General features: G+C 72.7%; 212 protein-coding genes, 1 tRNA gene, 3 pseudogenes and 1 riboswitch (2 of these 217 only partly in view). Of the genes and pseudogenes, 94 read left to right on the forward strand and 122 right to left on the reverse strand.

The features are described from left to right. The 3 genes in view from ACGFT2_RS10540 to ACGFT2_RS10550 are tightly spaced (at most 2 nt apart) and all read left to right on the forward strand, a layout consistent with a single transcriptional unit that may run on beyond the window. A protein-coding gene (locus ACGFT2_RS10540; protein ID WP_393275649.1) for a lipid-transfer protein crosses the window boundary here: on the forward strand, positions 1-221 show its final stretch. Its footprint begins 934 nt before the window's first position; the window shows 221 of its 1,155 coding nt (coding positions 935-1,155); its start codon lies off the left edge, out of view; it ends in the stop codon at positions 219-221. A gap of 2 nt (positions 222-223) precedes the next feature. After that, a complete protein-coding gene (locus tag ACGFT2_RS10545) occupies positions 224-631 on the forward strand; it encodes a Zn-ribbon domain-containing OB-fold protein (RefSeq protein ID WP_393275652.1) in 408 nt (135 codons plus the stop codon). Beyond that, positions 628-1,401 (forward strand): enoyl-CoA hydratase/isomerase family protein, encoded by a 774-nt coding sequence (locus tag ACGFT2_RS10550; protein ID WP_393275655.1) that lies wholly within the window; start codon positions 628-630, stop codon positions 1,399-1,401. The genes ACGFT2_RS10545 and ACGFT2_RS10550 overlap by 4 nt, the downstream gene beginning before the upstream one ends. Here the strand turns inward: ACGFT2_RS10550 and ACGFT2_RS10555 are convergent. The 3 genes from ACGFT2_RS10555 to ACGFT2_RS10565 all read right to left on the reverse strand — a co-directional run bounded on the left by ACGFT2_RS10555 (position 1,398) and on the right by ACGFT2_RS10565 (position 5,446). Beyond that, on the reverse strand, positions 1,398-2,066 hold the full coding sequence (locus tag ACGFT2_RS10555; RefSeq protein WP_393275658.1) for a hypothetical protein: 669 nt from the start codon (positions 2,064-2,066) through the stop codon (positions 1,398-1,400). The genes ACGFT2_RS10550 and ACGFT2_RS10555 overlap by 4 nt on opposite strands. Before the next feature lie 133 nt (positions 2,067-2,199). Beyond that, the gene (locus ACGFT2_RS10560; RefSeq protein WP_393275660.1) at positions 2,200-4,542 is read right to left on the reverse strand and encodes a PQQ-binding-like beta-propeller repeat protein; all 2,343 of its coding nucleotides are present in this window, start codon (positions 4,540-4,542) and stop codon (positions 2,200-2,202) included. Positions 4,543-4,711: 169 nt separating this feature from the next. Beyond that, positions 4,712-5,446 carry a VOC family protein gene (locus ACGFT2_RS10565; protein WP_393275663.1) on the reverse strand — a complete coding sequence of 245 codons (735 nt, stop codon included), beginning with the start codon at positions 5,444-5,446 and terminating at the stop codon, positions 4,712-4,714. A 122-nt stretch (positions 5,447-5,568) separates the two neighbouring features. Between ACGFT2_RS10565 and ACGFT2_RS10570 the strand changes: the two genes are divergently transcribed. Further along, positions 5,569-6,216 carry a TetR family transcriptional regulator gene (locus ACGFT2_RS10570; protein ID WP_393275666.1) on the forward strand — a complete coding sequence of 216 codons (648 nt, stop codon included), beginning with the start codon at positions 5,569-5,571 and terminating at the stop codon, positions 6,214-6,216. A gap of 77 nt (positions 6,217-6,293) precedes the next feature. Here ACGFT2_RS10570 and ACGFT2_RS10575 read toward each other — a convergent pair whose 3' ends face one another. Continuing rightward, positions 6,294-6,746 (reverse strand): Lrp/AsnC family transcriptional regulator, encoded by a 453-nt coding sequence (locus ACGFT2_RS10575; RefSeq protein WP_393275669.1) that lies wholly within the window; start codon positions 6,744-6,746, stop codon positions 6,294-6,296. A gap of 82 nt (positions 6,747-6,828) precedes the next feature. Between ACGFT2_RS10575 and ACGFT2_RS10580 the strand changes: the two genes are divergently transcribed. Continuing rightward, complete coding sequence (locus ACGFT2_RS10580) at positions 6,829-7,446, forward strand: LysE family translocator (protein WP_393275673.1); 618 nt, start codon at positions 6,829-6,831, stop codon at positions 7,444-7,446. An 11-nt stretch (positions 7,447-7,457) separates the two neighbouring features. Here ACGFT2_RS10580 and ACGFT2_RS10585 read toward each other — a convergent pair whose 3' ends face one another. Next, positions 7,458-7,940, reverse strand: coding sequence for a nitroreductase family deazaflavin-dependent oxidoreductase (locus tag ACGFT2_RS10585; RefSeq protein WP_393275676.1), 483 nt, complete (start codon positions 7,938-7,940; stop codon positions 7,458-7,460). Then, positions 7,940-9,124: an acyl-CoA dehydrogenase family protein gene (locus tag ACGFT2_RS10590; RefSeq protein WP_393275679.1), complete on the reverse strand. Its 1,185-nt coding sequence runs from the start codon at positions 9,122-9,124 to the stop codon at positions 7,940-7,942. Before ACGFT2_RS10590 ends, ACGFT2_RS10585 begins: the two co-directional genes overlap by 1 nt. Before the next feature lie 113 nt (positions 9,125-9,237). Here ACGFT2_RS10590 and ACGFT2_RS10595 point away from each other — a divergent pair, with 113 nt between their 5' ends. The 3 genes from ACGFT2_RS10595 to ACGFT2_RS10605 all read left to right on the forward strand — a co-directional run bounded on the left by ACGFT2_RS10595 (position 9,238) and on the right by ACGFT2_RS10605 (position 11,724). Beyond that, positions 9,238-10,410 carry an acetyl-CoA acetyltransferase gene (locus ACGFT2_RS10595; RefSeq protein ID WP_393275681.1) on the forward strand — a complete coding sequence of 391 codons (1,173 nt, stop codon included), beginning with the start codon at positions 9,238-9,240 and terminating at the stop codon, positions 10,408-10,410. Positions 10,411-10,474: 64 nt separating this feature from the next. Further along, positions 10,475-11,143, forward strand: coding sequence for a pyridoxal 5'-phosphate synthase (locus tag ACGFT2_RS10600; protein ID WP_393275683.1), 669 nt, complete (start codon positions 10,475-10,477; stop codon positions 11,141-11,143). A 74-nt stretch (positions 11,144-11,217) separates the two neighbouring features. Continuing rightward, positions 11,218-11,724 (forward strand): carboxymuconolactone decarboxylase family protein, encoded by a 507-nt coding sequence (locus ACGFT2_RS10605; RefSeq protein WP_393275686.1) that lies wholly within the window; start codon positions 11,218-11,220, stop codon positions 11,722-11,724. Here the strand turns inward: ACGFT2_RS10605 and ACGFT2_RS10610 are convergent. Further along, positions 11,705-12,103, reverse strand: a complete 399-nt coding sequence (locus ACGFT2_RS10610) for a Zn-ribbon domain-containing OB-fold protein (protein WP_393275689.1) — start codon at positions 12,101-12,103, stop codon at positions 11,705-11,707. The genes ACGFT2_RS10605 and ACGFT2_RS10610 overlap by 20 nt on opposite strands. Next, on the reverse strand, positions 12,103-12,552 hold the full coding sequence (locus tag ACGFT2_RS10615; RefSeq protein ID WP_393275692.1) for a DoxX family protein: 450 nt from the start codon (positions 12,550-12,552) through the stop codon (positions 12,103-12,105). Before ACGFT2_RS10615 ends, ACGFT2_RS10610 begins: the two co-directional genes overlap by 1 nt. Positions 12,553-12,792: 240 nt before the next feature. Between ACGFT2_RS10615 and ACGFT2_RS10620 the strand changes: the two genes are divergently transcribed. The 4 genes from ACGFT2_RS10620 to ACGFT2_RS10635 all read left to right on the forward strand — a co-directional run bounded on the left by ACGFT2_RS10620 (position 12,793) and on the right by ACGFT2_RS10635 (position 18,081). Continuing rightward, the gene (locus ACGFT2_RS10620) at positions 12,793-13,971 is read left to right on the forward strand and encodes a flavin-containing monooxygenase (protein WP_393275694.1); all 1,179 of its coding nucleotides are present in this window, start codon (positions 12,793-12,795) and stop codon (positions 13,969-13,971) included. 106 nt (positions 13,972-14,077) lie between these two features. Continuing rightward, a complete protein-coding gene (locus tag ACGFT2_RS10625) occupies positions 14,078-16,300 on the forward strand; it encodes an acetate--CoA ligase family protein (RefSeq protein WP_393275697.1) in 2,223 nt (740 codons plus the stop codon). Positions 16,301-16,320: 20 nt separating this feature from the next. Beyond that, positions 16,321-17,154 (forward strand): enoyl-CoA hydratase/isomerase family protein, encoded by an 834-nt coding sequence (locus tag ACGFT2_RS10630; protein ID WP_393275699.1) that lies wholly within the window; start codon positions 16,321-16,323, stop codon positions 17,152-17,154. A gap of 330 nt (positions 17,155-17,484) precedes the next feature. After that, the gene (locus tag ACGFT2_RS10635) at positions 17,485-18,081 is read left to right on the forward strand and encodes a flavin reductase family protein (RefSeq protein ID WP_393276313.1); all 597 of its coding nucleotides are present in this window, start codon (positions 17,485-17,487) and stop codon (positions 18,079-18,081) included. Between the two features lie 9 nt (positions 18,082-18,090). Here ACGFT2_RS10635 and ACGFT2_RS10640 read toward each other — a convergent pair whose 3' ends face one another. Then, a complete protein-coding gene (locus tag ACGFT2_RS10640) occupies positions 18,091-19,395 on the reverse strand; it encodes an MFS transporter (RefSeq protein WP_393275702.1) in 1,305 nt (434 codons plus the stop codon). A 71-nt stretch (positions 19,396-19,466) separates the two neighbouring features. Between ACGFT2_RS10640 and ACGFT2_RS10645 the strand changes: the two genes are divergently transcribed. Beyond that, entirely contained in the window at positions 19,467-20,627 is a 1,161-nt protein-coding gene (locus tag ACGFT2_RS10645; protein ID WP_393275704.1) for a GlxA family transcriptional regulator, read from the forward strand. Here the strand turns inward: ACGFT2_RS10645 and ACGFT2_RS10650 are convergent. The 3 genes from ACGFT2_RS10650 to ACGFT2_RS10660 all read right to left on the reverse strand — a co-directional run bounded on the left by ACGFT2_RS10650 (position 20,549) and on the right by ACGFT2_RS10660 (position 23,939). Then, complete coding sequence (locus ACGFT2_RS10650; RefSeq protein ID WP_393275707.1) at positions 20,549-21,598, reverse strand: Zn-dependent alcohol dehydrogenase; 1,050 nt, start codon at positions 21,596-21,598, stop codon at positions 20,549-20,551. The genes ACGFT2_RS10645 and ACGFT2_RS10650 overlap by 79 nt on opposite strands. Beyond that, positions 21,598-22,746 (reverse strand): acyl-CoA dehydrogenase family protein, encoded by a 1,149-nt coding sequence (locus tag ACGFT2_RS10655; RefSeq protein WP_393275710.1) that lies wholly within the window; start codon positions 22,744-22,746, stop codon positions 21,598-21,600. The genes ACGFT2_RS10650 and ACGFT2_RS10655 overlap by 1 nt, the downstream gene beginning before the upstream one ends. 278 nt (positions 22,747-23,024) lie before the next feature. Continuing rightward, positions 23,025-23,939: an SDR family NAD(P)-dependent oxidoreductase gene (locus ACGFT2_RS10660; RefSeq protein ID WP_393275713.1), complete on the reverse strand. Its 915-nt coding sequence runs from the start codon at positions 23,937-23,939 to the stop codon at positions 23,025-23,027. Between the two features lie 86 nt (positions 23,940-24,025). Here ACGFT2_RS10660 and ACGFT2_RS10665 point away from each other — a divergent pair, with 86 nt between their 5' ends. Next, complete coding sequence (locus ACGFT2_RS10665; RefSeq protein ID WP_393275716.1) at positions 24,026-24,952, forward strand: cyclase family protein; 927 nt, start codon at positions 24,026-24,028, stop codon at positions 24,950-24,952. A gap of 295 nt (positions 24,953-25,247) precedes the next feature. On the opposite strand, the gene ACGFT2_RS10670 is transcribed toward ACGFT2_RS10665, so the two are convergent. The 4 genes from ACGFT2_RS10670 to ACGFT2_RS10685 form a co-directional block, all read right to left on the reverse strand. Then, positions 25,248-25,721, reverse strand: coding sequence for an ATP-binding protein (locus ACGFT2_RS10670; RefSeq protein WP_393276315.1), 474 nt, complete (start codon positions 25,719-25,721; stop codon positions 25,248-25,250). Positions 25,722-26,275: 554 nt separating this feature from the next. Continuing rightward, entirely contained in the window at positions 26,276-27,142 is an 867-nt protein-coding gene (locus ACGFT2_RS10675) for an acyl-CoA dehydrogenase family protein (RefSeq protein WP_393276318.1), read from the reverse strand. A gap of 2 nt (positions 27,143-27,144) precedes the next feature. Then, a complete protein-coding gene (locus tag ACGFT2_RS10680; protein WP_393275719.1) occupies positions 27,145-28,278 on the reverse strand; it encodes an acyl-CoA dehydrogenase family protein in 1,134 nt (377 codons plus the stop codon). Next, on the reverse strand, positions 28,278-29,480 hold the full coding sequence (locus tag ACGFT2_RS10685) for an amidohydrolase family protein (RefSeq protein ID WP_393275722.1): 1,203 nt from the start codon (positions 29,478-29,480) through the stop codon (positions 28,278-28,280). Before ACGFT2_RS10685 ends, ACGFT2_RS10680 begins: the two co-directional genes overlap by 1 nt. Positions 29,481-29,621: 141 nt before the next feature. Between ACGFT2_RS10685 and ACGFT2_RS10690 the strand changes: the two genes are divergently transcribed. Continuing rightward, entirely contained in the window at positions 29,622-31,133 is a 1,512-nt protein-coding gene (locus ACGFT2_RS10690) for a class I adenylate-forming enzyme family protein (RefSeq protein ID WP_393275725.1), read from the forward strand. Here the strand turns inward: ACGFT2_RS10690 and ACGFT2_RS10695 are convergent. After that, complete coding sequence (locus tag ACGFT2_RS10695; protein WP_393275728.1) at positions 31,112-31,624, reverse strand: EF-hand domain-containing protein; 513 nt, start codon at positions 31,622-31,624, stop codon at positions 31,112-31,114. The two genes, ACGFT2_RS10690 and ACGFT2_RS10695, sit on opposite strands and share 22 nt — an antisense overlap. 152 nt (positions 31,625-31,776) lie before the next feature. Then, positions 31,777-32,157: an STAS domain-containing protein gene (locus ACGFT2_RS10700; RefSeq protein ID WP_393275731.1), complete on the reverse strand. Its 381-nt coding sequence runs from the start codon at positions 32,155-32,157 to the stop codon at positions 31,777-31,779. A 335-nt stretch (positions 32,158-32,492) separates the two neighbouring features. Between ACGFT2_RS10700 and ACGFT2_RS10705 the strand changes: the two genes are divergently transcribed. Together ACGFT2_RS10705 and ACGFT2_RS10710 are read left to right on the forward strand one after the other, a co-directional pair. Beyond that, complete coding sequence (locus ACGFT2_RS10705; RefSeq protein WP_393275733.1) at positions 32,493-33,062, forward strand: sigma-70 family RNA polymerase sigma factor; 570 nt, start codon at positions 32,493-32,495, stop codon at positions 33,060-33,062. Further along, the gene (locus tag ACGFT2_RS10710) at positions 33,059-34,384 is read left to right on the forward strand and encodes a zf-HC2 domain-containing protein (RefSeq protein WP_393275735.1); all 1,326 of its coding nucleotides are present in this window, start codon (positions 33,059-33,061) and stop codon (positions 34,382-34,384) included. The genes ACGFT2_RS10705 and ACGFT2_RS10710 overlap by 4 nt, the downstream gene beginning before the upstream one ends. Before the next feature lie 75 nt (positions 34,385-34,459). Here the strand turns inward: ACGFT2_RS10710 and purU are convergent, their stop codons facing one another. Together purU and ACGFT2_RS10720 are read right to left on the reverse strand one after the other, a co-directional pair. Further along, positions 34,460-35,338 carry a formyltetrahydrofolate deformylase gene (purU, locus tag ACGFT2_RS10715; RefSeq protein ID WP_393275738.1) on the reverse strand — a complete coding sequence of 293 codons (879 nt, stop codon included), beginning with the start codon at positions 35,336-35,338 and terminating at the stop codon, positions 34,460-34,462. Between the two features lie 105 nt (positions 35,339-35,443). Further along, positions 35,444-35,890, reverse strand: a complete 447-nt coding sequence (locus tag ACGFT2_RS10720; protein WP_393276321.1) for a hypothetical protein — start codon at positions 35,888-35,890, stop codon at positions 35,444-35,446. A 171-nt stretch (positions 35,891-36,061) separates the two neighbouring features. On the opposite strand from ACGFT2_RS10720, the gene ACGFT2_RS10725 reads away from it, so the two are divergent. Continuing rightward, entirely contained in the window at positions 36,062-37,387 is a 1,326-nt protein-coding gene (locus ACGFT2_RS10725; RefSeq protein WP_393275741.1) for an ABC transporter substrate-binding protein, read from the forward strand. Positions 37,388-37,651: 264 nt separating this feature from the next. Here ACGFT2_RS10725 and ACGFT2_RS10730 read toward each other — a convergent pair whose 3' ends face one another. Both ACGFT2_RS10730 and ACGFT2_RS10735 read right to left on the reverse strand, forming a co-directional pair. Next, positions 37,652-39,373 (reverse strand): hypothetical protein, encoded by a 1,722-nt coding sequence (locus ACGFT2_RS10730; RefSeq protein WP_393275744.1) that lies wholly within the window; start codon positions 39,371-39,373, stop codon positions 37,652-37,654. 201 nt (positions 39,374-39,574) lie between these two features. Next, on the reverse strand, positions 39,575-40,960 hold the full coding sequence (locus tag ACGFT2_RS10735; RefSeq protein WP_393275747.1) for a transcriptional regulator: 1,386 nt from the start codon (positions 40,958-40,960) through the stop codon (positions 39,575-39,577). 275 nt (positions 40,961-41,235) lie between these two features. Here ACGFT2_RS10735 and ACGFT2_RS10740 point away from each other — a divergent pair, with 275 nt between their 5' ends. The 3 genes from ACGFT2_RS10740 to ACGFT2_RS10750 are packed head-to-tail and all read left to right on the forward strand — an operon-like array spanning position 41,236 to position 44,314. Further along, entirely contained in the window at positions 41,236-41,901 is a 666-nt protein-coding gene (locus ACGFT2_RS10740) for a bifunctional DNA primase/polymerase (RefSeq protein WP_393275749.1), read from the forward strand. Between the two features lie 50 nt (positions 41,902-41,951). Then, positions 41,952-42,728: an ABC transporter ATP-binding protein gene (locus ACGFT2_RS10745; protein WP_393275751.1), complete on the forward strand. Its 777-nt coding sequence runs from the start codon at positions 41,952-41,954 to the stop codon at positions 42,726-42,728. Next, complete coding sequence (locus tag ACGFT2_RS10750) at positions 42,725-44,314, forward strand: transporter (protein WP_393275754.1); 1,590 nt, start codon at positions 42,725-42,727, stop codon at positions 44,312-44,314. Before ACGFT2_RS10745 ends, ACGFT2_RS10750 begins: the two co-directional genes overlap by 4 nt. Before the next feature lie 76 nt (positions 44,315-44,390). On the opposite strand, the gene ACGFT2_RS10755 is transcribed toward ACGFT2_RS10750, so the two are convergent. Further along, positions 44,391-45,308, reverse strand: a complete 918-nt coding sequence (locus tag ACGFT2_RS10755; protein ID WP_393275757.1) for an alpha/beta fold hydrolase — start codon at positions 45,306-45,308, stop codon at positions 44,391-44,393. Between the two features lie 290 nt (positions 45,309-45,598). Next, positions 45,599-46,291, reverse strand: a complete 693-nt coding sequence (locus ACGFT2_RS10760; RefSeq protein ID WP_393275760.1) for a metal-dependent transcriptional regulator — start codon at positions 46,289-46,291, stop codon at positions 45,599-45,601. A gap of 292 nt (positions 46,292-46,583) precedes the next feature. Between ACGFT2_RS10760 and ACGFT2_RS10765 the strand changes: the two genes are divergently transcribed. Further along, positions 46,584-47,339, forward strand: a complete 756-nt coding sequence (locus ACGFT2_RS10765; protein ID WP_393275761.1) for an SIS domain-containing protein — start codon at positions 46,584-46,586, stop codon at positions 47,337-47,339. Positions 47,340-47,387: 48 nt separating this feature from the next. On the opposite strand, the gene ACGFT2_RS10770 is transcribed toward ACGFT2_RS10765, so the two are convergent. Both ACGFT2_RS10770 and pdxH read right to left on the reverse strand, forming a co-directional pair. Continuing rightward, positions 47,388-48,791: a PAS domain-containing protein gene (locus ACGFT2_RS10770; RefSeq protein ID WP_393276324.1), complete on the reverse strand. Its 1,404-nt coding sequence runs from the start codon at positions 48,789-48,791 to the stop codon at positions 47,388-47,390. A gap of 679 nt (positions 48,792-49,470) precedes the next feature. Then, the gene (gene pdxH / locus ACGFT2_RS10775; protein WP_393275764.1) at positions 49,471-50,157 is read right to left on the reverse strand and encodes a pyridoxamine 5'-phosphate oxidase; all 687 of its coding nucleotides are present in this window, start codon (positions 50,155-50,157) and stop codon (positions 49,471-49,473) included. Between the two features lie 177 nt (positions 50,158-50,334). Here pdxH and ACGFT2_RS10780 point away from each other — a divergent pair, with 177 nt between their 5' ends. After that, positions 50,335-51,435, forward strand: a complete 1,101-nt coding sequence (locus ACGFT2_RS10780; RefSeq protein WP_393275767.1) for a citrate synthase 2 — start codon at positions 50,335-50,337, stop codon at positions 51,433-51,435. 151 nt (positions 51,436-51,586) lie between these two features. Here ACGFT2_RS10780 and ACGFT2_RS10785 read toward each other — a convergent pair whose 3' ends face one another. From ACGFT2_RS10785 to ACGFT2_RS10845, 13 genes are all read right to left on the reverse strand, one after another. Next, positions 51,587-52,618: an isopenicillin N synthase family dioxygenase gene (locus ACGFT2_RS10785; RefSeq protein ID WP_393275770.1), complete on the reverse strand. Its 1,032-nt coding sequence runs from the start codon at positions 52,616-52,618 to the stop codon at positions 51,587-51,589. 251 nt (positions 52,619-52,869) lie between these two features. Continuing rightward, a complete protein-coding gene (locus ACGFT2_RS10790) occupies positions 52,870-53,475 on the reverse strand; it encodes a TetR/AcrR family transcriptional regulator (protein WP_393276327.1) in 606 nt (201 codons plus the stop codon). Positions 53,476-53,599: 124 nt separating this feature from the next. Continuing rightward, on the reverse strand, positions 53,600-54,337 hold the full coding sequence (locus tag ACGFT2_RS10795; protein ID WP_393275773.1) for an enoyl-CoA hydratase family protein: 738 nt from the start codon (positions 54,335-54,337) through the stop codon (positions 53,600-53,602). Beyond that, entirely contained in the window at positions 54,334-55,902 is a 1,569-nt protein-coding gene (locus ACGFT2_RS10800; protein ID WP_393275776.1) for a 4-coumarate--CoA ligase family protein, read from the reverse strand. The genes ACGFT2_RS10795 and ACGFT2_RS10800 overlap by 4 nt, the downstream gene beginning before the upstream one ends. Positions 55,903-55,991: 89 nt before the next feature. Next, positions 55,992-57,152, reverse strand: a complete 1,161-nt coding sequence (locus ACGFT2_RS10805) for an acyl-CoA dehydrogenase family protein (protein WP_393275779.1) — start codon at positions 57,150-57,152, stop codon at positions 55,992-55,994. A gap of 55 nt (positions 57,153-57,207) precedes the next feature. Further along, positions 57,208-59,055 carry a biotin carboxylase N-terminal domain-containing protein gene (locus ACGFT2_RS10810; RefSeq protein ID WP_393275782.1) on the reverse strand — a complete coding sequence of 616 codons (1,848 nt, stop codon included), beginning with the start codon at positions 59,053-59,055 and terminating at the stop codon, positions 57,208-57,210. 8 nt (positions 59,056-59,063) lie between these two features. After that, a complete protein-coding gene (locus tag ACGFT2_RS10815) occupies positions 59,064-60,662 on the reverse strand; it encodes an acyl-CoA carboxylase subunit beta (protein ID WP_393275785.1) in 1,599 nt (532 codons plus the stop codon). Then, positions 60,659-62,335 carry an acyclic terpene utilization AtuA family protein gene (locus ACGFT2_RS10820; RefSeq protein WP_393275788.1) on the reverse strand — a complete coding sequence of 559 codons (1,677 nt, stop codon included), beginning with the start codon at positions 62,333-62,335 and terminating at the stop codon, positions 60,659-60,661. The genes ACGFT2_RS10815 and ACGFT2_RS10820 overlap by 4 nt, the downstream gene beginning before the upstream one ends. Further along, positions 62,332-63,126, reverse strand: a complete 795-nt coding sequence (locus tag ACGFT2_RS10825; RefSeq protein WP_393275790.1) for a TIGR03084 family metal-binding protein — start codon at positions 63,124-63,126, stop codon at positions 62,332-62,334. The genes ACGFT2_RS10820 and ACGFT2_RS10825 overlap by 4 nt, the downstream gene beginning before the upstream one ends. 78 nt (positions 63,127-63,204) lie before the next feature. Further along, entirely contained in the window at positions 63,205-63,339 is a 135-nt protein-coding gene (locus ACGFT2_RS10830; protein WP_393275793.1) for a hypothetical protein, read from the reverse strand. 249 nt (positions 63,340-63,588) lie between these two features. Continuing rightward, the gene (locus ACGFT2_RS10835; RefSeq protein WP_393275796.1) at positions 63,589-64,527 is read right to left on the reverse strand and encodes a DMT family transporter; all 939 of its coding nucleotides are present in this window, start codon (positions 64,525-64,527) and stop codon (positions 63,589-63,591) included. Between the two features lie 164 nt (positions 64,528-64,691). Continuing rightward, positions 64,692-65,813 (reverse strand): lipid II:glycine glycyltransferase FemX, encoded by a 1,122-nt coding sequence (locus tag ACGFT2_RS10840; RefSeq protein WP_393275799.1) that lies wholly within the window; start codon positions 65,811-65,813, stop codon positions 64,692-64,694. A gap of 46 nt (positions 65,814-65,859) precedes the next feature. After that, complete coding sequence (locus ACGFT2_RS10845) at positions 65,860-69,270, reverse strand: FAD-linked oxidase C-terminal domain-containing protein (RefSeq protein ID WP_393275802.1); 3,411 nt, start codon at positions 69,268-69,270, stop codon at positions 65,860-65,862. Between the two features lie 156 nt (positions 69,271-69,426). On the opposite strand from ACGFT2_RS10845, the gene serC reads away from it, so the two are divergent. Next, entirely contained in the window at positions 69,427-70,545 is a 1,119-nt protein-coding gene (serC, locus tag ACGFT2_RS10850) for a phosphoserine transaminase (RefSeq protein ID WP_393275805.1), read from the forward strand. 121 nt (positions 70,546-70,666) lie between these two features. Continuing rightward, complete coding sequence (locus ACGFT2_RS10855) at positions 70,667-72,124, forward strand: FG-GAP-like repeat-containing protein (RefSeq protein ID WP_393275808.1); 1,458 nt, start codon at positions 70,667-70,669, stop codon at positions 72,122-72,124. Between the two features lie 67 nt (positions 72,125-72,191). Here the strand turns inward: ACGFT2_RS10855 and ACGFT2_RS10860 are convergent, their stop codons facing one another. Continuing rightward, positions 72,192-72,371, reverse strand: coding sequence for a DUF397 domain-containing protein (locus tag ACGFT2_RS10860; protein ID WP_393275811.1), 180 nt, complete (start codon positions 72,369-72,371; stop codon positions 72,192-72,194). Next, positions 72,368-73,237 carry a Scr1 family TA system antitoxin-like transcriptional regulator gene (locus ACGFT2_RS10865; protein WP_393275814.1) on the reverse strand — a complete coding sequence of 290 codons (870 nt, stop codon included), beginning with the start codon at positions 73,235-73,237 and terminating at the stop codon, positions 72,368-72,370. Before ACGFT2_RS10865 ends, ACGFT2_RS10860 begins: the two co-directional genes overlap by 4 nt. Positions 73,238-73,363: 126 nt before the next feature. Between ACGFT2_RS10865 and ACGFT2_RS10870 the strand changes: the two genes are divergently transcribed. Both ACGFT2_RS10870 and ACGFT2_RS10875 read left to right on the forward strand, forming a co-directional pair. Next, on the forward strand, positions 73,364-73,786 hold the full coding sequence (locus tag ACGFT2_RS10870) for an ATP-binding protein (RefSeq protein WP_393275817.1): 423 nt from the start codon (positions 73,364-73,366) through the stop codon (positions 73,784-73,786). Further along, complete coding sequence (locus ACGFT2_RS10875) at positions 73,767-74,051, forward strand: hypothetical protein (RefSeq protein ID WP_393275820.1); 285 nt, start codon at positions 73,767-73,769, stop codon at positions 74,049-74,051. The genes ACGFT2_RS10870 and ACGFT2_RS10875 overlap by 20 nt, the downstream gene beginning before the upstream one ends. Here ACGFT2_RS10875 and ACGFT2_RS10880 read toward each other — a convergent pair. Continuing rightward, on the reverse strand, positions 74,041-75,021 hold the full coding sequence (locus ACGFT2_RS10880; RefSeq protein WP_393275822.1) for a WD40 repeat domain-containing protein: 981 nt from the start codon (positions 75,019-75,021) through the stop codon (positions 74,041-74,043). The two genes, ACGFT2_RS10875 and ACGFT2_RS10880, sit on opposite strands and share 11 nt — an antisense overlap. A gap of 88 nt (positions 75,022-75,109) precedes the next feature. On the opposite strand from ACGFT2_RS10880, the gene ACGFT2_RS10885 reads away from it, so the two are divergent. Beyond that, the gene (locus tag ACGFT2_RS10885) at positions 75,110-75,799 is read left to right on the forward strand and encodes a GDSL-type esterase/lipase family protein (protein WP_393275824.1); all 690 of its coding nucleotides are present in this window, start codon (positions 75,110-75,112) and stop codon (positions 75,797-75,799) included. A gap of 118 nt (positions 75,800-75,917) precedes the next feature. Then, positions 75,918-76,910, forward strand: coding sequence for an aldo/keto reductase (locus ACGFT2_RS10890; protein ID WP_393275827.1), 993 nt, complete (start codon positions 75,918-75,920; stop codon positions 76,908-76,910). A 203-nt stretch (positions 76,911-77,113) separates the two neighbouring features. Here ACGFT2_RS10890 and thpR read toward each other — a convergent pair whose 3' ends face one another. The 3 genes from thpR to ACGFT2_RS10905 form a co-directional block, all read right to left on the reverse strand. Beyond that, the gene (gene thpR / locus ACGFT2_RS10895; protein WP_393275830.1) at positions 77,114-77,686 is read right to left on the reverse strand and encodes an RNA 2',3'-cyclic phosphodiesterase; all 573 of its coding nucleotides are present in this window, start codon (positions 77,684-77,686) and stop codon (positions 77,114-77,116) included. 97 nt (positions 77,687-77,783) lie between these two features. Then, positions 77,784-79,055 (reverse strand): MFS transporter, encoded by a 1,272-nt coding sequence (locus tag ACGFT2_RS10900; RefSeq protein ID WP_393275833.1) that lies wholly within the window; start codon positions 79,053-79,055, stop codon positions 77,784-77,786. A 99-nt stretch (positions 79,056-79,154) separates the two neighbouring features. Beyond that, positions 79,155-79,592, reverse strand: coding sequence for a MarR family winged helix-turn-helix transcriptional regulator (locus tag ACGFT2_RS10905; RefSeq protein ID WP_393275836.1), 438 nt, complete (start codon positions 79,590-79,592; stop codon positions 79,155-79,157). A gap of 155 nt (positions 79,593-79,747) precedes the next feature. Here ACGFT2_RS10905 and ACGFT2_RS10910 point away from each other — a divergent pair, with 155 nt between their 5' ends. Next, entirely contained in the window at positions 79,748-79,930 is a 183-nt protein-coding gene (locus tag ACGFT2_RS10910; protein ID WP_393275839.1) for a ribbon-helix-helix protein, CopG family, read from the forward strand. Positions 79,931-79,990: 60 nt separating this feature from the next. Here the strand turns inward: ACGFT2_RS10910 and ACGFT2_RS10915 are convergent, their stop codons facing one another. Continuing rightward, positions 79,991-81,442: an NCS2 family permease gene (locus ACGFT2_RS10915; protein WP_393275842.1), complete on the reverse strand. Its 1,452-nt coding sequence runs from the start codon at positions 81,440-81,442 to the stop codon at positions 79,991-79,993. A gap of 162 nt (positions 81,443-81,604) precedes the next feature. Here ACGFT2_RS10915 and ACGFT2_RS10920 point away from each other — a divergent pair, with 162 nt between their 5' ends. Both ACGFT2_RS10920 and ACGFT2_RS10925 read left to right on the forward strand, forming a co-directional pair. Further along, positions 81,605-81,871 (forward strand): DUF2530 domain-containing protein, encoded by a 267-nt coding sequence (locus ACGFT2_RS10920; RefSeq protein WP_393275845.1) that lies wholly within the window; start codon positions 81,605-81,607, stop codon positions 81,869-81,871. Positions 81,872-81,987: 116 nt separating this feature from the next. Further along, positions 81,988-84,384 (forward strand): HAD-IC family P-type ATPase, encoded by a 2,397-nt coding sequence (locus ACGFT2_RS10925; RefSeq protein ID WP_393275848.1) that lies wholly within the window; start codon positions 81,988-81,990, stop codon positions 84,382-84,384. A 127-nt stretch (positions 84,385-84,511) separates the two neighbouring features. Here the strand turns inward: ACGFT2_RS10925 and ACGFT2_RS10930 are convergent, their stop codons facing one another. Both ACGFT2_RS10930 and ACGFT2_RS10935 read right to left on the reverse strand, forming a co-directional pair. Further along, positions 84,512-85,342 carry a hypothetical protein gene (locus ACGFT2_RS10930; RefSeq protein WP_393275850.1) on the reverse strand — a complete coding sequence of 277 codons (831 nt, stop codon included), beginning with the start codon at positions 85,340-85,342 and terminating at the stop codon, positions 84,512-84,514. A 307-nt stretch (positions 85,343-85,649) separates the two neighbouring features. After that, complete coding sequence (locus ACGFT2_RS10935) at positions 85,650-88,781, reverse strand: sacsin N-terminal ATP-binding-like domain-containing protein (RefSeq protein ID WP_393275853.1); 3,132 nt, start codon at positions 88,779-88,781, stop codon at positions 85,650-85,652. Positions 88,782-88,934: 153 nt separating this feature from the next. On the opposite strand from ACGFT2_RS10935, the gene ACGFT2_RS10940 reads away from it, so the two are divergent. After that, positions 88,935-89,426: a hemerythrin domain-containing protein gene (locus ACGFT2_RS10940; RefSeq protein WP_393275856.1), complete on the forward strand. Its 492-nt coding sequence runs from the start codon at positions 88,935-88,937 to the stop codon at positions 89,424-89,426. 125 nt (positions 89,427-89,551) lie between these two features. On the opposite strand, the gene ACGFT2_RS10945 is transcribed toward ACGFT2_RS10940, so the two are convergent. Next, positions 89,552-90,514: a YihY/virulence factor BrkB family protein gene (locus ACGFT2_RS10945; RefSeq protein WP_393275858.1), complete on the reverse strand. Its 963-nt coding sequence runs from the start codon at positions 90,512-90,514 to the stop codon at positions 89,552-89,554. A 34-nt stretch (positions 90,515-90,548) separates the two neighbouring features. Beyond that, positions 90,549-91,544, reverse strand: a complete 996-nt coding sequence (ppk2, locus tag ACGFT2_RS10950) for a polyphosphate kinase 2 (protein WP_393275861.1) — start codon at positions 91,542-91,544, stop codon at positions 90,549-90,551. Positions 91,545-91,732: 188 nt separating this feature from the next. Here ppk2 and ACGFT2_RS10955 point away from each other — a divergent pair, with 188 nt between their 5' ends. Next, complete coding sequence (locus tag ACGFT2_RS10955) at positions 91,733-93,361, forward strand: alkaline phosphatase D family protein (protein WP_393275864.1); 1,629 nt, start codon at positions 91,733-91,735, stop codon at positions 93,359-93,361. Position 93,362: 1 nt separating this feature from the next. Here ACGFT2_RS10955 and ACGFT2_RS10960 read toward each other — a convergent pair whose 3' ends face one another. Beyond that, the gene (locus tag ACGFT2_RS10960; protein ID WP_393275867.1) at positions 93,363-93,608 is read right to left on the reverse strand and encodes a DUF397 domain-containing protein; all 246 of its coding nucleotides are present in this window, start codon (positions 93,606-93,608) and stop codon (positions 93,363-93,365) included. Continuing rightward, the gene (locus ACGFT2_RS10965; RefSeq protein ID WP_393275870.1) at positions 93,605-94,450 is read right to left on the reverse strand and encodes a helix-turn-helix domain-containing protein; all 846 of its coding nucleotides are present in this window, start codon (positions 94,448-94,450) and stop codon (positions 93,605-93,607) included. The genes ACGFT2_RS10960 and ACGFT2_RS10965 overlap by 4 nt, the downstream gene beginning before the upstream one ends. 113 nt (positions 94,451-94,563) lie before the next feature. Between ACGFT2_RS10965 and ACGFT2_RS10970 the strand changes: the two are divergent. Continuing rightward, positions 94,564-94,980 (forward strand): annotated as a pseudogene (locus ACGFT2_RS10970) (ATP-binding protein); the annotation flags it as partial. 143 nt (positions 94,981-95,123) lie between these two features. Here ACGFT2_RS10970 and ACGFT2_RS10975 read toward each other — a convergent pair. Continuing rightward, positions 95,124-96,053 (reverse strand): DUF3027 domain-containing protein, encoded by a 930-nt coding sequence (locus tag ACGFT2_RS10975; RefSeq protein ID WP_393275873.1) that lies wholly within the window; start codon positions 96,051-96,053, stop codon positions 95,124-95,126. A gap of 333 nt (positions 96,054-96,386) precedes the next feature. On the opposite strand from ACGFT2_RS10975, the gene ACGFT2_RS10980 reads away from it, so the two are divergent. The 4 genes from ACGFT2_RS10980 (at position 96,387) to ACGFT2_RS10995 (ending at position 99,957) form a co-directional block, all read left to right on the forward strand. Next, complete coding sequence (locus ACGFT2_RS10980) at positions 96,387-97,787, forward strand: MFS transporter (protein WP_393275876.1); 1,401 nt, start codon at positions 96,387-96,389, stop codon at positions 97,785-97,787. A 105-nt stretch (positions 97,788-97,892) separates the two neighbouring features. Continuing rightward, positions 97,893-98,390 carry a DUF2771 domain-containing protein gene (locus ACGFT2_RS10985; RefSeq protein ID WP_393275879.1) on the forward strand — a complete coding sequence of 166 codons (498 nt, stop codon included), beginning with the start codon at positions 97,893-97,895 and terminating at the stop codon, positions 98,388-98,390. Positions 98,391-98,413: 23 nt separating this feature from the next. Continuing rightward, entirely contained in the window at positions 98,414-99,103 is a 690-nt protein-coding gene (locus ACGFT2_RS10990; protein ID WP_393276330.1) for a futalosine hydrolase, read from the forward strand. After that, complete coding sequence (locus tag ACGFT2_RS10995; RefSeq protein ID WP_393275882.1) at positions 99,100-99,957, forward strand: 1,4-dihydroxy-6-naphthoate synthase; 858 nt, start codon at positions 99,100-99,102, stop codon at positions 99,955-99,957. The genes ACGFT2_RS10990 and ACGFT2_RS10995 overlap by 4 nt, the downstream gene beginning before the upstream one ends. Positions 99,958-99,990: 33 nt before the next feature. Here ACGFT2_RS10995 and ACGFT2_RS11000 read toward each other — a convergent pair whose 3' ends face one another. Beyond that, positions 99,991-100,374 carry a cold-shock protein gene (locus ACGFT2_RS11000; protein WP_393275885.1) on the reverse strand — a complete coding sequence of 128 codons (384 nt, stop codon included), beginning with the start codon at positions 100,372-100,374 and terminating at the stop codon, positions 99,991-99,993. Between the two features lie 173 nt (positions 100,375-100,547). On the opposite strand from ACGFT2_RS11000, the gene ACGFT2_RS11005 reads away from it, so the two are divergent. Continuing rightward, entirely contained in the window at positions 100,548-100,799 is a 252-nt protein-coding gene (locus ACGFT2_RS11005) for a hypothetical protein (protein WP_393275888.1), read from the forward strand. Here the strand turns inward: ACGFT2_RS11005 and ACGFT2_RS11010 are convergent. Together ACGFT2_RS11010 and ACGFT2_RS11015 are read right to left on the reverse strand one after the other, a co-directional pair. Next, entirely contained in the window at positions 100,775-101,404 is a 630-nt protein-coding gene (locus ACGFT2_RS11010) for an HAD family hydrolase (RefSeq protein ID WP_393275891.1), read from the reverse strand. The genes ACGFT2_RS11005 and ACGFT2_RS11010 overlap by 25 nt on opposite strands. Positions 101,405-102,020: 616 nt before the next feature. Further along, positions 102,021-103,082, reverse strand: a complete 1,062-nt coding sequence (locus ACGFT2_RS11015; protein ID WP_393275894.1) for a hypothetical protein — start codon at positions 103,080-103,082, stop codon at positions 102,021-102,023. Positions 103,083-103,212: 130 nt separating this feature from the next. Here ACGFT2_RS11015 and ACGFT2_RS11020 point away from each other — a divergent pair, with 130 nt between their 5' ends. Beyond that, complete coding sequence (locus ACGFT2_RS11020; protein WP_393275898.1) at positions 103,213-105,885, forward strand: helicase-associated domain-containing protein; 2,673 nt, start codon at positions 103,213-103,215, stop codon at positions 105,883-105,885. A gap of 80 nt (positions 105,886-105,965) precedes the next feature. Further along, positions 105,966-107,615 (forward strand): DNA repair helicase XPB, encoded by a 1,650-nt coding sequence (locus tag ACGFT2_RS11025; RefSeq protein ID WP_393275901.1) that lies wholly within the window; start codon positions 105,966-105,968, stop codon positions 107,613-107,615. Here ACGFT2_RS11025 and ACGFT2_RS11030 read toward each other — a convergent pair. Both ACGFT2_RS11030 and ACGFT2_RS11035 read right to left on the reverse strand, forming a co-directional pair. Then, positions 107,567-108,730 carry a glycosyltransferase 87 family protein gene (locus tag ACGFT2_RS11030; protein WP_393275904.1) on the reverse strand — a complete coding sequence of 388 codons (1,164 nt, stop codon included), beginning with the start codon at positions 108,728-108,730 and terminating at the stop codon, positions 107,567-107,569. The genes ACGFT2_RS11025 and ACGFT2_RS11030 overlap by 49 nt on opposite strands. Positions 108,731-108,748: 18 nt before the next feature. Next, a complete protein-coding gene (locus tag ACGFT2_RS11035) occupies positions 108,749-108,931 on the reverse strand; it encodes a hypothetical protein (protein ID WP_393275906.1) in 183 nt (60 codons plus the stop codon). A gap of 491 nt (positions 108,932-109,422) precedes the next feature. On the opposite strand from ACGFT2_RS11035, the gene ACGFT2_RS11040 reads away from it, so the two are divergent. After that, complete coding sequence (locus ACGFT2_RS11040) at positions 109,423-111,396, forward strand: HelD family protein (RefSeq protein WP_393276333.1); 1,974 nt, start codon at positions 109,423-109,425, stop codon at positions 111,394-111,396. Between the two features lie 147 nt (positions 111,397-111,543). Here ACGFT2_RS11040 and ACGFT2_RS11045 read toward each other — a convergent pair whose 3' ends face one another. Further along, complete coding sequence (locus ACGFT2_RS11045) at positions 111,544-112,236, reverse strand: copper homeostasis protein CutC (protein ID WP_393275909.1); 693 nt, start codon at positions 112,234-112,236, stop codon at positions 111,544-111,546. 98 nt (positions 112,237-112,334) lie between these two features. After that, on the reverse strand, positions 112,335-113,006 hold the full coding sequence (locus tag ACGFT2_RS11050) for a maleylpyruvate isomerase family mycothiol-dependent enzyme (RefSeq protein ID WP_393275911.1): 672 nt from the start codon (positions 113,004-113,006) through the stop codon (positions 112,335-112,337). 79 nt (positions 113,007-113,085) lie between these two features. Here ACGFT2_RS11050 and ACGFT2_RS11055 point away from each other — a divergent pair, with 79 nt between their 5' ends. Next, on the forward strand, positions 113,086-113,730 hold the full coding sequence (locus ACGFT2_RS11055; protein ID WP_393275913.1) for a hypothetical protein: 645 nt from the start codon (positions 113,086-113,088) through the stop codon (positions 113,728-113,730). Positions 113,731-113,756: 26 nt separating this feature from the next. Next, positions 113,757-114,860, forward strand: coding sequence for a GNAT family N-acetyltransferase (locus ACGFT2_RS11060; protein ID WP_393275916.1), 1,104 nt, complete (start codon positions 113,757-113,759; stop codon positions 114,858-114,860). Here ACGFT2_RS11060 and ACGFT2_RS11065 read toward each other — a convergent pair. Together ACGFT2_RS11065 and ACGFT2_RS11070 are read right to left on the reverse strand one after the other, a co-directional pair. Beyond that, positions 114,842-115,117: a DUF4031 domain-containing protein gene (locus ACGFT2_RS11065; protein WP_393275919.1), complete on the reverse strand. Its 276-nt coding sequence runs from the start codon at positions 115,115-115,117 to the stop codon at positions 114,842-114,844. The two genes, ACGFT2_RS11060 and ACGFT2_RS11065, sit on opposite strands and share 19 nt — an antisense overlap. Before the next feature lie 7 nt (positions 115,118-115,124). Beyond that, a complete protein-coding gene (locus ACGFT2_RS11070) occupies positions 115,125-115,508 on the reverse strand; it encodes a hypothetical protein (RefSeq protein ID WP_393275921.1) in 384 nt (127 codons plus the stop codon). 56 nt (positions 115,509-115,564) lie between these two features. Here ACGFT2_RS11070 and ACGFT2_RS11075 point away from each other — a divergent pair, with 56 nt between their 5' ends. From ACGFT2_RS11075 to ACGFT2_RS11090, 4 genes are all read left to right on the forward strand, one after another. Next, complete coding sequence (locus ACGFT2_RS11075; protein ID WP_393275924.1) at positions 115,565-116,470, forward strand: MurR/RpiR family transcriptional regulator; 906 nt, start codon at positions 115,565-115,567, stop codon at positions 116,468-116,470. 110 nt (positions 116,471-116,580) lie between these two features. Then, a complete protein-coding gene (gene murQ, locus ACGFT2_RS11080; protein ID WP_393275927.1) occupies positions 116,581-117,504 on the forward strand; it encodes an N-acetylmuramic acid 6-phosphate etherase in 924 nt (307 codons plus the stop codon). Between the two features lie 16 nt (positions 117,505-117,520). Then, positions 117,521-119,161 carry a PTS transporter subunit EIIC gene (locus ACGFT2_RS11085; protein ID WP_393275929.1) on the forward strand — a complete coding sequence of 547 codons (1,641 nt, stop codon included), beginning with the start codon at positions 117,521-117,523 and terminating at the stop codon, positions 119,159-119,161. A 133-nt stretch (positions 119,162-119,294) separates the two neighbouring features. Beyond that, the gene (locus ACGFT2_RS11090; RefSeq protein WP_393275932.1) at positions 119,295-119,867 is read left to right on the forward strand and encodes a hypothetical protein; all 573 of its coding nucleotides are present in this window, start codon (positions 119,295-119,297) and stop codon (positions 119,865-119,867) included. A 5-nt stretch (positions 119,868-119,872) separates the two neighbouring features. Here ACGFT2_RS11090 and ACGFT2_RS11095 read toward each other — a convergent pair whose 3' ends face one another. Together ACGFT2_RS11095 and ACGFT2_RS11100 are read right to left on the reverse strand one after the other, a co-directional pair. Beyond that, positions 119,873-121,420 (reverse strand): carboxylesterase/lipase family protein, encoded by a 1,548-nt coding sequence (locus ACGFT2_RS11095; protein ID WP_393275935.1) that lies wholly within the window; start codon positions 121,418-121,420, stop codon positions 119,873-119,875. Between the two features lie 159 nt (positions 121,421-121,579). Then, a complete protein-coding gene (locus ACGFT2_RS11100; protein WP_393275938.1) occupies positions 121,580-122,710 on the reverse strand; it encodes an NADH:flavin oxidoreductase in 1,131 nt (376 codons plus the stop codon). A gap of 228 nt (positions 122,711-122,938) precedes the next feature. Here ACGFT2_RS11100 and ACGFT2_RS11105 point away from each other — a divergent pair, with 228 nt between their 5' ends. Genes ACGFT2_RS11105 through ACGFT2_RS11120 form a run of 4 tightly spaced genes read left to right on the forward strand, consistent with a single transcriptional unit; the run spans position 122,939 to position 127,477 of the window. Then, positions 122,939-124,276: a nucleotide sugar dehydrogenase gene (locus tag ACGFT2_RS11105; RefSeq protein WP_393275941.1), complete on the forward strand. Its 1,338-nt coding sequence runs from the start codon at positions 122,939-122,941 to the stop codon at positions 124,274-124,276. Continuing rightward, positions 124,273-125,751 carry a glycosyltransferase gene (locus ACGFT2_RS11110; protein WP_393275944.1) on the forward strand — a complete coding sequence of 493 codons (1,479 nt, stop codon included), beginning with the start codon at positions 124,273-124,275 and terminating at the stop codon, positions 125,749-125,751. The genes ACGFT2_RS11105 and ACGFT2_RS11110 overlap by 4 nt, the downstream gene beginning before the upstream one ends. After that, a complete protein-coding gene (locus ACGFT2_RS11115; protein ID WP_393275947.1) occupies positions 125,748-125,918 on the forward strand; it encodes a hypothetical protein in 171 nt (56 codons plus the stop codon). The genes ACGFT2_RS11110 and ACGFT2_RS11115 overlap by 4 nt, the downstream gene beginning before the upstream one ends. Then, on the forward strand, positions 125,915-127,477 hold the full coding sequence (locus ACGFT2_RS11120; RefSeq protein WP_393275950.1) for a polysaccharide deacetylase family protein: 1,563 nt from the start codon (positions 125,915-125,917) through the stop codon (positions 127,475-127,477). The genes ACGFT2_RS11115 and ACGFT2_RS11120 overlap by 4 nt, the downstream gene beginning before the upstream one ends. 93 nt (positions 127,478-127,570) lie before the next feature. On the opposite strand, the gene groL is transcribed toward ACGFT2_RS11120, so the two are convergent. The 4 genes from groL to thrC form a co-directional block, all read right to left on the reverse strand. Beyond that, complete coding sequence (gene groL, locus ACGFT2_RS11125; protein ID WP_391846565.1) at positions 127,571-129,193, reverse strand: chaperonin GroEL; 1,623 nt, start codon at positions 129,191-129,193, stop codon at positions 127,571-127,573. 359 nt (positions 129,194-129,552) lie between these two features. Then, positions 129,553-129,756 (reverse strand): cold-shock protein, encoded by a 204-nt coding sequence (locus ACGFT2_RS11130; RefSeq protein WP_004929928.1) that lies wholly within the window; start codon positions 129,754-129,756, stop codon positions 129,553-129,555. A 449-nt stretch (positions 129,757-130,205) separates the two neighbouring features. Further along, on the reverse strand, positions 130,206-130,481 hold the full coding sequence (locus tag ACGFT2_RS11135; protein ID WP_393275954.1) for a MoaD/ThiS family protein: 276 nt from the start codon (positions 130,479-130,481) through the stop codon (positions 130,206-130,208). After that, the gene (gene thrC / locus ACGFT2_RS11140; protein ID WP_393275957.1) at positions 130,478-131,761 is read right to left on the reverse strand and encodes a threonine synthase; all 1,284 of its coding nucleotides are present in this window, start codon (positions 131,759-131,761) and stop codon (positions 130,478-130,480) included. Before thrC ends, ACGFT2_RS11135 begins: the two co-directional genes overlap by 4 nt. Positions 131,762-131,778: 17 nt before the next feature. Further along, positions 131,779-131,921: riboswitch (SAM riboswitch) on the reverse strand. 129 nt (positions 131,922-132,050) lie between these two features. Here thrC and ACGFT2_RS11145 point away from each other — a divergent pair. Both ACGFT2_RS11145 and ACGFT2_RS11150 read left to right on the forward strand, forming a co-directional pair. After that, positions 132,051-132,995: a glucosyl-3-phosphoglycerate synthase gene (locus tag ACGFT2_RS11145; RefSeq protein WP_393275960.1), complete on the forward strand. Its 945-nt coding sequence runs from the start codon at positions 132,051-132,053 to the stop codon at positions 132,993-132,995. An 86-nt stretch (positions 132,996-133,081) separates the two neighbouring features. Then, a complete protein-coding gene (locus ACGFT2_RS11150) occupies positions 133,082-134,509 on the forward strand; it encodes a trehalose-6-phosphate synthase (RefSeq protein ID WP_393275963.1) in 1,428 nt (475 codons plus the stop codon). Positions 134,510-134,620: 111 nt separating this feature from the next. On the opposite strand, the gene otsB is transcribed toward ACGFT2_RS11150, so the two are convergent. The 3 genes from otsB to ACGFT2_RS11165 all read right to left on the reverse strand — a co-directional run bounded on the left by otsB (position 134,621) and on the right by ACGFT2_RS11165 (position 137,069). Next, positions 134,621-135,487: a trehalose-phosphatase gene (gene otsB / locus ACGFT2_RS11155; protein WP_393275966.1), complete on the reverse strand. Its 867-nt coding sequence runs from the start codon at positions 135,485-135,487 to the stop codon at positions 134,621-134,623. A 71-nt stretch (positions 135,488-135,558) separates the two neighbouring features. Further along, positions 135,559-135,783: a DUF3263 domain-containing protein gene (locus ACGFT2_RS11160; protein WP_393275969.1), complete on the reverse strand. Its 225-nt coding sequence runs from the start codon at positions 135,781-135,783 to the stop codon at positions 135,559-135,561. Between the two features lie 35 nt (positions 135,784-135,818). Further along, positions 135,819-137,069, reverse strand: coding sequence for an ABC transporter substrate-binding protein (locus tag ACGFT2_RS11165; protein ID WP_393275971.1), 1,251 nt, complete (start codon positions 137,067-137,069; stop codon positions 135,819-135,821). A 145-nt stretch (positions 137,070-137,214) separates the two neighbouring features. Between ACGFT2_RS11165 and ACGFT2_RS11170 the strand changes: the two genes are divergently transcribed. From ACGFT2_RS11170 to ACGFT2_RS11180, 3 genes are all read left to right on the forward strand, one after another. Then, entirely contained in the window at positions 137,215-138,159 is a 945-nt protein-coding gene (locus ACGFT2_RS11170; protein WP_393276336.1) for an ROK family protein, read from the forward strand. Beyond that, positions 138,159-139,379: an N-acetylglucosamine-6-phosphate deacetylase gene (gene nagA / locus ACGFT2_RS11175; protein WP_393275974.1), complete on the forward strand. Its 1,221-nt coding sequence runs from the start codon at positions 138,159-138,161 to the stop codon at positions 139,377-139,379. The genes ACGFT2_RS11170 and nagA overlap by 1 nt, the downstream gene beginning before the upstream one ends. A gap of 122 nt (positions 139,380-139,501) precedes the next feature. Then, positions 139,502-140,431 carry a 1-phosphofructokinase family hexose kinase gene (locus ACGFT2_RS11180; protein ID WP_393275977.1) on the forward strand — a complete coding sequence of 310 codons (930 nt, stop codon included), beginning with the start codon at positions 139,502-139,504 and terminating at the stop codon, positions 140,429-140,431. 25 nt (positions 140,432-140,456) lie between these two features. Here the strand turns inward: ACGFT2_RS11180 and ACGFT2_RS11185 are convergent, their stop codons facing one another. Beyond that, positions 140,457-141,395 carry a carbohydrate-binding protein gene (locus ACGFT2_RS11185; protein WP_393275980.1) on the reverse strand — a complete coding sequence of 313 codons (939 nt, stop codon included), beginning with the start codon at positions 141,393-141,395 and terminating at the stop codon, positions 140,457-140,459. A 118-nt stretch (positions 141,396-141,513) separates the two neighbouring features. Further along, on the reverse strand, positions 141,514-143,169 hold the full coding sequence (gene cdgB / locus ACGFT2_RS11190; protein ID WP_393275983.1) for a diguanylate cyclase CdgB: 1,656 nt from the start codon (positions 143,167-143,169) through the stop codon (positions 141,514-141,516). 337 nt (positions 143,170-143,506) lie between these two features. Between cdgB and ACGFT2_RS11195 the strand changes: the two genes are divergently transcribed. Together ACGFT2_RS11195 and ACGFT2_RS11200 are read left to right on the forward strand one after the other, a co-directional pair. Beyond that, positions 143,507-144,079, forward strand: a complete 573-nt coding sequence (locus tag ACGFT2_RS11195) for a flavin reductase family protein (protein ID WP_393275986.1) — start codon at positions 143,507-143,509, stop codon at positions 144,077-144,079. A 49-nt stretch (positions 144,080-144,128) separates the two neighbouring features. Then, positions 144,129-144,278 (forward strand): annotated as a pseudogene (locus ACGFT2_RS11200) (GNAT family N-acetyltransferase); the annotation flags it as partial. A 76-nt stretch (positions 144,279-144,354) separates the two neighbouring features. Here ACGFT2_RS11200 and ACGFT2_RS11205 read toward each other — a convergent pair. Both ACGFT2_RS11205 and arfB read right to left on the reverse strand, forming a co-directional pair. Beyond that, a complete protein-coding gene (locus ACGFT2_RS11205) occupies positions 144,355-145,335 on the reverse strand; it encodes a sigma-70 family RNA polymerase sigma factor (RefSeq protein WP_393275989.1) in 981 nt (326 codons plus the stop codon). Positions 145,336-145,450: 115 nt separating this feature from the next. Beyond that, positions 145,451-145,888 (reverse strand): alternative ribosome rescue aminoacyl-tRNA hydrolase ArfB, encoded by a 438-nt coding sequence (gene arfB / locus ACGFT2_RS11210; protein ID WP_393275992.1) that lies wholly within the window; start codon positions 145,886-145,888, stop codon positions 145,451-145,453. A gap of 160 nt (positions 145,889-146,048) precedes the next feature. On the opposite strand from arfB, the gene ACGFT2_RS11215 reads away from it, so the two are divergent. After that, entirely contained in the window at positions 146,049-146,624 is a 576-nt protein-coding gene (locus ACGFT2_RS11215; protein WP_393275995.1) for a TerD family protein, read from the forward strand. 149 nt (positions 146,625-146,773) lie between these two features. Further along, on the forward strand, positions 146,774-147,709 hold the full coding sequence (locus ACGFT2_RS11220; RefSeq protein WP_393275998.1) for a GNAT family N-acetyltransferase: 936 nt from the start codon (positions 146,774-146,776) through the stop codon (positions 147,707-147,709). Between the two features lie 90 nt (positions 147,710-147,799). Here the strand turns inward: ACGFT2_RS11220 and ACGFT2_RS11225 are convergent, their stop codons facing one another. Then, positions 147,800-149,185 (reverse strand): M1 family metallopeptidase, encoded by a 1,386-nt coding sequence (locus ACGFT2_RS11225; RefSeq protein ID WP_393276000.1) that lies wholly within the window; start codon positions 149,183-149,185, stop codon positions 147,800-147,802. Between the two features lie 70 nt (positions 149,186-149,255). Here ACGFT2_RS11225 and ACGFT2_RS11230 point away from each other — a divergent pair, with 70 nt between their 5' ends. Beyond that, positions 149,256-149,756 (forward strand): hypothetical protein, encoded by a 501-nt coding sequence (locus ACGFT2_RS11230; RefSeq protein ID WP_393276339.1) that lies wholly within the window; start codon positions 149,256-149,258, stop codon positions 149,754-149,756. Positions 149,757-149,760: 4 nt separating this feature from the next. Here ACGFT2_RS11230 and ACGFT2_RS11235 read toward each other — a convergent pair whose 3' ends face one another. Then, positions 149,761-150,453 (reverse strand): pentapeptide repeat-containing protein, encoded by a 693-nt coding sequence (locus ACGFT2_RS11235; RefSeq protein WP_393276003.1) that lies wholly within the window; start codon positions 150,451-150,453, stop codon positions 149,761-149,763. Between the two features lie 161 nt (positions 150,454-150,614). Between ACGFT2_RS11235 and ACGFT2_RS11240 the strand changes: the two genes are divergently transcribed. Continuing rightward, complete coding sequence (locus tag ACGFT2_RS11240) at positions 150,615-151,775, forward strand: NAD(P)-binding protein (protein WP_393276006.1); 1,161 nt, start codon at positions 150,615-150,617, stop codon at positions 151,773-151,775. A 57-nt stretch (positions 151,776-151,832) separates the two neighbouring features. On the opposite strand, the gene ACGFT2_RS11245 is transcribed toward ACGFT2_RS11240, so the two are convergent. The 4 genes from ACGFT2_RS11245 to ACGFT2_RS11260 form a co-directional block, all read right to left on the reverse strand. Then, positions 151,833-153,239, reverse strand: coding sequence for an NAD(P)/FAD-dependent oxidoreductase (locus ACGFT2_RS11245; RefSeq protein WP_393276008.1), 1,407 nt, complete (start codon positions 153,237-153,239; stop codon positions 151,833-151,835). A gap of 10 nt (positions 153,240-153,249) precedes the next feature. After that, positions 153,250-153,903, reverse strand: a complete 654-nt coding sequence (locus ACGFT2_RS11250; RefSeq protein ID WP_393276011.1) for a rhomboid-like protein — start codon at positions 153,901-153,903, stop codon at positions 153,250-153,252. 729 nt (positions 153,904-154,632) lie between these two features. After that, the gene (locus ACGFT2_RS11255) at positions 154,633-154,965 is read right to left on the reverse strand and encodes a hypothetical protein (RefSeq protein WP_393276014.1); all 333 of its coding nucleotides are present in this window, start codon (positions 154,963-154,965) and stop codon (positions 154,633-154,635) included. Then, positions 154,962-155,195 (reverse strand): hypothetical protein, encoded by a 234-nt coding sequence (locus ACGFT2_RS11260; protein ID WP_393276017.1) that lies wholly within the window; start codon positions 155,193-155,195, stop codon positions 154,962-154,964. Before ACGFT2_RS11260 ends, ACGFT2_RS11255 begins: the two co-directional genes overlap by 4 nt. Positions 155,196-155,538: 343 nt before the next feature. Between ACGFT2_RS11260 and ACGFT2_RS11265 the strand changes: the two are divergent. Beyond that, a pseudogene (locus ACGFT2_RS11265) lies at positions 155,539-155,774 on the forward strand (tyrosine-type recombinase/integrase); the annotation flags it as partial. 74 nt (positions 155,775-155,848) lie between these two features. Here ACGFT2_RS11265 and ACGFT2_RS11270 read toward each other — a convergent pair. Continuing rightward, positions 155,849-155,925: transfer RNA gene (locus ACGFT2_RS11270), tRNA-Thr, on the reverse strand. Between the two features lie 219 nt (positions 155,926-156,144). On the opposite strand from ACGFT2_RS11270, the gene ACGFT2_RS11275 reads away from it, so the two are divergent. The 3 genes from ACGFT2_RS11275 (at position 156,145) to ACGFT2_RS11285 (ending at position 158,865) form a co-directional block, all read left to right on the forward strand. Next, positions 156,145-157,281 carry an ABC transporter ATP-binding protein gene (locus ACGFT2_RS11275; protein WP_393276020.1) on the forward strand — a complete coding sequence of 379 codons (1,137 nt, stop codon included), beginning with the start codon at positions 156,145-156,147 and terminating at the stop codon, positions 157,279-157,281. Between the two features lie 222 nt (positions 157,282-157,503). Further along, positions 157,504-157,965 carry a hypothetical protein gene (locus ACGFT2_RS11280; RefSeq protein WP_393276023.1) on the forward strand — a complete coding sequence of 154 codons (462 nt, stop codon included), beginning with the start codon at positions 157,504-157,506 and terminating at the stop codon, positions 157,963-157,965. A gap of 168 nt (positions 157,966-158,133) precedes the next feature. Then, the gene (locus tag ACGFT2_RS11285; RefSeq protein WP_393276026.1) at positions 158,134-158,865 is read left to right on the forward strand and encodes an NDP-sugar synthase; all 732 of its coding nucleotides are present in this window, start codon (positions 158,134-158,136) and stop codon (positions 158,863-158,865) included. 194 nt (positions 158,866-159,059) lie between these two features. Here ACGFT2_RS11285 and ACGFT2_RS11290 read toward each other — a convergent pair whose 3' ends face one another. The 7 genes from ACGFT2_RS11290 to ACGFT2_RS11320 form a co-directional block, all read right to left on the reverse strand. Further along, positions 159,060-160,724: a DoxX family protein gene (locus ACGFT2_RS11290; protein WP_393276028.1), complete on the reverse strand. Its 1,665-nt coding sequence runs from the start codon at positions 160,722-160,724 to the stop codon at positions 159,060-159,062. A 128-nt stretch (positions 160,725-160,852) separates the two neighbouring features. Beyond that, entirely contained in the window at positions 160,853-161,794 is a 942-nt protein-coding gene (gene rlmB, locus ACGFT2_RS11295; protein WP_393276031.1) for a 23S rRNA (guanosine(2251)-2'-O)-methyltransferase RlmB, read from the reverse strand. A 99-nt stretch (positions 161,795-161,893) separates the two neighbouring features. After that, positions 161,894-163,294 (reverse strand): cysteine--tRNA ligase, encoded by a 1,401-nt coding sequence (cysS, locus tag ACGFT2_RS11300; protein ID WP_393276034.1) that lies wholly within the window; start codon positions 163,292-163,294, stop codon positions 161,894-161,896. Positions 163,295-163,352: 58 nt separating this feature from the next. Continuing rightward, positions 163,353-163,757: a PPOX class F420-dependent oxidoreductase gene (locus ACGFT2_RS11305; RefSeq protein ID WP_393276037.1), complete on the reverse strand. Its 405-nt coding sequence runs from the start codon at positions 163,755-163,757 to the stop codon at positions 163,353-163,355. A 95-nt stretch (positions 163,758-163,852) separates the two neighbouring features. Beyond that, positions 163,853-164,347 (reverse strand): 2-C-methyl-D-erythritol 2,4-cyclodiphosphate synthase, encoded by a 495-nt coding sequence (ispF, locus tag ACGFT2_RS11310; RefSeq protein ID WP_393276040.1) that lies wholly within the window; start codon positions 164,345-164,347, stop codon positions 163,853-163,855. Continuing rightward, positions 164,337-165,089, reverse strand: coding sequence for a 2-C-methyl-D-erythritol 4-phosphate cytidylyltransferase (gene ispD / locus ACGFT2_RS11315; protein WP_393276042.1), 753 nt, complete (start codon positions 165,087-165,089; stop codon positions 164,337-164,339). The genes ispF and ispD overlap by 11 nt, the downstream gene beginning before the upstream one ends. A gap of 316 nt (positions 165,090-165,405) precedes the next feature. Next, positions 165,406-165,888, reverse strand: a complete 483-nt coding sequence (locus tag ACGFT2_RS11320; RefSeq protein WP_003953493.1) for a CarD family transcriptional regulator — start codon at positions 165,886-165,888, stop codon at positions 165,406-165,408. Positions 165,889-166,592: 704 nt separating this feature from the next. Between ACGFT2_RS11320 and ACGFT2_RS11325 the strand changes: the two genes are divergently transcribed. Next, entirely contained in the window at positions 166,593-167,282 is a 690-nt protein-coding gene (locus ACGFT2_RS11325; protein WP_393276044.1) for a DUF461 domain-containing protein, read from the forward strand. A gap of 145 nt (positions 167,283-167,427) precedes the next feature. Here ACGFT2_RS11325 and ACGFT2_RS11330 read toward each other — a convergent pair whose 3' ends face one another. Both ACGFT2_RS11330 and ACGFT2_RS11335 read right to left on the reverse strand, forming a co-directional pair. Next, positions 167,428-168,108, reverse strand: coding sequence for a response regulator transcription factor (locus ACGFT2_RS11330; protein ID WP_010358452.1), 681 nt, complete (start codon positions 168,106-168,108; stop codon positions 167,428-167,430). Further along, complete coding sequence (locus ACGFT2_RS11335) at positions 168,105-169,355, reverse strand: sensor histidine kinase (RefSeq protein WP_393276046.1); 1,251 nt, start codon at positions 169,353-169,355, stop codon at positions 168,105-168,107. The genes ACGFT2_RS11330 and ACGFT2_RS11335 overlap by 4 nt, the downstream gene beginning before the upstream one ends. A gap of 252 nt (positions 169,356-169,607) precedes the next feature. Here ACGFT2_RS11335 and phoU point away from each other — a divergent pair, with 252 nt between their 5' ends. Together phoU and ACGFT2_RS11345 are read left to right on the forward strand one after the other, a co-directional pair. Next, entirely contained in the window at positions 169,608-170,297 is a 690-nt protein-coding gene (gene phoU / locus ACGFT2_RS11340) for a phosphate signaling complex protein PhoU (RefSeq protein WP_393276049.1), read from the forward strand. Between the two features lie 265 nt (positions 170,298-170,562). Further along, positions 170,563-170,718 (forward strand): hypothetical protein, encoded by a 156-nt coding sequence (locus tag ACGFT2_RS11345; RefSeq protein ID WP_393276052.1) that lies wholly within the window; start codon positions 170,563-170,565, stop codon positions 170,716-170,718. Between the two features lie 267 nt (positions 170,719-170,985). Here ACGFT2_RS11345 and ACGFT2_RS11350 read toward each other — a convergent pair whose 3' ends face one another. From ACGFT2_RS11350 to ACGFT2_RS11365, 4 genes are all read right to left on the reverse strand, one after another. Continuing rightward, positions 170,986-171,948 (reverse strand): GAF and ANTAR domain-containing protein, encoded by a 963-nt coding sequence (locus tag ACGFT2_RS11350; RefSeq protein WP_393276055.1) that lies wholly within the window; start codon positions 171,946-171,948, stop codon positions 170,986-170,988. A gap of 311 nt (positions 171,949-172,259) precedes the next feature. Then, positions 172,260-172,715: a hypothetical protein gene (locus ACGFT2_RS11355; RefSeq protein ID WP_393276058.1), complete on the reverse strand. Its 456-nt coding sequence runs from the start codon at positions 172,713-172,715 to the stop codon at positions 172,260-172,262. Positions 172,716-173,125: 410 nt separating this feature from the next. After that, positions 173,126-173,347, reverse strand: a complete 222-nt coding sequence (locus tag ACGFT2_RS11360; RefSeq protein WP_393276060.1) for a CarD family transcriptional regulator — start codon at positions 173,345-173,347, stop codon at positions 173,126-173,128. A gap of 414 nt (positions 173,348-173,761) precedes the next feature. Next, entirely contained in the window at positions 173,762-174,331 is a 570-nt protein-coding gene (locus ACGFT2_RS11365) for a DUF4232 domain-containing protein (protein WP_393276063.1), read from the reverse strand. 346 nt (positions 174,332-174,677) lie between these two features. Here ACGFT2_RS11365 and ACGFT2_RS11370 point away from each other — a divergent pair, with 346 nt between their 5' ends. Beyond that, entirely contained in the window at positions 174,678-175,010 is a 333-nt protein-coding gene (locus tag ACGFT2_RS11370; protein WP_393276342.1) for a peptidase inhibitor family I36 protein, read from the forward strand. Positions 175,011-175,107: 97 nt separating this feature from the next. Here the strand turns inward: ACGFT2_RS11370 and ACGFT2_RS11375 are convergent, their stop codons facing one another. Further along, entirely contained in the window at positions 175,108-175,869 is a 762-nt protein-coding gene (locus tag ACGFT2_RS11375; RefSeq protein ID WP_393276065.1) for a phosphoglyceromutase, read from the reverse strand. A 162-nt stretch (positions 175,870-176,031) separates the two neighbouring features. Between ACGFT2_RS11375 and ACGFT2_RS11380 the strand changes: the two genes are divergently transcribed. After that, on the forward strand, positions 176,032-177,546 hold the full coding sequence (locus ACGFT2_RS11380) for an MDR family MFS transporter (RefSeq protein WP_393276067.1): 1,515 nt from the start codon (positions 176,032-176,034) through the stop codon (positions 177,544-177,546). A gap of 150 nt (positions 177,547-177,696) precedes the next feature. On the opposite strand, the gene ACGFT2_RS11385 is transcribed toward ACGFT2_RS11380, so the two are convergent. Both ACGFT2_RS11385 and ACGFT2_RS11390 read right to left on the reverse strand, forming a co-directional pair. After that, complete coding sequence (locus tag ACGFT2_RS11385; RefSeq protein WP_393276069.1) at positions 177,697-178,842, reverse strand: hypothetical protein; 1,146 nt, start codon at positions 178,840-178,842, stop codon at positions 177,697-177,699. A gap of 328 nt (positions 178,843-179,170) precedes the next feature. Continuing rightward, positions 179,171-179,647, reverse strand: coding sequence for a DUF2000 family protein (locus ACGFT2_RS11390; protein WP_393276072.1), 477 nt, complete (start codon positions 179,645-179,647; stop codon positions 179,171-179,173). Between ACGFT2_RS11390 and ACGFT2_RS11395 the strand changes: the two genes are divergently transcribed. Next, a complete protein-coding gene (locus tag ACGFT2_RS11395; protein ID WP_393276074.1) occupies positions 179,646-180,440 on the forward strand; it encodes an AraC family transcriptional regulator in 795 nt (264 codons plus the stop codon). The genes ACGFT2_RS11390 and ACGFT2_RS11395 overlap by 2 nt on opposite strands. Here ACGFT2_RS11395 and ACGFT2_RS11400 read toward each other — a convergent pair. From ACGFT2_RS11400 to mshA, 3 genes are all read right to left on the reverse strand, one after another. After that, entirely contained in the window at positions 180,422-182,068 is a 1,647-nt protein-coding gene (locus ACGFT2_RS11400; protein ID WP_393276077.1) for a glycosyl hydrolase family 28-related protein, read from the reverse strand. The two genes, ACGFT2_RS11395 and ACGFT2_RS11400, sit on opposite strands and share 19 nt — an antisense overlap. Positions 182,069-182,221: 153 nt before the next feature. After that, positions 182,222-182,722 carry a YbjN domain-containing protein gene (locus ACGFT2_RS11405; RefSeq protein WP_393276080.1) on the reverse strand — a complete coding sequence of 167 codons (501 nt, stop codon included), beginning with the start codon at positions 182,720-182,722 and terminating at the stop codon, positions 182,222-182,224. After that, complete coding sequence (mshA, locus tag ACGFT2_RS11410) at positions 182,715-184,052, reverse strand: D-inositol-3-phosphate glycosyltransferase (RefSeq protein WP_393276083.1); 1,338 nt, start codon at positions 184,050-184,052, stop codon at positions 182,715-182,717. Before mshA ends, ACGFT2_RS11405 begins: the two co-directional genes overlap by 8 nt. 550 nt (positions 184,053-184,602) lie before the next feature. Between mshA and ACGFT2_RS11415 the strand changes: the two genes are divergently transcribed. The 3 genes from ACGFT2_RS11415 to ACGFT2_RS11425 all read left to right on the forward strand — a co-directional run bounded on the left by ACGFT2_RS11415 (position 184,603) and on the right by ACGFT2_RS11425 (position 188,244). Further along, on the forward strand, positions 184,603-185,388 hold the full coding sequence (locus ACGFT2_RS11415; RefSeq protein WP_393276346.1) for a class I SAM-dependent methyltransferase: 786 nt from the start codon (positions 184,603-184,605) through the stop codon (positions 185,386-185,388). A 196-nt stretch (positions 185,389-185,584) separates the two neighbouring features. Next, on the forward strand, positions 185,585-186,673 hold the full coding sequence (locus ACGFT2_RS11420; RefSeq protein ID WP_393276086.1) for an NlpC/P60 family protein: 1,089 nt from the start codon (positions 185,585-185,587) through the stop codon (positions 186,671-186,673). A 269-nt stretch (positions 186,674-186,942) separates the two neighbouring features. Next, complete coding sequence (locus tag ACGFT2_RS11425) at positions 186,943-188,244, forward strand: PP2C family protein-serine/threonine phosphatase (protein ID WP_393276089.1); 1,302 nt, start codon at positions 186,943-186,945, stop codon at positions 188,242-188,244. Between the two features lie 250 nt (positions 188,245-188,494). Here ACGFT2_RS11425 and ACGFT2_RS11430 read toward each other — a convergent pair whose 3' ends face one another. The 3 genes from ACGFT2_RS11430 to ACGFT2_RS11440 all read right to left on the reverse strand — a co-directional run bounded on the left by ACGFT2_RS11430 (position 188,495) and on the right by ACGFT2_RS11440 (position 190,102). After that, positions 188,495-188,839 (reverse strand): DUF2516 family protein, encoded by a 345-nt coding sequence (locus tag ACGFT2_RS11430; RefSeq protein ID WP_393276091.1) that lies wholly within the window; start codon positions 188,837-188,839, stop codon positions 188,495-188,497. A gap of 109 nt (positions 188,840-188,948) precedes the next feature. After that, the gene (locus tag ACGFT2_RS11435; protein WP_393276093.1) at positions 188,949-189,536 is read right to left on the reverse strand and encodes a hypothetical protein; all 588 of its coding nucleotides are present in this window, start codon (positions 189,534-189,536) and stop codon (positions 188,949-188,951) included. Between the two features lie 77 nt (positions 189,537-189,613). Further along, positions 189,614-190,102, reverse strand: a complete 489-nt coding sequence (locus ACGFT2_RS11440) for a helix-turn-helix domain-containing protein (protein WP_393276096.1) — start codon at positions 190,100-190,102, stop codon at positions 189,614-189,616. Between the two features lie 235 nt (positions 190,103-190,337). Between ACGFT2_RS11440 and ACGFT2_RS11445 the strand changes: the two genes are divergently transcribed. Beyond that, complete coding sequence (locus ACGFT2_RS11445; protein ID WP_393276098.1) at positions 190,338-191,417, forward strand: MerR family transcriptional regulator; 1,080 nt, start codon at positions 190,338-190,340, stop codon at positions 191,415-191,417. A 160-nt stretch (positions 191,418-191,577) separates the two neighbouring features. Beyond that, entirely contained in the window at positions 191,578-193,968 is a 2,391-nt protein-coding gene (locus tag ACGFT2_RS11450) for an ATP-binding cassette domain-containing protein (protein WP_393276100.1), read from the forward strand. A gap of 13 nt (positions 193,969-193,981) precedes the next feature. Here the strand turns inward: ACGFT2_RS11450 and ACGFT2_RS11455 are convergent, their stop codons facing one another. From ACGFT2_RS11455 to ACGFT2_RS11480, 6 genes are all read right to left on the reverse strand, one after another. Continuing rightward, on the reverse strand, positions 193,982-194,464 hold the full coding sequence (locus tag ACGFT2_RS11455; RefSeq protein ID WP_393276103.1) for an HAD domain-containing protein: 483 nt from the start codon (positions 194,462-194,464) through the stop codon (positions 193,982-193,984). 181 nt (positions 194,465-194,645) lie between these two features. Beyond that, the gene (locus ACGFT2_RS11460; RefSeq protein WP_393276106.1) at positions 194,646-196,676 is read right to left on the reverse strand and encodes a HelD family protein; all 2,031 of its coding nucleotides are present in this window, start codon (positions 196,674-196,676) and stop codon (positions 194,646-194,648) included. A gap of 51 nt (positions 196,677-196,727) precedes the next feature. Further along, positions 196,728-197,348 (reverse strand): TetR family transcriptional regulator, encoded by a 621-nt coding sequence (locus ACGFT2_RS11465; protein ID WP_393276109.1) that lies wholly within the window; start codon positions 197,346-197,348, stop codon positions 196,728-196,730. A 9-nt stretch (positions 197,349-197,357) separates the two neighbouring features. Continuing rightward, positions 197,358-199,604 carry a phosphotransferase gene (locus ACGFT2_RS11470; protein WP_393276112.1) on the reverse strand — a complete coding sequence of 749 codons (2,247 nt, stop codon included), beginning with the start codon at positions 199,602-199,604 and terminating at the stop codon, positions 197,358-197,360. A 239-nt stretch (positions 199,605-199,843) separates the two neighbouring features. Further along, entirely contained in the window at positions 199,844-200,593 is a 750-nt protein-coding gene (locus tag ACGFT2_RS11475) for an HAD family hydrolase (RefSeq protein WP_393276115.1), read from the reverse strand. Beyond that, on the reverse strand, positions 200,593-201,471 hold the full coding sequence (locus ACGFT2_RS11480; RefSeq protein WP_393276118.1) for a GntR family transcriptional regulator: 879 nt from the start codon (positions 201,469-201,471) through the stop codon (positions 200,593-200,595). Before ACGFT2_RS11480 ends, ACGFT2_RS11475 begins: the two co-directional genes overlap by 1 nt. Positions 201,472-201,631: 160 nt before the next feature. Here ACGFT2_RS11480 and ACGFT2_RS11485 point away from each other — a divergent pair, with 160 nt between their 5' ends. Then, a complete protein-coding gene (locus tag ACGFT2_RS11485; RefSeq protein ID WP_393276121.1) occupies positions 201,632-201,820 on the forward strand; it encodes a hypothetical protein in 189 nt (62 codons plus the stop codon). Here the strand turns inward: ACGFT2_RS11485 and ACGFT2_RS11490 are convergent. The 3 genes from ACGFT2_RS11490 to ACGFT2_RS11500 form a co-directional block, all read right to left on the reverse strand. Continuing rightward, positions 201,815-202,723 carry a winged helix-turn-helix domain-containing protein gene (locus tag ACGFT2_RS11490; protein WP_393276123.1) on the reverse strand — a complete coding sequence of 303 codons (909 nt, stop codon included), beginning with the start codon at positions 202,721-202,723 and terminating at the stop codon, positions 201,815-201,817. The genes ACGFT2_RS11485 and ACGFT2_RS11490 overlap by 6 nt on opposite strands. Positions 202,724-203,053: 330 nt before the next feature. Next, on the reverse strand, positions 203,054-204,301 hold the full coding sequence (locus tag ACGFT2_RS11495) for a GNAT family N-acetyltransferase (RefSeq protein WP_393276126.1): 1,248 nt from the start codon (positions 204,299-204,301) through the stop codon (positions 203,054-203,056). 206 nt (positions 204,302-204,507) lie between these two features. Beyond that, positions 204,508-205,101: an aerial mycelium formation protein gene (locus ACGFT2_RS11500; protein ID WP_393276129.1), complete on the reverse strand. Its 594-nt coding sequence runs from the start codon at positions 205,099-205,101 to the stop codon at positions 204,508-204,510. Positions 205,102-205,260: 159 nt separating this feature from the next. On the opposite strand from ACGFT2_RS11500, the gene dtd reads away from it, so the two are divergent. Beyond that, complete coding sequence (gene dtd / locus ACGFT2_RS11505) at positions 205,261-205,686, forward strand: D-aminoacyl-tRNA deacylase (protein WP_393276132.1); 426 nt, start codon at positions 205,261-205,263, stop codon at positions 205,684-205,686. Between the two features lie 121 nt (positions 205,687-205,807). On the opposite strand, the gene ACGFT2_RS11510 is transcribed toward dtd, so the two are convergent. The 3 genes from ACGFT2_RS11510 to ACGFT2_RS11520 all read right to left on the reverse strand — a co-directional run bounded on the left by ACGFT2_RS11510 (position 205,808) and on the right by ACGFT2_RS11520 (position 207,920). Beyond that, positions 205,808-206,773 carry a YgfZ/GcvT domain-containing protein gene (locus ACGFT2_RS11510; RefSeq protein WP_393276135.1) on the reverse strand — a complete coding sequence of 322 codons (966 nt, stop codon included), beginning with the start codon at positions 206,771-206,773 and terminating at the stop codon, positions 205,808-205,810. Positions 206,774-206,782: 9 nt separating this feature from the next. Then, positions 206,783-207,220: a Fur family transcriptional regulator gene (locus tag ACGFT2_RS11515; protein ID WP_393276138.1), complete on the reverse strand. Its 438-nt coding sequence runs from the start codon at positions 207,218-207,220 to the stop codon at positions 206,783-206,785. Between the two features lie 124 nt (positions 207,221-207,344). Continuing rightward, positions 207,345-207,920 (reverse strand): FABP family protein, encoded by a 576-nt coding sequence (locus ACGFT2_RS11520; RefSeq protein WP_393276141.1) that lies wholly within the window; start codon positions 207,918-207,920, stop codon positions 207,345-207,347. Between the two features lie 384 nt (positions 207,921-208,304). Between ACGFT2_RS11520 and ACGFT2_RS11525 the strand changes: the two genes are divergently transcribed. Next, positions 208,305-208,667 (forward strand): DsrE family protein, encoded by a 363-nt coding sequence (locus ACGFT2_RS11525; protein ID WP_393276143.1) that lies wholly within the window; start codon positions 208,305-208,307, stop codon positions 208,665-208,667. A 43-nt stretch (positions 208,668-208,710) separates the two neighbouring features. Here the strand turns inward: ACGFT2_RS11525 and ACGFT2_RS11530 are convergent, their stop codons facing one another. Then, the gene (locus ACGFT2_RS11530) at positions 208,711-208,974 is read right to left on the reverse strand and encodes a DUF3099 domain-containing protein (RefSeq protein WP_393276145.1); all 264 of its coding nucleotides are present in this window, start codon (positions 208,972-208,974) and stop codon (positions 208,711-208,713) included. A gap of 130 nt (positions 208,975-209,104) precedes the next feature. Between ACGFT2_RS11530 and ACGFT2_RS11535 the strand changes: the two genes are divergently transcribed. The 4 genes from ACGFT2_RS11535 (at position 209,105) to ACGFT2_RS11550 (ending at position 211,510) form a co-directional block, all read left to right on the forward strand. Then, the gene (locus ACGFT2_RS11535) at positions 209,105-209,851 is read left to right on the forward strand and encodes a DUF2993 domain-containing protein (RefSeq protein ID WP_393276147.1); all 747 of its coding nucleotides are present in this window, start codon (positions 209,105-209,107) and stop codon (positions 209,849-209,851) included. A gap of 269 nt (positions 209,852-210,120) precedes the next feature. Then, positions 210,121-210,201: an Ms5788A family Cys-rich leader peptide gene (locus ACGFT2_RS11540; RefSeq protein WP_350751515.1), complete on the forward strand. Its 81-nt coding sequence runs from the start codon at positions 210,121-210,123 to the stop codon at positions 210,199-210,201. 129 nt (positions 210,202-210,330) lie between these two features. After that, positions 210,331-211,176 (forward strand): sulfurtransferase, encoded by an 846-nt coding sequence (locus ACGFT2_RS11545; RefSeq protein WP_393276150.1) that lies wholly within the window; start codon positions 210,331-210,333, stop codon positions 211,174-211,176. A gap of 46 nt (positions 211,177-211,222) precedes the next feature. After that, positions 211,223-211,510 (forward strand): DUF1416 domain-containing protein, encoded by a 288-nt coding sequence (locus tag ACGFT2_RS11550; protein WP_393276153.1) that lies wholly within the window; start codon positions 211,223-211,225, stop codon positions 211,508-211,510. A 159-nt stretch (positions 211,511-211,669) separates the two neighbouring features. On the opposite strand, the gene ACGFT2_RS11555 is transcribed toward ACGFT2_RS11550, so the two are convergent. Continuing rightward, positions 211,670-211,843, reverse strand: coding sequence for a hypothetical protein (locus ACGFT2_RS11555; protein ID WP_393276156.1), 174 nt, complete (start codon positions 211,841-211,843; stop codon positions 211,670-211,672). Positions 211,844-212,007: 164 nt separating this feature from the next. Here ACGFT2_RS11555 and ACGFT2_RS11560 point away from each other — a divergent pair, with 164 nt between their 5' ends. After that, on the forward strand, positions 212,008-212,850 hold the full coding sequence (locus ACGFT2_RS11560) for a helix-turn-helix transcriptional regulator (RefSeq protein ID WP_393276349.1): 843 nt from the start codon (positions 212,008-212,010) through the stop codon (positions 212,848-212,850). After that, complete coding sequence (locus tag ACGFT2_RS11565) at positions 212,832-213,038, forward strand: DUF397 domain-containing protein (RefSeq protein ID WP_393276158.1); 207 nt, start codon at positions 212,832-212,834, stop codon at positions 213,036-213,038. The genes ACGFT2_RS11560 and ACGFT2_RS11565 overlap by 19 nt, the downstream gene beginning before the upstream one ends. A gap of 215 nt (positions 213,039-213,253) precedes the next feature. Here the strand turns inward: ACGFT2_RS11565 and ACGFT2_RS11570 are convergent, their stop codons facing one another. The 3 genes from ACGFT2_RS11570 to ACGFT2_RS11580 are packed head-to-tail and all read right to left on the reverse strand — an operon-like array spanning position 213,254 to position 215,800. Then, positions 213,254-214,633 carry a hypothetical protein gene (locus ACGFT2_RS11570; RefSeq protein WP_393276161.1) on the reverse strand — a complete coding sequence of 460 codons (1,380 nt, stop codon included), beginning with the start codon at positions 214,631-214,633 and terminating at the stop codon, positions 213,254-213,256. A 4-nt stretch (positions 214,634-214,637) separates the two neighbouring features. After that, positions 214,638-214,892 carry a MoaD/ThiS family protein gene (locus tag ACGFT2_RS11575; RefSeq protein ID WP_393276164.1) on the reverse strand — a complete coding sequence of 85 codons (255 nt, stop codon included), beginning with the start codon at positions 214,890-214,892 and terminating at the stop codon, positions 214,638-214,640. A 56-nt stretch (positions 214,893-214,948) separates the two neighbouring features. Further along, a complete protein-coding gene (locus ACGFT2_RS11580) occupies positions 214,949-215,800 on the reverse strand; it encodes an alpha/beta hydrolase (protein WP_393276167.1) in 852 nt (283 codons plus the stop codon). Positions 215,801-215,979: 179 nt separating this feature from the next. On the opposite strand from ACGFT2_RS11580, the gene ACGFT2_RS11585 reads away from it, so the two are divergent. The 6 genes from ACGFT2_RS11585 (at position 215,980) to ACGFT2_RS11610 (ending at position 221,690) form a co-directional block, all read left to right on the forward strand. Beyond that, positions 215,980-216,759 carry a response regulator transcription factor gene (locus tag ACGFT2_RS11585; protein ID WP_393276170.1) on the forward strand — a complete coding sequence of 260 codons (780 nt, stop codon included), beginning with the start codon at positions 215,980-215,982 and terminating at the stop codon, positions 216,757-216,759. Between the two features lie 106 nt (positions 216,760-216,865). Continuing rightward, positions 216,866-217,891, forward strand: coding sequence for a LacI family DNA-binding transcriptional regulator (locus ACGFT2_RS11590; RefSeq protein WP_393276173.1), 1,026 nt, complete (start codon positions 216,866-216,868; stop codon positions 217,889-217,891). Positions 217,892-217,991: 100 nt separating this feature from the next. Next, on the forward strand, positions 217,992-219,077 hold the full coding sequence (locus tag ACGFT2_RS11595; RefSeq protein WP_393276176.1) for a S1C family serine protease: 1,086 nt from the start codon (positions 217,992-217,994) through the stop codon (positions 219,075-219,077). 73 nt (positions 219,078-219,150) lie between these two features. After that, positions 219,151-219,387, forward strand: a complete 237-nt coding sequence (locus ACGFT2_RS11600; protein WP_393276178.1) for a hypothetical protein — start codon at positions 219,151-219,153, stop codon at positions 219,385-219,387. A 90-nt stretch (positions 219,388-219,477) separates the two neighbouring features. Then, positions 219,478-220,212, forward strand: a complete 735-nt coding sequence (locus tag ACGFT2_RS11605) for a response regulator transcription factor (protein WP_393276181.1) — start codon at positions 219,478-219,480, stop codon at positions 220,210-220,212. Continuing rightward, a complete protein-coding gene (locus ACGFT2_RS11610; protein ID WP_393276184.1) occupies positions 220,209-221,690 on the forward strand; it encodes an ATP-binding protein in 1,482 nt (493 codons plus the stop codon). The genes ACGFT2_RS11605 and ACGFT2_RS11610 overlap by 4 nt, the downstream gene beginning before the upstream one ends. Before the next feature lie 296 nt (positions 221,691-221,986). On the opposite strand, the gene ACGFT2_RS11615 is transcribed toward ACGFT2_RS11610, so the two are convergent. Further along, positions 221,987-222,845, reverse strand: partial view of a bifunctional metallophosphatase/5'-nucleotidase gene (locus ACGFT2_RS11615; protein ID WP_393276187.1) — the final stretch only. 941 nt of this gene lie beyond the right edge of the window; 859 of the gene's 1,800 nt are visible here — the last part of the coding sequence; its start codon lies beyond the right edge, outside the window; the stop codon is at positions 221,987-221,989.

Consider the following 222,845-nt stretch of genomic DNA (forward strand, 5'->3'; position numbering starts at 1 on the left):
GAGCCTTCACCGAGCAGGGCGCCCTGGAGATCGGCGGCCGGCTGCCCGTCAACACGGGCGGGGGCGGGCTCAGCGAGGCCTACGTGCACGGCTTCAACCTCATCAACGAAGGGGTGAAGCAGCTGCGCGGGACCGGTACCGCTCAGGTCCCCGGCGCCGCCACCTGCCTGGTCACGGCGGGCGAGGGCGTCCCCACCTCCGCGCTGCTCCTGAGGAGTTGACCATGCTGAGCCCCGTCATCGACGCCGACGGCGCGCCCTTCTGGAAGTACGCGGCCCGTGGCGAACTGCGCGTCCAGGCCTGTGCCGACTGCGGCGAGCCGCGTTTCCCGCCCCGGCCCTGCTGCCCGCACTGCCGGTCCTTCACGAGCGAGTGGCAGCCGGTGTCGGGGCGTGGACGGGTGTGGTCGTACGTCGTGCCGCATCCGCCGCTGCTGCCCGACTACGCGGCCCAGGCCCCGTACGGCGTGCTGGTCGTGGAGCTGGAGGAGGCCCCGCGGATACGGCTGGTCGGCAATCTGGTCAGCGGGGCGGGGGCCGCGCTCGGCTCCGTGGACCGTGAGCGCGTCCGGATCGGCGCCCGGGTGCGGGTGGTCTTCTCCGACGGGCTGCCGCAGTGGGTGCTCGCGTGAACACCGTGCGCCTGGAGGTCGAGAAGGACACCGGGGTCGCCGTCGTCACGCTCGACCGGCCCGGTCGGCTCAACGCCATCGATCCGGAGACGGCCGCCGAACTCGGCGCGGTGTGGCGCGGGTTGCGGTTCGAGGACTCCGTTCGGGCCGTCGTGCTCACCGGGGCCGGGGAGCGGGCGTTCTGCACGGGCGTCGACCGGGACGCGGCCGTCCCGCAGCCCTCTTCGCCGTACATGCAGGACGACCCGCTGCTGGGTGCCGGGCCGAAGGCGAACGACCTGTGGAAGCCGGTGGTCGCCGCGGTGCGCGGGATGGCCTGCGGGGGCGCCTTCTATCTGCTGGGCGAGAGCGAGTTCGTCGTCGCCGACCCCACGGCCGTCTTCTTCGACCCGCACACGACGTACGGCATGGTCAGCGCCTACGAGTCCGTGCTGATGGCACACCGGATGCCGTACGGGGAGGTGGCACGGATGATGCTCATGGGTTCGGCCGAACGGATCTCCGCCCGGCGGGCCCACGACATCGGGCTGGTCTCCGAAGTCACCGAGGTGGGAGGGGCGCTGGCGGCGGCCGTGCGGTGTGCCACCGTCATCGCCTCGCATCCACCGGCGGGGGTGCAGGGGACCGTGCGTGCGCTGTGGGCGGCGAAGGAGGCGGCGCGCGCGCAGGCGTTCGCACAGGCGCCGCACCTCATCGCCCTGGGCAATCTGCCGGCCGAGCGGCAGGCGGAGTTGTTCGCGGGCAGGCGCGGCGATTTCCGGTTGCGCTAGGAGCCCGGCCGGGCCTGGGCCACCCGGTCGGCCTCGCAGCGGTGGACCTTTGGCAGGATGCGGCCGCCGGCCGTCACCCGGGCGGTCGCCTTGCCCTTCGCCGGTACCTCGACCGTGTAGGAGGAGTTGTCCAGGATCTCGGTGCCCTCGTCGTCGTAGAAGGTGACCCGGGTCTGGAACTCGGCGTCGCGGCCGTTCGGGTTGGTGATCTCGACGGTGGCGTACGGCCTGTCCTGGGTCGCGCAGCTGATCAGCCTCGCCGTGCCGTCCCGCAGCGGCTCGGCGCTGCCGCCCGAAGGGGTGGAGGTGGCCCGGTGGGTGGGGCGCCGGCCGTAACGGCTCTCGCCGGTCGTGCCGCTGCCGCCGGTCGCCACGGTGCCGCCGGTCGTGCCCGTGCCGCCGGTCGCCGCGACGCCGCCCGTCGTGCCCGTGCCGCCGGTCGTCCCGCTGCTGCCGTAGTAGTCGTCGTCCGGGTCGTCGTAGGAGCCGCCGCCCGAGGTGGACGAGGTCGAGGTGTCGTGGTCCTGGTGGGAGCTGCCGCAGCCACCGCCGCCGCTCCCGTGGTGGCTGCGGTGCCGTCCCGACGAGAAGCCCGTGAGGCTGAGGACCACGAAGGTCAGTACGGCCGTGAACCTGAGCGTGCGCTTCCGGGTATGCATGTGCATGCCAGCACCCTACCCAGCCGCGTTCACCGCCTGCGTTCACCGCCTGGCGGGTCTCCGGCACCGCGAGTAGCGTCTGCGCTGGACGGCCGCCGTCCGACCCTTCCGTGCAACCGGTACGACGGCCGTCACGCACTCAGGCGGTGCGTGCCGTCCCCGTGCCCTTCTCGGCGTCCAGGGCGTACACGCACCGGTCCTTGCTGCAGGCGTACACCACGCCGTCCCTGACCACCGGGGAGCCGGTGATCTCGCCCCCGGTGGCCAGCTTCCAGCGCAGCCGCCCGTCGTCGGCCTTCAGCGTGTACAGCAGATGGTCGGTGGAGCCGAAGTGGATACGGCCCTCCGCCACCGCGGGGGCGCCCACGACGTCGCCGCCGGCCTGGAAGCGCCACTTGGGGGTGCCGGTGACCGCGTCCAGGGTGTACAGGCCCTTGCCGCTGCCCACGTGGACATGGCCGCCGGCCACCAGGACCGGCTCGATGGAGGAGCGGGCCTCGGTGGCGATGCGCCAGCGGTCGCGGCCGTCGGTGGCGTCGAGGGCGTAGACCGTGCCGAGGTAGTCGGCGAGGTAGACGCCGCCGCCGGTGACCGCGGGGCCGGGGGCGAAGGCCGGCGGGCTGAGGAAGACCGCCGGGGCCTCGAAGTGCCAGCGCACCATGCCGCTCGCCGCCTCCACGGCGAGGACGCGGGTGCCGGCCGAGACGTAGACGTAGCCGTCGGACGCCGGGGCCAGCCGGACCGGGACACCGCCGCAGGAGGCGGCGTCACCGATGGGGTACGACCAGCGCTCCTCCCCGGTGCGGGCCTCCAGGGCGCGCAGCCGGGCGTCCTGCCAGACGTAGACCGTGCCGTCGTGGACGAGCGGGCCGGACTCGGGGGACTCGAAGTCGGTCTGGCAGCCGGCGATCTCCCACAGCTTCTGCCCGCCCGCGGCCTCCCAGGCCTGGACGCCACCGCCGCGGGTGCCGGTGACGACCGTGCCGCGGTCGGCGCTCAGGGAGTACACCCAGGCCTCCGTGGACAGCCGCCACAGGTCGCCGCCCTCGCGCGCGTCCAGGGCGAAGAGGGTGGGGCCGTCGGAGGCGTGGATGCGCCCGTCCGCGACCGCCATGGACCAGGCCACGTCCCGGGTCTTGAAGCGGCGCCGGCCCGTGCCCACGTCCAGGGCGTGCACCTCGAAGGACGTGACGTAGACGAGGTCGCCGTCGACCGACGGGGTGCCCCAGACGTCGTTGGACATCCGGAACCGCCAGGGGCGCCAGCCGCTCGCGGTCTCCGGGGCCACGACCGGGACGGGCGGTACGGCGGGGTCCGCGCCGTTCACACCGGGCCGCGGCCGGGACCAGCTGGCGACCAGGCCGGCCTCCGGCGGGGGCGCCTTGACGGCGGCGGCACGGGCGTCGGCCACCCGCGGGCCGGGGCCGATCGGCACCGGGGCGCCGGCCAGCTGGACCGGGCCGGTGTCGGGCGCGCCGGCCGGTGCGGGGGCCGGGACCGGGGGGTCGTACGGCGGCGGCGGGGGGACGGCCGCGCGGCCACCGCTGCGCGACCCGGGCGCGGTGAGGGCGGGCTTGGCGGCGGGGCGGCCGCCGCGGCGGGTCTCGATGAGGCCGACGGCCTTCTCGGGCAGCCACGCGGAGGCGGTGCCGCTGTCGTCGGAGCCGGAGCCGAAGAGGTGCGGGGCGAGCTGGGCCTGGAGGTCGGCGGGGCTGGGCCGGCCGGTGGCCTCCATCTGCATGCAGAGCTCGATGAGCGGGCGCAGCTCGTCGGGCAGGCCGGAGAGGTCCGGGCCCTCGCGCAGCAGCATGAAGACGGTCTCGACCGGGTTGGCGCCGTGGAAGGGCGGGTGGCCGGTGGCCGCGAAGACGAGCATCGAACCGAGGGAGAAGACGTCGCTGGCGCCGGTGACGCTGCGCGAGTCCTTTGCCTGCTCGGGTGACATGTAGGCGGGGGTGCCGACGGCGACGTTCGTCATCGTCAGACGGGTGTTCGAGACCCCGGAGGCGATACCGAAGTCGATGACCCGGGGGCCGTCCTCGACCACGAGCACGTTGGAGGGCTTCAGGTCGCGGTGGACCAGCCCGGCGCCGTGGATGGACTGCAGGGCCTCCGCGACTCCGGCCGCGAGCCAGCGCACGGCCTGGGCCGGCAGCGGCCCGCACTCGTTCACTATCTCCTCGAGCGAGGGCGCGGGGACGTAGGCGGTGGCGAGCCAGGGCACGGCGGCACGCGGGTCGGCGTCCACCACGGCGGCCGTGTAGAACCCGGAGACCGCGCGGGCCGCCTCCACCTCGCGGGTGAAACGCACCCGGAAGAGCTGATCCTCGGCCAGCTCGGTGCGCACCGTCTTGATCGCCACGCGCCGGCCGGACGCCGAGCGCGCGAGATAGACCAGCCCCATGCCGCCGGCGCCCAGCCGGCCCAGCACCTCGAACGGCCCGATCCGCCGCGGATCGTGCTGCGTCAGCTGATCCACCACTTGCCTGCCACCTCCCCGTACGAGCCGCGCCACCCACATATGTACGCGACCGAAGTGCAGCGTCTCACCACCGCACCGCCGTGGCGGCACGCACCCCGATTCTTCCTGGCCGGGCCGCCGGTTGCGAACCCGGTGGCAAAACGGGGTGTCTAGGGCCAAAGCAGACGTATCAGCGCTGCAGCAGTGCGAACGACGCCCCCTGATTGTCGGTGACGACGGCCACCAGTCCGTACGACGTCTCGAAGGGCGGCGCCTGCACCCGCCCGCCGAGCCCCAGCACGGCTTCGAGGGCGTCGGCCAGGTCCGTGACCCGGAAGTGGGTGAGGAAGTGCGGGGGCATCTCGGCCGGGAAGACGTCGGTGACCTCCGCGCGGCCGAAGTCGGGCACGGCGCCGGTGCCGAAGAGGGCCTCGTGGAAGAGCTCGCCGTAGAAGGCGTTCGCGGCGGCGGTGTCCCGGGTGTACAGCTCGGCCCAGACGAAGGTGCCGGGCTCCCGGCGCCGCCCGAACCCCGCATGACTGCCGGCCTGCCACAGCCCGAAGACCGCACCCCCGGGGTCGACGGCGAGGGCCGCGGTGCCGAGGTCGCCGAGGCCGAACGGGGGCAGCACGAGCCGCCCCCCGGCCGCGGTGATCCGCCGGCCCAGCGCCCGGGCGTCGGGAGTGGCGAAGGACACCGTCCAGACGGTGGGCATCCGGCCGTCCGTCTTGGGCGCGAGGGAGGCGACCGGCGCTCCGCCCAGCCGGGCCCACACCGAGGAGCCGTACGCCGCTTCGAAGGACCACCCGAAAAGCTCACCGTAGAACCGCTTGCCCGCCTCGACGTCGGCAAGCTGGGCGTCCACCCAGCAGGGGACACCCTCCCGGTACGCCTCTTCGTGCAGGGATGCCCTGTTTTCGGCCATGTCGTCAAAGTAACCGGGTCGCGCGCACCCCGCAGACCAGGCACACCGCCCCCAGAGCACCCGTGCACCCCATTTGCAGTCGGCCGAATCGCGCTCCGATCACCCCTCGGTAAGCTGACGGCATGACAGGACAAGTGCGTACCGTCGACGGCCGCGTGGCCGGTCGGCGTGGGCAGGCGACCCGGCAGAAGCTGCTCGACTGCCTCAGCGAGATGCTCAGCTCCTCCCCGTACCGGGACGTCAAGGTCATCGATGTCGCCCGGAAGGCGGGCACTTCGCCCGCGACCTTCTACCAGTACTTCCCGGACGTCGAGGGCGCCGTCCTGGAGATCGCCGAGCAAATGGCGGCCGAGGGCGCCGGTTTGACCGAGCTGCTCGAAGGCCGTTCCTGGGCCGGCAAGTCGGGCTGGCAGACCGCGCAGGAACTCGTGGACGGGTTCCTGGAGTTCTGGCGCCGCAACGACGCCATCCTGCGCGTGGTCGACCTCGGCGCGGCCGAGGGGGACAAACGGTTCTACAAGCTCCGTATGAAGATCCTGAACTCGGTCAACAACTCCCTCGCGGACTCCATCACGGAACTGCAGTCCAAGGGCAGGGTCGACAAGGACGTGAACCCGGCGGCGATCGCCGGTTCACTGGTCGCGATGCTCGCGGCGGTGGCGGCCCACCAGAAGGGCTTCTCCTCCTGGGGCGTGAAGCAGGCCGAACTGAAGCCGAACCTGGCCCTGTTGGTGCACCTGGGGGTCACCGGCAAGAAGCCCAGCAGATAGCTTCCCGCTCCTTTTTCCAGGTCCACGTCCTGTCTGGCAGGCGGTGGTTCACCGGAGGTGAACCACCGCCTGCGCTGCTATGCGGGCAGCGGCCGGTCCTGCACGACGTGCTTCATCACCAGTGTCGACGTCAGCCGCTGCACCCCCGGCAGGGTGGCCAGCCGCTCGTCGTACAGCCGCTGGAAGGCGGCGAGGTCCGCGGTGGCGATCCGCAGAAGGTAGTCGGGCTCGCCGAACAGCCGCTGGGCGTCCAGCACATGATCCAGTTGGCTGACCGCCCGCTCGAACTCGGCGACCGTGTCCCGGTCCTCCTGCCGCATGGACACGAAGACCAGTGCCTCGAAGGTCAGGCCCAGCGCCGCCGCGTCCACCACCGCCCGGTAGCCCTGGATGGCGCCGGAGCGCTCCAGCTCGCGCAGCCGCCGATGGCAGGGCGAGACGCTCAGCCGCACCCGGGCGGCCAGCTCGGTCACGGTCAGTCGCCCGTCCTGTTGCAGCTCGGCAAGGATTTTGCGGTCCACGTCGTCCATGGGAAAGATACTTGCTCAGAATCCGCGATCATGGGCAAATTTCAGGAACACTTTCGGGCCAATCGCGCCTAATGTCCCCAGCATGGACTCCGGACTGCTCCTCTCCTTCCTCGCCGTGGACCTGCTGCTGGTGTGCGTACCGGGCGCCGACTGGGCGTACGTCATCGCGACCGCCCTGCGCGGCAGCTCCGTGGCGCGCGCGGTGACGGGCCTGGTCTCGGGGTACGCCCTGTACACGGTCCTGGCGACGGCGGGCCTGGCGGTCCTGGTGGCGGGCTCGCCCCGGCTGCTGACCGCCCTGACGGTGGCGGGCGCGGGGTACCTGCTGTGGCTGGGCTGGTCGGTGCTGCGCCGCCCGGCCGTCCCCGGGGCGGCGGACGCGGATCCGCCCGCCGGGCGGCTCTTCCTGCGCGGGGCGACGATCAGCGGCCTGAACCCCAAGGGCCTGCTGCTCTACCTCTCCGTGCTCCCCCAGTTCCTCACCCTGCGGGGCGCCCATCTTCCGGTGCCCGCCCAGACGGCGGCCCTCGGGGTCCTGCACATGGCGTGCTGCGCGGCCGTCTACCTCACCGTCGGCACCCTCGCCCGCGCCCTGCTCTCGGCCCGCCCGGCGGCGGCCCGGGCGGTGACCCGCACCTCGGGCGCGGCGATGCTGGGCATCGGGGCGTTCCTCCTGGTGGAGCGGCTGGGGACGCTCTAGCCCGGGCGCCTTCAGCACGTCATGGTGATCCGGAACAGGCGGATCTCCCGTGCCACCCGTGACTGGTAGGTGGCGTACGGAGGCCAGAATCCCAGCAGCGCCCGCCAGGCGGCGGCCCGGTCCTCCCCGGTGAGCAGGTGCGCGGTGACGGGGATGTCGCGGCCCTTCCAGCTGATCGAGGCGCCGGGGTGGGCGAGCAGGTTGTGGGTCCACGCGGGGTGGCCGGTCCGGCCGAAGTTGGAGCCGACGAGAAGCCAGCTCCCCCCGTCGCCCTCGGGCATGCACGCCAGCGGGGTACGGCGGGGCAGCCCGCTGCGGGCGCCGGTGGAGGTGAGGATCACCCCCGGCAGCAGCTGGGCGCTGAGCAGCACCTTTCCCCGGGTGAGCCGGTGCACGCCGCGGTCGAGGGCCGGGATCACGTGCGGGGCCACCCTGGCGAACGCCCGGGTGGTGGACATCTTCTGGACGAACCGGGCACCGGCGGCGAGGGCCATCAGACCGCCACCTCCCCCCGGGTGAAGAGCCCGGCCGTCTCGGCGGCCCGGTCCCGCAGCAGGTGCACCGGCCCGAAGAGCAGCTCGTCCCCGGCCGCCCGCTTGAAGTACAGGTGGGCGTCGTGCTCCCAGGTGAAGCCGATCCCGCCGTGCAGCTGGATGCCCTCGGCGGCGGCGGTGCGCAGCGCCTCGAGCGCCTGCGCGAGCGCGAGTCCGCCCGCCCCGTCCCCGCGGGCGCTCGCCCAGGCGGCGTAGTAGGCGGCCGACCGTGCCGCCTGGACCGCCACGTACACGTCCGCCAGCCGGTGCTTCACCGCCTGGAACGATCCGACGGGCCGCCCGAACTGCACCCGCTGCCCGACGTGCTCGACGGTCCGCTCCAGCACCCGGCCGGCCGCTCCCACGGCCTCGGCGGCGAGCACGGCGGCGACGCCGTCCCCCAGCGCGGCGAGCGCGGGCAGCACGTCCACGTCTTCCTCGCCGAGCAACTCCGCCCGCACCTCGCGCAGTTGCAGCCGCGCCTGCGGACGGGTGGCGTCGAGCGCGGTCTGCCGGACCCGGACCAGACCCTCGGCGTCCGCCGCCACCAGGAACAGGCGGGCACGGGGCCGGGCGTACCCGCCGGTGTGCGCGGCGACGAGCAGCAGCCCGGCGCTGTGTCCGTCCAGTACCTGTTCGGCCTGCCCGTACAGGGTCCATCCGCCGGCGGCCCGCCTGGCCTGTACACCGCCCGCCCGCCCCCCGCCGGCCCGGTACCCGGTGTTCGGGCCGGTCAGGGCCAGGGCCGTGGCCAGGGCGGGTCCGGGGACCGCGAGGGCGGCGGTGAGGCCGCCGGAGGCCAGCCGGGGCAGCAGCCCGGCGCGCTGGGCGTCGGTGCCCAGGGCGAGGATCAGCGGGGCGGTGAGGACGCAGGTGGCCAGCAGCGGTGAGGGCGCGAGGGCGCGCCCCGTCTCCTCGCAGGCGAGGACGAGTTCCGTCACCGAGCAGCCGACCCCGCCGTACCGCTCGGGGAGGGCGAGACCGGGCAGGCCGAGCCGGCCGGCGAGGTCGGACCACAGCAGGGGGTCGTACCCGGCCGGGCTGTCCACGGCGGTCCGCACCTCCTTCGGGCCGCAGCGTGTCCGCAGCAGATCGCGCAGGGTTCGGCGGATCTCGTTCTGCTCGGTGGTGAGGCGCGCGTCCATGGCTGATCCCTCCGGACCCTATCTGACGGAGCGTCATGTTAGAGCGCCGCCGCGGTCATGCCCAGAGAACGGGCCCTGCCGCTCGTCACCAGATCTGATGTACCGTCAGATCCATGACGTCTGGGAGCAGGAAAGTCGCCGTGGTGGGCGTGGCCCTCTCCGACTGCGGCCGGGTGGACGACGCGACCCCGTACGCCCTGCACGCCCAGGCGGCCCGCCGGGCCCTCGCGGACGCAGGCCTGGACCGCGCCCGGGTGGACGGCTTCGCCTCGGCCGGCCTGGGCACGCTGGCCCCGGTGGAGGTCGCCGAGTATCTCGGCCTGCGCCCCACCTGGGTGGACTCCACCTCCGTCGGCGGCTCCACCTGGGAGGTGATGGCGGCGCACGCGGCCGACGCGATAGCGGCGGGCCACGCGAACGCGGTCCTCCTCGTCTACGGCTCGACGGCGCGGGCGGACATCAGGGCGGGCCGCAGAACGGGCGACCTCTCCTTCGGTTCCCGCGGCCCCCTGCAGTTCGAAGTCCCCTACGGCCACACGCTGATCGCCAAGTACGCGATGGCGGCCCGCCGCCACATGATCCAGTACGGCACGACGATCGAGCAGCTGGCGGAGGTGGCGGTCCAGGCGAGGGCGAACGCGTCCCTGAACCCCGGCGCCATGTTCCGCACCCCGATCACGACCGACGACGTCCTGGCCGGCCCCATGATCGCCGACCCCTTCACCAAGCTGCACTGCTGTCTGCGCTCGGACGGCGGGGCGGCGGTCCTGCTGGCGGCCGGGGAGTACGTACGCGACTGCCGCACGGCCCCCGCCTGGATCCTCGGCACCGGCGAGCACGTCTCCCACGCGGCGATGTCCGAGTGGCCGGACTTCACGGTCTCCCCGGCGGCGGTGAGCGGCCGTCTCGCCTTCGAACGCGCCGGTGTCCGCCCCGCCGACGTCGACTTCGCCGAGATCTACGACGCCTTCACCTACATGACCCTGGTGACCCTGGAGGACCTGGGCTTCTGCGCCAAGGGCGAGGGCGGGGCGTTCGTGGAGAAGGGCCGCCTGCTGGTCCGGGGCGGAGACCTGCCGGTGAACACGGACGGCGGCGGCCTGTCGGCCCAGCATCCCGGCATGCGCGGCCTCTTCCTCCTGGTGGAGGCGGTACGGCAGCTGCGCGGTGAGGCCGGCGACCGTCAGGTACGGGCGCGCGACGGCGAACCGCCGCGGCTCGGGGTCGTGTCGGGCACCGGCGGCTGGTTCTGCTCGTCGGGGACGGTGGTGCTGGGACGGGGGTGAGCGGGGGCACGCTCGCGGGGGGCCGGTCCGGGCCGTCCCCGGGGTCTGCGGCGATACTCGCCCCATGGCACAACAAGACCTCCAGGAACTGCTCCGGTCGTCGCGGGTCTGGGCCCCCGAGACGACCCGGCTGCCCGCCTTCGACCCGGACACCGCCCCTCCCACGCCGCTCACGCTGTTCACGAGCTGGTTCGCGGAGGCGGTGGCGGCGGGGCAGCCGGAGCCGCACACGATGTCGCTGGCGACGGTGGACGAGGAGGGGGAGCCGGACGTCCGGATCGTGATGCTGCACGGCGCCGACGCGGACGGCTGGTCCTTCGCCACGCACGCCACCAGCCGCAAGGGCCGCGCCCTGAGCGCTCACCCGTACGCCGCCCTGGCCTTCTACTGGCCTTCGCTGGGCCGCCAGGTCCGGGTGCGCGGGCCGGTCACGTCCGCACTTTCCCAGGAGAGCCAGGCCGACCTGCACGCGCGCTCCACGGGCGCGCTGGCGGCAGCGCTGACCGGGCGGCAGAGCGAGGAGCTGTCCTCGGTGGCGGAGCTGCGGCAGGAGTCCGAAGCGGCCTGGCGGCGGGCCCGCGAGAACCCGGCCGAGCCCTCTCCCACCTGGACCCTGTACCGCCTGCACCCGAAGACGGTGGAGTTCTTCCAGGGGGACGCCCAACGGCGCCACGTGCGCCTGGAGTACCGGCGCACGGAGTTCGGCTGGAGCAGGGGGCTGCTGTGGCCGTGAGGGAGCCGGTCACGTTCGGGCGCCGGGATCCGTCAGGGCGGTGAAGGCGACACCGAGCACCTGAGGAGACGGCGATGGAAACGCGTTCGATCACGGCGCAGATCCCGATGACCCCGCGCATGACCGAGGACCCGGCGCAGCTCGTCCCGGAGCTGGCGGAGGTGTCGGCGGCGCTGTTCCGGGCCGCCGGCAACGGCTCGGTGCCGCGCTCCACGATCGGCCTGGTCCAGCTGCGGGCCGGGCAGATCGCCGGCAGCACCTATCTGACCGTTCTGCACACGGGGTTCCTGCGCAGGGCCGGGGAGCCCGAGGAGCGGATCACGTCGGTGGCGTCCTGGACGGACTCGCCGTACTTCACGGCCGCCGAGCGGGCCGCGCTGGCCCTCGTGGAAGCCGTGCTCCAGCCGTCCGCGACCGGTGAGAGAGTGCCGGACGAGCTGTACGCGGAGGTGGCCGGGCACTATCCGGCGAAGGCGCTGGCGACCTTGATGTTCGTGATCGGCCAGGTCAACTTCTTCATCCCCACCGCGCTCATCGCCAAGCCGGTGCCCGGCCGTTCGTTCACCGACCCGTGGAAGTGAACACCGGGACGCCGTCCCGGAACGTCACCTCAAGCGGCATTCCCGCCCGCACGGTGCCCTCCGGGCAGCCCACCAGTTCCGTCATCATCCGCGGGCCCTCGGCCAGGTCGACCACCGCGGCCAGGTAGGGGGTCCGGCCGGCGAACGGGGGGAGGTCGTTGCGGTGGACCGTGGACCAGGTGTACAGGGTCGCGTGACCGCTCGCCTCCTCCCACCCCACCTCCTCGCTCCAGCAGTGGGGGCAGAACTCGCGTGGGTAGTGGTGGGCCCGGCCGCACGCCCCGCAGCGGCGGATCAGCAGCCGGCCCCGTGCCGCCGCCTCCCAGTAGGGGCGGGTGAAGGTGTCCTGTTCCGGGACGTCGTGGCGCGCCTCCCCCATCAGAACCACCCCAGCCACGCGTCCACCGACCAGGTCTGCCACGCCATCCCGAAGAAGCCGACCAGCGAGATCAGCGCCATCATCGAGTTCTGGCCCTGCTCCGCCCAGTCGTGGATCATGAGGATGAAGTAGATCGCGTTCAGCAGCAGGCCGCCGAGCAGGGCGACCGGGGTCAGGAAACCGAGGATCAGACCGAGGCCCAGGGACAACTCGGCGTAGGCCACGACGTACGCCATGAGTCGCGGGCGCGGCCCGACCACCGCGCCGAAGCCCGCCCGGACCGGGGTCCACCGGTGTTTCGCCGCCACCTCCGCCGCCCACCCGATGCCGCTCCCGCGCTCGAACCAGGCCTCCTTGTCCTTGTGCCGCCAGCTCTCCAGCCACCACAGGCCGAGGCCGATACGCAGCACCGCCAGCCACTCCGCGCCGTCCAGCCATATCGCGTCCATGAATCTGACGGTACGTCAGAAACCTCGTCCTGCCGAGTCTTCCGTCAGGGGCCGGCGGCTCCCGGGGCCGGCCCGCCCCCTCCCGCCCCGGCCACCACCGGGACCTGCACCACGAGAACTCCTCACCCGTGTGGGCCGCATCACGGGTCGCCGCCCCTTCTTCGCACACGTGATCAATCCGCAACCAATTCCGGTCTTGACCGAGACCCATCAAGCGGGTGGATGATTACGCTCCCGCTCATGGCAGCCTCACGTACCGCCTCCGTGCATCTCTCCCCCACCCCCGCCGACCGCCCGGTCTACGTCGTCGGCGCGGGTCCGGGCGGCCTGGCCGCCGCGTACGCACTGCGGGCGCGGGGCATCCGGGCCGTGGTGCTGGAGAAGGCCGACCACGTGGGCGCCTCCTGGCGCGGGCACTACGACCGGCTCCGGCTGCACACCACCCGGCGGCTGTCCGCACTGCCCGGTCTCGCCATGCCCCGCAGGTTCGGGCGCTGGGTGTCCCGGGACAACGTCGTGCGCTACCTGGAGAAGTACGCCGAGCACCACGAGCTGGAGATCGTCACCGGGGTGGAGGTCCACCGCGTCGAGCGGACCGAGGACGGCACGGGCTGGCTGCTGCGCGCCTCCGGCGGACGCGAACTGACCGGCAGCGCGGTGGTCGTCGCCACCGGCTTCAACCACACCCCCCGCATCCCCGGCTGGCCCGGCCGGGAGGGATACGGCGGCGAGTTCCGGCACGCCGGCGAGTACCGCAACGCGGAGCCGTACGCCGGACGTGACGTGCTCGTCGTCGGCATCGGCAACACGGGCGCGGAGATCGCCGTGGACCTGGTGGAAGGCGGGGCCACCCGGGTGCGGCTGGCCGTGCGCACGGCTCCGCACATCCTGCGCCGCTCGACCCTCGGCTGGGCCGCCCAGTACACGGGCGTGCTGGTGCGGCGGCTGCCCGTGCGGCTCGTGGACCGGCTCGCCGGTCTGGTGGGCCGGATCAGCGTCCCGGACCTGTCGGCCCAGGGCCTGCCGCGCCCGGGCACCGGCCTGTACAGCAGGGTGAAGCAGGGCTCCATCCCGGTCCAGGACGTGGGCCTGATCGACGCCGTGCGCAAGGGTGCGATCGAGATCGTGGCCGCCGTCGAGGCGTTCGAGGGCGGCAAGGTGGTCCTCGCCGACGGCAGCCGCGTGTCACCGGACGCGGTGATCGCGGCCACGGGGTACGACCGGGCTCTGGAGGGGCTGGTCGGGCATCTCGGGGTACTGGACGAGCACGGCAGGCCGGTGACGCGCGGCGGCCGCACACCGGAGCAGGCGCCGGGGCTGTACTTCACCGGTTTCACCAACCCCATCAGCGGAATGTTCCGGGAGATGGCGCTCGACGCCATCCGGATCGCCAAGGCCGTGGGGAAGAGAATCGGGTAGCCCGCACGTCAACTTTGCCGTTCCGAACAGTTCCTGACATGGCGTCAGTTCAGTAATCTGACAGAGCGTCAGTTTTGTTGGCTGTCTCACAGGAGCGGGCGGACCGATGCTTGGATCAACCCACGGCACCCTCACCACCGACTCCCGCCGGGCCAGGGTCATCGCCTGCGGCGAGCAGCGCCCCGCCGTCCACGGCCGGACGGACGAGATGGACGGCCTGGACGTCAGCGGGCGCCCACTGTACGCGGACGTACCGGACCTCTCCCGCTTCTTCCGGCCGGAGTCCGTCGCCGTGATCGGCGCCTCCGACGCCGAGGGGCGGCCCAACACGGGGATCACCCGGCAGCTGCTGGCCTGGGCCGAGCGGGTCGGCGCCCGGGTGCACCCGGTGCATCCGGCCCGGCCGTCGGTGTTCGGCCTGCCGTGTGTCACCTCCGTCGCCGGCCTGCCCGAACAGGTCGACCTGGCCGTCCTGCTGGTCGCCGACCCGCTGCCGGTGATCGAGGAACTGGCCGAGGCGAAGGTGAAGTTCGCCGTCGCCTTCGCCTCCGGTTTCGCGGAGACCGGCGAGGAGGGCGCCGAGGCACAGCGGCGGCTCGCGAACGCCGTGCGCCGCTCGGGGCTCCGGCTGCTCGGCCCCAACACCAATCTCAACGCCTTCGAACACTTCCGGGAGGACCTGACCGGGCCGGCCATCGCGCTGATCACCCAGTCCGGACACCAGGGCCGGCCCGTCTTCGCCCTGCAGGAGCTGGGCATCCGGCTCTCACACTGGGCCCCCACCGGCAACGAGGCCGATCTGGAGAGCGCCGACTTCGTGTCCTGGTTCGCCGAACAGCCCGGCACCGGCGCCATCGCCTGTTACCTGGAGGGTCTCAAGGACGGCCGCGCCTTCCTGCTCGCCGCCGACCGCGCCGCCCGCCGCGGGGTGCCCGTGGTCGCCGTCAAGGTGGGCCGGACCGAGGCCGGGGCCCGTACGGCGGCCTCGCACACCGGCAAGCTCACCGGCGCCGACGACGTGGTGGACGCGGCCATGCGGCAGTACGGCGTGATCCGCGTCGACGGCCTGGACGAACTCCAGGACACCGCCGCCCTGCTGGCCCGCGCCCGGCCCCCGCGCGCGGACGGGATCGCCGTCTGCTCCATCTCCGGGGGCACCGGCGCCCATGTCGCCGACCTCGCCACGGCGGCCGGGCTGCACCTCCCGCGCCTGTCCGAGGCCAAGCAGGCCGAACTGCACCAGTGGATACCGCGCTACCTGAACGTGGCCAACCCGGTGGACAACGGCGGCCACCCGGTCGGCGACCACCGCGGCCGGAAGATCATCGACGCCGTCCTCGCCGACCCGGCGGTCGGGGTGCTCATCTGCCCGGTCACCGGCCCCTTCCCGCCGCTCAGCGACAAGCTGGTGACCGATCTGGTCCAGGCGGCCGAGGCGACCGACAAGCTGGTGTGCGTGGTGTGGGGCTCACCGGTCGGCACCGAGCCCGCGTACCGGGAGGTCCTGCTGGGCTCCTCGCGCGTGGCCACGTTCCGGACCGTCGGCAACTGCCTGACCGCCGTGCGCGCGTGGCTGGACCACCACCGCTTCGTGAGCGGGTACCGCTCCCCCTTCGACGAGGCCCCGCGCACCCCCTCGCCCTCGTACCGCAAGGCCGAGGCCCTGATGCGGCCCGGCCGGCAGCTCAGCGAGCACGCGGCCAAGCAGTTGCTGCGCGCCTACGGCATCCGGGTACCGCGCGAGCAGCTAGTGACCAGCGCGGCGGCGGCCGTCCGCGCGGCCGGTCAGGTCGGCTACCCGGTGGTGATGAAGGCCTCCGGCGGGCAGCTCGCCCACAAGACCGAACTCGGCCTGGTGAAGATCGGGCTGACCTCGGCCAGCCAGGTCCGCGACGCCTACCGCGAGCTGACCGACATCGCCCGCTACGAGGGCGTCTCGCTGGACGGCGTCCTGGTGTGCCAGATGGTCGAGCAGGGCGTGGAGATGGTCGTCGGGGTGACGCACGACGAGCTGTTCGGGCCGACCGTGACCGTGGGGCTCGGCGGGGTGCTGGTGGAGGTGCTGCGCGACAGCGCGGTCCGCGTCCCGCCGTTCGGCGAGGACCAGGCCCGGGACATGCTCGCCGACCTGCGCTGCCGGGCCCTGCTGGACGGGGTCCGGGGCCGGCCGCCGGCCGATCTCGACGCGCTGGTGGAAGTGGTCCTGCGAGTCCAGCGCATGGCGCTCGAACTCGGCGACCACATCGCCGAGCTGGACATCAACCCGCTGATGGTGCTGGAGCGGGGGCAGGGCGCGGTGGCACTGGACGCGCTGGTGGTGTGCCGGTGAACGGGCCGGAGGGCGCGCCCGTGAGCGAACCGGACGGTACCCCGGCGGCCGGGCCGGAGGGCGTGACGGTGGACGGGGTGGCGCAGGAGGTCCGGGAGCACGTCTCGTACGTCACCCTGGACCGCCCCGCCTCCCTGAACGCCCTCACGCCCGTCATGCGGGACCGGCTCGTCGAACTGCTGGCGCGGGCGTCCGCGGACCCGGCCGTACGCGCGGTCGTCCTGACCGGCACCGGGCGCGGGTTCTGCGCGGGGGCCGATCTGCGCGGCGCGTCCGGAACCGGCGAGCGGGTCACCGGCGACGTGGCCCGTGTCCTCCGTCTCGGCGCCCAGCGCCTGATCGCCGCCGTGCTGGACTGCGAGAAGCCGGTGCTGGCCGCCGTGAACGGCACGGCGGCGGGACTCGGCGCGCAGCTCGCCCTCGCCTGCGATCTGGTGCTGGCCGCCGAGTCGGCCCGGTTCATCGAGGTGTTCGTGCGGCGTGGCCTCGTACCGGACGGCGGCGCGGCCTATCTGCTGCCCCGGCTGGCCGGCCCGCGGCGGGCGAAGGAGCTGATGTTCTTCGGGGACGCGGTCCCGGCCGTGGAGGCGGAACGGCTGGGCCTGGTCAACCGGGTGGTGCCGGACGGCGAGCTGGCGAAGACGGCACACGCGTGGGCCGCTCGCCTGGCCGCCGGCCCGACGAGGGCCCTGGCGCTGACCAAGCACCTCGTGAACAGCGCCCTGGACACCGACCGCCCGGCCGCCTTCGCGGCGGAGGCGTGGGCGCAGGAGATCAACATGACGACCGAGGACGCCCAGGAGGGCCTACGGGCCTTCACGGAACGCCGCAGCCCCGAATTCCGGGGGCGGTGAGGGACTGGGCGGTGCGTGGCCGTGCGGTGCCCGGCCCGGCGGTGCGCGACCGGGCGGTGCGGGTCAGTCGTCGGCGCGGTCGAGGATCCGCAGGCCGCTGTCCGTGTCCGGGTCGCCGAAGCGCACGAACGGCTCGGGGTCGGCCTCGGTGGTGTGCCGCGTGTACATCGATCGCCGCGGTCAGATCACCGGTGCCCCACAGCGAACGGGCCGTCCGGGCCCGCTCACGCACGTTCTCCCACCCCACGGGCCGCAGCGTGGGCGGCACCTTCACGGGCCCTTCCCCCGGGGTTCTCATCTGACGCCGCGTCAGCTTCAATGGGTGGCGTGATGGGACACGCAGGGGCGGCCGCCGCCGCCGTCCGGTATCTGGGGCCGAGGCCCGTGGAGGCGTTGCCACGCCCGGAGCTGCGGTGCGTCCGGGAGGACGAGCGGGCGCCCGTGGACCAGTCGGAGTTCCGGCGGGTGCTGGGGGCCTTCCCGACCGGCGTCACCGTGATCACCGCCGGGCCGGCCGGCGCCGCGGACCCTCCCGCCGGCTTCGCCTGCCAGTCCTTCTCCTCCCTCTCCCTGGTCCCGCCCCTGGTCTGCTTCATGGTGGGCCGCACGTCGGCCACCTGGCCCCGCATCGCCCGCGCCGGGGCCTTCTGCGTCAACGTCCTCTCCGCCGGCCAGGGTGACCTGTGCCGCGCCTTCGCCGTCAGCGGCGCCGACAAGTTCGCCGGGGTGGCGTACGACCCGGCGCCCGTCTCCGGCTCCCCGCGCCTGGCCGGCGTCGCCGCCTGGATCGACTGCACCGTCCACGCCGTGCACACCGGGGGCGACCATCTGATCGTGGTGGGCCGGGTGGACGCCCTCGGCGCGGCGGGGACGGGTGAGCCCCTGCTCTTCCACCGGGGCCGGTTCGCCCGGCTCGGCGGCGACTGAGCGGACCGGTCAGGCGACGGCCGGCAGCGCCGGCGCCGGAGTGCGCCGGATCACCAGGGACATTAGGGCCGCCGCGGCGCACAGCGTGCCGGAGGCGTACCAGACCAGGTCGTAGGAGCCGAAGACGTCGCGGGTGAGACCGCCGAGGTAGGCGACGAGCGCCGCGCCGACCTGGTGGGAGGCCAGCACCCAGCCGAAGACGATGGCGCTGTCCTCGCCGAACTGCTCCCGGGCGAGCGCGAGGGTCGGCGGCACGGTCGCCACCCAGTCCAGGCCGTAGAAGACGATGAAGAACAGCATCGGCGGATGCACGGCCGGGCCCAGCAGCATCGGCAGGAACACCAGGGAGATGCCGCGCAGGGCGTAGTAGACGGCGAGCAGCCGGCGCGGTTCGAAGCGGTCGGTGAACCAGCCGGAGGCGATCGTGCCGACCACGTCGAACACCCCGATGACCGCGAGCAGCGAGGCCGCCGTCGTGACCGGCATCCCGTGGTCGTGCTCGGCGGGCACGAAGTGGGTCTGGACCAGGCCGTTGGTGGAGGCACCGCAGATCGCGAAGGTGCCGGCGAGCAGCCAGAAGGTGCCGGTGCGCGAGGCGGAGGCGAGGACCGACAGGGTGCGCCGGGCGGCACCGGTGACCGGCGCCGGCTTGGGCACGAACTCCGTGGCGCCGTACGGCTTCTGGCCGACGTCGGCCGGGTGGTCGCGCAGCAGCAGCCAGACGAAGGGGACCACGGCGAGGGCGGCCAGGGCGACCGTGACGGCGGCGGGGCGCCAGCCGTGGTGCTCGACGAGCCAGGACAGCAGCGGAAGGAAGACCAGCTGCCCGGAGGCGGAGGCGGCGGTGAGGATCCCGCTGACCAGACCGCGCCGCTCGGTGAACCAGCGGTTGGTGACGGTCGCCGCGAAGGCGAGCGCCATCGCGCCGGTGCCGAGACCGACCAGCAGGCCCCAGCACAGCCACAGCTGCCAGGCGGCCGTCATCCACACGGTCAGGCCGGAGCCGACGGCTATCACGGTCAGCGCGATCGCGACGACCCGGCGGATACCGAAGCGGTCCATCAGCGCGGCCGCGAAGGGGGCGGTGAGGCCGTACAGCGCGAGGTTGATGGAGACGGCCCCGCCGATCGTGCCGCGCGACCAGCCGAACTCCTGGTGCAGCGGGTCGATGAGCAGGCCGGGCTGGGAACGGAAGGCGGCCGCGCCGGTGATCGTGACGAAGGCGACGGCGGCGACGAACCAGGCGCGGTGCACACGGGGACGCCGGGCGGGCGGGGCCTGGACGGGGGCTGCGGCTGGGGTTGTCTGAGTCACGTCACCCAGGGTCCGGTTTCCTTTCCCGTGCATCGAGTGGCCCGGAGGACAGCATTCGTTAGGATCGGGCCATGGCTTCCAGTGAGGGTTTCCGTCCGCACCGGGTCGTCGTCCTCGCCCTCGACGGGCTGCTGCCCTTCGAGCTGGGCATCCCGCACCGCATCTTCGGCCGCCCGAGGGACGCGCGGGGACGGCACCTGTACGAGGTCGTGACCTGTTCGATCCGGCCGCCCGGCCTGGTCGAGACGGACGCCGACTTCGCCCTGCAGGTCGCCCACGGCCCGGAGGCGCTGGCGGACGCCGACACGGTGATCGTCCCGGCGTCGTACGAGCTGGGCCCGGTCTTCGAGGAGGGCCGGCTGACCGGCGAACTGGCCGCCGCGCTCGCCCGCGTCCGCCCGGGCACCCGGATGGCCTCCATCTGCACCGGCGTCTACGTCCTCGCCGCCGCCGGCCTCCTCGACGGCCGTCCGGCGACCACGCACTGGGCCGACGCCGAGCGCTTCCAGCGGATGTTCCCGCGCGTCGAGGTGGACGCGGACGTGCTGTTCATCGACGACGGTGACGTGCTCACCTCGGCCGGGGTCGCCGCGGGGATCGACCTGTGCCTGCACATGGTGCGCCGCGACTTCGGCACGGCGGTCGCCAACGAAGTGGCCCGCCGCACGGTCGTACCGCCGCACCGCGACGGCGGCCAGGCCCAGTACATCGACCGCCCGGTCCCGGACCCGCAGCTGGCCACCACGACCGCCGCCCGCGCCTGGGCGCTGGCCCGCCTGCACGAGCCCATCCAGCTGCGGGACATGGCCGGGCAGGAGGCCATGTCGGTGCGCACCTTCACCCGCCGGTTCCGCGAGGAGGTCGGCGTCAGCCCCGGCCAGTGGCTCACCCGGCAGCGCGTGGAACGCGCCCGGCACCTCCTCGAGTCCACCGGTCTGTCCATGGACCGGGTGGCCCGGGACGCGGGCTTCGGCACCGCCCAGTCGATGCGGCAGCACCTCCAGCAGGCGCTCGGGGTGACACCGACGGCGTACCGGCGCACGTTCCGCGCCGAGGCGGGCGGCACCGGGGACACGCGCGCCGCCGTCACCGCGGTGGCGGACGGCGCCGGGGACACACGCACGGCCGTCACCGCGGTGGCGGGCGGCCGGGATCAGAAGGTGAGCACCGCCCGGGCCAGGCGGCCCGCCTCCGCGTCCGCGCGGGCCTTGTCGAAGTCCTCCACCGCGTAGGTCGCCGTCACCAGCTCGTCGAGCAGCAGGCGCCCCTCCCGGTACAGCTCGGCGTACAGGGCGATGTCCCGCTGGGGGCGCGAGGAGCCGTAGCGGCAGCCGAGGACGGACTTGTCCAGGTAGAGCGAGGAGACGAGGAAGGCCGCCTCGGCCGTGGCCGGGGGGACGCCGAGCAGGATCGCCTGGCCGTGCCGGTCCAGCAGGTCGATGGCGGCCCGGATCAGCTCCACGCGGCCGACGCACTCGAAGGCGTGGTCGGCGCCCGTGGGCAGGATGTCCCGCACGCCGTCCACGGACGTCAGGAAGTCGGTCGCGCCGAACCGCCGGGCCACCTCCTCCTTGGCCGGGTTGGCGTCCACGGCCACGATCCGCAGGGCGCCCGCGAGCCGCGCGCCCTGCAGGACGTTCAGCCCGATCCCGCCCGTCCCGATGACGACGACGCTGTCGCCGCGGTCCACCCGGGCCCGGTTCAGCACCGCCCCCACCCCGGTCAGCACCCCGCAGCCGATCAGCGCGGCGGACTCCAGGGGGATGTCCTCGGGTATCCGCACCGCCTGCACGGCCTTGACGACCGTGCGTTCCGCGAAGGCGGAGTTGGCGGCGAACTGGTGCACCGGCTCCGCGCCCCGGGTGAACGGCCTGCCCGGGCGCCCGATCGCCTGACGGCACATCGTCGGCCGGCCCCGGTCGCACTCCGCGCAGGTGCCGCAGTTGGCGAGGGTGGACAGCGCCACGTGGTCGCCGGGCGCGACGTGCCGGACGCCGGCGCCGACCGCCTCGACCACACCGGCACCCTCATGGCCCAGCACCACCGGCACCGGGAAGGGGATGGTGCCGTCCACCACGGACAGGTCGCTGTGGCACAGACCGGCCGCCGCGACGGCCACCAGCACCTCGCCGGGCCCCGGTTCCCGTACCGCCAGGTCGTCCACCACCCGGACCTGTTCGCCGTCGAACACCACACCACGCATCACACGGCCCCCTTGGGCTCTCTGGGCAGACCGAGCACGCGCTCGGCGATGATCGTGCGCTGGACCTGGTCCGAGCCGCCGTAGACGGTGTCGGCCCGGGAGAAGAGGAACAGGTGCTGGGCCGGGTCGAGGGTGTAGGGCGCGCCGGGCGACCAGTCCGCCGGCCCCGCCGCGGCCGCCGCCCCCCGCGTCTGCACCGCCAGTTCGCCCAGCCGCTGGTGCCAGCCGGCCCACAGCAGCTTGGCCACGCTGGGCGCGCCCGGGCCGGCCGGGCCGCCGAGGGTGCGCAGCGCGTTCCAGCGCATGGTCCGCAGCTCGGCCCACTGCCGGACGAGCCGCGCGCGGAGCACGGGGTCCGACGCGGCCCCGCTCTTTGTGGCCGCCCGCACCACCTCCCCCAGCTCCGCTGCGAAGGCGATCTGCTGGGCCAGCGTCGACACCCCGCGCTCGAAGCCGAGCAGACTCATCGCCACCCGCCAGCCCCGGCCTGCACCGCCGACCACGTGCTCCACGCCCGCCCGCGCCCCGTCGAAGAACACCTCGTTGAAGTCGCTGGTGCCGGTCAGCTGGCGGATCGGCCTGACCTCGATGCGGCCGGGCTGGTCCATCGGGACGAGCAGGAAGCTCAGGCCGTGGTGGCGGCGGGAGCCCGCCTCGGTGCGGGCGAGCACGAAGCACCAGTCGGCCTCGTGGGCGAGGGAGGTCCAGATCTTCTGGCCGGTGATCCGGTAGTGCGTGCGCTCGCGTACCGCCGCCGTGCGCACGCCGGCCAGGTCGGAGCCCGCGCCCGGTTCGCTGTAGCCCTGGCACCACAGTTCCTCGCCCGCCGCTATCGGGGGCAGGAAGCGGGCCTTCTGCTCGTCGGTGCCGTGGGCGAACAGGGTGGGGGCGAGGAGGTTCTCGCCGATGTGCCCGGAGCGCGGGGGCGCGGCCGAGCGGGCGTACTCCTCGGCCCAGGCGACCTGCTGGGTGAGGCCGGCCGTGCGGTTGCCGTAGCCCGGCGCAGGCCAGCCGAGGCCGATCCAGCCGGCCTTGCCGAGGGTGCGTTCCCAGGCGCGCCGGTCCGTCACCGGCCCGGCGTGCGCGGCGAGCCAGCCGCGGGCCTCCGTACGGAAGTCCTCGTCCTCCTGGCTGAACCCGAAATCCATGTCGACCGCCTTCTGATCGGGTACTCGGAGCCGGTACGGCGCGTCGGCCACCTTCCGAGTCGGTACTCGGCGCCGCCGCGGCGCCTCGAAGGGTGCGGTGAACCGCGCCACCGGACGCCGGTGAGGCCCAGCTCGACGCGGCGATCGAGCAGCGCGGCAAGGGCGACCTGTCCGCGCTGCTCGCCGGCGGTGGCGACGGCGAGCCCCCTGCCCTGTTCCGCGCCGAAGGTGTCGCGCCACCCGGGACCGTGGCCGCCGGACCGCGGCGCGCTCCGGGGCTATGTGGCGTTCGGCCGGGACCCGCTGCGCGCCGCCTCCTCCATCTCGGTCAGCCGCGCGAGCATCGGCATCGGATCCACCCCCACCGAACCCGGCAGCGCCTCGGCGATCGTCTCCGGCGTCCACCCGCCGGGGGCGAACGCCGCGCGCAGCTCACGCGGCTGGGCCCACACCGCGATCTTCGGTCCGGCGATCGTGTAGACCTGCCCGGTGATCCGCTGCTCCTTCGCCCGGTCGGACAGCAGGTACACCACCAGCGCGGCGACGTCCTCCGGCTCGCCGATCTCCGTCAGCTCGGTCGGCACGTTCGCCGACATCCGCGTGCGCGCCACCGGGGCCACCGCGTTCGCGGTCACCCCGTACTTGTGCAGGCCCAGCGCGGCGCTGCGCACCAGCGAGATGATCCCGCCCTTCGCCGCGCTGTAGTTGGCCTGGGAGACCGAGCCCTGGTGGTTGCCGCTGGTGAAGCCGATGAGCGTGCCGGACCGCTGCGCGCGCAGCACGGCGGAGGCGGCCCGGAAGACGGTGAACGTGCCCTTGAGGTGGGTGGCGACGACGGGGTCCCACTCCTCCTCGGTCATGTTGAACAGCATGCGTTCGCGCAGGATGCCGGCCACGCACACGACCCCGTCCAGGCGGCCGTACGACGACACGGCCGTGTCCACGACCCGCTGGCCGCCGGCCATCGTGGAGATGTCGTCGGCGACCGCGACGGCCTCGCCGCCCGCCGCCTCGATCTCCTTGACGACCGCCTCGGCCACCTCGCTCGCCGGTGCGCTGCCGTCGGTGGAGACCCCGTAGTCGTTGACGACGACCTTCGCGCCCGCGGCGGACGCGGCGAGCGCGACGGCCCGCCCGATGCCGCGTCCGGCACCGGTCACGGCTATCACCTTGCCTGCCAAGAAGTTCCCCACGTCCGGCCCCTTCCCGCGCTTTCTGACGGTCCGTTAGATTTTATGGCGCGCCGGACGCGCGGACACAAGCCCCGGGGAGGAACCGGATGGCACTGCCCAAGGAGTTCCACGAGATCGCGGGGCGCGTGAACAACTGGGGACGCTGGGGCGCCGACGACGAGATCGGCACGCTGAACCTCGTCACCGCGCAGGTGGTGCGCGGGGCGGCCGCCGAGGTCCGCACCGGCCGCCGCGTGCCGCTCGCGCTGCCGCTCCACCAGGACGGGGTGCAGACCGGGATGATCCCGGGGCGGGTCAATCCCCTGCACGTGATGGTGCAGATCAACCAGGAACTCTTCGGCCCGGGCACGGTGGCGTGCAGTGACGACGTGGTGACCATGGGACTGCAGGCGGGCACCCACTGGGACGCGCTCACGCACGTCTCGCACTCGGGGAAGCTCTACAACGGCCAGCCGGCGCACACGGTCACCGCGCACGGCGGTGCCGAGTTCGGCGGCATCGACAAGGCCCGGCACATCGTCTCGCGCGGGGTGCTGCTGGACGTGGCCGGCGCCCGGGGCACGCACCGGCTGGCGGGCGGCCGTGCGGTGACGCCGGAGGACCTGGAGGCGGCGGAGGAGTTCGGCGGTGTCCGGGTCCGCTCCGGCGACATCGTGCTCGTCCGCACCGGGCAGGTGCAGGTGTACCTCGCCGGGGACAGGCACGGGTACGGCCATCCGTCGCCGGGCCTCTCGGTGCGCTGCCCGGAGTGGTTCCATGCGCGTGACGTGGCGGCGGTCGCGAACGACACGCTCACCTTCGAGATATTCCCGCCCGAGATCGAGGACCTGTGGCTGCCGGTGCACGCCCTGGACCTGGTGGAGATGGGGATGCCGCAGGGCCAGAACTGGAATCTCGAAGAGTTGTCCACAGCCTGTGGAGAAGAACGGCGGTACGCGTTCCTGCTGTCGGCGACCCCCGAGCCGTTCGCCGGGGCGACGGGATCCCCGGTGGCGCCGGTGGCGATCCTCTGAGGCGTGGGAACCGCCGGCCCGGCGCGGGGCGCCGCGGGGGTGACCCCTCTGGACTGGTCCGGCCGGTGGCACGCCTCCCCCCACCGCGGTGCGCACGCGCCGCCGGCCGGTGCGACCCACACTCGACGAGGACCGCCGTCACCGGGCCCTCGCCGTCCCCTCGCGGCGAATCGACGCCCACCAGAGTGATCAGGCCGGGCCGCCTCGTCAACGCCGGAACGGCGATTTGCCGGTTACACCCTGTTCACGGCACCCGCGCACGGATGCACCCCCGGCGCACCCGCGCGCCGGAGGGCTACACCGCCTCGAACGCGAGGCCCTCGTACGCGGACAGTCCGCCCCCGTACGCCATCGCCGCGCTCTCCCCGGACGGTGAACAGCGGTCCAGCTCGCACCAGATGCTCTTGCCGGCACCCTCGGGGCTCCACCCCCAGCGGTCGGCCAGGCAGTCCACCAGGGCCAGGCCCCGGCCCCCGGTGGCATCACCACCGGCGCACCGCGGCACGGGGGCGCGGGAGCAGGTGTCGGCCACCTCCACGCGCACGGTGGCCGACGGGGCGGTCCGGGTCGCCGGGTCCGGCAGCGAGAGCCGCAGCACGGCCGGGCGGCCGGTGTGCACCACGGCGTTGGTCACCAGCTCGGAGACGAGCAGGATCAGGTTCTCGGCCAGCGGCTCGTCGGCCGCTATCCCCGACCCGGCGAGCCGCGAGCGGGCCCATCTCCGGGCCCGTCCCACCTCCGCGGGGTCGGGCCGGATCTCCAGCTGCACTTGAAGCACCTGCACCGCTCACACCATCCGAACCGGCGGACACATGACCCGCCGCCGCCCGGACGCCACGGCGCGAGCCGGGACGATCAGCACGGCGAGGGCCACGATCGTAGCCATTTTCTGCATGGCCAGGACAACGGCCAGAGCAAGGGTCACGGAACGTGATTCCCTTACGCGACAGCATGGTTGACGTACAGTCACCCCAACAAGCGCTTCGGGCATATTCCAGCGCGAAGGAGTACGCGTGAGGCATACTGTGCGACGCTCGTGCCGGGGAGTCGAACAGGCGGGGAGCAAGACCCTCACCGCCCCGCGAACAGCGGAGCGCACCGCGCGGACCGGCACCACCCCTAAGGGCGCCACCGGCACGGCCCGTGCTCGCAGCCACTCGCATCCCACACAAGGTACCGGAGCGGGCACCCGACTCCAGGCCGTGACGAGTCACGCGAAGGACACAACCCGGTATCGACGCTCCGTGATTCCACCGCGCCACGATCCGTTACATCTTGGGCCATGGCTTTTCCGGTGGGGCGGCCCTGCACGGAGCCGGACCCTCAGGCCACCAGGCGCTCGGCGAGCAGCTCCGCACGGCACGTGCTTCCCCGGCCGCGCTGGGACCGCACCCAGGCCCGTTTCAGATGCAGATGCACGTCCGCCTCCCAGGTGAAGCCCATGCCGCCGTGCACCTGGAGGCAGTCGCGGGCCCCGCGCACGGCGGCCTCGTCGGCGAGCAGCCGGGCGGCGGCGATGTCGGCGGGGTCGGCGGTCACGGCAGCGGCGTAGACGGCGGCGCGTGCCGTCTCGGCCCGCACCAGCAGGTCCGCGCACAGGTGTTTGACGGCCTGGAAGGCCCCGATCGGCCGCCCGAACTGCTCCCGCGTCCGGGCGTGTTGCACGGCCAGCTCGCACACCCGGGTGGCCGTACCGAGCTGCTCGGCCGCGCCGAGGAGGTCGGCCACCGGATCCGTGGCATCGCCGCCGGGCACCCGGTGCAGGGGCGTGAGCGGATCCACCGAGCGCACCGGCACGGCACCCGCGGCCTCCCCGCGGACGACGTCCGCGGCGTCCAGCCACTCCACCAGAGCGCCGTCCACTGCCGCCACGACGGTCTCCCCGGTGGCCGCGCCGGGCACCGAGCCGGCCGCCAGATGGGTGGCCACGAGCGGCCCCGGCAGCAGGGCCCGCCCCGCCTCCTCGAAGGCCAGCACCGCCTCGGCCGGCCCCAGGCCGACCCCCCCGTCCGCCTCCGGCAGCCGCAGGGCGAAGAACCCCGCCTCCCCGAGTGTCCGCCACAGCGTCCGGTCGATCAGCCCCGGGGCGTCGACGGCCGCCCGCAGCGCCTCCCGCCCGAAGCACCGGCCCAGCAGCTCCCGCATGCCCGCACGCAACGCACGCTGATCATCGGTGAGTTGGAAGCGCACGCTCATCTCTCCTTCGGCAGGCCCAGGATCCGCTCGGCCACGATGTTGCGCTGGATCTGCGAGGTGCCGGCGGCGATGGTGTACGACAGGGCGGACAGCCGGTCCAGCACCCAGGGGCGGTCCAGGTCCAGGCAGTCCGGCCCGAGGACCTCGGCGGCGGCGTCGTACAGCTCCTGCCGGGCGTGCGAGTAGCGCAGCTTGAAGACCGAGCCCCCGACGCCCGGCACCCCGCCGTTCGCCTCCGCCTCGCTGACGTTCCACTGGATCAGCCGCCACAGGGCGCGGAACTCCGCGTCGAGCAGCCCCAGGCGGCGGCGCAGCGCGGAGTCGTCCCAGCGGCCGTTCGCCCGCGCCGCACGGGCGAGCTGCGCGAGGGTACGGCGGCAGGCGACGACCTCCCCGACGAAGGCCGTGCCGCGCTCGAAGGAGAGCGTCACCATGGTCACGCGCCAGCCGTCGTTCTCCGCGCCGACCCGGCTCGTCACCGGCACCCGCACCTCGTCGAGGAACACCTCGGCGAACTCGGCCGAGCCGGCGAGCGTGCGCAGCGGACGTACGGTGACGCCGTCGGCGTCCATCGGCAGGGCGAGCCAGGTGATGCCCCGGTGCCGGGGCGCGTCCGGGTCGGTGCGGACCAGCAGTTCGCACCAGTCGGCGATCTCGGCGTGCGAGGTCCAGATCTTGGATCCGCTGACCACGTAGTGGTCGCCGTCCCGCCGGGCGCGGGTGCGCAGCGAGGCGAGGTCGGAGCCGGCGCCCGGTTCGCTGAACCCCTGGCACCAGACCTCCTCACCGCGCAGGATCGGCGGCAGCCAGCGCGCCCGCTGCTCGGGGGTGCCCTCGGCGGCGATGGTCGGTCCCGCGTGCAGCAGCCCGACGAAGTTGGCGCCGACGTAGGGGGCGCCCGCCTTCTCCGTCTCCTCCAGGAAGATCAGCCGGGTGGTCGGGGAGGCGTCCCAGTGGACGTCGGCGTACCCGGCGTCGTACAGCATGCGCTGCCAGCCGAGGTCGTGGGCGCGCCGGCCCGGCCAGTCGCCGGGCGAGGGCGCGGCCGGCAGGGTGGGCAGCACCTTGCCCAGCCACTCCCGCAGCCGGGCCCGGAACTCCTCCTCCTGCGGGGTGCAGGACAGGTCCATCAGGAGTCCGGCTCGTCGAGGTCCAGGTCGAGCATGCGGATGGCGTTGCCCCGCATGAGCTTGTGGACCGTCTCGTCGTCCAGGCCCTTCACATGGTCGAGGGCGACCTCCTTGGTGTGCGGGAAGGTCGAGTCCACGTGCGGGTAGTCGGTCTCGAAGGTGGCGTTGTCCCGGCCGACGACGTCGATCGAGGCGACCCCGTGCTTGTCCCGGAAGAAGCAGCAGAAGATCTGCCGGTAGTAGTACGTCGAGGGCGGCTCGGGGACCAGATCGCGCACCCCTCCCCAGGCCCGGTGTTCCTGCCACACGTCGTCGGCGCGTTCCAGGGCGTACGGGATCCAGCCCATCTGGCCTTCGGAGTAGGCGAGTTTGAGGCGCGGGAACTTCACCAGGACCCCGCTGAAGAGGTAGTCCATCATCGAGGCCATGGCGTTGTTGAAGCTGAGCGAGGCCTGCACGGCGGGCGGCGCGTCCGGGGAGGCGGCGGGCATCTGGGAGCTGCTGCCGATGTGCATGTTGACGACCGTCCCGGTCTCCTGGCAGGCGGCGAAGAAGGGGTCCCAGTATCCGGAGTGGATGGACGGCAGCCCGAGGTGGGTGGGGATCTCGGAGAAGGTGACGGCCCGCACCCCGCGCCCGGCGTTGCGCCGGATCTCGGCGACGGCCAGCTCCACGTCCCACAGCGGGATCAGGCACAGCGGGATCAGCCGTCCCCCGCTGTCCCCGCACCACTCCTCCACCATCCAGTCGTTGTAGGCGCGCACGCAGGCGAGGGCGACCTCCTTGTCGTGCGCCTCGGCGAAGGTCTGGCCGCAGAAGCGCGGGAAGGTCGGGAAGCAGAGGCTGGCCTCGACGTGGTTGAGGTCCATGTCCGCCAGGCGTGCCTTCGGGTCCCAGCAGCCGCGCCGCATCTGCTCCCGGGTGATCCCCTCCAGGGTCATCTCGTCCCGGTCGAAGCCGACGGCGGCGATGTTCCGCTTGTACGGGAACTTCAGGTCCTCGTAGATCCACCAGTCCGTCGGCTGCCCCTGCGGATCCATGGTGATCTGGTACTTCCCGCCGACGTAGGCAAGGTCCCCGATGCCGGCGGTCAGCGGCTGCGGGCCCCGGTCCCGGTACTTGGCCGGCAGCCAGGTCTCGAAGAGGTGGGCGGGCTCGATCACGTGGTCGTCGACGCTGATGATGCGGGGCAGTTCGGCCATGGCACCCACCTACTCATCTGATGGATCGTCAGATCTGTGTCGTGCCCGCCAGGCTAGCGGCGCACCCCTGGACCGACAAGGCGCACGGCCCTACGCTCGGCCCACTATCTGACTGACCGTCAGTTCGAGCAGGGGGCCGAAGTGAACGACACGACCGCACACGCCCTGAGCGCCTGCCGCACCCTGTGGGAGCTGGTCGACCGGCGCGCCCGGCTCACCCCCGAGCGACCGGTACTGCTCCAGGGGGACCGGACGCTCACCTTCGGCGCCCTGCGCGAGCGCGCCGAACGGGTCGCCGCCGGTCTGTACGGGATGGGCGTGCGGTCCGGCACGGTGGTCGCCTGGCAGCTGCCCACGCGCATAGAGACCGCCGTGCTGTCCTTCGCGCTGGCCCGCCTCGGCGCCGTGCAGTCCCCGGTCATCCCCTTCTACCGGGACCGCGAGGTCGGCTTCGCGCTCCGGGAGTCCAGGGCGGAGTTCTTCGCGAGCCCGGGCATGTGGCGCGGCCACGACCACACGGAGATGGCACGGCGCCTGGGCGCCGAGGGGGTCTTCGAGGCGTACGACCGCCTCCCCGACGGTGATCCGTCCGTCCTGCCCGACCCGCCCGCCGAGGGCACCTCGGTCCGCTGGATCTACTGGACGTCGGGCACCACCTCCGACCCCAAGGGTGTGCTGCACACCGACCGTTCCCTGATCGCGGGCGGCTCCTGCCTCGCCCACGCGCTGCGCCTGACTCCGGCCGACGTCGGCTCGATGGCCTTCCCCTACGCCCACATAGCCGGCCCCGACTACACGGTGATGCTCCTGCTCTACGGTTTCCCGGCGGTGATGTTCGAGCACTTCGCCCTGCCGGACGCGCTGGCGGAGTACCGGCGGCACGGGGTGACGGTGGCCGGCGGCTCCACGGCCTTCTACTCCATGTTCCTGACCGAGCAGCGCGAGCGGCCGGGCGAGAAGGTGATCCCCTCCCTGCGGCTCCTCGCGGGCGGCGGCGCCCCCAAGCCGCCGGAGCTGTACCGCTCGGTGGTCCGCGAGATGGGCGTCCAGCTCACCCACGGGTACGGCATGACGGAGGTCCCGATGATCACCATGGGGGATCCGCGGGACACCGCCGAGAACCTCGCCACCACCGAGGGCCGCCCGCCGGAGGGCATGGAGATCCGGATCGTGGACGGCGAGGTACGGCTGCGCGGCGAGGCCGTCTGCCAGGGCTATCTCGACCCCGCGCACACGGCGGCGGCCTTCGACGCGGACGGCTTCCTGCGCACCGGGGACCTGGGGCGGCTGACGGAGTCCGGCCATCTGGTCCTCACCGGGCGGCTGAAGGACGTGATCATCCGCAAGGGCGAGAACATCTCCGCCAAGGAGATCGAGGACCTGCTCGCCGCGCACCCGGCGGTGGGGGACGTCGCGGTGATCGGCCTGCCGGACCCCGAACGCGGGGAACTGGTCTGCGCGGTGGTGGAACAGCGTCCCGGTACCACCGGGTTGACCCTGCCGGGCCTCGTCTCCCACCTCCGCTCGGCGGGCCTGTCCGTGCACAAGCTGCCGGAGCGCCTGGAGGTCGTGGCGGCGCTCCCCCGCAACGACACCCTGCGCAAGGTGCTCAAGTACCGGCTGCGGGAACGCTACTCGGGGACGGTGAAGTAGCGGGCGAACGCGGGCACGATGTCCGGTTCGCCGATCCTGCCGTCACCGTCGGCGTCCAGGGCGGCGGCGATCGTCCCGGCCATCTGCTCCGGCACCCGCAGGACCCGGAGCACGCGTGCCGTGTCGGTGACGGTGAGCCCGCCGTCCTTGTCCGTGTCCGCCACCGCCAGGGCCGCGTGCAGGAAGGGGCGGGCGATCTCGGCGAAGCGGTCCGGGTTGTCGCGCAGGCGCTTGACCGCACCGGAGACGAACTCCTCGCGGGTGATCCGCTGGTCGCCGTCCCGGTCGGCGATGCCGGCCATGCCCTGCCAGAATGCCTCGGCTCCGGCGTACAGCGCCTGCCCCTCGCCGGAGCGGGCGGGCACGGTGAACTCGGCGAGCAGGGCCTTGGCCGCCGCGCTGAAGTCCTCCCGGTCGATGTAGCCGTTGCCGTCCTGGTCGAAGGTGGCGAACCGGGCGGCGATCCTGCGCTCGTACTCGGTGCTGACCATGTCTGTCCGACCGCCTTACCTGTGCGTGGGTCCGTCTGGCTGGGAGCGTACGACGCGGGCGGCCGCCGGTCGGCACGAATCCGGCGGTTGTACCGGGACCGGGGAGATTCTGCGACACCGGTGTGGCTTTGTCGCGACGGCGCGTGCACCCCTCAGGCGGAGAGCGGGCCCGCCTCGTCCGTGGTCGCGGAGTCCAGGTCGGGGTGGACGTCGAAGAGGCGGCGGACGCCGAGCGCACCGAGGACCCGGTTGACGTGCGAGCCGTCCTCGGCGCCCCGGTCGGGCAGGATCAGCCGCAGCCGGCCCTGGCAGGAACGGATCAGCCGGCGGGCCGCGATGAGGACGCCGACGCCGCTGGAATCGCAGAAGAAGACGTCGGAGAGGTCCACGACGAGGCTGTGGTGCCCCTCGGCCACGACGTCGTGCACCCGTTGCCGCAGCACCGGCGAGGTCATCAGGTCCAGTTCCCCGGTCACCCGGAGCACGGCCCACTCGCCCTGTTCGTCGCCGGTCACGTTGAATGCCACGACCATGCCCCTCCGCTCGCCGGATCTCCCGGAACCGCCCGGAAACGGAAGCAGTTCCTACGCTTCTTTTCGCGCGGCTGCCCAGCGGCCGTTCCCTGAAACGTAGAGCAACAAACGGTGGCCGATCGGCTAGGGGCTTGTTTCGGTCACTATCGATCCTGTTCGATCGGGGATATACAGGCGTGGCGTGAAGGTTGTGTGAAGAGGGCACTATCACCTGCGGCGCTTCGGGGGGCGCACATTGACACAAAGGGGCGTGCACTGTCAGACGTGCCGACTACATTCGAGGTGACGGCACGGACAGGCTGGACGCCGGGACACGGGCGAGGGGAGGGGACCACATGGCCGAGAAGGACGTACCGCCCCGCTGGGACCGCAAGATGCAGCAGCGGCTGGCCCGCGGTGAGGCCGCCGCCCTCGGCGAGCTGTACGACCGTTTCGCCTCGCTCGTGCACAGCCTCGCCCACCGCGTCCTCGGCGACGAGAAGGCCGCCGACACCGTCACCCGCGAGGTCTTCGCCCATGTCTGGGAGCACCCCGAGACCTACGACCCCAGGCAGGGCCCCTTGCGCTCCTGGGTCGCCGCCGTGACCCACCGGATCGCCGTGCAGCGGTTGCGCGACAGCGAGACCGCCGCGCTCTCCCGGCAGGCCGGCGCCACGGAGGAGCTGGAGCGCACGGTGCGCCGCGCCTCGGTCGCCGCCCGCGCCGACTTCATCGTCCACTCCATGCCCGCCCCGCTGCGGGCCGCGCTGGAACTGGCCTATTTCCAGCGCCGCGACTACCGCCAGACCGCCGGCGACCTCGGCGTCACCGAGGACGAGGCCCGCCGCCGGCTCCGCCTCGGCCTGCAACTCCTGTCCACCGCCCACGACGCCGGGACCCCTCCGGGATACGGAGGTGCGGCGTGAGCGGGCCCGGACGGTTCGAGGAACACGGCGAGCACGAACGCCCCGAAGCGGACGGAACCGGCTCGGGTGACGTGACGCGCGGCCCGGGTGGGTTCCAACCGTCCGGGTCTTCGCGCATACCGCCACCCCGCGCCTCCGTCGAGGACGGTGGGTTTCCGCTGCCCGGCCTCGCCGATCCGGGGGACCTCCGGCCCGTGGCGCTCGACCTGTCCCACGATGTCCTGAAATCGCTCCTCGGCGCCTGGGCGCTGGCCGCCTGCTCGACGGCCGAGACGGCCGCCGTCGAGGAGCACCTCGGCGCCTGCGGAAGCTGCGCCGACGAGGCCCGCCGGCTGCGCGAGGCGGTCGGACTGCTGCACCAGCCGGAGAGCCTCGACCTGGACCCGGGGCTGCGCACCCGCGTCCTGGCGAGCTGCCTGGACCGCCGGCCGCCGCACATCCCCGTGCCCGGCTGGGCGGCGCCGTACGACGCCGAGACAGCGCGCCTGGACGCCCTGCTGCAGGACTTCGGGGACGCGGAGTGGCATGCGCCCGTGCGGCTGCGCTGGTTCGAGGCCGACACACCGGCGAGCCGTCGTACGACCGTCGCCGGGGTGATCGCACACCTGCTGTCGGTCGACGGGCTGATCGCGGCCGCGCTGGGCCTCGAGGACCCACTGGCCGAGGTCACCGAGGCGGCGGAGGGCGCGGTGGGCCCGGCCGGGCGCACCGAGGCCTTCTGGCGGGCCTCCCACTTCCCGCCCACCCGCTCGGTGCGGGCGCCGTGGCGCGAGCAGAGCCACAGCCTGGTGCGCACGGTGTCGTTCACGGGCGGCCGGTCGAGCGGACTCGCGGTGGCGTACGGCGACTTCGAACTGCCGCTGCACGACGCGATGCTGGACCGCGCCTTCGAGTGCTGGGTGCATGCCGAGGACATCGCGGAGGCGGTGGACTACCCGTACGAGCCGCCCGCACCGCGCCACCTGAACCGGATGATCGACCTCGCGGCGCGGATGCTGCCGGTCGCGCTCGCCGAGCGGCGCCGGGCCGGCCTGTCCGCGCCCGGCGCGGCCCCGCACCTCGTCACCGCGGGTACGCCGGGACGCAGTCTGCGGCTGGAGATCGAGGGCACGGCGGGCGGCGAGTGGCTGATCCCGCTGGACTCGCCGGCGGCGGTGGGCTCCGCGGACTTCGAGGTGGCCCATGTCGCGCTGGACGGGGTGGAGTTCTGCCGGCTGGCCGCGGGCCACGTGCCCCCGGAGGAGGCGGCGGCAGGACAGGTGGGCGACCGGGAGGCGATCAAGGACGTACTGTTCGCGGCGGCCTCCCTGAGCCGGATGTAGGGGGCGGGCCGAGCCGGATGCGGGGGGTGCGTCCGGATTCGGCGGCGGCCTCGGTCCGGCGCGGGCCCCCGGTCGCTAGGCGAACACCACCGTGCGTCGGCCGTTGAGCAGAATGCGCCGCTCCGCATGCCACTTCACCGCGCGCGCCAGCGCCTGGCACTCCACGTCACGGCCGACGGCGACCAGCTGGTCCGGGCTCACCTCGTGGCCGACCCGCTCGACCTCCTGCTCGATGATCGGCCCCTCGTCGAGATCCGCGGTGACGTAGTGCGCCGTCGCGCCGATCAGCTTCACGCCCCGTGCGTGCGCCTGGTGGTACGGCTTCGCGCCCTTGAAGCTCGGCAGGAAGGAGTGGTGGATGTTGATGATCCGGCCGCTGAGCTGCTTGCACAGGTCGTCCGACAGGACCTGCATGTAGCGGGCGAGGACGACCAGTTCCACGTTCTCCTCGCGCACGATCTCCAGCAGCCTGGCCTCGCCCTGCGACTTCGTGTCCTTGGTCACCGCGATGTGGTGGAAGGGAATGCCGTAAGAGCCCACCAGCTCTTCGAAGTCGGTGTGGTTCGAGACCACGCCCACGATCTCCACGGGCAGCGCGCCGATCCGGGCCCGGAACAGCAGGTCGTTCAGGCAGTGCCCGAACTTGCTGACCATGAGCAGGATGCGCATCTTCGCGTCGGCCCGGTTGATCTGCCAGTCCATGCGGAAGGAGTCACCGATCGCGGCGAAGCTCGCCCGCAGCTTCTCCACGGTCACCGGCGCCTCGGCCGAGAAGTGGACGCGCATGAAGAACAGGCCCGTGTCGTGGTCGCCGAACTGCTGACTGTCCTCGATGTTGCAGCCGGTCATGAACAGATAGCTGGACACGGCGTGCACGATGCCCTTTTTGTCCGGGCAGGAGAGCGTGAGGACGTACTGGTCGGCCGGGGCGGCGGCCGCGGACTGCTCGTTCATGCGCTACAGGTTCTCATGTCGGCCGCCCGCAGCGGGCGCCGTCCCGCAGGACGGGACGGACGGGCGCGCCCGGCGCCGCAGGTCACCGGAGGAGAGGGAGCCCGCCTACGCCGTCCGCGTCAGGATCCGCAGGACTTCCAGGCTCTTCGGCGCCGAGTCCGCGTCGTCGCCGTCGCTCGCCGCGAGGCGTACGTGCGCGTCCCGCGCCGCCCGCACCGCCTCCGGCCACCCGTGGTGGTCCAGATACGCGGCCACGGGCGCGTCCGGGCCGACCTGGTGCATGATCCGCAGCAGCCGCAGCACGGCGGTGTCGACGAGGGCCGCCTCCTGGGAGTCCCGGAATATCGTGCCGACGTACTTCTCCGCCGACCAGTTGTCCAGCCAGGTGTCCTCGACCAGCCGGTACACGGCGTCGGTGACGTCGCCGAACCCGTCCACGCCGGCCAGCCAGACCTCCTGCTGGAAGACCGGGTCGGAGAGCATGTGCAGCGCCGAGCGCACATTGCTGCGCCAGCGCCACCAAGGCATGTCGTTCAAGGGCATGCCGCCCATGGTGGAGGAGCGACGGCCGCGACGGGAAGAGTTCTCCGAACCTTGCACGGTCGTCGATCGTACGTTCCCGGTCACACGACCCTCACCGGCCCCTCCAATTCACTCTGATGTCACCTTTCGTTGCCCTCTGATCACTCGGGGGTTAGCAGTGTGAGGGAATCGTGCGTGTCCATGACCGGCAGGCGACGCACCAGCAGTACTTTCCGCCCTTCCTTCCCGCGCCCCGGCAGAGCCCTCGCCCTGTCCCTGGGCGCCACGGCCCTCTGTGCGTCGCTCACGGCGGGATGCGGGGTCGTCCCCGGTGCCACGGGGGGCTCCGGGGACGCCCCGGTCAAGGTCATGACCTGGGCTCCGCAGGACACCGACGCCACCAACAAACCCGGCATGCCCGCGATGGCCCGCGCCTACGCGAAGTGGATCAACGCCCACGGTGGCCTCGACGGCCGCGACCTCGAGGTCCTGACCTGCAACGACCACAACGACAGCGTGGGCGCGGCGAAGTGCGCCCGGCGGGCGGCCGACGAGGACGTGGTCGCGGTCGTCGGCTCCTACAGCCAGTTCGGCGACTCCTACCTCGCCCCCCTGGAAGGCGCCGGCATCCCCTACATAGGCGGCTACGGCGTCACCAACGACGAGTTCACCGGCTCGATGTCGTACCCGGTCAACGGCGGCCAGCCCGCCCTCCTGGCCGGTCTGGGCAAGGCCCTCGCGGCCATCTGCGGCAATGTCGCCCTGGTGCGCCCCGACAGCATCGCGGGCGACGAACTGCCCGCGATGCTCGACTCCGGGCTGGAGGCCGGCGGCCACGCGGACGCCGGCGACCGGCTGGCCGCCGAGGACGCCACCGAGTACGGCGGCCAGGCCCAGCAGGCGCTGGGCTACGCGACCAAGGACGTGACGAGGAAGGGCTGCGTGGTGCCCGCGCTCGGGGACCGCACCGACACCTTCATGGACTCCTTCCGCCGTTCCCGGGACGACTTCCCCGAGGTGCGCACGGCGACCGTGATCGGCAGCGTCGACCAGACGGTGATCAACGCGACGGGCGGGGCGTCGGGGCCGTACGAGGGGTCGTACATCACCGGCTGGTACCCGCCGGCGTCGGACGCGCGGTGGGACCGGATGAAGAAGGTGATCAACGAGGAGGCCTTCGGCGACAACCGCATCGACCCCGCGGACGCCGGAGTGCAGACCACGTGGATCGCCTACACCGTGCTCAAGGCCGTGCTGGACAGGATCGGCGGCGGCGAGGTCAGTTCCGGCACCGTGCGCCACACCCTCGACGACGGCCTGCGCGTCTCCACCGGCGGCCTCACCCCGACCCTGCACTGGCCCTACGAGAGCAGGCTCGCCGCCGTCGGCTTCTCCCGGCTGGTCAACGCGAACGTGACGCTCCAGGTCGTCCAGAACGGCAAGCTGGTCGCGGCCCGCAAGGGCGTCGGCGGCACCAACGGCATCGCCGACATGACCGACACGCTGGTGAACGCGGACGTGGGGTGACCGCGGCGAACCGGGCCGGAACACCGGCGGCGAACGCGGACAAAACGCCCGCGGGGCACCGGCCTGCGGGGTATTGCGGATCCGCGCCCCGCGGACGGCAGCCCGTCCCGGGCGGGCCGGCCCGTCAACAGCCGGGCGGGCCGGGGGTGGGGCGGCTCGTCAACAGCCGGGCGGGCCGGGGGTGGGGCGGCTCGTCAACAGCCGGGCGGGCCGGGGGTGGGGCGGCTCGTCAACAGCCGGGCGGGCCGGTGGTGGGGCGGCTCGTCACAGCTGGGTGGGCTGGCGCCGGGTCAGCCCGTACTTCCCCGCGATCGCGTTCCACAGGGCCGCCGCCTTCGCCTTCTGCGCACTGGCGGTGCCGCTCTCCCGGTTGCCGGCCTGGGTCTCGGCGGTGGTGCGGGCGTGGCCCTTCTTGCAGCCCTTGTGGCCGCCGGCCTTGACCTGGCCGGCCCAGGCCGCGTAGTGGTTGTCGGCCGCGGCTGATGCCTGCCAGGCCGCGGTCAGCGCTGCGGTGAGATCACCGTTGGCCGGCAGCTTGTCCACGGTCAGCTTGCCGAGCCGGGTGACCAGCTGGCCGCGCTGCCTGGCCGCGCCCCGCAGGCTGGAGGCGGCCTGGTCGAGGTTGTCGCACTGCTTGACGTCGGCCACCGCCTGGATCACCGAGGCACGGCTGCTGCCGCTGTCGGCGAGCAGCTTGTCCAGTGCGACCGCCTGCTGCCGGGCCGGGTCGGCCGCGGGCGAGGCCGAGTCCCGGGTGGCCGGGGACGCGGCGGCGACCGTCTTGCCGTCGTCGGCCGGGTGCTTGTCCCCCCCACCGGCGCTGAGCAGCGCACCGGCACCCACGCCGATCACGACGATCCCGACCCCGACGGCCGCGATCAGCGGCACCCGCGACCGGCCCCCGCGCCGCCCCTCGTCCTCCTGGGAGGAGTCGTAGGGGTCGTAGGAGGAGGGGGGCGTGCCGTACGACGGCCGCGCCGGGCCGGAGTAGGCGTCCGGCTGCTGGACGCGCGGGAGCTGCTGGGTGGACCCGGCCGGGCCGTCACCGCCCCCGGGACCGCTGCGGAAGAGGTTGTCGAACTCGGCCGGCGGCTGCCGGTCGGCGCCCTGGGCCTGGGCGGCGTAGGGCGGTATGTACTGCGTGGCCTCCGCGTCGGAGTGCGCGGGCGCCTGCTGGGGCACGGGGCCGAGGTACCGCGTCTGCTCACCGGCCGACTCCGGCGGCAGCGCGCCGGCCGCCACCGGGGGGATGTACTGGGTGGCACCGTCGGCGGACCCGGCCGGCACCGGCGGGAGGTACTGGGTCGCGCCCTCGGCGTGGGCCGCCTGGACGGGCGGGATGTACTGGGTGGCGCCGTCGGCCGCGGGCACCGGCGCGATGTACTGGGTGGCGCCGTCGGCCGTCGGGGGCAGCGGTCCGCTCGCACCCGGGTACGCCTCCGGCACCGCGGGCGGCAGCGGCACGGCCGGCGCCGGGTGCCGCTGCTCGTGCTGGTGCTGGTCCTGGTGGGCCAGATGCTGCTGGTGCTGCTGGCCCTGCTGCTGGTGCTGCTGGCCCTGCTGGGCCTGGTGGTGCTGCTGGTACGGGTCGGGCGTGCCGTAGGCGGGCTGCGGGCCGCCGTAGGCAGCGCCGTACTGCGGATCCTGCCCGCCGGGGCCGTAGCCGGACGGCTGAGCGCCGTATGACGGCGCGGGGGCGCCCTCCGGCGGCAGCGGGCCGGGGCCGGCGGCGGACGCGGGCTGCCCGGCGGGATCGCCGGGCGCGCCCCACTGCGGGGCGGCGGCCGGGGGCCAGCCCTGGTCCGGCTGCCGGTTGTGCTGCTCGGGACCCCACGAACCGCCCCAGGCCTGGCCGCCGGCCGGGGTCGTGGCGGCAGGCGCGCCGGTCATGCCGGGCAGCAGGGGCTCGCCTCCGTCGGAGGGCAGCACGATGCCTTCGTGCGCGGGCCGCGCCGAGGGCTCCTCGCCCTGTCCACTCTGCGTCACCGGGACTCCTACCAATGGGGGACCTTGTGAATCGTCGACTCACGCTACCGGGTCCCCCGAGCCGGGTGCCACGCAGCTCAGGACGCGATCTTCTTCCCTGTGACAGCAGTAACAAAACCGGCCCGCGATGCGCTGTTCACGGCACCCGGCGCACATCCGGGTGCCGTTTCCCTCGTCTTCACCGGGAAGCGGGCCCTTCGTTCAGGCGGCCGGCTGCAGATCGAGACGCGCCCCGAACTCCCTCACCACCGCCTCGTCCCGGAAGGGCTCCAGTCGTTGCTGGAGATCCTCCAGATACTCGGCGCCCCGGTTGGAGCGCAGGGTCTCCAGCAGTTCCACCGCCTTCAGGCCGGTGCTGCAGGCCTGTTCGATCTCGCGCTGCTGCACCTGGGCCGTGGCGAGCAACACATATCCGATGGCGCGCCGGCGGGCCCGGGACTCGGGATGTCCGGCGAGCGACTGCTCGGCGTACCGCGCCGCCTGCTCGGCCTGTCCGAGATCGCGGTGGCAGTGCGCCAACTCGTCGGCCAGATAGGCCTCGTCGAAGTGCGCGATCCACGCCGGGTCGTCGCCCGCGGACGCGTCGGCCCCCTCCATGGCCGTGACCGCCCGGCCGCCGGACGCCTGCGCCGAGCGCGCGTCGCCGAGCAGGGCGTGGCCGCGCGCCTCGGCCGCGTGGAACATCGCCTCCACACGCGGGGTCACGTGCCCGCGCGCCCCCTCCTGCGCCGCCCGCGCCAACTGGGCGATCTCCCGGGGGTTTCCGAGCTGCGCGGCCAGGTGGCTCATGGACGCCGCGAGGACGTATCCGCCGTACCCGCGGTCCCCGGCGGCCTGCGCGAGCCGCAGCGACTGGATGTAGTACCGCTGGGCCAGGCCCGGTTGGCCGGTGTCGACGGCCATGTATCCGGCCAGTTCTGTCAACCGGGCCACGGTGGCGAACAGTTCGCGGCCGACCGCCTCCCGGTACGAGCCCGCGAGCAGGCCGGAGACGACACTGTTGAGGTAGTGCACGACGACCGGGCGCACATGCCCGCTGCCGTACTGGTGGTCCAGGTCGGTGAGCGCCTGGGTCATGGACCGCACGGCCGCCACGTCGGACAGACCGACGCGCGGGCCGGCCTGCCGGGCCACCTGGACGTCCGGCGCGGAGATCAGCCAGTCGCGGCTGGGTTCGACCAGCGCGGAGGCGGCGACGGAGGAGCCGGACAGGAAGTCCCGGCGCCCCACGTCACTGCGCCACAGCTCGCAGACCTGCTCGATGGCCCCCAGTACCGTCGGCGAGAACTGGAGGCCGACCCCGGAGGCGAGGTTCTTGCCGTTGGCCATGCCGATCTCGTCGATCGTGACCGTACGGCCGAGCTTGCGCCCGAGCGCCTCGGCGATGATCGCCGGCGCCCGGCCCCGCGGCTGCTGGCCCCGCAGCCAGCGCGCCACCGACGTCTTGTCGTACCGCAGGTCGAGACCGTGCTCGGCGCCGCACATGTTGACCCGCCGGGCCAGCCCGGCGTTGGAGCACCCCGCTTCCTGGATGAGTGCCTGCAGCCGTTCGTTCGGCTGCCTCGCCACGAGAGGCCTTGCGGCCATGCGCTACCCCCTGCGAACCCCTGGAGCGTGAAGTCCCGGCCGGAAGATCCGGCCGGGCAGATCACTGCCCACCTGACATACCGTCAATGCGTGACATGTGTGGTTTGCCGGGGTAAAGGCTGATGCCACCCCCACCCCTGGTTACCCACACCCCAGCCCGCTTCCTCCTGCGCGCCCCCGCCTGTGCTCCCATGCGCCCCGGCTGCGGAATCGATGCCCCTCCCCCGCGCGCGCTATGGCCGTAACCGGTGATGGGCCCGGGAGTTGAGTGGGGCGTGGAAGAGACGATCGCGGGCGCCCGAGACACTCAGATTGCCGGTCAGATTCCGCAGCAGCGCGGGGAATCGCTGCTGGAGACCGCCGTACGCTACGCCGAGGAGCGGCACTGGGACGTGTTCCCGGGCACCTGGCTGGAAGCCGCCGACGGGACGCAGCGCTGCTCGTGCGGCGACGCCTCCTGCCCCGCGCCGGGTGCGCACCCCACGCGCCCCGACTGGGCGACCCTGGCGACCGGCAGTGCGACCGTCGCCCGCCGGATGTGGCAGAAGCAGCCGACGGCGTCGATCCTGCTGCCCACGGGGCGGACGTTCGACGCGTTGTCCGTCCCGGAGAGTGCGGGTTTTCTGGCGCTGGCCCGGATGGAGCGGATGGAGCTGACGCTCGGGCCGGTGACGCTCGCCCCCGACCGGCGAATGCAGTTCTTCGTGCTGCCGGGTGCGTCCGCGAAGGTGCCGGAGCTGGCACGCAAACTCGGGTGGCCACTGCCGTCGCTGGACCTGGTGGCCCTGGGCGAGGGGGCGTACGTGGCCGCCCCCCCGACCCGGTTCGGATCCCGGGGCGCCGTGCAGTGGGCCTGCCGGCCCACTCCGGCCAATCGGTGGCTGCCGGACACGGAGGAGCTGATCTCGCCGCTCGCGTACGCCTGCGGCAGGGACCGGTAGCCGCCCGCCGTCCCGCCCGCGCGGGGCCGACCGCCCCGTAGCCTTCGGGTATGACCGAAGCTGCGGTAAGCGTGCGGGGGCTCTGGAAGCGGTTCGGGCAGCAGGTTGCTGTCGGCGGGATCGATCTGGAGCTGCCCGCCGGGAAGTTCATCGGGCTGGTCGGTCCCAACGGGGCCGGGAAGACCACCACCCTCTCCATGGTCACCGGGCTGCTGCGGCCCGATGAGGGGAGCGTGGAGGTCGTCGGGCACGATGTCTGGCGGGATCCGGTGGCCGTCAAGGCGCGGATCGGGGTGCTGCCCGAGGGGCTGCGGCTGTTCGAGCGGCTGTCCGGCCGCGAGTTGCTCGCGTACTCGGGGCGGCTGCGCGGGCTGCCGGGCGACGAGGTCGACAAGCGGGCCACGCAGCTGCTGGACGTGCTGGACCTGGCCGGTGCCCAGCACAAGCTCGTCGTCGACTACTCGACCGGCATGCGCAAGAAGATCGGGCTGGCCGCCGCTCTCCTCCACAACCCCGAAGTACTCTTCCTGGACGAGCCGTTCGAGGGCGTCGACCCGGTGTCCGCGCAGACCATCCGGGGCGTGCTGGAGCGGTACACGGCATCCGGCGCCACCGTCGTGTTCTCCTCGCACGTCATGGAACTGGTCGAGTCGCTGTGCGACTGGGTCGCGGTGATGGCGGCGGGACGCATCCGCGCGACCGGGACACTGGCCGAGGTGCGCGGGACGCACCCCACGCTGCACGGCGCGTTCCTGGAGCTGGTCGGCGCGAGCGGGCGCACCACCGGCTCCGATCTGGACTGGCTGGGCGGCAGGGCGGCCCGATGACGAGCCCGACCCCCACCCTCGTGCGGCTGAAACTGTCGCTGCTGAAGAACGGGCTGCGGCAGTCGGGAGGCCGGCGGGCCGCGTTCGTCGTGTCGGCGGTCGTCGCGATCCTGTTCGCGCTCTCGCAGCTGCTGGGGCTGCTCCTGCTGCGCGGGCACGCGCACGCCGACGTGGTGGCCGTCACCGGCACGGCCGTGCTGGCACTGGGCTGGGCGGTACTGCCGTTGTTCTTCCCGACCGGTGACGAGACGCTGGACCCGACCCGGCTGGTGCTGCTGCCGCTGCACCCCCGCCCGCTGGTCCGGGCCCTGCTCACCGCCTCCCTGATGGGCATCGGACCCCTGTTCACGCTGCTGGTCCTCACCGGCTGCGCGCTGGCACTGGCGCACGGCCCGGCCGGGTACGTCGTCGCGGTCGCCTCCGTCGTCCTCGCGCTGCTGGTCTGCGTGGCGCTGGCGCGGGCCGTCGCCGCCGCCAACGTACGCCTGCTGACCAGCAGGAGAGGCCGCGATCTGGCCGTACTGAGCGGGCTGGTGATCGCGGTCGGAGCCCAAGTGGTCAACTTCGGCGCGCAGCGGCTGGGTTCGACCGGTCTGGGCCGGCTGGAGCCGGTCGCGGACGTGCTGTCCTGGGTACCGCCGGCGTCGGCGATGGGGGCGGTGCGGGCGGCGAGCGAGGGCTCGTACGGCACGGCGATCGCCCGGCTCGTCCTCTGCGCGGCCGCGCTGGGACTGCTGATCGCGGTCTGGGCGCGCAGCCTGACCCGGCTGATGACCGCGCCCGACGGCTCCACGCTGCAGGCTCCCGACGCCGGAACACGGGACCACGCCTCCCGGGCCGGGCTCGGGCGGCTGCTGCCGGGCGGGCGCACGGGCACCGTCATGGAACGCAGCCTGCGCTACGTCTGGCGCGACCCCAAGACCAAGGCCGCGTGGGTGACCTCGCTGGCGATCGGGCTGATCGTGCCGGTGTTCAACGCCGTGCAGGGCACCGGATCGGTCTACTTCGCGTGCTTCGCCGCCGGGATGCTCGGCATCCAGATGTACAACCAGTTCGGCCAGGACACCTCCGCGTTCTGGATGGTGGCCACGAACATCTCCTCCGCCCGGGACGCCTACACCGAGCTGCGCGGCCGGGCCCTCGCCCTGCTGGTGGTCACCCTCCCGTACGCGGTCCTCGTCACGGTGCTGACGTCGGCGCTGCTGGGTGCCTGGGCGCGGCTGCCGGAGGTACTGGGGCTGTCCCTCGCGCTGCTCGGGGCGATGCTGGCGACCGGCGCGTGGACCTCGGCCCGGTTCCCGTACTCCATCCCGCAGGAGGGCCACAAGAACGTGGCGCCCGGGCAGGCCGGCCTCGCCTGGATCTCCATCTTCGGCGGCATGGTGGCGGCGGCCCTGCTGTCCTCGCCCGTCATCGCCCTGGCCGTCTGGGCCAACGTCAGCGCGGACGGCGACGAGTGGAGCTGGCTGCTGCTGCCGGCGGGCGCGGCCTACGGCGCCACGCTCACCTTCCTGGGCCTGCGCCTCGCCGCTCCCCGCACGGCGGCCCGCCTCCCGGAGATCCTGGCGGCCGTCAGCAAGGGGTAGGGGGCGTCCGGCCCCGGTCACGACCCGGCCGGCAGTGTCAGGACCCGGTCACGACCCGGCCGGCGGCAGGCCCCGGTCAGGACCCGGCCGGCAGTGTCAGGACCCGGTCGAGGAAGGGGGCGATCGCCGCCCGCCAGGCCTCCGGCCGGTCGTAGTGGACGAGGTGGCCGGCGTCGGCGACCTCCGCGTACTCCCCGTGGGGCAGCACGCGGACCATCTCCTGGGCCTCCGCGCGGCCCAGCTCGCCGTCCAGGCCGCGGACGACCAGCGTGGGGCAGCGGACCTGGGCCAGCTCCTCCCAGTGGGCGTCGTACACCCACGTCTCCCGGGAGGCGAGCATCCGCTCCGGATCGAAGACGGGGCGCCAGCCGTCGGCGCACTCCTGCATGACCTCGGCGTAGAACGCGCCACGGGCCGGGTTCGGGCGCTCCACCCAGGGATCGTCCTCGCCGAACCACTTGCGGACGTCGGCGAGCGTGGCGAAGGGCAGGGGCCAGGACCGGAACCAGTCGGCCCACTCGCGCTGCGAGGCCGCACCGAGCGCGGAGGCCCGCATGTCACAGATGACCAGGCCCCGCACCAGGTCGGGCCGCTTGGCCGCCAGCTGCCAGGCGGTCAGCGCGCCCATCGCGTGGCCGATGAGGACGGCGGGGGCGAGGCCGAGCTGCTCGAGGGCCGCCTCGGCGTCCTCGACGTAGGCCTCGCGGGTGTAGGCGGCCGCTCGGGGCTTCTCGCTCTGGCCGTGGCCCCGCTGGTCGAGGGCGACGGCGCGGTGGCGCTCGGCGAGCCGGCGGGCCGTCGCGGCCCAGTGGGAGGCGCGGCCCATGAGGCCGTGGAGTAACAGCACACCGGGGGTGCCGGGCACCGGATCGGGGTGGTTCGCGTTCGCGTACGCCGGGTCCGCGCCGTCCGGGTCCCGTTTGGGAGGGTCGGCGAACTCCCAGGCGGCCAGCCGCACGCCGCCCGCTCCCGTCACCTCGATACGCCGTGCCATGGGCCTGGTACCCCCCAGCTCCGCCTGCCTCGCACCGGTGTTCTGCCGTCGTACTGCCGCCGCAGACTATCGAATGTCCATTCGAAAATTCCGCCCCTGCGGACAACACCCCTCATTCGAGTGACACCCCTCGAGGAATGATCGCCGCCACCGAGGGGATCTCTTCTGGCGGGAGGCGGACCACTCGGGGAAAAGCGGTCCGAGGGGATGACCTTGAGAGCTCGGGGCTCCGGGTCAGCACAGGGGAGGACAGGCCCCGGCGCCCACAGGGTGCCGGGGCCCTCTCATGCTCAGCGCTTGGCGACGAACACGTGGGAGGCGATGTCCGCCGCCAGCTCGGCCGCCTCGCCGCCGCTCCCCACCAGCACCCCACCGGCGGACTCCGTCACGCTCACCACCGAACCGGGCTGCACACCCGCCCGCCGCAGCGTGTACATCAGCTGCGCGTCGGTCTGGATCGGCTCACCGATGCGGCGGACGACGACCGTCTTGCCGTCCGTGCCCGGGTCCAGGTCGGCCAGCGAGACCATGCCCTCGTCCAGGAACGGATCGGCCCCGTCCTTCTCACCCAGCTCCTCCAGGCCCGGGATCGGGTTGCCGTACGGCGACTCGGTCGGGTGGCGCAGCAGCTCCAGCACCCGGCGCTCGACCGCCTCGCTCATCACGTGCTCCCAGCGGCACGCCTCCGCGTGCACCTGCTCCCACTCCAGGCCGATCACGTCGACCAGGAGGCACTCGGCGAGGCGGTGCTTGCGCATCACGCGTGTCGCGAGCCGGCGCCCCTCGTCCGTGAGCTCCAGGTGGCGGTCGCTGGCCACGGCCACCAGGCCGTCGCGTTCCATCCGCGCCACCGTCTGGCTCACCGTCGGCCCGCTCTGGTCGAGCCGCTCCGCGATGCGGGCGCGCATGGGGACGACGCCTTCCTCTTCGAGCTCGAGGATGGTGCGGAGATACATCTCCGTGGTGTCGATCAGTCCGGACATACGTGCCCCTCGATTACATCTGCCGGCAGCCCGGCCGCGTGCGCTGGCCCTGACACCAATTCTGCCGGATCCCACCGACAAGCGGGCGGTACCGCGGAAACGGAGGTCGGCGGCGCGCGGTGCGGCGGCCCTTCGAGCGGGCGCGAGCCGGTGCCGGCCACGGGCGTGCGACGGCTGATCGCGCAGCTCCCCGCGCCGCCTCGGGCCGGCGGAGCGCCTCCGGCCGTATTGACACCGCACTGGTCCAGACCGCACGGTGATCCGCGACACAGACGTTGCGAAGGGGCACCGCATGAGCGACGGCACGCCTGCCGACCTGTTCTTCGACGCCGCCATCGGCCTGCTGCAGCGGGCCCGCGAGGAGGAGGCCGAGGCGATCACCGCGGCGGGCGGCCTGCTCGCCGACACCGTCGCCGCCGGAGGCCGGCTGTTCGCCTTCGGCGCCGGGCACTCGTCCCTGGCCGCCCAGGACGTCGTCTACCGCGCGGGCGGCCTCGCCCTGATGAACCTGCTCGCCGTGCCGGGCGTCGTCGGCGTCGACGTCACCCCGGCCACCCTCGGCTCCGCCCTCGAACGTGTCGACGGGCTCGCGAGCGCCGTCCTCGACACCTCACCCGTCCGGGCCGGCGACGCCCTCGTGATCATCTCCCTCTCGGGCCGCAACGCCCTGCCCGTGGAGATGGCCCTGAACGCCCGCGCCCTCGGCGTGCGGGTCATCGGCGTGACCTCGGTCGCGTACGCCTCGCAGACCAAGTCACGGCACGCCTCCGGCACCTTCTTGAAGGACCACTGCGACATCGTCCTCGACTCGAAGATCGCGGTCGGCGACGCGGAACTGACCCTCGACACCATTCCGGCTCCCTTCGCCCCCGCGTCCACCGTCGTCACCACGGCCCTCATGCAGGCCGTCATGGCCACCGCCGCCTCCGCCCTGGCCGACCGCGGCATCGAGCCCCCGCTGCTGCGCTCCGGCAACGTCGACGGCGGCCACGAGTGGAACGGCCGGGTGATGCGGGACTACGGCGACCGGATCTTCTACCGCAACTGACGGCGGAGCCGGCCAGCCGGCGCACGGCCGGCTGCCCGCCTGCCGCCGCTAGACCCCTGTCTCGCCGGGCGCCGCAGCCGCCAGGTCCAGTGCCGCCGCGATCCGTCCGGCCACGTCCTCCGCGTAGGCCATGTCGGACCGCTCGAAGCGGCTGCGGGCCGTCCCGCGCAGGAAGGTCACCACGCCCAGCGTCCGCGCCCTGCTGCGCAGCACCACGCACAGCGCGTGCACCGCGTCCTCGGGCCACTGACGCTCCAGCGCCCACTCCCGCGCGCGCTCCGCCGGGCCCGAGCCGGCATCCGCCCGCACGGTCCCGGCCCGCTCCACACACCGCAGGGCCGGATGCCCCTCCGCGTACCGCACGGGCAGCCCGGCGGCGCCGGCGAGCCGGCTCGGTCCCGGCGCCCCGGCCGGCGTGGCGGCCAGCCGGACCAGCCGCACCGGACCCGGCGCCCCCTCACCGGCCGGCTGCGGGGCGCCCGCCACCCGGTCGACGAGCGCGTGGTCGGCGAAGCCGGCGAGCGCGAAGTCCAGATGGACGGTGGCCGCCTCCACCGGGTCCTCGCACTCGGCGGCGGCCCGGGACGCGCGGTACAGCTGATTCGTCCGGAACCGCAGCAGCGACGCGTCCTGCTCGCCCTGCTTGGCCTCGGTGACGTCCTGGAAGAGCCAGCCGACCCCGAGCGGCACCGGTTCCTCCGCGAGCGGCGAGGCCAGCCGCAGGAAGCCGCTGCGCCAGCAACGCCGCTTCTCGCCCTCCTGGGTGCGCACCGTCACCCACACCTCGGCGGGCGCCGGTGGCGCGCCCTCGGCCAGCACGTGCGTGAGCGCGGCCTCCAGTTCCTCCACGCCCTGCGCGAGCAGCTCACCGAGCGGCCGCCCCAGCACGGACGTACGCCTGATGCCCAGCGCGCGGGCCGCGTGCGCGTTCACCACGGCGGGCCGCAGATCCGCGTCGACGAGCACCACACCCCACGAGGCGTCCTGCAGCAGCGCCTCGCTCAGCGCGATCGAGCGCTCCAGATCGATCTGCGCGTGCACCTCGCTGAACGCGCAGTACACGCCCGCAGGCTGCCCGTCGGGCCCGCGCACGGCGGCCGTCTGCGTCCGGACGAGCACCCGCCCGCCGTCCTTCGTGACGAGCGCGAACTCGTGGACCTGCCGCCCCGGCGAGGTCATGGCGGACATCAGCCGGGCCTGCACCTCCTCGGCGTCGGCCGTGCGCACCGCCCACCCAGCGAACCCGTGCCGCCCCACGGCCTCGGCGGCGGTCCAGCCGAGGATCCGCTCTGCCTCCCGGTTCCAGTGGGTCACGACCCCGTCGGCATCGAGGGCACACAGAGCCGCGTCCATGCCGTCCAGCAGGGCGGCGAGCAGATCGGATCCCGCGGTCTCACCGGGCTCGTCCGGCCCCAGCTCGTCCGTGGTCCCACTCCGCCGGGAAGCACTCACCTGGACCCCCTGGAGGCTGCGTCCGCGCATGTAGACACTCGGTTCGTTCACTGGCTTCATTCAACTGGAACGTGACGCAGCCCACATCATGTTCCCGCAAGATTGCCGGAATCAATGCCCGCAGGCGGCACGGCCTGCACGTGCCGCCACCGCTCGAGCGTCAGGTCGTCGTCGACGGCGCCGAGCCGCGGTTCGGTCATGTGGGGGACCGTACCGAAAAAACGGTTGAGCCTCTCCCGCCGGTTTCCTAGGGTGGCGTTTACACGAGAAGGGAGGTGGTTCGGCAGATGTATGAGAACCGGACGCGTGAGGTGGCTGCGGGCTAGCGGCCCGTCACCACATCCAGTGCGGTGCCGGACCCGCACGTGAAAGACGCGTGCAGCCGGCCCAATCCCAGGCAGTCACCCGACCCGCGAGCTCGCCGGTACGTCCGGCCGGCTTCTTCGCCGAGAGGCGCAGGACCCGAGCTCGCGGGTCGTCTGCGTTCCCACGGCCCGGGACGTCCGTCACCCGGAGGGGTCAAGGCCCGGGACGTCCGTCGCCCGGAGGGGTCACAGCCCGGGACGTCCGTCACCCGGAGGGGTCAAGGCCCGGGACGTCCGTCGCCCGGAGGGGTCACAGCCCGGGACGTCCGTCGCCCGGAGGGGTCAAGGCCCGGGACGTCCGTCGCCCGGAGGGGTCACGGACTCAGCCGCTCCACCCGCCATGTGCCGTCCGGCTGGACGGCGTAGCGCAGGCGGTCGTGGAGGCGGTTCTGGCGGCCCTGCCAGAACTCGACCGTCTCGGGGGCGACGCGGAAGCCGCCCCAGTGCGGCGGCACCGGGACCTGTTCGCCCTCGGGGTAGCGGGCTTCGAGGTCGGCGTAGGCGGTGTCCAGCTCCGCGCGGGAGGCGACCGTCGTGGACTGGGCGCTGGCCCAGGCGCCCAGCTGGGAGCCGTGCGGGCGGGTGCGGAAGTAGGCGGCGGTCTCCTCGCGGCCGGTGCGGCGGGCGATGCCGGTGACGATGACCTGGCGGGCGATCGGGTGCCAGGGGAAGAGCAGCGAGACGTACGGGTTCTCCGCCAGGTCGCGGGCCTTGCGGGAGTCGTAGTTGGTGTAGAAGACGAAGCCGTCGGTGTCGAACTGCTTCATCAGGACCGTGCGCGAGGTGGGGCGGCCCGCGGCGTCCGCCGTGGAGACGACCATCGCGTTGGGTTCGTAGAGCGTGCCGTGCAGAGCCGCCCGCGCGGCGTCCTCGAACCAGCCGGCGAACTGGTCCATCGGATGCGCGACGAGGTTCTTCTCGTCCAGTCCCGCCGCCCGGTACTGCTTGCGCATGGCAGCGGGATCGAGGAGCGGGTCGAGGAGGGGTTCGCGGTCGGTCACGCGGTCATCTTGCCGTATCGAACGCTTCTGGCACTCAGTGTCGAGGGGTCTCCCCAACGGTGGCACCGGGAGTTATCGTGCTGGTTCCCTCCGCGGACCGGCCGACCACGGGTGACCTCAGGCCGGCCGGGGCATCACCGGGGTGACCGCAGCCGACACATCACTAGGAGCCGCCTGATGTCCGATTTCGTACCCGGGCTCGAGGGAGTCGTCGCGTTCGAGACGGAGATCGCCGAACCCGACAAGGAGGGCGGTGCCCTGCGTTACCGGGGCGTCGACATCGAGGACCTGGTCGGGCACGTGTCCTTCGGGAACGTGTGGGGACTGCTGGTCGACGGCGCCTTCAACCCCGGTCTGCCGCCCGCCGAGCCGTTCCCGATCCCGGTGCACTCCGGGGACATCCGGGTGGACGTGCAGTCGGCGCTGGCCATGCTGGCCCCCGTGTGGGGCCTGAAACCGCTGCTCGACATCGACGCGGAGCAGGCCCGCGAGGACCTCGCCCGGGCCGCCGTCATGGCGCTGTCCTACGTCGCCCAGTCCGCACGCGGGCAGGGGCTGGCGATGGTGCCGCAGCGGGAGATCGACAAGGCGCACTCGGTCGTGGAGCGGTTCATGATCCGCTGGCGCGGTGAGCCGGACCCCAAGCACGTGGCCGCCGTGGACGCGTACTGGACGTCCGCCGCCGAGCACGGGATGAACGCGTCGACCTTCACGGCGCGGGTCATCGCCTCCACGGGTGCCGACGTCGCCGCGGCGCTGTCGGGCGCGGTCGGTGCGATGTCCGGGCCGCTGCACGGGGGTGCGCCGTCCCGGGTGCTCGGGATGATCGAGGAGATCGAGCGCACGGGTGACGCGGAGGCCTACGTCAGGCAGGCCCTGGACCGGGGTGAGCGGCTGATGGGATTCGGGCACCGGGTGTACCGGGCCGAGGATCCGCGGGCGCGGGTGCTGCGGCGTACGGCGCGGGAACTCGGAGCGCCGCGGTTCGAGATCGCGGAGGCGCTGGAGAAGGCGGCCCTGGAGGAGCTGCACAATCGCCGGCCCGACCGCGTGCTGGCGACCAACGTGGAGTTCTGGGCCGCGATCATGCTGGACTTCGCCGAGGTTCCGGCGCACATGTTCACGTCGATGTTCACGTGTGCGCGTACGGCGGGGTGGTCGGCGCACATCCTGGAGCAGAAGCGGACGGGGCGCCTGGTGCGGCCGTCGGCCCGGTATGTGGGGCCGGGGGTGCGACGGCCCCAGGACATCGAGGGGTACGCGGACATCGCCCACTGAGCGGGGGTGCGCGGGCATCGCCCATGACAGGGGATGCCCGGGCATCGCCCATGAGAGGGGCGCGTGAGGAGCGCGGGCGGCTGCGGGTGCGTCGTGGCTTGTCACGCGGTTCCCCGCGCCCCGGGAAGACGGGCGCTTCGCGCCCTGTCTCTCACGCGGTGGCGAGCAGGGCGCCGTGGTGCCGTTCCGCCACGAGTGGGTGGGCGCGCAGCTTGCCCTTCAGTTCGTTGTAGCCGTACTCCGCGTACATCGGGTTGGAGGGGTCCGTGGTGACGCCGGGGGCCGTGGCGGCGTGCGGGAAGGGCAGCGGAGCCACCTTCGCGTCCAGGCGCGGGTTGTAGAAGAACGGGACGGAATAGCGCTCGGTGGCGCCGGGCGGGCTGACGACCCGGTGGTTCGTGGCCAGCAGGTAACCGTTGGTCGCCACCTCCAGCAGTTCACCGAGGTTGACCACGAAGGCGCCCGGGATGGGCGGTACGTCGTGGAAGCGGCCGTCCCCGCGCAGGACCTGGAGGCCGCCGACCGTGTCCTGCAGCAGCAGGGTCAGGAAGCCGTAGTCCTTGTGGACTCCGACGCCCTGGTCCGTGCCGTCGCCCGCGCTGCCGGGGTAGCGGACGAGCTTGAGGTGCGGGTGGGCGTGGGCGCCGAAGACGGGGTCGTAGAAGCCGGCCGGGGCGCCGATGGCGGTCAGCAGTTCACGCAGCAGGCGCTGGGCGACCGCGCTGAGCCTGTCGATCCAGGCCAGGGCCGCTGTGCGCAGTCCGGGCAGGGCGGCCGGCCACTGGTTGGGGCCCTGCAGCCACCAGTACGGCGGCTCGCCGGGGCCGGGCACGCGGGCGGGACGCTCGGCGCCGATGTCGAGCTGGTCGCGCCAGTCGCGGGAGCCGCCGGTGCGCTCGTCGCCGGTGCGGGTGTAGCCGCGGAAGTGCGGGGAGTTCACGTTGTCCAGGGCGAGCCGGTCGGTCTCGGGGAGGGCGAAGAAGGCGCGCATGGCGGTGAGCAGCGCGTCGGTCTCGTCCTGGGTCACGCCGTGTCCGACGAGCTGGAAGAAGCCGACGTCGTGGGCGGCGCTGCGTAGTTGGGCGTGGAACAGGGCCCGGTCCTGGGGTCCGCGGTCGGCGGCCGACAGGTCGATGATCGGGAGCTGGGCGTACGACGGGGTCGTCGCGGTGTGCGAGGTCATGGTGCGTCCGCAGGGTGTACGGGGCGCGGGTGGCCGCCGAGGGGTAGGACGGCCCCCGGTGCCGGAAAAGGAGAAAAGGAGAGAAGAAGGGGGCTGGGTCAGGCGGAGAAGCGCCGACAGCCCATGCTCGTGACGCGCACGTAGTCCACGTGGCGGCGGCGGACGAGCATCGGAAGCATGGGCCAAGAGTACTGCGCACCCCGCGATACGCGTGTGGCCCCCGTCACAGTGCCGCCAGGCCCCGAACGGGCTCAGCCGAGCGCTTCCTCCAGCAGCGCGCCCCACTGGGCGACGACCCGCGCGCGGCGGGCGGTGTCGTCGGTGAGGAGGTTGGCGAGGCCGAGCCCCCGGGCCATGTCGAGCAGGCCCTGGACGGACTCGCGGACGCCGGGCCGGGCCTCGTCGGCGCCGAGCAGGTCCACGGCGATGCGATGGGTCTCGCGGCCGACGTGGGCCTCCAGTTCGGTCACCCGGGCACGCAGCTGCTCCTCGTTGGAGGCGGCCACCCACAGGTGCAGGGCTGCGCGGAAGAGGGGGCCGGTGTAGAGGTCGACGAGGGCGGTGACGACGGCACGGCGGTCGGCGGCGCCGTCCGGGAACAGGGCTCTGAGCGCGGTGGAGCGTTCCTCGGCGACGTACTCGACGGCGGCGGTGAACAGGTCCTCGCGGGTGGGGAAATGGTGCTGGGCGGCGCCCCGGGAGACGCCGGCGCGTTCGGCGACGACGGAGACGGTGGAGCCCGCCCAGCCGCGCTCGGCCAGACAGGCCACGGCGGCCTCCAGAAGCCGCTGCCTGGTGGCCCGGCTGCGGTCCTGCTTGGGACTGCGACCGGGCTTGGCGTCCGTCCTCGTGTCCACCGCGACGTCCACCGTGGCGTCCGTCGTGGCGTCAACAGTGGCGTCCACCGTGGCGTCCGTCCGGCCGTCCGCCCCGGGGCCCGGTTCGGGCGGGTGGTTGCGTTCCGTCGCCGTGTTCACGTCGTCACACCACCCATGCCGCGTCCCGTCTCTCCAGGAAGGCCGTCATCCCCTCCCGGGCCTGGTCGGAGGAGAACAGCCGGGCCGAGAGAGCGGTCAGGTCCGCCGCGTCCCGGTCGAATGTTTCCAGCACCCTAGTCGTGAGCAGCCGTTTCGTCTCGGCCAGGGCCTGCGGGCAGGAGCGGCGCAGGCCGTCGAGGACGGGTGCGAGGGCCTCGTCGGCGTCCTCGGCCGCGGTCGTGAGCAGGCCCAGGCGCACGGCCTCGGCGGGGCCGAAGCGTTCGCCGGTGAGGTAGTAACGGGCCAGGGCACGGGGGTCGGTGCGCGGGATGACGGGCAGGGAGATCACCGCGGGGGCCACGCCGATGCGCACCTCGGTGAAGGCGAAGGTGGCCGCCGTGGACGCCGCCGCGAGGTCGCAGGCGGCCACGAGGCCGAGCCCGCCCGCGCGGACGTGTCCGGTGATCCGGGCGACCACGGGCCTGGGCAGTTCGACGATGCTCCGGAGCAGGCCGACGAAGGCCTCGGGGGCGGGCGGGTCGCGCAGGTCGGCGCCCGCGCAGAAGGTGGTGCCGGTGTGGGTGAGGACGACGGCGCGGACGTCCGGGTCCTTCCCGCAGTCGGCCAGGGCCGCGGCCAGTTCGGCGACGAGGGCGGCCGACAGGGCGTTGCGGGTGCCGGTGGAGTCCAGGCTGAGGGTCTCCACGGCACGCGTGCGCGTGCGGGCGATCAGAGCGGTCATGTGTGCTCCCTGAGCTGCCGTCGCAGGATCTTCCCGGAGGCGGCGCGGGGCACGTCCTCGACGAAGCTGACCTTGCGGACGCGTTTGTAGGGGGCGACGCGTTCGGCGACGTACAGCATGATCTCGTTCTCGGTGGGGCCGTCGGGGGTCTGCCGGCGGACGACGAAGGCGTGCGGTATCTCGTTGCCGTTCTCGTCGCGGGCGCCGACGACCGCCGCGTCGGCTATGCCCGGGTGGGTGAGCAGCAGGGCCTCCAGTTCGGCGGGGGCCACCTGGAAGCCCTTGTACTTGATGAGTTCCTTCACGCGGTCGACGACGAAGAGCCAGCCGTCGGCGTCGACGTGGCCGACGTCCCCGGTGTGCAGCCAGCCCTCGGCGTCGATCATGTCGGCGGTGGCGTCGGGGCGGCCCAGGTAGCCCTTCATCACCTGGGGGCCGCGGATGAGGATCTCGCCCGGCTCGCCGGCGGGGAGGTCCTCGCCGGGGCCGTCCAGGGGCACGATCCGCATCTCGGTGCCGGCGATGAGCTTGCCGACCGTGCCGGCCGGGGCCTGCCTCATGCGGTCGAGCGGGACCACGTGGGTGCCGGGAGACAGCTCGGTCATGCCGTACGCCTGGCCGACCGGCGGCAGGCCGAGTCGCTCTCCGCAGGCGGCGGCGAGCCGGGCGTCCAGGGGTGCGGCGGCGCTGATGACGTACTCCAGGCTGGAGAGGTCGTGGCGGTCGACGGCGGGATGACCGGCGAGGGCGAGGACGATCGGCGGGGCGACGTACAGGCCGGTGATGCGGTGGGTCTCGATCGCGGCGAGGAAGGTCTCCAGGTCGAAGCGGGGCAGGACGACCACCGTGGCGCCGTGGCGCAGCGGGGCGTTCATGAGGGCGGTCAGGCCGTATATGTGGAAGAAGGGCAGGACCGCGAGGATGCGGTCGCCGGGTCCGGCCGGGACGGCGGGCTCCAGCTGGGCGAGGTTGGTGGCGATCTGCCGGTGGGTGAGCATCACGCCCTTGGGCGTGCCGGTGGTGCCGGAGGAGTACGGCAGCGCGGCGACGTCCTCGGCCGGGTCGAGGTCGATGCGCGGTTCGGGGGCGGTGGTGGCGAGCAGGCCGGTCAGCGAGCGGTGGCCGGGTGCGTTGTCGCACACGAATATCTCCCGTACCCCACCGGCGAGTTCGGCGGCCCGGCGGGCGGACGCCAGGAGCGGGGAGACGGTGACGATCCAGCGGGCGGCGCTGTCGGCGAGCTGCCTGGCGAACTCCTCGGGGGTGGCGAGCGGGTGCACCGTGGTGACGGCGGCACCAGCGCGCGTGGCCGCGTAGAAGGCGGTCGGGAAGGCGATCGTGTTGGGGCTGTGCAGGGCGAGGACGTCACCCTTGCGGACGCCCGCCTCGGCGAACGCGGCGGCGAGGCGCCGGTGATACCGGTCCAGCTGCTCGTACGTGAGAGTGGCGCCGTCCGTGCCGTCGATCAGCGCGGGGTGACCGCCGAAGTAGGCGGCCCGGCCGAGGACGGCCTCGTGGATGGGGAGGTCTACGGGCGGAACGTCTGCGTACTCGCTGCGGAACACTGTTCCTCCAGGACGGTTCGCGGGACCCCAGGCTGTCCGGCGGTTCCCGTCCGCCGTGCGACGGGTGGCGGCGGATCGCCGGACAGGTCCTAGTACGACTTGGGCAGGCCCAGGCTCTGGTGGGAGACGTAGTTGAGGATCATCTCCCGGCTGACCGGGGCGATACGGGCCACGCGCGCTGCCGTGATCAGCGAGGCGAGCCCGTACTCGCGTGTCAGGCCGTTGCCGCCGAGGGTGTGCACGGCCTGGTCCACGGCCCGTACGCAGGCCTCCCCGGCCGCGTACTTGGCCATGTTGGCGGCCTCGCCGGCGCCGATGTCGTCGCCGGCGTCGTAGAGATGGGCCGCCTTCTGCATCATCAGGCGGGCCAGCTCCAGGTCGATGTGGGCCTGCGCGAGCGGGTGGGCGATGGCCTGGTGGGCGCCGATGGGGGCCTTCCAGACCGTGCGGTCGCGGGCGTACTCGATCGCCTTCCCCAGCGCGTAGCGCCCCATCCCGATGGCGAAGGCCGCCGTCATGATCCGCTCGGGGTTGAGCCCGGCGAACAGCTGCAGCAGACCGGCGTCCTCGTCGCCCACCAGTGCCTCGGCGGGCAGCCGTACGTCGTCCAGGACCAGTTCGAACTGCTTCTCGGCGGCGCTGAGTTCCATGTCGATCGGGTGCTTCTGGAAGCCCTCGGCGTCCGTCGGGACGATGAACAGGCAGGGCTTGAGGCGTCCGGTGCGGGCGTCCTCGGTGCGGCCGACGATCAGGACGGCGTCGGCCATGTCGACACCGGAGATGAAGACCTTGCGGCCGGTGAGCAGCCAGTCGGTGCCGTCCCTGCGGGCCGTGGTGCTGATGCGGTGGCTGTTGGAGCCGGCGTCGGGTTCGGTGATGCCGAAGGCCATGAGGCGGGTGCCGTCGGCGATGCCGGGGAGCCACTGCCGCTTCTGGGCGTCGGTGCCGAAGCGGGAGATCACGGTGCCGCAGATCGCGGGTGAGACGACGAGCATGAGCAGTGGGGAACCGGCCGCGCCCAGCTCCTCCAGGACTATGGAGAGTTCGGCGATGCCGCCGCCTCCGCCGCCGTACGCCTCGGGCAGGCTGACGCCGAGGTAGCCGAGTTCGCCCGCGTCGGCCCAGAGTTCGGTGAGGGGCCTGCCTTCCGCGACGGTGCGGGTGAGGTACTCACGGCCGTAGCGTTTGCCGAGGGCGGACACGGCTGCTCGTAGAGCCTTGTGTTCTTCCGGTTCGATGAGGGTGGGCATGTGCGTCCTCCCGGGTGGGGGTCGTGTGTGGTTGCTCGCGCAGTTCCCCGCGCCCCTAGCGCCGGCCGGTCTCGACCACTGCCAGGAGCGTGCCCATCTCCACTTGCCGTCCCGGCGTGGCGTGCAGGGCGGTGAGGGTGCCTTCGGCGGGCGCCGCGATCTGGTGCTGCATCTTCATCGCCTCCAGCCAGATCAGGGGCTGCCCGGCCCGGACCCGCTCCCCCTCGGCCAGGCCCTCGGCGACGCGTACGACGGTGCCCGGCATCGGGGCGAGCAGGGAGCCGGGGGCGAGCTGGGCGGCGGGGTCGGGGAAGCGGGGCAGGGCGGTCAGGCGGGTCGCGTCGACGTGGACCTGGTCGCCGTGGCGTGCGACGTGGAACGTGCGCCGCACTCCGTCCACTTCGAGGACGACGCGGCTGGCGTCTGCGTGCACGACCCGCACCCCTTCCGCCGTGAGCCCCTGCCTGGTGTGCCGGTAGCGGACCTCGTGCACCTCGCCCGCCAGCTCGTACCGCTTGATCTGCGGCTGTGCGGGCACGTTGCGCCAGCCGCCGAACCGGGAGCGGCCGTGGGCGTCGGCGAGGGCGGCGGCGAGGGGCGCGTGGGGGTCGGCCGCCGGTGCCGTCAGGGCGGGCAGGTGACGGTCGTAGAAGCCGGTGTCCATGCGCGCGGACGTGAACTCCGGGTGCCCCAGGGAGCGAACCAGCAGGTCGCGGTTGGTGACCGGGCCGTGGATCTCGGCCGTCCGCAGCGCGCCGGCGAGCCGGCGGACCGCCTCCGCGCGGGTGGGGGCGTGGGCGACGACCTTGGCGAGCATCGGGTCGTAGTGGACGCCGATGGGGTCGCCGTCGGTGTAGCCGGTGTCCAGGCGGACGCCGGCCGGTACGGCGAGGCGGTGCAGGACGCCGGTCTGCGGGGCCCAGTCGCGGGCCGGGTCCTCGGCGTAGAGGCGGGCCTCGATCGCGTGCCCGCGCGCGGGGGGCGGCTCCACGGGCAGGGCGTGCCCCTCGGCGATCCGTATCTGTTCCGCGACCAGGTCGACGCCGTACACCGCCTCGGTGACGGGGTGTTCGACCTGGAGGCGGGTGTTCATCTCCAGGAAGTGCGCGCGCCCTTCGGCGACCAGGAACTCCACGGTGCCGGCGCCGACGTAGGAGACGGCGCGTGCGGCGCGTACGGCCAGCCCGTACACCTCTTCGGTGAGCGCGGGGGGCAGGTCCGGCGCGGGGGCCTCCTCGACGACCTTCTGGTGGCGGCGCTGGAGGGAGCAGTCGCGGGTGCCGAGCGGCCAGACGGTGCCGTGGGTGTCGGCGAGGATCTGCACCTCGACGTGGCGGCCGCGCTCGACGTACGGCTCGACGAAGACCTCGCCGTCGCCGAAGGCGCTCGCGGCCTCGGCGCGCGCGGCCTCCAGCGCGGCCGGCAGTTCCGCCAGGCGGCGCACGATCCGCATCCCGCGTCCCCCGCCGCCCGCGGCCGCCTTCACCAGGACCGGCAGGTCGGCGTCGGTGACCTCGCCCAGCGGCGCCAGCCCCATCAGCCGTTTCGCGCGCGTCTTGGACGCCATGGCCTCGATGGCCTGCGGGGGCGGGCCGATCCAGGTCAGGCCGGCGTCGAGGACGGCCCGCGCGAAGCCGGCGTTCTCGGAGAGGAAGCCGTAGCCGGGGTGCACGGCGTCGGCGCCGGCGGCCAGGGCGGCCTTCACGATCAGGTCGCCGCGCAGGTACGTGTCCGCCGGCGCCGCGCCCGGCAGCCGTACCGCCGTCTCGGCCACGCGCGCGTGGAGGGCGTTCTCGTCGGCGTCCGAGTGCACGGCGACGGTCCGGATCCCCAGCTCGCCGCAGGTGCGGAAGATCCGGCAGGCGATCTCGCCGCGGTTGGCGACGAGCACAGTCGAAATCACGTGGTCCCTCACATCCGGAAGACGCCGAAGCCGCCGCGCGCGCCTTCGTAGGGCGCGGTGTGCAGCGCGGACAGGCACAGGCCGAGCACGGTGCGGGTGTCGCGCGGGTCGATGACGCCGTCGTCGTAGAGCCGCCCGGACAGGAACATCGGCAGCGACTCGGACTCGATCTGCTGCTCGACCATGGCGCGCAGGGCCGCGTCCGCGTCCTCGTCGTAGGGCTGCCCCTTCGCCGCCGCGGACTGCCGGGAGACGATGGACAGCACCCCCGCGAGCTGCTGCGGGCCCATGACCGCGGACTTGGCGCTGGGCCAGGCGAACAGGAAGCGGGGGTCGTAGGCGCGGCCGCACATGCCGTAGTGCCCGGCGCCGTACGAGGCGCCCATCAGCACCGACAGATGCGGCACCCGGCTGTTGCTCACCGCGTTGATCATCATCGCGCCGTGCTTGATGATCCCGCCCCGCTCGTACTCCTTGCCGACCATGTAGCCGGTGGTGTTGTGCAGGAACAGCAGCGGGACGTCGCGCTGGTTGGCGAGCTGGATGAACTGGGCGGCCTTCTGCGACTCCGCGCTGAACAGGACGCCCTGCGCGTTGGCGAGGATTCCGACCGGATAGCCGTGCAGAGCCGCCCAGCCGGTGACCAGGCTCGTGCCGTACAGCGGCTTGAACTCGTCGAAGTCGGAGGCGTCGACGATCCGGGCGATGACCTCGCGCGGGTCGAAGGGGGTCTTCAGATCGCCGGGGACGATCCCGAGGAGTTCGTCGGCGTCGTACTCGGGCGGCTCGGCCGGGCCCGGGTCGGGGTGGGCCTTGCGGTGGTTGAGGCGGGCCACGACCCGGCGCGCCTGCCGCAGTGCGTCCTGCTCGTCCACGGCGAAGTGGTCGGCGAGACCCGACACGCGCGCGTGCATCTCGGCGCCGCCCAGGGACTCGTCGTCGCTCTCCTCGCCGGTGGCCATCTTCACCAGCGGAGGCCCGCCGAGGAACACCTTCGCGCGCTCCTTGACCATGATCACGTGGTCGGACATGCCGGGGACGTAGGCGCCGCCGGCGGTGGAGTTGCCGAAGACGACGGCGATGGTCGGGATGCCGGCGGCGGACAGGCGGGTGAGATCGCGGAAGATGGCCCCGCCCGGGATGAAGATCTCCTTCTGGGAGGGCAGGTCGGCGCCGCCCGACTCCACCAGGCTGATGCAGGGCAGCCGGTTGGTGAGGGCGATGTCGTTGGCGCGCAGGGCCTTCTTCAGGCTCCACGGGTTGCTGGCTCCGCCACGCACGGTCGGGTCGTTGGCCGTGATCAGGCACTCGACGCCCTCGACCACCCCGATGCCGGTGACCAGGGAGGCGCCCACGGTGTACTCGCTGCCCCAGGCGGCCAGCGGGGACAGCTCCAGGAACGGGGTGTCCGGGTCCAGCAGCAGCTCGATGCGCTCGCGGGCCGGCAGCTTGCCGCGTTCGCGGTGCCGCCGGAGGTACTTCTCACCGCCGCCCGCGAGCGCTTTGGCGTGCTCGGCGTCCAGCTCGGCGAGCTTGCCGAGCATGGCCTCGCGGGCCTCCCGGTGGTCGGCGCCCGCGGGGTCGACGGAGGTGGGGAGAACGGTCACAGCAGGGCCTCCGGGATGTCCAGGTGGCGGGAGCGCAGCCATTCGCCGAGGGCCTTGGCCTGCGGGTCGAAGCGGTGCTGGGCGGCGACGCCGGCGCCGAGGACGCCTTCCACGACGAAGTTCAGGGCCCGCAGGCCGGGGAGCACGTGGCGGGTGACGGGCAGGTCCCGGCTCTCGGGGATCAACTGCCGGAACCTCTCGCCGGTCAGCTCGTGGACGAGCCACCGCCAGGCGGCGTCCGACCTCGCCCACACCCCGACGTTGGCGTCGCCGCCCTTGTCCCCGCTGCGGGCCCCGGCGACCAGCCCGAGGGGCGCCCGGCGGGTGGGCCCGGGCGGCAGGGGCTCGGGCAGGGCCGGCCGCGGTACGCCGTCCAGGGCGCGCGTCTCCTGGGGCGGCGCCACCGGGATCCGCGTTCCGTCGTGGAGGACGGCCACATGGTCCACGGCACCATGTGGCACGTACACAGCCTCGAAGACGCCATAGGGGGCGCCCTTTCCCGGTGGTGCCAGCACGTGGAAGCCCGGGTAGCTGGCCAGTGCCAGCTCCACGGCGGCCCCGCTGAGCGCCCGTCCCACGACCTGCTGGTCGGGGTCCCGTACGACGAGCCGCAGCAGGGCGCTCGCGGTCTCCTCGGTGCCGGCGTCCGCCCGGTCGGTGCGGACGAGGTCCCAACGGACCTCACTGGGCGGCGACTTGGCCAGCGCCGCGGTGAGCTGCTCGCGCACCAGGCTCGCCTTGGCCTCGATGTCGAGCCCGGTGAGGACGAAGACGACCTCGTTGCGGAAGCCGCCCAGCCGGTTGAGCCCGACCTTGAGCGTGGGTGGCGGGGCCTCCCCGCGCACGCCCTCGATCCGCACCCGGTCCGGCCCGTCCTGGCTCAGCCGTACGGTGTCCAGCCGGGTGGTGACGTCGGGCCCGGCGTACCGGCCGCCGCCGGTCTCGTAGAGCAGCTGGGCGGTGACCGTGCCGACGTCGACGAAGCCGCCGGTGCCGGGGTGCTTGGTGACCACGGCGCTGCCGTCGGCGTGGATCTCGGCGAGCGGGAAGCCGGGGCGGCGCACGTCCCCCTCGCGGAAGAAGCTGTAGTTGCCGCCGGTCGCCTGCGTCCCGCACTCCAGCACGTGCCCGGCGGCGACGGCGCCTGCGAGGCGGTCGTGCTCGTCCGGCCGCCAGCCGAAGTGGGCGGCGGCGGGCCCGGTGACGAGCGCCGCGTCGGTCACGCGCCCGGTGACGACGATGTCCGCGCCGGCCCGCAGGCACTCGGCGATGCCGGCACCGCCGAGATAGGCGTGGGCGGCCAGGACACCGGGGTACCCGGCGGTCAGTTCGTCGCCCTCGACGTGCGCGACGCGCGCGGGGACCCCCAGCCTCCCGGCCAACCCCCTGACGGCCGAGGCGAGTCCGGCCGGGTTCAGGCCGCCCGCGTTGGTGACGATCCGCACCCCGCGTTCGTGGGCCAGGCCGAGACAGTCCTCCAGCTGGCGCAGGAAGGTGCGCGCGTAGCCGGCGCCGGGGTCCTTCAACCGGTCCCGGGCCAGGATCAGCATGGTCAGCTCGGCGAGGTAGTCGCCGGTGAGGACGTCGACCTCGCCGCCGGTGAGCATCTCGCGCAGGGCGTCGAAACGGTCGCCGTAGAAACCGGAGAAGTTGCCGATGCGCAGCGCGTTCACCCCTCGGCCCCCTTCGGCGGGCGGCCGGTGCCGGGCGGGCCCGCGAAGGCCTGGGCGATGTCCAGCCAGCGGTCCGCGTCCGGGCCCACGGCGGTCAGGGCGAGGTCCGAGCGATGGGCACGCTGCGTGACGAGCAGGCAGAAGTCGAGGGCGGGGCCGGTGACGCGCTGGCGCGCGTCCGCGGGACCGTGGGCCCACAGCTCCCCGGACGGCGCGGTCAGTTCCACCCGGAACGCGTCGGCGGGCGGGGTGAGGCCGTGGACGGTGTAGGCGAAGTCGCGTGTACGCACCCCGAGGCGGGCCACATGCTTCAGCCGGTCGGTGGGTGGGCGCACCACACCCAGGGCCTCGGCGACGTCCATCGCGTGGGCCCAGGTCTCCATGAGGCGAGCGGTCGCCATGGAGGCGGCGGCCATGGGCGGCCCGTACCAGGGAAAGCGGGCGCCGGGTGCCGCCGCGCGCAGCGCCCGGTCGAGGGCGGTGCGCCCGGTCCGCCAGCCGGAGACCAGCTCGGCGGGCGGGAGCCGGGCGCCCTCCTCGGCACCCTCGTCCACGAACGAGTCCGGGGCGGTGAGCGCCTTCTCCACCAGCGCCTGGAAGGCGTCGGCATCGGTGACGGCCAGCAGTGCCGAACGGTCGGTCCAGGCGAGGTGCGCGATCTGGTGGGCCACGGTCCAGCCGGGCGCGGGCGTGGGCAGGGCCCATTGCTCGGGCCTCAACTCGGTTATCAGCAGATCGAGTTCATCGCTCTCGGCACGCAGGTCGTCGATGACGGGCGTCGGGTCGGCCATGGGGGGAGCATGGCAGCGGGACCAGAAACAATCAAGCGTGCTTGCATGAATTGATGCGCCGCGAGTTCCCCGGGTGAGTCACACCCCGTCGATCGGCGGGCACATCGGCGGCACCGTGCACCGGCGGCGCTCGATGGCCGTGCCCGCGGTCGGGGTGTGGACGATGGGCGGCATCTCTTCCAGGTGGTCGCCGACCAGCCGGTGGAAGAGCACCTCGTTACGGTCGTGCAGGTTGGTCAGGCTGACGCTCCTGGCCAGATCGCTCGGCTGCTCCCGGAACCGGGCGTAGGCGCGCTCGGCCTGCTCGTCCTGGGTGAGCGCGCACGCGCGCCGGCTGGCCGGGCTCCTCGTCGCGGGACTGCGCCGACCGCACTGACGGAGTTGGGCGGCCCAGCGACTCCGGTGGGGGGAGGCGACCGGTGCCCGGTCTAGGCCTCCGGGACCCGACTCCGGTGGCCGGGACTAGGCCTCAGGGGCCCGGAGCGGTGTCTTGGAGCGGCCCACCTGGGTTCGCACCGCGCCGACGCTCGCCGCGATGACCAGGGCGATCGCGGCGGCCTGCGCGGCCGACAGGGACTGGTCGAGGATCAGGAAGCCGGCCGTCGCCGCGATGGCCGGCTCCAGGCTCATCAGGATGGCGAAGGTGGAGGCGGGCAGCCGGCGCAGGGCCAGCAGCTCGAGGGTGTAGGGCAGCACCGAGGAGAGCAGGGCCACCGCCGAGCCGAGGGCGATGGTCGTGGGGTCGAGCAGGCGGGTGCCCGCCGAGGCTATGCCGATGGGCAGAAACAGCACGGCCGCGACCGCCATGGCCAGCGCCAGACCGTCCGCCTGCGGGAAGCGGCGGCCCGTGCGCGCGCTGAAGACGATGTACGCCGCCCACATGGCGCCGGCCCCCAGGGCGAAGGCGACACCGGCGGGGTCGATGTCGGTGAAGCCCCCGCCGCCGAGCAGGAAGACGCCCGCGAGCGCGAGACCCGCCCAGAGCGCGTTGATCGCGCGGCGGGAGGCCAGGACGGACAGGGCCAGCGGGCCGAGGACCTCCAGGGTGACCGCGAGTCCCAGCGGGATGCGGGCGACCGCCTCGTAGAAGAGGCCGTTCATCGCGCCCATGGAGACACCGAACACGATCACCGTGCCCCAGTCGGCGCGCGAGTGCCCGCGCAGCCTGGGGCGGCAGACGAGCAGGAGGACCACGGCCGCCGCGAGCAGCCGCAGGGTCACGACACCGGCCGCGCCGGCCCGGGGCATCAGCGTCACCGCGAGGGCCCCGCCGAACTGCACCGAGACACCGCCCGCCAGCACCAGCCCGACCGGGCCGAGCGCACGCAGGCGGCGCGGGGCGCCACCCGGGGACGCGGGTGCGGCTTGGGTCGAGGGCGCGGTGGCGCTGGGGGTGCTCACGGGGCGGTCCTGGGGCTGGCTCGGGGATCAGGTCGTGTTCAGCTCGCTGTACTGCTCAGTCCAGGGTAGTAGACTCCGTCAGGAGCGTAAACCTTTTACGTCACTGTCCTGGATGCTGAGATGTGTGGCGTTCGGATGGCGGGAACGCCCCTCGCCGGGTCGGTTCAGCGGCGGCCCATGTAGAGGCCGAGCGCCTTGTGCAGCAGCCGGTTCAGCGGGAAGTCCCACTCCCCCACGTACTCCGCGGCCTCCCCGCCCGCGCCCACCTTGAAGCGGAGCAGACCGAGCAGGTGGTCGGACTCCTCCAGGGTGTCGGTGATGCCCCGGAAGTCGTAGACGTGGGCGCCCAGTTCATGGGCGTCGCACATCATGCGCCACTGCATCGCGGTGCTGGGCTGCACCTCGCGCCTGCGGGCGGTGGAGGCGCCGTAGGAGTACCAGACGTGGCCGCCGACGGTCAGCATCGTGGCCGCGGCGAGCGCCTCCCCGTCGTGGTGGGCGAGGTACAGCCGCATCCGGTCGGGGTGCTCGGTGGTGAGGGCGGTCCACATCCGCTGGAAGTACGGCAGCGGGCGCGGGACGAACCGGTCCCGCTCGGCGGTCTCCGCATAGAGACCGTAGAAGACCGGCAGGTCCTCGTAGCCTCCCCGGACGATCTTCACGCCCGCCTTCTCGGCCTTCTTCACGTTACGGCGCCACTGCTGGTTGAGCCCGCGCCGGACGTCCTCCAGCGACCGTCCGGCGAGCGGCACCTGGCACACGTACCGGGGCTGTCCCGCGGCGAAGCCGTCCTCCCGGCCGGGCTCGCTCCGCCGCCAGCCCATCCGGCGCAGCCGGTCGGCGAGGTCGAGGGCCCCCTGCTCGTACGACGTCGGCGCCACCTCACCCAGCCGGCGCGCCTCGGGGTCGGCGATCGCCGCCTTGACCGCGTCGGGGCTCCATCTGCGCGCCACCACGGGCGGTCCCATCTTCACCGAGAAGGCGCCCCGGCTCCTCAGATGGGCCAGCATCGGCTCCAGCCGGTCCTCCAGACCGGGCGCGGCCCAGTCGATGACCGGCCCCTCCGGCAGATAGGCCAGGTACCGCTTCAGTCCGGGCAGCGGCCGCAACAGCACCAGCCCCACCCCGGTGAGCCGGCCGTCCGCCTCGAACCAGCCGAGGCTCTCCGCCTGCCAGTCGGCCTTCACATCACCCCAGGACGGCATCTGCAGATGGCTGGCAGAGGCGAGCCCGGCCACGAAGGCGAGATGCTCGGCGCGGCTGATCGGGCGGACGGTGAGGCTCATGCGCGTGGCTCCTCGAAGCTCGACGGTCACCCCCGGAAGTCGCGGGTCATCTCACCCTACGAATCACCCCCGCCCGTCCTCCGGTCCCCACGCCGCCGGCACCTCCGTGTCCGTCGCCCTCCCGTGTCGGCTCCGCGGCCTCCCGTGCCGCGTCCAGCGCCTGCGCCAGCACCTCCGCCAGATGCCGTCCTCTCACCCCCGCCAGCTGCTCCAGCTGCGTCCGGCAGGAGAAACCGTCCGCGAGGACCACCGTGCCCGGCGGTGCCTGCCTCACCGACGGCAGCAGCCGCTCCTCCGCGCAGGTCCGCGACACCTCGAAGTGGCCCTTCTCGAAACCGAAGTTGCCGGCGAGGCCGCAGCAGCCTCCGCTCAGCTCGCCGGTGAGCCCAGCGGACTCGCGCAACCGGCGGTCGGCGGCGTCGCCGAGCACCGCGTGCTGATGGCAGTGGGTCTGGCCGGCGACCGTGCGGTCCAGGGCGGGCGGATCCCAGTCCGGGGCGAACCGCTCCAGGACCTCGGCGAAGGTGAGGACCGCCGAGGCGAGCCGGGCCGCCCGGCGGTCGCCGGGCAGCAGCTCGGGCAGGTCGCTGCGCAGGGCCGCGGCACAGCTCGGCTCCAGGACGACCACCGGGACCCCGGCCCGCAGCACCGGCTCCATCAGGTCCAGCGTGCGGCGCAGTACGGCACGGGCGCGGTCCAGCTGTCCGGTGGAGACGTAGGTCAGGCCGCAGCAGACCCGGGCCCGGCGGGCGAAGAGCAGCGCGGTCGCCGCGCCCGTCCTGCCGTCCCCGATCGCCCCGCCGCGCGGGATCAGCGTCGGCGGAAGGGCCACCCGCAGCCCGGCGTCCTCCAGCACCCGGACCGCGGCCCGGCCGACGGCGGGCGCCAGATACTCGGTGAAGGTGTCGGGCCACAGGACGACCAGGTCCCCGGAGGAACCCGGCACGGCGTCCCCCGGGCGACTCGACACGGAGCCGTCGGGCCGCTCCGGAACAGCGGCCTCGGGGCGCTCCTGCGCGGGACCTGCGGGGCGGTCCTGCGCCGGATCCGCGGACCGGTCCCGGGTGACGTCCTCGGGCCGGTCCCGGGTGACGTCCTCGGACCGGTCCAGGGTGACGTCCTCGGACCGGTCCAGGGTGACGTCCTCGGACCGGTCCAGGGTGACGTCCTCGGGCCGGTCCAGGGTGACGTCCTCGGGCCGGTCCAGGGTGACGTCCTCGGGCCGGTCCAGGGTGACGTCCTCGGACCGGTCCAGGGTGACGTCCTCGGACCGGTCCAGGGTGACGTCCTCGGACCGGTCCAGGGTGACGTCCTCGGGCCTGTTCGGGGTGGCGTCCTCGGGCCTGTTCGGGGTGGCGTCCTCGGGGCGGTCCCGCGGGAGGGGCGCGGGGCCGCGGTCGGGACTTGTCGCGCGCCACCAGGCCGTGAACGGCTGTGCCGCAAGGTGGGGCAGCTGCCGCTCCGGTGCGATGCCGCCCAGGCGTTTGGCCGCGTACGCCAACGGCCGCACCGAGGCGAGCGCGTTGAGCAGCGGGGCCGTACGCGTGCGGGCGGCCAGGCGCAGCCACTCCGGAAGCCGGCCCATGCTGCGGTGGGCGGCGGGGCGGCGCCGGCCGGCGTAGTGGTGGTGCAGGAACTCCGCCTTGTACGTGGCCATGTCCACACCGACCGGGCAGTCCGAACGGCAGCCCTTGCAGGACAGGCAGAGGTCGAGGGCGTCCCGGACCTCCGTGGACCGCCAGCCGTCGGTGACCAGCTCGCCCGCGAGCATCTCGTGCAGCAGCCGGGCCCGGCCCCGCGTGGAGTGCTCCTCCTCGCCGGTCGCCCGGTAGGAGGGGCACATCACGGCGGGGCCGGCCGCCGTCGCCGTACGGCACTTGGCGACGCCCACGCAGCGGCGGACGGCCGCGCCGAAGTCGCCGCCGTCGGCCGGGTAGCCGAAGGCCACGTCGACCGGGCGGCGGGGCAGGACGGCGAAACGGAGGTTCGCGTCGAGGGGCGCCGGGCGGACCAGCATGCCGGGGTTGAGCAGGTCGTCGGGGTCCCAGACCGCCTTGGCACGCTCGAAGAGGGCCACCGTCTCCGCGCCGTACATCCGGGGCAGCAGCTCCGCGCGGGCCTGCCCGTCGCCGTGCTCCCCGGACAGCGAGCCGCCGTGCTCCACCACCAGGTCGGCGAGGTCCTCGGAGAAGCGGCGGAAGCGGCCGACGCCGGCCTCGGTGAGCAGGTCGAAGTCGATGCGGACGTGGATGCAGCCGTCGCCGAAGTGGCCGTAGGGCGTGCCGCGCAGCCCGTGCGCCGACAGCAGCGAACGGAAATCACGCAGATAGGCGCCGAGCCGGGCGGGCGGCACCGCGCAGTCCTCCCAGCCCGGCCAGGCCTCGCTGCCGTCCGGCATGCGGGTCGCCGTGCCGCTCGCGTCCTCCCGGATCCGCCAGAGGATCCGCTGGGCCGCCGCGTCCGTCACCACCAGGGAGTCCACCACGTCCGCCGCGCGCACGACCGCCTCCGCACGCGCCCGTGCCTCGGCCGCCGACTCCCCGCCCGTCTCCACGAACAGCCAGGCACCGCCCCGCGGCAGCCCGGCCGGTGTCCGCACCAGGTCGGCCGCCATGCCCTCGACCGTCAGCGGGCGGTGCGGCAGCAGACCCGCGGCGGCCTCGGCGGCGGCGCTCTCGTCCGCGTACGCCAGCACCGCGAGGGCGCGCGCGGCCGGGGCCTCCACCAGGCGGACGGCCGCCTCGGTCAGGATGCCGAGTGTGCCCTCCGAGCCGCAGAAGGAGCGGGCGACGTCCGCACCCCGCTCGGGCAGCAGGGCGTCCAGCGCATACCCGGAGATGCGGCGGGGCAGGTCGGGGAAGCCGGTGCGCAGGCGGGCCAGGTCGCCTTCCACCAGGTCCCGCAGACCCTCCGGCGCCCCCGCCCAGTCCCGCCCCAGCCGCAGCCGCCGGCCGCGCGCGGTGATCACGGACAGCTCCCGCACGCTGTCAGCGGTCGTGCCCCAGGCGACCGAGTGCGAGCCGCACGAGTTGTTGCCGATCATCCCGCCGAGCGTGCAGCGGCTGTGTGTCGACGGGTCCGGGCCGAACCGCAGACCGTGCGGGGCGGCGGCGGCCTGGAGCCGGTCGAGGACGAGGCCGGGCTGCACGACGGCCGTGCGCGTGCCCGGATCCAGCTCCAGCAGGCCGCTCATGTGCCGGGTGAAGTCCAGCACCACGCCGGTGCCCGTCGCCTGCCCGGCGATCGATGTGCCACCGCCGCGCGCCACGACCGGCACCCCGCGCGCCCGGCACACCTCCAGCACGGCGGCCACGTCCTCGGCGTCCCTGGGGGCGACCACTCCCGCCGGGACCCGCCGGTAGTTGGACGCGTCCATGGTGACCAGCGCCCGGGCGGTGACGTCGAACCGGACCTCGCCCCGGACGGCCCTGCGCAGTTCCTCCGCGAGATCTGTCATACGTCCAGGATGCATCCGGCCACGGACGGTCACCGAGACTTCTCCACAGCTCCGCCCTCATCGTCGTACGACATCACAAGTCCACGGCTCGGCGCGCTCGTCTCATCGGACGGACACCGCTCCACTCGGGTTTCCCCCACCGGTTAACCTCCTTCCGTGGCCGACATCCAGATCCCCGCAGACATCAAGCCCGCCGACGGACGGTTCGGCGCTGGCCCCTCCAAGGTGCGGACCGAGGCGCTGGACGCCCTCGCCGCCACCGGTACGTCTCTCCTGGGTACCTCCCACCGTCAGGCGCCCGTGAAGAACCTGGTGGGCAAGGTCCGCGAGGGCGTCTCCGAGCTGTTCTCCCTGCCCGAGGGCTATGAGGTGATCCTCGGCAACGGCGGCTCCACCGCCTTCTGGGACATCGCCACCCACGGCCTGATCGAGAACAAGTCCCAGCACCTCACCTTCGGCGAGTTCTCCTCCAAGTTCGCCAAGGCCGCCAAGCTCGCTCCCTGGCTGGCCGAGCCGACCGTCGTCTCCGCCGACCCGGGCACCCACCCCGAGGCCCGCGCCGAGTCGGGTGTCGACGTCTACGGCTTCACCCACAACGAGACCTCCACCGGTGTCGCCATGCCGATCCGGCGGGTGGCCGGCGCCGACGAGGGCGCGCTCGTCCTGGTGGACGCCACCTCCGGCGCGGGCGGCCTCCCGGTCGACGTCGCCGAGACCGACGTCTACTACTTCGCCCCGCAGAAGTCCTTCGCCTCCGACGGCGGCCTGTGGATCGGCGTCTTCTCCCCGGCCGCGATCGAGCGCGCCGAGCGGATCCACGCCTCCGGCCGGCACGTCCCGGAGTTCTTCTCGCTCCCCACGGCGATCGACAACTCCCGCAAGAACCAGACGTACAACACCCCGGCCCTCGCCACCCTCTTCCTGCTGGGCGAGCAGTTGGACTGGCTCAACGGCCAGGGCGGCCTCGCCTGGTCCACGGCCCGTACGAAGGACTCCTCGACCCGCCTGTACAGCTGGGCGGAGGAGTCGAAGTACGCCACCCCGTTCGTCACCGACCCGGCCAAGCGCTCGCAGGTCATCGGCACGATCGACTTCTCCGACGAGATCGACGCGGCCGCCGTCGCCAAGGTGCTGCGCGCGAACGGTGTCGTGGACACCGAGCCGTACCGCAAGCTCGGCCGCAACCAGCTGCGCGTCGCGATGTTCCCGGCGATCGACCCGGCGGACGTCGAGGCGCTGACGAAGTGCGTCGACTACGTCATCGAGAAGCTGTAGCCGTTACGGACGACGAAGGGGGCGCCCGGCGACATCCTGCCGGGCGCCCCCTTCGCGTACAACCTTCCGGAGTCCTCGGGGGTCTTCTCCTGGTCCGTACGTCCGTCCTGGAGAGGTACCCGTGTCCCGGCCCCATCCCCAACGCCCCCGGCGTTCCGTCGCCCTGGGCGCCACCGCCGTCGTGGCCGCCCTGGCCGGTGGTCTGCTCATCGCCGTGCCCGGCGGCGCGAGTGCCGCCCCGTCGCGTCTCGCCGACGACTTCAACGGTGACGGCTACCGCGATCTGGCGGTCGGTGCCCCGGGTGCCGTCGCGGGCGGCAGGGCCAAGGCGGGCGCCGTCGTGGTCCACTACGGCTCGGCGAGCGGCATCGCCGCCGCCCGTCACAAGACCACCACCCAGGATTCCTCCGGTGTCCCGGGCACCTCGGAGACCTCCGACCGCTTCGGTACCGAACTCGCGCACGGCGACCTCGACGACGACGGCTACGCCGACCTCGTCGTCGGCACACCGAAGGAGGACGTCGGCGGCGATGCCGACGGCGGTTCGGTCACCATCCTGTGGGGCGGCAGGTCCGGTCTGTCGGGCGGCACGACGGTCGCCGACCCGAATCCGTCCGGCCACGACCTGTTCGGCCAGTCACTCGCCGTCGGGGACTTCACCGGCGACGGGAAGACCGACCTGGCGGTCGGTTCCACCGGCAAGGACGTGTGGCTCTTCAAGGGCGGTTTCACCAGGTCCCGCGGCGCCGCCGGGAAGCTGCGTCTCGACACGCGGATCGAGCCCGGGGCGTACCCCGACGGCGCCGTCCGGCTGGCCTCCGGCGACTTCGACGGCGACCGGATCGACGACCTGGTGGTCTCCTCCTACGCGGGCAACCTCGTCTACCGGGGTGCCCCGGCCAAGCCCGTGTTCCGGACCGAGGTGGGCACGGGGGGTGCGGGCGCACTCGCCGTGGCGGACTTCGACCGCGACGGGCACGACGACCTGGTCGTCGGGACCGACTTCGTCTCCGTCACGGACCAGACGGCGAAGGGCGGTTACGCCACCGTCTTCTACGGCGGTACGGCGGGCGTCGACCCCGCCCGCAACGCCGTCTTCAGCCAGGACACGGCAGGAGTGCCGGGAGTGGACGAGTCCGACGACTCCTTCGGTGCCGCCCTCGCCGCCGGCGACGTCGACGGTGACGGCTACCCGGACCTCGCCGTCGGCGCCCACTTCGAGTCCGTCGGCTCCGCGCAGCACACCGGCAACGTCTGGGTGCTGCGCGGCGGCGCCTCCGGCCTGACGGGAAGCGGCGCCCAGTCCTTCCACCAGAACGCCCCCGGCGTCCCGGGCGCCAACGAGTCGTCGGACATGTTCGGCGACGCCGTCCACCTCGCCGACCACGACAGGGACGGGCGCGCCGAGCTGTCGGTGGGCGCGGCCGGCGAGAACAGCGACGACGGTGCCGTGTGGGTGCTGCGCGGCTCCACCAAGGGCATCACGACCACCGGTGCGGTGAGCTTCGCCGCCACGACCGTGGGCATCGGCAAGTCGGGCGACGACCCCATGTTCGGGCGCACCTTCTCGGGCTCCTGACCGGCGGCTCCCCATGGTGAAGGGCGCTCGGCGGTGACCCGCCGGGCGCCCTGTCACGTGCGCCGCCTCAGCCGAACTGGCCCAGGAACGCCAGCCAGGTCTCACGCGAGACGGTGAGGAGGGGGCCGGCGGGCTGCTTGCTGTCGCGGACGGCTCGGCCGTGGTCGGCGGTGTCGGCGACCTCGACGCACGCGTTCTCCTGCCCCGAGTACGACGACTTCCGGAAGGGGCTTACGACCTCGGTCACGATGTGTCTTCCTTCAAGCTCCGCAGTATGCCCCGGATGAGCTTCGCGCTCGCGTCCGGCGCCAACGCCGCCGATCGTAGTAGGTCGAACGCATTGGCGTAAGCGGCGAGGTCTTCGGCGCCTTCGAGAACCGACGTGCCTCGCAGGTTGTCCATCGCGACCGCTTCGACCGTCGGTTCCTCGTCGAAGCTGAAGGAGTAGAAGGCGGATGAGTAACCGGCCAGAACGCTGGCACTGAACGGCAGTACCTGCACAGTGACGTTCTTCCGCATCCCGATCTCCAGGATCGCGGACAACTGCTCCCGGTGGATCTCCACATTGACCAGCGGCTGCGCGACGACCGCTTCCCAGAGGATGGCCGTGTACGACGCTCCGCCGTCCTCGATCTTGGCCTGCCGCCCCACCCGCACCTTCACCAACTGAGCGGCCCGCTCCGGCTCGATGTAGTGGGGGCCACCGGCGACGACCGCCGCCGCGTAGGCCGGAGTCTGCAAGAGACCGGGCACCATGACCGGCTGCCACTCACGGATGTAGGTCGCGTCGTCCTCCAGCGCGATGTGGTCGACGTAGTCCGGCCGCAGGTGTGTGGCGTGCTCCAGCCACCAGCCGCGGTTCTTGGAGTGTTTGGCCAGCTCCTCCAGCTTGAACCGTACTTCCTGATCCCCGATGCCGTAAGCGTCCAGCAGCAGCCGTACCTCGATGACGCGAGGCGTGGCATGGCCGCTTTCAATACGGCTGATCCTGGCCTGACTTGTCGCGATCACTTCGGCGGCCTGCGGCTGGTCGAGTTTGGCGGCCAGCCGGTACTGCCTGAGCGCCGTGCCAAGTCGCCTGCTGCGTACGGTCGGCCGTCCCCCTGCGGGCATGGGACCTCCCCTCTCCGCCGGCCACGATGGCACACCAACTCGCCCAGCAGATGGGACATAACACGATCGAGTGAAACGCCCGCATGTATTCATCGCAGCTCTGCATGTATTCGTAGGTTCAGCTCCATGCCCACAACCGAAACCTTCCGCATCCCCAAGCACCGAAGGCACGTGCCGGCCGCCCGGCAGCGCTTACGCAAGGTCCTCGCGGACTGGGGCCTCGCCTACGAACTCGCCGACACCGTGACCCTCTTGGCGAACGAGCTGGTCACCAACGCCGTGACCCACTGCCGGGTCTCCCACGCCCAGGTCGGGGTCACGGTCACCCGGCACGGACCGGAGCTGGTCCTGGAGGTGCGCGACCCGGACCGGAACCGGCTCCCCCGTCCGCACGACTCCGGTCCGGACGAGGAGGGCGGCCGCGGACTGGCGCTCGTGGCGGCGTTGGCCGACTCCTGGGGATGCCGGCAGGAGCCGTACACGAAGTGCGTGTGGGCCCGGTTCGCGCTCGCGGAGAGGGGGAGGGTTCGTGTTCCGGCCGATCACTGACGCGGTCGCCCGCGTCTTCGCGTCCCGCCCCCAGGTGAGGGAGACGGACCTCGCGCGGGAGGTACGGACACCGGACCCGTACGTGTGGCGGCTTCCGAGTCCCTACGAGGCCCGCTGGCGCCGGTGGTTCAAGCGCTCCCGGGAGGCCGGCCGCTACCTGCCCGTGCCGCGCGACGAGGGTGGCCGGCGGCTCCCGTCCGACGCCGTACAGCCTTCCTGGCAGACCGAGGACGACGTGGTACGGCCGTACGTCCTCAGACCTTGACGCCCCGGCGGCGGCGTCGGCTCAGGCCGAAGAGGGTGAGGGCGCCGACGGCGAGGACGGCCGCGCCGATCTTGACGCCTGAGCCGCCGGAGGCGCCGTCGCCCGAACCGGAACTCCCGCTCGCCGAGGGCGACCCGCCGGCGGGCCGGTCCGGCGCGTCCTCCGCCTGCACCGCGCTGTGCGCCCCCTCGCTGCCGTACATCAGCTTCGTGCCGTCGGCGGAGTACGACACCGACTCCCCCTGTCCCTGCAACGGCACGCCCAGGGTGCCCTTGCGCCGGATCCGGCCGCCGTTCCAGTCGTACGAGATGCCGCCGAGGTAGCCGCGCACGGCGAGGTGCCGGCCGTCCGGGGAGAACGCGGCGTCCGTGGCCCAGAGGTCGACCGGGGCGATCGGCTTGAAGACGTTGGCGCCGGACGTGGACAGGGAGGCCGGGCCCTCGTAGAGGTGACCGCCGTCCTCCTTCTTGTCGACGATGTACACGCGGCCGGTCTTCGGGTGGACGAGCAGCGACTCGGCGTCGCGCGGCCCGTTCTCGTACTTCACGACGTACTGCGTGGCCGTGACCGTCTCGTCCTTCAGCACCTTCGGCTCGGGCAGCCGGTAGATCCACACGTACGGCCACTTGCCGCCGAGGTTGTCACCGATGTCGCCGACGTAGATCTCGTCGTGCGGCCCGATCGAGACGGCCTCGACGTCGCGCGGGGAGCCGATGCCGCGCAGGGTGAGCCGGGCGACGGTGTTCCCGGTCCGGCTGTCGACGGCGTAGAGGTACGGCCCGTCGTCGCTGTCGTTGTGCGTCCAGTAGATCCCGGGGTGCAGGCGGGACGCGGCGAGCCCGCTGGACTCGGTGATCCGCGGATCCTTGATGGTGAACCCCTGGTCGCCGTCACCCTCGGCGGCGGAGGCGGGCAGCGCGCAGGCGCCGGCGAGCAGCAACCCGGCGAGAACGGCGAACGGTCGGCGCATGCCCCAAGCCTGCCATCTCCACCGGGTGTTCACCGAACGTGGTGGGCCTCACACCCCAAGGGTGCGGGAGATCGTCCATCATGAGCGGATGCTCAGGTTCATGCCCGTAGGTGACTCCATGACGATCGGGAGCGCGGGCGAACACACCTGGCGTCACCGGCTGTGGCGGCACCTGTGCGAGACGTACGGCGGCCCGTTCACCTTCGTCGGCCCGCGCGAGGAGCTGTACGACAAGGCGGCCGACGCCCCGGTGTCCCTGGCCTACGCCGACCCCGACTTCCCGCGCGCTCACCTGGCGGGCTGGGGCGAGGGCTGGCTGCACATGGCCCCCCTGATCGGCGAAGCGATCCGCGCCCACCGCCCCGACGTCCTGCTCGTCTCGCTGGGCCTGATCGACCTGGGCTTCTACACGAACGCCGAGCAGACCACGGAGAACGTGCGGGCCTTCGTCGAGGCCGCCCGAGCGGCCCGGCCGCGTATCCGCCTGGTGCTGCTGCCGGTGATACCCAACATCCGGGCCGCCTCCGACCCGGCGTTCTCCGCCCAGGTGGAGCACTTCAACGTCCTGCTCGCCAAGACGGCGGCCGACCTCGACGAGCCCCGCTCACCGATCCTGCTGGCCTCGCCGCCGGAGTCGTACGACATCCACACCGACACCTACGACGGCACACATCCCAACGCGCGCGGGGAGCACCTGATCGCGGAGGCGTTCGCGGGGGCGATGTGGGAGGCGTGGGGAGTCGGACAGGCGTACGCGACCGGAAACGAACCGACCTGAATCCGGCGTCTTCGGGCCACCCCGTCCATCGAGCGGATGCCCGTCCGGGGCCCGTTCGGCGTCACCCCCGACGGTCGTCCTTGCCTTGAGCGCACTTTAAGCCGTTGGCTTGAGGACCATGGAGTACACGCAGCTTGGACGCACGGGCCTCAAGGTCAGCCGACTCGTCCTCGGGACGATGAACTTCGGGCCGCAGACGGACGAACCCGACAGCCACGCGATCATGGACGCGGCGCTGGACGCGGGCATCAACTTCTTCGACACCGCCAACGTCTACGGATGGGGCGAGGACAAGGGACGCACCGAGTCCATCATCGGGAACTGGTTCGCCAAGGGCGGCGACCGGCGCGAGAAGGTCGTCCTCGCCACCAAGGTCTACGGCAACATGGGCGCCGAGGGCGCGGCCTGGCCGAACCACGACAAGCTCTCCGCGCTGAACATCCGGCGGGCGGTGGACGCCAGCCTGAAGCGGCTGCGGACCGACCACATCGACCTCTACCAGTTCCACCACGTCGACCGCAGCACCCCCTTCGAGGAGATCTGGCAGGCGATCGACGTCCTCGTGCAGCAGGGGAAGATCCTGTACGCCGGATCCTCCAACTTCCCCGGCTACAAGATCGCGCAGGCCAACGAGATCGCGGCCCGCCGCTGCGGCACCATCGGCCTCGTCAGCGAGCAGTGCCTGTACAACCTCGCCGAGCGGCGTGCCGAGATGGAGGTCGTCCCGGCCGCGCAGGAGTACGGCCTGGGGGTCATCCCGTGGTCGCCGCTGCACGGAGGCGTGCTCGGCGGTGTGATCAAGAAGCAGGTGGAGGGCGGCCGACGTGCCTCCGGGCGGGCCGCCGACGCGCTCGCCGACCCGGCCACCCGGGCCCGGATCCAGTCCTACGAGGACCTGCTCGGCAAACACGGCCTGGAGCCCGGCGAGGCCGCCCTGGCGTGGCTGCTGACCCGGCCCGGCGTGACCGGCCCGATCGTGGGTCCGCGCACCACCGGACAGCTGGAGTCGGCGCTGCGGGCCGTTGAGCTGGAACTGGGCCAGGAGCTGCTGTCCGGCCTCGACGAGATCTTCCCGGGCCCGGGCCCCTCCCCGGAGGCCTTCGCCTGGTAGCGGCCAAACCCAGCCGGCTCCGGCGAGGACCGCGTCCTCGAGGGGCGCGGGGAACTGCGCGACCGGCCGCCCGCGGCCGGACGGCGGCCGCGGCTCCCCGCCGCCCCTAACGAAGCGCCGAAGCCAGGGCCACCACGACGAACATCAACACAAGCGCACCGGCCATGATCCGGTTCCGGGTTTTCGGGTCCACGTATCCGAGACTAACCGGCCCCGCCCAGAGCCCAGCGGGCGACCGCCTCGTACCGGGGCTGCTCGCCGGGCACGCCGGACACCGGCAGGTTGCTGCGCACCAGCGCCAGGTCGGTCACGTCCCAGGTCCGGCCGGTGAAGTCGCCGAGCAGGTCGACGTAGGGCCGGACGTCGATCACGTCCCGGCTGCGGGCCAGGGTCAGATGGGCCTTGTAGCGGCGGTGCTCGCCCATCGGCACCCCGGCCTTGCGGGCCGCCGCCTCGGCGCGGTCGGCCAGCAGGCGCAGGGTCTCCAGGTCGCCGCGGGCGCCCGCCCACAGTGCCTTGCCGTGGCCGAACTGGCCGCCGCCGGACAGGGCCAGCTCGAACGGGGCCGTGCGGTGGGCCGCGCGGGACAGCCGGTCGGACAGGGCGGGGAGGAGATCGTCGGCGACCTCGCCGTAGAAGGCGAGCGTGAAGTGCCAGCCGGGGCGGCCCGTCCAGCGCAGGCCGTCGGCCCCGGGAAGCCGCCTCAACCGGGCCACTTCGGCGGCCAGTTGACCGGTGACGTCCTCAGGGGGCAGCACGGCGGCGAAGAGTCTCATGCCTTCACCTTCGCAGACCGGCCTGGGCATGACGGGGCGCCCGGCGATCACCATCCGCACGGGGCCACGGCACAGGCGGTCCTCCGCCTCCCCTCGCTCAGGCCGCCGTCGCCAGCCGCTCCCGCTCGCGCGGGACGAAGCGCACCTGCGGGTGGCCGCGGTGCCAGCCCACGGCCAGGCGCAGATCACCGATGCGGGCGAGGACCAGGCCGACCGTCGCCGCGGCCGCGGCGGAGACGATGCCGCCGAGGACGAAGCCGACCCGGGGGCCGTAGGTGTCGGTGACCCAGCCGACCACCGGCGCGCCCAGCGGCGTACCGCCCATGAACACCATCATGAACAGGGCCATCACCCGGCCGCGCATGGCAGGGTCGGTGGCCATCTGCACCGCCGTGTTCGCGGTGACGTTCACCGTGAGGCCGAAGATCCCGATCGGGACCATGAGCAGCGCGAACAGCCAGTACGACGGTGCCACCGCGGCGACGATCTCCAGCGCGCCGAAGGCCAGCGCGGCGGCGATCAGGACCCGCAGCCGGGCCGTACCGCGCCGGGCGGCCAGCAGGGCGCCGACCAGTGAGCCGACCGCCATCAGGGTGTTGAGGAGGCTGTAGCCGCCGGCGCCGACGTCGAAGACGTCGTCCGCGTAGGCCGAGAGCCACACCGGGAAGTTGAAGCCGAAGGTGCCGATGAAGCCGACGAGGACGATGGGCCAGATCAGCTCCGGCCGCCTGGCCACGTAGTTCAGGCCCTCGCGCAGCTGGCCCTTGCCGCGCGGCGCCCGCTTGACCGCGTGCAGTTCACGGGCGCGCATCAGCAGCAGACCCGCCATGGGCGCGGCGAAGGACAGGCCGTTGGCGAGGAACGCCCAGCCGGTGCCCACTCCGGTGATCATGACTCCGGCGACGGCGGGGCCGACCAGACGGGCGGACTGGAAGTTCGCCGAGTTCAGGCTGACCGCGTTCTGCAACTGCTCGGGGCCGACCATCTCGGACACGAAGGACTGCCGGGCCGGGTTGTCGATCACCGTGGCGAGGCCGACGGCGAAGGCGGCGACGTAGACGTGCCAGACCTGGACGTGGCCGGAGAGGGTCAGGAAGGCGAGCGCGAGACCGGTGAGGGCCATCGCCGCCTGGGTGCTCAGCAGCGTGGGCCGCTTGGGCAGACGGTCCACGAGGACGCCGCCGTAGAGGCCGAACAGGAGCATCGGCAGGAACTGCAGGGCCGTCGTGATGCCGACGGCCGCCGAGGAGCCGGTGAGACCGAGGACCAGCCAGTCCTGGGCGATGCGCTGCATCCAGGTGCCGGTGTTCGAGACGACCTGGCCGAGGAAGAAGAGCCGGTAGTTCCGGATCCTCAGGGAGCTGAACATCGAGGATCTGCGGGCGGCGGGGGTAGCGGTGGACGGTGCGGGGGCGGAAGCTGCTCCGGATCCCGTACTCAAAAGGGTTCGCCTCCTTGAGTGGCTTGCTTAGAGGTGTGCGAGTTTTTCCAGCACGGGGGCGGCGGCGCGCAGTTTGGCCCACTCGTCCTCGTCGAGTCCGTCGACGAGGCCGGCCAGGAACGCGTTGCGCTTGCGGCGGCTCTCCTCGAGCATGGCCTCGGCCTGCTCGGTCTGGGTGACGACCTTCTGGCGCCGGTCCTCCGGGTGCGGCTCCAGCCGGACCAGCCCCTTGGCCTCGAGCAGCGCGACGATGCGGGTCATCGACGGCGGCTGGACGTGCTCCTTGCGAGCCAGCTCACCAGGGGTGGCGGAACCGCAGCGGAACAGGGTGCCCAGCACCGACATCTCGGTGGGGCTCAGTGACTCGTCGACCCGCTGGTGCTTGAGGCGACGGGACAGCCGCATCACGGCGGAGCGGAGGGCGTTCACGGCGGCAGCGTCGTCGCCATGCGTAAGGTCCGGCATGTTCCTTAGCGTAACTCATTACCCTGACTAAGGACCACCGGGGCGCACGAGCGATGCCCGTGACCCTGGCCACTGAACCCTTTGATCACCCGTAAGAGTGAGTGGGATCCGGAAAGAGACGCGCCGGGTGGCCGGATGTGGCGACCCTCGTAGCCATGGGGACCAGCGTGCTCAGCCTGCGGATAGACGGGGAGCTGCTCGAAAGGCTCCGGCACCACGCGGCGAGAAGGGGAATGAGCGTGCAGGACTACGTGGTCCGCACGCTCGTCCGGAACGACTTCGACGAACGGTTCCAGACCGCCGTCGAGGAGACGGAGAGGTTCTACGGCGTCCCGTGACGCCCGCCGGCCGACGGGCGGTCGGGGGCGGGCGTCGGGGGCCGGGCCGGTCGGGTCAGGTCAGGTCAGGCCCAGGGCCGGCATCAGGTAGTAGAAGGCGAAGACCGCCGAGACGGCGTACATCGCGACCGGGATCTCCCGGGCCCGTCCGGCGACCAGGCGCAGCACCGTGAAGGTGATGAAGCCCATGCCGATGCCGTTGGTGATCGAGTAGGTGAACGGCATCATCAGCATCGTCACGAAGGCCGGGACGGCGATGGTGTAGTCCGCCCAGTCGATCTCCTTGACGGAGTTCGACAGGATCAGGAAGCCGACCGCGACCAGCGCCGGGGTCGCCGCCTGGGACGGGACCATCGTGGCGATCGGGGTGAGGAAGAGCGCCACCGCGAAGAGACCGCCGGTGACGACGTTCGCCAGGCCCGTGCGGGCACCCTCGCCGACGCCCGCGGTGGACTCCACGAACGCAGTGGTGGCCGAGGAGGAGCTGGCGCCGCCGGCCGCGACCGCGAGGCCGTCGACGAAGAGGACCTTGTTGATGCCGGGCATGTAGCCCTGGGCGTCGGTCAGCTTGGCCTCGTCACTGATGCCCATGATCGTGCCCATCGCGTCGAAGAAGCACGACAGCAGGACCGTGAAGACGAACAGGATGCCGGTCAGCACGCCGACCTTGGAGAAACCGCCGAACAGGCTGACCTGGCCGACCAGGCCGAAGTCGGGGGTCGCCACCGGGTTGCCCGGCCACTTCGGGACGGTGAGACCCCAGGACGGGATGGTCGCGACGGCATTGATGATCACCGCGAGGACGGTCATGCCGACGATGGAGATCAGGATCGCGCCCGGCACCTTGCGGACGATCAGCGCGAAGGTGAGGAGCGCGCCCAGGATGAAGATCAGCACCGGCCAGCCGGTGAGGTGGCCGCCCGTGCCGAGCTGGAGCGGGACGGTGGTCTGGGCGGCGTCCGGCATGCGCGTGACGAAGCCCGAGTCGACCAGGCCGATCAGCATGATGAACAGGCCGATACCGATCGCGATCGCCTTGCGCAGGCCGAACGGCACGGCGTTCATCACGCGCTCGCGCAGCCCCGTGGCGACCAGCAGCATCACCACGAAGCCGGCCAGCACGACCATGCCCATGGCGTCCGGCCAGCTCATCCGGGGCGCCAGCTGGAGCGCGACGACCGAGTTGACGCCGAGGCCGGCGGCGAGCGCGATCGGCACATTGCCGATGACGCCCATCAGCAGCGTGCTGAACGCGGCCGTCAGCGCCGTCGCCGTCACCAGCTGGCCGTTGTCCAGGTGGTGCCCGTACATGTCCTTCGCGCTGCCGAGGATGATCGGGTTCAGCACGATGATGTACGCCATCGCAAAGAAGGTGGCGAAGCCGCCGCGGATCTCGCGGGCGAGGGAGCTGCCCCGCTCGGAGATCTTGAAGTAGCGGTCGAAGGGGCCGAAGGCGCGCGCACCGCCCGGCCGTTCGGGGGTGGGGGCCTTGGCAGGTGCCGAGGTGGACATGCGGGACCTCATCACCAACGGGGTACCCCCGAGCCTCGTTGGAGTTTCATACGAGCAGAAGTGGCCAGAGACAAACGGTTTCAGTATGAACGTATGAGTCGCAGATCGCCATCTCCGCGCGTAGAACCGGTCGTGGCCCGATCGCCTCGTAAGCTGTCCCCCATGACCAAGTGGACCCCCACGCACGAGGCGCCCGAACCCCTGGAGGGCCCCGTGGTCGCCACCATCACCGGCGGCACGATCGTGTGGTTCGTGCTCTTCCTGATCCAGCTGCCCTTCTACGGCTGGTTCGCGGACCAGGACCGGCAGTGGTGGGTGTGGACCTGCCTGGCCGGGGGCGGGCTCGGACTGATCGGCATCTGGTACGTCCGCAAGCGCGACGCGGCGATCAAGCGGGACGCCGCGCCGCCGCCGGCCCCGGCGAAGTAGCCGTACGACCAGGGCACGACCCGGCTCCTCATCGTCTCCTCCCCAGGTCGGAACCCGACCCGGAGTTCCCCGCTCTCGGCAGGTGGAGCCGCAGATCCGCACGTACCGTCGGATACATGTCGCACATCGACGCGGGCGCCGAGCTGGATCCGGTGCATCCCGTGCCCCTGCCCAAGGCCCCGTCCGCCGGGCTGACCCGGGCCGAGGTCGCGGAGCGGGTGGCGCGCGGGCAGGTCAACGACGTTCCGGTGCGCAGCAGCAGATCGCTGGGGGAGATCGTCCGTGCGAACGTCTTCACCCGGTTCAACGCGATCATCGGTGTGCTCTGGCTCGTCATGCTGTTCGTCGCGCCGATCCAGGACAGCCTGTTCGGCTTCGTGATCCTCGCCAACACCGGCATCGGCATCGTCCAGGAGTGGCGCGCCAAGCAGACCCTGGACGCGCTGGCGGTGATCGGGGAGTCCCGGCCGACGGTCCGCCGGGACGGCACCGCGACCGAGGTGCCCACCAGCGAGATCGTCCTCGACGACCTCGTCGAGATCGGCCCCGGCGACAAGATCGTCGTCGACGGGGTGTGCGCGGAGGCCGATGGCCTGGAGATCGACGAGTCGCTGCTCACCGGCGAGGCCGATCCGGTCGTCAAACGCCCGGGCGACCCGGTCATGTCCGGCAGCTTCGTGGTCGCGGGCGGCGGCGCCTTCCAGGCCACCAAGGTCGGCCGGGAGGCCTATGCCGCCCAGCTCGCCGAGGACGCCTCCCGCTTCACCCTCGTCCACTCCGAGCTGCGCACCGGCATCTCCACGATCCTGAAGTACGTCACCTGGATGATGGTCCCGGCCGCGATCGGCCTGGTCGTCACCCAGCTGGTGGTGAAGAACAACGGGCTGAAGGACGCGGTGGCCCGCACGGTCGGCGGGATCATCCCGATGGTCCCGGAGGGCCTGGTCCTCCTCACCTCCGTGGCCTTCGCCATCGGGGTCATCCGGCTGGGCCGCAAGCAGTGCCTCGTGCAGGAGCTGCCGGCCATCGAGGGGCTGGCCCGCGTCGACACCGTCTGCCTCGACAAGACCGGCACGCTCACCGAGGGCGGCATGGACGTCACCGGTCTGTGTCCGCTGGACGGGGCCGACGAGTCCTACGTGCGCCGGGTGCTCGGCGCCCTCGGCGAGTCGGACCCGCGCCCCAACGCCTCGCTCCAGGCCATCATCGACGCCTACCCGGACAGCGAGGACTGGCGCTGCGTCGAGTCGCTCCCCTTCTCCTCCGCGCGCAAGTACAGCGGGGCGGCGTTCAGCGAGGGCGACGGTGAGACCAGCACCTGGCTGCTGGGCGCCCCGGACGTCCTCCTCACCGACGGCGACCCGGCCCTGGCCGAGACCGAGCGCCTCAACGAGGAGGGACTGCGGGTCCTGCTGCTGGCCCGCGCCCACCGCGACCTGGACGATCCGGAACCGGCCAGGGGTGCCCGTCCCACCGCCCTCGTCGTCCTGGAGCAGCGGCTGCGGCCGGACGCCTCCGAGACGCTGCGCTACTTCGCGGACCAGCAGGTCCGGGCGAAGGTGATCTCGGGCGACAACGCGGTGTCGGTCGGCGCGGTCGCCACCAAGCTGGGGCTCGCCGGTGCGGCGGTGGACGCGCGGCGTCTGCCGGCCGACGGGGCCGGGATGGCGCGGGCGCTGGACGAGGCGACGGTGTTCGGGCGGGTCAGCCCGCAGCAGAAGCGGGAGATGGTCGGCGCACTGCAGTCGAACGGGCACACGGTCGCGATGACGGGCGACGGCGTGAACGACGTCCTCGCGCTCAAGGACGCCGACATCGGTGTGGCCATGGGCTCGGGCTCGGAGGCGACCCGCGCGGTGGCCCAGATCGTCCTGCTGGACAACAGCTTCGCGAGCCTGCCGTCGGTGGTGGGCGAGGGCCGCCGGGTGATCGGCAACATCACGCGCGTGGCGACCCTGTTCCTGGTGAAGACGGTCTACTCGGTGCTGCTGGCGGTGCTGGTGGTGTGCTGGCAGGTCGAATACCCCTTCCTGCCACGGCACCTGACCCTGCTGTCCACCCTCACCATCGGCATCCCTGCCTTCTTCCTGGCCCTGGCCCCGAACAAGGAGCGGGCCAGACCGCACTTCGTCCGCCGGGTCATGCGGTACTCGATCCCGGGCGGTGTGGTGGCCGGGGTGGCGACCTTCGTGACGTATCTGATCGCCCGGCACCACTACACCGGGCCCGGCCAGCTGGACGCGGAGACCAGCGCGGCCACCCTGACCCTGTTCCTGGTCTCCATGTGGGTCCTGGCGATCATCGCCCGCCCCTACACCTGGTGGCGGGTGGCCCTGGTGGCCGCGATGGGCGTGGCGTTCCTGCTCGTCCTCGGGGTGCCGGCCCTGCAGAGCTTCTTCGCGCTCAAGCTGGTCGGCGTCACGATGCCGTGGACGGCGGTGGGGGTGGCGGTGGTGGCCTCGGCGTTGCTCGAGCTCGCCTGGAAACGGCTGGACTCGCGGTCTCCCGCCTGACGCGGAACCGCGACCGTCACGAGGACGAGACGGCCGAAGGGCCCTGGAAGGAGCGAGCTCTCAGGGCCCAGATGCCCGAAGGGCCCTGGAAGCAGCTCCCAGGGCCCTTCGCGCGGTTTCCCGCTGCCTACTTCACGTCGACGTAGTCACCCGTGGCGTTGACCGCCGGGGTGGTCGAGGTGCCGGCGAAGCTGAGGCGCCAGTAGCCGTCGTACTGGGCGGTGGCGGTGGCCTTCACGTTGCCGGACGAGTCGGAGGTGACCGTCTTGACGGTGGTGTACGTGGTCGTACCCGCCTTGTAGAACTGCAGCTTGACCGACTGGCTGGTGTAGCCGTGGTACAGGCCGTCCTCCCAGTTGGCACGGGACAGCTTGCCCGTGGTGGTGATGGTCTTGCCCTTGACGACCGGCTCCGGGCCCGCGTTGGCGGTCAGCTTGGAGTAGCGCTGCAGCAGGGTGGTGGCCATGCTGCCGCGGTCGCTGAAGCCGACCTTGCTCATGTCGGGGTTCTCCGGGTCCTGACCGTTGAAGGCGACGGCCTCGGCGCCGACCGACCAGCTTCCGGAGTCGGTGTTCTTCAGCGAGTGCTCGCCGGGGTAGATGTCGACGGTGCCGGTGCAGGTCGCGGTGGTCGACGTGACGGCCTTGCAGGTGGCGTAGTCGTCGCCTTCGAGCGTCTTGCTCGGCGCGTCGAAGGAGCCGCGGTAGAGGTAGGCGTCGGTGTAGAAGTCGGACGCGGCGACGTTCACGCCCGAGCCGTGGGTCAGCGTGTAGCTGTAGGTGGTGCTGACCTTGTTGGTGGTGCCGACCTTGATCGCCGATGCGATCTTGAGGTTCGAGAAGCTCACGTCCATCGTGTACGGCGTGCCGCTGGTCCCGGTGGCGTGCGCGGCCGGGACGGCGAGGACGGACAGAGCCAGGGCGCCGGAGACGGCGGCCACGGTGGCACGTATGCGCATGTGCGTTCCCTTGGAGGGAGAAGTGATCGGAGTCGGTCGACTCAGGCGATCAGATTCCCGAGCGGCGCCCTGGGTTGTACGGCGAGGGCCACGCCGTCCAGTTTTTGGGGCGCGCATTACCAGGTCATGGCAGAAGTGAGAAGAAACGTTCCGAATCCGGGTGCCGTACGGGCTCCCGGAACCGGAGAGGCGCCGCGTGCCGCTCGCCTCACGCCGGCCTACCTCGCGTGGTCTGCCTGGCGTCGGTTCACTTCACGTCGACGAGGTCGCCCGCGGAGCCGGCCGGGCTTTCCGGGAGATCTCGCCGTCAGTCGAACCACCGGTCCCGGGCCAGCTCCTGCGTCCGGGACGGGTCCTCCAGGAGGGCGGCGACCTCGAAGCGGCGCGGCCACTGTCCCGCCGCCCAGGCCAGACCCGCGGCGACCCCTTCCAGCGTGGCCGCGTGCAGCACGCCGTCGCCGGTCAGCCGCCAGTCGATCTCGACGCCGTCCACGACCAGTTCCTCGTGCTCGGCGTAGGTCCGCGGGGTCCGCGGCCCGAGCAGCACCCGCACCGGGTCGGGTACGTCGTGCTCGGTGCCCTCGGAGTTCACCTCTCCGGTGACGGACTCGCTCAGCCGCCGCACCTGGAACAGCTCGGCCAGCTCGGCGGCCCGGGACGGCGGCACCGGCAGCAGCGGCACCCCGGAGGTGAACGGCAGCAGGTCGGGTGAATCGACCACGACCGCGTCGGCCGCGTCCACGACCTGAGCCCGCCCGTCGACCACGGCGCGCAGCTCCTCCGGCAGGGTCACCCGCTCCGGGTCCAGCTCGGCCAGCGCGCCGTACAGACCGTGCAGCTGGGCCGGGGTGACCGGCCGCTCCGGGTCGGCCAGCCGGTCCAGCAGCTCGGCTGCGCCGCCGGGCTCGTCCAGCAGGGCGGCCACGGAGGTCCGCACCCCGAGCGCCCGCAGCACCTGCTCGTCCTCGAACCCGGTGGCGTCGGCCTCGTCGTACAGGCCGCGCAGCAGCGGATCGCCGCCGGCGGCGAGCAGACCGGCCGGACGCCGGCCGTCCAGCACCGGGTGCCCGCGCAGCCACCACGCGGTGTACGGCCGTACGACCTCGTGCGTGCCGTCGGGCAGCAGGACGCGCACGGGCTGGGTGAGGGCGTCGCGCAGCGGCGGCCGGGCGAGCAGCGTGAGCGCCTCGGGCCAGTGGGCGTCGTCCACCAGGTCGAGGTCGCGGACGGCGACGAGTTCGGTGGCGACCGGCGGCACCGGACTGTCCGGGAACCGGTCCAGGATGTCCTCGCACCACACGTCCACGGCGTCCAGCAGCCCCGCGTCGTCCGGCTCGGCGAAGTCGCCCTCACGGGGCTCGAGTTCGTCCGGGTCGAGGACGACGTCGGTGGCGCGGACCAGCGCGAAGTCGGCGAGCACCCCGCAGGCGGTCAGCGGCTGTTCGCCCCACTTCGCCGCGAGGTCCGGGTCGACTGCGGCCAGTTCGCCTTCGCGGATCACCCGGGCGAAGGGGCTGTCCGGGAAGACCAGTTCGCCCGCCGGGGCGAGTTCGCCGTCCTCGTCGGCCAGGGCGAGGGCGCCCAGCCACGGCTCGTCGCCGGGCTCCAGACCGGCGTCCCGGACGAGTGCCAGCACGGTGCCGGCGAGTTCCTCCGCGTCGGGGGCGTCCTCCTCCCACAGCGCCCCGCCCTCGTCGTCCAGCGAGGCGGCGACGGCGGCCCGCACCTGCGGGGTGGTGAGCACCGCCCGGGGGCTCGCGGGCAGCGCGCCCAGCTTCTCCAGCAGCCGGTGCGCGGCGTCCTCGTGGGCGATCTTCAGCCCGAGCCGCCCGAGGACGTCCGGGTCGAGCGGGGCGGCGTCCGGGGTGGGCAGCAGGACCTGCCGCGGCCCGATGGCGGTCCTGCCGTCCGCGAGCGGCACCGGCAGCCCGGAGAGCCGGTCGGGGTCGACTCCGGCGAGGCTGTCGTACAGCCGCCACCACCAGCCGGGTTCCTTCTCCAGACCGGCGAGCCGGTCGATGGCGTCGGCGAGCGGGAGCCGGGCCACCCCGAGGGTGCGCAGCTCGGCCCGGCGTTCCAGGCCGGCCGGCAGGAGGGTGGGCAGCACCTCGGCGAGCACCCGCACGGTGTCCGCGCCGGCGCCCTCCACGAGTTCCGCGTCCCTGGGCCGCAGCGCGTCCGGAAGCTCCTCGTCGTCCTTGGTGTCGAGGGCCGGGGGGAGGAACGCGGTACGGGGCAGCCGCTCCAGGATCGCCTGGCGCAGCGCTACGTCGAGTTCGCCCTTGCCGAGCGGCCCGGGTACGAGGCCGACGGCGCCGTCCGTCACCGGCCGCCACGCGGCGAGCAGTTCGGTGTAGGCGTCGGCGGCGCGCTGCACCAGGAAGTCGGTGAGCGGTCCGGGCGCCGCGTGCCGCCGGGTGGTGTCGAGGGGGAAGGAGGCGATGAGCAGGGCGGGCACGCCGAGCGGCTCGTCGCTGGGCGTGGGCGCGTGGACGACCGGGGTGCTGCGCGGCCGTACCGGGCGCCCGCCCTCGTCCTGCGGTACGGCCCAGGTCACCGACCAGTGGGGCCGCAGGCGCTCCTCCACCGGCCGGCCGGCGAGCAGATCGGGCGTGAGCGGCCCGTGGGCGGAGGCGGTGCGCCAGCGGGTGGTGCCGTCCCGGGAGTCCGCCACGACGGTGACGGCGCCCTCGTCGTGGCGGCGCAGTGTGCGCGCCTGCGCGTCCTCGACCTCGACGACGACCTCCGCCAGGCCCGGCAGGGCGAGGAGCAGGGTGTCGTCGACGGAGTCCAGCAGCCGCTCGGCGAGGTCGGTGGCGGCCGCGTCCCGGAGGGGGAGGATGACGGCCGTGTCGTACGGGTCGGGGGCGGTGCCCTCGGCGGCGAACGGGAGCCGGAGGAGCGGCACGTGTCCGTCCCGGCGGCGCACCTCGTCACCGAGCCCCGGGCTGTGCCGGGCGGTCTCCGCGGCCCCCTCCCGCGCCTCGGTCAGGGACCAGCGGACCCCGCCGTGCCGGCCCACGATCGCGGGCTCGTCCGTCACGGAGAGTACGGCGGCGAAACCGACCCCGAACCGGCCGACGGCGCCCTGGGTGCCCGCTGCGTCCCGCTTGGCGGAGGCGCGCAGCGTGGACAGCGACTCGACACCGGCGGCGTCCAGCGGGGCGCCGGTGTTCGCGGCGACCAGCACGCCGTCGCGGAGGGTGAGCCGCAGCCGGCCCGGCACCTGCGCGCGGGCGGCCGCGTCGGCGGCGTTCTGGGCCAACTCGACCACGAGCCGGTCCCGGTAGCCGCCGAGGACCAGGTCCTCCTCGGCGTTGGCGTCCTCGCGGAAGCGGGCGGGACTGGTGGCCCAGGCGTCGAGGACGCCGCGGCGCAGACGGGCGGTGCCGAAGGGGTCGGCGCCCTCTGCCGCCGGCCGCACGTACTTGCTGCTCACGTTCACTCTCCTCGTCTCCGTGGGACGAAGGTACAGCGCGTTCGGGCGGCAGGCCGAAGGGGCGTGGTGGCCGTTCGGCCGCGGGCCATCACCGGGCGCGGTGCGGGTAGACGGTGATGGCCCGATCTCTTCGCACGAAAGGGGCGCTGTCCCATGGCCCGGACACAGGACGTCGTCGAGCTGATCCTTCAGGACCACCGGCGCATGGAGGACCTCTTCCGCCGGATGCGCAGTGTGGAGGACGACCGAGCCGGTGCGCTGGAGGAGTTCGCGCACCTGCTGATCGCGCACGCGCAGGCCGAGGAGGCCGAGGTCTATCCCGCCCTCAAGCGGTACAAGGACATCGACGACGAGGAAGTCGAACACGGCGAGCACGAGCACGACGAGGGCAACAAGGCCCTCCTGGAGCTGCTGCAGGTGGAGGAGGTGGGCTCCGAGGAGTGGGACGAGAAGCTGGAGGACCTGGTGCAGGCCGTCAACCACCACGCCGACGAGGAGGAACGCACCATCCTCAACGGTGCGCGCGAGAACGTGGCGATGAGCCGGCGCGAGCAGCTGGGTGCGGCCTTCCTGGAGGAGCGTGAGCGGCAGCTGAAGGCCGGCTGCGGCTCGGTCGACAACGTGCGCCGCATCGTCGGGTCCTGATCGTCGCGCGGGCCGCGGGCCGGAGACGGGAGGCGCCCGGCCCGGCCCGTGCGGGTTGGGCGGACGGGCGCCACCCGGGAGGGGCGGTACGGGGCGGGGCGGTACGGCCGGGTCGCGCGCCGGGGTCAGGGACCCGGGCCCGGGTCGGGCTGCACGGCTCGGCCCAGGCCGGCGCGGGCCGCTTCCAGCTGTGCGGCGAAGGCGATGCCCAGGAACAGCGCGACACCCGTCAGGTTGGCCCACAGCAGCAGGGCGACGAAGGCGGTGAGCGGCCCGTACACGGCGCCGAAGGACCCGCTGCGGGAGACGTACAGCGCCAGCAGCCAGGTCGCGGTGACCCACAGCACCAGGTGGACGGCGGAGCCGAAGGCGAGCCAGGTGTACCCGGGCTGGTCCCGGCGCGGCGACCAGCGGAAGACGACGGCGGAGGCGACCCAGGCGAGGACCGTCCCGACCGGTATCTCCAGGGCGCCCCACCAGCCCGGCGGGCCGGGCCGGCCGAGGGCCTCGGTCGTCGCGGCGCCGACGGCCTCGCCGGCGACCAGGACGAGGAAGCCCAGCACCATCGGAACGCCCGCGGCGAAGGCGAGGAGCAGCGCCCTGCCGTACTTCCGCGGGAAGGGCCGGTCCCGTTCGACGCCGTAGATGCGGTTGGCGCCCCGTTCGACCTGGCCCATCGCGGAGGCCAGGTTGAGGACGGAGAAGGCCAGTCCGAGGCAGAGCGCGACCTTGCCCCACACGTCCGAGCCGGCGGTGCGGCGGGTGCCGCGCAGCGCGTCCTCGATGATGTCCGAACCGGCACCCGGCGCGATCCTGCCCAGGGTCAGCTCGATGACGCGCCCCACGCTCTCGGTGTGCGCGGCCGTGGCCAGGCCGACGAGCGCGATGGTGAACGGCACCATGCCCAGCACGATCTGGAAGCCGAGGGCGCGTGCGTTGGTGAAGCCGTCGGCGTAGCGGAACCGGGAGAACGCGTCGAGCAGCAGCCGGAAGCCCCCGTAGCGGCGCAGCGCGGTGAACGCCTCGTCGCCGGACAGCTCCTCCCCGATCATGTCCCGCGTCTGCGGAACGTGCACCACCGTGCCCATGGTCCGTCCTCCCCCTCGTCCGTGCGTCTGCCCGTCAGCGCGGGTCCGGATGGGTGCCGGGGCCGTCCCCCGGCCCGGCCAGCGGCGTCGGCGACAGGGCGGTGGGCTCCTCGCCCGGCTCCAGCAGGGTGTCCGCCGCGCCGACGATCAGCGGATCGGGCGTGCCCACCGCCGTGCGGTCCTTGGCCGGGTAGTCGAAGCGGTCGAGGAGGCTGCGCATCGCCTCCAGCCGGCCGCGCCGCTTGTCGTTGTTCTTCACGACCGTCCACGGCGCGTACGGCGTGTCCGTGGCCCGGAACATGTCGACCTTGGCCGCGGTGTAGTCGTCCCAGCGGTCGAGGGAGGCGAGGTCGGTGGGGGAGAGCTTCCAGTGGCGCACCGGGTCGACCTCGCGGATCGCGAACCGGGTGCGCTGCTCGGCCCGGGACACCGAGAACCAGAACTTCACCAGCAGGACGCCGTCGTCGGTGAGCAGCCGTTCGAACAGCGGGGCCTGTCCGAGGAACTGCCGGTACTCGGCCTCCGTGCAGAACCCCATGACCCGTTCGACGCCCGCCCGGTTGTACCAGGAGCGGTCGAAGAAGACGATCTCGCCGCGGGCCGGCAGCTGGGTCACGTACCGCTGGAAGTACCACTGCCCCGCCTCGCGCTCGGTCGGTTTCTCCAGCGCCACCACGCGGGCCCCGCGGGGATTGAGCCGCTCGGTGAACCGCTTGATGGTGCCGCCCTTGCCGGCCGCGTCCCGCCCCTCGCAGACCACCACGATCCGCCGGCCGGTCTCCTTCGTCCAGCGCTGGAGCTTGAGCAGCTCGATCTGGAGGATCCGCTTCGTCCGTTCGTACTCGCGCCGGCCGACCATGCGGTCGTAGGGGTGGTTCTCCCGCCAGGTCTCGATCGGCCGGCCCCCGGAGCCCAGGAGTATCGGCCGCTCGGGCTGCCGGTCGTCGACCTCGAGCCCCCGCAGCAGGCCGCTCTCCTCCCCCGTGCCGCCGGTCCCTTCGTCCTGTGTCACCCGCTCGTGCTCGGCCACGACCGTGCCTCTTCCGCCTCGCCGCTCGCCGGGGCCGCCCCGCCGGGCCCCGCCGTGTTCCCCCTCCACGTGCCCGCCCCGCGCCGACCCAGTCGCGGGACCTGCCCGGCCGGGGACCACCGCCGCCGGGCCCTGTACGGTCTCTACGGTCGTTTCCGCCCGTACGTACGAGACAGGAAGGCGATCACGTGACCGAACTGCGGCTCGGACCACTGCTGAGGTACACCGACGACTCGTGCGCGACCGTGTGGATCGAGGCGAGCCGGCCCTGCACCGCGCGGGTGCGCTGCTCGAACGGCGCGGGCGGCACCGCCCCCACCTTCCAGGTGGCCGGGCACCACTACGCGCTCGTCACGGTGACCGGCCTCGAACCGGGCACCGCACCGTCGTACGAGGTGTTCCTGGACGACACCCCGGTCTGGCCGCTGCCCGACTCCCCCTTCCCGCCCTCCGTCATCCGGGTGCCCGCCTCCGGCGACGGCGTCCGCGTCACCTTCGGCTCCTGCCGCTGGGCGGCGCCCCCGGCCGACGGCAAGGACCCGGTCGGCGCCGACGCCCTCGACACCCTCGCCGTCCGGCTGGCGGCCGACCCCGACGCCGACCGCCCCGACGTCCTGCTCCTGCTGGGCGACCAGGTCTACGCTGACGAGACCTCCGAGGAGACCCGCCGCTGGCTGGCCGGCCGCCGCGACCTCGACCGGGCGCCCGGGGCCCAGGTCACCGACTACGAGGAGTACTGCCGGCTCTACCACGAGTCGTGGCTCGACCCCGAGATCCGCTGGCTGCTGTCCACCGTGCCCAGCTTCATGATCTTCGACGACCACGACATCGTGGACGACTGGAACACCTCCGCCGCCTGGCTCGCCGACATGCGCGCCACCGACTGGTGGCAGGAGCGGCTGCTGAGCGGCCTGATGTCCTACTGGGTCCACCAGCACCTGGGCAACCTGTCCCCCGCCGAACTGGCCGACGACCCCACCTGGGCCGCCGTCCACGCGGCCCCGGACGGCACCGGCGCGGTGCGCGCCCTGGCCGAGCGGGCCGACGCGGACTCCGCCTCGGTCCGCTTCAGCTACCGGCGCGACTTCGGCCGGGTCCGGGTGGTGATGGTGGACTCCCGCGCGGCCCGGGTCCTGCAGGAGGACCGCCGCGCCATGCTCGACCCCGGCGAGGCCGACTGGCTGCGCGAGCAGGTGCTGTCCGACCCGGGCTCCTACGACCACCTGCTGCTCGGCACCTCCCTGCCCTGGCTGCTGCCACACCTGGTGCACGACACCGAGGCCTGGGACGCGGCCCTGTGCACCGGTGAGCGGGGTGCCCGCTGGGCGCGCTTCGGCGAGTACCTGCGGCGCCGGGCCGATCTGGAGCACTGGGCTGCCTTCCCCCGTTCCTTCGCCGACCTCGCCGCGGTGATAGCCGAGGCCGGGTCGGCGCCGGGTGGCCCCGCGAGCGTGTGCGTCCTGTCCGGCGACGTGCACCACGGCTACCTCGCGCGGGCGTCCTGGCATTCCGGCGGACCGGACATCCCCGTCGTCCAGCTCACCTGCTCGCCCGTGCACAACTCCGTGCCGCTGATGATGCGCGTCGGCTTCCGCGTGGGCTGGAGCGCGGCGGCCCGCGCCCTGGGCCGCCTGCTCACCCGCCACGGCCGCTGCGAGCGGCCTCCGGTCACCTGGCGCAAGCGGGGCGGGCCGTGGTTCGGCAACCAGCTCATGACCCTGACGCTGCGCGCCCGCGCGGCCCACCTGCGCCTGGAACGAACGGGCCCGGACGCGGCGTTGCACACCGTGCACGAAGCCGAGCTGACCGCGGGGTAGTTCAGCGCCGGGCGGCGTACCCCACGAACTCCGCCCAGGTCCCGGGACCGACGCTGAGAACGGCTCCGCCGGTCTGCTTGGAGTCACGGATGTGGATGAGGGAGGGCGCCTGATCCAGGGCGACTTCCAGGCAGTCGCCCGGGTCGCTGCCGTCGCTGTAGCTGCTCTTGAACCAGTCCAGGGCCACTTCGACGCAGGAGTCGCCGTCGGGACCACTGCTGTAGCTGCTCTTGAACCAGCGGATCATGTTTCTCCCAGCAGGTGCTCAATGAGGGCCAGCGACTCCCTGGGAGGGAGGGCCTGCGCCCGGATGGTGCCATACCGCAGCTCCAGGACGCGCAGCTCCCGCAGGTTCGAAACGGTACGACCGCTGAACGCGCCGTCGGACCGCCCGACGGCCGTGCCGTCCTCGAACTTGAGCAACTCGATCCTTCCACTCATGCCCGGGTGAGGAGCACTGTCCATCGGCATCACCTGAAGCGTGACGTTGTTCAACTGCGCGATATCCATCAGGCGTTCGAACTGCTGTCGCCGCACCATTGTGCCTCCGACTCTGCGGCGCAGCGTCGCCTCTTCCAGGACGAAGCTCAGCGCAGGCGCGGGTGTCCGCTCGAAAATGGACTGCCGAGCCATGCGGGCGGCCACCCTTCGCTCCAGATCCCTCGGCGGGTATGCGGGCTGCCAGCACTCCAGCAGAGCACGCGAGTAGTCGGAGATCTGCAAAAGGCCGTGAATGTTGCTGGCCTCGTACACGCCGATCTCGACCGCTCTGGCCTCCGACGCCGCCAGATCCCGAACCTTCTTCGGATAGCGGACCTTCTCCACGTCCTCCTTCATCGCGGAGAGCAACCCGCCCGCCCGCAGGACCTTGTCCGCCTTGTCCAGGTACTCGGGGCGGGGGATCCGCTTGCCGCCCTCCACCTTGTAGACCAGGTCCTCGCCGTAGCCGACGGCCTTGCCGAAGTCGGCCGCCCGCATCCCCACCGCCTCGCGCCGCAGCTTCAGCTGGCGACCCACCGTGGCGATGACGGCGATCCCCCAGTCGTCGTCCGGGTCGACCTCCCACCCCGGCTCCTCTTCCTCGCTCACACCGCACCCCCTTCGCCGACAGTCCGGACAGCGCCGGACAACCGCCGGACAGTGACCGTACGCAACCGCTCCGTCACTGTTCACGGTATGCACGCGCGGCCACGCTGAGTGATGTGAACCAGGAAATCTCCACCCACGTCCCGAACGTGACCCTGCACCTGTCCCCCACCCCCCGGGGAGCCCGTCTCGCCCGCCTGCTGGCGACGGAACAACTGCGCGCCTGGGGAGTGCCGTTGGACCCGGCGGCGCTGATCGTGGCGGAACTCGCCGCCAACGCGGCCACGCACGGCCGGGTCCCGGGAAGGGACTTCCGGCTGACCCTCTACGTCGTCGCAGAGACGCTGCGCATCGAGGTCACCGACACCCGGGGCGACCGGAACCCGGTTCCCGGGCGACCGGCACCGGACGCGGAGACCGGCCGGGGGCTGCTTCTCGTGGACGCGCTCGCCGACCGCTGGGGGACCGCGCCGGGGCCGTCCCCGCGCAAGACGGTGTGGGCGGAAGTCCGCTTCGGACCGTCACCCGGGACTCCGTGCGTCCCCGCCACGGTTCCAGCGCCCTCCGCAGCAGCGACCGCCTGCCCCGGCACAGCCGCCACCCCGCCCGAAGCCGCGTCGTCGCCCGAGGGCGGCCGCGCGGCGCCCGGTGCGTACTCCGGGCGTGCCGGCTCCGGTCAGGAGTGGCCCAGTTCCGCCGTCGTCTCGTCGTCGCCGGTCTCCGGGACCGAGCCCGAGTCGCGGGCCGGGCGGAGCGGGAAGGGGTCGACGCGGGTCTCGTCGATGACCGGCTGGGCCGGCTGCGGGGGCTTCGGCATGACCGCCGCCTCCGAGTGGCCGCCGCAGCCGTAGGAGAGGGAGACCACACGACCGTCCGCCGGGGAGAACTCGTTCGCGCAGACGCCGAAGGCCTGGCCCAGGGAGCCGCCGATCGGGGTGAGGAAGCCGCAGGAGACACAGGTGGCCGGGGCCGCCTGGGCCATCGGGGTCTGGGCGCCGAAGGACTCCTCCCAGCGGTCCGCGGCGACGTGCAGGCCGTAGCGGGACAGGACCCGGGCGCGGCGCATGCCCAGTTCCTCGGCCACCGAGGCGATCGAGCCCCGGGACGGGATGACCGGCTGGTGGGCGGGGGTGCCGGCGGTGATGTCGGCGTCCTCCGCCTCCGCCAGTTCCGCAAGCTCCTCGGAGACCGGCGAGTCCGGCGCCGGCTCGTCCTCACCCGTGTAGCCCGGCTCCAGGCGCAGATCGTCCTGGTCGGTGGGGAGCAGATCGCCGGGGCCGAGGTCACCGGGGCGCAGGCGCTCGCTCCACGGGACCCATTCGGGGGCGAGGAGGGCGTCGGAGCCGGGGAGGAGGACCACCTCGTCGAGGGTGACGAGCTTGGCGCGGGAGGCACGGGCCACCGTCACCGCCCAGCGCCAGCCCCGGTAGCCCAGTTCCTTGCATTCGAAGAAGTGCGTGACGACGCGGTCGCCCTCCGACACCACGCCGGCGTGCTCGCCGACCACGCCGGGGGCGGCGGCCTCCTCGGCGGCGGTGCGGGCGAGATCGACCGCCTCGGCGCACAGACGGTCGGGGGTGCGGCTTCGCGTGGTCGCTGCGCTCACAGGTATCGCTTCTCTCCTACGCCGTCTCATCGAGTGCGGCTGCCTCCGGCGGGTTGGCCGACGGAGCGGACCTGGGGACCGCATCGACGTCTGCTTCCGCGCGCTCGGGCGCACCTCTGCCATCCATTCTGCGTTATGGCTGAGATACGCACGCTACACCGAACGGGATTCGTTACCGCTACGCGGCAGGTTTTCCCGCCCGGCAGCACGCCACACCCGGCGGCCCGGCGGGGGCCGCGCCGGGCGCGGCGCCCCGGGAACACGGTGCGTCATCGGCTCCGTTCGCCGCCACACGCGTCGTAACCGCACTATCGACCGCCTTCTCGGGGCACTATGAACGTCGTGGCAGCCGCGGACAAGACGAGTGGTCGTGGCGGCGGTGCGGCTCGAGTGGGTGACACCGTCCGCTCCGTCGGGCGTGCCCTGCACTTCCCGGTCACCGGCACCGCGCGCGGCATCCGCAAGGCCACGCACGCCCACGGCGCGGGCGAATCGGGGCTGGGCAAGCTGATCGAGCTGCACGCGGTGAACGGCGCGGGGGATGTGATGATCACCGTGGCGCTCGCGTCCACGGTGTTCTTCTCCGTGCCGACCGACGAGGCGCGCGGGCGGGTCGCCCTCTACCTGGCCATCACGATGGCGCCCTTCACCCTCCTCGCCCCCGTCATCGGTCCGCTCCTGGACCGGCTGCCGCACGGGCGGCGCGCCGCCATGGCCGCGGCGATGCTGGCGCGGGCGCTGCTCGCGCTGATCATCTCGGGTGCCGTGGCGAGCGGCGGCCTGGAGCTGTATCCGGCCGCGCTGGGCGTGCTGGTGGCGTCCAAGGCCTACGGGGTGGTGCGCAGTGCCGTCGTGCCACGGCTGCTGCCGCCCCGGTTCTCGCTGGTGAAGGCCAACTCCCGGGTCACCCTGGCCGGCCTCCTGGCCACCGGTGCCGCCGCGCCGATCGCGGCGGGGCTGCACTCCGTCGGTGATCCCTGGCCCCTCTACGGCGCCTTCGTGATCTTCGTCGGGGGCACGGTCCTGTCGTTCTCCCTGCCGCCTGAGGTGGACTCGGGCAAGGGCGAGGACGTGGCACTGCTCGCGGCCGACGAGGAGCACCTGCACGGGCGGCGCCGCACGGAGGCCAAGCGGCCGGGGCTGCGGACCGTGGGGCCCGCCGTCACCCACGCGCTCGGCGCCAACGCGGCCCTGCGCTGTCTGTCCGGGTTTCTGATCTTCTTCCTCGCCTTTCTGCTGCGCGAGCACCCGCTGACCGGGGAGAGCGCGGCGGTCTCGCTGGGGATAGTGGGGGTCGCGGCCGGTGCGGGCAACGCGCTGGGAACGGCGGTGGGGGCCTGGCTGAGATCACGCGCCCCGGAGATCATCATCGTGACCGTGGTGGCGGTGGTGCTGGGCACGGCGGTGGTGGCCGCCCTGTTCTTCGGCGCGTTCCTGGTGGCCTGCCTCGCCGCGGTGGCCGGGTTCGCGCAGGCGCTGGCGAAGCTGGCGCTGGACGCGCTGATCCAGCGGGACGTGCCGGAGCTGGTGCGCACCTCGGCGTTCGCGCGCTCGGAGACACTGCTGCAGATGGCCTGGGTGTTCGGCGGTGCCGTCGGCATAGTGATGCCGCTCAACGGCGCTCTCGGCCTCACGGTCGGCGCCGTGTTCGTGGCCGTCGGCTGGCTGTCCACCCTGAAGGGACTCCTCGCCTCGGCCCGGCACGGCGGCCGGACCCGGGCCCGGGTGGCCTAACGGACGGGGACCGGCCGCCGCGAGACCGGCACAGCTGGCGTAACGAACCGGGCACGCCGCACCCCACGTGGGCGGACGGCTCCGGGCGCCCGATAGCCTTCCGTCATGACCACGCTGCCCCGCGGCGAAGCCGCTGATGCACACAAGGCTGTGCGACGCCGCCGCGCCGTCGCCGCCGCCGGCGCCGTTTCCGCCGGACTGCTCGTCCTGTCCGCCTGCGACAAGCCGACACCCGTCGCGACCGTCACCGTCGGCCGTGACTCGGTCAACTCCGAGGCGGTCTGCTACAACGACGGCAAGGCACTGGACACGAAGTCGCTGACGGAGTGTGCCAAGAAGACCGACTCCGCCGAGTCCATCAAGGTCGACCAGGACGAGACCGTCCGCTTCGGCGTCGATCCGAAGATCGCCGACGCCGGCTGGACGCTCCTCGTGAACGGCCGGCAGTTCACCGACTCCAGCAAGAAGACCTACCGCACGATCCCCGGCAGCGCGTTCTTCAACGAGCAGTACGGCACCCAGGGCGCCACCAACACGGTCCTGATCCAGATGGGCAGCAACCCGGCCAAGGGTGTGTGGTCCTTCAAGCTCAAGAAGGCCTGATCACGACCTCCCTGCGCGTCCTCGTGGCCACCGCGGTCCCCGCCGAACGGGACGCGGTGGCAGAGGCGTTCACGGGGGCGGCCGAGGACGTGCGGCCGCCGGGCGTCCGGCTGCGCCGTACGGCGGCGGGCTGCGACCTGCTGGCCGCCGGGGTCGGCCCGGCGCTCGCCGCCGCCTCCACGGCCACCGCCCTCACCGCCGCCGCGCTGGCCGGCACGCCGTACGGCCTGGTCGTCTCGGCCGGGATCGGCGGCGGCTTCCCGCCCGGGGCGCCCCTCGGCTCGCTCGTGGTCGCGGACGCGATCACCGTGGCCGACCTGGGTGCCGAGACCGCCGACGGCTTCCTCCCGGTGACCGAACTGGGATTCGGGACCATCACCCACCTGCCTCCGCCGTCGCTCGTGCGCCTCGCGTCCGAGGCCACCGGTGCCCGTACCGGCACCGTCCTGACCGTCTCCACCGTCACCGGCACCGCCGCCCGTGCCGCCGAGCTGACCGCCCGGCATCCCCGCGCGCTCGCCGAGGGCATGGAGGGATTCGGGGTGGCGGAGGCGGCCGCCGCGCACGGGGTGCCGGTGCTGGAGGTCCGCGCGGTCTCCAACCCGGTCGGCCCGCGCGACCGTGCCGCCTGGCGCATCGGCGACGCCCTCACCACCCTGACCGAGGCCTTCGGGAAGCTCGCGCCCGTATTGGAGAGTTGGACATCGGTATGACGACCAGTGAGCAGCAGACCCTGCAGATCGCGTACTCACCCTGCCCGAACGACACCTTCGTCTTCGACGCCCTCGCCCACGGCCGCGTCCCCGGCGCGCCCGCGCTGGACGTGACCTTCGCCGACATCGACCTCACCAACGGCATGGCCGAGCGCGGCGAGTTCGACGTGCTGAAGGTGTCGTACGCCGTCCTGCCGTACGTCCTCGACGAGTACGCGCTGCTGCCGTGCGGCGGTGCGCTGGGCCGGGGGTGCGGGCCGCTCGTGCTGACGCGGGAGGCCGGCACGGATCTCTCCGGCCGCACGGTGGCGGTGCCGAGCGAGCGGTCGACCGCCTATCTGCTGTTCCGGCTCTGGGCCGCGGACACCCTGCCGGGCGGTGTCGGCGAGGTGGTCGTCATGCCGTTCCACGAGATCATGCCGGCGGTGCGGGACGGCAAGGTGGACGCCGGACTGGTCATCCACGAGGCCCGTTTCACGTACCGGGACTACGGCCTGCACAAGCTCGCCGACATGGGTGAGCACTGGGAGCGGACCACCGGGCTGCCGATCCCGCTGGGCGCGATCATCGCCAGGCGCTCGCTGGGCGCCGATGTGCTGACCGGGCTCGCCGAGGCCGTCCGGGCCTCCGTGCGGGCGGCCTGGGACGATCCCGAGGCCTCCCGGCCGTATGTCATGGCGCACGCGCAGGAGATGGACCCGGCCGTCGCCGACCAGCACATCGGCCTGTACGTCAACGAGTTCACCGCCGGCCTCGGCGAGGACGGTTACGCGGCGGTCCGCGGGCTGCTCACCCGTGCGGCGGCCGAGGGACTCCTGCCGCCCCTCGGCCCTACGGCGCTCGCTTTCCCGTAGGGCCCGGGACGTGTCCGTTCCGCGGGGCGGGGGTCAGACGTCCAACTGGTCGGCGACCGCGCGGAGCAGGCCGGCGATCTTCTTGCCGGAGGCCTTGTCCGGATAGCGGCCCTTCTCGAGCATGGGCGTGATGTTCTCGAGGAGGGTGGTCAGGTCCTGCACGATCGAGGCCAGTTCGTCGGGCTTCCTGCGCTGGGCGGCGGCGACCGACGGCGTCGGGTCGAGCACGGTCACCGACAGTGCCTGGTCGCCGCGCTGACCGGCGACGACACCGAACTCCACACGCTGTCCCGGCTTGAGCACATCGACTCCGTCGGGGAGAACCGAGGAATGGACGAAGACGTCACCGCCGTCGTCGCGGGAGAGGAAGCCGAAGCCCTTCTCACTGTTGAACCACTTGACCTTGCCGGTAGGCACGTCTGTCCTCGTCCTCGTACTCGTCGGGAAAACTGCTCGGAAACGGCTCTTGATAGCACTGGAGCGGGTCGACCATGACCCGCCCATACCAAGCGCTAACAAGGCTAACGGTCTTCGGGCGGGTGACAAGACGTCCCCCGTTGTTCTCTCGCGCAGGGAACTACCCTGGTCCGGTGCCTGACAAAACCCAAACGAATTCCGCCGCGCCCGGTGACCGGCTGATCCGCGCCGGTGCCGTCGTCTTCTTCATCGGGGCCGCGGCCACGCTCGTCACGGTGGCCCCGTTGTTCTTCGGTGCGAAGCCTTTTCCGACCTACATGTTCGGTCTGAGCATGCTCATGGCGGTCGGTTTCCTCATCGCCGGCGCGGGGGTCCTGCGGTCGGTCTCCGCGGGCCGACGTCAGGCGCGGGGTGCCGCGCGGTAACCGGTCAGCCAGTGCGGGAAGGCGCCGAGGTCGTCCAGGACGACGTCGGCTCCGGCCGCGCGCAGTTCTCCGGCGGGGCAGGGGCCGGTCGCCACGGCCACCGAGAGCGCTCCCGCGGCGCGGGCTCCGCGTACGTCGCCGGTGTGATCGCCGACGTACACGGCGGCGCCGTACTCGCGCAGCGCCTGCGCCTTGCCCTCGGCCCACAGGTCGCCGACGACCACGTCCGGTTCCATGCCCAGGTGGGACAGGTGGAGTCTGGCGTTCGGCTCGTACTTGGCGGTGACCACCAGCGTGCGTCCGCCGGCCGCCCGCACCGCGTCCATCGCCTCCGCGGCGCCGGTCATCGCGGGGCTCGCGGCGACGGCGATCGCCGGGTACATCTCCCGGTACAGGTCGGCCATCGCGGGGACGTGCGCGGCCGGGAACCAGTTGATCAGCTCGTCCACGAGCGGCGGCCCCAGCCGGGTCACCGCGAGATCGGCGTCGATGTACGTGCTCGTCCGCTCCGACAGCGCCAGGTAGCAGGCGCGGATGCCCGGCCGGGAGTCTATGAGGGTCATGTCGAGGTCGAACCCGACGGTGAGCGAGGCGGCGGAGGTCATACCGCCCATTGTGCCGGTCGGCTCCGCCGGGGAGCCGGGGGCGGGGGGGGACCGGGGGCGGCGCGGGCACGCGTCCGGCCGCGGCAGCACCGGGGCCGATCGCGCAGTTCCCCGCGCCCCTGGGTGGGACCGGCCACGCCGGCTGAACAAGCTCGCCAAGGACTCCCGGTTCCGCACGCGTCCGGCTGCGGGAGCGCGAGGGCTGATCGCGCAGTTCCCCGCGCCCCTGGTGGGACCAGCCACGCCGACTGGATACTCCCGGCACCACAGGCGCCCCTCAGGGGCGCGGGGAACTGCGCGAACGGACACAACGGGCCCGCGGCCGAACACGCACCACACGCCCCCCGAAGGGGGCGCGGGGAACTGCGCGAACCGGCACAACGGGCCCGCGGCCGGACACGCACCTCACGCACCCCTCAGGGGCGCGAGGAACTGCGCGAACCGGCACAACGGGCCCGCGGCTGAACACGCACCTCACGCACCCCTCAGGGGCGCGGGGAACTGCGCGAACCGGCACAACGGGCCCGCGGCCGGACACGCACCCCTCAGGGGCGCGGGGAACTGCGCGAACGGGCACGACGGGCCCGCGGCCGGATGTGGGGCGGGCGGCGGTTGGTCATCTGCGTTGGGAGCGCCAGGCCAGGTACAGCGCCGAGGCGATCGCCGCGCCCCTGACGACCCACGGCCAGGTCTCGGCGACGGCGTCCGACATGTGACCCTGGGCGATCGGTTCGCCCCAGCGGCCGTCGTTCCGGCCCCACAGCCACACCAGCCCGGCCGCGACCGCGGACCCGGGCAGGACCGCCACCGCCCACTTGGTCTCCGCGGACGTCAGCCGCCGCGAACCGTAGGCGATCAGCCACCCCAGGAGCAGCGCGAACCAGTTGCCGAGCACCGCACCGGCGACCAGCGCGGCCGCGGCCAGCAGCAGGAGCGGGTTGGACCAGCCGGCCCCGGGCCGCGGCAGCAGACGGCGCGCGCGGGTCTCCGCCGCGGCCGGAGCGGGAGCCGGTGCCGGCGTGGGAGCGGTGGCGCGGCGGCCGAACGGACGGCGGCGCCCGGTGGGGGCGGCCGCGGGCTCCTCCGCCGCCTCGACCGGTTCCGGCTTCGGCGCGCCACCCGCCTCCGCCTCCTTGGGCGGCCGCCTGAGCAGCTCGGGGATCTCCACGCCCCCGACGAACCCGGGCACCGAGTCGATCTCGCCGGGGGAAGCCCCCGAACCGAAGGGCCCGCCGCTCACCCACCACCAGTCGGGCGGTACGGCGCCCTCCCCCAGTTCGTGCGCGGCGGCGAGATGGGGCGGGGACGGCGCGGCGCGCGGGGCGGGGGGTTCGGGCTCGGCCGGGCGCGGCCGGGGCACGACCCGGCGCAGCCCCTTTGGCCGTTCCCCCTCCGCGGGCTGCACGGGGACGGCGGTCGCGGGCGGACGCGGACCGCGGCCGGCGTCCGCGGGGCCGCCCGCGGCCTCGACGACGTCGTCCGGACTGCCCAGGTGGTCCAGGATGCGGCGGACGGCGGCGGGCGAGTCCACGGTCGCCCTGGCCCGGTGCCGGTCGATCTCGTCGCGCAGCTGCGACACGAGCCGCATCCGCGTGGCCGAGGGCAACTGCCGCTGGTGCGCGACGTCCCCGACGCGGCTCAGATACTCGTAGACGACCTGGTCGCTCTCGATCCCCACGAACCCCTCCGGGGTGCACGCCGACTGATACCCCGTGAGGACGGTACCGCTTGTTCCCGGCGCCCGGCTGCTTCGTGGCGTCCCCGCTCACCAGGTCCGGGCGGCTGGGATGTCCGCTACCGTTGGCCGGATGAGCCCCGAGGCCCACTCAGCCCCCCGCTCCCTCGCGGAAGCGCTCCGTGCCAGGGACGACGCCTCCCTGGGCGCGCTGCTGCGCAGCCGACCGGATCTCATCACCCCGGTCCCCACCGACCTCACCCAGCTGGCCACCCGGGCCGGCACGCGTGCCTCGGTGCTGCGTGCCCTGGAGCGGCTGGACCGGTTCGCGCTGCAGACGGCGGAGGCGCTGGCCGTGGCCCCCGACCCGGCGCCGTACGGCACGCTGCTCGGGCTGATGGCCGGGGACGGCGGGGACGCGACGGTCGCCGCCGCGCTGCCGCGTGCCGTCGGCACCCTGCGCGAACAGGCGCTGGTGTGGGGCGACGACGACCGGCTCCGGCTCGTGCGCACCGCCCGGGAACTGCTCGCGCCGTCGCCGCAGCACCCCTCGCCGACCGGCCTCGGGCCGACCGTGCAGGAGGCCACCTCGGGCATGTCGCCGGGCCGGATCCAGGAGATCGTGACGACGGCGGGGCTGCCCTCGACGCATGACTCGGTGTCCGCCGTGGCCGCGCTCACCACGCTGTTCACCACCCGGAAGAAGATGGCCGCACTGCTCGCCGGCGCCCCGGAGGCCGCGCGCGAGGTGCTGTCCCGGCTGGTGTGGGGGCCGCCGTACGGGCAGGTCACCCCGGACCCGGCGGCGCATCTGCGCTGGCTGCTCGACCGGGGTCTGCTGCTGCCGACCGGCCCCGGCACGGTCGTACTGCCCCGTGAGGTCGCCCTGCATCTGCGCGAGGGCCACGCCCACCGGACGACCGAGCCGCTGCCGCCCGCCGTGGGCCCGGCCGCGGCCCACAGCCCGAAGATGGTGGACGCGACGGCGGCCGGGCAGGCGTACACCGCCCTGGCCACCGTCGAGGAGCTGCTGAAGGACTGGGACGAGGGCGGACCGGCCGTGCTGCGGGCCGGGGGTCTGAGCCTGCGGGACCTCAAGCGGACCGCCGTGGCCCTGGACGTGTCCGAGCCGGTCGCCGCCTTCTGGGTCGAGCTGGCCTACGCGGCCGGTCTGCTCGCCTCCGACGGCGAGGCCGACGAGCGGTACGCGGCCACCCCCGCCTACGACGAGTGGCTGGAGCGGCCCGCCGCCGAGCGCTGGGCCCTGCTCGCCCAGGCCTGGCTCGCGGGCACCCGCACCCCGGGGCTGGTCGGCGGCCGGGACGCGAAGGACCGTGCGCTGTCGGCGCTCGGTCCCGGTCTGGACCGTTCGGCCGCGCCGGAGGTACGGCACCGGGTGCTGACCCTGCTGGCCGGGCTGCCGCAGGGCACCGCCCCCGACACCGAGTCGGTGCTGGCCCGGCTGCGCTGGGAGCGGCCGCTGCGCGGTCCGCAGCGCGACGACGACCTGCGGATCCGGCTGGCCCGCTGGACCCTGTCGGAGTCCGAACTGCTGGGCGTGACCGGCCGCGGCGCCCTGTCCACCCACGCCCGCGCGCTCCTGGGCACACCGGCGCCCTCCGCCGCGCCGGGCTCCGCCCCTCCCACGACCACCGGCCCCGCCACCGGTTCCGCCGAGCCGGCCACGCCCACGCCCGGCTCCCCCGGCACCGCCACCCCCACGCCCGGCTCCCCCGGCACCGCCACGCCCGCGACCGGCTTCCCCACGTCCGGCTCCCCCGCGCCCGATGGGCCGGGTGACAAGCTGCCGGTGCACCACCACCGCCCGGCCGTGTCGCACGCGGTCCTCTCCCCCGCCGAGCAGGCCAAGGCCACGGCCGCCGCGGCCCGGCTGCTCGCCCCGCTGCTCCCCGAGCCCCTGGACCACGTCCTGCTGCAGGCCGACCTGACGGCGGTGGCCCCGGGCCCGCTGCAGCGTCCGCTCGCGGACGTCCTGGGCGTGCTCGCCGAGGTGGAGTCCAAGGGCGGGGCGACGGTCTACCGCTTCACCCCGGCCTCGGTGCGCCGCGCCCTGGACGCCGGCCGGACCGCGGCCGAACTGCACGCCTTCCTGACCCGGCACTCGCGCACCCCGGTCCCGCAGCCGCTCGCGTACCTGATCGACGACGTGGCCCGCAGGCACGGCCATCTGCGGGTGGGCGCGGCCTCGGCGTACGTGCGCTGCGACGACGACGCGCTGCTGAACGAGATCGTCGCCGACAAGCGGGCCGCCGCGCTGGGCCTGCGCCGCCTCGCCCCGACCGTGCTCGCCGCCCGTTCCGATCCGGCGACGCTGCTGGAGGGGCTGCGCGCGATGGGCTACGCACCGGCCGCCGAGTCGGCCGAGGGCGACGTCCTGATCACCCGTGCGCACGCCCACCGCACCCCGCCGCGCACCGCACCGGACCCGGTGCCCGACGGTCCGCCGCCCCCCGACGGCACGCTCCTCGCGGCGGCGGTCCGGGCGATCCGGGCCGGCGATCTGGCCGCCACCACCCCGCGCAAGACCACCGGCACCCCGGTGGCGGGCGGTGAACTGCCCCGCACCTCCTCCGCGGAGACGCTGGCCACCGTGCAGGCCGCCGTCCTCACCGGCGATTCCCTGTGGATCGGCTACGTCAACGCCGAGGGCACCGCCAGCCAGCGCGTGATCGCTCCCATCCGGGTGGAGGGCGGTTTCGTGACGGCGTACGACCACACGGCCGACGAAATCCGCACCTATCCCCTGCACCGGATCACCGGGGTGGCCGAGCTGGCGGACGGCTGAGGCCGCTCCCGCGGGCCCCTCCTGATCATCCGCCGGTAGGGCACACTGGAGGTTTGGCCGTGCGGAAGGGAAGTACGTAGGTGAACGGACCACTGATCGTCCAGTCCGACAAGACGCTGCTCCTGGAAGTGGACCACGAGCGGGCCGACGAGTGCCGGCGGGCCATCGCGCCGTTCGCCGAACTGGAGCGGGCGCCCGAGCACATCCACACCTACCGGGTCACACCGCTCGGCCTGTGGAACGCGCGCGCGGCCGGGCACGACGCCGAGCAGGTCGTGGACGCCCTGGTGGAGTACAGCCGCTACCCGGTGCCGCACGCGCTGCTCGTGGACATCGCCGAGACGATGGACCGCTACGGCCGCCTCAGCCTCTCCAAGCACCCCGCGCACGGCCTCGTCCTGACCACCACCGACCGGCCGGTGCTGGAGGAGGTCCTGAAGTCCAAGCGGATCGCCCCGCTGGTCGGTACGCGCATCGATCCCGACAGCGTCGCCGTGCACCCCTCCGAGCGCGGGCAGATCAAGCAGGTGCTGCTCAAGCTGGGCTGGCCCGCCGAGGACCTCGCCGGTTACGTGGACGGCGAGGCGCACCCGATCGAGCTGCTGGAGGACGGCTGGAACCTGCGGCCGTACCAGAAGCAGGCCGTGGAGAACTTCTGGCACGGCGGCAGCGGCGTGGTCGTGCTGCCCTGCGGCGCCGGCAAGACCCTGGTCGGCGCCGGCTCGATGGCCCAGGCGAAGGCGACCACGCTCATCCTCGTGACGAACACGGTCTCCGCACGCCAGTGGAAGCACGAGCTGGTGAAGCGGACCTCGCTCACCGAGGACGAGATCGGCGAGTACAGCGGGACGAAGAAGGAGATCCGGCCCGTCACCATCGCCACCTACCAGGTCCTCACCACCAAGCGGAAGGGCGTCTATCCGCACCTGGAGCTGTTCGACTCCCGGGACTGGGGGCTGATCGTCTACGACGAGGTGCATCTGCTGCCGGCGCCCGTCTTCAAGTTCACCGCCGACCTCCAGGCGCGGCGCAGGCTCGGCCTGACGGCCACCCTGGTCCGCGAGGACGGCCGCGAGTCGGACGTGTTCTCGCTGATCGGGCCCAAGCGGTTCGACGCGCCGTGGAAGGAGATCGAGGCGCAGGGCTACATCGCGCCCGCCGACTGCGTCGAGGTGCGGGTGAACCTCACCGAGTCCGAGCGGCTCGCCTACGCCACCGCGGAGACCGAGGAGAAGTACCGCTTCTGCGCCACGACCGCCACCAAGCGGAAGGTCACGGAGGCCATCGTGCGCCGGTTCGCCGGACAGCAGATCCTCGTCATCGGCCAGTACATCGACCAGCTCGACGAGCTGGGCGAGCATCTGGACGCCCCGGTGATCAAGGGCGAGACGTCCAACGCGCAGCGTGAGAAGCTCTTCGACGCCTTCCGCGAGGGCGAGATCAGCGTGCTCGTGGTCTCCAAGGTCGCCAACTTCTCCATCGACCTGCCCGAGGCCACGGTCGCCGTCCAGGTGTCCGGGACCTTCGGCTCCCGCCAGGAGGAGGCCCAGCGGCTCGGCCGCGTGCTGCGCCCGAAGGCCGACGGCCACCGGGCGCACTTCTACTCGGTGGTCGCCCGCGACACGATCGACCAGGACTTCGCCGCCCACCGCCAGCGCTTCCTGGCCGAGCAGGGCTACGCCTACCGGATCGTGGACGCGGACGAGATCCTGGCGGAGGGCACGGGCTGACGCGGCCGGCGGCCGCGGACGGCCGCCCATGCCAGCAGTGCCAGCCCGAGCAGCGGGTACGGCGACGCCAGGGGCTGCTGCCACCAGGGGAGGTGCAGGTCACGGTCGCCCTCGTGGGGGAGCAGCCAGAAGGTGCGGGCCGTGAACGCCGTCGCCGTCAGGGCCGCCGGGCCGAGCCGGCCCTCGCCGAGCAGCACGGCGAGGAGCGGTACGCACCACACCCAGTGGTGGGACCAGCTGATCGGGGAGATCAGCAGCGCCGTGAACGCGGTGAGCAGGATGCCGTGCCGGTCCTCGCCGGCGCGTGCCGCCAGCCAGAGGCCCGCCGCGCCGACGGCCGCGGCCGGGAGCGCCCAGGCGAGGCCGGGGGCGGGGTCGCCGAGGGCGCGGGCGAGCAGACCCTGCAGGGACTGGTTGTCCACGATCCACGCCTTGCCCACCCGGCCGGTCTCGTACAGCCGCCGGGTCCAGAAGTCGGCGCTCGCCGAGGGGAGCAGCAGGCCGCCCAGGAGCGCCGTGCCGGTGCAGGCCGCCGTCGCGGTGAACGCCTCCCGCCGGCGTCCGGTCAGGAACAGGTACGGCACGAACAGGGCCGGGGTGAGCTTGACGCCGGCCGCGATACCGAGGGCGACGCCCTTGCCCCGGGCGGTGGGGGGCCGGGTGAGGTCCCACAGGACCAGGCAGGTCAGGGCGAGGTTGATCTGGCCGAACAGCAGGGTCTGGAAGACGGGTTCGAGCCAGAGGGCCAGGGCCGCGGCGGCGCAGAGCAGCGGCGGGGGCAGGGGGGCGGGCCGGGCGGCCAGGCGGGCCGAGAGGGCGATCAGAGTCGCGAGCAGGAGCGCGTTGCCCGCGAGGAAGGCCGCTTTCAGGGCCGGGACGGGAAGCCAGGTGGCCGGGACGAAGAGGACCGCCGCGAAGGGCGGGTAGGTGGCGGGCAGCCGCCAGCGGGTGACCGTGAAGCCGTAGAGATCGCTGCCGCGGGTCACGGCCGCACCCTCGGCCCGGTAGACGAGCAGGTCGGCCATGGGTGGGTGGCGGACGAGGCAGAGCGTGACGAAGGCGAGGAGGGAGGCGAGGGAGAAGACGAGGAGGAGGGCTGCCGTCCGTTTCCGCACGGACGCGACCCTATGCCGTCACTTGCGGCGTACGCCCGCTTCCTCGCCGTACTCCCCCAGGATGACGACGCCGAACGCCGCCTCGGCGAAGACCTTGACGGCCCGCAGGACGTTGCCGACGAGGTGGAGGTGGGGTCCGTCGACGGCCGTGGCACCGGACGGGGGACGGATCGGGGCTGGGTGGATGGTTGCTGCGCTCATGTCTCCATGGTGGGTCTTCGGACATAAGTCCGGCATCGGTCTGCGGGGTCGGTCTCAAGGGGCTCCGTATAGATCTCGGGGTGGACCCCGGCCCCTACGCCGGGCAGAGCCCGTCCCCTAGGGGATCCGGGGTGGCGGGGCCCGGGCGTGGAGGGTTCCGGCACGGGGGAGCCGCGGGAAAACGCAGTGGCTCGCGCCCGGACCCCTGGCCTAGAATCGCCGCTCTTGCCCGCCTCCCCCACGGAGTGCCGCCGCCCGGACGGAAACCGGGCGGCCCCGTCATGCGCCGTCATGCCCTGTCATGGAAGAGCAGACCCGGAGGCACCCCCTTGTCCACGCCCGCCCGCGCCCCGCTGACCGATCCGCCCGCCGGACAAGCGCCGACCGATCCGCCGGCCGATCCGCTCGCGGACCCGGCCGCCGAGCCGCCCGCCGATCCGCTGGGCCGGGAGCGTTCGCACCTCGCCTCCTCCCGCGCCGCCCTGCGCGCCATGCGCGAGGACGTCGAGGCGCTGGACATCAAGGACGTCACCGCGAACTGGGTCAACGCCGCGGTGCTGACCCGGCAGATCGACGACCGCATCAAGGCGCTGGCCGACCTCAGCGACACCCCGCTGTTCTTCGGGCGGCTCGACTACCTGCACGCGCCGGGCGCCGAGCAGGCCGAGGGGGCCGAAGGGGAGAGGTTCTACATCGGGCGGCGGCATGTGCACGACGCCGAGGGCGACCCCATGGTCATCGACTGGCGTGCGCCGGTCTCGCAGCCGTTCTACCGGGCCTCCAGGAAGGACCCCATGGACGTGGGGCTGCGCCGCCGCTTCGGCTACACCGGCGGCGACCTGACCGCCTACGAGGACGAGCACCTGTCCGACCCGGCCGATCCGTCGGTGGCGGCGGCCACCAGCAAACTGCTCCAGCAGGAGATCGAGCGGCCGCGCGTCGGCCCGATGCGGGACATCGTCGCCACCATCCAGCCCGAGCAGGACGAGATCGTCCGCTCCGGGCTGTCCGGCACGGTCTGCGTGCAGGGCGGCCCGGGCACCGGGAAGACCGCCGTCGGCCTGCACCGGGTCGCCTATCTGCTCTACGCCCACCGGGAGCGGCTCGCCCGCACGGGCACGCTCGTCATCGGCCCGAACAAGTCCTTCCTGCACTACATCGAGCAGGTGCTGCCCGCGCTCGGCGAGCTGTCCGTGCGGCAGGCCACCGTGGACGACCTGGTCGGGCAGGTGGAGGTGCGCGGTTCGGACGAGGCGGCCGCCGCGGTCGTCAAGGGCGACGCCCGGATGGCCGAGGTGCTGCGCCGGGCCCTGTACTCCCATGTGAGCACGCCCACCGAGCCGGTCGTCGTCGTGCGCGGCTCGCGGCGCTGGCGGGTGCCGGCGTACGAACTGGAGCAGCTGGTGGGCGAGTTGCTGGAGCGGGACATCCGCTACGGTGCCGCGCGCGAGGCCCTGCCGCAGCGGATCGCGCACGCGGTGCTGGTGCAGATGGAGCGGGCCGGGGAGGCGCCGGACGACCGGGTGCAGGACGCCGTCGCCCGCAACGGCGCGGTGAAGGCGGCCGTGAAGGAGAGCTGGCCGGCGGTCGACCCGGCGAAGCTGGTGCTGCGGCTGCTGAGCGACGCGGACTTCCTCGCCGAGCACGCCGAGGGGGTGCTGTCCGAGGACGAGCAGAAGACGATCCTGTGGGCGAAGCCGGCGCGGACGGTGAAGTCGGCCAGGTGGTCGGCGGCGGACGCGGTGCTGATCGACGAGGCGACCGATCTGATCCAGCGCACGCACTCGCTCGGCCATGTCGTGCTGGACGAGGCGCAGGACCTGTCCCCCATGCAGTACCGGGCGGTCGGCCGCCGCTGCACGACGGGCAGCGCGACGGTGCTGGGCGACCTGGCTCAGGGCACGACGCCGTGGGCGACCCGCGGCTGGGACGAGGCCCTCACCCACCTGGGCAAGCGGGACGGGCACATCGAGGAGCTGACCGCGGGCTTCCGTGTCCCCACGGACGTCATCACCTACGCGTCCCGCCTGCTGCCCCACATCGCGCCCGGCCTCACGCCGGTCGCCTCGGTCCGTGAGAACCCGGGCTTCTTCGAGATCCGTACGGTCGTGGAGCCGGCCGAAACCGTCGCCGCGTGCGCCGAGTTGCTGCGCCACGAGGGCTCGACGGGTCTGATCGCCGCGGACGCCCGGGTGCCGGCGCTCGCCGGGGCGCTCTCGGCGGCGGGGATCGCGTATCTCGCACCCGGCGAGGAGACCACCCGGGAGACCCGCCTCACCCTCGTCCCGGCGTCCCTCGCCAAGGGTCTGGAGTACGACTACGTCGTACTGGACGAGCCGCAGGCCGTGGTCGACGGGGAGCCGGACGAGCGGACGGGGCTGCGCCGGCTGTACGTGACGCTGACCCGTGCGGTGTCGGGCCTGATCGTGACGCACACCGCACCGCTGCCCGCCCAACTGACCTGAGTCGGAGCGCGCAGCCGTACCCCGGAGCCGTCGCCTCCGGAGCCGTCGCCTCCGGAGGCCCCGCTTCGCGGAGCCGGCGCCCGGTGCCGGAGCGGGCGCATGCCGGCCGCGCCCCGGGAGGCGACGGCTCCGAAGGGGGCGAGGGCGCTAGTCCGCGTCCAGTACCTTCCGCCACCGGGCGACGGCCTCGGTGGAGACCGGGCCGGTCCACCCGGAGGGGCGGGCCGCGCCGCCGATGTGGAACGCGTCGATCCCCGCGTCGCGCAGCGGCCGTACGTGTTCCAGGCGGAGTCCGCCGCCGACGAGGAGCGTCTGTTCGTAGCCGGGCTCGCCGCGCCGGCTCCCCTCCGCGAGCAGCGTCGCCAGGCCGGCGTCCACCCCGGTGGCGGAGCCCGCGGTGAGGTAGGTGTCCAGGCCGGGCAGGTCGGCGAGCTGCTTGCGCAGGGCGTCGCGGTCGGCGGCCCGGTCGATCGCCCGGTGGAAGGTCCAGCGGCAGCCGTCGAGCGCGCCGACGACGCGTTCCACGGCCGCCAGGTCGAGCCCGCCGTCCGCGTCGAGGAACCCGAGCACGAACTGGCCGGCCCCGGCCTCCCGCAGCTCGCCCGCCACCTGGACCAGCCGCTCGACGTCACCGGCCGCGAAGCCGTCCGCCAGCCGGAGCATCACGCGCAGATCGATGTCGACGGCGGCACGGATCCCGGCGACCGTGGCGGGAGACGGGGTGAGCCCGTCGGCCGCCATCTCGGTGACCAGCTCCAGCCGGTCCGCGCCTCCGGCCTGGGCGGCGACCGCGTCCTCGACGTCGAGGGCGATCACCTCCAGGACTGCACGCTTGCTCATGGCACCCCATTCATCCGGCATACTCGGGCGACTACAGGTCTAGTCCAATCCAAGAGTACGCCTGCCCCGGAACGGCACCCCGCGCCGACCGGCCGGTCTCAGCCGAAGATGTTCAGCTCCGCCTCCCGCGCCCCCGCCAGCTCGTACCCCGCGCCGTCCAGCGGCCGGCCCGCGTACAGCCGGACGAGCGTGGCGGCGTCGCCGATGTACCGGGCGGGCGGGGCCCCCGCGGCCAGGGCACCCAGCACCAGCGGCTCGTCCAGGTCGTCGATGTCGGCATGCAGCGGCAGGTGCCGCTTCTCGCGGGTGATCCGGGCCAGCAGCGTCAGCGCGTCCGGCAGAGCGGCCCCGGCGTACGCACCCGGCTCGCCGAGCACGTCCCGCACGTCACCGGCGTGCACCCACTCCCCCAGGGCGATCGCGTCCAGCACCCCGCCCGCCTCGGCGATCACCGGCCCGGCCGCGGTCATCCCGCGCTCCAGCTCGTCCACGATCCGGGCGTTGGTCCACTCGGCGCGCTCGGCGACGTCCCGGTCGTTGGACTCCGGCGAGAACACACCCGGCTCGAACCGGCCATCCACCACCCGGGACAGCGCGGCCGAACAGTGCGCGAGCACATCGCGCACCGCCCACCCCGGACAGGCCGCGGTGGGCAGCGCGAAGTCGGTGTCCGGGCGCGACCGCAACAGCGGTATGAGCGCGTCGCGTTCGGTCGCCAGCAGCCGGCCGGGGAGCCCGGGATCGCGGGGTACCTCGTGCAGATCGGTCATGAACCCACGCTAGGGGCACCGAAGGACCACGTCACCAGGGAATCGCCACGGGGCGCGGCGGACGGGAAGAATGAACGGCATGGCCGATCTCGACGCTCTGCGCCTCCGTTTCGCCCGCGCGCTGGAAGCAGTCCGCGCCCCCGGCGGCGGCCCGGACCCCGCCCCGTACGCCGACAACCTGCTCGTCCGCTGGCAGGAACCGCAGCGCCACTACCACACCCTGGCCCACCTCACCGCGGTGCTCGACCACATCGACGTGCTGGCGGAACACGCGGCCCACCCGGACGTCGTCCGGCTGGCCGCCTGGTTCCACGACGCCGTCTATCTGCCCGACCGGTCGGAGAACGAGGAGCGGTCCGCACGGCTCGCCGAGCGGGCGCTGCCGGAGGCGGGGGTTGCGGACGGCACGGCGGCCGAGGTGGCGCGGCTGGTCCGGCTCACCGTCACGCACGATCCGGCCGACGACGACCGTGACGGCCAGGTCCTGTGCGACGCGGACCTCGCGATCCTGGCCGCGCCCCCGTCCGCGTACGCCGTGTACACCGCCGAGGTCCGCGCGGAGTACCACTTCGTCCCGGACGACGCCTTCAGGCAGGGGCGTTCCGCGGTCCTGCGTCAACTGCTCGGCCTGCCCGTACTGTTCCGCACCCGTTACGGCCGGGAGCACTGGGAGGCGACCGCACGCCACAACCTCGCCGCCGAGCTGGAATTGCTGTCGACCTGAGCGGGCGGGCCTCCTAAGGTGCGCCCATGCGACCGATAAGCGGGGACGACGTGAACAAGGCCGTCGCGGGCTGTGTGGCGGCACTGCGGCCGGCGGTGGACCGGGACTGGGAGAACACCGGGGCCGGACGGCTGGAGTGGAGCTGCCGCAGGACGGCCGAGCACATCGCCGGCGATCTCATCGCCTACGCGGGCCAGTTGGCCGGCCGGGCCCAGGACGCGTACGTCCCCTTCGGCATCACCCTGGACGAGGGCACCGACAACGCCGGTCTGCTGCACGTCATCGAGACCACCGGCGTGCTGCTCGCCACGACCGTCCGCGCCACACCGCCCGGCGTCCGCGCCTTCCACCCCTACCCCTTCCGCAGCGCCGACCGCGAGGGCTTCGCGGCGATGGGCATCGCCGAGGTGCTGCTGCACACCCACGACCTGGCCGAGGGCCTCGGCCTCGGCTACGAGCCGCCGGAGGACCTCGCCGAGTCCGTCCTGACCTGGCTCTTCCCGCACGTCCAGCCCGGACCCGCCCCCTGGCCGACCCTGCTGTGGGCCACCGGCCGCGGCGAACTGCCCGGCCGCGCCCCGGTCACCGACTGGCGCTGGCACAACAACCCGGTCGTTCCCGCCGAGCGCCTCACCCTCACCGGGATCCGCCCGGCCGCCGCCCGCGATCTGCGCCTCGGCGGCGACGGCGGCCTGCAATGGATCGAGGGCGGGCCGTACGAGGGCACCCGGGAGGCCGCCGGCTTCCTGGTGAAGGCGTACGAAGCGGGCGTGCACCGGCCCGAGTTCGGCGTCTTCGCCCTCGTACGCCGGGAGGACGGCCGCGCGGTCGGCGGCATCGGCTTCCACGGCGCCCCGGACGAGGAGGGCCGCGTGGAGATCGGCTACGACCTCGTCGAGGGCGCCCGTGGCCGGGGTTACGCCACCGAGGCCGTCGGCGCGCTGACCGAGTGGGCGCTGGCCCGTCCGGACGTCGACCTGGTCCTCGCCACCATCGAGCACGACAACGCGGCCTCACAGCGTGTGGTGGCCCGGGCGGGCTTCACCCGGGCCACCGTGGAGGAGGAGCGCACCGCCCACGACGGCCACGGCACGGACACCGGGCTGCGGCTCTACGTCCGCCGCGCCTGACGCCCCTTCGGCCTGCGCAGTCCCGACGCCCGCAGCAGCCGCACCACCTCGCGGCTGCCGACCTCCACCGCCCCGGCGGCCACGGCGTCCGGGTACCGGTGCGAGGGCAGGTCGTAGTGGTCGCGTTCGAAGGCGCGCCGGGGTACGTCCAGCCGCTCGGCGAACCGGTGGAGTTCGTCGTACGACACGTCGCTCACGAGGTGCGACCACATACGCCCGTGGCCGGGCCAGGTCGGCGGGTCGATGTACACCGTCACGGGCGCCTCACGAGGACGTCGCCTCGCCCGCGGCCGATGCCAGCGAGCCCAGCGCGGCGACCTTCACGCCCGCCTTGTGGCAGACCCAGTGCGGGTCGGGCCCCAGCTCCGGTTCCACGTCCAGGGCGTGCGGGTCGCCCGTGCCGCACACCGGGCACAGCGGCCAGCGGCCGTACCGGTCCAGCAGCGCGTCCTGGACGTCCTGGGCGACCAGTCCGGCGACATAGGCGGCGCCCTCGGGCCACTGCTCGACCCACCAGCGCCGCTGTGCGACGGAGTCCTCGACCAGGGAGACCACGTCCGCCTCCGCGACCTGGTGCGCGACCAGATCGGCGAGCACCAGGGCACGCGCCGCGTGCAGGGCCTGTTCGAGAGGATTGACGGGCTGCATGGAACCTATTGTGCGCACTCTTGACCCCGAGACCGAACCGAAAATATCTTTCATCCGTGACCCAGGACATGAAGGAAATTTTCGGCAGTCCTGGCGGTTCGCTCGCCGCCAAGGTGCGTACGCTCGCCCCCTCCATGACCCGGTCCATGCAGCGCGTCGCCGAGGCCGTGGCCGGCGATCCGGCCGGCTGCGCCGCCCTGACGGTCACCGGTCTCGCCGAACTCACCGGCACCAGCGAGGCCACGGTCGTCCGCACCGCCCGCCTCCTCGGCTACCCCGGCTACCGCGACCTGCGCCTGGCCCTGGCCGGGCTGGCCGCGCAGCAGCAGTCGGGCCGGGCGCCCGCGATCACGACCGACATCGCGGTGGACGACTCCCTGGCCGACGTCGTGGCCAAGCTCGCCTACGAGGAGCAGCAGACCCTCGCCGACACGGCCGCCGGACTGGACACCGGGCAGCTGGGCGCGGCCGTCACCGCACTGGCCGGCGCCCGGCGGACCGATGTGTACGGCATCGGGGCGTCTGGTCTCGTCGCCCAGGACCTCACGCAGAAACTGCTGCGCATAGGGCTCGTAGCCCACGCGCACAGCGATCCTCACCTCGCGGTGACCAACGCGGTGCAGCTCCGTTCGGGTGACGTGGCCATCGCGATCACCCACTCCGGCTCGACCGGGGACGTCATCGAGCCGCTGCGGGTCGCCTTCGAGCACGGGGCCACCACGGTGGCCATCACCGGCCGCCCCGACTCGCCGGTCACCCAGTACGCCGACCACGTCCTGACCACGGCTACCTCACGGGAGAGCGAGCTGCGGCCGGCCGCGATGTCCTCGCGGACGAGTCAGCTGCTGGTGGTGGACTGCCTGTTCGTCGGAGTGGCCCAGCGGACGTACGAGACGGCAGCGCCCGCGCTGGCCGCGTCCTACGAGGCGCTGGCCCATCGGCACCGCAGTGCTCCGCGCTAGACCGAAGGACTGAACGTAGCGGGCATCTGCGGGTCGGATGTGGCTGATCGCGCAGTTCCCCGCGCCCCCAGGGAATTGCATCCGACCCGCACCGGAAAGAGCCACCCCCCATGACCTCTCAGAATCTGCGTTCCGAGCTGGCCTCGCTGACCACCGAGGCCTTCCGCGCCGACCTCGCCGAGATCGACCGCCTGCCCACCCTCGACATCGCCCGCCTGATGAACGGCGAGGACACGGAGGTGCCGAGAGCCGTCGCCGGCCGGCTTCCGCAGATCGCCGCCGCCATCGACGCCGTGGCCGAGCGCATGGCCCGCGGGGGACGGCTCGTCTATGCGGGCGCCGGGACCGCGGGCCGGCTCGGGGTGCTCGACGCCTCCGAGTGCCCGCCCACCTTCAACACCGATCCCGCCCAGGTCGTCGGCATGATCGCCGGCGGGCCTACGGCGATGGTGACGTCGGTGGAGGGCGCCGAGGACTCCGAGGAGCTGGCCCGGCAGGACCTGGACGCGCTCAAGCTCGGCCCCGAGGACACCGTGGTCGGCATCTCCGCCTCCGGCCGCACCCCTTACGCGCTCGGCGCCGTCGAGCACGCCCGCGCCGTGGGCGCCCTCACCATCGGCCTCGCCTGCAACGAGCACAGCGCGCTCGCGGCCGCCGCCGAGCACGGCATCGAGGTCGTCGTCGGCCCGGAACTGCTCACCGGCTCCACCCGGCTGAAGGCGGGCACCGCGCAGAAGCTGGTCCTGAACATGCTCTCGACGATCACGATGATCCGGCTCGGCAAGACGTACGGGAACCTGATGGTCGACGTGCGCGCCTCCAACGACAAACTCCGGGCCCGCTCCCGCCGGATCGTGTCCCTGGCCACGGGGGCGGGCGACGAGGAGATCGAGAAGGCCCTCACCGAGTGCGGCGGCGAGGTGAAGAACGCGATCCTCACCCTCCTCGCGGACGTCGACGGCCCGACGGCCGCCCGCCTTCTGGAGGAGTCCGGCGGCCATCTGCGCGCCGCGCTGGCGCACACGGCCGGCTGACCCGCACGCTCAGGGCGTGCGCAACGACCCCGCCTCCACCGCGACCGCCGTCCTCGCCCGGGTCGGCGGCCCGGCCAACGTGACCTCCGTGGCCCATTGCATGACCCGGCTCCGGCTGGGTCTGGCCGACCCGGCAGCGGCCGACGAGGAGGCGCTGCGGGCCGTGCCCGGCGTGCTCGGGGTGGTGGACGGCGGCGACGCCTGGCAGATCGTGCTCGGGCCCGGGGTGGTCGACGAGGTCACGGCGGCGGTGGAGACGCTGCTCGGCGAACCGGCGGCCGTCGGCCGCGCCCCCGCCGACCGGACCCCGCCCACCCCACCACCGGCCGGCGCCGGCGCCCCGGGGCAGGTGGAGTGGTTCGCCGGCCCCGCCGTCGACGGGGAGGACCGAGGCGACCGGGATGGCCGAGAGGACCGAGAGCCCCGGGATGGCCGAGAGGACCGAGGCGACCGGGAGGACAGGGGTGACCGGGAGGGTCGGGGCGACCGGGACGACAGGGGTGGCCGGGACGACAGGGGTGACCGGGAGGGTCGGGGCGACCGGGGCGGGCCGCTGCGGGAGCGGTTGCGGCGGCGCGAGGCCACGCCGCTGCAGACCGGGCTGCGGCGCGTCGCGAACGTCTTCGTGCCGCTCATCCCCGCCCTGATCGGCTGCGGCATCCTCGCCGGGCTGGGCGGGCTGCTGCTGAACGCCGGCTGGCTGCCCGGGCTGACCCCCGCCCTGTCGGCCGTCGCCTCCGCGTTCATGGCGCTGATCGCGGTGTTCGTCGGTTACAACACGGCCAAGGAGTTCGGCGGGACGCCCGTGCTGGGCGGCGCGGTTGCGGCCGTCGTCGTGTATCCCGGCGTGGCGAAGGTGAGCGCGTTCGGGATGCACCTGGTGCCCGGGCAGGGCGGGGTGCTCGGCGCGCTCGCGGCGGCGCTGCTGGCGACCCGGGTGGAGAAGTGGTGCCGGGGCCGGGTACCGGGCGCGGTGGACGTCCTCCTCACCCCCACGGTCACCGTGCTCGTCTCCGGCCTGGTGACCCTGTACGGGCTGATGTACGCGGCCGGCGCGGTGGCCTCGGCGATCGGCGCGGGCACCGGCTGGCTGCTGGTGCACGCCGGCGTGCTGGCCGGACTGGTGCTCGGCGGCCTCTTCCTGCCGCTGGTCATGCTGGGCCTGCACCAGGCCCTCATCCCGGTCCACACCACCCTCATCGAGCAGCAGGGCTACACCGTCCTGCTCCCTTTGCTGGCCATGGCGGGCGCGGGCCAGGTGGGCGCAGCCCTCGCGGTCTACGTCCGGCTGCGCCACGACGTCTCCCTGCGCACGACGATCAGGTCGGCCCTGCCGGCCGGTCTGCTGGGGGTCGGCGAGCCCCTGATCTACGGCGTCTCCCTGCCGCTCGGCAGGCCCTTCCTGACCGCGTGCGCGGGCGGGGCCGCGGGCGGCGCCTTCGTCGGCTTCTTCGCGATGCTCGGCACCGAGGTGGGCGCCACGGCGATCGGGCCGTCGGGCTGGGCGCTGTTCCCCCTGCTCGCGGGCGACAGGGGGCCGGGGCCGGCGGCGGCCGTCTACGGCGGCGGACTGCTCACCGGTTACGCGGTGGGCTTCGCGGCGACGTACCTCTTCGGCTTCGCCCGCCGGACGGCCGTGCCGAGCCGGCGGGGGTGAGCGGGGCCAGCGCGGAGACGGTGCGGGCCGCCGAGGCTGCTGGGGTGGCTACCGTGGAGGCGGTGCGGGCCGCCGGGGGGACGGTGGCGGCCGGATGGCGGGCACCATGGAGGCAAGGAGGCATCGCACCGACATGAATCACGCCCAGCTCACCGCCCTGGGACGGGCGCTCCGGCTGCTCGGGGAACACGGCGAGGCCCTTGGCGCCGACACTCCGGACGCCCGGCTGCACGAGATCAGGAACGACCTGCGCAGGGCGCTCGACCTGGTGGAGGAGAGCGCCTCGGGCAGTGCGCCCAGCACCCGGTGCCCGGAACACCCGCAGGGGCCGGTCGACAAGAGCGCACCCGACCTGTGTCTGCTCTGCGAGACCCGGCGGCGGGCCGCCCGGCGCTCGGAGTTCCAGGGCGGCAGGCAACGCCAGGAGGAGCCGGCCGCCCAGGCCCCGTCCCGCTACGGCGTGCGCGGCGACCGGCCGCAGCCCCAGCAGCGCTGGCTGCCGGAGCTGTGGAACGGGCAGGAGTGGCAGCTGTGCGGGACACCGAGGAGGGACCGGCACGAGGCCGAGGCGTACCTCGCCGCGCAGCGGCGTGGGTCCCGGGCCGCCATGGCCTACCGGCTGGTGCACGAGTTCACCGACTACGAGGTGCTGCGGGTGTGGGGCACGCCGGTGCGCGTCGACATCGAGCCCATGGGCAATCTGTAGCGCCGTCAGGCCAGCAGGGGCAGGGGCCGGAACTCGTGCCCCTCCCAGATGCGCCGGCGCCTCTCCTCCGGATCCGGCAGTACCTTCGGCTCGGTGTCCAGCACCCGCACCGGGCGGGTACGGGTGTCGTACCCCGGCCAGCCGGGATCGCCGGTGTGCGCGAACGCCGTCCAGGAGCTGCGGAAGACGCCGGAGAGGCGCTCCGCCTGCGCTGTCGGCCTGCCGCCGGGGAAGAGCAGGCGGCCCAGGTCCGCGCCGAACGTGCCGAAGAGCAGGGGCACGTCCAGGCCGTGGCAGGCGCCCAGCGTGCCGTCGCCTCCCGGGGCGGGCCAGGTCAGTTCGTACAGGTGGGAGCGGCCGCCGCCCGCCAGCTGGGCCTCGGCGAGGCGCAGGGTCGGCATGGCGAACAGCCAGTCCGTGTGGACGCGTTCGAACAGCTCGTCCGGGGCGGCCTCGGGGAACGCCTCGCGGTAGGCGCGCTCGCCGGCCTCGCCCCCGGGGGCCAGCAGGCGCAGAACTGCCGTCGCCCGGTCCTCGGTGACGGTGCCGAACATGCCGCCGACGAACATGAACAGGCGGAACTCCTCGCGGTTGTGACCGACCAGCAGGTCCACCCCGCGTGCCGCGCCCGAGGCCAGCGCCTGCCAGGGGGTGGTGGGCAGCACGTCGCCGTCGACGACCGGGGAGAAGGGGGTGACCGTGGGCGCGGCCTGACCCCAGCGGTCCTGGTACTGGTACATCTTGGCCGCCAGCGCCTGACCGGCCTCGGGGAGCCGGCGTGGGTCCAGGCCGGCCAGATCGGCCGCGGTGGGCTGCCGGCCCGCCTCCGCCGCCAGCGCCGTCGCCATGTCGCGGGCCAGGTCGGCCGAGAAGAACGTGCCGGGCACGCTCTGCGCCACGGCCCGGTGGAACAGCCCCCGCGCCCGCTCCATCGCCAGCAGGGAGGCGATGGAGCCCGCGCCCGCCGACTCGCCGAAGACCGTGACCCGGGCCGGGTCGCCGCCGAACGCGCCGATGTTCTCCTGCACCCACTCCAGGGCCGCCACCTGGTCCAGCAGACCGCGGTTGGCCGGGGCGCCCGCCCAGAGGGCGAAACCCTCCATGCCGACCCGGTGGTTGAACGTGACGACCACGACGTCGCCCTCCCGGGCCAGCTGCCGGGCGTCGTAGCCCGGCTGGCCGCCGTGTCCCAGTTTGTACGCGCCGCCGTGGATCCACACCATCACCGGACGGGCGGCGGACGGGTCCGGATCGGGGGTCCACACGTTCACCGTGAGCCAGTCGTCGCCCGTGGGGCCGGCCGGGCGGGCCGGGCGGCCCAGGACGCCCGGCTCCTGCGGGGGCGGCGGCCCGAAGGCGTGCGCCTGCCGGGTGCCGTCCCAGCGGCGGACCCGGCGCGGGGCCTGGAAGCGGGCCGCGCCGACCGGGGGTTCCGCGAAGGGGATGCCCCGGAACACCGCCAGGCCCTGCTCGCGCAGGCCGCGCACCGCACCGGAGACGGTGCGCACCACAGGGTCGCCGGTGTCCGGGGCCTGGGACTCGCTCGTCGTCATGCTCGCTCCTCACTGGTCATGAGGGGAACGGACGGCAGCGATCACGAGTGCCCGTCGGCCGGGCCTCTTCGACGCGACGTCACACGCCTGCGGCCGAGGCTCTTCGACGCGACGTCGCCCGCCTGCGCAGAAGGTTCTCCGGCGCGGCGCCGTGCGCCGTCAGCTGAGGCTCTTCAGCGCGGCGGCGTCGTACGCCTTCAGCTCGCCGAAGCGGTCGGAGAGGACCTTGGCCGCCCACTCCGGGTCCTGCAGCAGGGCGCGGCCGACGGCGACGAGGTCGAACTCGTCGGCCTCCAGGCGGTCGAGGAGGTTGTCGATGGCCTTGACCGGGGAGCCCTCGCCCTGGAAGGCGCCGACGAAGTCGCCGTCGAGGCCGACCGAGCCGACCGTGATGACCGGCTTGCCGGTGATCTTCTTGGTCCAGCCGGCGAGGTTGAGGTCGGAGTCCTCGAACTCCGGCAGCCAGTAGCGGCGGGTGGACGCGTGGAAGGCGTCGACGCCGGCGGCGGCCAGCGGGGTGAGGATCGCCTCCAGTTCCTCGGGCGTCTCGGCGAGGCGGGCGGTGTAGTCCTGCTGCTTCCACTGCGAGTAGCGGAAGAGGATCGGGAAAGCGGGGGACACCGCCTCGCGGACCGCGGCGACGATCTCCGCGGCGAACCTGCTGCGGGCCGCCGGGTCGCCGCCGTAGGCGTCGGTGCGGCGGTTGGTGCCCGCCCACAGGAACTGGTCGAGGAGGTAGCCGTGGGCGCCGTGGATCTCGACGCCGTCGAAGCCGATGCGCTCGGCGGCCGCGGCGGCCTCGGCGAACGCGCCGATCACGGCGTCCAGGTCCGCCTGGGTCATCGCCTTGCCGGTGGGCTCGGCCCCCGCGGTGACGAGGCCGGAGGGGCCGACGGCGGGAGCGTCCGGGAAGGGCGGGTCGCCCTGCTTGCGGACCATGCCGATGTGCCACAGCTGCGGGACGATCGTGCCGCCCGCCGCGTGCACGTCCTCGGCGACCCTGGCCCAGCCCGCGAGCTGCTCCTCGCCGTGGAAGCGGGGGACGCGGTCGCTCTGGCCGGCCGACTCGTGGCCGACGTAGGTTCCCTCGGTGACGATCAGGCCGACACCGGCGGCGGCGCGGCGCGCGTAGTAGGAGCGCACGTCCTCGCCGGGGATGCCGCCCGGGGAGAACATCCTGGTCATCGGCGCCATCGCGATCCGGTTGGGAACGGTGAGGCCGTTCAGCGCGATCGGGCGTGAGAGGATCCGGGCCGCGCGGGAGGCGGGCGTGGTGGCGGTGAGGGTCACGTGGGGGGCTCCTGACAGGTAACAATGGAAACCGACTGGTATGTGCGCACGCATTGTTGCAGCTCATGAAGTAACAGTCTCCATGCTCCCCCGCATTCCCGCACCGGACCGCCGATACCTGCGAGCGGGTGAATCGGACGGCCACCTGCCGATCCGTACGCGAAACGGGAGAAAGCGACCCTTAAATATCACTTCGTGACTATTACGCAACTCAGAGCGAGCAAAAGCGTGCCCCCCGCGGTCACCGCCGCCGGGGTCGCCCGCTGGGCCGAACTCCTTCGCACGGCGGAGGAAGGAGGTGCGGAGCCCCTGCGGGGCATCACGGTCGCCGTCGTCGGAATGGGCTACGTGGGCCTGCCGACGGCACTCGGCCTGTGGGGGGCGGGCGCCACCGTCCTGGGCGTGGACGTCAGTGAACAGCGGCTCCGGGACATCCGCACGGGAAACGTGGACCTGCTCCCGTCCCAGCACGCGGCGCTCGCCTGCACCGAGAGCACCGGCGACTTCCTCCTGACCACGGACGCGGACGCGCTGCGCGAGGCGGACGCGGTGATCATCTGCGTGCCGACGCCCGTCACGGAGGACTACGAACCCGATCTGCGCGCCCTGAGCGGGGCCTGCGCCGCCGTGGTGGAACGGACGGTGCCCGGCCAGCTGCTCGTGCTGACGTCCACCAGCCACGTGGGCACCACCCGCGAGCTGCTGCTGGCCCCGCTCACCGCCCGGGGCCTGACCGTCGAGCAGGACGTCCTCGTCGCCTTCGCCCCCGAGCGCATCGACCCGGGCAACGAACGCCACACACCCGAGAACACCCCGCGGGTCGTCGGCGGCGCCGGCCCCCTCAGCTGCCGGGCCACCGCCTTCCTGCTGCGGGCCACCGCCTCCCGTATCCACGAGGTGCCCGACCCCGAGACGGCCGAGATGGCCAAGCTCTGGGAGAACATCTTCCGGGCCGTCAACATCGCCCTGGCCAACGAACTGGCCGACGCCTGCGCGCACCTCAATCTCGCGCCGGTCCCGGTGATCGAGGCCGCCGCCACCAAGCCGTACGGGTTCATGCCGTTCTTTCCCGGCCCGGGGGCGGGTGGCCACTGCATCCCCTGCGACCCCTACTACCTGCTCGGCCGGCTCCCCGCCGGCGGCCGCTCGGCGCCGGTGCTGCGCACCGCCATGACCGCCCTGCGCGAACGGCCCGCGCAGGTCACCGCGCAGGCCGCGGACCTGCTGGGCGCCGACGGCATCGGCCTGGACGGCGCCCGGATCCTGGTCCTCGGCGTCGCCTACAAACCGGGCGTGTCCGACGTGCGGGAGAGCCCGGCGCTACGGCTGCTCGGGCTGCTCGCGGACCAGGGCGCCGACGTGCACTACAGCGACGGCCACGTGCCCAGCCTCACGGTGGCCGGCCGGGAGCTGCGGTCCGAGCCGCAGCCGGAGCATGCGCTCTGGGACCTGGTGATCGTGCACACCGCCCACCCGGGCGCCGACCTCGACTGGCTGGACGGAGCGCCGCGGGTGCTGGACACCCGCCACCGGTTCCGCTCCCCGATCCCGACCGTCACCCGGTGACCGCCGCCCTCGGCACTCCGCCGTTCCTCCACGCCCCGGCCGGCTCCTCCGCCGGCCGCCGGCTGCGGACCCGCGTGGGCCGCGCCATGGAGGCCATGGACCCGCGCGAGCGGGCCGGCCTGGTACGGCTGCTCGGACTCGTGGCCCTGACGCCGCTCCTGCTGCTCATCGCCCGTCGCGCGGTCCGGCTGCCGTACGAGTCGGGCCCGGTCACCTGGTACGGGCTCGCCGTGCTGACCGGCACGGCCGGGCTGCTCTATCTGGCCTACACCCAGTACGACGATCCCGCGGTGCGCACCCTGCGCCGCCGGGCCCGCGGGCACGAGGAGTTCCCGGCCCTGCCGGAGCGGCCGAAGGTCAGCTTCCTGCTCGCCGTCAAGGACGAGGCCGGCAACGTCGAGGCGTGCGTCCGCTCGATGGCCGCCTCGGACTACCCAGACCTGCAGGTCGTCGTGGTCGACGACGGCTCCACGGACGGCACGGGCGCCATCCTCGACGCCCTCGCGGAGGAACTCGGCGTCACCGTCATCCGGCTGGACCGCAACATCGGCAAGAAGGCGGCCCTGGTGCGCGCCTGTGCCGTCGCCGACGGTGACGTGCTGGTGTTCACCGACTCCGACTGCATCATCGCCCCGGACGCGATCGGGCTGTGCGTACGGGCGATGGTCCGCCATCCCGAACTCGGCGCGGTCAGCGGGCACTGCCGGGCCCTCAACCCGCACGCCAGTGTGCTGACCCGGGTCCAGGACGTCTGGTACGAGGGCCAGTTCCGCATCGCGAAGGCGGCCGAGTCGGCGTTCGGCGCGGTGTGCTGCGTCTCCGGACCGCTGGCCGCGTTCCGCCGCGAGGCCGTCTACAACTACCTGCCCGCCTGGGCGGACGACCGTTTCGCGGGCGCCCCGTTCCGGTTCGCCACCGACCGGCAGCTGACCGGGTACGTGCTGGGCCAGGCCTGGCGCGGGCGCGCGCTCAAACGCCGGCACGCCGACTCGCCGTTCGTCGCCGGCCAGGACCACCCCGAACGGCGCTGGCTGGTGGCCTACAGCCGGTCCGCCCGGGTGTGGACGAACGTGCCGACCCGGGTGCGGCCCTTCCTGCACCAGCAGGTGCGCTGGAAGAAGAGCTTCATCCGCAACCTCTTCTTCACCGGCGGCTTCATGTGGCGCCGCGGACCGGTCCCGGCGCTGCTCTACTACGGGCACGCGCTGTGGGTGGTGGCCGCCCCCGCCCTGGTCTTTCTGCACCTGGTGTGGGCCCCCCTGCACTGGGCCGCCGGACTCACCCTGCTCTACGTGGCCGGCGTGCTGCTCAAGGGCTCCCTGTGGGGGCTGGCCTTCCGGCTGGACAACCCGGGCGACCGGCGCTGGCGCTACCGCCCCCTGATGAGCCTGCTCTCCTGTTGTGTCCTGGCGTGGCTGCTGCCCTACGCCGCTCTCACCCTGCGCCGCGGAATCTGGACGAGGACCCCCGCATGACGACCATGAACACGATGACCGGTACGCCCGTCACCACCGCTGCCCCCGGCACCTCCCAGCTACGCAGGCGCCTGCGCACCGCGGCCCGGCTGACCGTCGCCGCGCTCTCGGCCGCAGCGGTGGTGGCCCTCTACTACGTCGTCCTCACCCGGGGAGGCTCCCTGTGACGGGCCGCACGTCCTCCCGTACGACGGCCTCCGCCGGGCGTCCCCGCCCCGCCCGTGGCCGGCTGCGCCGCGGGCTGGTCCGCTCCGCCCTGGGCACCCTCGCCCTGGTCGTCGTGGCGACCCCGTTCCTCACCGCGTGGCACTACGACGCCGCACGGCAAGCGGTGACCGCGCAGGCCGCGGCACCGGTCTCCGCGACGGACGCACAGCTCTCGCAGGCGAGCGTCCCGCACCCCGGCGCACCCATCGTCCTCGCCTACCACGACGTCAACCCCCACCCCACCAACGAGTACACCCTCACGCCCAAGCAGCTGGACACCCAGCTGTCCGCGCTGGCCGCGGCGGGCTACCGCTCCCTGACCACCGGGGAGTTCACCCGCTACCTGGCCACCGGCAGGTCACCGGCGGCGCGCAGCGTCTACCTGACCTTCGACGACGGCACCCGCGGACTGTGGGTGTACGGCGACCAGATCCTCGCCAAGCACAAGATGCGCGCGGCGTCCTACCTGATCACCGGCATGGTCGGCACCCACCGCCCGTACTACCTGTCCTGGTCCGAGATCGGCCGGATGGCCGGCTCCGGGCGCTGGGACTTCCAGGACCACACCCACCTCGGCCACTCCCGGGCGGCCATCGACGCCGCCGGGCACGTCGGGGCCGTGCTCGCCAACCGGCTCTGGCTGCCCGCGAAGCACCGGCTGGAGACCGAGGTGGAGTACCGCTCCCGCGTCGAGGGCGACCTCGACCGGTCCCTGCGGGCCTTCGCCGACCACGACCTGCCGGCACCCAAGCTGTTCGCCTACCCGTTCTCGGAGACGGCCGCGCCGACGAACCTGCGCGACCGGGGCACCTCCGTCCTGGAACGGCTGCTGCGGGCCCGGTTCTCCGCCACGCTCACCAACCACTCCTCGCGCCCGCTGCCGGCAGGGCCGCGGGCCGCCCTGGCCGGGCAGGTGCAGCGCCTCGAAGTGCTCGGGACCACGACTCAGGCGACGTTCCTGAGCCGGCTGCGGGAATGGGCATCCCGCTCGCCCCGCGAGGCGTCCGAGCCGCTGCGCCATCCGGAGCAGTGGCGGTTCCCGGGGAGCCCGTCGGGCACCGGGCTGGCGGCGGTGACCGGCAAGGGACCGGCGAAGGGCACGTACGTGTCGGCCGTCCATCTGCCGATGGCCACGGCGGACTGGAACACCTACCGGGTGACCGCCACCGTCGGCCGCCTGAGCGGGACGGACACGAGCACCTCGGTCGAGGTCGGGCACGGCAGCCTCGACCCCGTCGTCGTCACGGTCTCGGCGGCCGGAATGCGGGTGACGGAGCGGCCGGCCGGCGGGGACGAGCGGGTCACGGTCCGCAGACTCCGCCCGGCGGCCCAGCGCCGGATGAGCATCGGGGTCTCCCCGAGCGCGGTACGGATCACCGTGGACGACACCTCGCTGGTGGTACGTGCCACGAACCGGCCCGTTCCCGCGCGCACCAGCGGCGGCCTCGCGATCGCCGTGCGCAACGAGGGCGCGGACACCGCCTGGCCGCGGTTCACGACGCTGCGCGTCCTGCCCTGAGCGGCCTTACGGCGGAAAAGACCCGAGGGCGGCCCTCCCTGTCGGAACAGGGAGGGCCGCCCTCGGTCAGGACGCGATCAACCGTGAGGCCGATCAGAAGTCCATGTCACCGCCCGGCATGCCGCCGCCGGCCGGCGCGGCGGCCTTCTCCGGCTTGTCGGCGATGACGGCCTCGGTGGTGAGGAACAGCGCGGCGATGGAGGCGGCGTTCTGCAGGGCAGAGCGGGTCACCTTCGCCGGGTCGATGATGCCCTCGGCGACCAGGTCGACGTACTCGCCGGTCGCGGCGTTCAGGCCGTGGCCCGGGGTCAGGTTGCGCACCTTCTCCACCACGACACCGCCCTCGAGGCCGGCGTTGACGGCGATCTGCTTCAGCGGGGCCTCGAGCGCGATGCGCACGGCGTTGGCGCCGGTCGCCTCGTCACCCTCGAGCTCCAGCTTCTCGAAGACCTGGGAGGCCTGCAGCAGGGCCACGCCACCACCGGCGACGATGCCCTCCTCGACGGCGGCCTTCGCGTTGCGGACGGCGTCCTCGATGCGGTGCTTGCGCTCCTTGAGCTCCACCTCGGTGGCGGCACCGGCCTTGATGACCGCGACACCGCCGGCGAGCTTCGCCAGGCGCTCCTGCAGCTTCTCGCGGTCGTAGTCCGAGTCGCTGTTCTCGATCTCGGCGCGGATCTGGTTGACCCGGCCGCCGACCTGCTCCGAGGAGCCGGCACCGTCGACGATGGTGGTCTCGTCCTTGGTGATGACGACCTTGCGGGCGCGGCCCAGGAGGTCCAGGGTCGCGTTCTCCAGCTTGAGGCCGACCTCCTCGGAGATGACCTCGCCGCCCGTGAGGATGGCGATGTCGCCGAGCATGGCCTTGCGGCGGTCACCGAAGCCCGGGGCCTTGACGGCGACGGACTTGAAGGTGCCGCGGATCTTGTTGACGACCAGGGTCGACAGGGCCTCGCCCTCGACGTCCTCGGCGATGATCAGCAGCGGCTTGCCGGACTGCATGACCTTCTCCAGCAGCGGGAGCAGGTCCTTGACCGAGGAGATCTTGGAGTTGGCGATCAGGATGTACGGGTCGTCGAGCGACGCCTCCATCCGCTCCATGTCGGTGGCGAAGTACGCCGAGATGTAGCCCTTGTCGAAGCGCATACCCTCGGTGAGCTCCAGCTCCAGACCGAAGGTCTGGGACTCCTCGACGGTGATGACGCCTTCCTTGCCGACCTTGTCCATGGCCTCGGCGATCAGCTCGCCGATCTGGGTGTCGGCGGCGGAGATGGACGCGGTGGAGGCGATCTGCTCCTTGGTCTCCACGTCCTTCGCCTGCTCGAGCAGGGCGGCGGAGACGGCCTCGACGGCCTTCTCGATACCGCGCTTCAGCGCCATCGGGTTGGCGCCGGCGGCGACGTTGCGCAGGCCTTCCTTGACGAGCGCCTGGGCGAGGACGGTCGCGGTGGTCGTACCGTCACCGGCGACGTCGTCCGTCTTCTTGGCGACTTCCTTGACCAGCTCGGCGCCGATCTTCTCGTACGGGTCCTCGAGCTCGATCTCCTTGGCGATGGAGACACCATCGTTGGTGATCGTGGGGGCGCCCCACTTCTTCTCGAGGACGACGTTGCGGCCCTTGGGGCCGAGCGTCACCTTCACGGCGTCCGCGAGCTGGTTCATGCCGCGCTCGAGGCCGCGCCGCGCCTCCTCGTCGAACGCGATGATCTTGGCCATGTGAAGTGGTCCCTCCAGGACTGGGGGTGATTCCTTCGGACCGCGCCCGCGCCCGCGACGGACGGCACGCATGCCTTGTGGTTCCTTGCCCCACCCGGCCTGCGGGCCTCACCGACCCGGTCCTTCGTTGTCACTCTCACCTTCAGAGTGCTAACGCAATGATTAGCACTCGGCATGGTCGAGTGCAAGCGCCCTCGGGGGGACAGTGGGGGCGGTCAGCCGCCCGCGAACACGGCGACGCCGGGAACACGCGGGCACGCGGGGGCACGCGGGGGCACGCGCGTGCCCGGTGCGCGCGCCGGGCACGACGATGGGCCCGCACCCTCTGCGAGGTGCGGGCCCATCGTGACAAGAAACGTTCAGGCGCTGAGGCGAACCATGTCGGCCTGCGGGCCCTTCTGGCCCTGCGAGATCTCGAACTCCACCCGCTGGCCCTCTTCCAGGGTGCGGTAGCCGTCCATCTGAATGGCGCTGTAATGGACGAAGACGTCCGCACCACCGTCGACCGCGATGAAGCCGTACCCCTTCTCCGCGTTGAACCACTTGACGGTGCCCTGAGCCATGCCTAACTCCCCTATTACTGGCCCTTGCACAGATCCACACTTCGCGGACCCGGGTCAGACCTCGCCCCCACCAATTGGACGGGGCGTGCGCCGGAACGCGTCGACCGCGGCTGAATGTATCTGTCCAACTGCCGTCTGCAACAGGTCAATCGGACGAGAATTCTGGACGGGGCCGGTCCGGAATGTGGCGAGAATTCGCCTGAATTCGGGGCAATTCGGGCCCCGCAAAAGTGCGAAAAAGCCGCATACAACCCACACACTTTGGCTACTTCTTGTCGGGTCGCGCGGTATGAATCAAGGGACCGCGACCAGTGGACCGCGACCGCGTTCCCCAACTGTACCGCGCTCAATCACGCAGAATTGCCCCCTCCGCTTCTCTCACGGAGGGGGCAATCCGATGAACAATACGTAACCGCTGTTACCGAAGGTAATGATCGGTCATTCGGTCATCAGCCGCCGGCGACGGCGGGAATGATCGAGACACCGGCGCCGTCGGGGGTGGCCGTCTGCAGGCCCTGCTCGAAACGGACGTCGTCGTCGTTGACGTAGACGTTGACGAAACGGCGCAGTTTGCCCTGATCGTCCAGCACCCGGGCGGCGATCCCCGTGTGGTTCTTCTCCAGGTCCTCGATGACCTCGGAGAGGGTCCCGCCCTCCGCGGCGACCTCGGCCCGGCCGCCGGTGTAGGTGCGCAGGATGGTCGGGATGCGAACGGTCACGCTCATGCGAGGCCAGCCTCTCGGAAGGAGTCCAGGGTCGGGCGGATGGTGGCGCTGAGGCCGGTGCCGGCCACCGCGTCCAGGGTCTTCAGGCCGTCGCCGGTGTTGAGGACGACCGTGGTCTTCGCCGGGTCCAGCAGGCCGTTCTCCAGCAGCTTGCGGGTGACACCGACGGTCACCCCGCCCGCGGTCTCCGCGAAGACGCCCTCGGTGCGGGCCAGCAGCCTGATGGCGTCCACGACCTCCTCGTCCGTCACGTCCTCCACGGCACCGCCGGTGCGGCGCGCGATGTCCAGGACGTACGGGCCGTCGGCCGGGTTGCCGATGGCGAGGGACTTGGCGATGGTGTTCGGCTTCTGCGGGCGCACCACGTCGTGACCGGCCTTGAAGGCGGTGGACACCGGCGAGCAGCCCTCGGCCTGCGCACCGAAGATCTTGTACGGCCTGTCCTCGACCAGACCGAGCCCGATCAGCTCCTGCAGACCCTTGTCGATCTTCGTGAGCTGGGAGCCGGAGGCGATCGGCACGACGAGCTGGTCCGGCAGCCGCCAGCCGAGCTGCTCGCAGATCTCGTACGCCAGGGTCTTGGAGCCCTCGGCGTAGTAGGGCCGCAGGTTGACGTTGACGAAGCCCCAGCCCTCGCCGGCCGGGTCGCCGATCAGCTCCGAGCAGAAGCGGTTCACGTCGTCGTAGTTGCCCTCGATGCCGACCAGCTCACCGCCGTAGACGGCGGCCATGACCACCTTGCCCTGCTCCAGGTCGTGCGGGATGAACACGCAGGACCGGAAGCCGGCGCGGGCGGCCGCCGCGCCCACGGCGCCGGCCAGGTTGCCGGTGGAGGAGCAGGAGAGCGTGGTGAAGCCGAAGGCGCGGGCGGCCTCCAGGGCCTGGGCGACGACGCGGTCCTTGAAGGAGTGCGTCGGGTTGCCGGAGTCGTCCTTGACGAAGAGGCCGCCGGTCACGCCCAGCTCGGCCGCCAGGTTGTCGGCCTTGACCAGCTTGGTCCAGCCCGGATTGATGTTGGGCTTGTCGGCCACGTCGGCGGGGACGGGCAGCAGCGGGGCGTACCGCCAGATGTTCGCGGGGCCCGCCTCGATGCGGGCGCGCAGCTCTTCGGTGCCGTAGGCGGAGAAGTCGTAGGCGATCTCCAGCGGACCGAAGCACTCCTCGCACGCGAAGACCGGGCCGAGGGGGACGCGGTGCCCGCACTCGCGACAGCTCAGGGCGGCGGCGGGACCGAGGTCGACGGTGGAAGTGCTGGTGCTTGCAACAGTCTGCACAGCCATGGAGGCGAGGCCCTTTCTCCTCATCTTCCTCGCGACGCATCTCGCCGCGAGACGGATTTGGCACCTTCCCTAGCCGGGAGCCTCGCGTGGAAGACGAGTACCGGCTGGAGGGTTGCCGGGGCTTCATCGGGCCGTGTCCCTCTGCCCCTCTGGATGAGCGGTATTCGGTTGTGGACGCGGGCGACCCCCGACATGCGATGGTCACCGGCGTTGCTCAAGACTGTAACCGAAGGCCGGGACAGTTGAGATAGTCGTCCGAACCGCGAGACACCGTGAGGAGCAGCAGACCGTGCTGGAAGAAGTCGAGCGCTGGCTGGCCACCCGCTCCTGGTCCGTGACCGATCGCCCGCTCCACCGGATCCTCGCCGCCAAGCAGCGCACCGGGCAGACGATCAGCGTCGTGCTGCCCGCGCTCAACGAGGAGGAGACCGTCGGCGACATCGTCACGGTCATCCGCCGCGACCTCGTGGAACGGGTCCCGCTCGTCGACGAGATCGTCGTCATCGACTCCGGCTCCACCGACCGCACCTCAGCGGTCGCCGCCGCCGCGGGTGCCCGGGTCGTCCACCGCGACCACATCCTGCCCCGCGTCCCCGCCGTCCCCGGCAAGGGCGAGGTGCTCTGGCGCTCCCTGCTCGTCACCGGCGGGGACATCCTCTGCTTCATCGACGCGGACCTCAGGGAGTTCTCCGCCGACTTCGTCTCGGGGATCGTCGGCCCGCTGCTCACCGAGCCCGGGGTGGACCTGGTCAAGGGCATGTACGACCGCCCGCTGGGCGGCGCGGCGGGTCAGGGCGGCCGGGTCACCGAGCTGATGGCCCGCCCGCTGCTGAACCTCCACTGGCCGCAACTGGCCGGCTTCGTGCAGCCCCTGGGCGGCGAGTACGCGGCCCGCCGCTCCCTGCTGGAACGGCTGCCGTTCCCGGTGGGCTACGGCGTTGAGCTGGGCATGCTGGTGGACGCCCTGCATCTGGTGGGGCTCGACGCGCTGGCCCAGGTGGACGTGGGGGTGCGCCGGCACCGCCACCAGGACGGCCAGGCGCTGGGCCGGATGGCCGCCGCCATCTACCGCACCGCCCAGCTCCGGCTGGCCCGCGGGCACCTGGTCCGGCCCGCCCTCACCCAGTTCGAGCGGGGCGCGGCCGGTTTCGAGCCGCGCACCTACTCGGTGGACACCGAGGAACGCCCGCCGATGACGGAGATCGCGGAGTACGCCGCCCGGCGGGTGGCCTGAAGGCGCACGGAGAACGGCTGTATACGGCCCCCCTCTGGGGCAGACCGTACGTTTGAGCGTTTCCGGGCCGGGCTAGGTTGAGGCGTATGGCTTCGACCCACGGTGCTGAGGTACTGGTCGCGTCCAACCGCGGCCCGGTTTCGTATCAGATGCTCGACGACGGCTCCCTGCGCGCCAGGCGGGGCGGCGGCGGACTGGTCTCCGGGCTGTCGGCCATCGGGCCGGACACCGACGCGGTGTGGGTGTGCGCCGCGCTGGGCGACGGCGACCGGGCGGCCGTACGGCGCGCCGGTGGCGGACTGCTGCCGGCCGAGGAGACCGGCGGGCAGCGGGTGCGGATGCTCGACATCGACGCCGCGGTGCACGCCGACGCCTACAACGGCATCGCCAACTCCGTCCTATGGTTCGTCCACCACCTGCTGTACCAGACCCCGCTGGAACCGGTCTTCGACGCGGAGTTCCGGCGGCGGTGGGCGTCGTACGAGGCCTACAACCGGGCGTTCGCCGAGGCGCTGGCCGAGGAGGCGGCCGAGGGCGCGGCGGTGCTGATCCAGGACTACCACCTGGCCCTCGCCCCGCGGATGCTCCGCCGGCTCCGTCCCGACCTGCGCATCGGTCACTTCTCGCACACCCCGTGGGCGCCGCCGGACTACTTCCGCCTGCTGCCCGACGACATCGCGGCCGAGCTGCTGACCGGCATCCTGGGCGCGGACCGGGCGGCGTTCCTCACCGAGCGGTGGGCGGACGCGTTCCGGGACTGCTGCCACACGGTGCTGGGCCCGGGGATCCCCTCGGGCACCCGGATCGGCGTGCACGGCCTCGGCGCGGACGCCGACTTCCTGCGCGAGCGGGCGCACGAGCCGGACGTGGACGAGCGGATGGCGGCCCTGCGGGCGGAGATCGGCGAGGACCGCAAGGTCATCGTCCGCGTCGACCGCACCGAGCTGTCGAAGAACATCGTGCGCGGGCTGCTGGCGTACGGGCAGCTGCTGGACGACCGTCCCGAGTGGCGCGAGCGGGTCGTCCACGTGGCGTTCGCCTATCCCTCCCGGCAGGACCTCGCCGTGTACCGCGACTACACGGCCGAGGTGCAGCGGGTCGCCGGCGAGATCAACGAGCGGTACGGGACGGCCGGCTGGACTCCCGTGGTGCTGCACGTGAAGGACGACTTCGCCCGCTCGCTGGCCGCGTACCGGCTCGCCGACGTGGCACTGGTCAACCCCATCCGGGACGGCATGAACCTGGTCGCCAAGGAGATCCCGGTCGTCTCCGACGGGGGCTGCGCGCTCGTGCTGTCGCGCGAGGCGGGGGCGTACGAGGAGCTGGGCGAGGACGCGATCGTGGTGAACCCGTACGACATCACGGGCACGGCGCACGCGCTGCACGAGGCGCTGACCCTGCCCGCCGACGAGCGGGCGGAGCGGTCGAAGCGGCTGGCCGCCGCGGCGACGGCGCTGCCGCCGGCCCGGTGGTTCCTGGACCAGCTGCACGCGCTGACCGATCAGGCCGGCTGAGCCCGGACCGGCCGCCGGCCGCGGCTGTCCGGGCCGGACCGGCCGAACCCCCGGACGGGCCGGAGCGGCCGAGCCCCCGACCCGGTCGGCCCGGCCGAGTCGCCGGCTCGATCAGTCCAGCCGGGCCGCCAGTTCCCGCAGCAGCCGTACGACGCCCGCCGGGCCGTCCACCACCAGGTCGGCCCGGTCGGCCAGCTCCGTCACCTCGGTGCTGCCGCTGCACACCAGCAGGCCCGGGACGCCGCCGGAGCGCAGCTTGTCCACGGCGGCGAAGGCGGGGAGGTCACCCAGGTCGTCGCCGGCGTAGAGGACCGACTCGGCGCCGGTCCGGCGGATGTGGTCGCCGAGCGCCACGCCCTTGTCCATGCCCGGCGGGCGCAGCTCCAGCACCATCCGGCCGGGCTCGACGATCAGGCCGTGGCCGGCGGCGAGGTCGCCGAGCGGCTCCCGCAGGGCCTCGAAGGCGGCCTGCGGATCCCGCGCACGCCGGGTGTGGACCGCGATCGCCCGGCCCTTCTCCTCGATCCACGTGCCCTGCCAGGCGCCGACCCGGTCCAGCAGTCCCGGCAGCTCCGCGCGGACCGCCGCCACCCCGGGGTGCGGGGCGGGGGCGGTGACCGTGCCGGTGACCGCGTCCCACCGTTCGGCGCCGTAGTGGCCGAGAACGGTCAGGTGCTCCAGGCCGGGCACGCCGGCGAAGCCGCCGTAGCGCACCGCGACAGCGGCCGGGCGGCCGGTGACCACGGCGACGGAGGCGACCTTGGGGGCGAGTGCGGCGATCGCGGCCACGGCCTCGGGGTGGGCGCGGGCCTGCTCGGGGTCGGCGACGATCGGGGCCAGCGTGCCGTCGAAGTCCAGGCCGACCACCGCGGTGCGGGGATGGGCCAGCAGTGCGGCCAGTCCGTCCCGGCCGGCCTGGGTGGCCGGGGCCGGCAGGGGATCCATCGGGTTGGTCGAGTCCGTCGTAGGGGTGCCCATACGGCGACACTATCCGCGAAGGGGCGCCTCCACTCCTCACCGTTCCGAGCGGCGGGACTCCCGCACTCGGCTCACCGTTCCGAGCGGCGGGACTCCCGCACTCGGCGCAGGCGGTTGACCGTCACCGGGTCGTGGGCCAGCGCCCGCTCGTCGTCCAGGAGGGCGTTGAGCAGCTGGTAGTAGCTCACCGGCGACAGGCCCAGCTCCTCGCGTATCGCCCGCTCCTTCGCGCCGGGGCCGGGGAAGCCCCGGCGCTCCAGCGCGAGGACGGCTTGTTCGCGGTCGCCGAGTTCCATGCGGGCCACCGTAACCCCGGGCACCGACAACCGGCTCAGCCCGCGTTGCTGCTGTCCGCGGCCGTGGCCGACGCCTGGAGCCGGGTCAGCACACCGGAGGGGTTGCCGCCGGGGACGACCGCCTGGCCGATGTTCTGCTTCACGGCCGCGCTGACCGACGCCCAGGAGGTCTTGCCGACCGGATACAGCTCGGAGGTGGGCAGCTGGTCGAGGAAGGGGTGCAGCGCCTTGTCGGCCGCCTTGTCCGACTCGCTCATGGCGGTGGAGGCGGAGCCGGTGACCGGCAGCAGCCCGTACCGGTGGGAGAAGCCCAGGACGTTCTTCTCGTTGTAGGCGAAGTCGAGGAAGTCGCCGATCTGCTCGGCGTGCCCGTTCTGCCTGAAGCCCATCATCCAGTCGGTGACGCCCATCGAGGCGCGGGCGGTGCCGGTGCGGCCCGGCATCGGCACCATGCCGAACTTCACGCCCTTCTTCTCGGCCTGCTGGATCAGCGTGGGGTGCCCGTTGAGCATGCCGACCTGGCCGTCGGCGAAGGCGGCGAAGGCGTCCGCGCGGTTGAGCTTGCCGGGGGCGACCGGGCCGGTCAGGCCCTTGCCGACCAGATCGTCCCTGAGCCAGCTGAAGGTCTCGACGTTCGGCGCGGAGTCGATGGTGTAGGTGCCGACGTCGTCGGTGTAGCCGCTGCCGCCGCTGTCGCCGCTCAGCAGCCACTGCATGGTCTCCGCCTGGGCCTCCTCGGGGCCCAGCGGCAGGGCGTAGGGGTACTTCACGCCCTTGGCCTTGAGCGCCTCGGCGTCGGCGGCCAGCTCGTCCCAGGTGGTGGGCGGGGTGATGCCGGCCTTGGCGAAGAGGGTCTTGTTGTAGAAGAGCACGCGGGTGGAGGCGGCGAAGGGGATGCCGTACTGCGTGTGCTTCCACTGGCCCGCGTCGGAGAGCTGGGAGAGGAAGTCGGCCTGGGTGCGGATGGAGAGCAGGTCGGAGACCGGGTACAGCTTGCCGGCGGCCGCGTAGTCGGCGTAGGCGCCGATCTGGGCCAGGTCCGGGGCGTGGCCGGCGTCGACCATCTCCCTGACCTTGCGGTCGACGTCGGTCCAGGAGTAGACGCCGACCTCGACCTTCACCCCCGGGTGCGCCGCCTCGTACTCCTCGGAAAGGGCGTCCCAGTACTTCTTGGAGCTGTTGGCGGCCGAGTCGCCGTAGTCGGCCGCGACGAGTCTGAGGGTCACGTCGGAGGAGCCCGTGCTCCCGCAGCCGCCGAGAACCGCCGTCATGCCCAGAGCGGACATCACCGCGATCGTTCCTGCCGTACGCCGACGCACCGTCAAAGCCCCAACCCTGCCGTCTGACCGTTCGATATATGGACCCATAAGGTCTACACCACGCGAGTGGACTAGACCTCTCCCGGGTGCGGGGGCCACACTAGGGACCGTGGTGAGACATGTCATCGCCCTGGACGTGGGCGGTACCGGGATGAAGGCCGCCCTCGTCGGCGACGACGGCGCGCTGCTGCACCGCGCCCGCCGCGCCACCGGGCGCGAGCGCGGACCCGACGCGGTGATCACGGCGATCCTCGACTTCGCCGCCGAGCTGCTCGCGTACGGCGTGCGGCACTACGGCGAGCCGGCCGCCGCCGCCGGCATCGCGGTCCCCGGCATAGTCGACGAGCAGCACGGCGTCGCCGCCTACGCGGCCAATCTCGGCTGGCGGGACGTCCCGCTGCGCGCCCTGCTCACCGAACGGCTCGGGGTGCCCGTCGCGCTCGGGCACGACGTGCGCACCGGCGGGCTCGCCGAGGGCCGGATCGGCGCGGGCCGGGGCGCGGACCGGTTCCTGTTCGTGCCGCTCGGCACCGGGATCGCCGGCGCCATCGGCATCGACGGCCGGGTGGAGGCGGGTGCCCACGGCTTCGCGGGCGAGATCGGCCACATCGTCGTACGGCCCGGCGGCACCCCCTGCCCCTGCGGGCAGCACGGCTGTCTGGAGCGGTACGCCTCCGCGTCCGCGGTCAGCGAGGCCTGGGCGGCGGCCTGTGGGGACCCGGAGGCGGACGCGGCCGACTGCGCCAAGGCCGTCGCGTCCGGTGACCCGAACGCCGTCCGGGTCTGGCGGCAGGCGGTGGACGCCCTCGCCGACGGCCTGGTCACCGCGCTCACCCTGCTGGACCCCGGGACGCTGATCATCGGTGGCGGGCTGGCCGAGGCGGGGGAAGTGTTGTTCCAGCCGCTGCGGGACGCCGTCCGGCGCCGGGTCACCTTCCAGAAGCCGCCGGCCGTCGTCCCGGCCGCCCTCGGCGACACCGCCGGCTGCCTGGGCGCGGGTCTCCTCGCCCAGGACCTGCTGACGACCACCCCTACGACTCCGGAGGTAAGCACCTGATGGCCATCGAGCGGGACAATCAGGCTCCGGCCGGGAGCAGCGCCCCGGAAGGGGCGCGGGGAACTGCGCGATCGGCCCCCTCCGGCCCGCAGGTACTCACCGGCGCGAACGTGGTGCTTCCCACCGGCACGGTCCGCAACGGACGGCTGTCCACCGACGGCAGACACGTCACCGCCGCACCACCGGCCGGCGCCCCGTCGATCGACGTCACCGGCCACTGGGTCGTCCCCGGCTTCGTCGACATCCACAACCACGGCGGCGGCGGCGCGTCCTTCGCCGGCACGCCCGAGCAGATCCTCACCGCCATCCGCACCCACCGCCTGCACGGCACCACCACCCTGGTCGCCTCCACCGTCACCGACGAGATGGACCTGCTGGTGGGTCAGGCCGGGCTGCTGAGCGAGCTGGCCGAGCAGGGGGAGATCGCGGGCATCCACTTCGAGGGGCCGTTCATCTCCCCGTGCCGCAAGGGCGCGCACTCCGAGGCGCTGCTGCGCGACCCGGACCCGGCCGAGGTCCGCAAGCTGATCGACGCGGCACGCGGCAAGGCGAAGATGGTCACCCTCGCCACCGAACTGCCGGGCGGCATCGACTCCGTGCGGCTGCTGGCCGAGCACGGTGTCATCGCGGCGATCGGCCATACGGACGCGACGTATGAGCAGACGGTCCGGGCGATCGACGCGGGCGCCACGGTCGCCACCCACCTCTTCAACGCGATGCCCACCCTGGGCCACCGCTCCCCCGGCCCGATCGCCGCCCTCCTGGAGGACGAGCGGGTGACGGTCGAGCTGATCAACGACGGCACCCACCTGCACCCCGCCGCGCTGGAGCTGGCCTTCCACCACGCCGGTGCGGACCGGGTCGCCTTCATCACGGACGCCATGGACGCGGCCGGCATCGGCGACGGCCGCTACATGCTCGGCCCGCTGGAGGTCGAGGTCAGCGAGGGCGTGGCCCGGCTGGTGGAGGGCGGCTCGATCGCGGGCTCGACACTGACCCTGGACCGGGCGTTCAAGCGGGCGGTGACCGTCGACGGGCTCTCGGTGGAGGACACCGTGACGGCACTGTCGGTGAACCCGGCCCGACTGCTCGGCCTGGCCGACCGCATCGGCTCCCTGGAGCCCGGCAAGGACGCCGACCTCGTCCTGCTGGACGCGGACTTCGAGCTGAAGGGCGTGATGCGGCACGGAGAGTGGGTCGTAGCGCCCCAACTGGCCTGATCCGTCCGCCTTTTCCCCGGACGGCGGCCGACTCGCGACTGGGCCGGCCGCCGTCTCTTTGGCATGATCGGGGCCCCGGAAACCGAAGACAGGCGCACGGACTTCGAGGGAGGTCGGCCCGGGTGATCCTCACGGTCACACTGAACACCGCACTCGACCTCACCTACCGCGTGCGGTCGCTGCGGCCGCACACCTCGCACCGCGTCCTCGGCGTCGCCGAACGGCCGGGCGGCAAGGGCGTGAACGCGGCCCGGGTGCTGGCCGCGCTGGGGCACGAGGTGACGGTCACCGGGTTCGCGGGCGGTGGCACCGGACGCGCGGTGCGCGACCGGCTCGCGGACACCCCCGGGGTGACGGACGCGCTGGTGCCGGTGGCCGGGGCGACCCGGCGCACGATCGCCGTGGTGGACGAACTCTCCGGTGACACGACCCAGTTGAACGAGCCGGGTCCGCAGATACGGCCCACCGAATGGGGCGCCTTCCTGGACCGCTACGACGAACTCCTGCCCGCCGCCTCGGCGGTGGCCCTGTGCGGCAGCCTGCCGCCGGGGGTACCGGTCGGCGCCTACGCGAACCTGGTCCGCGGCGCCCGCTCCGCCGGCGTCCCCGTCCTCCTGGACACCAGCGGGGAACCGCTGCGCCGCGGGGTGGCCGCCCGCCCCGACATCATCAAGCCGAACGCCGAGGAACTGGCCGAACTCACCGGCTCCCACGAGCCGTCACGCGCCACCCGGGACGCCCGCCGCCGCGGTGCCCACGCGGTGGTGGCCTCCCTCGGCCCACAGGGCCTGCTGGCGGTGACCCCCGAGGGCCGCTGGCGCGCGCTCCCGCCCACCCGGGTCCACGGCAACCCGACCGGCGCGGGCGACTCGGCGGTGGCGGGCCTGCTGTCGGGCCTCGTGGAACAACTCCCCTGGCCCGCCCGCCTGTCCCGGGCGATCGCGCTGTCCACGGCGACCGTGCGGGCACCCGTGGCGGGCGAATTCGACCGCGCGACGTACGAGGAACTACTGGGACGGGTGACGGTGGCCGGGGACACCAGCGCGGCCTAGGGATTCCGGCACACCCGCCGCGAGGTCAGCTGCCGACCCAGCCCTTCACCAGCCACACCCGGTCGATCAGGGCGTCACACTGGTTCCCCTGGCCACAGGAGATGGAGACGGTGTTACTGCCCTTGTTGAGCTGGATCCAGTTATAGCTGCGCGTCCAACCCTTCTCGTAGTTGCCCTCGGGGGCGTGCGCCCAGTTCTGCAACTTGGCCTTGGACTGCGTTCCGTTGACCGTGAGAGTCGCGGTGGCGTCCTTGCCCGGCACGCTGTAGCCGACATAGACGCTGTATTTGCCGGCCTCGGGGACGCCGTCGAAGGTCCAGGTCAGCGAAGCACCGGGCTGGTTCAGGCCCGTCACATAGCTGCCGTCCGAGGACTTCGCGCCCTTGACGTCCGAGGCACCCGCCGCACCGCCGGCCAGCTGCAGCTTGACGGCGTCGTTCTTCGGCAGCTCTCCGGTCGCCGCGCCGCTGCCCGACGGGCTCGGCTCGCCGCTCTGGGACTGGCTGGGCGTGCCGCCCCCCTCGTTGCCCGACTTGTCGTCGTCCGAGTTGCCGTTGATCATCGCCACACCGATGCCGATGACGACCGCGGCCACCACGGCGATCGCGCCGATCAGCAGACCCTTGGTGTTCGGACCGCGGCGACCGCCACCCGTGGGCGGCGCGGGCTGCCGGCCCGCGGGGCCGCCGGGCAGGGTCTCTGGGGCCTGGTAGTGGGCGTTCGGCTGGCCGTAGGCGCCCTGCTGCGGGACGGTCGGCTGGCCGTAGGTCGCCTGCTGCTGGCCGTACTGCGCCTGCTGGCCGTACGAGCGCTCGCCGACCGCACGCACCCTGCTGACCGAGTTCGGGTAGCCGTAACCGCCGCCGGACGGCGGCTGGGCTCCCCGTGCCTGGCCGTCTGCGTACAGGTAGCCGAACGGGTCGTCGTCCTCGGGCGTGCTCGCGCCGTTGTCGCCGGGCGTCATCCCTTGGTACTCCTCAACAGGTGCGTGCGGATGCGGTACGGGTATGGAATGGCGAGCCTACCCGCTCTCGCTGCCCCAAACGGGTGACTCAGCTCGCACAACCCCGCTGACCTGCGGGTTATCCGGCGCGTCGATGTTGTTTGGGACGAGATCGTTTCTCTACGTACATCCGCTCGTCGGCGGACTTCAGCACCTCGTCCGCCGTCATCCCGCAGTGCGCCCAGCCGATGCCGAAGCTCGCGCCCACCCGGACGGCCCGCCCCTCGGCGCGGATCGGCTGGATGATCTCGTTGCGCAGCCGTACGGCGAGGTCCTCGGCGTCGGCCCGGCCGAGACCGTCGGCGAGGATCACGAACTCGTCGCCGCCGAGCCGGGCCACCGTGTCGCCGTCACGGACACCGTGCGAGAGCCGGCGGGCGACCTCGATCAGCACCGCGTCGCCCGCGTTGTGCCCGAAGCGGTCGTTGATCGACTTGAAGCCGTCCAGGTCGCAGAAGAGGACCGCGAGGCCCTTGGTGCCGTCGTCGCGGCCGTCCTCGGGGGCGGCGGTGTGCACATGGTGGTCGTAGGCGTCGTACGCCTCCGCGCTCGGCGTGAAGTCGAAGCCGTGGCCGGCGGGGGCGTCGAAGGCGGGGTGGCCGTAGGCCGCGTCCAGGGACTCCAGCGAGCCGGTGTGCGTCAGGCGCTGGCACAGCCGGGCCGACAGGCGCGAGCGCAGCTCTGCGGAGTTCGGCAGGCCGGTCAGGGAGTCGTGCGAGGCACGGTGGGCGAGCTGCAGCTCACGCCGCTTGCGCTCCTCTATGTCCTCGACGTGGGTGAGCAGGAAGCGGGGGCCGTCGGCGGCGTCGGCGACGACGCTGTTGCGCAGGGAGACCCAGACGTAGCTGCCGTCCCGGCGGCCGAGCCGGAGTTCGGCGCGGCCGCCCTCCGCCGAGGTGCGCAGCAGGGTGCCGATGTCCTCGGGGTGGACGAGGTCGGAGAAGGAGTAGCGGCGCATCGCGGAGGCCGGGCGGCCGAGCAGCCGGCACAGGGCGTCGTTGGTGCGCAGGATGCGGCCGTGCTGGTCGCCGCCCATCTCGGCGATGGCCATGCCGGAGGGGGCGTACTCGAAGGCCTGCCGGAAGGACTCCTCGCTGGCGCGCAGGGCCTGCTGCTCACGCTCCAGCCGGACCAGCGCCCGCTGCATGTTGGCCCGCAGCCGTGCGTTGCTGATCGCGATGGCGGCCTGGAAGGCGTACATCTGCAGCGCCTCGCGGCCCCAGGCACCGGGGCGGCGGCCGTTGCGCGGCCGGTCCACGGATATGACGCCGAGCAGCTCACCGGAGGCGCCGCCCTGCACGCCGGGGGTGTACATCGGTGCGAAGAGGCGGTCGGAGGGGTGCCACTCGTCCTCGAAGCGCGGCTCGGGCCCGTCGGTGTGCCACTGCGGGACGTCGTCGTCGTCCAGCACCCAGCCCTCGGTGTGCGGTATGAACACCAGGTCGCCCCAGCACTCGCCCATGTTCAGCCGCCGCTCCCAGGACCCGCGCGGGCCGACCCGGCCGGTGATCAGGGCCTCGGCGGCGGAGTTCCCGGAGAAGGCGGCGACGACGAGGTCGCCGTCGGGACGCACGAGGTTGACGCACGCCATCTCGTACCCGAGGGCGTTCACGGCGCCGTCGGCGACGCTCTGCAGTGTGTCCGCCAGGCTGCGTGCCGTGTTCATGTCGGCCATGACCTGGTGCAGCTGTCGCAGGGACGCAAGGCGGACATACGGCTCCGACTCGGTCTCCATGCTCGCCCTCCCCCCGAGACCTCGCAGCGAATCAAGGGTTGTCTTCGGCGCTTCGTTACGGCGGCTCTTACGGTGTGTCTGCGGCTCCCCCGCCACTGAATCACAGCGCGCTGCCCACTCGGTACACAGGGTCAACAATTCCTGCCCCTTGTGACTCAAGTCACAGGAGAACGTGAACAATTGAGTGGAGTTTCTGCGTTTTGCTTGTGCGTTTCCGGAACGCATCTTTTACCGTTTCGCGCACAAGTTGCACACGGCTGTCGTCCGCAGGTCGTAGGACCAGGCTAGGGCGGAGGCCCGATGCGGTTCCCGGAAAGCGGAGACTAGCGTTTCCGGCGTGCTGAACACTGCCTCTCCCACCGCCTCCACCGCTTTTGGGCATGCTGAGGGGGTGAGCGACGACGAGTTCCGGACCGCGATGGCCCGGCTGGCGGCGGGCGTGGTCCTGGTGACCGCGCAGGAACCGCCGCTGGACCCCGACGACCCCGAGGCGCCAGGCGTCGAGGACGTCGGCATGACCGCGACCGCCTTCATGTCGGTCTCCCTCGACCCGCCGCTGGTCCTGGTCAGCCTGCGCGAGGGCTCCCGGATGGACGACCTGCTGGACGAGCAGCCCCTGTGGGCGGTGTCGGTGCTCGCCGACAGCCAGCGGCACATCGCGGGCCGCTTCGCCATGAAGGGCCGCATCAGCGACCGGCTGCTCTTCGAGGACATCGCCTACGCCCGCGGCGAGGTCACGAACGCCCCACTGGTGGGCGGGGCGCTGGCCACCCTGGAGTGCCGCACCGAGCAGCGGACGACCGCCGGGGACCACACCCTGGTCATCGGCCGGGTCCTGACCGCGCAGGTGCCGAGCACGGAGGGCGGGCCGCTGCTCTACTTCCGCGGCCGCTACCGGCAGTTGGGCTGAGACCGATATCGCCTGGTCACCGCGCGATCCGGCCGCCCAGGGTGCGCGCATGACACCACGTCTGGAAGCGGTCACCCCCGGGAACTTCGACAGCGCCGTCGCCATCCGCGTCCGCCCGGATCAGGAACACGCCGTGTCACCGGTCGTGCAGTCCCTCGCCGAGGCGTACGCCCACCCGCCCGGCGTCGCCTGGCCCCGGCCGGATCCGGCGGCGTCCGGTCCTCTGGGCCGCCCCGACGCCGAGCCGGGCCGGCCACGCGGCGGCGTCCGGTCCGCTAGGCCGCCTCGATGCTGAGCCGGGCCAGCCGTGCCGGGTCGCTCACGATCTCGATGACCGTGATGCGGTCGGCGACGAAGGCGAACGTCAGCACGCGCTCCGGACGGCCGCCGTCGAGGACGACCAGGCCGGTCGCCCCGTCGATCAGGGCCGGACGCGCGGTGCCCGCCAGCCGGGCGAAGCTCGTCGCGCCGGCGGCGACCCCCCGCGCGCCGCTGGTCACACCGGACTCGCCGCGGGCCACCACGTCAGGGTCGAGCACCGCCAGCAGGCCGTCGAAGTCACCCTCCCGCGCGGCGGCCAGGAAGGCGTCCACCACCTCGCGCTGTCGGACCAGGTCGGCGTCCGGCGCGTCGGCGCCCCGCACCCGGCGCCGGGCCCTGCTGGCGAGCTGGCGCGCCGCGGCCGGGCTGCGCCCGATGACGGTGCCGATCTCCTCGAACGGCACCCCGAACAGGTCGTGCAGGACGAAGGCCAGCCGCTCGGCCGGCGAGAGCATGTCGAGGACGACCAGGAGGGCCACCCCGACCGAGTCGGCGAGCACGGCGTCCTGCGCGGGGTCCGGTTCGTCGGAGGGGGCCGGGCACCAGGTGTCCAGGGGCTCCTCGCCGCGGGAGCGGCGCGAACGCAGCATGTCGAGGCAGACGCGGCCGACCACGGTCGTCAGCCAGCCCCCGAGGTTCTCCACCTCGTCACCGCCGGAGCGGCTCAGCCGGAACCACGCCTCCTGGACCGCGTCCTCGGCCTCGGCCGTCGAGCCCAGCATCCGGTAGGCGACGGCCCGCAGGTGCCCGCGGCACGCCTCGAACCGCCCGGCGAGCAGATCGTCCCCGGCGCCGCGCCGGTCACCTCCGCGCTGGTCGCCACCCCCGTGCTGGTCGCGGTCGCCGTGCTGCTGCTCGTCGCCCCCGTGCTGGTCGTGGCCGCCGTACTGGTCGCTGTTCCCGTGCTGGTCGCTGTTCCCGTGCTGGTCGCTCATCGGCTGGTCCGGCCTCTCCCGCGCGCGTTCCGTGCTCCCTCGTCTGCATGACGGTTCGGCCGCCGCGGATGTGACGGACGCGCCGCGAGGGGAGCCGGGGACCGGAACGGACCGGTCAGCCCCAGTCCCGCCCGGTACGCCCCCGCTTCGTCTCCGAGCGCTGCTTCTTCTCCCGCAGCCGGCGTTCGTTGATGCCGCGGGGGATGCGGGTCGGCCTGCGGGGCTTGGGCGGCGGCGCGGTGGCCTCCGCGAGGAGCGCCGCGAGGCGTACGGCGGCGGCCTCGCGGTTACGCCACTGGGATCGGTGCTCGGAGGACCGTACGGACAGCACACCGTCGGCGAGCCGGCCGGCCAGCCGCTGCAGCGCCCGCTCCTTCCACACCGGTGGAAGCGCCTCCGTGCCCGCGAGGTCGAAACGCAGCTCCACCTGGGAGTCGCTGGTGTTGACGTGCTGCCCACCGGGCCCGGAGGACCGCGAGAAACGCCAGATCAGCTCGGCCTCGGGAAGCGAGACCGAACCGCGGATGAAATAGGGCCCGGACATGCGTCCCATGTTCCCGGCCGCGCCAGTCCCACGTCACCCGGTTTTCGCCGAGGCGGGTAAAAAAGGTAAAGGGATCCGGAACCACCGGGACCCCTCTCCACGTTGTTCCCGGTGACGGTAGCTTCGTCGGCACATACGTGCAGGGATATCTAAGGAAGGGACTCCCAACATGGCTGTAAGCCTGTCCAAGGGTGGCAACGTCTCGCTCACCAAGGAGGCTCCGGGCCTGACCGCCGTCACCGTGGGCCTCGGCTGGGACGTCCGCACCACCACCGGCACGGACTTCGACCTGGACGCGTCCGCCATCGCGGTCAACACGCAGGGCAAGGTCTACTCGGACGCCCACTTCGTGTTCTTCAACAACAAGCAGACCCCGGACAACTCCATCGTCCACACGGGTGACAACCGCACCGGCGAGGGCTCCGGCGACGACGAGGCGATCAACGTCAACCTGGCCGCGCTCCCGGCCGACGTCGACAAGATCGTCTTCCCCGTCTCCATCTACGACGCCGAGAACCGCGGCCAGAACTTCGGCCAGGTCCGCAACGCCTACATCCGCATCGTGAACCAGGCCGGCGGTGCCGAGATCGCGCGCTACGACCTCTCCGAGGACGCCGCCACCGAGACCGCGATGGTCTTCGGCGAGCTGTACCGCAACGGCGCGGAGTGGAAGTTCCGCGCGGTGGGCCAGGGTTACGCCTCCGGCCTGGTCGGCATCGCCCAGGACTTCGGCGTCAACGTCTGACACCTCACGCGAGCCGCTTTCGAGCAGGGGTCACCCCCGGCGTCGGCGGAGCCCCGGTCGCGGCATCCCGCCGGGACCGGGGCTCCGGCGGGTCCCGGAGATCCGGGAAAGCCGCCGGGCGCGCCGTGGTCCCGCGTTACCGTGCCCGGGTGATCATCGAACCTCTGTCCGCCGGCGGTGACATCCCGGCCGCGCTCCTCACCGAAGTGACGGCCCTGTTCGCCTCCAACCGCGCGTTCCACGCGCTCAGCGGGGACTTCCCGGACCCGGACGACATCGGCACGGAGCAGGTGGCCCGGGTGCTCGCCGAGGAATTGGCCCATCCCGGCGCCGAGGTGCTGCTCGCCCGGGCCGGAGGCCGCCTGGTCGCGATCGCCGTCACCCTGGCCCGCCACCCCGACCCCGCCGACCCCGATCCCTGGATCGGGCTGCTGATGGTGGACGCGGCCGAGCACGGCAAGGGCTACGGCCGCACCCTCGCGGAACTGGTCGAGAACCGTTTCCGCGCCGCGGGCGCCATGGCCGTACGGCTCGCCGTGCTCGACGGCAACGCGCAGGGCCTGGCCTTCTGGACCGCCCTCGGCTACGAGTTCCTCGACCACCGCCCCGACCAGGCCCTCGGCCGGCCCTGCGCCGTCCTGCGCAAGGTGCTGCGCACGCCCCGGCAGGCGGCCCGCATCGCCGTCGTGGACCCCGAGGGCGCGGTGTTCCTCTTCCGCTACGACAACGCCGAGGTCGGCGTCCACTGGGCCCTGCCCGGCGGCGGCCTGGAGCCCGGCGAGGGCCCGCGCGAGGGCGCCCTGCGGGAACTGGCCGAGGAGACCGGCTGGACCGACCTGGAGCCCGGCCCGCTGCTGTGCACCTGGGAACACGACTTCATGCACGCGGTACCGGTACGCCAGCACGAGTACGTCTACGTGACCCGGGGCCCGCGCCGGGATCCGGCCGGCCCCCGGCTCGCCGCCGCGCACGCCGCCGACGGCATCCTCGCCTGGCGGTGGTGGAGCAGGCGGGAACTGGCCGCGGAACCGGAGCCGGTGTGGCCGCCGGACCTCGCCCGGCTGCTGGACGAGTGGGAACGCTGAGGCACCGGCGGCACGGCACCGGGCCGGCGGCCACCGAGCCGACGAGGCCGGCGGTCACGGACGATCCGGCGGTCGCAGCCCCGACCGCGGTCAGGGACGGGACGGCTTGCCGTCGCCGTACAGCCAGTCCTTCCAGATACCCGTGAAGTCCTTGCCCGGGGCCTGCTTCTCCACGTACGCGGTGAAGTCGGCGGTGCTCGCGGTGGCGTGGCGGCGGGTCGCGGCCCAGCCCTGCAGGATGTCGTAGAAGAGATCGTCGCCGACCTTCCGGCGGATCTTCTGGAGGACCATCGCGCCGCGCACGTACACGGGGCTGCCGGAGATGTGCGCGGCGCTGGAGGGCTTCGCCGGCGGGAAGGCCCAGATCTCCTCGTGATCGCCCTCGTAGTATTCGGTGAACGTCTGCTGGGCGCTCTTGCCGTCCTGGTCCTCCTCCCACAGCCACTCCGCGTAGGTGGCGAAGCCCTCGTTGAGCCACATGTCCCGCCAGGACGCGGGCGTGACCGAGTCGCCGTACCACTGGTGGGCGAGTTCATGGACGAGGGTGCCGGTGTCGGGGGCGCCGGGGAAGACGGGCCGGGTCTGGGTCTCCAGGGCGTATCCGGCGTCGTGCGGCCGGTCGACGACGGCGCCGGCGGAGGCGAAGGGGTACGGCCCGAAGTTGAACTCCTCCCAGTCGAGGATCTCGGGGATCTTCGCGAGCACGCCGGCGCTCGCCTTCGTCTGCGTCGGGTCCACGGCGGTGAGGACGGGCAGGCCGTGCGGGCCCGCGGTCCGCTTGATCGTGTAGTGGCCTATCGCGACCATGGCGAGATAGCTCGCCATGGGCTGAGCGGTGTGCCAGCGGTAGGTGCTGCGGCCACCCTCGTCGCTCCGGCCGGTCAACTCCCCGTTGGAGACGGCCTGGAGGCCCTTGGGGACGGTGACGGTGATGTCGTAGGTCGCCTTGTCGGACGGGTGGTCGTTGCCCGGGAACCAGGCCATCGAGCCGACGGGTTCGCCGAGGGCGAGGGCGCCGTCGGCGGTGGGCAGCCAGCCCTCCTCGGAGCCGTCGGGGTCGGTGAGGGTCTTCGGGGTGCCCGAGTAGCGGACGGTCGTGCGGAAGGTCTCGCCCTTGCTGAGGTCGTCGTGGGGGCGGACGGTGAGTTCCTGGCCGGTGCGGTTCCAGCGGGCCTTCGCGCCCTCGACGGTGACCGACTCGACGTCGAGCCCGGCGAGGTCGAGGTCGAAGGCGGACAGGTCCCGGGTGGCACGGGCGGTGATCACCGCCGTACCGGTCAGGTGACGGGTGGCGGGGGCGTAGCCGAGCGTGAGGGCGTAGTGGCCGACGTCGTAGCCGCCGTTGCCGGCCCTGGGGAAGTACGGATCGTGTACGCCGGAGCCGCCCGGAGCGCCGTGCACACCACCCTGGCACGCGGTGGCGGTGAGAGCGAGCAGGGCCACGACGGCCGGGACAAGGCGCACAGACCTGGACATGTCATTGATCTTAGAGGGGTGCGGTACGCCCGAGCAGGGGTGTACCGGTGAGCGTGACACCATCTCTGTCGTGCTCGACATCGGCTACGCCCTCTCCAACCGGTTCCCGGACCCACCGCAGACCGACTACCGCCGCGCGGACGTCCACGCGCTGCGGCACGACCTGTTCTGCGGGGACGTCTACCTCGCGGACACCGAGACGGACCGGGAACTGTCCACAGCCTGGGGATGGGTGCCGGTGCTCGACTTCGCGTGGGCGCTGTGCGACATCACGGAACGGCTGGACCGGGATCCGCTGGGCTCACGCGCCGCCCGGCCGCAGCGGGCGGAGCTGGACTTCACCGAGTCGACCGACCGGATGCTCTTCGAGCGGCGCTTCGGCTGGGTCGACATCACCTCCGACTGGGCGCCCGCCGAGGAGTCCCCGCTCAGCTTCTCCCACGGCGAACTGCGCCGCGAGGCCCGTGACTTCCTCCACGACCTGCTCGCGGACCTGACCGACCTCCACGACGACCTGGCCGAGAACCCGGCCGTCTGGACGCTTCAGGCCCGCTTCCCCCGCCTGCCCTGAGCCCTCACCCCTCCACCCTGATCCCCAGCTCGGCCGCCAGCACCGGCGCCAGGTCCAGCAGCTGACCCGTGCTGATCACCGCGCCGGAGAGGCGGTCCAGGCCACGGACGATCTCCAGCGGGGCGGCCCCGCGCAGGTCCACGTCCTTCAGCGTCGCACCGCCGAGATCCGCCTCCCGCACGGCGCAGTCGACGAACTCCACCCGCTCCAGGCTCGCGCCCGCGAAGTCCGGCTCGACCAGCACACAGGACTCGAAGACCACGTCCTTCAGGCGGGCCTCGCGGAAGTTGAGGAAGTCGAGCTTGCCGCCGCGGACCACGACCCGCTCCAGCACGGCGCCGTGCAGCTGGGTGCCGCCCAGGCGGGCGTCGACCACCTCGACGTCACGGAACGTGGACTCCGCGAGGTGGGTGCCCACACCGCGCAGTCCGCTCAGGACCGAGTCCAGCACCCGGGCCCGGCCCAGGCCCGTCTCGTCCACCACGCAGCCCGTCAGCGCGCAGTCCATGAACCGGGCACCCACGCCGTCCTGCCCGGCCAGGTCCGCCTCCCGGAACTCCAGCCCGTCGTAGTCACCGTCCGGCTCCAGCGCCGGCCCGGGCCACGGCCTCAGGGGCGGCAGCCGCACCTCGGGCCGTCGCGCACCCCGTACCGCCGCCGGGCCCGCGGGCCGGCCGCGCATCGCTCTCCTCGCCATGCCCCCCATGCTGCACCCCGCCACTGACAACCGCCCTGAGCCGGCAAGGCCTGGACGGTGAACCTGCAACGTCACATTCCGGGGGTCCGAGCGGTCGTACCTGACAGACCGGTCGAACCGACGGGCCGGACCAGGTGAACCGACCGAGGGAGACCCCACCCATGCACCGCATCACCGTCATCGGCGGCGGTTTCGCCGGACTCACCGCCGCCATCGCCGCCGCCGAGACAGGCGCCGAGGTCACCGTCTACGAGGCTCACCACACCCTCGGTGGACGGGCCCGCACGGCCGAGGGACCGTACCGGACCAACGAAGGCCCGCACGCCCTCTACAACGGCGGCCTGCACTGGTCCTGGCTCAGGCGGCGGGACCTGATCGGACCGCTGGCCCCGGTCCCGCCCCTGGAAGCCTCCCGGCTGCGACTGCGCCACCAGGGCGTCCTGCGCCGCACACCGCCCCTCGCCATGCTCAGACTGCTGGGCCTCAAACCCTGCCGGGCACCCGTCGACATCGACTTCCTCAGCTGGGCGGCCACCGTCGCCGGTACGGAGGGTGCCCGGGCCGCCGCCAACTACGCCGCCGTCACCCTCTTCCACCACGACCCGGGCATCCTGTCCGCGGCCTTCGTGCAGGAGCGGCTGCGCCGGGCCACCAAGCTGCCGCCGGAGGCGCACTATCCGCGCGGCGGCTGGGGCACGCTCATCGACCGGATGGCCGCGCGGGCCTGGAACCTGGGGGTGCGGATCGAGACGCTGTCCCGGGTCGACGAACTGCCGGCCGGCGCGCCCGTCGTCGTCGCCACCTCCCTGCCCGCCGCCCGGCGGCTGCTCCGCGACGACTCGCTGAGCTGGCCGAGCGGCCGGACGGTCCTGCTCGACCTCGCCGTACGCACCCGCCGCGCGGACCCCTTCGTCGTCTCCGACCTGGACGCGCCCGGCTGGATCCAGCGGTTCACCGCACAGGACCGGACCCTCGCGCCGACCGGGGAGCAGCTGCTCCAGGGGCAGCTCCCGATCGGGCCCGGCGAGTCCCGCGCCGACGGCATCGCCCGGGCCGAGCAACTCCTCGACGCGGGCTTCCCGGGCTGGCGGGAGCGGGCCGTCTGGCGGCGCGAGGCCGTGGCTGACGGCCGTACGGGGGCCGTGGATCTGCCGGGCAGCACCTGGCGGGACCGGCCCGCCGTGGACCGGGGCGACGGGGTCTACCTCGTGGGCGACCAGGTGGCGGCCCCGGGCGTGCTGTCGGAGGTGTCCTTCACCAGCGCGGTCACGGCGGTGTCCCTGATACTCGACCGGCCCGCCCTCGACCTCGAACGCGCCTGAGCCCAGGGGCGCGGCCACCGCCGCGCGCCTGAGCCCAGGGGCGCGGCCACCGCCGCCTCAGTGCCGCCCGGCCACCCGGTCCGCCACCCTGGCCAGCCGGGAGGACTCCGCGGCGGGACGCAGACGTTCACGGCGGTCGGCGGCGCGGTAGGTGGCGTACATGCCCTGGACACCGAGCCAGCGCAACGGTTCCGGCTCCCACCTGCGGACCCGGTGGTTCACCCAGGGCAGGTCCGTCAGCTCGGTGCGGCCGCCCTGGCCGGAGTCCTGCTGCACCAGGTCGCGCAGCGTGCGGGCGGCCAGGTTCGTGGTGGCGACACCCGAGCCGACGTAGCCACCGGCCCAGCCCAGGCCGGTGGAGCGGTCCAGCATCACCGTCGCGCACCAGTCGCGCGGAACACCGAGCACACCGGACCAGGCGTGCTCGATCCCGACGCCCGCCAGGGACGGGAAGAAACGGGTCAGGATCTCCCGGAGCGCCTCGACCGTCGCCCGCTGGGTACGGCCGTCGTTGTCGGTGCGGGAACCGAAGCGGTACGGCACACCCCGTCCGCCGAGCGCGATCCGGCCGTCGGCCGTGCGCTGGGCGTACATGTAGGCGTGCGCCATGTCGCCGAGGGTCTCCCGGCCGTCCCAGCCGATCGCCGCCCACTGCTCCCCGGTCAGCGGCTCGGTGGCGATCATCGAGGAGTTCATCGGCAACCAGGTCCGCTTCTGGCCCTGCAGGGCGGCCGTGAAGCCCTCGGTGCAGCGCAGGATGTACGGCGCGCGCACCGTGCCGTACGGGGTGACCGCGTGCTTGGGCCGGATCTCCGTCACCGGCGTCGACTCGTGGATGGTCACCCCGAGCGCCTCCACGGCGGCCGCGAGCCCCTTCACCAGCTTCACCGGGTGCAGCCGGGCGCCGTGCGGAGTCCAGGTCGAACCGACGGCGTCCGCGATCCTGATCCGCGCGGCCGTCTCCCGGGCCCCGTACAGCTCCCGGTCCTTCTCCCCGTACGACAGCTCGTGCTCGTGGAACGCCTTCAGCCGCGCCAGCTGGGCCGGCGTGGTGGCCACCTCGAGGACACCGCCCTTGTGGACATCCGCGTCGACGCCCTCCGCCTCCGCGACCGCGATCACCTCGTCCACGGTGTCGTTCATCGCCTTCTGCAGCCGCACGGCGGCCTCCCGGCCGTGCAGGCGGGCGTACCGGTCGCGGCCGGCGATCCCGTTGTAGAGCCAGCCGCCGTTGCGGCCCGAGGCGCCGTAGCCACAGAACTTCTGCTCCAGGACGGTCACCCGCAGGAACGGGGCCGCCTTCTTCAGGTAGTACGCCGTCCACAGGCCCGTGTACCCGGCACCGACGATCACGACATCGGCCGACGCGTCCCCGCACAGCGGCTCCCGCACCGCCGGAAGACCGTCGTCCGCGTACCAGAACGAGACGCCACCGTTCACGACACCGCTGCCCGAGCTGCTCATGGCCCGGACGTTAACCCCTGATACCGGCCGGTGTCTCCTTCGGATTCCATGCTTTTCCCCGGCCCCTGACCAGCGGACGACACCCCAGCCCGACCAGCACCGCGGCGAAGTGACCGACGTCGGTGAACGTCGGCCCGGCGGCCAGCGGCAGCCCGAAACAGACCAGCACCGCCGGCAGATACCCGTACCGCCACGGCACCGAGATCCGGTAGGCGAGCACCCCCACCACCCCGGCCAGCGCGTAACTCACCCCGATGTCCAGGGTGTTGACCGCCGAGTACGGGGCCACACCGTCCCGGATCGCCTTCAGCAGCACCGCCTCGCTGATCACCGAGGCCAGCACGTGCGCCAGCGCGCACACCGCCAGCCAGCGCGCCGTGCCCAGCCAGCGCTCGGCCGGCGCGTGGACCACCGTGTACAGCAGGGCGTACGGCACCCAGTGCCCGCCGGCGATCCACATGGCACTCGCCAGCAGCACCCGCACCGGCGTCCGCGACAGCTCATGGATGTTGGTCGAGCGCCGCCGCAGGAAGTGCTGCTCGAACTCCGGCGACATGTGATGCAGGGCCACGGTCGTGACGAACAGGACGCCCAGCCACACGTACGTGCCCGGAGCACTCCGGACGTACGCCCACACCCCGGTCAGGGCCCGCTCGATTCGCATGACCCGATTCACGCACGCCGGTGCCGTCCGGCTCGTGATCGACATCCCCGGTGACGGGGGCCGCTCACCGCCCGACCCGTGAAAAAGCCCAGGTGGGACTGGATCCCACCTGGGCTGGAAGAGCCCCCTGTCGGATTCGAACCGACGACCTTCGCTTGACAAGATCTTTCTGTTCACCGCGTAGCCATCCGGCCAGGCCACCTGAGCTGTGGGCAGAAGCGTTCCGCAGTATGAGGATGTGCATGGCCGTTGCGCGCGTCGTCGAGCACTTCCAGGGCCGGACTGGCTCCGTCCGAGGACCCGATTTCATGGTTTCGTTGACGCAAGTTATAGGTCTGCGAAGACGAATGGGAGTGGGGCCAGAAGGAGCGTGGCCGCTGCAATGTATTGGAGTTTCATTTTTGGGCCCCGCGGGTCTGATGTTTCTGCTTATAGGCGCCTCGCCAGGGCAGGTTTGCGGCATTCCGAGCATCGCTTTCCTATTCAACAAGTTCCCGTCTTGCCGTCGCAATCAAAAGGTGCGACCCAGACGCGGCAGTCTGCGCGGAGCGGACCCGAGCTGATTGTTAGCGCACAGCGCGCATCCCCCAGGAACGTCGCGGAGGGCCTGGGCGCTCGGCCTTTTGGCCGAGCGCCCCCACGCGCGTGGAACCGCCGGCCCAGTTTCCTGGGCCGGCGGCCGGCCTCGCCTGCGGCGACATAACGCACTCGACTCAGAGGTTGCGGCGTTCAGTTGACGACGGGTCCGGGGTTGGGGTTGGTCCAGATGCCGTAGTCGACGTTGGTCTGTCCGCTGGGGGGCTGAGTGTCGCCGCCCCGAGCCTCGTCGGAGTTGCCGTTGCCACCGATCTGGGTGTCACCGCCCCTGGCCTGGCCGGAGTTGCCGTTGCCACCGATCTGGGTGTCACCGCCCCTGGCCCCGTCGGAGCGGCCGTTACCACCGTTGACAGGCTTGTAGGTGATGATGGGGCCTCGGCGCGCGTGTTTGGCTCGACTCTCGAGGACACCGAGCCCGCGCAGCTCATGGCCGTCGGGGTTGCAGTCCTTCCCTCCCGGCGTCACGACACCGCCAGGCCAGGGAGCACACGGGTCGTACGGTGGGTAAATCTTTTGCTATCCCCGTGCTTACTGTAGGCATTGAGAATGCCAAAGCCAGGGTCGTCGCTGTCGGTGGGGACGCCGGTGGCAGTGGCGGCGGCGAAGGCGGAGGTGGTAATGAGGGAGATGCCTCCAGTAACGAGTGTGGTGACAATCAGCAGGGGGGCGAGGCGTCGGGTGTTGATTATGGCCATGAGAAGGGCTCCTTAAGAGTGGGTAGGGGAGTTCGGATGAGGCAGTCGGCGGGTCCGCGTTCGTGCCGTCCTCCATGTCTCCATTAGGCCCCGCGTCCTGGGCGGGGGGCATGGCCCGGGAAGTCGGGACTTGACAATGCGGCCGTGCGCCGGTCCCTTCACTTCTTCTCCCGGCCCCTCCAGGGGTACCGGCGTCCCGTCCGCGCCCCTGATCTGACCCGTGGGTTCGCTCCGCGTGAGCGCCTGTCCCGGGCACGAGGTACTCCACTGGATACCTGTGCTGCAGGAACGAGGTCCCGCACAACGCTCGCCGGGCCGGAACCCGCGGCCCGCCCCCGACTAGGCCTGGACCCGGATCGCGGCCGCCGCCGGCCTGCCGCAGATTCGCTTGCTCGACACCCGGCACGGCACGGCTGCGCCTCGCTGCTGTTCGCGGCCGGGGTCGCGCCCCGGACCGTGATGGAGATCCTGGGTCACTCGCACATCGCGGTGACGATGAACGTCTACACGCACGTCAGCGACGGTGACCGCCGCGAGGCCATAGGACACATGGACCGCCTGCTCAAGCGACGCCGCTAGGCGGGACCGCCGTCACGAACTACCGTCAATGCCTCCGCGATCCAAGATCGCGGAGGCGTTGTCCCTGGTGGGAATGGAGCCCCCTGTCGGATTCGAACCGACGACCTTCGCTTTACAAGAGCGGTGCTCTGACCAGCTGAGCTAAGGAGGCCTGCACGAGCGCGCGGCGCGTGGGTGCGTAGGCAGTGTACCCACGTCCCGGCAGGGCCTTGTCGAGAATTTCGGCGAAGTTCACATGGGCCCAGGTGCTGACAGAGCGAGTGAACGGCAGGTACCGTCTCGATCCAGTTCGCTCATGTGGACTACACCAACCACCTTCCTACAACGGATCGTCCGGCACGTTCCTGCCGGTAGAAGGGGGCCCATCACCATGGCCACTGTCACGTTCGACAAGGCGACCCGGATCTACCCGGGTTCCACCAAGCCCGCCGTCGACGGCCTCGACATCGCGATCGAGGACGGCGAGTTCCTCGTCCTGGTCGGACCGTCGGGCTGCGGCAAGTCCACCTCCCTGCGGATGCTCGCGGGCCTGGAGGACGTCAACGGCGGCGCCATCCGCATCGGCGACCGCGACGTCACGCACCTGCCGCCCAAGGACCGGGACATCGCCATGGTGTTCCAGAACTACGCCCTCTACCCGCACATGACGGTCGCCGACAACATGGGCTTCGCGCTCAAGATCGCCGGCGTCAACAAGGCGGAGATCCGGCAGAAGGTCGAGGAGGCCGCCAAGATCCTCGACCTCACCGAGTACCTGGACCGCAAGCCCAAGGCGCTCTCCGGCGGTCAGCGCCAGCGTGTCGCGATGGGCCGCGCCATCGTCCGTGAGCCGCAGGTGTTCCTCATGGACGAGCCGCTGTCCAACCTCGACGCCAAGCTGCGCGTGAGCACCCGTACGCAGATCGCGTCGCTCCAGCGCCGCCTCGGCATCACCACCGTCTACGTCACCCACGACCAGGTCGAGGCCATGACGATGGGCGACCGGGTGGCGGTCCTGAAGGACGGCCTGCTCCAGCAGGTCGACTCGCCGCGGAACATGTACGACAAGCCCGCGAACCTCTTCGTCGCCGGCTTCATCGGCTCCCCCGCCATGAACCTGGTCGAGGTGCCGATCACCGACGGCGGAGTGAAGTTCGGCAACAGCGTGGTGCCGGTGAACCGGGACGCGCTGGCGGCCGCCGCCGACCGGGGCGACCGCACGGTGACCGTCGGCGTGCGGCCCGAGCACTTCGACGTGGTCGAGCACAACGGCACCGTCGCCGCCTCCCTGTCCAAGGACACCGCCGACGCCCCGGCCGGTCTGGCCGTCTCCGTGAACGTCGTCGAGGAGCTGGGCGCCGACGGTTACGTCTACGGCGCCGCCGAGGTCGGCGGCGAGGTCAAGGACCTGGTCGTCCGCGTGAACGGGCGCCAGGTGCCGGACAAGGGCTCCACGCTGCACGTGGTGCCGCGGCCGGGCGAGATCCACGTCTTCTCGACGTCCACCGGCGAGCGGCTCACCGACTGACCGGGCCGGGCCGGCCGGTCCGAGCTGCGCTTCGGCGCCGAAGTCGACGAAAGGGGCCCCGCGGAACGCCGCGGGGCCCCTTTCGCTGTGGCCGTATACCCCGGCACAGGGATCATTTCGGGCGGTGCGCGTCAACCCTCTACCCAGAAAGAGGCGCCATCTCATCCCCCGAAGGGGTGACTAAATGTCGCCAAATCATCACCCCGCGCTACCCTCACACGCGTGAAGCACTCCACCAACCCTCAGACGCGACGCGGCCACCGGGGCGGCCCTGCCCGCCGTATCGGCCGCACTCTCGCCCTCGTCCTGCCCGTCGTCCTGGTGCTCTCCGGAACCCTCGCGGTCACCCGGGTCAACTGGACGGGGAGCTCCTCCAGCTCGGTGCTGGCCGCCTCGGACGTCTCCCCGGCGGAGGTCTCCTCCAGGTCGGTCTCCCGCGCCCCGCAGGACGTGCTCCGCGACCAGCTGATGGACGAGCTGCAGGAGAAGAGCCCGGGGGTGGTCCTCACCCACCTCCAGCAGGCCGTCAACGGACACCCGTCGCTGGCCCGGCACTGCTCCTCCATCGCCCGTGCCCTCGGCAAGGCCGCGGTGCGCATCTACGGCGCCCCGCGCGCCCAGTCCTACGCCCGGCCGGTGTGCGACACGGCCTTCGCCTCGGGCGTGCTGGCCGCACACACCTGAGCCCCGGTCCGCACACACCTGAGCTGCTCCGCACACACCCGAGCCCACGCTCCGCCGGTGCCCGCTCCTTCCCGGGCGGGCACCGGCCGTGGCGGTGGTGACGGCTCCTCCGGCGGCGAGCACGCCGTCGGGGACGACCGGCGGTGGGGCGCCACGTACAGTGCGGGCATGACCCATCCGAACGCCGCGTCGCGCCCCACTCAAGCCGTGGTCCTGGCCGGTGGCCAGGGCTCCCGGCTGCGTCCGTACACCGACGACCGGCCCAAGCCGATGGTGGAGATCCCCGGCACGGGCACCCCGATCATCGGCCACCAGCTGACCTGGCTCGCCGAGGAGGGCGTGACGGACGTCGTGGTCTCCTGCGGCCACCTCGCCGAGGTCCTGGAGAAGTGGCTGGACTCGGCCGACCTGCCCGTCTCCGTCACCACCGTCGTGGAGACCGAGCCCCTCGGCCGCGGCGGTGGCCTCAAGTACGCCGCCGCCCGTCTGCCCGACCCGGGCGGCCCCTGGTACGCCACCAACGGCGACATCTGGACCCGCTTCTCGCTGCGGGACATGGCCGACTTCCACGCCGAGCGGGACGCCGTGGCGACCCTGGCGCTGGCCCGTCCGCGCATCCCCTGGGGCGCGGTGAAGACCGACGGGTTCGGGCACATCACCGACTTCATCGAGGCACCGCCGTCGACGTTCGAGATCAACGCGGGCGTGTACGTGTTCTCGCCGGGGTTCTCCGAGCTGCTGCCGGAGCGCGGAGATCACGAGCGGACGACGTTCCCGCGGCTGGCCCGGGAGAAGAAGCTCGCCGGTTTCCCCCTTCCGCAGGGGGCGTACTGGCGGGCCATCGACACGGCGAAGGACCTCACCGAGGCGGCCAAGGAACTGGCGGCGCTGGGCCGCTGACCCGCTCGGCCCGCTGTCCTGCTCGGCCCGGCCGCTGTCCTGCTCGGCCCGGCCGCTGACCCGCTCGGCCCGCTGACCCGCTCGGCCCGGCCGCTGACGCGCTGGGGCGCTGTATGCCCCTCGCGCAACGGTCGCGCCGGGAAGGGGCCCCGTACCGACACGGGTACGGGGCCCCTTCCCGGCTTCTCGGGGCGTCAGCCCAGCAGGCCGCCCACCAGGCCCGGCTGGCCCGTCGAGGAGGAGCTGGTGCCGCCCGTGGACGTGCTGCCGCCGCCCGTCGTCGAGCCGCCGGTGCTGGTGCCGCCCGTGCTGGTCGGCCCGGCCGTCGTGCTCGGGACGCCGCCACCCGGGAAGGTCGGGCGGGTCGGGGTCCGTCCCGTGGTGCCCTGGGGCTGGCTCGGGGTGGTCGTCGTACCGCCGGCGGTACGGGTGGCGCCCGGGGTGGTCGCCGCGCCGGAGGGGCTCGCGCCGGCCGTGGCGCCGCCGGTCGGCGACGTGGAGGCGGCCGGGGTCCGCTGGTGCCGCTTGCCCGGTTCCTGCGGGAGCGGGGCACCGGGGAGGTTGTTGCGCGGGGCCTCACCGGGGCCGGGGACGACGACCCGGCTGGAGTCGCGGACCGCGCCGCCCAGCAGGGAGCCGGTGAGCAGGGTCAGGCCGACGGTGACGGCGGTGATCAGCGCGCCGCGGCGCAGGACGAAGCGGCGCAGCTCCCAGATGTCGGAGCGGGGACCGAGGCGCCGCCAGGCGCTGCCCGCGAGGCGGCCGTCGATGGAGTACACGGGGGCGCCGGCGATGATCAGCGGGGACCAGGCGGCGAGGTAGATGATGTCGGGGGCGTCGTAGGCCGGGACCGTCTTCCAGCTGACGGTGACGATGAGGGCCGCCGAGAGCAGCACGCCCACCACCGCGGCCACGCGCTGCCAGCAGCCGAGCATGGTCAGAACGCCGACCACCACCTGGAGGAAGGCGATGACCAGGCCGGACCCGACCGGGTGGTGCAGGGCGAACTGGCGCAGCGGCTCGGCCACGTCCCACGGGTGCAGGGTGTTGAGCCACGTGACCATGGAGCCGCGCTTGCCGCCGTCGAAGTAGACGGGGTCGCACAGCTTGCCCATGCCTGCGTAGGCGGAGATGAAGCCGAGGAAGACCCGCAGCGGGAGCAGGACGACGCCGAGGTTCATCCGGCGGCCTGGGTAGTACGCGTGCCGGGCCGGGTCGTCGCCGTGGCGTCTGGCGGAGTGCGGGGTGTCGCTGCCGCTGCCGGACGGCTCCGCGTAGGCGTCGTACGGCTCGAAGTCGTCGCCCTCGTAAGGCGGTTCGTCGTAGGCGCCGCTCACCGTACGCATGTGCGGGAGCAGTCGGGTGCCGTCGGCGTCGGGGGCGGTGCGCTGATGGCCGACGAGGGGGGTCTCGACGGTCTGGTCGAGTGCGGCGTAGGCGTCCGCGTAACCGGTCCCGACACGTGGGATGACCTGAGTGGCCCCCACCTCGGGCTCCTCGGCGTGGCGGACGCTGCTGCCCCGCACGGCCTGGAGGAGCCGGTGGGCGCCGGTGTCGTCGGGGGCGGACTTGCCGCTCCACACGACGGGGCGGCGGCGTCCGGCCGCGGCGGCGGACCGGCCGGCGGCGCCCGCGGCGGATACGCGGGCGGTGTCCTGGGTGGCGCTCAGGTGCCGGGCGATCCGCGGGGATTGGCTGCGCTTCGCCGACGCGCCCAGCTGCACGCGGAAGCTGGCGTGATTGACGATGACCTGCGCCGGATCGCTCGGCACCTTCACCATGCTCAGCGCGGGAGCGTCGTCGAATCCCGACGAGCGGTCCCCCGTGGGTGTGCGGGGTGTTCTGGTGTCCACACTCATCTAACCGAGTGACGTGGAGTTAGGACACTGCTTTGACCGCCCGGATGTGTCCGGACCGCGTCAAAGCCGCCTCTGCCACCGGACGAGCACCTGATTCACCCCGCACGGGTGAGGCACCGGACGGGCGTTCAGGCCCGCCGACGCGCCGCCTCGTACAGCACGATGCCCGCCGCCACACCGGCGTTCAGCGACTCGGCGCCGCCCGGCATCGGGATGCGGACGCGGTGGTCGCACGTCTCGCCCACCAGGCGGGACAGGCCCTTGCCCTCGCTGCCGACGACGATGACGACCGGACCGTCCAGCGCCGCCAGCTCGCCCACTTCGGCCTCGCCGTCCGCCGCCAGGCCGACGACCGTGATGCCGGCCTTCTTGTAGGCCTCCAGGACGCGGGTGAGGTTGGTGGCGCGGGCGACCGGGGTGCGGGCGGCCGCGCCGGCCGAGGTCTTCCAGGCGCCGGCGGTCATGCCCGCCGAGCGGCGTTCCGGGACGACCACGCCGTGGCCGCCGAAGGCGGAGACCGAGCGGACGACGGCACCGAGGTTGCGCGGGTCGGTGACGCCGTCCAGGGCGACGATCAGCGGGTCCGCGCCCTCGTCGTAGGCGGCCGCGGTCAGGTCCTCGGGGTGCGCGTACTCGTACGGCGGGACCTGCAGGACCAGACCCTGGTGGTTCAGGCCGTTGGTCATGCGGTCCAGTTCGGGGCGCGGGGCCTCCATGAGGTTCATGCCGCCGCGGTCGGCGACGAGCTGGAGGGCCTCGCGGACGCGCTCGTCGTTGTCGATGAACTGCTGGACGTAGAGGGTCGAGGCGGGGACGCCCTCGCGCAGCGCCTCGACGACCGGGTTGCGGCCGACGACCAGCTCGGAGGAGGACTTGCCGCCGCGGCCCCGGGGCGCGGGGCGGCGCACGGCCTGCTTCGCCTTGGCGTTGGCGACGCGGTTCTTCTTGTGGCCCTTGCGCATCTCGGCAGGCGGGGTCGGTCCCTTGCCCTCCAGACCCTTGCGCCGCTGGCCGCCACTGCCGACCTGCGCGCCCTTCTTGCCGGACATGCGACGGTTGTTCGCGGCCATGACCTACCTGTCTCTGTGGTGCGTGCGGATGCGTACGTCTATGCAGTGTGCCGCCCGGAGGGCCGGGCGGCACAATCGATCATCGGATCGTCGGACGGCTCAGCGTGGGCCGAGGCTCCAGCGCGGGCCCTGCGGGCCGTCCTCGATGGTGAGGCCCGACTGGTTGAGCTGGTCGCGGATGGCGTCGGCGGTGGCCCAGTCCTTGCGGCCGCGGGCGGCCTCGCGCTGGTCCAGGACGAGCCGTACGAGGCTGTCGACCACGCCGTGCAGGTCCTCCCCCCGGTCCGCCTCGCCGGCCCAGTGCGGGTCGAGCGGGTCGAGACCGAGGACGCCGAGCATGGCCCGCACCTCGGCGAGCCGGGCCACGGCCGCCTCCTTGTCGTCGGCGGCCAGCGCGCTGTTGCCCTGCCGGACCGTGGTGTGCACGACGGCGAGTGCCTGCGGCACGCCCATGTCGTCGTCCATGGCCTCGGCGAAGGCGGGCGGGACCTCGGCGGCGGGCTCGACGACCCCGCCGGCCTTCTCCACCACGCGCTGCACGAAGCCCTCGATCCGCGCGAACGCGGACTCGGCCTCGCGCAGGGACTCCTCGCTGTACTCGATCATCGAGCGGTAGTGCGGGGTGCCCAGGTAGTAGCGCAGCACGATCGGGCGCCACTGCTTGACCATCTCGCCGACCAGGACGCTGTTGCCGAGCGACTTGGACATCTTGTCGCCGGCCATGGTGACCCAGGCGTTGTGCACCCAGTACTGGGCGAAGTCGTCACCGTAGGCCTTGGCCTGGGCGATCTCGTTCTCGTGGTGCGGGAAGATCAGGTCGAGGCCGCCGCCGTGGATGTCGAAGGCGCTGCCCAGGTACTTGTGGGCCATGGCGGAGCACTCGAGGTGCCAGCCGGGGCGGCCCGGGCCCCACGGGGTCGGCCAGGTCGGCTCGCCGGGCTTGGCGGACTTCCACAGGGCGAAGTCGCGCGGGTCCCGCTTGCCCGTCTCGCCCTCGCCGGACGGCTGGAGCAGGTTGTCCAGCTCCTGCCGGGACAGCTCCAGGTACCGCGGGAAGGAGCGGACGTCGAAGTAGACGTTGCCGTCGGCGGCGTAGGCGTGCCCGCGCTCGATGAGGACCTGCATCATCTCGATCATCTCGGTGATGTGGCCGGTCGCGCGGGGCTCGTAGGTCGGCGGGAGGCAGCCGAGGGCGGCGTAGCCGTCGTTGAAGGCGCGCTCGTTCTCGTAACCGATCGACCACCAGGGCCGGTTCTGCTCGTGGGCCTTGGCGATGATCTTGTCGTCGATGTCGGTGACGTTGCGGATGAACGTGACCTCGTGGCCGCGGTACTGGAACCAGCGGCGCATGATGTCGAAGTTGAGGTACGAGCGCACATGCCCGATGTGGGGTGCCGCCTGCACGGTGGCACCACAGAGGTAGATCGAGACGCAGCCCGGCTTGAGCGGGGTGAAGTCACGGATCTGCCGGGCGTTGGTGTCGTACAGGCGAATAGTCACGCCACCAGGGTAGTGGGCGCCGGGCACTGCCTCACGCCCCTTCCCCGCAAAGCCGCGGTCACAGGCTCCCGACGACCTTGCGCGGGCGGATCCGTACGACCACCCGCTCGGCGTCCTGCGCGGAGGCCGGGTTGAAGTCGGCGTACTTCTTGCCCGTGTACTTGACGCTCAGCTCGTCGATGAGGGCCTGCCCGCCCTCCGTCGTCAGCTCGGCGACGCCGCGGATCTCCGCGTACTCGTAGGGCTGCTCGGGGTTCATGACGAGGACCGTCACCCGCGGGTCGCGCCGCAGGTTGCGTTCCTTGCGGCGGCCGGCCGTCGTGGAGAAGAGGACGTCGTCGCCGTCCCGCTTCACCCAGACCGGGGACATCTGCGGGCTGCCGTCGGGCTGGACGGTGCCCACGACGATGAACACCTTTCCGTCGAGCACCGACTTGAGCTGGTCGGACAGGGCTGCGGACACGGGTACCTCCATGCGATCTCGGTCGGCGGTGACTGTGCGGGTACCCTCGCACGCTCTCCGCTCACCCGCACGGCAGGACACCCCGGCCGGCGTCGTCAGCCCGTTCGGACCACCAGCGCGGTGGCCACCGCCATCAGACCCTCGTCGCGGCCCGGGAAACCGAGCCCGTCCGTGGTCGCGCCCGAGACCGACACCGGGGCGCCGGCCGCCTCGGAGAGGAGCTTCTGGGCCTCCGCCCGGCGCTTGCCGATCTTCGGGCGGGGGCCGACCACCTGGACGGCGACGTTGCCGATGGTGAACCCGGCCTCGCGGACGATGCGCGCGGCCTCGGTGAGCAGGGTGATCCCGGCGGCGCCGGACCACTCGGGCCGCCCGGTGCCGAAGTGCTGCCCCAGGTCGCCGAGCCCGGCGGCGGAGAAGAGGGCGTTGCAGGCGGCGTGCGCGACGACGTCCGCGTCGGAGTGGCCGGCCAGCCCCGGCCCCTCGCCCTCCCACTTCAGGCCCGCGCACCACAGCTCGCGGCCCTCGTCGAAGGCGTGGATGTCGGTGCCGATGCCGACCTGGGGAAGCAGGGGTGCCTCAGAAGCCATCGTTGAGCCTCCTGCGGGCCAGGACCGCCTCGGCGAGGACCAGGTCGAGCGGGCGGGTGACCTTGAAGGCCTCCTCGTGACCGGGCACGGCCACGACCGTCAGCCCCAGCTGCTCCACCATGCTCGCGTCGTCGGTGACGTTCCCGGTGACGCTCTCGTGGGCGCGGACCAGGGTCGCCCGCTCGAAGCCCTGGGGTGTCTGCACCGCGCGCAGCCGGGCGCGCTCGGGGGTGGCGACGACCGGCTCGGGCCGGCCGGGGCCGGTCGCGGGCTCGACCTCCTTGACGGTGTCGGCGAGCGGGAGGGCGGGGACGACGGCGGGGGCGCCGTCGCGTACGGCCTCGATGACCGCGTCGACCGTGTCGACCGGGACGAGCGGGCGGGCCGCGTCATGGACCAGGACCACGCCGTACTCGGGGGGCAGGGCGGCCAGGCCGAGCCGGACCGACTCCTGGCGGGACTCCCCGCCGGGCACCACCGCGAAGTCGGTGCGCTCGGGCAGGGCGTGCGCGTCGAGCAGGGACCTGACCTCGGCGGCGCCGTCCGGCGGTGCCACGACGATCACCAGGGAGACATGGCGGGAGGCGGCCAGCGCGCGGACCGCGTGGATGAGCATGGGCGTGCCGTTCAGCGCGCGCAGCGCCTTGGGGGCGCCCGGACCGAGGCGTACGCCGCGGCCGGCGGCGGGAATCACGGCGGCAACGGGGGTCTGCGCGGGTGAAGGGCGCGATTCGTCAGACATCGGTTCCTGTCAGGTTTGTGTGCTCGACCCAGGTGGGTATGGCCTGGAGGAGTGCCGGGCGCCAGGCCCTGACCGGACCCTTCCGTGACCCTGGTCGAGCCATCCGCCCGGGCCCGGCACGACAAGTATCGGGGGGCGTCCTCCGAGGTGTGCGGCAGGCTCCGCCCGCGGGTGCCCGGCGGGTCACCGGAGCCGGCGGCAGCTGCTTCGGGGACGAACATGCCGCAGCGCCCGGCGACAGGGTCGTCATCGGGCACCGCGGCATTTCAGTGTGCTGAGCGCGCTGCGTGCGGAGGATCCGCCGCCGCGCCGCGCGTCAGGAGGCGAGCACCTCGTCGAGCAGGGCCTCGGCCTTGTCCTCGTTCGTGTTCTCCGCGAGGGCCAGCTCGCTCACCAGGATCTGGCGGGCCTTGGCGAGCATGCGCTTCTCACCGGCGGAGAGTCCGCGCTCGCGCTCACGACGCCACAGGTCACGCACGACTTCCGCGACCTTGATGACATCGCCGGAGGCGAGCTTCTCCAGGTTTGCCTTGTAACGACGGGACCAGTTCGTGGGCTCCTCTGCATACGGTGCGCGCAGCACCTCGAAGACCCGGTCCAGCCCGTCCTGACCGACCACATCACGCACGCCGACGAACTCCGCATTGTCCGCTGGCACACGTACCGTCAGGTCACCCTGGGCGACCTTCAGCACCAAGTAGGTCTTGTCCACGCCTTTGATCTGGCGAGTTTCGATAGCCTCGATCAGCGCGGCCCCGTGATGGGGATAGACCACGGTGTCGCCAACCTTGAACGTCATGTGACAGGTACCCCTTCCGTGGCTATCCAGGGTAACACGGATACGGCGTCTTCTGAATGGCGTTTTCGCAGGTCAGGGCATATCTCGGGGCTTGACAACAGCAACCGGAACGTGCTGCGCGCGGCCTGCGGAAGCGGGTATTCGCAGGTCGGAGGGGCTCTTCGGGCAAGGTGAAACACCTACGTCACACAGCTCGCAGGCCGACCCCAAGTGGGGGAACATCCCGATATGTCTGGTTCCAAGCGTACGACTTCCGCTACTCCGTTCGGTGACCGTAGGTGGATGTGAGCCGAATCCAAAATTGATCAACGGGAGTCGGCGGGTTGCTCCGTGATCAATATCCGGAGCGGCCGCGCATTCCTTCACGGAAATTTCGCGGGCGGGTAGAGGGCGCGGTTGCGGACGATGCGGCGGGGTGTGTTGCGCGGGTGCCGGAGAGCCTTGAAGGGGACGTAGAGGAGGCCTTGAGGAGCGCCTCGCGAGATGCCGTCGGGGCGTTTTCCGAATGCCGGACGGGCGCCGCGCAATGTGACTGCCGAGTCACTTGTGGCGCGTGGGGTACCCCCACCTGGAGGGAAGGCCGGTGCTTGGGGGAGGGTCGGGTGCGGTCGTCCGGGAACGGCTCGGTAACCTAAGGCCGCTGACAGACACTTAGGGTGGCTTTATAAGAGAGCCGCCCGCGCGTTCAAGGAGTTGCCGCCGCCGTGAGCAGCAGCCTTCGACGCGGCGCCCTCGCCGCCTCCGCCATCGTCTTCTCGATCGCCTCGCTCGCCGCCTGTGGCGCCGGCAACAACGCTCAGACCCTGGAGATCAAGCCGGACAACGCGGCGACCAGCGTCGGCGACATCAAGATCCAGAACGCCCTGGTGATCACCCAGCCGGATCTGAAGGCCACGGGTCCGGCGGTGATCTCCGCGACCCTGTTCAACTCGGGCGACTCGGACCAGACCCTCCAGTCGGTCACCGTCGCGGGCGCCAGCCAGGCCGTGAAGCTGACCCCCGCCAAGGGCCAGAGCCTGACCGTCCCGGCCCACGGGTCCCTGGTCCTCGGGGGCAAGGACAACGCCTCGGCCGAGATCCCGGGCGGCCGGGAGGCCGTCCAGGACGGCAACGTCCAGAAGGTCACCTTCACCTTCAGCAAGACCGGTGCGGTGGACCTGAGCGCCTTCGTGGTGCCGGCCACCAGCTACTTCGACAAGTGGGGCCCGAGCGACATCCCGTCCGCCTCGGCGTCCGCCTCCGCCTCGGCGTCCGGAGCCCCGGGCGCCTCGGGCAGCGGCAAGCCGGAGAAGGGCGGCAAGACGTCCCCGTCGTCCGGCACCACGGCGTCGGGCTCCCCCGAGACCGGGGTCACCCCGAGCGACTCGGCCTCGCAGTCGGCCTCCGGCCACTGATCCGCCCGGTTCATGACGAAGGGCGGCACCCCGGCCGGGGTGCCGCCCTTCGTCATGAACCGGAACGCACGTCCCGCGTCACCGGACGCCCACGCGGCCCGCGTCCTGGACCGGGCACCCGGCCCACGCGACGGGCCGGGGCGGCCTACGGCTCGAACTTGTAGCCCAGGCCGCGGACCGTCACCAGGTAGCGGGGCGCGCCCGGGTCCGGCTCGATCTTGGCGCGCAGCCGCTTGACGTGGACGTCGAGGGTCTTGGTGTCGCCCACGTAGTCGGCGCCCCAGACCCGGTCGATGAGCTGCATCCGGGTCAGGACGCGGCCCGCGTTGCGCAGGAGCATCTCCAGCAGGTCGAACTCCTTCAGCGGCAGGTCGACCTTCGAGCCGGACACCGTCACCACGTGCCGGTCGACGTCCATGCGGACCGGACCCGCCTCCAGCGCGGCAGGCGTGACCTCCTCCGGCTCGCCGCGGCGGCGCAGCACCGCGCGGATACGGGCGACCAGCTCGCGGGAGGAGAAGGGCTTGGTGACGTAGTCGTCGGCTCCTATTTCGAGACCGACCACCTTGTCGATCTCGCTGTCCTTCGCGGTCACCATGATCACGGGGACGTTCGAGCGGCCGCGCAGCTGGCGGCACACCTCGGTGCCGGGCAGCCCCGGCAGCATCAGGTCGAGGAGGACGAGGTCGGCGCCGTTGCGCTCGAACTCGTCGAGTCCGTCGGGGCCGGTGGCCGCGACGGCGACCTCGAAGCCCTCCTTGCGGAGCATGTACGACAGGGCGTCGGAGAAGGACTCCTCGTCCTCGACGACGAGCACTCGGGTCACGGAAGGACCTCCGGGGCGGGAAGCGGTTCGTACGGGGATGACTCGGTGGTGCCGGCCTCGTCGTCGAGGTCGGGGTGCTGCTGCGCGCGGTCGCGGGCCGCGCCCGCCTCCGGCAGCCTGAGAGTGAAGGTGGAGCCCTGGCCTTCGGCGCTCCACACCGTGACCTCCCCGCCGTGCGAGGCGACCACGTGCTTGACGATCGCGAGACCCAGACCGGTGCCACCGGTGGCCCGGGAGCGGGCCGGATCGACGCGGTAGAAGCGCTCGAAGACGCGCTCCTTGTCCTTCTCCGAGATGCCGATGCCCTGGTCCGTGACGGCGAGTTCGATCACGTCGCCGCCGGGTGCGGTGACATGGCGGGCGGCTATGCCGACGCGGGTGCGGGCCGGGGAGTAGTTCACGGCGTTCTCGACGAGGTTGCCGAGGGCGGCGGCCAGCTGGCCCCGGTTGCCCCAGACGTGCAGATCCGCCGCACCACCGGCGGCCATGGTGATCTGCTTGGCGCCCGCCTGGTGGCGGCAGCGGTCGATGGCCTCGGCGACCAGCTCGTCCACCCGGACGGGCTCGGCGTCCTCGAGGGGATCGTCGTTCTGGACCCGGGAGAGGTCGATCAGCTCCTGGACCAGGTTGGTCAGCCGGGTCGCCTCGATCTGCATGCGGCCCGCGAAGCGCTGGACGGCCTCGGGGTCGTCCGAGGCGTCCATGACGGCCTCGGACAGCAGGGAGAGCGCGCCGACCGGCGTCTTCAGCTCGTGGCTCACATTGGCCACGAAGTCGCGTCGTACGGCCTCGATACGGCGGGCCTCGGTCAGGTCCTCGACCAGCAGCAGGACCAGGCGGGAACCGAGCGGGGCCACGCGTGCGGAGACGGCGAGGGCTTCGCCCCGTCCGGTGCCGCGCCGGGGCAGGTCCAGCTCGACCTGGCGTATCTCGCCGTCCCGTCTGGTGTCCCGGGTCATCTGGAGCATCGGCTCCACGGCGAGTTTGCCGCCGCGGACCAGCCCGAGGGCGTAGGCGGCCGAGCTGGCCTTGACCACGGCGTCGGCCTCGTCGAGGACGACGGCCGAGGAACGGAGCACGGACAACACGGTGTCCACGCCGGGCGGGAGTACGGGATCGGTGTGCAAGGAAGTCCTGGTGGGTCGCTTCTGGTCGCGTTCGCTCCAGCGGAACGCCAGCATGGCGATGACGCCGGTCAGTACCCCGGCGATCGCTGCCGCTGCGGCGACCGCCGCGTTCACGTCCATGCCTCAAGGTTAGGCATGGGCTACGACATGGCTACACCCGTCCGGGTGCGACCTCGAACACTCGTCGCCCAGAGTTCACCTTGGAGCCAGTGGTGGTTCATTTGCGGTGGCAGAAACGGACGCGTACGGGGCAGACCGTGGGAGCGTGGGGGGAACGTGGGGTCCGCGCCCCGCGATATCCGGCCACGGAGGCGGGCGCGAGGTGTCACGACCCCCTTACTCCCCGAAGCACACGTACGAGAGGGAACCCTGATGCGGGACGCGTACCACGAGGAACTGGACTCGATCGGCGACGGACTGGTGGAGATGGCCCGGCTGGTCGGGTCGGCGATCGGGCGCGCCACGACCGCGATCCTCGACGCCGATCTCAAGCTCGCCGAGAGCGTCATCGAGGCGGACCAGAAGGTCGACGAACTCCAGCACGACCTGGAGGCCCGGGCGATAGCCCTGCTCGCCCGCCAGCAGCCGGTGGCGACGGACCTCCGTATCGTCGTCACCTCGCTGCGCATGTCCGCCGACCTGGAGCGGTCCGGTGACCTCGCCCAGCACGTGGCGAAGCTGGCCCGGCTGCGCTTCCCGACGCGTGCGGTCCCGCAGGACCTGCACGCCACCATCCTGGAGATGGGCCAGCTCGCCCAGCGCCTGATGGCCAAGGCGGCCGAGGTGATCATCACGAAGGACGTCGACCTCGCGCTCCAGCTGGAGCAGGACGACGACGACATGGACCTGCTGCACCGCACGCTCTTCCAGCACCTGATCGACGACCGCTGGAAGCACGGCATCGAGACCGCGGTCGACGTCACCCTGCTCGGCCGCTACTACGAGCGGTACGCCGACCACGCCGTGGCCGTCGCCAAGCGCGTCGTCTTCCTGGTCACGGGCGAGCACGCGGACGAACTCCAGGCGGACATCCACCCGGTGAAGGGCGTCGAGGGCGCGTAACCCCGCCGGGGGCTCGGCTGCTCGCGGGCGCCACCTCGGTGGGCTCGCGGACGGCACCACGGTTCGGCTCGCGCGCCGCCGGGGGCTCGCGGACGGCACCACGGTTCGGCTCGCGGGCCGCCAGGGGGGCCGGCGGACGGCACCGCGGCGGGCTCGCGGGTCGCCGGCTGGGGCGCGGGGACGCCTCCGTGCGCCGTTGATGCGCCCAGCAGAGCGGGCATGAAATGGGCGAGGGCATCCCTGCCCCAGCGTCTAGGAGGGACCCATGGCCGAATCCCCCGGCACCACACCCGACCCCACGCAGGAGCGCGAGACCGAGCAGCCCGCCCAGATCAGGAACCTTCCGCTGTTCGGCGCGTGCGGCTGCGGCTCGGGCTGCGGCTGCGGATGCCAGTCGGGCAATCCCTGCCAGTGCGGCTGACGGCGCGACCGTTCGTCGGCTGACGTCACGACAGCCCGCCGAGGGGCCGGTGCGAACCACAAGTGCACCGGCCCTTCGGTGTGGTCGGGCGGGTCGCGCCGGGGCCGGGGCGCATCGTCCCGGCGTCTCTTCGTCCCGGTGGCCTTGTCGACCACCTCCCTGGGGACGAGGGCGGCCTGGGCGCTCCACGAGGACACCGGTCGATGTCGTCGGCGAGGGACCCGGCCAGGCCGACGAGCGCCTCCGCCGGCTGCCGTTCACGGCCCATCAGCGTTCACCTTCCCTTCCCTCGGCATCCCCGTCACGCCCGTTCTCACCGAAGTGCCACCCGCCACCGCCGGTGTCCGCACCCTCCTCATCGGTACGACGGCCGCCGGCAACGCGGCCGTCGCCGCCGAGATCGCCGGATCCGTCCGCATTGTCCGGCTCCGGGCGGAACCGGGTTTTCCGGGCCAGGACCTGGCGGGCCAGCTGGCTGACCGTACGGCCGTCGGCGTAGGCGCGGCCCCGCAGCAGGTCCAGTGCCTGCTCGGGATCCACGTCCAGCTGCACCATCACCATGCCGACCGCCTGGTAGACCTCGGTGTGATCGGCCTCCGACGCCGTCACCCAGGGCGCCGCCTCGCCCTCCCCGTCGTCCTCCGCGTAGGCGGGGGCGGCGGCCTGGAAGCTCATCAGTGCGCAGGTGACCGCGTCGCGCACCCACAGCGCGGTCCGCAGATCCTGCTTCGTCAGTCCGCCCACGCGCTCGCTGTAGAGGTCGAGGGTGCCGATCGCGGCGCCGCTGACGCCGAGCGGCAGGGAGAACACGGCACGGGCCCCGAGCGCGACGGCCTCGTACGCGAAGATCGGCCAGCGGCGGACGTCGAAGCCCTGGGTGAGGTCGGCGGCGATGACCGGGGAGCCCTGTTCGAGGGCGGTCTGGCCGGGGCCGTCGCCCACGGTGTACTGCAGTTCGGCCAGCCGCGCCGCGACCCGGTCACTGGAACACCAGGTGATGCGGACGCCCTTGCCACCGGAGAGCGACACCGAGGAACCGGTGATCGGCAGCAGCCGTACGCAGGCCTCGCACAGCGCACCCGGGACGCGCTGGGGATCGTCGCCGGCCCCTCGTGCGGCGGCGGCCAACGTCTCGCCGACCCGCAGTCGCATCTCCGCGTGGGGCGGACGGCTGTCACCGGCGGGCGGACGGCTGTCACCGGCGGCCGACTGGGACTCGTCGGGCGGCATGGTCAGCACCCCCGTCGCGGCGCACGATCGACAGACGTGATCCACCAGGATCCCGTCCGGCTCATAAGAGCCGAACATTTCTGTTTGAACGAGTTCCCAGCCCTGAACAAAGCAAGTACCGCGTCCCACCGCGAGTTCCGGCCGCCGCCCGGTGCCTGGTGCCGGGCGGTGCCTGGTGCCGGGCGGTGCCTGGTGCCGGACGGTGGGCTTGGTGCCGGGCGGTGGCCTGGACCCGGACCGTGGCCTCGTGCCGGACGGTGCCTGGTCCCGGACGGTGGCCTGGTCCCCGGCCGCCGGCGGCAGGCCGCCGCTTACCTCAGGTGGTCGCGTACGACGTCGAGGAATGTCCTGCGGCTGGGGCGTATGGACGCCCAGACCTTCTCGTCGCGCGGCTCACCCGGGTCCTCGGGGCCCTTCCTGATCACGTTCTGGACGGCGTAGGCCAGATCGCGGGCCGCCCCGTTCACCTCGGGCGCGCACAGCATGTGGATCGTCTTCTGCGTGACCCACATCCGGTCGACGGACTGCTTCGCCCGGGCCTGCCACTGCTCGTCGGTCTGACCGTGGTGGTGCCGCTCCACGGCGATCCGTTCGGCCTCCTGCACGGCGACCAGGAAGGCGACGAGGTGGGTGACGCGTTCGTTGCGGCGCGCCTCGGCCCGTTCACGGGCGCTGCGCCGCACTTCGACGCGCTCGGACGCGCGTCCTAAGAAGTACTGGGTCGATGTCGATACGAGGCCGCCCAGCACAACGCCGAAAAACGGCACGAGAGATGACGATGTCACGCCTCACAGTGACACCGCCGGACATGCCGGCCCCTGCTTTTCCGATATTTCAGATACAGCCCGTTCTCATGGTGTATCCACCCTCACCGCCGGTGGATCCACCCCGCCGTCGCCGACCGGCGACGGCACGGGCCGCACCCGTGGCTATGCGGCCTCGGGACGCGCCGCACGCGTGCCCGACGCGGGCCCCTGTGCGTCCTCGAACGAGAAAGTCTCGTCCTCCCCGAAGTCCGGGGCCTGGAAGGGGTTCGTCACCGGAGGCGGCGATACCGCGGCGGAGGAGCGGGGCTGCCCCTCCGGGGCGGAGAACAACGAGGTCAGATCGATGGGAGGTTCCTCTTTCCGTACAGGCCCCCGAGGGGGCCTGGTGTGCCGTGACCGGGCACAGCGGTCTACAGCTTGGTCATCTTGGCGTAAGGGCTCAGAATCCGTATCTGCGCGGAGCCGAAATCGACCAGCGCGGCGATTCCCTCCTCGATACCGATCACTCGGCCCATGCCGTACATGTCGTGCGTGACCTTGTCGCCCACGGCGAACTGCTTGGGAGCAGCCGTGACCGGGGCCTTGAAGGGGCTGGTTGGCAAGTGGCGCTTCGGCGCGGCAGGCTTTGTCATCGTCCTTAGTATGCGCCTACCTACGCGCATCCCGGTCGCCCTGTCCGCCCGAGCATTGGCCGGCGCCGGCCCGAACGGACGGGCACAACCGGTCCGACCTGGGCCTTATGGGGCGTGGCGATGAGAATCCGATCGCGCACGGAACGCGCAAAGCCGTGTACGGAGGCCGCGTCCTCGCTCGCCGGCGCGGCTTCACCGGGTTCACCGAACGGCTGACCGGACCGAGTCTCCGGCGCAGCGAGATTCCGGTGAGCCAAGCTCCCGCCGTGGTCCTCGACCACGGCGGGAGCACGGCAAAAAGTCCCCTGCCGACGGAGAACCCGCAGGCAGGGGACTTGGTCAGCGCCGCTTACTACTTCTTGCCCTGAGCCTCGCGATCGTCATGCAGGCTGCTCGGTTCGTGGGGGCGGGGGGTCAGGAAGGCTTGACCGCCGAGACCGGGGTGACGGTCACCTTGTTGTCGCACTCGGCCCACACGCCGTCGTCCAGGGCGACCTGGTGCTTCCCGGAGTGCGGCAGCCCGACGACCATCGTCGGATACGTCACCGGCTTCTTGCCCGACACGCAGTAGCCGTCGCCCTCGCCCTGGACCTGGACGAAGGTCAGCTTCACCCACGCCTTGCCGTGCGGCCGGACCTTCACGGTGGCCGCCCTGCCGGTGGGGGTGACCTTGAGCGGGGTGTTGTGGGAGGGGGAGCCGTTGCCGGCGCCCGCGACCGTCGGATGGCCCTTCAGGACGCACGTCCTGCGGGAGACGTTGGTGAACTGCACGACCGCCGCCCCGGTCCCGGTCCCGACGGGCCGGTGGACGGCCTGCCAGGCGCTGACCTGGAGGGCGGAGGCCGGGCAGGCGGGCGGCGGGGTGGAGGTGGTGGTGCTCGCCGCCATGGCGGTGCCGGGCAGGATGCCGGTCACCGCCGCCGCGACGGCCGTGACCGCCGTCGTCGCCAGAGCCGCCCTGCGAATGCCGTTGCCGTGACGCATGCTGTCGTCCCCCTGAGTTGTCTCGTCCGCGGGTTTCGGTCGTCGTTTGTTGCCCCGCGGTACGCGTGGTCGCCGTACGTGAGTGCAGACAGGGCGGGAGAGCGGCAGGGTTCCGGGCCGCGACTACTTGTGACGGAACGGTGACGACAGGCCGCACCCGCGCAGCCGGCCGCCGCACGGATGGCAGTGTGACGTGCTCAACCGGCTGGCCCCCGCGCCGCAGCTGGGGTCACCCATCGAGCGGTATGACGGGGATCTGGACATCGGAAGACTCTCCAGTCCCTTGACCATCCGCACGAATGGAGAGCAGCACGTGCGCCTGCGTGTTTGGTCGTCCGCAGCAGTCATGGCCGTGGCAGCCGTTGTCCTTCCCAACGCGAGCGCCGGAGCAGCACAGCCCGGCCGGCAGGGGCCCCCCGCCTGCCCGAGTGGCTCGGTCTGCTTCTTTTCCGGCAGCGACTACCACGGCTCCAGTTGGGAATGGACCGCCAGCAGCGGCTACCGCGACCTACCCCCGGCACTGCACGACAACGTGGGCTCGTTCGTGGCGAGCACGGACGCATGCTTCATCGACTGGGATCCCAAAGAGACCCGGCAGGTCCACAACGGCGACTGGCGACGCGCCTATGGGGCGGACTTCGGTGGTCGGATCGACGGCGTCAACGGCGGCTCCTGCTGACACACCGGACAGCATTCGAGGCCCCGTAGAGGGCCCAGGCCGTGAAAATGCCCCTGATCCGCACCGAAAGCGCAGATCAGGGGCATGATCACGAAAGCTACTTCTTCTTGCCCTGGTTCTTGACCGCCTCGATCGCCGCCGCTGCCGCCTCGGGGTCGAGGTACTTGCCGCCGGGGGTGATCGGCTTGAAGTCGGCGTCGAGCTCGTAGTAGAGCGGGATGCCCGTCGGGATGTTCAGGCCCGCGATGTCGGCGTCGGAGATGCCGTCGAGGTGCTTGACGAGGGCGCGCAGGCTGTTGCCGTGGGCCGCGACCAGGACCGTGCGGCCGGTCAGCAGGTCGGGGACGATCGCGTCGTACCAGTACGGCAGCATGCGCTGGACGACGTCCTTCAGGCACTCCGTCCTCGGACGCAGCTCCGGCGGGATCGTCGCGTACCGGGCGTCGTGCGCCTGGGAGAACTCGGAGTCGTCCGACAGCGGAGGCGGCGGGGTGTCGTAGGAGCGGCGCCAGAGCATGAACTGCTCCTCGCCGAACTCAGCGAGTGTCGCCGCCTTGTCCTTGCCCTGGAGGGCGCCGTAGTGGCGCTCGTTCAGGCGCCAGCTGCGGTGGACCGGGATCCAGTGGCGGTCGGCGGCCTCCAGCCCGAGCTGCGCGGTACGGATCGCGCGCTTCTGGAGCGACGTGTGGACCACGTCGGGGAGGAGATCGGCGTCCTTCAGGAGCTCGCCACCGCGGACTGCCTCCTTCTCGCCCTTCTCGTTCAGGTTGACGTCCACCCAGCCGGTGAACAGGTTCTTCGCGTTCCACTCGCTCTCGCCGTGGCGGAGGAGGATCAGCTTGTACGGTGCGTCGGCCATGGCGTCGAGCCTACCTAAGCGTTCCGGGGGCGCGGCTCGCCCGGGGGCGTACGGCGGCCCGGCCCCGATTGACGTCTCCCGCTAATCGACTAGCGTCTCGGCGGCCCACCTTTGTAAGTTGTGACAGCCGCACGAGACGCTTACAGCTATGGGGGACCTTCGATGCCGTCAGCCACGTTGAGACGCGCCGCCCGGGAAACCGTCTCCGGACTCCCCCGCGAGTTCTGGTGGCTGTGGACCAGCACCCTCGTCAACCGGCTCGGCGCCTTCGTGGCCACCTTCATGGCCCTCTATCTCACCCTGGACCGCGGCTATTCGGCCTCGTACGCCGGTCTCGTCGCCTCTCTGCACGGCCTCGGCGGAGTCGTCTCCTCGCTGGGCGGCGGGGTGATGGCCGACCGGCTGGGCCGGCGGCCGACCCTGCTGATCGCCCAGACCTCGACCGCCGCCTCCGTGGCGCTCCTCGGCTTCATGACCGCCCCGGTCGCCATCGCCGGTGTCGCCTTCCTCGTCGGCATGGCCTCCAACGCCTCCCGGCCGGCCGTGCAGGCGATGATGGCCGACATCGTCCGCCCCGAGGACCGCGTCCGCGCCTTCTCCCTGAACTACTGGGCCATCAACCTCGGGTTCGCCGTCTCGTCCGCGGCCGCCGGCTTCATCGCCGAGTTCAGCTACCTCTCCGGGTTCCTCATCGAGGCCGGCATGACCCTGGCCTGCGCGCTGATCGTCTTCGTCAAGGTGCCCGAGTCCCGGCCGGCCGCCGCGGACACCAAGGGAACGGAGGATCCCGTCAGCCTCGGGACCGTGCTGCGCGACGGCCGGTACATGGCCGTCGTCGGGCTGTCCTTCCTCGTCGCCCTCGTCTTCCAGCAGGGGTCGGTCGGGCTTCCGGTGGCGATGGGCCGCGCCGGGTTCTCGCCCGCCGACTACGGACTCGCCATCGCCGTCAACGGCGTCCTGATCGTCGCCCTGCAGATCCCCGTCACCCGGTTCATCGAGCACCGCGATCCGCGCGCCCTGCTCATCGCCTCCTCGCTCCTCGCCGGGTACGGCTTCGGACTCACCGCCTTCGCCGGGTCGGTCGGCGTCTTCGTCCTCACCGTGTGCGTGTGGACCCTGGCCGAGATCGTCAACGCGCCCACCCAGACCGGTCTCGTCGTCCGGCTGTCGCCGGTCCACGGACGCGGGCGCTACCAGGGCATGTACACGTTGTCGTGGTCCGTCGCCGCCCTGGTCGCCCCGCTGATGTCCGGCGCGGTCATCGACCGGTTCGGCGCCCGGTGGCTGTGGGCGCTGTGCGCGGCCGTGGGGACCGTGGCGGGGCTGGGCTACGGCGTCCTCATGCGGAACCTCACCGACTCGGAAGCCGGAGCCGGAGCCGGCGGCGACACCGGGGTGCCGGCCGCAGCCGCAGCCGCAGGCACAGGCACAGCCGCAGGCACAGCCGCACCCGTGGCCGAAGCCGACGGCCAGGCCGCAGCCGACGGCGAGACCGGAGTCCGAGCCGACGGCGAGGCCGTAGTGCTGGCCGTCGCGGTGCCCGTGGCCGCAGCCGGGCCCGAAGTCGCCGCCGGGCCGCAAGCGGTGGTCGCCGCCGGACCCGAGGCCGAGCCCGCGGCAGGGGCCGCCGCGAACCCGGTGATCACGGCGAACGCCCAGGACGTCCAAGGCGGTTAGGCCCTCCAAGGCGGTTGGGTGTCGCGAGGATCCCAGGCCGCCCAGCCGCCCCGGCCCAATCCGCACAAGGCCCCAACGCCAAGCCCCCTCCGCGCAAAGGGCCCCCTCCGCGCAAAGGCCCCCGCCCCACCCCTCCCCCGGTGTCCCGGGTCAGCCCACGCAGCCCGGCACCACCACCGGGCTCCCCGTGCAGTTGGTCGGGATGTTGAAGATGATCTTGGAGTTCGCGACCGTGAACTGGGTGTCGGTCCAGATCCCGCCCGGGGCCACCGTGGAGGCGTTGCCGCGGACGGTGCTGTCGTCGAGTGTGACCTGGCCACCCGCGTTGTAGATGCCACCGCCCCGGGACGCGCCGTCGCCGTTCGCACCGTTCCCGATGACCTGGCTGTCCCGGAGTGCGAGGACGCCGTTCACCGTGGCGTTGTGGATGCCCCCGCCGACGCCCGCCGAGCCACCGACGACGTTGCCGCTGACCTCGGTCCGCACCAGAGTCAGGCGCGCGCGGTTCTCGACGCCTCCGCCCGCGGTTCCGGTGTTCGTGTTGTTCGTGATCTTGCTGTCGGTGATCTCCGCCGTGCCGCCGGTGATGGCGACGCCGCCGCCGGCCGCGGCCGAGGTGTTGCGCCTGATCACGCTGTTGCGGACGAAGGAGCCACCGCCGGCCTGGTCGATCGCGCCGCCGAAGCCCCTGGCGTGGTTGCGGGCCAACTCCGAGTCCTCCACGCTCAGGGCGCCCAGGGTGTGCAGCCCGCCACCGTCCCGGGCGTTGTTGAACGCCACCCAGCTGGTTCTGACGACCGCCGTGGCGTTCGCCGCCACCGCCACGCCACCGCCCGAGGCCGTGGCGGTGTTGTCGACGACGTCGACCCGGTAGAGGGTGAGCCTGCCGCCGCCGTCGACGAGGACTCCGCCGCCGTCTCCGGGGGCGTTGCCGCCGCGGACGGTGAGGTCTTCCAGGCGGAGGTTGCCGGTCGGGGTGACGTGGAAGATGCGGAAGGTCCCGGCCGTCGCCCCGTCCCGGACGATCGTCGAGCCGTTGCCCTGGATCGTGAGGTTCCGGGTGACGGGCGGCAGACCGTCGCCCCCGGCGAAGGCGGACGTCAGGTGGTAGGCGCAGTTGCGGGCGAGTGAGAGTGTCGCTCCGCTCGACGCGGTGGCGATGGCCGTGGTCAGTGCCGTCGTGCTGCAGGCCACCTGTGCCGGTCCGGGGCCGGTGGCCGCTGCCGGGCCGCCCGTCACACCCGTGACGACCGCTGCCGCAACCGCTGCCAGGCTGCAGGATCTGATGTGTCGCATGGCTCTCCTTCAGGCGCCGGACGGCTCCGGCGGCCGGCCGGGGCCGCCGGTAGTGGCGGACAGCGGCAGCAAATACGACTTTCGCCCTGAAGTCGGGCAGCCATGGTGATCGGATCACCCGGTCACGCGATGTGATTCCGTCGACCGGCCGAGTTCCGGGCGCGGCCCCGGTTCCGGCGAGGGCAGCGTCGCGGATCCCGGTCGGCCGGGGCCGTGCGGGCTCCGGACGCAGCGGGCTCCGGGCGCGACTAGCGGTTCCGGACGCGGCTAGCGGTTTCGGACGCGGCTAGCGGTTCCGGACGCGGCTAGCGGTTTCGGCGGGGCGTCGTCACGGATGCATCCGCGCCCCCTTCACCACCTTGTCCACCGCGTTCCGCGGCCCGTACACCGCGAGGCCCACCAGGTCCAGCTCCGCCGTCGGCACCGCCCGGACCGCCGCGCGGTTGTCGCGGTCGTTGCCCGTCGAGAACAGGTCCGCCGTGAACACCGCGCGGGGCAGCGCCCGGCCCAGCGCCTTCTCGTGCGCCCCCTTCAGAAGCTCCTTCGTGCCCTCGAAGACCAGCACCGGCTGCCGGAACATCGGCAGGTACGCCACCGCGCCGGCGTCCTCGTACGGCTTCCCGATCACCTCGGGGATCGTCGCGCCGAGGCCGCTGACCAGGAAGGCGGTGACATTGAGGCGCTGCCAGGGCTCGAGGTCCTCGCGCAGCAGCACGGCGATCTTCGTGTCGAATCGGACGGGTTCAGTGCTCATGGAACGAGACTGCCGCCCCCCGTACGACGGAGTCTTGTACGTTTTTTGCATGGCCGCCCGGCAGGAAGTCACCGCGTGGCGCCCCCGTGTCCCGGGCGTCACCGAGGTCTTCCACGCCCACTTCACCGAGTACGCGTATCCGATGCACGTCCATGACGCCTGGACGCTGCTCATCGTGGACGACGGAGCCGTGCGCTACGACCTGGACCGGCACGAGCACGGCACCCCGCACGACACCGTCTCGCTGCTGCCGCCGCACGTGCCGCACAACGGTTCGCCGGCCACCCCGGACGGCTTCCGCAAGCGGGTGGTGTACCTGGACACCAGCCGGCTGGGGGAGGAACTGATCGGGGCGGCCGTGGACGGGCCCGACCTGCGGGACCCGGTGCTGCGGCGGCACGTCGGCCGGCTGCACTCGGCCCTCGCCCGGCCCGGCGACGAGCTGGAGGCGGAGAGCCGGCTGACCCTCGTCGGGGAGCGGCTGCGCGACCACCTGCGGCACCGGACGGACCCGCCGGGCGCGCGCCGGGATCCGGCGCTCGCCCGCCGGTTGCGGGAGTTGCTGGACGCGCGGCTCGTCGAGGGGCTCACGCTGGAGGGGGCCGCGCGGCTGCTGCACGCCCATCCCGCCCATCTGGTGCGGGCGTTCAGCGGCGCGTACGGCATCGCCCCGCACCGGTATCTGATGTCCCGGCGGGTCGGCCGGGCCCGCCGGCTGCTGCTGGACGGGCTGCCGCCGGGCGAGGTGGCCGCCGTGGCCGGGTTCTACGACCAGGCCCATCTCACCCGGCACTTCAAGAAGCTGGTCGGGGTGACGCCCGGGCGCTACCGCAGCGCGCGCTGAGCCTCGTACAGGTTGCGCGGGCGCACCGCGTCCGTGGTGCCGTACAGCTCCAGGCGGGAGCGCAGGTCACCGGGGAAGTCGGGGACGTCGGTCTGGCCGAACTCGGTGACCTCGTTGATGCCGACCGTCGCCGAGCAGGGCGCCAGTCCGTCGATCTTCATCAGGCCCGCGCGGCCGTTGGTGACCCGGATGTTCCAGTGGGTGAAGCGGGCGCCGAAGAGCGGTCCGGCGCTGGCGTCGCCGCCGTGCTGGCCGTTGTTGTTCACGGTGACGTCGGTGCGGACGTTGGCGAACGGCAGTCCGCGGTGGCTGTCGAAGGTGCCCATCCGCATGTCGCCGCGCGACCACACGTTGTGGGAGGACAGGCCCTCGACGTTGATGCCGTGCAGCTGCGTGCCGGCGGGTGCGGGGACCGTGCGCTCCTCGATCGTGAAGTCCTCGACCAGGTTGTCGTGGGAGCCCTCACGGCAGAAGTACGGGTGGTGCGAGCCCCGGCCGGCGACCCGGGTGCGGCGCAGGGTGCAGGCGGAGGCAGCGACCAGGCCGAAGCCGTTGTCGACGTGGCGCACCGTGACGTCGTCCACCCAGCAGTCGTAGGCGCACTGCAGGACGACACCGTTGTAGCCCTTGTCGAGGAGGTGGGGCGACTGCGGGGTCTGCACCGCCTCCAGGGTCAGGCCCTGGAGGCCGGAGCCGGTCAGCTCGGGCACGTGCGTGGTCAGCCTGGGGTCCCACTCCGGTCGTACGTCGAGCGGGAGGGGGCGTTCGAGGGTGACGCGGCGGCCGTGGACGCGGGTGACGCGCACCGGCCACTCGTAGGGGACGTACGACGTCAGCTTCGTCTTGTCGTCCCAGTTGTAGGCGGCCGGTCCGGGGCCGCCGCCCGCCATGTGCTGGAGGAGGGTGTGGGCGGGGTCGTCGGCGAGGCGGAGGAGGACGAGCCGGCCGGGGCGCAGGTGGGCGGGGTCGGCGACGGTGACCGTCCGGTCGCCCCGGCGGGCCGGTGCCACCGTGGTCAGGGTCGCCCACGCGTCGCGCCTGTTGCCGGTCCAGCCCTCGAACGGCCAGGCCCGCTCCCTGATCGCGGTGACCAGGGAGTCCCAGCGGGCCCTGGGGGCGAGCCAGATGAGGCCGCCCGCCCAGGACCAGGAGGACTTGTCGCCGCCGTAGCGGGAGCCGTAGACGCCGATCAGCTCGGTGAGGTTCTTCGTCGCGTACAGGGTCGTACGGCCGCTGCCGGCGCCGCGCAGGACGACACCGGAGTCGCCGATGCGGATGACGTCGTCGATGCGGAAGGTGCCGGGCGGGATGGTGACCGTGCCACCGCCGGCCCTTCCGGCGGCGGCGATGGCACGGTTGATCGCGGGCGCGCAGTCGGTGCCGCCGTCGGGCACGGCGCCGAAGTCGGTGACGTCGGCGACGACCCGGGGGCGGGGGAAGCGGGTGGCTCCGCCGCGGTATCCGGCGCGGCCCACGTAGGGGATCTGCGGGTGGGTGGCCGGGGAGCGGCGGAACTCCTCCCAGAGCGCGGCGACTTCGGCCGCCCGGGCGGTGCCGGTCGCGGCGCCCAGGGCCACCGCGGTCGCGCCCGCGAGCAGGGTCCGTCTGGTGAGGTGCGCGTTGCTCATATCCACCCGCCTATTCATGTATATGAATCACGTTCATGAATGCGTTGGCGGTGAGCATGCCACCGTCGTCCTCGTGCCGGGAAGGGGTCGCCCGGAAGAAAAGCGAAGGTGCCCGGGTGAGAAGCGAAGAGCCGGCCGGAAGGAGAGCGGGGATCAGTCCGCCGGGCGCTCGATCAGGTGCTTGAACGCGTCGAGGTTGCGGGTGGACTCGCCGCGGGAGACGCGCCAGGCGTGCTCCTTGCGGATCGAGGAGGCGAAGCCCAGTTCCAGGAGCGTGTTGAAGGCGCCGTCGGCCGCTTCCAGGACCTGACCCAGAAGGCGGTCGATCTCGTCCGGGGTGACGGAGGCCAGCGGGAGCCGGGCGGCGACGTAGATGTCGCCGAGGTGGTCCACGGCGTAACTCACGCCGTAGAGCTTGAGGTTGCGCTCCAGGAGCCAGCGGTGGACGCCGGTCTCGTTCTCGTCGGGGTGGCGGATGACGAAGGCGTTGAGCGACAGGGAGTGGCGGCCGACCAGGAGGGAGACCGTCGTGGAGAGCTTGCGGGTGCCGGGGAGCTTGACCACGAAGTTCCCGGGCTCGGGGCTCTCCCACTCCAGTTCGGCGTCCTCCAGGGCGGCCTGCAGTACCTGCCCGGTCTTCTCGACATCACCCATGGTGGGAGCGTACGCGACGGCGGTGGGACTGGGTCGCCGCCGTGTAGACCTCGGCGGTGGCGGCGGCCGCCGTGTCCCAGCCGAAGCGCTGGGCATGCCGGGCGGCGGCCTGCCCCATGCGCGCCGTGAGGGACGGCTCGTCGGCGAACCGGCCCAGCACGCGCGCGTACTCGGCGGGGTGGTGCCCGCTCGCGAGGAAGCCGGTCTCGCCGTCGCGCACGGCCACCGGCAGCCCGCCGACGGATGCCGCGAGCACCGGGGTGCCGGCCGCCTGCGCCTCTATGGCGACCAGGCCGAAGGACTCGCTGTAGGACGGCATGACCAGGACGGAGGCGGCCCGGAACCAGTCCGCGAGCTGCTCCTGGTCGACCGGCGGCCGGAACCGTACGACGTCCGCGACACCGAGCCGGGCGGCGAGCTTCTGCAGCCCCTCCGGCTTGGCGAGCCCGCTGCCGCTGGGGCCGCCGACGACGGGGACGAGGATGCGGGAGCGCAGCTCGGGACGTTCGTCGAGCAGCACGGCCACCGCGCGCAGGAGGACGTCCGGGGCCTTCAGGGGCTGTATGCGGCCCGCGAACAGCGGGATCAGGGCGTCCTGCGGCAGGCCGAGGCGGGCCCGGGCGGCGGCGCGGCCGTCGGCGGGCCGGAAACGGTCGAGGTTGACCCCGGGGTGGACGACGGCGACGTGGTCCCGGTCGGCGGCGTAGTGCCGGACGAGTTCGCCCGCCTCCTCGGCGGTGTTGGCGATCAGCCGGTCGGAGGCGGCGACGATCTGGGTCTCGCCGATCACCCGGGCGGCGGGCTCGGGGGTGTCGCCGTCGGCCAGGTTGGCGTTCTTGACCTTGGCCATGGTGTGCATGGCGTGCACCAGGGGGACCCCCCAGCGCTGGGCGGCGAGCCAGCCGACGTGGCCGGAGAGCCAGTAGTGGGAGTGGACGAGGTCGTAGTAGCCGGGGCGGTGCCCGGCCCAGGCCTGCATCACGCCGTGCGTGAAGGCGCACAGCTGGGCCGGCAGCTCCTCCTTGGCGAGGCCCTCGTAGGGGCCCGCGTCGACGTGCCGGACCAGGACGCCGGGGGCGAGTTCGACCGTGGGCGGCAGGCCTCCGGCGGTGGCGCGGGTGAAGATCTCCACCTCGATGTTGATCGCGGCGAGCCGCTGGGCCAGCTCCACGATGTAGACGTTCATGCCGCCGGCGTCGCCGGTGCCGGGCTGGTGGAGCGGGGAGGTGTGCACGGAGAGCATGGCGACGCGGCGGGGCCTGCGGTGCAGCCGGAGGCGGGCGGCGGCTGCCGGGGAGCGCCGCCCGAGCCTGCTGGCGTACTGGCTCACGTGGCGTTCCTCCTCGTCGCGGGCATGCCTGCCGGAGGGCCCACCTCGCCCTCCCAGGGGGACAACAGCGAGGGGTGCCCTGCCATTTCCCGATCAATCGATTTTGCCGAATCGTTACCTGGATCCTGGAGGGGCCCCACGCGCGCGGGCGTCACACACGCCACCCGACCCCGGCGGGCGACGGGCCCGAGGCCGGCGGATCACCGCCCGGCCGCGGTCGGGCGAGCGGGCCGAGGAGCGGGACCGCCCCGGCCACGGACTGGCGGGCCGAGGTGCGGTCACCCGGCCGCGGCTGGCGATGGGGCCGGGATCGGGGGTCAGCGCCCCGGACGCGGGCTGGCGGTCGGGCCGGGATCGGGGGTCAGCGCCCCGGACGCGGGCTGGCGGTCGAGCCGGGATCGGGGGTCAGCGCCCCGGACGCGGGCTGACGGTCGGGCCGGGATCGGGGGTCGGCGTCGTGGTCCCGGCCCCGCTTACCCTCGTACGCATGAAGGCCCGCACGACGCCCCTCCCCCACTCCCGGCTTCGCCCGACCGGGCGAGCCGCCGTCGTGGGAACGGTGACGCGCGGGACGACCAACCCCAACCGGCTGCGCCGGATGGACCGCTGGATCGCGGCCGTGCACGGCGCCGAGCTGCGGCGCGCCGAGGATCCGGTGGCGATCGACCTCGGCTACGGCGCGGCGCCCTGGACCGCCGTCGAACTGCTCGGCCGGCTGCGCGCGGCCGCCCCGCGGGCGCGTGTAGTGGGCGTCGAGATCGAGCCGGAGCGGGTGGCGGCGGCCCGGCCCTACGAACGGGACGGGCTGGCCTTCCGGCACGGCGGCTTCGAGATCCCCGTCACCGGCCGCCCGATGCTCATCCGGGCCGCCAACGTGCTGCGGCAGTACGACGAGGCCGCGGTCGCCGCCGTGTGGGAGCGGCTGTGCGCGCGCCTCGCCCCGGCGGGCGGCGGCTCGCGGGGCGGGCTGCTGGTCGAGGGGACGTGCGACGAGATCGGGCGGCGGCACGTCTGGGTGGCGCTCGGCCCGGAAGGCCCGCGCACGGTCACCTTCGCCACCCGGCTGGGCTCCCTGGACCGCCCCTCCGACCTCGCCGAACGACTGCCGAAGGCGCTGATCCACCGCAACGTCCCCGGCGAGCCCGTGCACGCCTTCCTCCGCGACTTCGACCGCGCCTGGGACGCCGCGGCGCCCTACGCCTCCTACGGCGCCCGCCAGCGCTGGATCCGCGCCGTCCGGGACCTGGCCGGCGACTGGCCGGTGACGGATTCGGCGGTGCGCTGGCGGCAGGGCGAAGTGACGGTGGCGTGGGCGGCGTTGGCACCCGTGACCTGACAACGCCCTTTCGGGCGGGGCCGGGACGGAACGATCTCGGTGCGCCGTTCGTCACATCGGTGGGGAGAACGTCGTATCCGGCGGTCAGCGGGGGAAACACGACTTCCGACGACCTCTGTCACTTTGCGCGCGGCCGTGGCACGATCCCTCAGGCGCCCGTAAGTTACTGACGGTAAATCAGTTTGGGGGAAGACGTATGGGTACGGGAAAGCGCGGTCTGCTCACGGCCGCCCTGACCGTGGTCTGCGCGGTGACCGCGCTCGCAGCGCCCGGTACGGCGTTCGCGGCGCCCGCCCCCACTCCCGCCCCGACGTCGAGCGGATCTCCAGCCGCCCCGACTCCCCCGCCGAGCAAGGACCTTGAACAGATCCGCGAGAAGCTCGAGGGGCTCTACCACGACGCGGCCGTGGCCACCGACGCCTACAACGCGGCAGAGGAGAAGGCGAAGAAGCAGTCCGCCGAGATCGTCGCGCTGGCCAGGAAGATCGTCGAGGGCCAGGACCGGCTGAAGAAGCTGAAGAACCAGGCGGGCGCCGCCGCCCGGTCCCAGTACCGCACCGGCGGGCTGCCGCCGTCCGCACAGTTCCTGCTCAGCGACGACCCCGGGCAGTTCCTGGACGGCGCCGGGCTGGTCCTGCAGGGCCAGCAGGCGACCAGGAAGCTGCTCGGCGAAATGACCCGCACCCAGAAGGAGTTGCGGGAGTACGCCGACGACGCCTCCGCCCAGTGGAAGAAGCTGGAAGCGGGCCGCAAGGCCAAGGCCGCCGCCAAGAAGAAGATCGAGCGGCGGATCGACGCCGCCGAGCAGCTCGAATCGAGGCTGGAGAAGAAGGAGAAGGAGCGGCTCGCCGAGCTGGAGCGGGCGGCCGCCCTCAAGGCCCAGACCGCCTGGCTGGACACCGGCGTCCTCGAGGACGCCGCCGGGAAGGCCTCCAGCCAAGGCGAGAAGGCCGTGCGGTTCGCCACCGCCCAGCTCGGCAAGCCGTACGTGTGGGGCGCCGAGGGGCCCGACTCCTTCGACTGCTCCGGCCTGACCTCGCAGGCCTGGGCCGCGGCCGGCCACCCCGTCCCGCGCACCTCGCAGGAGCAGTGGAGACAACTCGAGCACGTCGCCGTCAAGGACATGCGCCCCGGCGACCTCATCATCTACTTCGACGACGCCAGCCACGTCGCGATGTACGTGGGAGACGGCGCGATCATCCACGCCCCGCGCCCCGGCCGGACGGTGACCGTCGCGGGCGCCGGCTCGATGCCGATCCTGGGTGTCGTACGCCCGGACGCGTGAGGCACGTCGCTCCGGCCATGTCCCCGGTGACGCAGGTCATGTGACCCACCGCACCCCCGGCCCGCGCCCGAGTGAGCTTCGTCATCCCCGCCGGAGTGCCGGCCTGTCCAACTGCGGTATAGAACGCGGCATATGACAGCGGTCTGCGCGGAGGCGACGCGGCTCACACCATTCCATCGGGGCGGCCAATGCCGCTATGGTCACCCGTCGGTGGGTCGAGACCCCTCGACGCCGCCGTGCCCTCGGGGGGAGGGAAGGAACCCAACACGATGCCCGTACCCGTACCGCGGCAGAGAGCGATCCCGGCCGTGGAGTGTGGTCAGGCGCAGGCCGCCCCCGCAGTCGGCGGCCCCCTCGAGGAAGAGGCCCACCGCGACGCCACGCTCACGAACAACACCGGCACCATGCTCACCCTGCTGCTGATCGAGGACGACCCGGCCGGCTCGCCGATCGTGCCCGACCTGCTCGACTCGGCCGGCAAGCCGATCCGCGTCCGCACCGCCCGCAACCTCACCGAGGCCGAGCGGCTGCTCACCGACGACGTCCACTGCATCCTGCTGGACCTCGCGCTCGCGGCCCCGGGAGGCACCGACGCGGACGACGAGCTGGCCGTGCTCAAGCACGTGCTGAGGCTCGCGCCCCGGCACGCCGTGCTCGCGCTGACCGCCTCCACGGACGCCGAGCGCGGCGCCGAAGCCGTGCGCGTCGGCGCCCAGGACTACCTCTTCAGGGACGAGCTGGACGGCCGTCTGCTCAGCCGTGCCATCCGCTACGCGGTGGAGCGGAAGCGATCCGACTCCGCCGAGCGACGGCTCGCCGAGGGCAGGCTGCGCGCGCAGGAGAACCGCCGTCTGGAGCGCGGTCTGCTGCCCACCCCGCTGCTGGAGGGCTCCTCGCTGCGGTTCGCCGCGCGCTACCGCCCCGGCCGCTCCCGGGCCCTGCTCGGCGGCGACTTCTACGACGCCGTCCGCACCCCGGACGGCACCGTGCACGCCATGATCGGCGACGTCTGCGGCCACGGCCCGGACGAGGCCGCGCTCGGCGTGGAGCTGCGCATCGCCTGGCGGGCGCTGACCCTGGCCGGGCTGTGCGGGGACGAGCTGCTGAGCACGCTGCAGGAGGTGCTGGAGCACGAGCGCGCCGACGAGGAGATCTTCGCGACGCTGTGCACGGTGGACATAGCCCCCGACGGCCGCCGTGCGGGCCTGTGCCTGGCCGGCCATCCGGCGCCGCTGATCGCCCGCCCCGGCCGGCCCGCGCGCCTGCTGCCGTACGACAACAACGGCCCCGCGCTCGGCCTGCTGCCGGGTGCCCGCTGGCCGCGGATGCAGGTGGAACTGGGCGCCGAGTGGAGCCTGATGCTCTACACCGACGGTCTGATCGAGGGCCGGGTCGGCGCGGGCGGGGAACGGCTCGGCCAGGACGGCATGGTGGAGATGATCCGCCGCCAGCTCTCCGAGGGGCTGCGGGGCGAGGCGCTGCTGCGGTCCGCGGTGCATGAGGTACGCGACCTCAACGGCGGTGAGCTGACGGACGACGTGGCGGTCGTCCTGCTGGACCGCACCCCGTAGCAGAGGCCTCGCCGCACGGACCCTCACCGTCGCCGGGTACCTCGCCGTCGCGGCGCGGGTACCGGCCGTTCGAGGATTGCCGCACGGGCCCTCACCGTCGCCTGGTACCGGCCGTTCGGGGATTGCCGCGCGCGTCCCCGTGCTCCCCGGGTGGTGAGCAGCGGCCTGCCTCAGGGGCGCTGGGAACTGCGCGAACGGGTCCCACTCGGCCGCACCCGGCAATCGGGTGCTCGCCCGAGGCGGGATGCCGCTAGCGGCCGCCGTTGTACGGCCCGTACGGACCGTCGCTGCTGCTTCCGCCGCGGCGGCGGCCCCAGCCACGGCCGCGGCCGCCGGACACCTGCTGGAGCGCCGGGCGGGCGTCCACGAAGAAGACGATCGTGGCCACCAGGCCCGCCAGCTGCAGGAACAGCATGGGCACGAACAGGTTCACCGCGACCGCGATCCCCAGGATGATCAGCCAGAAGCCCTTGTTCTGCTTGTCGGCGGCGCGGTACGCGTCCTCGCGGAACAGGGCGGCCATCACGAAGGCCACCACGGCCATGGCCAGCATGGCGGTGAAGATCAGCCACATCACGCCGCCGAATGCCGTCATCAGCACAATGCCCACCACCTGGGTCGAGTCGTCAGTACAGCCACCGTACCCATACAACGGGCCGGGCACCCCGAAGGTGCCCGACCCGTTCAAGCCTCGTCGGCCGTGGTCACTTGGCCGGCGGCGTCTTCTTCGTGGGGGTGCTCTTGCGCGGAGCCGGCGCCTTCTTCGCCTCCGGCGTCTTCTCCCCGGCGGGACCGGCCGCGGCCGGCTTCGACTCGTCCCCGACCTCGACCGGCTCGGGCTTGCCCTCGACGGCGATGGCCAGTTCCTCGATCTCCTCGGCGGCCTCGCCGCGCCAGGTCTTCACGGTCTGCTCGCCGTGCTCGGCGACCTTCTCGTAGGCCTCGCGGGCCCGGACGGCGTACTCCGCGGCGACGCCGACCCCGCGCAGGGCGAGGTCCTGGGCGCTCTCGCCGAGCTTCTTCAGGTCCACGTCGAGGGTGCCGATGAACTCGTTGACCTTGGTCTGCAGGTTCTCCTGCGCCTCCTTGGCCCGGGCCGCTGCCCGCTCCTGCACGGCCTTGGGGTCGGTGTTGCGCACGGCCTCGATGCGGGCCGGGGCCTCGGTGCGCAGCTGCTCGACCAGGCCGGGCACCTTCTTGGCCTGCTGGAGCGCCAGGTCGGCGGTGCCGGCGGCGAAGTAGAGCGGCTTCGGGTCGCTGAGGGTCTTGCGCAGGTCGTCGGTGATGGCCATGGTGATGGTCCTCCCGGATTCGCGTTCGGCTGAGGTGGTGTGGTCCGCGGTGTGACGTCCGTAAGCCCTGTCCGGCGTCACCCGGCCGTCCGCCGCGGACCGGCGTCGTCGCTCGCGTCGGCCGTGCGGGTGCCGCGCACGGCGGTGTCGCCCGGGCCCTCGTCCGTGAACCCCGCGCCGTTCTCGTCGTCCTCGTGCGCGGTGCTCTCGCCGATCCCGAATCCGTTCTCTTTCCTGAAGGACTCGTAGATCTGCAACAGCACCTGCTTCTGGCGCTCGTTGAGCGAGGGGTCGGCGAGGATGACGGCGCGCGTCTCCACGTCGTCGCGGTCCCGCTCGGCGTCGAGGATCCCGGCGCGGACGTACAGCGTCTCGGCGGAGATGCGCAGGGCCTTGGCGACCTGCTGGAGCACCTCCGCGCTGGGCTTGCGCAGCCCGCGCTCGATCTGGCTCAGGTACGGATTGGACACCCCGGCGGCATCGGCGAGCTGCCGCAGCGACAGCTGGGCGTTCCGCCGCTGTTCGCGCAGATAGTCACCGAGATTGCCGACGTTCAGCGATGCCATGCCTCCACCTTGCCCCACCTTCGCTAACAATTGCAAGCACCTGCTTGCAAAAGTGTGTCGAAGCGGAACGCACGGCACTGAGCCTGAGCACGGCGGGTCTCCTGCCGAGGCCCTCCGTCCGCGCGTGGGAGACCATCGGACGGGGTTCGGCGGAGCCCCTGGTTGACCTTCACCTTGGGGGAGCCCACAGCATCGGTGGGGCCGGGCGACGTGCTCGGCACGAGGAGGAGCGAGCATGGGGTTGCTGACCATCGGGGCGTTCGCGAAGGCGTCCCGGCTGTCGCCGAAGGCACTGCGTCTTTACGACGAGCTCGGCCTGCTCACCCCCGCTCGCGTGGACCCGGTGACCGGCTACCGCCTCTACGCACCGGAACAACTGGAACAGGCCCGGCTGGTCGCCTGGCTCCGCCGCCTGGGGATGCCCCTGGCCCGCATCCAGCACGTCCGCACGCTGGATGCGGCCGGAGCGGCCCGGGAGGTCCGCGCGTTCTGGGGCCAGGTGGAGGCCGACACCGCCGCACGGCGGGACCTGGCCGCCTTCCTCATCGACCATCTGTCCTGGAAGGACCCTGCCGTGTCCCCGACCGCGAAGCCCCTGGGAATCCGTTACGCCGCACTGTCCGACACGGGCCTCGTCCGAGAGAGCAACCAGGACACCGCCTACGCCGGACCCCGCCTGCTCGCCGTCGCCGACGGCTGCGGCAGCCGGGGAGCCCCCGCCAGTACGGCCGCCGTCGACGCGCTCAAGCACCTCGAGACCGCCGGCATCCCGGCCGGTGATCTCCTCAACGTCCTCGAAGAGGTCATCGACCGGGCCAGGCAGGCCGTGCACGACATCGCCGGGAGCGGCTCTTCCCCGGAGGACACCGGCACGACACTCACCGCGCTGCTCTGGACCGGATCACAGCTGGCCCTCGTCCACATCGGCGACTCCCGCGTCCACCTGCTGCGCGACGGCGAACTGTTCCAGATCACGCACGACCACACCATGGTCCAGACGATGGTCGACGAAGGGCGCCTCAGCCCGGAGGAAGCCGCCTCCCACCCTCAGCGGTCGCTGCTGGTCCGGGCCCTGGGCCGAGGCGCCGACACCACCCCCGACCTGCGCCTCCACGACGCCAGGCGGGGAGACCGGTATCTGCTCTGCTCCGACGGCCTGTCGACCGTCGTGCCGACCCGGGACATCCACCGGGTGCTCTCCGAGACCGGCGAACCCGAGCAGGCCGTCCGCGAACTCGTCGCCCTCGCCAACGGCTCCGGCGGTCCCGACAACGTCAGCTGTGTGGTCGCCGACGTCCTGGAGCTCCAGCGGTAGGAGCCCGCGGCACGCGCCTCGCCTCCCGGGACGCCGGCTCACGCCCGCTCACTCCGGCTCACTTCGGCGAGTCCGGACGGATCCGGTCAGAATTCGAGAAGCATCGCAGGCGGCGCTGCGGCTAGCGTGCTCGCAGGCGGCCCCCGGAGATGGAGACACGATGACCCCGACCACGCGGCCGGACGCGCCGGCGCCCACCCCGCACCTCGCCGACGGCCACGACCTGATCCGCGTGCACGGCGCGCGCGAGAACAACCTCAGGGACATCAGCGTCGAGATCCCCAAGCGCCGGCTGACGGTGTTCACGGGTGTCTCCGGCTCCGGCAAGAGCTCGCTCGTGTTCGACACCATCGCCGCGGAGTCCCAGCGGCTGATCAACGAGACCTACAGCGCCTTCGTCCAGGGCTTCATGCCCACGGTGGGGCGGCCCGACGTCGACGTGCTGGACGGGCTCACCACCGCGATCCTCGTGGACCAGCAGCGGATGGGCGCCGACCCCCGCTCCACCGTCGGCACCGCCACCGACGCCAACGCGATGCTGCGCATCCTCTTCAGCCGCCTCGGCACACCGCACATCGGCTCGCCCAAGGCGTTCTCCTTCAACGTCGCCTCGATCAGCGGCGCGGGCGCGGTCACCGTGCAGCGCGGCGGGCAGACGGTGAAGGAGCGGCGCGAGTTCAGCGTCACCGGCGGCATGTGCCCGCGGTGCGAGGGGCGGGGCGCGGTCACCGACATCGACCTCACCCGGCTCTACGACGACTCGAAGTCGCTCGACGAGGGCGCGCTCACGATCCCCGGTTACAAGGCCGGTGGCTGGAATTACCGCCTCTACGCCGAGTCCGGCCTGTTCGACCCGGGCAAGCCGATCCGCTCGTTCACCAAGCGGCAGTTGCAGGACTTCCTGTACCGCGAGCCGACCAGGATGAAGATCGCGGGCATCAACATGACCTACGAGGGGCTCGTCCCGCGGATCCAGAAGTCGATGCTCGCCAAGGACCGGGAGGCGATGCAGCCGCACATCCGGGAGTTCGTGGACCGGGCGGTCACCTTCACCACCTGCCCCGAGTGCGCGGGCACCCGGCTGAGCGAGGCGGCCCGGTCGTCGAAGATCGCCGGGATCAGCATCGCCGACGCCTGTGCCATGCAGATCAGCGACCTGGCGGAATGGGTGCGCGGCCTCGCCGAGCCGTCGGTGGCGCCGCTGCTGAAGGCACTGGGGGAGACGCTGGACTCGTTCGTCGAGATCGGTCTCGGCTACCTCTCGCTCGACCGGCCCGCGGGGACCCTCTCGGGCGGCGAGGCCCAGCGCACCAAGATGATCCGCCACCTCGGCTCCTCGCTCACCGACGTCACCTACGTCTTCGACGAGCCCACCATCGGCCTGCACCCGCACGACATCCGGCGGATGAACGACCTGCTGCTGCGGCTGCGGGACAAGGGCAACACGGTGCTCGTCGTGGAGCACAAACCGGAGGTCATCGCGATCGCCGACCACGTCGTCGACCTCGGCCCCCGGGCCGGTACCGAGGGCGGCACCGTCTGCTTCGAGGGCAGCGTCGAGGGGCTGCGGGCCAGCGGCACCCTGACCGGCCGCCATCTGGACGACCGGGCCGCCCTCAAGGAGACGGTGCGGAAACCGGCCGGCGCGCTGGAGGTCCGCGGCGCGACCACGCACAACCTGCGGGGCATCGACGTCGACATCCCGCTCGGCGTCCTCGTCGTCCTCACCGGGGTGGCCGGCTCCGGCAAGAGTTCGCTGGTCCACGGGTCGATCCCGGCCGGCGAGGGCGTGGTGTCCATCGACCAGACCCCGATCCGCGGCTCGCGCCGGAGCAACCCGGCGACGTACACCGGACTGCTGGAGCCGATCCGCAAGGCCTTCGCCAAGGCCAACGGCGTCAAGCCGGCGCTGTTCAGCGCCAACTCCGAGGGCGCCTGCCCCACCTGCAACGGCGCGGGCGTGGTCTACACCGACCTGGCGATGATGGCCGGCGTCGCCACCACGTGCGAGGAGTGCGAAGGTAAGCGGTTCGAGGCCTCCGTGCTGGAGTACCACCTCGGCGGCCGGGACATCAGCGAGGTGCTGGCGATGCCGGTGGCCGAAGCCGAGGAGTTCTTCGGCGGCGGCGAGGCGCGCACCCCTGCCGCCCACCGGATCCTGCGGAACATGGCCGACGTGGGCCTCGGCTATCTCACCCTCGGCCAGCCGCTCACCACGCTGTCCGGCGGCGAGCGCCAACGGCTGAAGCTGGCCACGCACATGGCCGAGAAGAGCGGTGTCTACGTCCTCGACGAGCCGACCACCGGCCTGCACCTCGCCGACGTCGAACAGTTGCTCGGCCTGCTCGACCGGCTCGTGGACTCCGGCAGGTCGGTGATCGTCATCGAGCACCACCAGGCGGTCATGGCCCACGCCGACTGGATCATCGACCTCGGCCCCGGCGCCGGCCACGACGGCGGCCGCGTCGTCTTCGAGGGCACCCCGGCCGACCTCGTCGCCGCCCGGTCCACCCTCACCGGCGAACACCTCGCGGACTACGTCGGCGCCTGACGCCCCCGCGGGCTCAGTGGCCGGCCGCCGTCACCCACTCCCGCAGCACCTCGAAGTCGGCCTCCGTGAGCCCGTACCGGTGGTCGACCCGGTGCAGCAGGGCCGGGCCGCTGTGATGGACGGCGGTCCAGGCGCGGTCGGCCTCGGTGATCTCGTCGTCCACCCAGACGAAGGGGCGGCCGGCCGCCCAGGCGACCAGCGGCCGGGTCTTCCAGTGCAGCAGGCCGGGCGGCTCGTTCTCGTCCGGCCACTGCACGACGGGCAGCCGCGGCAGGCCGAGCCAGGGCCCGAGGCAGGAGTTGGCGTCGTCCATCCAGGTCGTGGCCCACACCAGTTCACAGCCCAGCGCGGCGAGCCGTGCCCCGAGCGCGGGGTCGACGCGGCTGAGCAGCGGGTTCGTGGCCGTGATGGCCGACGGGCCCGCGAACACCGGGTAGGCGCGGTCCGCCGCCCCGTACGGGATGAGCGGGCCGTCGACGTCGAGGAAGAGCAGCATCACCGACCAGGATCGGCCATGGAGCCGTTCCCGTCGATGCACGGTACGAGGTTCTGCGGCGGCCGGCACCCCGACGTCCATGACCCGCCGGCGGCCGGAAAGACCGGCCGGAGTGGTGGGGGGCGTCCCGGATCCGGGCACGGTTCGGGATCCGGGCGCGCCGGCCCGCCGCCGCGTGCGGTCAGAACGGCAGCGGGCGGGCGTGGACCACGTCCAGCCGGGAGACCGCCCGGGTCAGCACCACGTACAGGCGGTGGGCGCCGCGCTGCTCCGCCTCGACGACGGCGGCCGGTTCCACGGCGATCACGTGGTCGTACTCCAGGCCCTTGACCAGGCTCGCGGGGACGACGGTCAGGCGGGCGCCGAGCGTCTCGGGGCCGGCCGCCCCGATGCCGGCCGCGGTGAGCGCCTCCCGTACGCCCGCCACGTCCGCGTCCGCCGCGACGACCCCGACCGACCCCTGCCCGGTGAGGGCGTCCCGTACGGCGGTCACCGTCGTGCCGAGGACGTCGTCGGTCGGGCGGAGGGTCAACTCGCCGTCCCGGCGCAGCGACCGGGCCGCGGGGACGGTCACGTCGAGGCGGGCGAGCAGCCGGTTGGCCGGTTCGAGGACCGCCGCCGGCACCCGGAACCCGGTGGTCAGCGGCACCACCGCCGCGTCCGGTTTGCCGAGGTGGCGCAACTGGACGGCCCAGTCCCGGGCGGCCCACGGGGTGGTGCCCTGGGCCAAGTCTCCGAGGACGGTCAGCGAGCCGAAGACGGCCCGGCGGGCGATGGCCCGGCACTCCATCGGCGACAGGTCCTGCGCCTCGTCCACCACGATGTGGCCGTAGCCCTCGGGGTGTTCGATCAGTCCGGACAGCTCGTCGAGGAGGACGAGGTCGGCGGGCGACCAGCGGGCGGACCTGTGGGAGCGCGGCGGGCGCGGCCACAGCAGCGCGGTCTGCTCGTCCGGGTCGAGCAGCCCGTCCGCCGCCCGGGCCAGCACCTGGCCGTCGGTGAGGAGTTCGGCCAGCACCTCCTCGGGGCGGACCTTCGGCCACACGGCGTCGAGCCGCGCGGTGACCGGCCGGCACCGCTCGATGCGGCGGACCCAGGAGGCGGGCCGGACTCCGGAGCGCCGCTCGGCCTGTTCCCGCAGCCGCCGTACCACCCGGGTGCGCACCCGCTCGCGGCCGACGGCGTACGGCGGCTCCTCGGCGCGCACCTGCCCGACGATGCCGGCCAGTTCACCGGCGGACACCCGCCACCGGTAGGACCCCTCCGGCACGGCGAGGTCGGTCACGCCTTCCCCGCTCACGCGCGCGTACAGCGCCCGGCGCAGCACCTCGGCCATGCGGGCGTCGTGTTTGACGGTCGCCGTGCGGACGGAATCGGTGCCGGCGGGCGGCCGGCCGGCGACCTCGCCCAGCAGGGTGGACTGGCGGACGCCCGACTCGCCGAGGGCGGGGAGCACCTCGGCGATGTAGCCGAGGAAGGTCCGGTTGGGTCCGAGGATGAGCAGGCCGGCGCGCTGGAGCCGCTTGGGGTGGGTGTAGAGCAGGTACGCGGCGCGGTGCAGGCCGACGGCGGACTTGCCGGTGCCGGGGGCGCCCTGCACGCACACGGAGTCGGTGAGATCCGCCCGTACCAGGTCGTCCTGCTCGGGCTGGATGGTGGCGGCGATGTCCCGCATGGGCCCGACCCGGGGCCGCTCGATCTCACGGGTGACGATGTCGCTGCTCCGCGACTCGCCCCGGTCCAGGTGCTCGTCCTCCAGGCCGGTGAGGTCGGCCGAGTCGCCCCGGCTGCCCGGCGCCCAGCCGAACCGGCGCCGGGTCCCGACGCCCTGCGGGTCGCGGGCGCTCGCCTGGTAGAAGGCGCGGGAGACGGGGGCCCGCCAGTCGACCACGAGGGGCGGGGCGGCGGGTTCCTCGGTGATCCGCACCCGCCCGACGTGGTAGTGCTGCCCGCCGTGCCCGGGGGCGTGGACGGCGAAGTCGAGACGGCCGAAGAACAGCGGCCCGGGCGGAAGTTCGCGCATGGCCTTGGCCCGGCTGCGCAACCCGTAACCCAGGACCTCGGCGTCGGCACCGGAGGCGGAGACGTCCTCGCCGGTGACGACCTGCTCGGCGGCGCCCTCGACCATGGCGGCGAGGGCGGCGCGGCAGCTGTCGTGATAGGCGCGCTCGGCGTGCAGGGTCTCCTCGAGGGCGGGGTGGAGTGACGTCATGTGGCCCACCCTACGGGAAATGTGCAACCGAGTTAAGTTTTTAACCCAGTCTCACGAGAGTTGCCCGCCGAACCGCTCCGGAAGCCCCGCCGCCAGCCGCGCGAACGCCCGCTCCGCCGCCCGCACGGCGTCCGGCGCCACCTCCCCGACACCCTCCCCCGCCGCGATCCGCCGCCAGTTCTCCTGGGCGAGGATCCGCTGGACGGCGACGATCTGCCCGGCCGCCAGCCGGGCCTCCAGGTCCCCGCCCAGCGCCCGCGCCAGCGCCGCCTCCGATCGCTCCAGATGGCCGTACGCCCGCGCCACCAGGGCCGGGGTGCCGTAGAGCAGGGTGTGGAAGGCGAGCACCTCGGGATGGTCGCTCAGCCCGGTGACCGGATCGCGGCGGCGCAGCCCGGCGAGGAAGTTCCGGCGCAGCGCGTCCACCGGGTCGGCCGCCCCGGCGACCAGCCGCGCGGCCTCCGTCTCGTGGTCGGCGATCCGGTGCAGGACGAGGTCCTCCTTGGCCGGGAAGTACCGGAAGAGGGTCGGCTTGGAGATCCCGGCCGCGGCGGCGACCTCGGCGACCGACACCGCGTCGAAGCCCCGCTCCAGGAACAGCCGTACGGCGATGTCCGACACGTCCTGGTACATCCGCTGCTTCTTGCGCTCGCGCAGGCCCATCTCTTCCATGGGGGGAGCCTACGCAGCGCCGCCCGGACCGGTCGGCCGGGCCGGAGGGCGGGCCGGGAGACGGCCGCCGCCCGGCCGGGACGACAGCCCCAGGGACGCGGTGGCAGCGGCCAGGGTCATGGCGTACGACTCCAGCGCGCGCCGGACGTTGGGCGCGTCCAGGCTCGTCCCGGTGACCAGCCGGTCGAGGTCGACGTAGGCGGAGCGGACCAGCTCGATCCACCGGTACACCGGCCAGTCCTGCTGCCAGCCCTTGGTGAAGCGCGGCGCCAGACGGGCCTCCCAGCGGCGGAAGAGGCGGTCGCGGATCTCCGGCCGGGTCGGGGTGAGGTGCATGTGCCGGACCAGCTCGTACAGCGGGTCCCCGACGAGCGCCATCTCCCAGTCGATCAGGGTGAGCGCCGGGTCGTCCTCGCGGCGCACCAGGTTCCAGGGGTTGAGGTCGCCGTGCAGCAGGGCGCAGTCGCGCTCGGTGACGCGATGCCGGGCGAGGATCTCGCGCAGCCGGGGCGCGTCGGGCAGCCCGAGGAAGCGGGCCGACTGCCGGGACGCCTTCGGCAGGGCGGCGACCAGCGCCACCAGCTGGTCGGCCAGCCAGTCGTAGAAGCCGGGCCGGCCCGCGACCGGGTCGATCGTGCTGTAGTCGACGGCGGTCAGCGCGGCCAGCTGGTCGACCAGGCAGTCGGCCTCGTACGGCCGCAGACCGTGCACCGGGTGCTCGGGTCTTCGGCCGAGGTCGCGGGCGCCCTCGTAGGTGTGGACGGCGAAGCGGTCGCCGCCGTAGCGGTGGGCGGGGTCCGTGGCGTGGCTCGTCCCCAGCGCCAGCACCCGGGGCGCGGCCACCGGCACCCCGGACCGTTCGATCGCCCCCAGCACGGCGTGCTCGCTGAGGAAGCTGCGCTCGCGCCGCAGGACGACGGTCGCCTCGCGGCGTACGACCACGGGGAAGGGGGTGCCGGGCACCCTGAGCACGGTGTTGAGATGCGCCGCCCCCTTGAACACCCGGTCGGCCGGGGCGGCGCCCTCCAGGAACAGCGCGTCGGCGACGGCGGAGTGGGGGAAGTGCCGGTGCTCGCCGACGCGCCGGTCCGGCGTCCAGCCGATGCCCCGGCCGGCCGGGCTCCGCCGGGCGCCGGCGGCGGAGCGGGCCGAGGCCCCGCGCCGGAACAGGATCCGCTCGATCTCGTCCTCCTCCGGCACCCGGCCCAGCCGCAGCGGCTCGGCGGCGGCCCGCAGGGCGGCGCGCACGGTCCCGGTCGCCTCCCGAAGACTCCGCCGGCCGAAGGATTCCTCCAGCGACCGGGCGGCCCGGACGACGTCGGTGTACAGGGACTGCGCGTGCTCGAACGCCACGTAGTGCGGCAGGTCCTTGGCCAGGCCGGCCGCCGCGGCCGGCCGCACCCGGTGCACGGCGTCGGCCCAGGCGTCGACGGCCTGCTGCCACTGGTGCCTCGGGTAGCGCATCCGCACCAGGTGCACGGCGAGGTCGTGCACCGGGTCGCCGTAGCCGGCCAGTCCCCAGTCCGGGCAGTACAGCGGCGGGTCACCGGCGGCCGGCAGGACCAGGGTGGCGCGGTGCAGGTCGCCGTGGAGCAGACCGTAGGGCCGCCGGGTCATCGCCGGCACCCGGTCGGCGAACCGGAGCAGGGCGTCCTCCGGTACCCCGAGGGCGACGAACAGGCCGCCGTACCGGGACCAGTCGGGCCGGCGGACCTGGCGGTCGGCGAGCCGGGCCAGGGTGCGCAGGAAGCCCTGGGAGTCCGTGTGGTTGCGGGGCCGGTCGGGCGGCAGGGGCGGCAACGCCCCGCCGCGCACCTGGACGATCGAGGCGAGCAGTGCCGCGAGGTCCGCCAGCAACCGGCCGCCGACCGGTTCGCCGGGGCCGCACACTTCCGCCAGTACGGTTCCGTCCAGATGACTGTGGACGGCGTACCCCTCCCCCGCGGCCAGGCACTCGGGCACGGGGAGCACCCCGCGCAGGGCCCGCAGGATCTCCGGCTCGCTCCGCCAGGTCCGGACGGCCGCAGGCACCGCGTCGGCGCGCGGCACCCGCACGGTCACCAGGGTGCCCGGCGCCCTGCCCAGCAGCGCCGCCACGGGTTCGGTCAGCGGTACGACGTGATCGCGGTGGCGGACGCCCTCGCGCCCCTCTCCCGCCTCGACGGCACGGGCCACGAACGCCTGGACGAGGGCATCCGCCCGAACACTGCCGGCGTGCCCCCCGGCCGCGGCACGAGGGACGGGCGGTGCGCCCACTGGCCGCTCCGGGTAGATCGCGCGAGAAGGACGGGAAAGACGGGTCGGTGCATCGGGACGGCGTCGCAGGACATGTCAGGAGAAACGGTATTCCCGGGCAGGTCCGATACGGCCTTCCGCACCGGCCGAGTGGCCCAACGGGCAGCCCGCCACTCACCTGTGCGGGTCCGACGGCCGGGGACCGGCTCGTCGCCTTCCCTCGGCACACGGGTCCGGGCGGTGGCCCGGATTGCCGCATGCTAGCGCACGGGACGTCTGCTGCGGAGCAGCCACAGCAACGGTTCCAGCGACCGGACGACGTGACCGGCGCCCGCCGCCCTGAGGCCCTTCTCCTTGAGGGCGCTCCGCGCGAAGCCCAGGAACGGGACACCGGCTTCGCGGGCCGCGTCCAGGTCCGAGGCCGAGTCGCCGATCATCACGGCGGCGGACGGGGCCGCGCCCATCGCCTTCAGTGCGCGGTCGAGACAGTGCGGGTGCGGCTTGAGATGGTGCAGCTGCTGAGTGCGGCCGTACAGGTGGGGGGCGAAGCAGTCGGTGAGGCCCCGGGTCTCCAGGTAGCTGTGGGCCGCCCGGGGGGAGTTGTTCGTGGTGACGGCGAGCCGGGCGCCGACGGCGGTCCAGGTGCGAACGAGCGGGTCGGCGTAGGCGGTGGGCAGCGCGGAGGCGGCGGCCCGCAACTCCTCCTGGGTGAGCCGTTCCTCCAGTTCGGCGACCAGGTCGCTGCCCGGGCGGCGGCGCCCCACGGCACGCAGGACGACCTGCGGGTCGAGCGTCTCCCGCTCGGCGTCGGTGAGCAGCCCCCGCAGGCCGCGGTTCTCCAGCCACTCCACCAGCTCCGCGGCCACCCGTTCCGCCTTGTGCCCGGCGAAGAGGCGGCAGATCGGCCCGTCGAAGTCCCACAGCACGACCTGAGCACGGGCGATCAGTTCCCGTAGCCCTTCGATCTCTTTCGCGCCAGGCGTCGCATCAGAAGTCGCATCAGAAGTCACTAGGAGAGTGTCAGGTCCGTGGTGATGGTTTCCCAGAGGGCATCGAACCACTTCTGCGATTGCTCCACGAACGCCGCGTCCCGCTGCCCGGCCCGCCGCTCGAAGGAGAACAGGAGGGATTCGGAGCCGAGGGTGTCGTACATCTCCAGCATGCCGCTCTCGGTGGGCTCCTCGCGGCGCGTGATCATGTAGTACGCGTACAGCGCCTCCACTCCGTTGAGCAGGTACAGCTTGGCCGGCGGGGTGAACGGCAGGGCGCGGAAGGCGACCTGGACGTCGATGTCGTGGGTGCCGCGCAGCGCCTGGAGGTTGTACTGGAGCACCTGGCCCTGGGCGTTGCGCATCGCCAGCCAGCGCTGGTGGACGGCGTCGTCGTCGCTCCCGGCGTCGACCGAGACCGGGAAGGCGAGGTTGATGTCCCGGGACGGGAGCAGGATGCGGGCGTCGATCCGCTCGGGGCGGACGCGCCCCTCGTGGATGAGGCGCAGCGGCTCACCGAGGGCGGGCATCAGGCTCTGGGCGGTCAGGCAGACCGCGTCGATACGCACATGGGGCGCGGAGAAGGCCTCTGTCAGCCGGGGGGCGAGCGCCACCATGGTCGGCTGGGGTTCCTCGTGGCCGGGCTGCGGCTCGGCGACCCGTGGCGGACTGCCCTTGCTGACGTTGCTGAGCAGCCCGTCCTGCTGGAGTTCCCGCAGGGCCTGGCGTACGGCACCGCGCTCCACCCCGAACTCCTCGGCCAGCTCGGCCTGGGTGGGCAGCCGGGCGCCCGTCCGCAGGGCGCCGGTGCGGATGCGTTCACGCAGGGTGTCGGCGATCTCCTGGGGCGTGAGCCTCCTGCTGCCGTTCACTGCCACGTTCTCCTGGGTCACGACCAAACGCTACAACTTTGATCCATCTAGCGGGAGTTGCCCGCAAGTTGTTTATGAATGGAGACCAAGTGGGGACAACTTAAGTGTAGTTGGTTGCCAACTTTCTCAAGTTGGCGGAGCTTTTGCCTCCCCGCACGTCCCACCGGCAGACCGAAGGGGGAACACCGTGCCTGCCCTCGCTCTCCTCTCCGCCCTGTTCGTGATCGGCTTCGAGCAGCTCGTCCAGTGGAAGTACGGCGCCACCGGCATCGTCGGCATGCTGCTGCTCTCCGTGGGCATCAAGGCCAAGAGCCCGGCGGTCAGCTCCGCCGGCGCCCTGCTGCTCGCGGTGCTGCTCGCGGGCCCCGCCCTATGACGCCAGCACCAGATCCGAACTGATCGTCTCCCACAGCGCGTCGAACCACAGCCGCGACTGCTCCACGAAGGCCGCGTCCCGCTGGCCGGCCCGCCGTTCGAAGGCGAACAGCATGGACCGGGTGCCGTCGGCGTCGTACAGCTCCACGTGCTCGTGCTCGATCTCCCGCTCACGGCGCCCGAGCGTGTAGTACGCGAACAGCGCCTCGGCCCCGTTGAGCAGGTACAGCTTGACCGGCGGGGTGAACGGCAGGGCGCGGAAGAGGATCCGTACGTCGATGCCGTGCGTGGTCCGCAGCGCCAGCAGGTTCTGCCGCAGCACCAGGCCCTGGGCGTTGCGCTGGGCCAGCCAGCGCCGGTGCAGCAGCCCGCCGTCGGCCGCGCCCACCGGCGTCGGGAACGCCAGCTCGATGTCCCGGCTCGGCAGCAGCACCCGCACATCGATCTTGGCCGGTTTCAACTGCCCCGCATGGATCTGCCGCAGCGGCTCTCCGATGGCCAGCGTGAGCGAGACGGCGGTCAGGCACAGCGCGTCGACGCGCACGTGCGGGGCGGCGAAGGAGGCCGCGATGCGCGGCGCGAGCCCCACCGTGGTGGGCTGCGGCGGCGCCGCGGGGCCGGCCGTGTGACGCGCCTGCCCCGGGACCGCGGCCACGGTGGCCGGACTGCCTTTGGAAACGTCGGTGAGCAGGTGCTCCGACTGCAGAATGCGCAAGGCCTGGCGCACGGCGCCGCGTTCGACCCCGAACTCGTCGGCCAGCCTGGCCTGCGTGGGCATGCGCTGGCCCGGCCGCAGCTCGCCGGACCTGATCCGGCTGCGCAGTTCGTCGGCGATCTCGCGGTGTGACCGGCGTGGCCGCTGTGACCTCGTCCGTCCACTGGCGGAGGCGTGCTCCGGGTCCACGGATGAACACTACAACTTCCCGCCATCTTGCGGCAGTTCACCGACAGCTGGTTATGAGACGGTTCCCAACGGAGATAAGTACAGTGAAGTTGGCCACCAACTCGTACAACCTGGTCAAGCCTTCCAGTGGTTGGCCGACCGGGCTCCCTTCCGGAGGGGAGCCGGGAGCCCGGGCAGGCGACGGCCACCGGAGCACACCGCCACGGCGCAGGACCGCACAGCCACAACTGAACAACCGGCACAGCCACAACCGAACATCGGCATCGCACAGCCACAACTGAACAGCTCGCTACGGATGAACAGTCCGCCCGCCACCGGCCGGAGGGAGCCTCAGAAGATGTCCGGGCACCACGGGCGCCCGGGCGAGCGGAACAGGGCGTCGGCCTTCCGGGCGGCGCCCTCTCGTTCTTCCTGGATCCGGCCGAGCGCGGCCAGCCGCAGCGCCGACTCGTCACCGAGCCACAGCCGCGCCAACTCGGCTGCCTCCAGCGTCAGATCGGCGCCCTGTGCACTCGTCGGCGTGCAGGACGCCCCCTCGGGGGAGACCTCCAGCCGGAAGCGTCCCCCGGCCGGCCCGGCCCCGCCCGCGCCGTCCGCGCTGTCCAGGATCTGGAGGACCAGCGAGCCCTCCGCCTCGTACGTCCGCGCCTCCAGGGCCCGTACGACGTCCAGGATGCGCACCCACAGCCAGTCCGCGTGCCCGGTGACGCGGGCCGCGCGCGGGTCCGGCAGATGGAAGGGCAGCAGGTCGTCGGGGCCGCGCCAGCCGGACTTGACCTTGGTGATCCAGTCGATCGAGCACAGGTACCGCCACAGGGCGCGACCGGCCGCAGGGGTCGAGGTGAGGAGCCAGTCGACGTCGGCGGTGTTCTGCGGCTGCTTGCCGTGCCAGCGGTCGTCGGACCGGTACGACACCAGGCCCTCGATCTCGCCGGAGGCCGACCGGTAGGCGGCGTAGAACGGTTCGGTCCACTCGTCGAAGCGCACGGCCCCGGTGTTCACCTCCCACCACAGCTCGTCCCGGCTGACCGCGCCCGGCTGGGCACGGCGGAACCGCTCATGCAGTTCGGGGCCCAGCTTGCGCACGTCCCCGGCGTCCACCAGGTCGATCCGGCCGCCGTCCGCGGGGCCCGACCAGCGGGGGTCGAGGCCGGCCCGGGGGACGTCCACGGTCCACTCGGTCGTCCAGGTCGCCGGCCCGAAGCCGTACCGCCCGTAGATCGGGTACTCGGCGGCCACCAGGGTCGCGACGACGTCGCCGCGTTCCTTCGCCGCGGCCAGGTCCCGACGCATCATCCGGGTCAGCAGGCCCTGGCGGCGGTGCGTCGGGCTGACGGTGACGTTCGAGACCGCGTTCGCCGGCACGGTGGCGCCGCCGACCGCGGTCAGTTCCTGGGCGAAGGAGCGGAAGGTGGCGACGCACCGGCCGCCGTCGAAGGCGCCCAGCCGGCGGCCCGGCACCCGGCGCCGGGCGTCCAGCCGCTCCGGCGCCATGACCGGCGGCCGCAGGAACCCGGTGTTCAGGGCGCGCTGCCAGTCCTCGAAGTCGGCATCGGTGACGGTTCGGACCTCAGTCATGGAGCCACCGTAGGCGGACGGCCCCAGCGTGTCGCCCGCATTTCCCCCGCCCCCGGCCAGACGGGAGACAGCGCCCCGCCGCCGCTGCTCCAGGCACCCGGCCCCGAGGGATCGCGGCGCCCCGCACCTGCTGCTCCCTGGCTCCTCACCGCTCCCTCTCCCGGCGCCCTCGCCCCGCCCACCGGCGGCGTACTCCACCGGGCCGTTCAGATCAGCAGGTCGTCCACCTGTGCCTCGCCCACGCGGTACCGGCGTGCGATCTCCCCGCTGCAGTCGTCGGCCGTGTGCTGCAGCCGCTGCCGGTGCCGGGAGACCTCCTGCTCGTAGCGGACCAGCCGGCCCATGGCGCTGCTCAGTTCCGGATCCGTCCTGGCCTGGAGGTCGGACAGCTCGACCTCGGCGAGCATCTCGGCGGCCAGCTGCCGGTACTCCTCGTTGTGCGGGGTGCCGAGCGTGACATGGCGGGCCGAGGAGCGGTGCCGGGCCGGGGCGTCCTGGAGGATCTCCGGGAGCCGGTCGACCACGGAGCCGTCCGCGGGTGCCGGTACGGCTGCCCGGCCACGCCTGCACAACTCCGCCCGCAGGATGTCGATCCGGCCCTGCAGCAGCCGCCGCACATAGCTGAGGTCCGCCTCGTCGCGCTGGGCGTCGCGGCGCAGGGCGCGCAGTTCGGGCAGGCTCAGCCGGGCCAGTTCGGGCTCGGGAGGCTCCATCGGAAGCGCCGGGCCGTCGCCGCGCTGCGCGGGCGGCCGACACGTCCCATGCGCCCCCGCCCGCCCGCTGGTACTCGGTGTGCTCATGTGGTGGTGACCGTCCCCTCGACCGGCGTGTGGAAGCATGGTGCCACCCCAACCGGCCGCTATGTGACCGAGTGCCCCCGAACGGCCCCAGATGGGCGGTAAGAGATCCATTTTGGACCCCGTGTGGCCGTGTGCGGGGCACCGGGCATGATGGTCCGCATGCGTGCGGTGGTGCAGAGGGTGGACGGCGCGAGCGTCGTCGTGGACGGCGAGACGGTGGGCGCGATCGAGGGCGAGGGCCTGTGCGTCCTCGTCGGGGTGACCCACGAGGACACCAAGGAGAAGGCGGCGCAACTGGCCCGCAAGCTGTGGTCGATCCGCATGCTGCAGGACGAGAAGTCGTGCAGCGACATCGCCGCCCCGCTGCTCGTGATCAGCCAGTTCACCCTGTACGGCGACGCCCGCAAGGGCCGTCGGCCCACCTGGAACGCGGCGGCCCCGGGTGACGTGGCCGAGCCGCTGGTGGACGAGGTGGTGGCCCGGCTGCGGAGCCTCGGCGCGACGGTGGCGACGGGCCGGTTCGGCGCGCAGATGCGGGTGTCCCTGACGAACGACGGCCCGTTCACGGTACTGCTGGAGATCTGAGCACCCCGAGCCCCGAGAGCGCCCCGAAAGGGGCGCGGGAACTGCGCGTTCGGCGACGACGCACCGGCGGCCGCCCGACCGCCCGGCCCCGCCGGAGCCGCGACCGCGGCCCGGTGGCGTCCTACGGCTCGACCACGACCTCCTGCGCCGCCGCCGTCTCTCCGGCCAGCAGCCTCGCGTCGGCCGGCACGTTCCGCTTCACCAGCGCCAGTGCCACCGGCCCCAGTTCGTGGTGGCGCACGGAGGTCGTGACGAAACCGATCTTGCGGCCGTCGGGCCCCTCGTCCGCGAGGCGGATGTCCGTGCCGGGCACCGGCAGGTGGACGTCGCTGCCGTCCAGGTGCAGGAAGACCAGCCGGCGAGGCGGCTTGCCCAGGTTCTGGACGCGGGCGACCGTCTCCTGGCCGCGGTAGCAGCCCTTCTGCAGATGCACCGCCGTACCGATCCAGCCCAGCTCGTGCGGGATCGTACGGTGGTCGGTCTCGAAGCCGAGCCGGGGGCGGTGCTGCTCGACGCGCAGCGCCTCGTAGGCGAGCAGACCGGCGGCCGGGCTGTGCTGTGCCGCGAAGGTCTCCAGGTCGGCGCGCGGCAGGAAGAGGTCACGCCCGTACGCCGTCTCGCGGACCACGACGCCCTCGGGCACCTCGCTGATCGAGCCGGCCGGCAGGTGCACGACCGCGATGTCGGCGGTGCGGTCGGCGACCTCCACCCGGTAGAAGAACCTCATCGACTCCAGGTACGCGATCAGCGCGTCCTCGGTGCCGGGTTCCACGTGGGCCCAGACCGTCGTCCCGTCGTCCACCAGGTACAGGGCGTGCTCGATGTGGCCGTGCGCGGAGAGGATCAGCGCCTCGGTCGCCTCGCCCGCGGGCAGTCCGCTGACGTGCTGGGTGAGGAGCAGATGCAGCCAGCTCAGCCGGTCCTCGCCGCTGACGGCGAGGACACCGCGGTGCGACAGGTCGACGAAACCGGTGCCGTCGGCCAGGGCACGCTGCTCACGGAACAGGTCGCCGTAGTGGGCGGCGACTCCTTCGTCCACCCCTTCGGCGGAAACGGCGCCGGGCAGGGACAGCAGGGGGCTCTTCATACGGCAAGCCTACGACGTGGTACTTGAACCCTTCAGGGAGCAGTCCCGGCACCGGCCGAAGATCGCGAAATGCTTCATGTCGGTGTCGAACCCGAACTGCCGGCGCAGCTTGGCCGTGAACTCGGCCGCCACCTCGACGTCGGCCTCGATCACGTTCTCGCAGTCCCGGCACACCAGGTGCAGATGGTGATGGCGGTCGGCGAGGTGATAGGTCGGCGCACCGTGGCCGAGGTGGGCGTGGCTGACCAGGCCCAGTTCCTCCAGCAGCTCCAGCGTCCGGTAGACGGTGGAGATGTTGACCCCCGACGCCGTCTTCCTCACTTCCACGAGGATGTCGTCGGGGGTCGCGTGCTCGAGGGTGTCCACGGCTTCGAGGACAAGCTGCCGCTGCGGCGTCAGCCGGTAGCCGCGCTGCCTGAGGTCGCTCTTCCAGTCGGTGCTCACCACACCGGAAAGTCTAGAGCCACCGGCCCGCAAGCCCCACGTGGCCGCCCGGCCACTCGCCCGGGCGGCTGCCGCACCACTCGCCCGCGCAGGCTGCCGGAAGGCATCCGCGCCGCTGCCGGGCGGCCTACTTGAAGAAGGCGATGCCGTCGTCCGGCATGTCGTCCGGCAGGGCCTTCGCCCAGCGCTCGACGTCCTCCGGGGTGACGACCTTCTTCAGCTGGGCGGACATGTAGGGGCGCAGCTCGACCTCGGGGGTCTGCTTCTCGCCCACCCACATCAGGTCGCTCTTGACGTAGCCGTACAGCCGCTTGCCGCCGGTGTACGGCTGCGAGGCGGACGTACGCGCGACGGCGTCCGTGGCCAGATCGATCTGCGGCTTCTTGTCGGCCATCTCGCCGTACCAGATCTCCACCGTGCCGTCGTCGCGGGTCATCGTGACCTCGACCTTGCGGTCGGCGTCGATCCGCCAGAAGCCGGACTCCGACTCCAGCGGACGGACCTTGTCGCCGTCCTGGTCCAGCACCCAGGTGTGCGAGTGGTACTCCAGGAAGTCCCGGCCGTCGTGGGTGAAGCTGACCTCCTGCCCGAAGTTGCACTTCTGCGAGCCGGGGAAGTCGTGCACGCCCGCGCCGGCCCAGTTGCCGAGCAGGAAGGCGAGCGGGACGAGGTCCTTGTGCAGGTCGGACGGGATCTCGATCATGGCGGAAGCTTTCCTAGGTGTGGATCAGCGCTGGCCCTGGTACAGCTTCTTCACGGTCAGACCGGCGAAGGCGAGGACGCCGACGCAGACCAGGACCAGCAGGATTTCGAAGAAGGTCTCCACGGGTGCTCCTTGAGCGAGGGTCGGGGGCCCCCGGCACGAACGTCCGGGGGAATACGACAGAGCCGGGCCCCAGCTTACGCGGCCGGGACCCGGGGCTCTCGGTGAGGTGCGCGGTGGCGGGCTCGGTCGAGCAGCTGCTTCTGCAGCATCCGCGCAGGGGCGTGCGGTCGCCGGCACTCGCGTACTCCGCGAGGAACACGTTGTGCGGCACCCGTCGGCTCTGCCGCATGGAGTCGAGGGGGTGCGGATTACGCTTCGGGCATGGCGAAGAAGCTCGTTATCAAGGTGACGGCGGGGGCCGACGCCCCCGAACGCTGCTCGCAGGCGTTCACGGTGGCGGCGGTGGCCGTGGCCAGCGGGGTCGACGTCTCGCTGTGGCTGACCGGGGAGTCGTCCTGGTTCGCGCTGCCGGGGCGGGCCGCCGAGTTCGAGCTGCCGCACGCGGCCCCGCTGCCCGCCCTGCTCGACTCGATCCTCGCGGCCGGCCGCATCACGCTGTGCACCCAGTGCGCGGCCCGGCGGGAGATCACGGAGGAGGACGTCATCGAGGGCGTCCGGATCGCGGGCGCGCAGGTGTTCGTGCAGGAGGCGCTGGGGGACGAGACGCAGGCGCTCGTCTACTGACGCCGGCCCCCGAAGCCGGCCGGCCCCGCGCCTCGGGCAGGCCCTAGCGGGGCGGGCGCTTCTTGCCGTCCAGTTCGTCCCACCAGTCGTCTGACTGCTCGTCTCCGGAGGGGTCGTCCCACCAGCGGTCGTCCGGGCCGCGCCGGTTGGCGACCATCGCGGCGACGGGCGGGATGACCATGGCGAACACGCACATGCCGACGGCCGCCGGCACCGACCACAGGCGCACGAGCCCCCACGCCAGGACGAAGAGCCCGATGCAGGTCCCCATCATGACGAAGTAGATGTGCCGCCTGCGCGCGTACATGACTCCAGCGTAGGGCCGGAAGCGCTTGTCACAAGTGATCCACAATTTCCGCCGGGAACGGTCGGCGGCGTTACCGTGAGGTAGCCGTACCGGACTCCGCACGCCGTCACCGACCCGGGGGATAGACCACATGCGCGCCCTGCGAATACTTCTGATCCTCGTCGTGGTCCTGGGCGGGCTCTTCGTGATCGCGGACCGGGTCGCCGTGCACTTCGCCGAGGGCGAGGCCGCCGACAAGCTCAAGTCGACGGAGAACCTGGCGGCCACCCCGGACGTGGACATCAAGGGCTTCCCGTTCCTCACCCAGGTCGCGGGCGGCTCGCTGGACGACGTCGAGGTCGGCATCAAGGACTACGAGGCGGCCACCGGCAAGCCCGGCCAGACCATCCGCATCGACGACCTCCAGGCCCACATGAAGGGCGTCGACTTCTCCGGCGACTACAGCTCCGCCACCGCGGCGAGCGCCACCGGCACCGCGAAGATCGCCTACGACGAGCTGCTCAAGACGGCGAAGGCCGAGCCGACCGACGTGGGCTTCGGCGTCAAGGCGGAGGTCGTCGGCCTCTCCGACGGCGGCAACGGCAAGGTCAAGGTGGCGGTCCGGGTGAAGGGCACGGTCGCGGGGGCGGTACCCGTCGACCGGACGCTGTCCGTGCTCAGCTCGGTGACCGTCGAGAACGACCGGCTCCGGGTCCACGCCGACTCCCTGCCCGCGATCAGCGGCCTCGCGCTGGCCGAGAACCGCGTCCGTACGATCACCGACTTCCAGCAGGCCATCGACCAGCTGCCGGGCGGCATCAAGCTGGACAAGGTGCAGGCCGCGCCGGACGGCATGGAGATCAGCGTGAAGGGTTCGGACGTCAAGCTGGCGGGGTAGGCGGTCCGCCGGCTGACCGGACAGGCAGGGTCTGCCGGCTGACCGGACACGGAGTGCCCGCCGACGGACGGGAACGCCGATGATGGACACGGAGTGTCCGACTGGCGAGACGGTAGCGTCCGTGCCATAGCCGCGGCACCCCCCATGTGCGCCCGGAGGCCGTGCGACGGCTGCCCGGGCGCTTTGCGTATCCCATTATCCGGACGATCGCGTCTCGTCATATGACACGCCGGTGACATGTCCGCCCGGACGTCCCTACGATCGACGGCATGAAGCGACAGGCGGACCTCACGAAGCGGCGGGCAGTGGACCTGTGCCGCGTTGCCGCCATGCTCTGTCGCCCTTTCTGAGCGAAAGTCCCTGACTTCCGCATTTCAGCCCCCGCCCTGCTGGAAGGGCTCCCCTGCGTCGCCCACGCCTGGGCGCGCACCCTCTCTCATCGCATGCCCTTGCCGCGACTGCCCCGGAGGAGAAAGAGCATGAGCCGCAGCGACGTCCTCGTCGACGCCGACTGGGTCCAGGGACACCTGGACGACCCGAACATCGCCATCGTCGAGGTGGACGAGGACACGTCCGCCTACGAGAAGAACCACATCAAGAACGCGATCCGCATCGACTGGACCAAGGATCTGCAGGACCCGGTCCGTCGTGACTTCATCGACCAGGAGGGCTTCGAGAAGCTCCTGTCGAAGAAGGGCATCGCCAACGACACCCTGGTGATCCTCTACGGCGGCAACAACAACTGGTTCGCGTCCTACGCCTACTGGTACTTCAAGCTGTACGGCCACGAGAACGTCAAGCTGCTGGACGGCGGCCGCAAGAAGTGGGAGCTGGACGCCCGCGAGCTGGTCGACGGCGGCGACGTGCCCGAGCGCGCCGCGACCGACTACAAGGCCAAGCCCCAGGACACCTCGATCCGCGCCTTCCGTGACGACGTCGTCGCCGCGATCGGCGCCCAGAACCTGGTGGACGTCCGCTCGCCCGACGAGTTCTCCGGCAAGCTGCTGGCCCCGGCCCACCTGCCGCAGGAGCAGTCGCAGCGTCCCGGCCACGTGCCGTCCGCCCGGAACATCCCGTGGTCGAAGAACGCCAACGACGACGGCACCTTCAAGTCGGACGACGAGCTGAAGGAGCTCTACGCCGCGGAGAGCGTGGACCTCGCCAAGGACACGATCGCCTACTGCCGCATCGGTGAGCGCTCGGCCCTGACCTGGTTCGTGCTGCACGAGCTGCTCGGCGTCCAGAACGTCAAGAACTACGACGGCTCCTGGACCGAGTACGGCTCCCTGGTCGGCGTGCCGATCGAGCTCGGCGCCAACAAGTAACCCGTCCCGACCGGCCTTCCGGTCAGACCCCTTACGGAGAATCAGTATGTGTGGAGCGAAGGCCGGCGGCCCGGACGCCTCGACGATCAAGCCCGGCGAGACCACGATCCAGGGCCAGGTGACGCGTGACGGCGAGCCGGTGACGGGTTACGTCCGGCTGCTGGACTCGACCGGCGAGTTCACCGCGGAGGTTCCCACCTCCGCCACGGGCCAGTTCCGCTTCTACGCGGCCGAGGGCACGTGGACCGTTCGCGCGCTGGTGCCCGGCGGCACGGCCGACCGCACGGTCGTGGCGCAGGACGGCGGGCTGGCCGAGGTCGCCATCGCGGTCTGAGGCGACTCGGTTCCGTCGAAGGGCCGCATCCCCTGGGTTGGACGCCAGTGGGGGTGCGGCCCTTCGGCATTCCGCCGGGGGGCCGGCCGCCTCCCGGGTGCGCATCCTTCGCGGCTCGTCGCGCGGTCTCCCCGCGCCCCTCTGCACCACGAGGTCCGTTCAGCCGTGTGCGCGGTGCTCCCGTCGCAGATGCTGACGCAGCAGCACGTTCGCGTCGGTCTCGGCACTGCGGTCGTACTCCGCCTGCGCGACCTCCCGCCGCTCCGCCAGCTCCGTGCAGGCGGCACAGCCGGGGACGGGGCACGGTGGCCGGGTGATGTCGTCCGGTGTCATCGTGGCCGGTTCCTTTCCCTGAAAACGCGTACGCAGCGCGAACCTAGGGCTACGCTGCGTGATCGAGTGCTACGAGCATGGCGCAGGGAAACGGCGTTCGGGCTGTTGAGAGGCCCAACTTCAACGCTGGGCCCACCAAATTCAACAAATTCAACGGGAGCGCGATGCCACAGCGGCTGGTGATCACGGGACGGAGCCAGGAGCCGAGGGAGCGGTTCACCGAGGAGCTACGGCGCCTGAGGAACGAGCGCGGCCTGAGCCTGCGCGACCTCGCCAAGGAGGTGGGCTGGGACTCGTCCCAGTTCAGCAAGATGGAGAGCGGCCGGACCTTGGGCGGCCCGGAGGTCGTACAGGCCCTGGACCAGCACTACGGAACACCGGGCTTGCTGGTCACCCTGTGGGAACTGGCGGTGGCCGACCCGGCACAGTTCAAGGAGCAGTACCGGGGTTACATGGAGCTGGAGGCCGAGGCTGTCAACCTGTGGCACTACGGGGGTGGCACCCTTCACGGGTTGCTTCAGACCCCCAAGTACGCGCGTGAGTTGCTGGCGGCAGGCGGCCTCAGGGGCGAGCTGCTCGAGCAGCAGGTCGAGGCACGTATGGGACGGCGGACCCTGCTGGACGGGGACGACCCCCCGGCGTTCCGCACCATCCTGTCCGAGGCTGCCCTCCGCACGTCGTTGAGCGACGCAAAAGCCTGGCGGGAACAACTGGAGCACCTGGCCGAGGTCTCGGAGCGACCGAACGTCACCCTCCATGTCGTTCCCTTCGGCACGGGGCTGCACGGTCTGATGAGTACCGAGGTGACCTACCTGCGGCTGCTGGACGGTCGTACCGTGGCCTACACCGAGAACGACGTCCGTGGTGAACTGGTCGAGGAAAACGGCACGGTTGAGCGTTTGCAGCGTACATATGATGCGGTGCGCGACCTGGCGCTGTCCCCTGCCGGGTCGCGTCTGTTCATCCTGCGGATGTTGGAGGAAATGCCGTGCGAGCCATCGACCTGAGCGGCGTGACCTGGCACAAGAGCAGCTACAGCAACTCTGACGGCGGCGCCTGCCTCGAAGTCGCCGCCGGCCTCCCCTCCGTCGTCCCCGTCCGCGACAGCAAGGCGCCCGCTCGCGGAGCGCTCCTCTTCGAGGCCGGCGCCTGGGCGGCCTTCGTGGAGGGGGTCAAGCGTGAGGGCGGGCAGTAGCGGGGAGGCGGAGGGCCTGCGGTCACGTTTCCGGGGATCACCCCCGAAACCCCCGGCACCGACTCGCCGACGGTCTGGCTGGACGAGGCGACCGGAGACCTGTTGATCCGGTCGTACGGGGCCACCGAGGCCGACGGGAAGGCCTGCCGGGAGGAGGGATTCCTTCGGCCGGCCCGCCCGTGCGGCACACGGGCGGGTGCCTCCCGAGCCTGCCGCTAGCCCAGCGCGCGTCCGAGCGCCCACACGGCCGGCGCCGCCGCCGACAGGGGCAGGGCGACACCTGCCGTGAAGTGGACGAAGCGGGACGGGTAGTCGTAGCTCGCGACCCGGTGGCCGATCAGGGCGCAGACGGCTGCCCCGGCACCCAGGACGGCCCCCTTCGTGCCGAAGCCGGTCATACCGCCCACGGCCACCCCCGCGCCGGCGGCGGCCAGCAGCGCGACCACCACCGAGGCCGGTGCCGGCAGCGGCAGCGCCCTCGCCAGGACGGCCACCGCCACCGCCGCCGCGCCCACCGAGACGGCGTGCGGGTCGGCGCCGAGGTAGCCGGTCGCGAGGATCGCGAGGGACGCGGAGACGACCGTCGCCATCAGGCCGTACATCCGCTCGTCCGGCGAGGCGTGCGAGCGCAGCTGCAGGACCAGGGAGAGCAGGACCCAGACGCCGAGCGGACCGAGGATCGCCGCGGGCGCGTGGTCGCGGCCCGCGACCAGCACCGCCGCGTCGGCGGCGAGTCCGCCCGCGAAGGCGAGCGCGATGCCCTGCCGGGCCGGCCACATGCCGTTCAGCCGGAACCAGCCCGCCGCCGTCACCGCCTGGAGCAGCACCAGCGGGACGAGCACGGCGTAGGAGCCGACGGGGGCCGCGGCCGCCAGCAGCAGGCCCAGCAGCGCGGTGAGCGCCGCCGGCTGCATGCCGGGCTCGATGACCGGGGAGCGGCCCTCCAGGCGGGCCCGCTGGGCGTCGGTGATCCGGGTGTTCCCGGCGAGCGTCGCGGGACCGTAGGCCGGCTGGGACTCCGACGTGGCGGAAGCCGGCTCCGGTGCGGAGGCGGACGCCGGTGCGGACAACCCCGCCGGTGCGGACGCCGGTTCCGGTGCGGCGTGCGACTCCGGCTGCGGCTGGGGTGCCTGGGGTGCGTACGTCTGGGCGAACGGGTCGGCCTGCCGGTGCTGCTCAGGCGGCTGGTACCCCTGATACGGCTGGTGCTGGTACTGGTGCTGGCTCTGGTTCTGGTGCTGGAGGGGCTGCTCGTACTGCTGCTGCGGGTAAGCCTGCTGCTCCCGCTGCTGGTACGCCTGGTGCTGATACGGCTGCTGCTGTTCCTGCTGCGGGTGGGCCTGCTGCTGGTACGGCTGCTGCCGCTCCTGGCCGGGCGGCGGGTACGGCGTCTCCGCGTCCCGCACCGGCGCGTGGGTCTGCGTCTCCCAGGTCTGCCCCTGCCACTGCTGGGTGAGCTGCGGGTCGTAACCGGACTGCCGGCCGTACTGCTCGTGACCGGGCCACGCCTGCTGCTGGTGCTGCTGGTCCTGCCCCTGCTGCTGGTACGGGTCGTGGCCCTCGTACGGGCCGCCCTGATACGGCTGGTCGCTCATCGCCTCACCCTCCTGCGAACGGCGGGAGCACCTCGACCGTGCCGCCGTCGGCCAGCCGTACCGTCTCATGCGCGCGGGTCCCGACGGGGTCGCCGTCGACGAGGAAGGAGCATCGCTGCAGCACGCGGGTGAGTTCACCGGGGTGTTCCGCACGCACGGCGGCCAGCGCGCCGGCGAGCGTGTCGGCGTCGTACGGCTCCTCGGCGACCCCGGCCGCGGCCTTGGCGGCGGCCCAGAAGCGCACCGTGACCTTGGGCATCTGATTCCTCAATCGACGGCAGGAAAAGACAGGGACAAAAGACAGATGGTGTCAGGCTAGCCCGCCACGGCCGCCGCCCAGTCCCCGATCCGGGCCAGCAGGGCGTCGTCCGCCGCGTTCTCCGCGTGGCCCATGCCCGGCTCCAGCCAGAGTTCGCCGTGGTCACCGGCGGCCTCGGCGAGCATGCGGGGGTGATCGAGGGGGAAATAGCCGTCGCGGTCGCCGTGCACGATCAGCAGCGGCGTCGGCGCGATCCTCGGAACCGCCTCCGCCGGGGAGAGCGGCACCGGATCCCACTCGCGGTGGTGGATGCGCGTGCGCAGGCCGTAGCGGCCCACCACGCGGCCCGCGGGGCGGGTGACCAGCCAGTGCAGGCGGCGCATGGGGGCGGTGCCCCGGTAGTACCAGCGGGCGGGGGCGCTGACGGAGGCCACCGCGTCCACCGAACCGGGTTCGAGGGCCGCGTGCCGCAGCACCACCGAGCCGCCCATCGAGAAGCCGACGGTCACCACACGCTCGTGCCCGAGGCCGCGGGCCCACTCCACGGCGGCGGCGAGGTCCAGCACCTCCTTGTCGCCGACCGTGGAGCGGCCCCCGGAGCGTCCGTGGCCGCGGAAGGAGAACGTGACGACCGCGCCGTAAGCCCGCAGGACGCCCGCCACCCTTCGTACGTGCGGGCGGTCCACGTCTCCCGTGAAACCGGTGGCGACGACGAACACGAGGTCACGTCGGGCCGCCCGGGAGGTTTCCGGCAGCGGTTCGTCCACCCGGGCGCCGGGAACGTATACGGAATCGATCGGGATTCCGTCCGCGGTGTACAGAAACGTCCGGACAGGGCCGCATCTGCTCGTCTCGGGATTCGGACGATCGGTGGAACGTGGCCCGTGACCCGGCGGACGGTTGCTCATGTGGGCTATTCTGCTGGGCAGAGGACTCGGGCAGCGTAGCCCCCGGGTCCTTTTGTGCTTTCGGAAGCGTTGTATACGAAGCGGCGAACCTCAGGTGCCGCGGTGTACGGGGCCTTCGGGAACGCAGAGCAGTGCCGCACCGCACACGTCCTCGCAGGGACCGAGGAGGAACCAGACGTATGAGTTCTCTGCTGCTCCTGACCAACGCCCTCCAGCCGTCGACGGAGGTGCTCCCCGCCCTCGGCCTGCTGCTGCACAACGTGCGGGTCGCCCCGGCCGAGGGACCCGCCCTCGTCGACACCCCCGGCGCCGACGTGATCCTCGTCGACGGCCGCCGCGACCTGCCGCAGGTGCGCAGCCTGTGCCAGCTGCTGCGGTCCACCGGCCCCGGCTGCCCGCTCGTCCTCGTCGTCACCGAGGGCGGCCTCGCCGCCGTCACCGCCGACTGGGGCATCGACGACGTTCTGCTCGACACGGCCGGCCCCGCGGAGGTGGAGGCGCGGCTGCGGCTCGCCATGGGCCGCCAGCAGATCGTCAACGACGACTCCCCCATGGAGATCCGCAACGGCGATCTCTCGGTGGACGAGGCGACCTACTCCGCGAAGCTCAAGGGGCGGGTCCTCGATCTCACCTTCAAGGAGTTCGAGCTGCTGAAATACCTCGCCCAGCATCCGGGACGGGTGTTCACCCGGGCCCAGCTGCTGCAGGAGGTGTGGGGTTACGACTACTTCGGCGGCACCCGCACGGTGGACGTGCACGTACGGCGGCTGCGCGCCAAGCTCGGCCCCGAGCACGAGTCGCTGATCGGCACTGTCCGTAACGTCGGTTATCGATTCGTTACGCCCGAGAAGGGCGAGCGCAAGACCGACGAGACCAAGACGAAGGCGGACCGGGCAAAGACGGAGGAGGCGGACACATCCGCCGTCCCGGACGGTGCGGAACTCCACGCGGACGCGTAGATCCCCGCGGCCGGGCATGAAGACCCTCCGGCCTGGGCATTGCTTCCGCACATCCCGGCACCGATACGCCCTGCCCGGAGCGGGTCAATCCGCGTAGACTCCGCGCGTGGCCAAGGTGACTCGGGATGACGTGGCACGACTGGCGGGTACCTCGACCGCCGTCGTCAGCTATGTCATCAACAACGGACCCCGGCCGGTCGCCCCGGCAACGCGCGAGCGTGTTCTCGCCGCGATCAAGGAACTGGGGTACCGGCCCGACCGGGTCGCCCAGGCCATGGCCTCGCGGCGCACGGACCTGATAGGGCTGATCATCCCGGACGCCCGCCAGCCCTTCTTCGGCGAGATGGCGCACGCGGTCGAGCAGGCCGCCTCCGAGCGCGGAAAAATGGTCCTCGTCGGCAACACCGACTACATCGGCGAGCGCGAGGTCCACTATCTGCGCGCCTTCCTCGGCATGCGCGTCTCGGGCCTGATCCTCGTGTCCCACGCGTTGAACGATCTCGCCGCCGCCGAGATCGACGCCTGGGACGCCCGGGTGGTGCTGCTGCACGAGCGCCCGGAGGCCATCGACGACGTCGCCGTGGTGACGGACGACCTCGGTGGCGCCCAGCTCGCCGTGCGCCACCTGCTGGAACACGGGTACGAATACGTGGCCTGTATGGGCGGTACGGCCGACACGCCGGCCGTGGGCGACCCGGTCTCCGACCACGTCGAGGGCTGGAAGCGGGCCATGGACGAGGCGGGCCTGTCCACCGAGGGCCGGCTGTTCGAGGCGCCGTACAACCGCTACGACGCCTACCGCGTGGCCCTGGACGTGCTGTCCGGCCCGAACCGGCCGCCGGCGGTCTTCTGCTCCACCGACGACCAGGCGATCGGCCTGCTCCGGGCGGCGCGCGAGCTGCGCATCGATGTGCCCGGCGAGCTCGCGGTGGCGGGCTTCGACGACATCAAGGAGGCCGCGCTCGCCGACCCGCCGCTGACCACGGTCGCCTCGGACCGCTCGGCCATGGCCCGGTCGGCGGTCGATCTCGTCCTGGACGACGGACTGCGGATCGCCGGGTCCCGGCGCGAGCGGCTGAAGACGTTCCCGTCCCGGCTGGTGGTGCGCACGTCCTGCGGCTGCACGGGCTGACCCCAGCCGGCCGGTTCCTTCATTTCGGGCAAACGAGGTTCTGCCGGGCTTCTCAGCGAGCACTCAGAGAGCTCTCATCGTGGCGGGGGACTCTTCAGTCATGACCGAGAGCCTCCGCCGCAGCGGCGAGTACGAGTACGGGACCCCGCAGGGTGACGCCCACCCGGGCACGTACGCACAGCAGGGCGGGTACGCCCCGCAGCACGGCTACTCCGCTCCTTCCGCTCCCGCCGCTCCCGTGAACCCCGAGTGGCCCCCTCCGCCGCCGTACGAGCCCCTGCCGGCGGCCGCCCCGGCTCCCGCGCCGAAGCAGAAGCGGACCCGGGGTCCGGTCGGCCTGCTGGCGGCGGTCGCGATCGTCGCCGCGGCGGTCGGCGGCGGCACCGCGTACGGCTTCCAGGAGCTGGCGGGCAAGGACGCGACCGCCTCCGCCGGCACCACCACCAGCGTGGTGCCCACCGGCAAGAAGGGCGACGTCGCCGCGATCGCGTCCGCGGCCGGCCCGAGCGTCGTGGAGGTCAACGCGACCCTGGGCAACGGCTCCTCCACCGGCTCCGGTGTGATCATCACCTCCGGCGGGGAGATCGTCACCAACAACCACGTCGTCTCCGGAGCCACCTCGATCAAGGTGCGCACCAGCGACGGCAAGAGCTACGCCGCCGAGGTCGTCGGCACCGACAGCTCCAAGGACCTGGCGCTGATCAAGGTCAAGGGCGCCTCGGGTCTGAAGGCGGCGCACCTCGGCGACTCCGGCAGCGTCCAGGTGGGTGACTCGGTCGTCGCGATCGGCTCTCCCGAGGGCCTGACCGGCACCGTCACCAGCGGCATCGTCTCCGCCCTCGACCGGGACGTCACCGTCTCCACGGACGAGAACCAGGGCCAGGACCAGGGCGGCGACGGGCAGTGGCCGTTCCAGTTCGGCGGCCGTGACTTCAACGGCGACACCGGTTCGTCCACCACGACCTACAAGGCGATCCAGACGGACGCCTCCCTCAACCCCGGCAACTCCGGTGGTGCGCTGATCGACGCGAACGGCAACGTCGTCGGCATCAACTCCGCGATGTACTCGTCGAGTTCGCAGGCCTCCTCGTCCTCGGACGCGGGCAGCATCGGCCTCGGCTTCGCCATCCCCATCGACACCGTCAAGTCCGACCTGGCCAAGCTGCGGGCCGGCTCGGGGAGTTAGCACCACCCCCGCAACCACAGCAGCCTCTGCACCAGTCCAGCGGTATCCGTCCAACGGCAGCAGGGAGTACGCCATGATCAAGAAGATCCCGCACCAGAGCACCGGCCGCGGTCCCGCCGACATCAACCTGGCCGTCTCGATCGCCTCCGAACTGCACCGGCACATCCCGGCCCCCCGGGCCCCCGAGGTGGCACGGACCCCGGTCCCCGAAATGATGGGACTGCGCACCTCCGCCGCCCGCCCGCACCGCCGCAAGGTGCCGCTGAAGCGCCTGAACACGATGCGCAGCCTGACCGCGCTCGGGGTCTGAGCCCGGTCTGCCGCTTCCCGGCCCGGCGACGTGCGAGGCTGAGGAAGGACCCGACCACACGTCCCACCGCACCCCGAGGAATCGCGAGCGATGAGCCCCGCCGAAGGCGACCGTGACACCCAGCGCATCCTGATCGTCGACGACGAACCGGCCGTACGCGAGGCCCTGCAGCGCAGCCTCGCCTTCGAGGGGTACGGCACGGAGGTGGCCGTCGACGGCGCGGACGCCCTCGAGAAGGCCACGGCCTACCAGCCGGACCTGGTCGTCCTGGACATCCAGATGCCGCGCATGGACGGCCTGACCGCGGCGCGCCGCATCCGCGGAGCGGGGGACACCACCCCGATCCTCATGCTCACCGCCCGCGACACGGTCGGCGACCGGGTGACGGGTCTGGACGCCGGAGCCGACGACTACCTGGTCAAGCCCTTCGAACTGGACGAGCTCTTCGCCCGTGTCCGCGCGCTGCTGCGCCGCAGCTCCTACGCGGTCGCCGGGTCGGCCGAGACCCAGGAGGACGAGGCCCTCACCTTCGCCGATCTGCGCATGGACCTCGCGACCCGCGAGGTGACGCGCGGCGGACGGCAGGTGGAGCTGACCCGCACCGAGTTCACGCTCCTGGAGATGTTCATGGCACATCCGCGCCAGGTCCTCACCCGCGAGCAGATCCTGAAGGCCGTCTGGGGCTTCGACTTCGAGCCCTCCTCCAACTCCCTCGACGTCTACGTCATGTACCTGCGCCGCAAGACGGAGGCCGGCGGCGAGCCGCGTCTCGTCCACACGGTGCGGGGCGTGGGGTACGTCCTGCGCCAGGGCGGCGCGGAGTGAGGAAGCTGGTGCGCCGGTACCGGGCGCTGCCCATCCGGGCCCGCCTCGCCGTGCTGGTGGCGGCGGCGGTGGCCTTCGCGGTGGCGGCGGTGTCGCTCACCTGCTGGTTCATCGTGGAGCGCAAGCTGTTCGAGCAGGTCGACAAGGACCTGCGGAAGACCGCTCAGCCCCAGCGGCTGGGGAACGCGGAGTCCGTGCTCGCCACGTGCCCGCAGCAGCCCACCGGGACCAGTCCCAACGGACTGCGCACCCACGGCACCTACTACTACCTCCAGCTCGTCCGCCGGGACGGCACCGCGTGCGTGTCCGCCGACTCGGCGGGCCGGGTGAAGACCGTGCCCGGCGACCTGGACGTCATCGCCAGGGCCAACCAGAGCACCGGGACGATCACCAGCGTCGAGCGCGAGGGCGTGGACTCCGACGGCGCCCCCGTGCGGGTGCTGACCCAGCCCCTGACGATCAGCAGCCCGAACGGCCGACCCGAGCTCTACCCGGACACGGCGCTGCAGGTCGCCATACCGCTGAAGGCCACGCACGACACCCTCAAGGACCTCGCCCTCATCCTGCTGCTGGTCTCCGGCATCGGCGTGGTCGGCGCCGGCGCGGCGGGGCTCGCGGTGGCCCGCGCGGGGCTGCGCCCCGTCGACAAGCTCACGGACGCGGTGGAGCATGTGGCACGCACCGAGGACCTGGGCATCCGCATCCCCGTGGAGGACGACAGCGAGGACGAGATCGCCCGGCTGTCCCGGTCCTTCAACTCGATGACCGCTTCCCTGGCCAGCTCCCGCGACCTGCAGCAGCAGCTGATCGCGGACGCGGGGCACGAGCTGCGCACCCCGCTCACCTCGCTCCGTACCAACATCGAACTGCTCACCCGCAGCGAGGAGACGGGCCGTCCGCTGCCCGCGGCGGACCGCAAGGCGCTGCTGGCCTCGGTGAAGGCGCAGATGACCGAGCTGGCCTCACTGATCGGCGACCTGCAGGAGCTGTCCCGCTCGGAGGGGCAGCGGGGTGAGCGGGTCCAGGTGGTGGCGCTGCGGGACACCGTCGAGACGGCCATGCGCCGGGCGCGGCTGCGCGGGCCGGAACTGACCATCACGGCGGACCTGGAGCCGTGGTTCGTCCGGGCGGAGCCGTCCGCGCTGGAGCGGGCGATCGTCAACGTCCTGGACAACGCGGTGAAGTTCAGCCCCGAGGGCGGCACGGTCGACGTGCGGCTGAGCGGCGGTGTGCTCACGGTGCGCGACCACGGCCCCGGCATCCCCGAGGAGGAACTCCCGTACGTCTTCGACCGGTTCTGGCGCTCACCCAGCGCACGCGCGCTGCCCGGCTCGGGCCTCGGCCTGTCCATCGTGGCCCGCACCGTCCAGCGGGCGGGCGGCGCGGTCACCCTGACCCCCGCCGGGAGCGGCGGCACGGTGGCGACGGTACGGCTGCCCGGCGCACCGACACCCCCACCGGAGATGCCGGCCGGCTGAGCCGGCCCGCGGTCCGGACGAGGCGTGGGCGGGCAGGCCCGAGGCCCGGACGCGTCCCGAGCAGGGCCGGCCCGAGGTCCGGTTTCGATCCGGCCCGCGGTTCCACGTGAAACGCCCCCCGAGGGGGACCCCCGGGGGGGCGTTTCGGGACCCGTCCGGCAACCCGTCCGCGGCGACCGCACAGACCGTCCCCGCGACCAGGACCGCGACGACGGCCGGCGTCACGAGGCCCCCTCCCCGGCACGCGGCCGGTCACCGGGCCGGCGGCGAGCGAGGGCAGGGGTGCCACACAGGAGCTACCGCGTGATCGTGATCCGGTCGGCCTTCGGCGGGGTGATCGGGTTCGTGGCCGAGGAGTTCGCCGTCAGGTACGCGCCCAGGGCCGCCAGGTCGTCCGAGCCGACCAGGTCGTTCGTGCCCTGGCCCAGCGTCGGGAAGCCGTCGCCGCCGCCCGCGAGGAAACTGTTGGTGGCGACGCGGTAGGTGGCCGCCGGGTCGATCGGGGCGCCGTTCAGGCGGACGGAGTCGGTGACCACACGGTCCGCGCCGGACCTGGTCAGGTCCAGGGTGTAGGTCAGCCCGGCGGACGGCTGGAGGATCTTCGGGGCCGCCGCGTTGGCCCCGCTCACCTGCTCCTTGAGCACCTGGATCAGCTGGGCGCCGGTGAAGTCCTGGAGGTTCACGGTGTTGGCGAAGGGCTGGACCGTGAAGCCCTCGGCGTAGGTGACCACTCCGTCGCCCTCGGCGCCCTTGGCCGCGTAGCTCAGGCCGGCCCGCACGCCGCCCGGGTTCATCAGCGCGAGGCTGGTCCTCGGGTCCAGCTGCTTGCCGTGGGCGAGCTGCGCGTCGGCGATCAGGTCACCCATCGGGGACTCGGTGCCGGTGTTGTCGACGTCGGCGGAGATGTAGCCGATGGGACGGTTGCCGATCGGCGCGGCCAGCGTGTTCCACCGGGTGATCAGGTCGGTCATGTCCGGTGCCCTGGGCACGTCCCGGGTGACCACGCGGTTCGCCGACCTCACCGCCGTACGCGCGATGTCACCGGTGCGCCGGTCGTAGGTGAGCGTGGTGTCGGTGTAGAGGCGGCCGAAGGAGGCCGCGGACGTGACCATGCGGGGCCGGCCGGAGGGGTCCGGCACCGTGCAGACGTACGCG

The organism is Streptomyces sp. NPDC048514, assembly GCF_043199955.1.
GTDB lineage: Bacteria > Actinomycetota > Actinomycetes > Streptomycetales > Streptomycetaceae > Streptomyces.

Coding starts and splice junctions, on each gene's coding strand:
- ACGFT2_RS11055 (WP_393275913.1), top strand. CDS start 113,086: ATGGCCGATCTCGACGCTCTGCGCCTCCGTTTCGCCCGCGCGCTGGAA.
- ACGFT2_RS11160 (WP_393275969.1), bottom strand. CDS start 135,783: ATGGAACTCGGCGACCGCGAACAAGCCGTCCTCGCGCTGGAGCGCCGG.
- ACGFT2_RS10705 (WP_393275733.1), top strand. CDS start 32,493: ATGGCCGAGAAGGACGTACCGCCCCGCTGGGACCGCAAGATGCAGCAG.
- ACGFT2_RS11115 (WP_393275947.1), top strand. CDS start 125,748: ATGACGACCATGAACACGATGACCGGTACGCCCGTCACCACCGCTGCC.
- ACGFT2_RS11580 (WP_393276167.1), bottom strand. CDS start 215,800: ATGAGCAACCGTCCGCCGGGTCACGGGCCACGTTCCACCGATCGTCCG.
- ACGFT2_RS10995 (WP_393275882.1), top strand. CDS start 99,100: ATGACGACCAGTGAGCAGCAGACCCTGCAGATCGCGTACTCACCCTGC.
- ACGFT2_RS10910 (WP_393275839.1), top strand. CDS start 79,748: ATGGGGACCAGCGTGCTCAGCCTGCGGATAGACGGGGAGCTGCTCGAA.
- ACGFT2_RS10900 (WP_393275833.1), bottom strand. CDS start 79,055: ATGTTCAGCTCCCTGAGGATCCGGAACTACCGGCTCTTCTTCCTCGGC.
- ACGFT2_RS11035 (WP_393275906.1), bottom strand. CDS start 108,931: ATGAGCGCAGCAACCATCCACCCAGCCCCGATCCGTCCCCCGTCCGGT.
- ACGFT2_RS11095 (WP_393275935.1), bottom strand. CDS start 121,420: ATGACGACGAGCGAGTCCCAGGCCCCGGACACCGGCGACCCTGTGGTG.
- ACGFT2_RS10720 (WP_393276321.1), bottom strand. CDS start 35,890: ATGGGCGGCATGCCCTTGAACGACATGCCTTGGTGGCGCTGGCGCAGC.
- murQ (WP_393275927.1), top strand. CDS start 116,581: ATGACCTCTCAGAATCTGCGTTCCGAGCTGGCCTCGCTGACCACCGAG.
- ACGFT2_RS10725 (WP_393275741.1), top strand. CDS start 36,062: ATGACCGGCAGGCGACGCACCAGCAGTACTTTCCGCCCTTCCTTCCCG.
- ACGFT2_RS10680 (WP_393275719.1), bottom strand. CDS start 28,278: ATGGACCTGTCCTGCACCCCGCAGGAGGAGGAGTTCCGGGCCCGGCTG.
- ACGFT2_RS11135 (WP_393275954.1), bottom strand. CDS start 130,481: ATGAGCGTGACCGTTCGCATCCCGACCATCCTGCGCACCTACACCGGC.
- ACGFT2_RS11250 (WP_393276011.1), bottom strand. CDS start 153,903: ATGCGAATCGAGCGGGCCCTGACCGGGGTGTGGGCGTACGTCCGGAGT.
- ACGFT2_RS11350 (WP_393276055.1), bottom strand. CDS start 171,948: ATGCCGCCCGACGAGTCCCAGTCGGCCGCCGGTGACAGCCGTCCGCCC.
- ACGFT2_RS10760 (WP_393275760.1), bottom strand. CDS start 46,291: ATGTCCGGACTGATCGACACCACGGAGATGTATCTCCGCACCATCCTC.
- ACGFT2_RS11460 (WP_393276106.1), bottom strand. CDS start 196,676: ATGACGTCACTCCACCCCGCCCTCGAGGAGACCCTGCACGCCGAGCGC.
- ACGFT2_RS11420 (WP_393276086.1), top strand. CDS start 185,585: ATGGGTACGGGAAAGCGCGGTCTGCTCACGGCCGCCCTGACCGTGGTC.
- ACGFT2_RS11535 (WP_393276147.1), top strand. CDS start 209,105: ATGCGCGCCCTGCGAATACTTCTGATCCTCGTCGTGGTCCTGGGCGGG.
- ACGFT2_RS10890 (WP_393275827.1), top strand. CDS start 75,918: ATGGAGTACACGCAGCTTGGACGCACGGGCCTCAAGGTCAGCCGACTC.
- ACGFT2_RS11185 (WP_393275980.1), bottom strand. CDS start 141,395: ATGACGCCCGGCGACAACGGCGCGAGCACGCCCGAGGACGACGACCCG.
- ACGFT2_RS11150 (WP_393275963.1), top strand. CDS start 133,082: ATGGCTTCGACCCACGGTGCTGAGGTACTGGTCGCGTCCAACCGCGGC.
- ACGFT2_RS10585 (WP_393275676.1), bottom strand. CDS start 7,940: ATGGCCCTCGCCGCCGGTGCCCGGTTCGTCCAGAAGATGTCCACCACC.
- ACGFT2_RS11450 (WP_393276100.1), top strand. CDS start 191,578: ATGACCCCGACCACGCGGCCGGACGCGCCGGCGCCCACCCCGCACCTC.
- ACGFT2_RS10665 (WP_393275716.1), top strand. CDS start 24,026: ATGGCACTGCCCAAGGAGTTCCACGAGATCGCGGGGCGCGTGAACAAC.
- ACGFT2_RS10865 (WP_393275814.1), bottom strand. CDS start 73,237: ATGCCCGCAGGGGGACGGCCGACCGTACGCAGCAGGCGACTTGGCACG.
- groL (WP_391846565.1), bottom strand. CDS start 129,193: ATGGCCAAGATCATCGCGTTCGACGAGGAGGCGCGGCGCGGCCTCGAG.
- ACGFT2_RS10645 (WP_393275704.1), top strand. CDS start 19,467: ATGGCTTCCAGTGAGGGTTTCCGTCCGCACCGGGTCGTCGTCCTCGCC.
- ACGFT2_RS10610 (WP_393275689.1), bottom strand. CDS start 12,103: ATGGGGGAGGCGCGCCACGACGTCCCGGAACAGGACACCTTCACCCGC.
- ispF (WP_393276040.1), bottom strand. CDS start 164,347: ATGGCTTCTGAGGCACCCCTGCTTCCCCAGGTCGGCATCGGCACCGAC.
- ACGFT2_RS10980 (WP_393275876.1), top strand. CDS start 96,387: ATGAACGTCGTGGCAGCCGCGGACAAGACGAGTGGTCGTGGCGGCGGT.
- ACGFT2_RS10620 (WP_393275694.1), top strand. CDS start 12,793: ATGGCAGCCTCACGTACCGCCTCCGTGCATCTCTCCCCCACCCCCGCC.
- ACGFT2_RS11345 (WP_393276052.1), top strand. CDS start 170,563: ATGGCCGAATCCCCCGGCACCACACCCGACCCCACGCAGGAGCGCGAG.
- ACGFT2_RS11390 (WP_393276072.1), bottom strand. CDS start 179,647: ATGCAAAAAACGTACAAGACTCCGTCGTACGGGGGGCGGCAGTCTCGT.
- otsB (WP_393275966.1), bottom strand. CDS start 135,487: ATGGGCACCCCTACGACGGACTCGACCAACCCGATGGATCCCCTGCCG.
- ACGFT2_RS11560 (WP_393276349.1), top strand. CDS start 212,008: ATGCCACAGCGGCTGGTGATCACGGGACGGAGCCAGGAGCCGAGGGAG.
- ACGFT2_RS11240 (WP_393276006.1), top strand. CDS start 150,615: ATGCACCGCATCACCGTCATCGGCGGCGGTTTCGCCGGACTCACCGCC.
- ACGFT2_RS11605 (WP_393276181.1), top strand. CDS start 219,478: ATGAGCCCCGCCGAAGGCGACCGTGACACCCAGCGCATCCTGATCGTC.
- ACGFT2_RS10595 (WP_393275681.1), top strand. CDS start 9,238: ATGACGTCTGGGAGCAGGAAAGTCGCCGTGGTGGGCGTGGCCCTCTCC.
- ACGFT2_RS10755 (WP_393275757.1), bottom strand. CDS start 45,308: ATGGCACGGCGTATCGAGGTGACGGGAGCGGGCGGCGTGCGGCTGGCC.
- ACGFT2_RS10635 (WP_393276313.1), top strand. CDS start 17,485: ATGGGACACGCAGGGGCGGCCGCCGCCGCCGTCCGGTATCTGGGGCCG.
- ACGFT2_RS10735 (WP_393275747.1), bottom strand. CDS start 40,960: ATGGCCGCAAGGCCTCTCGTGGCGAGGCAGCCGAACGAACGGCTGCAG.
- nagA (WP_393275974.1), top strand. CDS start 138,159: ATGGCCATCGAGCGGGACAATCAGGCTCCGGCCGGGAGCAGCGCCCCG.
- ACGFT2_RS11235 (WP_393276003.1), bottom strand. CDS start 150,453: ATGGCGAGGAGAGCGATGCGCGGCCGGCCCGCGGGCCCGGCGGCGGTA.
- ACGFT2_RS11425 (WP_393276089.1), top strand. CDS start 186,943: ATGCCCGTACCCGTACCGCGGCAGAGAGCGATCCCGGCCGTGGAGTGT.
- ACGFT2_RS11090 (WP_393275932.1), top strand. CDS start 119,295: ATGAATCACGCCCAGCTCACCGCCCTGGGACGGGCGCTCCGGCTGCTC.
- ACGFT2_RS11050 (WP_393275911.1), bottom strand. CDS start 113,006: ATGACCGATCTGCACGAGGTACCCCGCGATCCCGGGCTCCCCGGCCGG.
- ACGFT2_RS11285 (WP_393276026.1), top strand. CDS start 158,134: ATGACCCATCCGAACGCCGCGTCGCGCCCCACTCAAGCCGTGGTCCTG.
- ACGFT2_RS10625 (WP_393275697.1), top strand. CDS start 14,078: ATGCTTGGATCAACCCACGGCACCCTCACCACCGACTCCCGCCGGGCC.
- ACGFT2_RS11455 (WP_393276103.1), bottom strand. CDS start 194,464: ATGCTGCTCTTCCTCGACGTCGACGGCCCGCTCATCCCGTACGGGGCG.
- ACGFT2_RS11495 (WP_393276126.1), bottom strand. CDS start 204,301: ATGACTGAGGTCCGAACCGTCACCGATGCCGACTTCGAGGACTGGCAG.
- ACGFT2_RS11165 (WP_393275971.1), bottom strand. CDS start 137,069: ATGTCCGCTCTGGGCATGACGGCGGTTCTCGGCGGCTGCGGGAGCACG.
- purU (WP_393275738.1), bottom strand. CDS start 35,338: ATGAACGAGCAGTCCGCGGCCGCCGCCCCGGCCGACCAGTACGTCCTC.
- ACGFT2_RS10845 (WP_393275802.1), bottom strand. CDS start 69,270: ATGACAGATCTCGCGGAGGAACTGCGCAGGGCCGTCCGGGGCGAGGTC.
- ACGFT2_RS11320 (WP_003953493.1), bottom strand. CDS start 165,888: ATGACGTTCAAGGTTGGCGACACCGTGGTCTATCCCCATCACGGGGCC.
- ACGFT2_RS10745 (WP_393275751.1), top strand. CDS start 41,952: ATGACCGAAGCTGCGGTAAGCGTGCGGGGGCTCTGGAAGCGGTTCGGG.
- ACGFT2_RS11430 (WP_393276091.1), bottom strand. CDS start 188,839: ATGACGGCATTCGGCGGCGTGATGTGGCTGATCTTCACCGCCATGCTG.
- ACGFT2_RS11385 (WP_393276069.1), bottom strand. CDS start 178,842: ATGCGACACATCAGATCCTGCAGCCTGGCAGCGGTTGCGGCAGCGGTC.
- ACGFT2_RS10545 (WP_393275652.1), top strand. CDS start 224: ATGCTGAGCCCCGTCATCGACGCCGACGGCGCGCCCTTCTGGAAGTAC.
- ACGFT2_RS10605 (WP_393275686.1), top strand. CDS start 11,218: ATGGAAACGCGTTCGATCACGGCGCAGATCCCGATGACCCCGCGCATG.
- ACGFT2_RS10930 (WP_393275850.1), bottom strand. CDS start 85,342: ATGCGCATACGTGCCACCGTGGCCGCCGTCTCCGGCGCCCTGGCTCTG.
- ACGFT2_RS10685 (WP_393275722.1), bottom strand. CDS start 29,480: ATGGCCGAACTGCCCCGCATCATCAGCGTCGACGACCACGTGATCGAG.
- ACGFT2_RS11545 (WP_393276150.1), top strand. CDS start 210,331: ATGAGCCGCAGCGACGTCCTCGTCGACGCCGACTGGGTCCAGGGACAC.
- ACGFT2_RS11575 (WP_393276164.1), bottom strand. CDS start 214,892: ATGCCCAAGGTCACGGTGCGCTTCTGGGCCGCCGCCAAGGCCGCGGCC.
- ACGFT2_RS11525 (WP_393276143.1), top strand. CDS start 208,305: ATGGCGAAGAAGCTCGTTATCAAGGTGACGGCGGGGGCCGACGCCCCC.
- ACGFT2_RS10575 (WP_393275669.1), bottom strand. CDS start 6,746: ATGGACGACGTGGACCGCAAAATCCTTGCCGAGCTGCAACAGGACGGG.
- ACGFT2_RS11445 (WP_393276098.1), top strand. CDS start 190,338: ATGGGGTTGCTGACCATCGGGGCGTTCGCGAAGGCGTCCCGGCTGTCG.
- ACGFT2_RS10825 (WP_393275790.1), bottom strand. CDS start 63,126: ATGGCCGACCCGACGCCCGTCATCGACGACCTGCGTGCCGAGAGCGAT.
- ACGFT2_RS10650 (WP_393275707.1), bottom strand. CDS start 21,598: ATGCGTGGTGTGGTGTTCGACGGCGAACAGGTCCGGGTGGTGGACGAC.
- ACGFT2_RS11510 (WP_393276135.1), bottom strand. CDS start 206,773: ATGAAGAGCCCCCTGCTGTCCCTGCCCGGCGCCGTTTCCGCCGAAGGG.
- cdgB (WP_393275983.1), bottom strand. CDS start 143,169: ATGGAGACCGAGTCGGAGCCGTATGTCCGCCTTGCGTCCCTGCGACAG.
- ACGFT2_RS10925 (WP_393275848.1), top strand. CDS start 81,988: ATGTCGCACATCGACGCGGGCGCCGAGCTGGATCCGGTGCATCCCGTG.
- ACGFT2_RS10870 (WP_393275817.1), top strand. CDS start 73,364: ATGCCCACAACCGAAACCTTCCGCATCCCCAAGCACCGAAGGCACGTG.
- ACGFT2_RS10780 (WP_393275767.1), top strand. CDS start 50,335: ATGTCCGATTTCGTACCCGGGCTCGAGGGAGTCGTCGCGTTCGAGACG.
- ACGFT2_RS11585 (WP_393276170.1), top strand. CDS start 215,980: ATGAGTTCTCTGCTGCTCCTGACCAACGCCCTCCAGCCGTCGACGGAG.
- ACGFT2_RS11130 (WP_004929928.1), bottom strand. CDS start 129,756: ATGGCTCAGGGCACCGTCAAGTGGTTCAACGCGGAGAAGGGGTACGGC.
- ACGFT2_RS11600 (WP_393276178.1), top strand. CDS start 219,151: ATGATCAAGAAGATCCCGCACCAGAGCACCGGCCGCGGTCCCGCCGAC.
- ACGFT2_RS11400 (WP_393276077.1), bottom strand. CDS start 182,068: ATGAGCAACGCGCACCTCACCAGACGGACCCTGCTCGCGGGCGCGACC.
- ACGFT2_RS11435 (WP_393276093.1), bottom strand. CDS start 189,536: ATGGCCATCACCGACGACCTGCGCAAGACCCTCAGCGACCCGAAGCCG.
- ACGFT2_RS10960 (WP_393275867.1), bottom strand. CDS start 93,608: ATGATCCGCTGGTTCAAGAGCAGCTACAGCAGTGGTCCCGACGGCGAC.
- ACGFT2_RS11335 (WP_393276046.1), bottom strand. CDS start 169,355: ATGGACGTGAACGCGGCGGTCGCCGCAGCGGCAGCGATCGCCGGGGTA.
- ACGFT2_RS11395 (WP_393276074.1), top strand. CDS start 179,646: ATGGCCGCCCGGCAGGAAGTCACCGCGTGGCGCCCCCGTGTCCCGGGC.
- ACGFT2_RS11365 (WP_393276063.1), bottom strand. CDS start 174,331: ATGCGTCACGGCAACGGCATTCGCAGGGCGGCTCTGGCGACGACGGCG.
- ACGFT2_RS11370 (WP_393276342.1), top strand. CDS start 174,678: ATGGCCGTGGCAGCCGTTGTCCTTCCCAACGCGAGCGCCGGAGCAGCA.
- arfB (WP_393275992.1), bottom strand. CDS start 145,888: ATGGGACGCATGTCCGGGCCCTATTTCATCCGCGGTTCGGTCTCGCTT.
- ACGFT2_RS11260 (WP_393276017.1), bottom strand. CDS start 155,195: ATGGCCATAATCAACACCCGACGCCTCGCCCCCCTGCTGATTGTCACC.
- ACGFT2_RS10565 (WP_393275663.1), bottom strand. CDS start 5,446: ATGGCCGAAAACAGGGCATCCCTGCACGAAGAGGCGTACCGGGAGGGT.
- ACGFT2_RS10905 (WP_393275836.1), bottom strand. CDS start 79,592: ATGCCGGACCTTACGCATGGCGACGACGCTGCCGCCGTGAACGCCCTC.
- ACGFT2_RS11045 (WP_393275909.1), bottom strand. CDS start 112,236: ATGAGCAAGCGTGCAGTCCTGGAGGTGATCGCCCTCGACGTCGAGGAC.
- ACGFT2_RS10920 (WP_393275845.1), top strand. CDS start 81,605: ATGACCAAGTGGACCCCCACGCACGAGGCGCCCGAACCCCTGGAGGGC.
- ispD (WP_393276042.1), bottom strand. CDS start 165,089: ATGTCTGACGAATCGCGCCCTTCACCCGCGCAGACCCCCGTTGCCGCC.
- ACGFT2_RS11040 (WP_393276333.1), top strand. CDS start 109,423: ATGCGCGAGGACGTCGAGGCGCTGGACATCAAGGACGTCACCGCGAAC.
- ACGFT2_RS11555 (WP_393276156.1), bottom strand. CDS start 211,843: ATGACACCGGACGACATCACCCGGCCACCGTGCCCCGTCCCCGGCTGT.
- ACGFT2_RS11440 (WP_393276096.1), bottom strand. CDS start 190,102: ATGGCATCGCTGAACGTCGGCAATCTCGGTGACTATCTGCGCGAACAG.
- ACGFT2_RS10590 (WP_393275679.1), bottom strand. CDS start 9,124: ATGGACGCGCGCCTCACCACCGAGCAGAACGAGATCCGCCGAACCCTG.
- ACGFT2_RS10915 (WP_393275842.1), bottom strand. CDS start 81,442: ATGTCCACCTCGGCACCTGCCAAGGCCCCCACCCCCGAACGGCCGGGC.
- ACGFT2_RS11405 (WP_393276080.1), bottom strand. CDS start 182,722: ATGGGTGATGTCGAGAAGACCGGGCAGGTACTGCAGGCCGCCCTGGAG.
- ACGFT2_RS11540 (WP_350751515.1), top strand. CDS start 210,121: ATGAAGCGACAGGCGGACCTCACGAAGCGGCGGGCAGTGGACCTGTGC.
- ACGFT2_RS10840 (WP_393275799.1), bottom strand. CDS start 65,813: ATGAGCCTCACCGTCCGCCCGATCAGCCGCGCCGAGCATCTCGCCTTC.
- ACGFT2_RS11245 (WP_393276008.1), bottom strand. CDS start 153,239: ATGAGCAGCTCGGGCAGCGGTGTCGTGAACGGTGGCGTCTCGTTCTGG.
- ACGFT2_RS11205 (WP_393275989.1), bottom strand. CDS start 145,335: ATGAGCGACCAGCACGGGAACAGCGACCAGCACGGGAACAGCGACCAG.
- ACGFT2_RS10580 (WP_393275673.1), top strand. CDS start 6,829: ATGGACTCCGGACTGCTCCTCTCCTTCCTCGCCGTGGACCTGCTGCTG.
- ACGFT2_RS11275 (WP_393276020.1), top strand. CDS start 156,145: ATGGCCACTGTCACGTTCGACAAGGCGACCCGGATCTACCCGGGTTCC.
- ACGFT2_RS11020 (WP_393275898.1), top strand. CDS start 103,213: ATGAGCCCCGAGGCCCACTCAGCCCCCCGCTCCCTCGCGGAAGCGCTC.
- thrC (WP_393275957.1), bottom strand. CDS start 131,761: ATGGCTGTGCAGACTGTTGCAAGCACCAGCACTTCCACCGTCGACCTC.
- ACGFT2_RS11595 (WP_393276176.1), top strand. CDS start 217,992: ATGACCGAGAGCCTCCGCCGCAGCGGCGAGTACGAGTACGGGACCCCG.
- ACGFT2_RS11290 (WP_393276028.1), bottom strand. CDS start 160,724: ATGAGTGTGGACACCAGAACACCCCGCACACCCACGGGGGACCGCTCG.
- ACGFT2_RS10940 (WP_393275856.1), top strand. CDS start 88,935: ATGGCCCGGACACAGGACGTCGTCGAGCTGATCCTTCAGGACCACCGG.
- ACGFT2_RS11500 (WP_393276129.1), bottom strand. CDS start 205,101: ATGAGCACACCGAGTACCAGCGGGCGGGCGGGGGCGCATGGGACGTGT.
- ACGFT2_RS11465 (WP_393276109.1), bottom strand. CDS start 197,348: ATGGAAGAGATGGGCCTGCGCGAGCGCAAGAAGCAGCGGATGTACCAG.
- ACGFT2_RS10885 (WP_393275824.1), top strand. CDS start 75,110: ATGCTCAGGTTCATGCCCGTAGGTGACTCCATGACGATCGGGAGCGCG.
- ACGFT2_RS10805 (WP_393275779.1), bottom strand. CDS start 57,152: ATGCCCACCCTCATCGAACCGGAAGAACACAAGGCTCTACGAGCAGCC.
- ACGFT2_RS10655 (WP_393275710.1), bottom strand. CDS start 22,746: ATGGATTTCGGGTTCAGCCAGGAGGACGAGGACTTCCGTACGGAGGCC.
- ACGFT2_RS10945 (WP_393275858.1), bottom strand. CDS start 90,514: ATGGGCACGGTGGTGCACGTTCCGCAGACGCGGGACATGATCGGGGAG.
- ACGFT2_RS11010 (WP_393275891.1), bottom strand. CDS start 101,404: ATGACCTCCGCCGCCTCGCTCACCGTCGGGTTCGACCTCGACATGACC.
- ACGFT2_RS11225 (WP_393276000.1), bottom strand. CDS start 149,185: ATGTCCAGGTCTGTGCGCCTTGTCCCGGCCGTCGTGGCCCTGCTCGCT.
- ACGFT2_RS11550 (WP_393276153.1), top strand. CDS start 211,223: ATGTGTGGAGCGAAGGCCGGCGGCCCGGACGCCTCGACGATCAAGCCC.
- ACGFT2_RS10570 (WP_393275666.1), top strand. CDS start 5,569: ATGACAGGACAAGTGCGTACCGTCGACGGCCGCGTGGCCGGTCGGCGT.
- ACGFT2_RS11530 (WP_393276145.1), bottom strand. CDS start 208,974: ATGTACGCGCGCAGGCGGCACATCTACTTCGTCATGATGGGGACCTGC.
- ACGFT2_RS10795 (WP_393275773.1), bottom strand. CDS start 54,337: ATGACCGCTCTGATCGCCCGCACGCGCACGCGTGCCGTGGAGACCCTC.
- ACGFT2_RS11380 (WP_393276067.1), top strand. CDS start 176,032: ATGCCGTCAGCCACGTTGAGACGCGCCGCCCGGGAAACCGTCTCCGGA.
- ACGFT2_RS11520 (WP_393276141.1), bottom strand. CDS start 207,920: ATGATCGAGATCCCGTCCGACCTGCACAAGGACCTCGTCCCGCTCGCC.
- rlmB (WP_393276031.1), bottom strand. CDS start 161,794: ATGGCCGCGAACAACCGTCGCATGTCCGGCAAGAAGGGCGCGCAGGTC.
- ACGFT2_RS10615 (WP_393275692.1), bottom strand. CDS start 12,552: ATGGACGCGATATGGCTGGACGGCGCGGAGTGGCTGGCGGTGCTGCGT.
- ACGFT2_RS10985 (WP_393275879.1), top strand. CDS start 97,893: ATGACCACGCTGCCCCGCGGCGAAGCCGCTGATGCACACAAGGCTGTG.
- dtd (WP_393276132.1), top strand. CDS start 205,261: ATGCGTGCGGTGGTGCAGAGGGTGGACGGCGCGAGCGTCGTCGTGGAC.
- ACGFT2_RS10750 (WP_393275754.1), top strand. CDS start 42,725: ATGACGAGCCCGACCCCCACCCTCGTGCGGCTGAAACTGTCGCTGCTG.
- ACGFT2_RS10880 (WP_393275822.1), bottom strand. CDS start 75,021: ATGCGCCGACCGTTCGCCGTTCTCGCCGGGTTGCTGCTCGCCGGCGCC.
- ACGFT2_RS10785 (WP_393275770.1), bottom strand. CDS start 52,618: ATGACCTCGCACACCGCGACGACCCCGTCGTACGCCCAGCTCCCGATC.
- phoU (WP_393276049.1), top strand. CDS start 169,608: ATGCGGGACGCGTACCACGAGGAACTGGACTCGATCGGCGACGGACTG.
- ACGFT2_RS11070 (WP_393275921.1), bottom strand. CDS start 115,508: ATGCAGCCCGTCAATCCTCTCGAACAGGCCCTGCACGCGGCGCGTGCC.
- ACGFT2_RS10555 (WP_393275658.1), bottom strand. CDS start 2,066: ATGCACATGCATACCCGGAAGCGCACGCTCAGGTTCACGGCCGTACTG.
- ACGFT2_RS11375 (WP_393276065.1), bottom strand. CDS start 175,869: ATGGCCGACGCACCGTACAAGCTGATCCTCCTCCGCCACGGCGAGAGC.
- ACGFT2_RS10600 (WP_393275683.1), top strand. CDS start 10,475: ATGGCACAACAAGACCTCCAGGAACTGCTCCGGTCGTCGCGGGTCTGG.
- ACGFT2_RS10700 (WP_393275731.1), bottom strand. CDS start 32,157: ATGGTCGTGGCATTCAACGTGACCGGCGACGAACAGGGCGAGTGGGCC.
- thpR (WP_393275830.1), bottom strand. CDS start 77,686: ATGAGACTCTTCGCCGCCGTGCTGCCCCCTGAGGACGTCACCGGTCAA.
- ACGFT2_RS10765 (WP_393275761.1), top strand. CDS start 46,584: ATGAGCGACGGCACGCCTGCCGACCTGTTCTTCGACGCCGCCATCGGC.
- ACGFT2_RS11215 (WP_393275995.1), top strand. CDS start 146,049: ATGGCTGTAAGCCTGTCCAAGGGTGGCAACGTCTCGCTCACCAAGGAG.
- ACGFT2_RS10695 (WP_393275728.1), bottom strand. CDS start 31,624: ATGGTCAGCACCGAGTACGAGCGCAGGATCGCCGCCCGGTTCGCCACC.
- ACGFT2_RS11060 (WP_393275916.1), top strand. CDS start 113,757: ATGCGACCGATAAGCGGGGACGACGTGAACAAGGCCGTCGCGGGCTGT.
- ACGFT2_RS11360 (WP_393276060.1), bottom strand. CDS start 173,347: ATGACAAAGCCTGCCGCGCCGAAGCGCCACTTGCCAACCAGCCCCTTC.
- ACGFT2_RS11570 (WP_393276161.1), bottom strand. CDS start 214,633: ATGAGCGACCAGCCGTATCAGGGCGGCCCGTACGAGGGCCACGACCCG.